This is a genomic window from Bacillus sp. FSL M7-1345 (assembly GCF_038006985.1).
Taxonomy (GTDB): domain Bacteria; phylum Bacillota; class Bacilli; order Bacillales; family Bacillaceae_G; genus Bacillus_A; species Bacillus_A cereus_U.
In genome coordinates, this window is sequence record NZ_JBBOWG010000001.1 from 1458602 (window position 1) to 1689287 (window position 230686).

Consider the following 230686-nt stretch of genomic DNA (forward strand, 5'->3'; position numbering starts at 1 on the left):
ATGGCAGTGCAGGGAATGTTATATGCTCCGTTTTATCGGATAAAAAAATGGCACTTCACTGTAGCTGGCATATGGACATTACATAATGATGCAATTGATTATTTATTTTGGCAAATGCCGAGATACGGGATTATGCATTTGTTTGTAGAGAAAATTGGTTATTTTACGTTTTGGTTAAGTATTGTTGTACTGTGTATTACATATTATTATTGCTTACGTGAGAACCGAAAACAGTTTTCTTTATGATGATGAGGACATTTAGGGGGAGAAAATGAAGAAAAATAAGAGTGGTATAAACATATTGGATCGATTGATCACTTTAGTAGTTTCCTATAGCATAGCATTTTCTGTTTTCGCTCTCGCGGCAACGATAGTTGTATATGGAAAATGGTTGTATTATTTAGAAATTGATTTTTTAAATATTCCAGATTTAGCGGATATGACGAAAGATGAAATTAAGAGAAACTATGACGTGCTTATTACATATTTATCGCCGTTTTATGAAGGTGCATTACAATTGCCGACATTAGATATGTCCACAAATGGCCGCATTCATTTTGTGGATGTTAAAAATATTTTAGTAAAGATTCAATATATAATGTATGGAACGATTGTAATTGCTGTATTAGGAGGAGCGTATTTATTAAAAAAGAAAAAAGAAAAGTTTTTACTTCACGGAGCGATTCTTACAATTATTTTTCCAATAGCTCTTACGTTACCAATTGCTATTAATTTTGAAAAGAGTTTCGTATTATTTCACAAGCTTTTATTTAGCAATGATTATTGGATGTTTGATATTGAAACAGATCCGGTTATTTTAATGTTACCGGAAGAATTCTTTATGCATGCTGCATGTGTTATTTTATTATTGATTTTAGGCGGTAGCATACTTTGTTACGGTGTGTATAAATATTTAGTGAAAAAGAAAAGAGTTTCAAAGAAAAAATTCTCTGTTTAAAGAGAATTTTTTTGTTTTCATAGAGATAATATATTTTTTGATTTTGTTCTGTTCTATTCTTGTCCAATGCCACATATTTTGTACTAGTAGTTATAGGGGGGACCGGGATGAAGAGAACATTAATTGGACTGATAGCATTTCTAATTATAATGTTTCCAGTACGTATATATGCTGAAGAGTGGAGTGAACTAACTGGATTGCTAGATGACTCTTTGCAGTTAGTGAAGAAAAAAGAAGATGATAAGGCAATACAAGTACTGCACCATTTCTCAGAGCAATTCCTATCAAAGGAAAATGAAAAAAATTCAAAAGTAACTCCGGGACAAATTAGAGTCGTTTCTTTAGCATACGATAAGGCGAAACAATCTCTCGCGGAAGATTTAGATAGGCAAGTTAAAGTTGATAATATGTTAGCGTTACAACTTGCTGTTGATGCACAAGTATCTAAATATCAGCCACTTTGGATGGAAAGAGAAAGAAAGATAATGAATGCTTTTTCTCAAGTAGAAAAAGCGATGGAAAAAGACGATGATGGACAGTTCCAACAGACGCTAAATACACTTTTAAATGAATTTAATATTATTTATCCTAGTTTAATGATTGCCCTGCCAGAAAACGAAGCACAGCGTGTAAATGCACATTTATCTTATTTGGATGAATTTCGTAACGTTATGTTAAAAACGAAAGGTGGACAAATGCAACTAGGGATTATTAAAGGTGATTTGCAAAAAATATTTCATACAGTAAAAAAAGATGAGATTGCTCCCTCTCTCATTTGGTTTATGACAATTACTGGAGGACTTATTTTGTTCACTTTAACGTATGTTGGATGGAGAAAGTATAAAGGAGAGAGAGAGAAGCGGAGAAGTAACTTGCATTCTAAAGATAGATAATGCGTATAAATAAAGATACGGATTGTAAGGTTTATTTATTGACAACGGTGGAAGAAAAAAATAGAATGAGAAGTACTATAATTAAAACTTCAATGGAGGTTTATGATGTTTTATTTAATTTACTTCGCGATCATTTTGATCATACCGTTGTATGCACAGTCCAAAGTACGTAGTGCCTATAGCAAGTATTCACAAGTTTATTCAACATCAGGTATGACAGGAGCGGAAGTGGCTCGGAAAATTTTAGATGAAAATGGATTGTACAATGTAGCTGTAGAAGAAACGCCAGGTCATTTGTCAGATCATTATGACCCGCGTGTAAAGACGGTTAGATTATCGACAGATAACTACTATGGTCATTCAGTTGCTGGTACAGCTGTAGCAGCACATGAAGTAGGACACGCAATTCAAGATGCGAAAGATTATAACTTCATGCGTGTACGCCATTCGTTAGTGCCAGTTGCTAATTTTGGTTCAAACATGTCATGGGTTTTTGTCCTAATTGGTGTATTTGCACAAATGTCTGGTTTGTTGTTACTAGGAATTATTTTAATGGCAGCAGGTGTTATTTTCCAACTTGTTACATTACCAGTTGAGTTTGATGCATCAAAACGTGCAATGCAACAAATTGAAGCACTTGGTATCGTATCGACAGATGAGTACGGTCAAGCTCGTAAAGTATTAAATGCGGCAGCATTAACATATGTAGCAGCAGCTGCTGTAGCAGTATTTGAATTATTACGTCTCGTATTAATTTATACTGGTATGCAGCGTAGCGACGATTAAAGACTATCAATTATGATAGTCTTTTTTTGTTTTGTGGATTGAATCTTATAATATGTTACAAATGGAAATAATAGAGAGAATATGGGGTATAGAACTAATTAAAATAAAGATAAGTATGGAATGATGAAAGACGGTGACAGACATAGAATATCCAGATCATTTAGTTAAACAAGTGAGGGAGCGAAGTGCTACATACCAATTAGAAGGTTTTTTAAGTGGACAGGGCCCTAGAAATCCGAAATTAATGCTTGTTGGAGAAGCACCTGGTGAAACAGAAATTCATAATGGGATTCCGTTTAGCGGGAGAGCAGGAAAGCATTTAATGGAGTTTTTAGAACGTATTCACGTTACAAGGGAAGAAGTATATATTACGAGTGCGGTGCGGAGTAGACCTTATAAATGGAAAGAGAAAAGGGAACGAAATGGCGAAATAATACAGAAAAGGTATAATAGAACGCCAAATCAAGGAGAAATACTTGCCCATGCACCTTTGTTAGATTATGAGTTGGAACTTATACAGCCGCCTGTTATTGTTACACTTGGTAATATTGCATTACAGCGTTTAGTTGGTAAAAATAATAAAATTACGGATGTTCATGGCGAATTGTTAAAGCAACCCGTGCAGCAATTGAAAGATAGTAGCGGTACAGAATTCATATGGACTGAAAAAGAATATAATATATTTCCTACTTTTCATCCAGCTTCAATTTTTTATAATCGTAGTTTATTGGAGCTCATTTATGAGGATTTGGAGAAACTGAAAAGATATGTAATAAAAAACTAGAAAAGCTAAAGAGCTTTTCTAGTTGAATTTAATTATGTAACGGATTTTTATTTTCATCTAATGTAAATCCTTCGCCAACAACATCGTGTACATCACTTACAGCGACAAAGGCGTGAGGGTCTACAGAAGTAATGATATTTTTTAATTTCACGATTTCGTTTTTTGCAACAACACAATATAGTACATTTCGTTCAACTTTTGTATAGGATCCAACTGCTTTTAAAAAGGTTGCTCCGCGCTCCATTTCTGATAAAATTTTTGAAGCAATTTCATCATTTTTATCAGAAATAATAGTTGCTCCTTTTGCTGCATAAGCTCCTTCTTGCATAAAATCAATAACCTTAGCCCCGATAAATACAGCAACTAACGTATACATGCCTTCACGATATGATAAATATGTAAGAATAGAGACAATGATAACGATGGCATCAAACATAAACATCGTTTTTCCCATACTCCAGCCAACATATTTGTGAGCTAGTCTTGCGATAATATCAACACCGCCAGTAGTCCCGCCGTATTTAAATATAATTCCAAGTCCTATACCGATAAATGCCCCAGCGAATAAAGCAGCCAGTGTCATATCATTTTGCAAGTTTAAATGTAAGTTGAGTACTTCGTAGCGTTGGAAAATCCATAGGAATAAAGAGACGCTAAATGTACCGATTAATGTATATAAAAATGTTGTTCGGCCGAGTAACTTCCAGCCAATAAAAAATATAGGGATATTTAAAATTAAGTTTGTATAGGAAGGGTCAAGCGAAAATAGAAAATATAATAATAGCGTAATACCGGTAAACCCACCCTCTGCAAGATGGTTTTCAATATTGATATTTACAATGCCGAAAGAAAAAATAGCCGAACCGATTAAAATGAAAATGATATTTCGAATCTTCAAATTTGCTTTCATATAGAAATCCCCCTAGTTATGTAATGATTGGAATTGCTCCGCTTAAACGGTAAGACATAATAATAAGTTATTTCTAGTTGCTAGTAAAAATAGAGAATAGTATAAGGGCCTAATTAGTTCAGGCTGACCTTTTGCAAAAATCACGCAAAAGAAGTTTCACTTTACCCCGTCCCAACGGCTGGTAGAGGGAAAAGCAAAGAAGAAAAGGGCGAACCAGCCGTAGGGACCCGATTGGTTCAACTAATCTTTTGCAGAAAAACATTGCAAAAGAAAGTTTCACTTTACCCCGTCCCAACGGCTGGTAGAGGGAAAAGCAAAGAAGAAAAGGGCGAACCAGCCGTAGGGACCCGATTGGTTCAACTAATCTTTTGCAGAAAAACATTGCAAAAGAAGTTTCACTTTACCCCGTCCCAACGGCTGGTAGAGGGAAAAGAAAAGAAGAAAAGGGCGAACCAGCCGTAGGGACCCGATTGGTTCAACTAATCTTTTGCAGAAAAACATTGCAAAAGAAGTTTCACTTTATTATAGTCTATCCAAAAAAGAGTCGTAAATAGGGATATGAGAGAATAATATTTGTCAAATCGCGATGAATTGGCTAACATGAAAGAGGAAGGAATAGAGGTGACAAGTATGGAAGCAAAAACGATGAAAGATATGCAGAAAGAAGTAGATGCATATATCGGTCAATTTAAAGAAGGTTATTTTAGTCCGCTTGCAATGATGGCCCGTTTAACTGAAGAAATGGGAGAGCTTGCAAGAGAGGTTAACCATTATTATGGTGAGAAGCCGAAGAAAACGACTGAGATAGAACGAAGTATTGAGGAAGAGCTTGGAGATGTGTTATTTGTTATGATTTGTATGGCAAATAGTTTAAATATTGATTTAGAAACAGCGCATAACATTGTAATGAATAAATTTAATACACGTGATAAAGATCGCTGGACACGTATTGATGAGGGAGAGAAAGAAGCATGAAAGAAATTAAAGTAATCATCGCTGGACCAAGAGGACGTATGGGACAGGAAGCAGTCCTTTTAATGGAAAGAACAGAACATTTCAATTTAGTAGCAGCAATTGATTATAAGCATGGCGGAGAGAAAATCGCGGATTTACCTGGAATGCCAGCGCTAGATGCACCTATTTATGCGGATTTACATACTTGTTTAGATGAAGTAGAAGCAGATGTATTGTTAGATTTAACAACACCAGAAGTTGGAAAGAAACATGTGACACTTGCAGTTGAACGTGGACTTCGATCTGTTATTGGTACAACTGGATTTACTGAAGAAGAACTAAAGCAATTAACAGAAAATGCAAAAGAAAAAGAAGTAGGAACAATTATCGCTCCAAACTTTGCAATTGGTGCAGTTCTTATGATGAAATTTTCACAAATGGCAGCAAAGTACTTCCAAGATGTTGAAGTAATTGAATTACACCATGATCAAAAATTAGACGCACCATCTGGTACAGCTGTAAAAACAGTAGAATTAATCCGTCAAAATCGTGTACCAAAAGAGCAAGGACACCCTAATGAAACGGAACAATTAGAAGGAGCACGTGGTGCAAATGTGGATGGTATTCACATTCATAGCGTACGTCTACCAGGGCTTATTGCACACCAAGAAGTAATGTTCGGCGGAGATGGACAAATGTTAACAGTTCGTCATGATTCATTCAACCGTGCATCATTTATGTCAGGTGTAAAACTATCAATTGAAACAGTAATGAACCTTGATCATCTTGTGTATGGTTTAGAAAACATTATCGACTAAAGGGGAGACAACGGATGAAAATTGCCTTAATCGCACATGACAAAAAGAAAGATGATATGGTTTCGTTCGCGTACGCATATAAACCAATCTTTGAAAAACATGAACTTTTTGCAACAGGAACGACAGGACTTCGTATTATGGAGGCAACTGGTTTAGTTGTAACAAGATATCAATCTGGTCCTCTTGGTGGCGATCAAGAAATTGGTGCAATGATTGCAAAAAATGAGATGGATATGGTGATTTTTTTCCGGGACCCACTAACAGCGCAGCCGCATGAACCTGATGTCAATGCGTTACTTCGTTTATGTGATGTATACGCCATCCCACTAGCAACGAATATGGCAAGTGCTGAAATGCTAATGCATGCATTAGAGCGGGGAGATTTAGATTACCGAAAGTTAAGAAAATGAGGGGAACAATTATGAGTGGATTACATATATTAGCGTTTGGTGCTCATGCCGATGATGTGGAAATTGGCATGGCAGGTACCATTGCAAAGTATACGAAACAAGGATATGAAGTAGGCATTTGCGATTTAACAGAAGCTGATCTTTCTTCAAATGGAACGGTAGAACTAAGAAAAGAAGAAGCAAAGGCTGCAGCTCGTATTATGGGAGTAAAAACGAGAATTAATTTAGCGATGCCAGACCGTGGTTTGTATATGAAAGAAGAGTATATACGTGAAATTGTAAAGATTATTCGTACATATAAACCAACACTAATTTTCGCACCATATTACGAAGATCGTCATCCAGACCATGCTAATTGCGCGAAACTTGTGGAAGAAGCTATCTTTTCAGCGGGAATTCGTAAATATATGCCTGAACTTCCGCCGCACCGTGTAGAGTCTTTTTATAATTATATAATTAATGGTTTTCATAAACCGAATTTTTGTATAGATATTAGTGAATACCTTTCTAAAAAGGTGGAAGCGTTAGAAGCGTATGAAAGTCAGTTTTCAACAGGGAGTGATGGTGTTAAGACGCCATTAACCGAAGGATACGTTGAGACTGTAATCGCTCGGGAGAAGATGTTTGGGAAAGAAGTTGGAGTGCTGTATGCCGAAGGATTTATGAGTAAGAAGCCGGTTTTATTACATGCTGATTTAATAGGGGGATGTAAATGAAATTGAAAATAGGTATTACATGTTATCCTTCTGTAGGTGGTTCTGGGGTTGTTGGGACAGAGTTAGGAAAGCAATTGGCGGAACGCGGACATGAAATTCATTTTATTACATCGGGTGTACCATTTCGGTTGAATAAAGTGTACCCGAACATTTATTTTCACGAAGTAACAGTAAATCAATATTCTGTTTTTCAATATCCACCTTACGATTTAGCATTAGCGAGTAAAATGGCAGAGGTTGCTCAAAGAGAAAACCTTGATATTTTACATGTGCATTATGCAATCCCTCATGCTATTTGTGCATATTTAGCAAAACAAATGATTGGGGAGCGTATTAAAATTGTTACAACCTTACATGGAACGGATATTACTGTGTTAGGTTCCGACCCTTCGTTAAATAATTTAATTCGCTTTGGTATTGAACAATCTGATGTTGTTACAGCTGTGTCACATTCGTTAATTGAAGAAACGAATGAACTTGTAAAACCAGATAAAGAAATTGAGACGGTATACAATTTTGTAGACGAACGTGTTTATTTCAAGCGTGATATGTCTCAATTAAAAAAAGAATATGGTATACGAGAAAATGAAAAAGTGTTGATTCATATTTCAAATTTCCGAAAGGTTAAGCGTGTACAAGATGTTGTGCAGTCATTTGCCAAAATTGTAAAGGAAGTAGATGCGAAATTGCTTCTTGTTGGTGATGGACCAGAGTTCTGTACTATTTTACAATTGGTGAAAAGTTTACATATTGAGGAACGTGTCTTATTCCTAGGAAAGCAAGATAATGTTGCAGAGCTTCTTGCGATGAGTGATTTAATGCTACTTTTATCAGAAAAGGAAAGTTTTGGTCTCGTTATATTAGAAGCGATGGCGTGTGGTGTGCCTAGTATCGGAACGAGGGTTGGGGGTATTCCAGAGGTCATTCAACATGGTGAGACAGGATATATATGTGAAGTTGGAGATACAGATGGAATAGCTAAGCAAGCAATTCAACTACTAGAAAATGAAGAACTTCACCGTAATATGGGAGAGCGAGCGATGAAATCTGTATATGAGCAGTTTCGTTCGGAAAAAATCGTTTCACAGTATGAGGCGATTTATTATGACATACTAAGGGATGACAAGAATGGAAAGATTTAAAAAAGCTAGTTCAATTATTGAGATATTAAAACAGCACGGACATGAGGCTTACTTTGTTGGTGGAAGTGTACGCGATCTTATTATCGATAGACCGATTGGAGATATCGATATCGCAACATCTGCTTTACCAGAAGAAGTAATGGCTATTTTCCCAAGACATGTTCCGGTTGGTCTTGAGCATGGAACTGTAATTGTTGTAGAAAATGGTGAACCGTATGAGGTAACTACTTTTCGAACAGAAAGCGAATATGAAGATTTTCGGAGACCTAGTAGTGTTCAATTTGTCCGTTCATTAGAAGAGGATTTAAAACGACGTGATTTCACGATGAATGCAATTGCAATGACAGAGGAAGGCGAAATGGTTGATTTATTTGCTGGAAAACAAGCGATTCGTCTGAAGGAAATTACAACGGTTGGAGATGCTGCAGACCGTTTTCAAGAAGATGCACTGCGAATGATGCGTGGTATTCGGTTCGTAAGTACGTTAGGTTTCTCTTTGGAAATAAAGACGAAACAAGCAATTGAAACGTATGGGCATTTGCTCGAACATATAGCGATTGAAAGAATTACAGTTGAATTTGAAAAATTGTTGACCGGTACATATTGTGTGAATGGTCTTCAAGAGTTAGTAGAAACGAAGCTATTTTCTCATCTGCCATATTTGCAAATGTCAGAAGAAAGACTCTTGAAAGCTACGCAGTATAAATGGGATTCTTTCGAAACAGACGTTGAGGCGTGGGCATTTTTCTTATATTGTATCGGAGAAGAGCATCCATCTGTCTTTTTACGTCAATGGAAGTTCTCGAATAAAAAGATTAAAGATATCGTAGCGGTTTTATTAGCAATTCGTTCTAGAAAGGAGAAGGAGTGGGATACAATCCTTCTTTATAAAACTGGAATTCGCATCGCTGAGATGGCGGAAAGAGTATATGAAGCGATAATAGAAAGTTATAATAGTGCGTCTGTTAAGCAAGTACAATCATTATTTCATGCATTGCCGATCAAAAATCGTCAAGAAATGAATGTGACTGGTAATGATTTATTAAGCTGGGCAGATAAAAAGCCAGGTCCGTGGGTTGCCGAAATGCTTCAAAATATTGAAGAAGCAATCGTACAAGGAGATTTAGTTAATAAGAAAGAGAATATAAGGGAGTGGCTACAAAGATGCAATCTACTATAAGAAAGCAGTTATTACAAGTTTTTTCTGAAGCAGATGGTGCATTTGTATCTGGTCAAACACTTAGTGACAAACTTGGCTGTTCGAGAACCGCTGTATGGAAGCATATGGAGGACCTTCGTAATGAAGGGTATGAACTAGAAGCTGTACGCCGCTTAGGGTATCGAATTGCTAGTAAACCAGATAAAGTAACTGCTAATGAGATTCAATTAGGATTACAAACAGAGCGTATCGGTAGAACGGTTTATTTTGAAGAATCGGTTGAATCTACTCAGCATATTGCAGCGAGACTTGCTTATGAAGGCGCAGAAGAGGGAACAATTGTCGTTGCTGAAGAACAAACAGCAGGTAGAGGACGTTTAAGTAGAAAATGGTATTCTCCAAAAGGAACAGGAATTTGGATGAGTATTATTTTGCGTCCATCTATTCCAGTTCATCATGCACCACAGCTTACTTTATTAGCAGCTGTTAGCGTAGCGCAAGCAATTGAAAAATGTACCGGTGTAAACGTAGGGATTAAATGGCCAAATGATATTTTAATTCAAGGTAAAAAAGCTGTCGGTATATTAACAGAGATGCAAGCTGATCCAGATAAAATTAATGCTGTTATTATGGGGATTGGCATTAATGCAAATCAGAAACAAGAACATTTTGATGAGGAAATTCAGCAAATTGCAACTTCATTAGCAATTGAATCGGATAAGCCGATTGTTCGTGCGGAACTTATGCAACAAATTTTCTTGCAACTAGAGAAATTGTATGAAGAGTATTTAAAAAATGGCTTCTCTGTTATTAAAATTCTTTGGGAAAGTTACGCAGTAAGTATCGGAAAAGAAATTACAGCTCGAACGATGAAGGAAACTATTAATGGGCTAGCAAAAGGGATTACGGAGGATGGTGTATTGTTACTTGAGGATCATCAAGGACAAGTGCACCACATTCATTCTGCTGATATAGAAATTAAGTAAAAGAAGTTCCTATTTTGGAGCTTCTTTTTGTTATTCAGATACTAATAAATTTCACATACCGTAATAGGGATAGAAAATTATTTTTTCGAAAAAATGTAGCAATTCCTTTTCAGAGTTTGCTATAATTAGTTCGAATATGGGCAGTATCAAAGCGAACTGCACCATTATTTCACGCAGTATGAAAAAATAATAATTTGGATTCTGCCTTGATCCAATAACGGACTGGGACAGAGGGATGAATAATGCCGACTAACACACAACCCTTCTGCCCTTTTATGGCCAGAGGGGTTTTTTTATATGATTTCGGCCATCTCCTCTCTCCTGCATAAAGGAGGAGTAGTTTTTGAAAACAAAAACAGATTTTTTGAAAATGAAAGAGCAAGGTGAGCCGATTACAATGCTAACGGCGTATGATTATCCATCTGCTAAATTAGCAGAAGAAGCTAAAGTCGATATGATTTTAGTGGGTGATTCTCTAGGAATGGTTGTACTTGGGTATGATTCAACAGTTCCAGTAACTGTAGAGGATATGATTCATCATACGAAAGCTGTACGCCGCGGAGCGAAAGAGACGTTTATTGTAACTGATATGCCATTTATGTCTTATCATGTCTCATTGCAAGATACGATGGTTAATGCACGTCGCATTGTTCAAGAGAGCGGGGCACATGCATTAAAGGTAGAAGGTGCTGGAGAAGTTATATCAACTATTTACTACTTAACGAATGCGGGAATTCCCGTTGTGGCGCATTTAGGTTTAACTCCTCAATCTGTAGGAGTGCTAGGTGGGTATAAAGTACAAGGGAAAGATGCTGAAAGTGCAAAAAAATTAATAGAAGATGCAAAGAAATGTGAGGAAGCTGGTGCGATAGCACTTGTGTTAGAGTGTGTGCCAATGCAATTAGCAGAACTTATTTCAGAGCAGTTAACAATTCCGATAATCGGAATTGGAGCAGGACAAAAAGTAGATGGGCAAGTTCTTGTATATCATGATCTTATCTCGTACGGCGTAAATCGTGTTCCGAAATTTGTGAAGCAATATACGTCTGTTCAAGAGGAGATTGTGCGAGGGATTTCGCAATACGTTACTGAAGTAAAGACAGGGCAATTTCCTGAAGAAAAACATTCATTCACAATGAAAGAGGAAGAGTGCTTAGCGTTATACGGAGGAAAACAATAATGAAAATCATAACTACAGTGCAAGAGATGCAGCAAATTACAAACGACCTTCGTACAAGTGGAAAAAGTATCGGTTTTGTTCCAACGATGGGGTATTTACACGAAGGCCATGCTACGTTACTACGTAAGGCAAGGGAAGAAAATGAAATTGTAGTGTTAAGTGTATTTGTAAATCCACTACAATTTGGACCAAATGAAGATTTAGATCGATACCCACGTGATATTGATAGAGATGAAAATGTAGCAAAAGAAAATGGTATTGATTATTTATTTTATCCGAGTGTAGAAGAGATGTATCCAGCAGAACAAACGACAACAGTAGAAGTTGTGAAGCGTACCGACGTATTATGTGGTAAACAAAGACCTGGTCATTTCGCTGGTGTTGCGACTGTACTAATGAAACTATTTAATATTACATTGCCAACGCGTGCTTATTTCGGTATGAAAGATGCACAGCAAGTAGCTGTAATTGAAGGATTCGTAACTGATTTTAATATTCCCGTTACGATCGTACCAGTTGATATTGTAAGGGAAGAAGATGGATTAGCGAAAAGTTCTCGTAATGTGTATTTATCACTAGAAGAACGCGAAGAGGCTCCTCATTTATACCGCAGTCTATGTATAGCGAAAGAACGAATTGAGGCAGGCGAACGTAATCCAGAAATCATTATGAATCTTGTGAAAGAGCATATTGAGAAGTATACGAAAGGCACTGTAGATTATGCTGATTTATATGCATATCCTTCATTAAAAGCAATAGATAAAATTGAAGGAAGAATCATTTTAGCGATTGCAGTTAAGTTTGAACATGTACGATTAATTGACAATATAACATTAATGGGGAAATAAGGGGGAGCATCTATGTTTCGCACAATGATGAGAGCGAAGTTACATCGCGCAACTGTAACAGAAGCAAATTTAAATTATGTAGGTAGTATTACAATTGATGAAGATTTAATGGATGCGGTAAATATTGTAGAAAATGAAAAAGTACAAATTGTAAATAACAACAATGGAGCTCGCTTAGAGACATATGTTATTAAAGGAGAGCGCGGTAGCGGTGTTGTGTGTTTAAATGGTGCAGCTGCAAGACTTGTACAACCGGGTGATAAAATTATTATTATTTGCTATGGTTTAGTGGCAGAAGAAAATATTCATAAACAAGAGCCGAAAATTGCAGTATTAGACGATGATAATCAAATTATTGAAATGTTAGGTGCTGAAAAAGCTGGCACGATATTATAAGTAGGAAGGCTATCTCTAATTAAGGAGATAGCTTTTTTGTGCATCTTTTCATTAAGATGAGGTAAAACGTGGTATAGTAACATTATATAATTTTTGTGTTTGATAGGTAAGAAATTGAGGTGTTACATATATGAGTAAGCGTTATGTCGTTGTTGATTTAGAGACGACAGGGAACTCCTGGAAGGATGGGAAGGATAAAATTACCCAAATTGCAGCTGTTGTAGTGGAAGATGGAGAGATATTAGAGATTTTTTCATCTTTTATTAATCCGAAGAGAGAGATTCCCCTATTTATTACAGAATTAACTGGGATTGATGAAGATCTTGTAAAGCAAGCCCCGTTATTTCGAGATGTAGCCCCGATGATTGTTGAGCTATTACAAGGTGCGGCTTTTGTTGCACATAACGTTCACTTTGATTGGAATTTTTTAAATGAAGAATTAAGGCAGGCTGGATATACAGAAGTACATTGTCCTAAAATTGATACAGTTGAATTGGCGCAAATTCTTTTGCCGACAGCTGATAGTTATAAATTACGTGATTTAGCTAAGCAGCATGAGCTAGAGCACGATCAACCACATCGTGCGGATAGTGATGCTCTTGCAACAGCGGAGTTGTTTTTACAATTTTTAAGTGAAATTGAAAAGTTACCACTTGTCACATTACAATCGCTTTATGAATTAAGTGATGTTTTCCAAAGTGATATAGCGGATGTACTTTCTGAAAATATTTTAAAGAAAATGATGCATGGTAAAGAAAGGGCAGAGGAGTATGAAGTGTATCGAAATATTGCGATTCGAAAGCGGAATTATTCTTTAGGCCTCAGTGAAACATGCGCATCTAAATTTGATGCTTTCTTACATAAGGCAATGGATAAACTTGAATTGAATATGCCAAAGTTTGAAAAAAGAGAAAGCCAACAAATTATGATGAAGGAAATATATACAGCGCTAAGAGATTCTAGGTTTTCACTGATTGAAGCAGGAACAGGTACGGGGAAGACGCTTGCGTATTTACTTCCAAGTATTTATTTCGCAAAGAAAAAAGAAGAACCTGTCATTATAAGTACACAAACTGTACAATTGCAACAACAAATACTAGAAAAAGAAATTCCGTTATTACAGAAAATAATGCCATTTTCATTTGAAGTAGCTCTTCTGAAAGGAAGAAAGCATTATCTTTGTCTACATAAATTTGAATATGCTTTGCAAGAGGAAGAAAAAAATTATGATATGGCGCTCACAAAGGCAAAAATTTTAGTGTGGTTATTGCAAACGGAAACCGGCGATCGTGATGAATTAAATATTCCTGAGGGCGGAAAGTTACTTTGGAACCGTATTTGTAGTGATGCATATAGTCCGGGCGGGATGCAAAGTAACTGGTTTAGTCGTTGTTTTTATCAACGAGCGAAGAATAAAGCATTGTTTGCAGATATTGTTATTACAAATCATGCGTTATTATTTCAAGATTTTTCAAGTGAAGAACCACTGTTTGCTTCATGTGAACATATTATTTTTGATGAAGCTCATCATATCGAGGAAGCGGCGAGTAGAACATTCGGTGAACAGTTCTCATGTATGTATTTTCAATTAGCTTTATCTCGTCTTGGTACGCTAGAAACAGATGATGTGCTTTCCAAAGTATATAAAATGATGAAAAAATCAGAGCAAGCTTCTCGTTCGACTTTCCGTATGGTGAGTCATAGTTTGAAGGAACTTAAATTTGATGCAGATGAACTATTCCAAATGTTACGTGCTTTCATATTTAAACAAACAAAGCAGGAACAAGGGATGAGCAATATGCCGCTCATTTATCGATATAACACGGAAGTAGAGACAGGTAAGTTATGGGATAGCATTACCGAGTTAACAAATCGTTTTGTATATGATGTAAGAAAATTAGTGACTACACTTGAGAAGCAAGTTGATATATTGCAAAGTAAATTAGAATGGGAGATGCATGTTGTTACAGGTGAATTTATGCACTTAATTGAGTTGTTGAGAAAGATGGTACAATCTTTACAATTACTCATTTTAGAAAAAAATTCATACGTGACATGGATGGAGACTGAAACGAAGGGAACGATTCATTCAACAGTTTTATATGCGCAGCCTGTTCATATTAGTGAAAGATTTGCTGATGAATTTTTAACAGAAAAAAAGAGTGTTATTTTCACATCAGCAACGTTAACAGTTAGTGATTCATTCGACTATATAAAAGAGGAGCTAGGTTTGCATGATTTTGCGCCCAATACATTAAAGGTTCCATCACCATTTCGTTTTGAAGAACAAATGAAATTAATGGTTTCAACTGATGTGCCTTTTATTAAGCAAGCAAGTAATGAGGAATATATTGAATCTGTATCGGCACATATTGCGAAAATAGCGAAAGCTACAAAAGGTAGAATGCTTGTTTTATTTACTTCGTATGAAATGTTGAAAGAAGCGTATACGAATTTGAAAAGTGATGATTCATTAGAAGGATATTTATTATTAACACAAAGTGTGAATAATAAGAGCCGAAGTCGCCTCATTCGTAAATTTCAAGAGTTCGACAAATCGATTTTGTTAGGAACAAGTAGTTTTTGGGAAGGGATAGATATACCTGGAGATGCTCTGAGTTGCCTTGTCATTGTCCGTCTGCCCTTTACGCCTCCTAATCAGCCGATGATGGAAGCAAAAGGAGAGTGGCTAAAAAATCAAGGAGAAGACGTATTCGTTAAGTTAGCGCTCCCGCAAGCGATATTACGTTTCAAACAAGGATTTGGTCGTCTTATTAGAACAAATACAGATACGGGAACGGTATTTGTACTAGATCGCCGTTTGACAAGTTCTTCCTATGGAAAACGTTTTTTACAATCAATCCCAACCGTCCCGCTCTATGAAGGACCTTTAGAAGAATTGTTAGAGCAATTAAAGGAACGACCAAATAAATAAAATTGGAAGAAAAATACGCCTGAAGTACACTTAAACTTCAGGCGTAAAAAATGTGGGTAGGAGGAATTTTATTTTTCTTACTTCTTGTATACAAAATATATTGCTTTTCGATTTGAAACCTTTTTTTGCTGTACATGTCCTGCTATAATAGATGGGTGATGAAGCAGGGGTTGTAAAGAATGTACTCTTATTGTAACCGCATTGCGTTCTTCTATAATTAGAAATTTTTGTGTAACGGAGGAGTTTTTTCATGGATAAGAAAATCGAAGTCCTATCAACGACGCGTATTAAATATTCGTCTGACTTGTATAAAATTGTTGATAGCTTGAATCGTACGTTAAAAGAGCAGGACCTCATGTTCGGATTAGCATTAGACGAAAAAGATAAAGAAATAGCTGTATTTACGATTTACAGAACGTAGTGATACAATGAAAAAGTGGATCTTTGCAATCATTATCGTTATCGTTGCTAGCGGAATATATGGGGCGTATGTTTATAATAAAGCGATGGAAAAGAAAATTCCAAAAGAGTCAAAGTCTGTAGAAATTGCGAAAGAAAAGGCAAAGCTTACAAAGGTAAATGCTGTTGATTATTATAACGGAAAATCTTCATATACAGTCGTGCAAGGTGCAGATGAAAAAGGAGAACAAATTATTGTTTGGGTGCCTGATAAAAAAGGAAATGTCCTTGTGAAGAAAAAGAGTGAAGGTATTTCTGAAAAAGAAGCTTTGCAAAAATTGGCTGAACAGGCGACTGGAGAAGGTGCTGAACCTAAGCCAAAGCCAAAACAAATTGTAAAAGTAAAATTAGGTGCTGAAAACGATATTCCGTTGTGGGAAATTACATATATTGATCAGGAAGATCGTTATACGTATTATTATCTAGAAGTTCAAAATGGTGCATATGCTGGACACTACAGCATTGAAAAATAGATGTAGGGGGAACTACAAATGAAATTAGCAAAGCGAGTAGCTGCTTTAACACCGTCTTCAACTTTAGAAATTACAGCAAAGGCACAAGCATTAAAAGCAGAAGGTCATGATGTAATTGCGTTAGGGGCAGGGGAACCTGACTTTAATACACCAGAACATATTATGGATGCCGCGCATAAAGCGATGTTAGAAGGACATACGAAGTATACACCAACAGGTGGATTACAAGCGTTAAAACAAGAAATTGTGAAGAAATTTACTCGCGATCAAGGAATTGCGTATGATCCATCTGAAATTATTGTATGTAATGGTGCCAAGCATGCATTATATACATTATTCCAAGTGTTACTTGATGAAGGAGATGAAGTTATCATCCCAACTCCTTACTGGGTAAGTTATCCTGAACAAGTAAAACTCGCTGGTGGTAACCCAGTTTATGTAGAAGGTCTAGAAGGTAATGAGTACAAAATTACAGCAAAGCAGCTGCGTGGGGCAATTACAGAGAAAACGAAAGCAGTTATTATTAATTCACCGAGCAATCCAACAGGAATGATTTACAGCAAAGAAGAATTACAACAGCTTGGAGAAGTGTGTTTAGAACATAATATCTTAATCGTTTCAGATGAAATTTATGAAAAATTAATTTATGGTGCTGCAGAATATACTTCAATTGCCCAGCTTTCTAATGCATTAAAAGAACAAACACTTATTATTAATGGTGTATCTAAATCACATTCTATGACAGGATGGCGCATTGGATATGCAGCAGGAAATAAGCAGCTTATTAAAGCGATGACGAACTTAGCGAGTCATAGTACGTCAAACCCTACTTCAATTGCTCAATACGGTGCAATTGCTGCGTATGCAGGCTCACAAGAACCTGTAGAAACAATGCGTCAAGCGTTTGAAGAAAGATTGAACATTATTTATGATAAATTAATTCAAATCCCTGGTTTCACTTGTATCAAACCACAAGGTGCTTTTTACTTATTCCCAAATGTAAAAGAAGCCGTAGCGTTAGCTGGGTATGATACAGTTGATGAGTGGGCAAAAGCATTATTAGAAGAGGAAAAAGTAGCTCTTGTTCCTGGTACAGGATTTGGTGCACCAAATAACGTTCGATTATCGTATGCGACATCTCTTGAGCAAGTAGAGAAAGCATTAGAACGAATTCATACGTTCATGAAAAGCAAAGTACAGGCGTAATCTTCTGTCTTTTGTAGTAAATGGCAAGTAACCTCCCTATATATAGGGAGGTTTTTTTGACGAATTGTGGCAAAAAGAAATGGCTGAAGGTGTGTTATACTAGAGAACGAGGTGTTTGGTGATGAAAAAGAAAATGATGTTACAATGGTTTGAACAGGGAAGCATAGCAATTCCTAAATTGCTTATGATGCATTATAAAAAGCTAGGCTTAAATGAAACGGAATTTATGGTGGTACTTCATGTACACACATTTTTAGAATCAGGTAATTCGTTCCCGACTCCTTCAGAGATTTCAGAGCGGATGACGATAACAGAAATGAAATGTATGGAAGTGATTCAGACATTAATCCAAAAAGGTTTTTTAGCGCTAGAAGGTGGACAAAGATCAGAAGCGATGATGTGTGAAAGTTATTCTTTACAACCACTTTGGGAAAAAATATTGCATTTTTTAATGGATGAATCAATAGAGGAAGAACAGCAAGAAAAAAAGAAACTTCAAGTAAATTTATATACAGTATTTGAAAAAGAATTTGGAAGACCGCTCTCACCGTTTGAATGTGAAACATTAGGAATGTGGGAAGATCAAGATCAACATCATCCGAATTTAATTCAAGCTGCTCTCAGAGAAGCTGTTATGAGTGGTAAACTTAATTTCCGGTATATTGATCGTATTTTATTTGAGTGGAAAAAGAACGGAATTAAAACGGTAGAGCAAGCGCAAAATCAAGGCCAAAAATTTAGAGTGAATCAGCAACGTACACAACAAACAACAAAACAAGAAACAAAATTTACTGGGAAAGTGCCTTTTTACAATTGGTTGGAGCAGTAATGTAGGAGGAAAGACATGTTGAATAAAACGCAAATTCGCTATTGTTTAGATACAATGGCGGATATGTATCCAGAAGCGCATTGTGAATTAATTCATGATAATCCATTTGAACTTGTAATCGCAGTGGCATTATCTGCGCAATGTACAGATGCACTTGTGAATAAAGTGACGAAAAACTTATTCCAAAAATATAAAACACCAGAAGATTATTTAAGTGTGTCTTTAGAAGAATTACAACAAGATATACGTTCCATTGGATTGTTTAGAAATAAGGCGAAAAACATTCAAAAATTGTGCCAGATGTTGCTAGATGATTATAACGGGAAAGTTCCAGAAGACCGTGACGAGCTGACGAAGTTACCAGGAGTAGGGAGAAAGACAGCGAATGTAGTTGTTTCGGTAGCGTTTGGGATTCCAGCGATTGCTGTTGATACGCATGTAGAGAGAGTGAGTAAACGGTTAGCAATTTGTAGATGGAAAGATTCTGTGTTAGAAGTGGAAAAGACATTGATGAAGAAAATTCCAATGGATGAGTGGGGAGTTACACACCACCGTATGATTTTCTTCGGACGTTATTACTGTAAGGCGCAGCGACCACAATGTGAAGAGTGCCGATTACTAGAAATATGTCGCGAAGGAAAGAAACGAATGAAGGGGAAATAAAGGGTGGAGCGAGTTATAGAAATACCGAAAGAGTTTCGGTGCGTACCATTTTTTAAAGAGAGTGCAAATTCGATTACGTATCGCACAGACCAATCTTTTGAAGAAATAATACAAAATACTTACTTTATATTTGATATTGAAAGACAATATGAGCCATGGAATGAAATTGAAACAAGTATTCCAGCAGTGTTAAATATATGGAAAAGCAAGCATGAAGAAATTGCTACACTATTTCGGAACAGAAAAAAACAAGAAGCTGAGGGTCCGATGATTCTTGTTGCAGCTCACTTTCTATCGGTTATATATTGGTTAAATGAGCAGCCTGTTCATAGTTTGAATGAGATGCAAGTAAATACGAATAAATTGGAAGTACAACCTGTTAATTTTATGGAGCGATATTCATTTATTATAAAGAAACCGAGTAATTACCATTCATATATTCAGTTAGCACAGTTGTATATCGAAATAGAAAAGCTATATGTAAAGAAAATGATAACAAAAAAGAAGTCGGTTTCTCGTTAAGAGAAACCGACTTCTTTTTTTGTTTATTAAGACTCTGTTGTAACAACATTTCCGTCTGCGTGAGGTGTATCTCCTCCGGTATTCTGTTGTTGCTGTTCTTCTTCAGCTTTTTTTCTAGCTTCTTCTTCAGCTTTTCTCTTAGCTTCTTCTTGTTTTAGCTTATCTTCATTGGCCTTTTTCTGGGCTTCTTCGTCAGCCTTCTTCTTAGCTTCTTCGTCAGCAGCTTTCTTTTGAGCTTCTTCTTGCTGTTTACGTTGTTGTTCTAGTTGTTGCTGCTGTTGTTGTTCTTGTTGTTGTTGTTGTTGCTGTTCTTGTTGTTTGCGCTGATCTTCGTCAGCTTTTTTCTTAGCTTCTTCTTGTTTTAGTTTATCTTCATTGGTCTTTTTCAGGGCTTCTTCGTCAGCTTTTTTCTTAGCTTCTTCGTCAGCTTTTTTCGCATCTGGAGTTCCGCCAGGCGCAGTGAAGGATGCACCAACTGCAGGACTTGTTCCAGTACCCTTTTTCGCTACTACAGAGAAACTGTAAGTAACACCTGGTTTAATACCACCAAGAGTAGCTGTCGTACCGCTTACTGATAAGCTACCACTAGAACCGTCAGTAGCTTTATAGCTTGCTGCGTATGCATCAACATTTGATGATGGTCCAGACCAGTTCAGTGTCACTGTGCTAGCGCCATCGAAAGCGACATTAAGGCCACTAGGTGGATCTACTTTAATTTGTTTAACTGCATCTTTTTTCGCACCTTTTACGTACAATTCTTCATTTAATTCTTGTACAGAAGAAGGGCGTTCGAAACGAGATTTATCTGTAGCGAATTTGCTCATCATTACTTGGAACATTTGCTGAGCAATTCTAGTAGAACGATCTCCAATGTAATTTTCTGCACTATCTTTTTCATAACCAGTCCATACAGCCATTGTATATTGAGGCGTATATCCTGCGAACCAACTATCTCTGTTTGCATCTGCTGGAATACCATATTTTTTAATAACAGATTCATCAAAGTTTTGTGTTCCTGTTTTACCTGCCACGTCTATTCCTGGAACGTATGCTGTTGGACCTGTACCACCAGAACCAGGTTTTACTACGTCACGAAGGACATCAGTAATCATATAGGCCGTATAGTCATGCATTGCACGCTTTTCTTTCGGTTTAAAGTTTTTCTTTTTCCCATCCGGGAAGATAACTTCTTTTACGAAATGAGGTTTATTATAAACACCGTCATTACCAAATGTTGCATAGGCACCTGCTAATTCTAATGGAGAACTATCGTTACTACCGATTGCAGTAGATTCATATACCTTTCCATCTTTAAATGTCATTCCTAAACCTTCAGCAAATTCTTTGGACTTATCGAGACCAACTGCTTGGGCTGTTTTTAAAGCTGGAATATTTAACGATTTCTTCAATGCTTCACGAAGTGAAACGTCACCTTTATAACTATTTGTTGCATTTCGTATTTTTTTACCATTAGAGTACGTATACTCTGAATCGTTCAGTTGATGATACGTAGACCATTGTAGGTTTTCTATTGCTGGACCATAGTCGAAAATTGGCTTCATAGTTGAACCTACTTGGCGTTTTAAATCGATTGCCATATTATGACCTTTGAAAGTAGATTTACTTTCTTTACGACCAGCGCCGATTGCTCGAACTTCTCCAGACTGAGTATCCATAAATACGAATGATCCTTGGAATTGATCGTTTGGATACTTGATGAGATTCCCATCCATTATTTTATCAGCATAGTCTTGAGCATCCAGATCAAGAGTCGTTTGGATCGTTAAACCGTCCGAACCGATATTTATATCAGGAATTTCTTTTTCAACTTCTTTTACAACTGCATCTAAAAATGCTTGGTATTTCATTTCAGTTACTTCTGAAGATGGAAGAAGTCCTTGTGTTACAGGGATTTGCATTGCATCATTCATTTCTTGTTTCGTTATATACCCGTGTCGGTTCATTAATGTTAATACGATATTACGACGTTTCGTTGCTCTATCAACGTTATCTGGTTTTGTTGGATCATAAATGTTAGGACCTTGGGGTAAACCAGCGAGCATTGCAGCTTCGTGTAGTTGTATGTCTTTTAAATCTTTGCCGTAATATTTTTTTGCAGCTGTTGAAATACCATAAGAGCGATTACCTAAGTTAATCTTATTTAAGTACATTTCTAAAATTTCATGTTTTGAGTACTGTTGCTCTAACTTATAAGATAAGTACCATTCCTGCACTTTTCTCTTTGCAGTTTTGTCCATCGTTAGAAAATAGTTTTTAACTACTTGCTGTGTAATCGTACTACCACCTTGTGAGCCAAAGCCACCAGTGACATTTTCCATAATTGCCATTCCAGTACGTCTAAAATCAATTCCATCATGCTCATAGAAGCGAGCATCCTCAGTCGCAAGGAATGCACTTTCAATTACTTTGGGAATTTGATCGTAAGTAACGTGGGTTCGTTTTTCAGCACCGTATTCATAGAAGAAATTCCCGTTTTTATCAAGGAATTTTGTTGATAAAGGATTGACAAGTTTTGATTTGTCTAATTTCGGAGCGTCCTTTACCATAACAAAGAAAGCTGAAACGCCAGCTACGAGACCGACGATACCAAGAAGTAGACAACCTATAAGAAATCTTTTGAAAAAGGAACCTTTTTTCTTTGGTTTTTCTTCTTTATTTGTTTCCTTCGTTTGATTTTTTACATGATTTCGTTCTGTACGAGAACGATAATTATCTGACATTATACTTTCTCCTACCTTTCATTCTCTCCCCCAAAAGTCGAAAAAAGAGCCTTAGTGATGACTCTATCACGAAAAATAAACCGTGTCTAGTACGCGGATATAATCAATTCGAGGGTGATAACCGCATGATAATAAAGACCCATGCTCTTCTATTTCTTGTTTTGTAATCGATTTACGTCCACCAGTATTTTGACGATTCCAAAATGCAATAATATGTTTTGCATCTAATAAATAAAATTCATCAAAAAGTGTAAATTTAATAATAACAAATGCAATTCCATTATGAGCGACTACTTGCTTCATATGTTCAATTTGATGAAGGTGGAAGTTTTGAAGTGGAAAACTGGTTTTATTTTTAGTTTCTTTCGCTTCAAAATCGATGTATTTCCCTTTGTATACACCGTTGTAATCTGTTGTAGAAGGTTGTTTGAAATACGCTTCTTTTACCACTGCAGCACTTCGAGCGGGGTAATCTACTTTTACAATTTGAAGAGGTGTAGGTTTTTTATGTACGCATGCAATATTATGGGTTAAGTAATATTGATTGGTTTCATTCAATTCCTCTTCAAGGGACATACCTCTATTACTGTAAGTATGTTTTTTTATTGGTGTTTTATGGGGTTGTGAAGCTTGATCGTACCTTTTTCCATTTGGGTAACGAATGGTCATATTTTGTCCACTCCCAACTTGATAAGATTTACTTACAAAGGTGATTATATCAAAAAATGAAAAAAGATGTGACCTTTTTCAAGAAAGGTATGGTGACTTACTCATGTTTCGATGGAATGATTACGAAAAAATTAAACAGAGCCGTAATGATATTTTTTGTACAGAAGAGGAAAAAGCTATAGTTCTTAATATTAAGGAGAGAACGGATGTAGCTAACGTAGATAATATTTCACGTACACAATCTTACCAAGAATATTATTTGAGAAATAGAGAAATTAGATGGTCTTTTTTAGCAAGCATGGTTTCAAGGAATGGGGGATGGAATATGACAGACTTAGAAGGAGAATATTATTCTAATCTGTTATCTCAAACAGTTAAGAGACGATTATTTCATTTGTATGAGAAAGCCAATTGGCTCATTTTCTTAGATGCATTTCCTCAACTATTACTGTATGAGGAAAGTAAAAAGAGATGTGCGCCGCTCTTTCATTTGTTACAATTTTTCAACATATCAATTTTTATGGAAAAAGAATGGATCGCGTTTTGGGGGAAAAAAGATATAAATAGGCTTATGACGGCACTTATTATTAATGAACAAAATAAAATTCAAAAACCAGTAATTGAGAATGCATATTTTCAAAAACATGTATTTGATACTGCACTATTCAAATTTCAAGAAATATTTCACGTTAGTGCAGTTATTTTTCCAATGGTGGAAGGGGGAATGTATGGATTTTCAGTTTATCAATTTGAAACGTTGCAAAAACGTATAGAACTGGGGAAGCAATTAGCTTGGTTATTATTTCATTCAAAGTATAAGGCTTCTTTTTATAAATTTGCAGTGCAAACTAGGCATACAGGATCAAGGATGGATTATGAATGTAATATAAGGGGGATTAGAAAATCAGGTACGCCCGCTCTTAGGGATGTGTATTCTATTGTCATTCATGAAAAATTAATAGAAAAAGATTGGTTTAGTGAAGGATTGGAAATAGATTCTTTATTTTTACTTGAAAAACCTAAGGGGGAAATTAATATAACAGAATGGTATAGAAAGAAGAGGGAGCAAATACATACTCTTTCTATATTAAGTAGTTTTGTTAAAAGAATAGATGAGTTCATGATATAATAAAGAAGTCCCGCCTTCCTAAATGAAGGCGGGGCTTCTTTATTAAAAGTAATATGCTCTACAACAAATTACTTTCTAATCCGCTATTTGCTTGCAGTACGACTTTAGCTTCAACACTTATCGAAAGCGAAGAGGTAAAGTTAGACTAGAAAATAGCTGTTTGTAAAAGCCACTTTGATTAAAGTGTCATTTTATCCCGCTATTTGCGGGCAGTAAAACTCCCACCTCAAAATTCAGCTGGAGAAGTTAGGTGGGAGTCGGGCTGCCCGTAAACGCCCGATTGGTGCGGGCTGATAATCAGTGGGGATGAACAAAACCCCCGCTGATTAAAGTTTCATTTTATGTAGCGGGGAAATTTGGACCATCAAGCTTTGGATTACCAGTCTCAGGTTTGTTTTGTTGTTTGTTTTGCTGTTTCTTTTTTTCGTTTTTATTTTTTGCCATCGTAATACACCTCCTTTTTGTATTGTTACCATTTCTAAAAATGGCATACTAAATGATTTCTTTGACGAATATCAACTAGTTTTGTCATGTGAGAAGGAGTAATCAATCAATCGGCGAAATTACATGACAAAGGAAAGGCAAAGAAGGGGGCGTTTTAAATATGGCGATGGTTCAGAAGGAAGATGTTATGAAAAAAATGGATCAAATGTTAAGTTCTCTCGATTTGCTGGAAATGAATATTGGGATTAGAATGAATCATGCATTAAAGGGTAAAGGTGAAAAAATATGCAATAAGATAGAAATAACAGAAATGCATATAGAACATATGGAAAATAAATTAGTGCATCACGAAGAAAAAGGGAGCTGGGTAAAAACATTTCAAAACGTCGTAGTGAGTGCATAATAAGGTGGGAACAAAATGGGATATGAAGCATTAATCCAGTCCTCGGAGAAGTTAATGCAGTATAATGATGAAGCGAATGTGAAAAAAAGAGAAATGGCTGAATATGATTTTTATAAGGATATGAAGCCATTTGTTGATATTGTAGATGCGGAGTTAGAGATGTGGAAAGAATTAGCTTATAGGTGGATAAAGGAAGAACGACCTAAGTATATACATGTACAACAAATTGATCAAGTGTATGATAATTTACAAACTAATGTGCTACAATGTTTTGTTAATAAGGGAAAAGGTAAACGTTTCTTTGAAACTCATCAAGCTATTTCGTATACTTTGCAAAATATCGTAGATCAATGTAAGTAACAAGAGGGAAAACCCTCTTGTTTTTTTATGCCTCTGTCACTGTTGTAGGTTTTGTTGCACCGTTTATTTCTAATTCTCGTATTAATGTTCGGTAATCTGATATGCATACTTTTCCTTCAAGATAACAATGTCTCGCAAAGTCTAACAGTTCATTCGAATTTTCTGTGTAATACCCCTTTTTTTGAGAAAACGCTTGTTTTAAATCCCCTAATACCATGTTGATTCCTCCCCAATGAGAATCTTCTTCCTTATTATCATAGCATGGAAGGGTTTACTTTCTAATTTTTTTAAAAATTTAAACTTCCGACAAAAACAGACAGATACTCCGTCACACATTTTATTTTATAGGTACATATTCTATATGTAGAAACTTATGCGAAGGAGGAGAGAATGCATGTTTCAACAACCTAATGTATATCAGCAAACAAATCCATATGCACAGCAAAATATGTACCAATATAATGAGGATACATATTTACGATATAATATGTATCCTTTCGAGCCTCATTATGGAAACCAAAATTATTATCAACCATTTGAAGTGTCGTTTGGGAATCAGCAGCAAGCGCATATGAATCAACCACAGCAAGTGCATATGAATCAACCACAGCAAGCGCATATGAATCAATCACAGCAAGCGCATATGAATCAATCACAGCAAGCACATATGAATCAACCACAGCAAGCGCATATGAATCAATTACAGCAAGCACATATGAATCAATCGCAGCAAGCATATATGAATCAACCACAACAAGCGCATATGAGTCAGCCACAGCAAATGTATACGAATCAACCACAACAAGCGCATATGAGTCAGCCACAGCAAATGTATACGAATCAACCACAGGAAGCGTATATGAATTCACAAAACTACATGTCCCCATCTCAATATGTAAATCAACAAGCTATGTTTTATCCACCAAAACAACCATATCCAACGATGAATAAACAAAAGCAACAGCAACAGCAACCAAGTCAGTTTTCTAGTTTTGTTTCACAATTTAAATCATCAGATGGTAACTACGATGTAAATAAAATGATGAACACAGCTGGACAAATGATGAACGCGATGAATCAAGTAACAGGGATTGTTAAGCAAGTCGGGGGCTTTTTTGGTAAATAATAGTAGGGGGTTGTCTATAATAGGTATTACGTATGAAATTGGATACTAGACAAATTTCCATGAAATAAATGGGTATATATAACAAGCGGCTTTACCCCCTCGCTCATATTGTAAAGTGTAGTCAGATTTTTTTAATGAGAGAGGAGAGAAAAAACTATGCATCATTGTCATCCTTGCTTTGGAGGGCATAAGCCTGTAGGACCTATTTGTACAACTGCTCCTGTCATTCATCCGGCAAAACAGTGCGTAACACATTCTTTTTCAACAACGGTGGTGCCACACATTTTCCCAACGCATACAACACATGTACATCATCAACAAATTAAAAATCAAAACTTCTTCCCACAAACAAACTCGAACGTAAATGTTGTAGACCCTGGTGATCCAGGATCTGTTGGTGGATTTGGCGGTGGATCTGTTGGTGGATTTGGCGGTGGATCTGTTGGTGGATTTGGCGGTGGATTTGGCGGAGGATGTGGACCATGTGGTCATGGTCATCATCACCATGGGCATCAAATATCACCATTTGGACCAGGACCGAATGTGTCACCATTTGGACCAGGACCGAATGTATCACCATTTGGACCAAATATCGGACCAAACGTTGGTGGAATGTTTAAAAAGTAAATGATATGTTAGAACTAGCAAAATGCTAGTTCTTTTTTTGTAATTGGAGTGTTGATATGAAAGTTGTTGCTGTAACAGGATATAAGCCATTTGAACTTGGAATATTTAAAAATGATCATCCAGGAGTAGAATGTATAAAAAAGGCGCTGCGTCGTAAATTAACTGCTTTTGTAGAAGATGGTTTGGAATGGGTTATTATAAGCGGTCAGTTAGGAGTAGAGCTATGGGCCGCTGAAGTTGTTTTTGAAATTCAAGTAGAATATCCAGATTTAAAATTAGCGGTATTTACTCCTTTTTTAGAACAAGAAGAAAATTGGAAGGAAGATAACCGTGAATATTACGAATTTATTCTTTCGCAAGCAGATCACATTGATAGTATTACGAAACGGAAGTACGAAAGCCCAGAGCAATTTAAATTAAAGAATCAATTTTTTATTGGAAAAAGCGATGCACTTTTAGCTGTATATGATGAAGAAAAGTCTGGGAGCCCTAAATATATTGTAGAAGCAGCTAAGAAAAAAGGAGAAATAGAAAATTATCACAGTTATTTCATTCTTTTTTCTGATTTACAAGATATAATGGAAGAGGAACAGTGGAATAATGCAGAGTAATATGTAATATAGTACTCGTATATTTGATTGACAAAAGGCATTGTTTCTGAAAAAATTTAGTTAATGAAAGCTTTGGCAAAAATTTGAGGTGAAGAAAATGATTTCGGATAAAATTAAATTAACAGCGAAAGATATTTTAGAAAAAGAATTTAAAACAGGTATGAGAGGTTATCAACAAGAAGAAGTAGACAAGTTTCTTGATACGATTATTAAAGATTATGAAGCGTTTCATAAGGAATTTGATCAATTAAAACAACAAAATGCTCGTTTGAAACGTGAATTAGAAGAGCAGAAAGTAGCGGCAACACAAGTTCCGCAACAACCGGTACAAACACCAGTTGCACAACCAGTATATAACAATACGAATACGGATATTTTAAAACGTCTATCTAATTTAGAAAAAGCTGTATTTGGAAGTAAGTTATACGAATAAATTAAGGTAACAAAAAGGTTAAAGTATTTTACATAGAAAAAAACATTGCAAAATCTTTTTGTTTCCACTATACTAATGTTTGTCATAACGTTTGGGTAATCGCTGCAACGCCAACGTTGTAGAGGAAAGTCCATGCTCGCACAGCCTGAGATGGTTGTAGTGTTCGTGCCTAGCCAAGTCATAAGCTAGGGTATTCTGGCTGTGAGGCTGGTTTAACGGCAGGGAAAAAACCTAAGTCCTTTCGGATATGGTTTGACTACCTTTAAAGTGCCACAGTGACGAAGTCCTTGAAGAAATGATAGGAGTGGAACGAGGTAAACCCCACGAGCGAGAAACCCAAATAATGGTAGGGGAATCTTTTCCAAGGAAATGAACGACGGAAAAGGACAGGTTTTCGTAACCTGTAGATAGATGATTACCACCGGAGTACGAGGCGTGGGCCGTTTGCAGTACAAAGGAACAGAACATGGCTTACAGAACGTTATGAACCAACTATGAAATAACTCAGCTCTCCTTTGTTAGAGGAGGGCTTTTTATTTGTATGAAGTTATAAGTTGTGAGTTAAAATGGTAAGTGAGAATATTCTTCGTAATATGTGATAATTAATAGGACAACATGTTATTAATTATTGTTTGATTATACATAAGAGGTGAATGAAAATGGGAAAAGTTACTTTAATTGCAACAGCGGCAATGGGTATTGAAGCGTTAGTTGCCCGAGAAGTTCGCGATCTTGGTTATGAATGTGAAGTGGAAAACGGAAAGGTAACGTTTGAAGCGGATGAAAAAGCGATTTGTCGTACGAATTTATGGTTACGTACTGCAGACCGTGTGAAAATTAAAGTCGGCGAATTTAAAGCAACAACATTCGATGAGTTATTTGAAAAAACAAAAGCGTTAAACTGGGGAGATTATATTCCAGAGAACGGTGAATTCCCTGTTATTGGGAAATCTTTGAAATCAACATTATTTAGCGTTTCAGACTGCCAACGTATTGTTAAAAAGGCTGTTGTTGAGAAATTAAAAACAACGTATAGACGCACAACATGGTTTGAAGAAGATGGTCCGTTATTCCGTATTGAAATTGCAATGTTGAAAGATATTGCAACGTTAACAATCGATGCGAGTGGTGTAGGTCTTCATAAACGTGGATACCGTCTTGAGCAAGGTGAAGCGCCTTTAAAAGAAACATTAGCTGCGTCTTTAATTAAGTTAACAAACTGGAAGCCGGATCGTCCTTTCGTTGATCCTTTCTGTGGATCTGGTACAATTCCAATTGAAGCTGCATTAATTGGACAAAATATCGCACCAGGATTTAACCGAGGCTTTGCATCGGATGAATGGGGCTGGGTTGGTAAACAAAATTGGCGTGAAGCTCGTCAAGAAGCTGAAGATTTAGCAAATTATAATCAACCATTGCAAATCATTGGATCAGATATCGATCACCGTATGATAAGAGTTGCCCAAGATAACGCAGATGAAGTTGGATTAGGGGATCTTATATCATTTAAACAAATGCAAGTAAAAGATTTCACGACAAAAGAGGAATATGGCTATGTTGTAACGAATCCTCCATACGGAGAACGTTTAAGTGAAAGAGCGCTTGTTGAAAAATTATATAAAGAAACGGGAGAGGTATTCCGCCCATTAGATACGTGGTCAATGTATTTATTAACAAGTTATGAAGCGTTTGAGAAGTGTTACGGAAAAGATGCATCGAAAAAGCGTAAACTGTTTAACGGATTTATCCGTACAGATTACTATCAATACTTCGGAAAACGTCCACCGCGTAATTCATAGTATAAAACTCCTCCAGCGCGCATATACTGGCTATTATGTAATGCGTAAAGGAGGAAGTGATATGGATAGTTTCCAATTATCAATGATTCAAAAAGCTATTCACCGTACGTATGATGAGCTCGGAAAAGAAGTGGATAGTCAAGGTGCGATTGTAGATGAAATACAAAAAGCGCAGGAAGAATATTTGTCAGCTCTTTCACATGAAACAGCGATTGATAAACGGTATTTAAAGTCATTAATATAGAAAAAAATTTTCCTTTTTCGAAAGGAAAATTTTTTTTCGTGTATTTCTATGTATTGCAACAGGGGAAAGTGGCTGCACACATGTGAGTAGCAGTTGCTATATCTTTTTATAGAAAAACTGTTTGGTTGGAGGCTAAGGATGTTTACTGAGAATAGGTTACCATTTGAAGTAGGGAAACAAGATAATTTTTATGATAAGTTGAATGAGTGGATTGGAGATGTGTTTTACGACATTCTTCCGGAAAAAGGCTTTGAAGAGCGTGATGAACAGATTTTTATGGCGTTTCAGTTAGAACGCGCTTTCCAAGAGAAGAAAGTTATGTTTGCAGAAGCAGGTGTAGGAACAGGGAAAACAATTGTATATCTTCTATATGCAATTTGTTATGCACGTTATACAGGGAAGCCAGCTATTATCGCTTGTGCAGATGAAACGTTAATTGAGCAGCTTGTGAAAGAAGAAGGAGACATTGCTAAGTTATCTGAAGCATTAGGGCTATCTGTTGATGTTAGACTTGCGAAATCAATGGATAATTATTTATGTTTGCGTAAACTTGAAGATGTTATGAGTGGACGAGCTCCAGAAGTAATTGAAGATGTATATTACGAATTACCTCAGTTCGTATTCGATCATGGTACGATGCAGAACTTTACTCACTATGGTGATCGAAAAGAATTTCCACTGTTAAATGACGAGGAATGGTCAAAGGTAAACTGGGATTACTTCCAAGATTGCTTCACTTGTGATTCTCGTCATCGTTGTGGTCAAACACTTTCTCGTGAACATTATCGTAAAGCTGCAGATTTAATTATTTGTTCTCAAGACTTCTATATGGATCATATTTGGACATATGATGCACGTAAACGTGAAGGGCAAATTCCGTTATTACCAGAAAGTAGCTGCGTTGTATTCGATGAAGGACATCTTGTAGAGTATGCAGCTCAAAAAGCTTTAACGTACCGTTTAAAACAAACGATGATGGAGCAACTTTTAACGAGATTATTACAAAACGATATTCGTGAAGAGTTCGCACATTTAGTAGAAGAAACAATTTGGCAAACTGAAGAATTCTTTGGGGTACTACAAGAGAATAAAAAGGAAATTGAAGGTTCTGATCGTTTAGAAATTACTGTGACAGAAAAGGTAACTGCAGAAGCGAAAAGACTTTATGCGAAAATCGGTGAAGTTGGTGACGCATTAGTATTTGAAAGTGAAATGCATACAGTAAACACATACGATTTAAATATTGTTGATGAGCATTTAGATGTGTTAGAGCATTCACTTCGTCTTTTCATGCACGAGAAAAATGTAATTACGTGGGGTGAAGAAAGTGATGGTGCTTTCACGTTAGTTATTATGCCACGTGCAGTTGAAGAAGTGTTACAAGAAAAAGTATTCTCGAAGAAAATTCCGTACATTTTCTCATCTGCAACATTATCGGATAACGATTCGTTCGCATTTACAGCAAATAGTCTAGGGGTAAAAGATTATTTATCATTCTCAGTTGCCTCACCGTTTGATTATGAAGAGCAAATGGCAGTAAACTTACTATCGCATACGAAAGAAAATGAATGGGAAAGAAAGTGTCAATATACACTTGAAAATATCCAGAAAACAAATGGACGTACGCTTGTATTATTCCGTACAATGCAAGAACTTGCAGCGTTCAAAGAGTATGTAAGTAAAGAGCAAATGTCAGTTCCGTTCCTATATGAAGGAGATCAAGAAATTAGTCAGCTCGTTTCTCGTTTCCAAAATGAAGAAGAGACTGTACTTTGTGCTGTGCATTTATGGGAAGGTTTAGATATTCCTGGTTCATCATTGTCACACGTTATTATTTGGTCATTACCATTCCCTCCAAACGATCCTGTGTTTGAAGCGAAGCGTAAACATGTGAATGATCCATTCTGGGACGTAGATGTGCCTTATATGATTTTACGTCTTCGCCAAGGAATTGGACGTTTAATTCGTACAAGTGAAGATAAAGGTGCTATATCATTATTCTTATCAGATAATGAAGATGAAAAAGTGATAGAAGCAGTGAAGAAAGTGCTTCCGGTAGAAGGAAAAGTACTTTAAGCGAAAAAATGTTGTAGGGAAAAGCTTGGCACTTGCCAAGCTTTTTTTCTATTAGAAAAGGAATTTATGTTTTAATGTCGAAATAAGGTTGAGGTAGAAAAAGGAGGTTTTTTTATACTATGACAGTTGCTACATATGAAGTAGAAAAACAATTTTTAACATATGTGAAGAAGATAGAGAATTATGGAGAAGCATTAAGCTTAATGTTTTGGGATTTAAGAACAGGTGCACCAAAGCAAGGAGTAGACCAGCGTTCAGAAGTAATTGGAATGCTTTCATCCGAAGTGTTTGTGATGTCGACTTCAGATGAGATGGGGAACTATTTAACTGAACTAGAATCTTTAATTGTTGAAAATAAACTTTCTGAAACGACAAAGAAAATGGTTGAAGAGTGTCGGAAAGAATATGATAGAAATAAGAAAATTCCACAAGCGGAATATGAAGCGTATGTGAAATTAGAAGCGAAAGCGGAAAGTGTATGGGAAGAAGCTCGCGAAAAATCTGACTTCGAAATGTTCCGTCCGTATTTAGAAAAAATTGTTGAATTCAAAAAGAAGTTTATTACATATTGGGGTTACGAAACGTACAAATATAACACGCTATTAGACATGTATGAGCCGGGAATCACAGTAGAAGTGTTAGATCATGTATTTGGTCAACTACGTGAACGTATCGTTCCGCTTGTGAAAGAAATTTCTGAGTCTAAAAAAGAATTAAAAACAAATGCTTTATCCGAACATTTTTCAAAAGAAAAACAAAAGAATTTTACTTTAGAGTTATTAAAACAATTGAACTATAACTTTGAAGCGGGTCGTCTTGATGAAACGGTACATCCTTTTGAAATTACATTAAATAGAGGGGATGTTCGTATTACGACTCGTTACGATGAGAAAGACTTCCGTATGGCTGTTTTCGGCACGATTCATGAATGTGGTCATGCTGTATATGAGCAAAATGTTGCAGAGGAACTAGAAGGAACACCACTTTGCAGTGGAACATCAATGGGAATTCACGAGTCACAATCGTTATTCTTTGAAAACTTCATTGGCCGTAATAAGTCGTTCTGGAAGAAAAACTATGATTTGTTAAAGCGATATAGTGACGGTCAATTTGACGGTGTATCAGTAGACGAGTTTTATGATGCGATTAATGAGTCAAAACCATCCTTTATCCGTATAGAAGCCGATGAACTTACATATCCGCTTCATGTTATGGTTCGCTATGAGCTGGAGAAAGAATTATTTGATGGCACATTGCAAGTAAAGGACTTACCAGCGGCATGGAATGATAAGATGGAAACGTATTTAGGTATTCGTCCAGAGAATGATGCACAAGGTGTATTACAAGACGTTCACTGGGCTGGTGGTTCATTTGGATATTTCCCATCTTATGCGCTTGGTTATATGTATGCAGCGCAATTTAAACATAGGATGCTAAAGGATATTCCAAACTTTGATGCATTATTAGAAGAAGGAAACGTGACACCAATTCGTGAATGGTTAACAGAGAATATTCACCAATACGGCAAAACGAAAAAACCACTTGAAATTTTAAAAGATGTGACAGGTGAAGGTTTAAATGCAAACTACTTAGCTGATTATCTAGAAGCTAAATATAAAGAGATTTACGAGTTATAAAACAGGAGCTGCTTAATTGCAGCTCTTTTTTATGAGGGAGTGAGAGAAATGGGCTATATGTTTACAGTAATGTCGCAAGCGGAAGCAGAAGAAATTGCATACAACTGGCATTATGAAGGCGAGTATTCTTTTTATGATATAGGGGCAGATCAAGAAGATTTAGTGGAGTTTTTAAATGCTCATATGAGAGGGAGTACTACATTTGTCGTGAAAGAAAACGATAGTATAATTGGCTTCTTTAGTTTTTGTAAAATAAATAATCAAACGGTTGATATAGGCCTTGGAATGAGACCTGATATAACAGGCAATGGATTAGGTTTACAGTTCGTAAAAGCTGGATTAGATTTTAGTAAAGAAAAATATAACTGTGACTATATAACATTATCGGTAGCGGCATTTAATGAAAGGGCAATCAAAGTATATAAAAAAGCAGGGTTCGAAGCAGTTGGGACGTTTATTAAAAAAACGAATGGCAGCTGTTTTGAGTTTTTGAAAATGAATTATATATGTAAAAATGATTAAGAAACAGAAGGGGGCTTCTGTTTTTTTATTTTGATGTAGTTAGAAGTTTTGAAATTTTGGAAGAGGATGTGTATGATTGAAGTTTAGTAGCAAATAGCAAGTTTAGTAAGGAGAGGTAGTATGATTACAATTAAAACGAAAAATGAAATAGATTTGATGCATGAATCGGGGAAGTTACTAGCTTCTTGTCATAGAGAAATCGCAAAAATGATGAAACCAGGTATCACTACACAAGAAATTGATACGTTTGTTGAAGCATATTTAGAAGAGCATGGTGCCAGGTCCGAACAGAAAGGGTATAACGATTATCCATACGCAATATGTGCATCTGTAAACAATGAAATGTGTCATGGGTTTCCAACAGATGTTCCTTTAAGTGAAGGAGATATTGTGACGATTGACATGGTAGTAAACTTAAATGGTGCGCTTTCGGATTCTGCATGGACGTATATAGTTGGAGATATTTCTGATGAAGCAAAAAGGTTATTGTTAGTAGCAGAGAGTGCTTTATATAAAGGGATTGAGCAAGCGATAAGTGGTAACCATGTTGGAGATATTGGATACGCAATTGAAAGTTATGTAGCTTCTGAAGGGTTTTCTGTTGCAAGAGACTTTACGGGACACGGAATTGGTAAAGAAATTCATGAGGAACCAGCAATTTTTCATTTTGGTAAGCCAAGGCAAGGACCAGAATTACAAGAAGGAATGGTAATTACAATTGAACCTATTGTAAATGCCGGTATGCGATATTCTAAAGTAGATTTAAACGGATGGACTGCACGGACGATGGATGGGAAATTATCTGCACAATATGAGCATACAATTGCGATTACGAAGGATGGTCCTATCATATTAACGACGTTGTAATATGAAATGTGAAAGTTGGGAAAACTCGAACAAAAACGGTGTTTTCATAAAATTTGTACGTGTTTTTTTCGATAAATGCTTTTCAAAGTGAAAAAAGTGCGTTATAATCCTTCTATAAATAAATAAGTTAGCTACACTCATATAATCGCGGGGATATGGCCTGCAAGTTTCTACCGAAGTACCGTAAATACTTTGACTATGAGTGAGGACGAATATATTTGCTTGTTTAGCATTCTTTTTTGCGAAACTCCAAAAGCACGTCTCTCACTTGTAACGAGTGGTGGCGGCTTTTGGAGTTTTTTATTTGCATAAGAGGAGGAACTAACATGAAAGTATTACACGAAAAGATTTTGAACGAAGGAAAGGTTTTATCTGGTGATGTATTAAAGGTAGATGCATTTTTAAATCATCAAATTGATCCAGTACTTATGCAAGAAATCGGAAAAGAATTTGCTAAGCGTTTTAAAGAAGAGAACATTACAAAAATCGTGACGATTGAATCTTCAGGCATTGCACCAGCGGTTATGGCTGCTTTAGAGCTTGGTGTAAAAGTAGTTTTTGCAAGAAAGCGTAAATCGTTAACGTTACAAGATAATATGTATGTTGCGGAAGTATACTCATTTACAAAACAAGAAACGAACGAGATTTCATTATCTCGAAATCATATTGATGAAAATGATCATGTACTAATTATTGATGACTTCTTAGCAAATGGTCAGGCTGCTTTAGGTTTAATGAATTTAGTAGAGCAAGCCGGGGCAAGTATTGCGGGAATTGGCATTGTTATTGAAAAAGCATTTCAAGATGGAGGAAAGAAGCTGCGTGAACAGGGTGTTCGTGTTGAATCACTAGCAGAAATTGCATCACTTGATAACGGCACAGTTACATTTGTACAGCAAGAAACTGCGGAGGTGAACTAACGATGAAGCAGCACCCATTTAAAATTGCATCGCTTGGCATTCAGCACATGCTTGCCATGTACGCTGGCGCAATTATTGTTCCGCTTATTGTTGGCGGGGGACTTGGTTTAAATCAACAAGAATTAACGTATTTAGTATCGATCGACTTATTGATGTGCGGCGTAGCAACGATTTTACAAGCATTATCAAATCGCTTTTTCGGTATTGGGCTTCCGGTTGTACTTGGTTGTACATTCACAGCGGTTGGACCGATGATTGCAATTGGTAAACAATACGGCGTGTCCTCTATATATGGAGCAATTATTGCTGCGGGATTATTTGTTGTTATTTTCGCGAAATTATTTGGGAAACTTGTAAAACTGTTTCCTCCTGTTGTAACAGGATCTGTCGTTACAGTCATTGGGGTTACACTTGTTCCAGCAGCTATTAATGATATGGCTGGAGGAGTTGGAAGCAAAGATTTTGGAAGTTTAGAAAATTTAGCTTTAGCATTTGGTGTTTTATTATTTATCATTATTATGTATCGTTTCTTTGACGGATTTATCCGTTCAATCTCTATATTACTTGGTCTTTTGTTCGGTACAATCGTTGCGGCATTTATGGGGAAAGTAAGCTTGCAAGCGGTTGGAGAGGCAGATTGGTTCCACGGTATTCAGCCGTTTTACTTTGGTACACCAACATTTGAATTAACGCCAATTATTACGATGATTCTCGTTGCTTGCGTAGGAATTGTGGAAGCAACAGGTGTATATTTTGCATTATCTGATATTTGCAATAAAAAGATCGGTGAAAAAGAATTAACAAAAGGTTATCGCGCAGAAGGATTAGCAATGGTTCTAGGTGGTATTTTTAACGCATTTCCATACACAACATATTCTCAAAACGTAGGCCTTGTTCAATTAACTGGAGTAAGAAATCGCGTTATTATCTATACTTGTGGTGGTATGTTAATTGCTCTTGGGTTTATTCCTAAAATCGCAGCCATTACAACAATTATTCCGAAATCAGTACTTGGCGGTGCGATGTTAGCAATGTTCGGCATGGTAATGGCGTATGGCATTAAAATGTTAAGCAGTGTTGATTTTGGAAAACAAGAGAATTTATTAATCGTTGCATGTTCTGTCGGAATCGGACTTGGTGTTACAGTCGTTCCAACGCTATTCTCACAGCTTCCGGAAAATATTCGTATTTTAACTGATAACGGAATTGTACTTGGAAGTGCATCAGCAGTACTTTTAAATATTGTATTTAATATGGTGCCGCAGCGTAAAGTGAAAGTAAAAGAAGAGCCAGTTCCGATGCAAAGTGCAGTAAGAGAAGCATAGAAAAGCAAGGTCTCATTATGAGACCTTGCTTTTCTTTTTAAGTGGCATCATCTTTCCATACGTACCAAGGCGCCAAATATATTCAAGTGGCCCGTATTGGTAACGAGAAAGCCACCAGCGGCTAATAAAGATTTGTAACGTATAGAAACCAATACAAAATAGAGGCCCTACCCATAATGGAGCGGGATAATAATTTTTGAACAATAGCCCGAATACAAGTAATGTAACAATTGTATGCGTGATGTAATTTGTTAACGCCATTCGTCCGACATATTGGAATGGTCGTAATAATTTTTGCCATCTTTCTTTTTGTAATAAGCGCATGAGTGTGAAAATGTAGAAGATGAATAATGTTTTTCCGCTTATCATCGTAATGCCCATAAGGGTAAATGGTGTATAAGGTTGGTTGTTAATAAAGAAGTGAATCATAATAAACCACATCGGCAATGTTAAAATGAACATAATAATTTGCCATTTTTTTAGTTTTGGATCTAATTCTTTTGCACGACGGAAAATATCTTTTTTACCAGCGTATAATCCGAGTAAAAACAACCCTAGTGTTTCAGGAAGCATAATGAAACTGTTTCCTATTGCTTCCGAATAGAATGAATGGAATCTGTCTTCGATTTGTAAGCCCCAGTTTTCTAACGGTATAATTGCTGAGGAAAGGTCTAATTCATTTAACGGCACTAGTGCCATTAGAAGAGAACCTAATAATGTGAACAATTGCATGAAACTTAATAGTACAATTGACCATATTAAAATAGTACGTGGCTCTCTCTTATAAAATAGAAATAAGAAAAACCCAGTGATTGCATAAGTATGTAAGATGTCTCCATCCCATAAAAGAACGTAATGCAAGAAACCAAACAATAATAAAATGAGAAGACGGCGAACAAACAAAGTTTTTGGACGATCTGTTTTCGCCTCAGCACGATTCATAAAGATATAAAAACCTAATCCGAATAAAAACGAAAAAATAGTATAAAATTTCGTTTGAATAAACATATCGTAAAATAGGCGGATGTAGCTGTCTACTCCTTCGTAAATCCCTGAAATTTCACTTGAGTCAACTCCGGCAATAACTGGCCAGTTAACAAGAAAAATACCTAGTACAGCTATTCCTCTAATGATATCAATTGAGTGTATTCTCTCGCCTTGTGGAATATTTCGTGTCATTATTTTCCTCCTTATTAAGTAAATCCCTTTTATTATACAAAATGTAAGGTGAAGGGTATAGAGGAGATTTCCAATTTTTAAAACTGTTAAGATGTGCATTATGAGATATAATAAGAGTGCACAGCAAGTTTTAAACTTCTTTAAAACAGGCAGTAAAGCTCCTTTTCCCGAAGGAGCTTTCTTTTTTAGAAAATTGTTGATAATGATTCTCTTTAATGGTAAAATGTATTTAAAATTGATAATCATTATCAAAAAAGGTTGGTGTGTTAATATGGTGTATGCACTTGTTGCAGGAACGATTGCTATATATGTTGGTGTTACAAAGTATGTATTAAATGGAGTAGGAACAACAAAATGAATAATATTACATAAAATCCCTTTCATTTGTAAAAAGAATGAAAGGGATTTTTTATTTTTGATGTGAATATGCTGAAAATTTAGTATGATAATAAAGTGAAACTTTAATCAGCGGGGAGGTCTATCCCTCATTGATTATTATACCGCACGAAACGGGCTTTTACTGCCCACAAATAGCGGGATAAAGTATATACATCTTGGATAAAGGGGAACAAGGGGATGACAAACATAGTACAGACAAACGGTATGAAAAAACTTGTTTGTTTTTATGAAGAGTGGCAAAAAAACGGCGATGTAGAGAATAGTTTGAAGTTGTTTGAATTGATTCAAAAATATAAACAAGAGCAGCTTATGCTAGCTTTTTGTGGTCATTTTTCTGCGGGGAAATCGACAATGATGAATCACCTATATAAAGCGCAATTATTACCGACAAGTCCGATTCCAACGAGTGCTAACGTCGTTAAAATTGAAAGAGGATCTGATCGCGTTGTTGTAACGATTAAGTCTGGAGAACAGTATGAATATGACGGCGCATATTCAGCAGAAGAATTAAAACAAATATGTAAAGACGGTGATGAAGTAATTGGTGTTCATATTTATCGAAATGATGCGCCAATTCCTGATGGGGTTATGTTAGTTGATACGCCCGGAATTGACTCTACGAATGATGCCCACCAATTAGCGACAGAATCAACACTGCATCTAGCAGATGTTATTTTCTATATGATGGATTATAACCATGTCCAATCAGAGGTTAACTTACAATTTGTTAAAGAATTGAAACAACGTAATAAAACGGTTTATCTCGTTGTAAACCAAATAGATAAACATAAAGCAAATGAGTTATCGTTTGAAGAGTATAGAGATAGTGTAAAACAGTCTTTTTCTAACTGGGATATTGAAGTGGATGGTATTTTTTATACATCATTGCGAATGATGAATCATCCATACAATGAAATTCAAAGTTTAGAAGCATTAATTTTTTCTATCATGAAAGAAAAAGAGCAGTATGTAAGAAAGGGAATGGAGCGAGAAACAGAATATTTACTGCAAGAACATTGTTCGTTTATTCTTTCTGAAAATGAAAAACATCTTATGAAATATGAAGAAGAATTAACATCACCACTGTCACTTTCAGAGATAGTTGAAAAAAAGGAAGAGTTAACTGAAAATAAAAATCGCGCGGCTAGTAAAGAATCTGATGTGAGAAATGAATTTATAAAAGGTTTACAAGCCATATTAGATAACGCGTATTTAATGCCATTTGAAATGAGAGAATTGGCAAATGAATATTTAGAAACGAAATTAACGAAGTTTAAAGTTGGTTTGTTATTTGCGAAAGGAAAGACGGAGCAAGAAAAACAGAGACGTGTAGATGCTTTTTATTCTGCTCTTCAAAAGACTGTTGAAACGCAACTTGATTTTCATGTGAAAGAATTTATTGTAGCCTTCTTAAAAGAAGAAGGGTTATTTACAGAAGAAATAGGGAAAGACATATATGCGTTAGAGATTGCTTTCGGACCGGAAGTGTTGGCTGAAACAATTAAACAAGGGGCTGGATTTACCGGTGATTACTTACTTCTTTATACTGCTGACGTTGCAAATGAGTTAAAGAAAAGATACTTTATGAAATCTCAGCAAATTTTCGGGAAAAGTACGGGTATATTGCAGAAGAAAGTGAAGATAGAGATTGCTCGTATTGAAGAAGAAATTGAAAAATACACGATGTTACAAACAGCAAAAGAAACGAAATTACAATACATTAAGAAGTATGAGGAATATGAGATCTATTTAGGAGATATTTGGAATGAACATGTTTCTATACCAGATGAATTACAAATAGACGAAATATTACAAAGTAAAAAACAAATTGTTAGTGAGAAGTTTACACTACAAGAGCAAGAAATTGTAAATGACAACGTAGCGGCTAGTGAAGAAGAGATTAAAGGAACGAAAGCTTTAAATATTCAGCGTATATTAGAAAAAGTGAAGAAAGCTGAAACGATATTAGATCCATTGCCTACAATGAAACATTTACAGCAAGAAGTAGTTGGAAAAAGACAGCGTGTAGAAACGAAGCAATTTACAGTAGCGTTATTTGGAGCTTTTAGTGCTGGGAAATCATCATTTGCTAACGCATTGCTTGGTGAAAAGGTACTTCCTGTATCGCCAAACCCAACGACAGCAACAATAAATCAAATTTTGCCAGTTACAGAAGATAAACAACATGGAACGGTAATTGTCCAGTTTAAATCAGAGCAAGCACTGTTAGAAGATATGAAAGCTGTTTATAAAATGTTTCACTATGAAATTGCTACATTGGAAGAAGCGTTAACGCAAATTGATAAAATTATGAAATATCCTTCACCAAGCGGGAAGCAAAAAACAACATTTAGCTTTTTACGAGCGGTACAAAAAGGATATGAGGCAGTTGCTAATCATTTAGGGGAACAAGTACAAGTTACGTTAGAGGAGTTCTCTGATTATGTAGCTAATGAAGAAAAATCATGCTTTGTTGAGCATATGGAGCTTTATTATGATTGTGCTTTAACAAGGCAAGGAGTAGCGCTTGTAGATACACCAGGGGCGGATTCTATTAACGCTCGCCATACGGATGTTGCATTTCAGTATATTAAAAACGCAGACGCTATTTTATTCGTAACATACTATAATCATGTTTTCTCTCGCGCAGATCGTGAGTTTTTAATTCAGCTCGGTCGTGTAAAGGATACATTTGCACTTGATAAAATGTTCTTCTTAATAAATGCTGCCGATTTAGCACAATCCGAAGAAGAACTTGAAATGGTAAAAGGTTATATTGCGGATCAGCTCTTACAATACGGTATTAGAAATCCACGTTTATTTGCAATTTCAAGTTTATGTGCACTTGAAGAAAAGCAAGGGAAAAGTATTGATAAAGAAAAGTATGGTATTTTACAAAACTCTGGGATTGCTAAGTTTGAAGAATCATTTACGTCCTTTATGATGAGGGATTTAATGCTTGTATCTGTGCACGCTTTATATAGTGCATTGCAAGGAGCGAATCAGCTTCTTGTAAATATGATAAATGGCGCGAAGCAGGGAAATGATGAGAAAGAGAAGCAAACAAAAAAATATGAAGCAGAGCGTGATCAGCTACTTCATATTATTTCATCATATAGTGTACTTGCTGAAGAGCAAGCAATGCAAAATGAAGTGAAAGAATTGCTTTATTATGTACACCAACGTCTATTTTTACGCTATAACGATGTGTTTACTGAATTTATTAATCCGGCGTCGTTACGAACAGACGGGAATGTGAAAATGCAGTTGCAACAATGTGTAATGGAATTAGTTTCATTTATTCAACATGATTTATTACAAGAAATGCGTGCGACATCATTACGTCTTGAAAAATGGATAGATGAAGCGATGAAGCGTGCAAAGGATGAAATTGTTGTGAATTGCAAAGTGGAAAATGAATCGATTTCTATGGGTGGAGCAGTGGATTATGAATATAAATTTATTACACATAAAGAGCCGTTTCCTTCAATAGAAATAAAAGATTTTAAAAAGGCACTGGCACATTTTAAAAATGAGAAAAGCTTTTTTGAAAAAAATGATAAAGCTTTTATGCAAGAAGACGCTAAAGGAGTGTTAGAACCTTTCGTATCAAACTATGTAGCTGATGAAGAAGATTTATTCGTTCATCATTATAAGCAAGAGTGGGATGCAAAATGGAACCTATTCCAAAAAGTGATGCAGCAAGATGTTGAAAATTATTATGAAAGTATATTATTCGCTTTAGCTGAAACAATTGATGTATCACTATATGAACAAAGTAAAGAAGAGCTACAAAAGCAGTTAGTAGAAATTGAAAAAGAAATTTATATTAAATAGCCGTTATGAAAAAAAGATTCGTTCAATTTTCTTTTGTAGTACAGTATCTAAAGATTTTACAAACCCTGCAAACTCATCAGTAGAAATCATATGGGTAAGAACTAAGCGTCTGCCGTCTGGTGTTTCACCGCATAAGACGAATGAAGAAAACTCATACGTTTTGTTTTCTACTACTAATTTTGGATAGGAATATGTGTCGCTCTTCTTTTTCTTTCCATCAATAGAGATGACGTTGCATTTTTTCTCATTGTTGTCCATGGTGAATCCCTCCTTTCTATTATCTATGGTAGACAAGGGGGGTTTAGAACAATAGGGAAGGGGGAATTTTTATGTCTGTTGTAATAGAGCGTATTTCGAAAGAAGCTATACCGAAATCTTTATTGCTCCTTGCTGATCCAAGTGAACGCCAAATTGATGCATATGTACAGAGAGGGTTTACGTATATAGCTAAACAAGAAGAAAGCATTATCGGTGTATATGTGCTTTTGGAAACAAGACCAAAGACAATGGAAATTATGAATATTGCGGTTGTAGAACATATGCAAGGAAAAGGTATTGGTAAGGGGTTATTGTTGCATGCAATAGAAAAAGCTAAAGAATATAATATGTACAAACTTGAAGTTGGTACAGGTAATTCTAGCATTTCACAACTTGCGTTATATCAAAAATGTGGATTTCGTATTTTTTCTATTGATTTTGATTACTTTTCAAAGCATTATGAAGAAGAGATTATTGAAAATGGAATTGTATGTCGTGATATGATTCGGCTTGCAATGAAATTAAACAAATAAGTATAAATTATTAGGGGGAAGAGAAGATGGAAGTACATAAAGCAATTACAGCACATTCTCGTAAACAAAATGAGATTGTAAAAATATTTTTACAATTAGATGCGCAACGCGAAGCAGCGATTGAGGCTGCGATCGCACTTGCATCAAATGGAAAACATTTCTCAGTTGATGCAATTAATATGGTAACAAAGCAAATTAATGACCTTGCAAAACGCGGCGTTGCGCCGCAGCGTAAACTTGTTACAACAGATATGGTTATGGAGTATGTAGGTCGCGTGAACGAGAAAGAAGGGCGTTAAGGATGATTGTTACAGTCGAATGGTTGCGTGAGCATTTAGAAGATGAACATGTCCGTATAGTCGATTGTCGTTTTGATTTAGCGAATCCAAATTGGGGTAAAGAGAAGTATGAGGAAGAACATATTCCCCATGCGTTATATTTTGATTTAAATTTAGATTTATCAAGTTCTGTAATAGAGCATGGTGGTCGCCATCCATTACCAAATATAGAGCAGTTTGCAGACAAGCTTTCACAGGCTGGGATTGATGAACATACGACAGTAATTGCGTATGATAGTCAAGCGGGTGCAATGGCTTCTCGTTTATGGTGGTTATTAAACTATGTAGGACATGAGAAAGTGTATATATTAGACGGTGGATTTCCAGCTTGGAAAGAGAATGGATTACACACAACGCCGAATATCCCAGTTATTGCACGAAAACCTTTTATACCGGAAATACAAGAAAATATGCTTGTAACGATGGAAACGGTCAGAGAGAATATTCATGCAGGTATAGATATTACGTTAATTGATTCTAGAGAGCCGAAACGTTATGCAGGTGCGGAAGAGCTCGTTGATCCGAAGGCAGGGCATATTCCGACGGCAGTAAACTATTTTTGGAAAGATGGAATTTTAGAATCGGGACACTTTAAAAACGAAGAGGAACAGCAAGGGCGTTTCCAAAATCTTGATAAAGAGAAGGAAACAATCGTATATTGTGGTTCTGGTGTTACAGCGTGTCCGAACATAGTTGCATTAAAATTAGCTGGTTTTCAAAATGTTAAATTGTATACAGGTAGCTGGAGTGATTGGATTTCTTATCCAGAAAATCAAATTGCAAAAGAAGAAGATTAATCACTTGCATGCAAAAATAATTTGTATTAAAATAAGGTCACAAGCAAGAGATTGCTTCAAAAATATTATATTTTACACATTGGAAACAATGTGATAATATAACGACAAGTAAATAATACATCCTGCGGTGTGCGTAACTTATTTATGTCTAAAACCGATGTTAGTTTTACGGAAGCTCAATATTTAGTGACCATCATCAAGCCTTCCTTGTGGAGGAAGATGTACGGTAACTGTGAGGGCATCCACCTGCGAGTAGCGGGTTTTTGGACATTTACGAGGAACGGCACTTGCGGGGGTCTTATTTCAACCAACATTATATAAAATTCCTACGGTGTACGTAGCTTGTGTATGTCTTAAACCAATAAGTATAATATGGAAGTTCAATATTTAAATGTAGATAGCAGGCCATCTTTTTAAGAAGGAAGTTACAAACATTTGTGAGAACATCCACCTGTGAGAGCAGGTTTATGGACATCTATAGATAACGGCATATGTGGGACTATATAAAAAACCTTACGTTTTATACGTAAGGTTTTTTTGTTGAATAAATATGCTCATGTTATCTCGATTTACCTGTAAAGTTTCCATAATAAATATAGCACTTGCGGTCTTCATCAATTTCTCTTGAATCTAGGGTGAATTCCAAATGTATTCCATCCCGTTGAATATATATAATATCTGAATGGAGAGAGGGTAAGATGTCCTCGTAATTCCACACATCTTTACTTTCTATCATAATTGAGCTTGCTTCCTTTAGTTCTCGAATTTCAAAACCTATGTGCGAGTATGTAGGATCTGAAGGGTCGTTGAAAAAAACTTCTTTTTGTATATATAACACTGCTGTCCCGTCTGGATCTACTGAAGTTGCAGTAACGACATATGTATTTCCATCTTTTATAAAATATTCACAAGTCATGCGCGCGACAATTTCAGAATTAGAAATATTTGCGTAGTTCCATAAAGCCGGATACCCGTTAGTTTCATCATTGAGCCGATATTCCAATCGCATTTTATCCCTCTTCTTCCTTTTTCTTCTACTTTATCATGACATCTTATATAATAGAAATATAATTTAAAAAGGGGAGTGCAAAGGTGACAAAAACGAAATGGCTAGTAGGTGGTGTTCTGACATCTTTAATGACGGGCACTTTATTTGGCTGTGCGCAAGATATTCCCCCCGAACCGAATGATAATAGTTGTTCTGATTGGGATTGGGATGATGAGCTTGGTGTTTGGCAGTGTGATGATAGTAGTTCAGGTTATCGTGGACATTACTTTTATGGTGGTAAATACTATCAAAATAAATCCACTTTCAAAAATTCATCAGCGTTTAAAACTTATCAATCTTCGGCCGAATTTAAAGGTGGAATTGGAAGCGGTTCAAAAGGTGGATTTGGAGGTTAAAATATGTCGCAATACATAAAGAAACGAAAAGGATTTTATTCGAATTATCCGCATTTCTGGTCGGATTTATATGAATGTGAGTATAGTTTGTTTCATGTTTTTCCAATAACAGAGCAAACGATGAAACAATTACAATTAGCAACTGAACGAATGGGGAAAATATTTTTTAAGACTGCTAGACTTCTTCGGGATTTATCTAATGAACAGCTTCTTGAACTTGGTTTTCCAGATGCAAGCTTGCCTTTTATTAGACTGAAAGGAATGTATCCTGAATCTGTTATTTCACGATTTGATTTTGCTTTAACAGATGATAATCGTATTAAAATGCTTGAGTTTAATAGTGACACTCCAACTTTTATTGTGGAATGCTTTCAAATGAATGGAAAAGTTTGTGGAAAATTAGGCTATGGTGATCCAAATGCAAATCAAGAGCGCTTACTTTCTTCCGGTATTACAAAAGCCGTAATGGAGTTTACAAAAGGAATGGAAGATCCAAATGTTGTTTTCACAGCTCATCATGAACATATAGAAGATTGGAATACGACTATGTATTTGAGTGGGCTATGTCATGTTGAAAATAAAGTGATGCCAATGACAGAACTTAGAATTACAGATGATGCTTTAGTAGATAGAGATGGTGTACCAATTGATGTTTTGTATCGCCAAACATATCCAATTGAAGACTTAATTGAAGATCAAGATCCCGAAACGGGGGATTTGGTGGGAGTAGAACTTTTGCAACTTGTAAAAGAAGGAAAGCTTTTTATTATAAATCCTTTGTCGGCCTTTTTAATTCAGCCGAAATCAATTCAATGTCTTATTTGGGGATTAGCAGAAGAAGGTGCTTTTTACACAAGTGAGGAACAAAGGTGGATTAAAGAATATATGCTTCCTACATATTTTGAGCCAGATTTATTTTTGGGGAAAAGTCCTTTCGTTCAAAAACCTTCGTTCGGTAGGGAAGGTGACACGATTACGATTCGTGATAAGGATACAAATATTATGATTCGAAATGCACATGAAACGTATAAATCGTCACTTCCTATATTTCAGAAATATACAGAGCTTCCAGTTGTATTTTTGGAAACTGAAAAAGGAATTGAGAAGCTGTCGTACGTGTTTGGGGCTTTTTTAATTGCTGGAAAAGCGAGCAGCATCGGTATACGTGCCGGAGAAAAAATTACGGGAAATGAATCGTATTATTTACCGGTAGGTATTAAGAAGGAGGAAAATAAATGATTAATTTTTTACTATATTTAGCAGTATCACTTGCACTTTTATGTATCGGTCTTTTTCTTATGGAAGTGACAACGAAAGTTAAGGAATTTAAGTTAATGGCTCAAGGGAATAAAGCGGTAAGCTATGTACTTGGAGGAAGATTACTTGGTCTTGCTATCGTTTTATATTCAACGGCTGCTAATTCTATTTCAATTCTTGATATGGTTTCATGGGGAGCTGTTGGGATATTAGCTCAAATTATTGTCTTTTATTTAGCAGAATGGCTTACACCACGTTTTAATATTAATAAAAGCCTTGAAGAAGATAATCAAGCAGTTGGTCTTTTCCTTATGTTTTTATCACTTTCCATCGGAATTGTAATTGCTGGTTGTGTAACATATTAAAACCCTTATATTTTAACGTAAGGGTTTTATTTTATGTAGCCGAACGCTGAGAAGGATGCGTATTAGTGTACTAAACTCGAGGTAGTTGTTGTAATAAGGAAAAGTTTCCATACAAAGTGTTGACATCTATTTTAAATAAGAGTAACATTTTCTATGTAATTAAAATAAGTCTCTGTTAGGTGAGGCTCCTGTATAGAGAAATGCTACTGCCCAAAAATGTCGAGAGACGCCAATGGGTCAACAGGAATGATCGAATTAAGGTTTTTCTTAACGTAGCTGGTAATGAACCTATGCTATACAGTGCTAAAACTCGGCGAGGGAGAGGTCCGTAGATTTCTAATTATATTATATTGGGAATCGCTTATTTGTGTATGCAATGACCTTTGCTCTCTTATGAGCAAGGGTCTTTTTTGTTACCAAGCTATGAGTAATTTCATAGTATAGATTATAACTAAAAAATTAAAGAGGAGGTGAGGAGCATGTCAAATTCTGACTCGGTTCCGTTACCCATATACTTCAAATCAAAAATATATGATGTAGGCAGGAAACGACTTGTTCCTCCCTTTATATTTATCATAATGTAGCGTTTATTCGAGTATTTAAGCGCTAGACACTTTCACGGTGAAGTGGATAAATTGAGAAACAAAGCGTTTCTTCCTATGTTGTAAAGGAGGAGACGATAATATGTTATATGTAAATAAAAGTGTGGGTAACACTCCGTATAAATTAAGTAAAAAAGCAATGAAAGAACAAACAATGCTTCAAAAAAATAAAGATTTATTAATTGAAATCGCAACAAGAGATGTAAAATCTGTATTTGCGTATTTTAAAACAACAAGAGACGGACTATCTATGAAAGAGGCACAAAAACGTATTCAAGTATACGGCCGAAATGAATTAACTTCAAAAAGGGCGCGTATTGCGGAAGTAATGATGAAGCTAAGTGGAATGATTCCAGGTCTTTCAAAACAAAATGTGCATGATGAATTAAAATGTGAAACAGTTACTGTTTCTAGAGTAGAAGCCTCTAGCGTAACAGGGCTAAACAATGAATTGAAAATGATGAAATTGCCAGTACAAGAGCTTGTACCTGGAGATATGATTTTTCTTGCAGAGGGCGATACAGTGCCAGCAGATGTACGTATTATTTATGCAAATGATTTATTAGTAAATGAATCTATGCTGACAGGAAACGATGCTAGTATTGAGAAATTTGAAAGTTGCTATCATCTTGAACGTAAACGATTTATTCCATTAAAACGGATGAAAGAATATAATCCACTTGAACTTGAAAATGTATGTTTCAAAGGTACGTATATTGTTGGCGGAAATGCAAAGGCTGTAGTTGTTTCGACAGGTAAAAATACGTATTCAGGAATACTTCATACTTGTTGCGGTAGAACGTCTTAATGTGTTAATGATGCTAAATATACAAAAACAATGTATAATAGACAAAGTTGAACAAAAACGTAGAATGGTAATCTATATATAACCTTACGTGATAACGTGAGGTTATTATTTTTTGTTAGTAGGAGAGGAATTATGAAAAAAGTATTATTAGTTGATGGTATGGCACTATTATTTCGTGCTTTTTACGCAACAAGTGTATATGGACAATTTATGAAACGACAAGATGGTACCCCAACGAATGGGATTCATGGTTATATGAAGCATTTATTAACAGCAACACAAGCAATCGAACCAACGCACATTGTAACGTGCTGGGATATGGGAAGTACGACATTTAGAACGGAATCTTTCTCGAATTATAAAGCAAACCGTGCAGCACCGCCGGAAGAATTAATTCCGCAATTTGATTTAGTACAAGAAATGACCGCGAAATTATCTATGCCTGTAATCGGTATGAAAGGTTATGAAGCGGATGATTGCATCGGTACGCTTGCAAAACAATATTGCAATGAAGCGGAAGTTTATATTTTGACAGGTGATACAGATTTACTTCAACTTGTTGATACGAATGTTACAGTTATGCTTCTTCGTAAAGGAATTGGAAATTACGAGTATTACACACCGGAAAAAATCATGGAAGAGAAAGGTGTAGAACCTTGGCAAATCGTGCATGCGAAAGCTTTCATGGGAGATACAAGTGATAATTATCCAGGTGTAAAAGGTATTGGTGAAAAAACAGCGTATAAGCTTATTCAAGAATACGGCACAGTATCGGCAGTACTAGAAAATATAGCATCATTAACGAAAGGGCAGCGCACAAAAATTGAAAGTGATTTAGAGAATTTAAATATCTCTTTACAATTAGCGCAAATTCATTGTGAAGTTCCAATTTCATGTTCGTTAGAAGAAGGGTTACACACAATGAACGAAGAAAAACTACGATTCGTTTGCGGCGAAATGAATTGGGGAAGACCTGAAATATTGATTAATATGCTTTAAAGGGTATGGAAAGGTAGATCAAACATAATTTTGATCTATCTTTCTTTTTTTGTTCACAAAGTTGTCAGAATATAAACTCAGTTTTCATATGAAGTTCAAATGGATTTCACAACAATCAATTATTATAAGTCTACACAGATAATTACTTATCTTTTAAATAAACCATCCTTTGATAAGTTATTTGTAATCGTTAAGGAGGAAACTGACAATGCGAAAAAAAGTGAGAAAATCTTTTAAACAATTATTAATAGAAAATAAACAATCACTATTAAGTAATAAAGAAAATATGAAAGAAATTGAAGAACGGATTGAGAAACGGCATGTGTCGTATAATGGTGCTAATAATTAAATAAAGTAAAAAAAGATAGCTGATAGAGGCTATCTTTTTTGTTTTATATGAAAAGAATCACATACATGTTATTGTTTTTTTATTTTTATAAATAAGAAATATATATTTATAGTGTTATTCCGCCAATATTTCTTATTTTTCGAGGTTGAAATTGATATATACCAATTATTGGTATATTATATTCAAAATATTACAAAAAGTGTTACAATACATTCAAAATTACTTTATATTATCATTTTAATATCAATATCAATATCAATATAAAAAGTGGAATAAACAGAGAGGAGGAGAATATGAATAATGATGCCGCTTTTAAATCATTATGATCATTTCATTTGGAGTTGATGTCAAGCGATGAAGAGGTATGAAGAACTGGATTCTATAAGAGGAATTTCTTCATTTTTAGTAATGATTGGACATCATTTAATGATTTTCACAGCATATCAAACTTACAGTTATGAAGATAATAAACCATTTGTTGTATATCTATTAAAAGAGACGCCTCTTCGTATTATTTTTAGTAGTGGTAACGAATCAGTTATTGTCTTTTTTATTTTGAGTGGATTTGTTTTATATGAATCTATTCAAAAAAATAATAGTCGTTATGGATTATACCTTTTAAAGCGTATATGTAGAATATATATTCCATATGTTGTGGCAATCACGATAGCGATTTTGTGCCAACTTACAATGAGTCAATATGGTATTTCTTATTTAAGCGAATGGTTCAATCGAACATGGACAATTGAGAGTTCTTTCAATTTAGTGATGCAGCATGTTTTATTGATTGGGAAATATAATACAGATGCGTATAACAGTGTTATTTGGTCGCTTGTCCATGAAATGCGAATTTCAATTATTTTCCCGTTAGTTTTAATGGTTTGTTTACGTAAAACAGTACGATATTCATTATTGTCCTTGTTTGGTTTCAGTATATGTTCTGTCTTGGTATTGTTTTTATTTCACTCAAGTTTAACATTAACAAGTTATGCATTAACGTTTCATTATACGGTGCTTTTTTTAGTAGGAGCACTAGTTGCGAAGTATAAAAATAATTTAATAATATTTTATAGTAATTGTACTAAGTGCAAGAAAATTTCATGGTTTTTATTGGCGATTTTGTTTTATATGTATGAAGGGGTTATTGGAGAAATTAAGATACTTAATAATTTTATATTTCGGGACTATGTTGTAGCGATAAGTGCATGTCTATTTGTCATATTAAGTCTTTCAGTATCAACATTTTCATCCTTGCTACGCAATAAATATTTGTTATATTTAGGGAAAATCTCTTACAGTCTTTATTTGTATCATCTTATATCATTATTTTCTTTAATATATATGCTCAATGAAATATTACCGTTAACTATTATTTTGATTATGTCGCTCATTCTTTCTTTTATACTTGCAACGATTTCATATTTGTTTGTAGAGAAATTTGCATTCAGAGTAGGAAAGTATATAACAAAACAAGCAGATATAGAAAAGAAAGGGTTATCTGTACAAAATGATTAACAGGATGCTATTCATAAAAAAAGGCGGTGGAATCATTGAAGCAAGAAATTAGTATAAAAGACTTTCAGCAGTTACTGAAAAGAAGATTTGTAACGATCATTTTGACGATGTGTTGTTTAACCATTTCTTTAGTTCTTATATCTATGTATGTGCTAAAGCCTTCGTATCAATATTCAACGCAAATTCTTGTTGGGAATTTAGATGAGTTTAATAAGGAGAATGCAGCGAATAAGACACAAGAAAATAAGCAACTCGTAACATCGTTTGTTGATATTTTAAAAAGTCCACTCATTATTTCGACAGTAAAAAAAACTTTGAAATTAGAACAATCAAGTTATGAATTAGCACAAAAAATTTCGGTGTTGAATACGGACAACTCACAAATTGTTACTGTAACAGTAAAAGATTCGGATCCTCAAGTCGTGAAAGAGATTGTAAAGTCATTGGCAGAACAATCTCAAAAAAGCTTTCAACAGTATACGAATGTACAGGGAGTAAAAATATTGATTAATCCAGACTTACAGGAAAAAGCGGAGAAATTGTTTCCAAAATTACAACTTATTATTCCTATCTCTTTAATTGTTAGCTTTTTTGTTGGTGTTGGGTTAGCTATATTTCGTGATTATTTTGATGAGCGAATATATGTAGAACAAGATTTAGAGAAAATAACAACAGTTGCTGTTATTGGTCATATAAGTATGGCGCCGAAAAGAAAAAGAAAATCTACAGAAGTTGAAACACAATCATCTATATATCGAGGTGAACATGTTGATGTTTAAGACAAAGAAACAGTTGCAGTTCGATCCGCATGATGCTGTGATGAAAGAGCAATTTTATACTGTATATCATGAATTGAAAAAATCGGGAAAACAAGTATTCACAGTTAGTTCAACGAAGGATAGAGGTGTTGTTGCTGCACTTATAGTAAATATGGGATTAGTTTTTGCGGAAATGAAAAAAAAAGTATTACTTGTCGATGTGAATTTTTCTGATCCTAAACTCCATCTACTATTACACAGCAACCATATGACAACAGTAAACGATATATTAAGCTCTTCCGCCTTAAATTATGAATCGTTTTCTAGTTCTTTTTCTGAATATTTATATTGCATTCCTGCAAAAAAAACAGTACATACTGGGACGCCCTTAGTTGCTATGGATGAATTTGATAATGTAATAGACAAGTGGAAAGAAGATTTTGATTATATTTTCTTTTATTCATCCGAAGTATTTGAGCTTCCTGCTACGTATATTATTGCGGAGAAATGTGATGGAGTAATTTTGGCAGTCAAAAAAAGAAAAGATTCGCTACGTACAGTGAAAAAAGTAATAGCGGATATAAAGCGGAAAGAATGTGAATTACTAGGTATAGTTTTATATTCTTGAATTTGGGGGTAACGATCCATGATTCGTGAAACAAATCAAGCTAAGTTGTATGCTATTCCGGCTCAAGAAAAGGATAAGGTTTTGAATCGAAGTGTAAAACGCTTGTTTGATATTATATTTTCACTCATATTGTTACTTTTGACGATACCAATTATGTTGTTTTTTTGTATTTTGATTGCTTTAGAAACATCAGGGGCTCCAATCTATTTTCAAGAGCGTTTGGGAATAAATGGAAAGAGATTTTATTTATTTAAATTAAGATCGATGGTTAGCGATGCTGAAAAGAACGGACCACAATGGGCAAATGAAAATGATCCGAGAATTACAAAGGTTGGATTATTTATAAGAAAAACGAGAATTGATGAATTACCACAACTTATAAATATTTTAAAAGGTGATATGTCTTTTGTTGGTCCTAGGCCAGAGAGAGAGTATTTTTATGAAAAATTCGAAGTTAATATTCCAGAATTCAGGCACCGTTTATTAGTGAAACCAGGGTTAACAGGGTGGGCACAAATAAATGGAGGATATAATCTTAATCCGAAAGAAAAGTTGGAATTGGATATGGAATATATTGAATTGAAGACGATTAGAATGGATATTCGTATTTTATGTAAGACAGTTTTTATTGTATTGAACGGGAATGGTGCAAGATAAAAAACATAGTAAATATAATTTTATGTAAATATTAAATTAATACACAACAAATATAAGTAGGTTACATGCAAAGGAGAACTCGTATGGGTAGATCCATTCTAAACAATATTGTACATCTATTTTATAGTACGATTTTAGCTAATCTTCTTCAGGCCATTAGCTTAATTGCTTTAGCCAACTTTTTTAATGCACAAAATTATGGGATGTTTAGTGTTGCGATAGCATTTACGTTTGTAATGTTATTTTTTACAGATTTAGGGCTTAGTAATACATTTCTTCGAGAAGGGGCAAAGAATGGAGTAGATTTAGGAACGATTGTATCTTCATACATAAAGATAAGAATACTTCTTCTTATTTTTATTTCTGTAATTGGTTATATAGCTATTCATTATGTGTATGAGGATAAGAATTTAATTTATATGATGTCAAACGTAATGTTCCTGATGTTAATAGGGCTTACATGGCAAAATATAGGGATTGCCTACTTTCAGCTTATGGAACGTATGAAATATATAGCACTAATTAAAGTTGTATCTGCATCAGTTGTCATTATAATTACATGCTTTTGCATTTTCGGAGAGTTACCAGTGTATATAACAGCTCGATTATATGGTTTTGGTTATATGATTGGCGGTTTATTTAGCATATACGTTATGAGAAAAAAGACGAACATTAATATGAAAGTAGCAATTCATAAAGGATTGTTTTGGCAATTAGGTCCTTTTATTATTAGTGGTTTTTTAATAATGAGTACACCACAATTAGCACCCATCTTACTCAATTATACATTACCGTTAAGTATGGTGGGTGTTTTCGCGGTTGCTTATCGGATGCCAGCGGCTTTATATCAAGTGCCAGGGGTAATTGCAGGGGCATTTTTCCCAGTGCTCTTTAAACATTATAACCAGAATAATTTAGAAGAGCATACGAAATTAAATATGCTTCAAATAAGATCAATGGCGGTCGTGGGAATATGTATGACGATAGGTTTATATAATTTAGCACCTTATTTTATTTCTATATTTTTTCATGAGGAATGGAGTAATGCAGTAGAGCCGCTCCAAATACTATCTTTTCTCATTGTATTACAAAGTTTAAATATTGCTATCGCTGATGGTTTAACAACGAGTGGACTTCAAAATAAGAGAACTGCCGTACAGTGTGTTGCTTTAGTGATTGGAGGAATTATGCTATATAGCTTCAGTAGCATTGGTGGAGTTAGAGGAGCGGCTTACGCTATGGTTTTATTTGAAACAGTGGCTTTGACTGGATATATAGCAGTAAGTACAGTGAGGAAAAAAATTGTATTCCAAATTGTAATACCATATACAATTTATTTTGGTGTAACTTTTATTGGAGTGCAATATGTATTACAGACATATAATTTGATTGCTCTTGTTCTTAATACGTTAATCGTAGTAGTTGGGATATTCCTATATGATCAAGAATTTAAAAAACTTATTCTTTCATTTATAAGAAAAACACGAGAAAAGGATTATATTACGAAGCAGGGGATATAGCCTATGGAAAATAATATGCAAATTTCGATGAAATGGATTTTTCTTCTGATTTTGTTTGTTATGTTAAGTAAGTACAACATATATATAGGATTTTCTTTGAAGATATATATGATTTTTCTAGTCATTTATTTTGGTGTAGCAATTAAAGATTTTTATATTCGAAAGCTATATTTTCATGAAGTTGTATTTTTATTGTTTTATTTCATCTATTGCTTAAGTGGTATTCTTTCTATATATTTAAGTGCAAGTATTCGTATGATTTTTGGTGTATTACTTGTTTTAGGATGTTATTTTATTATGAGGAATTTACTGGGGAACACCGAAATAGTAGTACTCGAGTCAGCTATTGTCTATGTAGGATTAGTATTTAATATTGCAAGTCTCATACTCTATATAGTCGGATTACAACATTTTGGATTATATGGCGGAGAAGAGAGAGAGATTTATGCTGGATTATTAGTAGATAGAGGATATCCGAGATTAATTGGATTATTAGATGATCCCAACATCTTTATTTTTTATAATACAATATTTTTCATGTATTATATGACAAATTTATATAATATCACCAATGTAATAGGATTGATTTTATGTGTTACAACGAGTTTATTAACTTTTTCAAGAGGTGGTATTTTAGCAATTGCGCTCGTCATTTTTGTATATGTATGCATGTCCAGTTTTGCTAAAAAAGTAAAAATAATAATGGGTTTAGTATTGTTTAGTGTTGTTATTTTTAGTTTAGCGAATGTAGTAATGGGTGGAAAACTAGATGATATATTGAATAATCGGATTTCTGATTTTTCACACGATAATGGGAGTGGTAGATTTACACTATGGGAAGCTGCTTTCAAATATTTTTTATCTAATCCATATATCGGTATCGGTGCTTTTAATTTTTCGAATTATTATGAGTATCAGTTCAATGAAAAACTATATGTGCACAATACATTTTTAGAAATTCTATCTGAATCGGGTACAATTGGTTTCCTTTTATATAGCGCTTTTTTATGTATTCTAATGGTGAAGTTGACTAAGTATAACTTGTTTCGTGAAAAGCCATATCTTTTATTGACCATGATTGCATTTTTATTTCAGATGATGTCATTGTCACTTATTATTAACGAAGCTTTCTTTCTATTTTTAGCAGTTGTTGTGAAGTACATCTCAACATATGAAGGAAGGGGAATGATAGATGGTAAAGTGTCTATCAGTACATAACGAGGCGCCGTGTGTTTCTATAATAACACCTTCTTATAATAGTTTATGTTTTATTGGTGAGACAATCACATCTGTGCAGAGTCAATCTTATGAAAATTGGGAAATGCTTATCGTGGACGATGCTTCAACGGACCACTCAGCTGTAAAAATTAAGGAGATGATAGAAGGAGATTCGCGAATTCGGTTATTATCATTAGAAGAAAATATGGGTGCTGCTAAAGCTCGGAATATAGCGATTAAAGAAGCGAGAGGAAGGTATATTGCCTTTTTAGATAGTGACGATATTTGGCTACCAAATAAATTGGAGACGCAATTGTTATTTATGGAAGAAAAGAATGTTGCGTTTTCATATACATCTTATAGTTTAATAGATGAAAATAGTAATGAATTGAATAGAGAAGTGTATGTACCAGAATGTGTTGACTATCATTATTTAGCGGGAAATACAATTATTGGGTGTTTAACAGTAATGCTTGATCGTGAGAAGATTTCTTGCATTGAAATGCCCAGTATGCAGCCTGAAGATACAGCGTTATGGCTGAACTTGTTAAGTAAAGGATATGAAGCGAAAGGGATACAACAAGTATTGGCAAAATATAGAATTGTTACAAATTCTGTTTCGAGAAATAAAATAAGAGCGGCCTTCCGATATTGGAAGCTATTAAGAGCACAAAAACCACTTAATTCATTGCAAACCTTTTTTTATTTTAGTAAGTATGCTTACCATGCTTATAGAAAAAATAAAATCAATGTAGTTGGGAAGACGCAATTATGAATATATTGTTGATGACAGATAAATTGATAACTGGGGGAGCCGAGAGTTATTTTTGTAAATTGGAAAACAATTTGCAATATGAAAGCTTTACTGTTTATACGGCTGCAGGCGATGGGGAATTATATCAATCTCTAAATAAAAAAGAAAATTTCATTTTGCTTAGCCGCTGGAATCATTTGAGAAATATTTATGACTTACGAAAAGAAATTTGTAAACGAAAGATAGATATTATTCATGCGAATAGTTTGCGAATGGTATTATATGCTTTTTTACTTCAAAAGGTTATTAAAAGAAAGATAAAAGTTGTGTATACGAAACATAATGTCACGATACTAGAAAAGAAAATACCAATGATTTTTCGTTATTTCATGAATAAATACGTGAATAATATTATTACAGTAAGTGAGTCTGAAAGAAAGAATTTAATTTCAATTCGTGTAGCTGAAGAAAAAATAAAAACAATTTATAACGGCGTGGATATTGAAAAATTTTTATTCCAGCAGAAAAAGAAAGAATCTATTTATAGGGTAGGTATATTAGCGAGATTATCTAAGGAGAAAAATCATCAACTATTTGTTAAAATTGCAGGTGTGTTAAAAATGAGAAAAGATTTTTTGTTTTATATCGCTGGTGATGGACCAGAGAAAGAATCTATAATGAAAGAAATAGAAGAACATGGTTTGCAACAAAGTGTAAAGATGTTAGGAAATGTTTCAGAACCACATGAGTTTATCAGAAATATGGATGCTTTGCTATTACTCTCTTTTCGTGAAGTATTTCCAATGGTAGTAATTGAAGCGATGGCTACAGGAACACCGATTGTTTCGATAGATGTTGGTGGAATAAATGAAGCGGTAATAGATGGAGAATCAGGTGTATTAATATCTGAATATCACGATATTGAATTCGCAGATGCACTTAAGGAATTACAAGGAAATGAAGAAAAGGTGAATGACATTAGAGTGAAAGCAAGAGAAAAAGCGGAGAGGAATTTCTCGTTAACTAAAATGGTAGAAGAAACGAAAGGTATATATGAATTAAACAAATGACTGTATATGTCGTTTGTTTTTTTTATTATAGAAACTTTTAAGAGAGAACTAACATATTATATGAAAAAGATAATATTAGGGGTGAATTTATTTTGTCAGAGTATATTTCATCACAAGAAGATTGTACACCAAAATGTAGTGTTCATATTGATTGTTTTGGTGCAGTTCCGAACTCTGGAAATGATAGTTCATTAGCAATTCAACAAGCTATTGATTATTGTGTATCGAATCGCATTTCAACAGTGAGAATTACAGGAGTAAATACGTACAAAATTTTAAAGCCGATTGTTATTAAATCAAATGTAAGGTTAGAGTTAGATCCTACAGTAACGGTACAAATCGATGGAGATTTTAATGCGTTTGAACTTCAAAGTAATGCTTCTATAACTGGTGGTACTATTCAAGTAATAAATCAGATATTCCAATCATCTGTTATTTATGTTTCTGGTTCACAACAAATAGAAGTGCCTAATCAATCTGTCATATCAAATATAAATATAATAAATACAACGCCGTCATATAAAGGAAAGGCTATACACTTTTATTGTCAAAAGGCGTGGGATTATATTAGTTTCTTTCAAGTTAACTTTATTCAAATTAAAAATTTTCAAATCGCAATATATTTGAAAACAGAATATATAGATGATATTAATACACCTTGTTGGATTAATGCAAATGTATTTCAATCTATTTTTATTGATGGTTGCCAGTATGGGATAGAAGTCGATGGAAATAGCGATTTACCAAATGAAAGTTCAGGCAATACATTTCATGATATTCAAGTGCAATGTAGACAACAAACGAAAAAAGTAATTCGTTGCTCGGGCGCGTATAATACATTTGATTGTATGATTTGGGATACGTACCGGATGAGTAGCGAACCAATTGTCATTGAATTTTCTTCTAATTCGCATCGTAATTACCTTTTTTCAAACTTACTTTCAACAACTATTGTAGATAAAGGACAATACAATGTTTGTAAGTCTACCTATGAAGAATCACTTCGAATTCAGTTACCCTTGACGCTAAATAAACCACATTTAATAGGGAATCAAGATGATATTTTAGTAAATGCTCAGCAGAAGTATAGTGTTAAGCAAGTAAGTGGGAAATTACCTTACGGTGGAAATATCGCTAATTGTTTTAATTTAATAGATGAACAAAGTGTGAATTATATTGATGTTCCAGATAGTAATCCAGTTGTTATTGAACTGGACTTTACGAAAAATCCGATTAAAATGTTGAATTGTTTTGGGATATACTTTGGGTGGGGAGAGAGCCCTAAGAAAATTAAAATAGAATATGTATTAAGTGCAAATGGTAGTTGGGTTATTGCGGCGGATGTTCCATTAAATGTTGGAGATACAATTATATCGAATATGAAGGCTAGTCAGTTATATAAAGTAAGAATTACATTGAGTGGTTATGCTCAAGACCATAAGCGTTTTCGGATTAATCGTATTTTTGCAAGGTCTTCTATGGAAAATGGGAATGCTTGGCTAGCGACAACTGGTGGAAGAATGTTTGGAGATATTGAACTAGAAGCAAGTAAAGGTGTGATTATGAAGACTGCTAGTGGAGTGAAATGGAAAGTTACTATTAATGAAGCTGGTCAGCTTATTACGACTAAAATAACTTAAGATGATGCATTCTTTGTATAATTTTGGACGAACTCTAGGAAATATGATGGACTAAATTTAAAAGAGAAAAGCGTAGCCTATGGCATGAAAAAGAGATTGTAGTTTGGTTTAAATCAAACTACAATCTCTTTTATTTATTTGAATTAATTCCACCAAATCCAAGGCCCGAAATATTTTCGTATGTTCCGAGGAGTAATTCGTATAAAGCGTTCACCGTCAAAGAAGCAACTTAAGTTTGGTAAAACACGCTCTATATTTGGTGGGAGGAAAGAGACGATGTTTTTGTTACTTACAATTGTTATTGTTATAGGTGGTTCGGCAGGAGATGTTTGAAGTTGTAAGGAAATATTAGCGGTGTTTATAAATTTATTGTTTACTGGCTGATCCATTACTTGTACTGTGAATGACACAATAATTACTTCATTTGGTTCAAAGTTAGTTGCAACTAGGAATCCGAAATTTGGATCAGCTAAAGGAAGTGATATGCCGTCAACTATAACGGATCTGCCAATAAATCGTAAACCTGCAGGAATGGTGTCTTGTAAAGAAATGTTTGTAATTGAAAATTCCGAGGTATTCGTAATATGCACCGTATAATCAAAATATTGGTTTAAATAAGCTGAGCTAACGGAAGCGTTTTTAAGCACAGTTGCAGTTATAAATTGAACTGGTATGCGAACAATGTTCGAATTAACGATGAAAGTAATAATCGGATCCTGTGGCGTCAGTTGGAAAGCAGCTGTAACTGTTGCAGAATTGATAATTGTACTGTTTGAAGGGATAGAAGTTACGAGAACTTTAAATGTTATAGTTGCTACTCCATCTGCAGGTAAAGCTCCGATATTAATACCAGTGTCTGGACGGATATTTGGGATTTGGGTACCGTTAATGGTTACACTATTTTCTATAAATGTTGTACCAGCAGGAATCATATCTAAAACGGAAGTATTTACTGTAGGAATTGGGGAATGATTAAATATCTCTAATGTGAATGTAATAATATCTCCTATAACGACAATAGATTTGTCAGCGTTTTTCTCAATGCGCACCATTGGATCGATGAGTGTTGTTGTAACGGTATTTGTTTGCTTTGTAATTGTAATAGGTGGTTCATTCGGATCAATGGTAACAGTATAGGAAACAGAAGCATCGTTATTGATTGCAGATTGAAGAGTCGAAGAAGATATTGTTATTTGGAACGTAATGATAACAGATTCATTAGGAGCAAGATTTCCTAATGTAATACCATTTTCGGGATTTGCATTAGGCTGATTGATTCCGTTAATTGTAACACTGTTAGTAACGAAGGTTGTATCTACTGGTACGGTGTCTATGGCAAGAAGATCTTCAATCGTCACATTACCGCTATTAGAAATTGTAATTGTATACGTTAAAGTTTGACTAGGTAATGCATTCGTGGCATTAACAGATTTTATGGCAACAACATTATCATTTTGGACAGTTGTTGTGACAGTATTTGTTGTAGTCGTATTTGTAACAGGTAAGTTATTTGGGTTGACTATATAGTTAAAAGTAGTAATTGCTTGGTTGTTGAGTTCATTTGGTATTGGAATAGAAGTCACAGTTACTTGGAATGAAGCGATAGCACTTTCGCCTACAATTATAGTACCAATTGGTATGCCGCTTACTGGATTAACTCCCGGAAGAGTTTCTCCGTTTACAATGACGCTATTTTCTATAAACGTAGTACCTTGAGGAATAATATCTTGAATGATTACATCATTTGCTGAAACATTACCAGTTTGATTTAGTGTAATCGTATACGTTAACGTATCACCGACCGTTGCAAATGCAAGGTCAACAGCTTTGTTACTAGTCAAATTTGCGTGATTAATTTCTGTTACGGCAGCTGCTGAAATAATAGTTTCGGTAATAGGCGGTCGATTCGGTAACGTGTATTCATATTCAATTGTACTCGTGTTAGAGATTGGATTTATTTGCGGAATCGAAGTAACCCGTACTTGGAATAGAATAGTTGCTGTCGTATTAGGCGGAATGTTATCAATTTGTATACCGCTAAGTGGGTTGTCATTTGGACGAGCGTTTCCATTCACAATAACACTATTCTCTATAAAGCTCGTATTTGCTGGAATGATATCTGTAACAATAATGTTTTCCACTTGTATATTTCCGTTATTTATGATGGAAATTGTATAAGGGATGATAGTTTGTAGGTCAGCGTATTGGATTGGCGTTGTTTTTGTCGCAATTACATTAACAGAAATAACTTCAGTGAAGGTAATATTACTAGTTGATATTTTTTCTTCACCATTTATTGTATAACGAGAAGTTGATTGATTTTGAATGTGACCGCTAGCTGGAAGAGCTACCACGGTAACAGAAAATGTGACTGGGATAGAAATGTCAGGAGCAATCGTTCCTACAAGTATACCGGCACTTGGATTGGCGTTAAGCTGAGGAATATTATTTACTAAAACGCTACCGTCTATAAAGGTTGTTCCATCAGGAATATTGTCTGTAAATACAACAGCAGTAGCATCCGTATTCCCTGTATTTGTTAAAGTTGTTGTATAAGTTAAAATGTCACCAATTGTTACAGAAGTCAAATCAACAGTTTTAAGTGAAACGATATCAGCATCATTAATTTGAACGAAAGTAGTATTGGAAGTAGTAGATTTTTGAATTGGTGCAAAGTCAGGGTTGAAAATAAAGTCGTAGACGATGTTTGCAGTATTAGGTGTTGGATTTACAGCTGGCAAATTCGTAACGAAAACTTGGAATGTTATTGTAGTCGATTGCCCTGACGCGATGTTAGGAATGGAAAAGCCGATATTTGGATTTGCTGCAGGAAGTACCGTATTGTTAACTATTACGCTTCCTGGAATAAATACTGTTCCATCCGCTATAGTATCTGTAAAAAAGATGGAGTTAGTTGTAGTGGATCCGTTATTTTGAATGAATACTGTATATTCAATGGTTTCATCAATATTAGCTAATACTTTATTAGCGGATTTTGTAGCGATAAGAATAGCATCAATAAATTGTATATTTGTACTATTGGAAGAGGTCGTTTCTGAAATAGGTGGTAAGCTTGGGTCTGGTTTATATTCATAGTGAATGACGGCGATATTATTAATGTTATTTTGAGAAGGTATAGAGACTACATTTACTTGGAACGTAACAATAATCGTATTATTTGGAAGAATTATATCAAGGGCGATTCCGGTAATTGGATTTTCGTCAGGTCTTGGTATGCCATCCACAAGGATGCTATTTGGAACGAATGTGGTCCCAGCTGCAATTGCGTCAATTAGGAGAGTATTTGTAATAGGTACTGTACCAGAGTTTGTAACTGCGACTGTATATGTGATGATTTGACCGATGCGTGTAATGGATCTATTGGCGGATTTAATTGCACTAACATTTGCCGTCCGCACTTCAGTGTTTACTGCATTTGATAACGATCTACGCTGAATAATTGGAGAACTAGGGTCAATTTGGTATTCATACGAAGTGTCTGAAATATTAATGACTGTATTGCCCGAAGGTATACTTGTAAGTTGTACTTGGAATGAAATAGTGACTGTTTCATTTGGTTGTATCGTGCCGAGAGTTACTCCGTTTTCAGGATTCGTGCCAGGCTGAATCACATTATTTATTGATAAGCTATCTTCAATGAATATAGTACCTTCTGGAATGTTATCAATGAACACAGTATTGTTAGCTGGAACGGTTCCTATATTTTGTAGTGTATTTGTATAGGTAATATTTTGCCCGATTGATATGAAAGTTACATCAGCATTTTTAACAGAAATAATATTTGCGTTTTGAAGCGATGTTGTAACAACGTTAGAATTTGCAGAGCGATTCACTGGTGGGGCTGTAGGGATACTTACATATTGGTAATTTGCAGATGATTGATTTACAATTTCGGTTTCAGTAGGTGGATTATTTGTTTGCACTTGAAATAGTATCGTTTTGGAACTGTTTGATGGAATCGTTTCAATCGGTATTCCGTTTTCTGGATTTACACCTGGCTGAAGGACACCGTTAATTGTGACACTATCGGGAACGAATGTAGTCCCAGCTGGAATAGAATCTGTGAAAATAATATTTATTGCGTCAACATTGCCGATATTTTTCACTTCAGAAATATAAAGTATAGTTCCACCAATATCTACAGTTATTGGATTGGATGTTTTTGTAATTGTCAATTGTGCTTGCACGAAATTTGTAATGACGATATTACTTGTAGATGTTTCAGTAATAGGCGGTTGCCCTGGGTCTGGTTGAATTGTATATGTTGTATTGGATTGATTTGTAATCGATTCTTGCGAGAATGGATCGTTAATAAGAATTTGGAACGAAATAAGGTGAGTAGCGTTTGCTGCTAGGTTAGGCAAAGTAACACCTACATTTGGATTGGCACCAGGTATAGCTGTGCCGTTAAGTGTAAAACTATTTTCTACGAATGTAGTACCATCTGGAGTAGAATCTAAAAATGAGAGATTAGTTGCTGAGATATTTCCGTTATTTTCTAATGTGATCGTGTAGGTCAAAATATCGCCCGTTGTTGCTTGTTGTACATTGACTGCTTTTAAAGAAAGGATAGTCGCATCTGAAATTTGTGTGAAAGCTGGATTAGACATAAGTGTTCGAGAGATGATTGGAGTAGTTGGATCGGCGATAAAAGTATAGTCAATACGGGCTGTATTAGAAATTGGATTCACACTTGGAATGAATTGAACGATAACTTGGAATGTGACGGTGACGATTTCTGATGGCGCAATGGCGTTTAATGGTATTCCTACGTTTGGATCGGCGCCTGGAACGGAAACGGTATTAATGGTCACGCTATTAGGAATAAGTGCAGTTCCTTCTGGGACCAAATCTGTTAAAATAACTGTATTTGTAGTTGTATTTCCGTTATTTCGAACGACTACTGTGTAAGTGATTGTACCGTTTGTAGATTGTACGAGAGAATCTGTATTTTTAGTTGCGGATAACGATGCATCAACGACAGCTGTATTCACCGTATTAGATGAGGATGTTGCTGTAACTGGAGGTTGACTCGGATCTACAATATACGTGTAACTTGTAATGGCTTGATTTATAATCGCCCCTTGCGGTGGAATAGAACTAGCAAGAAATTGGAACGTAATAGTAGCAGAATCACCTGGTGCGATAATACCAACTGGAATACCGAGAGTTGGACTTGCATCTGGAAGCGGAATTCCATTTAACGTAACACTATTTGGAACGAATACTGCACCTACAGGAACTCCGTTAATGAGTAATACAGAATTTGCAGGGAAGTTTCCGGTATTCGTTAATGTTGCTGTATACGTAATTACATCTCCGATAGATACAATTGTTCGATTTGCTTCTAAAACAGTTGTAACAGTAGCGTTATTAATTTGTGTTGAAGCGCTATTAGAACTTATTGTGCCTGTAACAGGAGGAGCAGTCGGATCAACAATGAATGCGTATTGAATAGATGCAACGTTTGTAATTGGGTTTGAAGGTGGAGTAGATGTAACTATGACTTGGAAAGTAACAGTTAATGAACTGCCTGCGTTAACGGTTCCAATATTAACTCCGTTATTTGGATTTGCCCCTGGAATGGTACTTCCATTTACAGAAAAACTATTTTCAACAAAAGTCGTTCCAGCTGGAATAATGTCTGAGAAATTTAGATTCGTAGCGTTTGTATTTCCGTTATTTTGAATAAGCACAGTATAAGTGATTGTATCTCCGATGTTTGCAAAGGCTGTATTAGCAGTTTTTACGGCCGAAAGTATTGCTGAATTAATAGAAGTAACGAACACATTTGTTTCCACATTGCCAGGCTGAGCCTGTAATGAATTGCCTACGTTATATTGGAAGTTAACAAATCCTAAGTTTTGGAGTTCAGGTGTGAACGTTGTTGGGTTGCTTACAATTTGAACTTGGAATACAATTGTTACGATTTGATTTGGAGTTATTGTATTTATGCCAACACCGTCAATGATAGAAGCGGATGGTAATGGAGTTCCATCAACAACAACTGATCCTGCAACAAATTGTGTCCATGTCGGTAAAGGGTCTGAGAAAATAACGTTGTTAGCAGGAATATTTCCTGTGTTGGTTATAGTAGTTGTATACGTAATCGTATCACCAATAGTGGCAAAAGTTTTATCTCCTATTTTAATAGTAGTTAAAATAGCACTTTCAATTTTTGTTGTAACGTTGTTAGAAGTAATGTTTTTTGAAACTGGAGGATTTGCTGGATTAACGATATGTTGAAAGCTAACGCTAGCCTGATTGGTAATTGGATTTATAGGCGGAATTTCATTTGCATTAATATGAAATGCTACGATGATAGATTGGTTTGGCGCGATATCACCAATTGGAACGCCTGTAATTATGTTTGCATTTGGGATGCTAGTTCCGTTAAGTGTAAAACTATTCGGTTCAAAGGACGTTCCGTCTGGAATAAGGTCGGTAAAAATAACATTAGTTGCACTAACATTTCCGCTATTTGTAATTGTAACGGTGTAGACAATATCCTGCCCGATATCTACCGTAGATACATTTGTGCTTTTTTGTGCTGTAAGAATAGCGGTATTAATTTGTGTTGTCGTTGTATTAGATTGATTGGAAGTTATAGTAGGTGGCTGGTTAGGATCAACGACATAATGATATGTGCTAGAAGCAGAATTGGTAATTGGATTAAGTGTTGGAAGTGTAGTAACAGTTGCTTGGAATGTGACAATTGCCGCATTACCACCATTAATTGAACCAATATTTACACCGGTAGATAAATCGGCATTTTGGATGGTTTGCCCGTTAACTGTGAAACTATTCGGAACGAAAGTTAAATTGCTATCAAGAATATCAATAATGGTTACATCAGTTGCAGTTGTATTCCCTGTATTAGGAAGGTTAAGTGTAAATGTTATTGTATCACCAACATCCGCAAAAGTAAGGTTTGCTGTTTTTGTGCTAATAATATTTGCGTTGTTTATTTGAAGAAGTGTAGTGTTGGAGCTAGCTGTATTCGATACCGGCGGGTTACCTGGATCAACAGTAAACTCATACGTCGTTGATGCTGTATTCGGTGCTGGATTTATAGGTGAAATACTGTTAACTATAACTTGAAAGACGATACTATATATTTCAGTTGGTGGAAGTGTTGCAAGTACTACCCCTGTATTTGGATTCGCATCAGGTTGTAAAATGCCATCGACAGTTAATGTGCTCGGGATAAATGTAAGCCCAGATGGTAATACATCTGTGAATACAATGTTAGTAGCATCGGTATTACCCAAATTCGCAATAGAAGTAGTGTAAAAAGCAGTTTGCCCGATATCTGCATAGGATACACTTTCATTTTTCGTCATAGATAATATTGCTTCTTTAATTTGAGTTGAAACAGGATTACTAATTGAAGTTTCCGCATCAGGTGGTGAGACTAATTGGTACGATGTCGATGAGAAGTTTACAATTGGGTTTTCAGTTGGTAATGAGGTTATGGTCACTTGAAATGAAACAGTTACTGTAGTCCCAGCTGTGATAAGTCCGATATCTACACCATTCGCAGGATTTGCTCCCATTTGAGGAACACCGTTAATAGAAAATGTGTTTGCAATAAATGTAGTTCCGCTCGGCATTGTATCTGTGAAAATAACATTTTGTGCGGATGAGTTTCCATTGTTTGTTAAAGCAACAGTATAGGTGAGTGTGTCTCCGATGCGGCTAAATGATTTATCGACTTGTTTTAATGAAAGAATGGTAGCTGTATTAATTGTAGTGAACACTGTGTTTGAAAGAACAGTCCTTGAAACAATAGGGGCATTTGGGTCAGCGATAAATGTGTAAGAAGCACTAGCGGAATTGGCAATAGGATTTTGAACAGGTGTAGAAGTAGCGGTCACTTGAAATGCTATAGATATTGAGTTGTTAGGAGCAATTGCTCCAATCGTTATACCTGTATTAGGATTAAGACCAATTTGCGTGATGCCATCTATTGTAACGCTATCAGTAATAAACGTTGTACCATCTGGTATAAGATCAGTGAAAGTAATGTTAGTTGCATTTGTATTACCACTATTCGTTAAAACGGTCGTATAGGTAATGGTATCACCAAGTGTTACAAGTGTTTGATCGACTGATTTTACCATCGTTATCATAGCGTCAAGTACAGGGTTTGTAACGATATTAGTTGAAGTAGAAGTTGTAACAGGAGTTCCGTTTGGATCAACAGTATAAGAATATAAAATTGTGTCATTACCCATAATCGAATTTGAAGGAGGAACAGAAATAACATTTACTTGAAAAGTAACAGTTACTGTTTCGCCAGGTGCGATATTTGGTATATTTACTCCAAGTGCTGGTTGTGCGCCAGGTTGCTGGATACCATTTATTGTGACCGAATTGGGTATAAATGTAGTGCTAGCCGGAATAGCGCTTGTAAATGTTACATTTGTAGCTGGTGTATTTCCTGTATTCGTAATAGTAGTTGTATACGTAACTGTATCACCAACAGAAATAATAGATTTATCAACACTTTTTGTTGTAGTTAATATTGCGCTATTTATTGTCGTAGTAACGGTATTAGATGAAGCGGTTTGTGTTATAGCCAGTTGACTTGGATCGACAATATGCTGAAATTGTACAGAACTAAAATTAGAAATTGGATTTATACTTGGAATGTTTGTAGCAAGTACGTTTATCGTAATAGTAGCCGTACTACCGGGATTTATATTTCCAATCTGAATCCCGTTCGCTGGATTGCCTATTTGCTGTGTACCAGAATCACTTGTAAGAGTTCCGGATATAAATGTCGTTCCGTCAGGTAAAGTATCCGTGAAAATTATATTTTGTGAAGTGACATTTCCTGGATTACTTAATGTAATTGTATAGGAAAGTGTATCGCCGATCGTTGCAAAATTTTTATTTACAGATTTAACTGTTACAATTTCCCCAGAATTTATTTGTGTCGAAACAGAATTGGATGTTGTACTTCGTGAAACAAGTGGTAAATTAGGTCCTGTCATAAATTGATAATTAATAGAAGCACCGTTTACAACCGGTGAGTTTGGTCCCCCAGGCCCGATTGTGAAAATTGGATTTGGAATGCTAACTACTTGCACGCGGAATGTGACGTTTATAAAATCTCCTGCAATAATATCCCCAATTGGTATCCCGTTCGCTGGATTTACCCCAGGTAATAAAACTCCACCTACTCGAACACTATCTTCTATAAATACTGTATTATTTGGAATCGGATCTGTAAAAATGATATTAGAAGCAGTCGTGTTCCCTATATTGTCTAATAAAACTGTATACGTTAAAAATGAATTTCCAGGTGCTACGTCAGAAAATAGACGATCCACACTTTTTGTTGCTTGAATAATTGCTTCGTTAATTTGAACTAAGACCGGATTACTAGTAGCCGTTTCTGTAATAGGCGGCTCGGTAGGGTCAACAATGATAGAGTATGTTGTGCTTGATTGGTTCAATGTAGGGTTTGAAGATGGTATTGAACCGACAATAACTTGGAAGCTAATGGTTGTCAATCCTCCAACTGGAATTGGGTCTAAAGGAACCCCGCTATCTGGTCTAAATCCAAGTTGTGGGATGGTGTTAATTTGTACGCTATCAGGAACGAATGAAAGTTCAGGTGGTAATATATCTATAAAAACAGGTGTATTTGCAGTTGTATTTCCGCTATTGGTAAGGGTTGTTGTATACGTAATTGTATCTCCAACAGCAGCAAATGCACTGCTCGCAGTTTTTGTTGCGATAACGGAAGCAGTATTTATTTGTGTAAAAGTTTTATTGGATTTAACTGTTCGTGAAACAGGTGGTTCATTTATATCTACAATAAAACTATATTGAAGTGATGATTTGTTAGGAATTGGATTAGGGTTTGGAATCGTTGTAATGTTTACTTGAAAACTAAGTGTAACCGATGCATTTGAATTCATGTTACCGATATTAATACCGTTTTGTGGATTTGCATTAGGGACAGTTACACCATTTATTTTAAAGCTATTTGGGACAAAGACAGTACCATTTGGAATCGAATCTGTAAAAACAACGTTGTTAGCAGTTGTATTTCCAGTGTTTGTAACAGATGAGGTGAATGTAATCGTATCACCAATCGTAGCGAAAGTTGTACTCGCATTTTTATTAATAACTAAAGTAGCGTCAATAATCGGTGTAACTGTCGTATTGGTTACGGTGCTATCAAGAGCAGGTGACTGACTTGGATTAACTGTATACTCATAATTTACAAGGGCGTTATTCGTTAAAGTACCACTAGGGGGAATTGTGAGTATTTTTACTTGGAAAGTAATGAATATAGTATCTGCTGGTGAAATATCGTTTAACGGAATTCCTAGTGAAGGATCTAATCCAGGTTGTGAAACGTTATTTATTGTAACGGAATCCGGGATGAAGGATGCCCCTGGTCCAAGTCCATCTGTTAAAACGGTAGCGCTAGCAGGGATATTTCCTGTGTTTGTAACTGCAATCGTATAGGTCACGATATCTCCAATTGCAGCTGTCGGTGTATTCACTGACTTAGTAGCGATGATCGTAGCATTATTAATTTGCGTTGTTATTAAGTTGCTTAACGCATTGGCGGATGCTGGAGGTAAGTTAGGGTTTACGATATATTGGTACGTTGTATTACTTTGATTCGGAATTGGATTTGGATTAGGGATGGAATTCACTTTTATTTGAAACGAAATTATAGTATTTGCATTCGGATTTATTGGATCAATTGCAATTCCGTTAGCAGGATTTGTATTCGGGAGTATATTCCCGTTTACTGTGACACTATTAGGAATAAACGATGTCCCGTTTGGAATTACATCTGTAAATATCACGTTTGATGCAAGTATGTTCCCATTATTCGTTAAGGTAGTCGTGTACGTAATAATATCATTTACGTTAGCAAACTGTTTATCTGCAGATTTTGTAGCGGCAACCGTAGCATTATTAATTGTTGTCTGTACAGTGTTAGAAGAAGTCATTTGCATTACGGCTGGTTTTGATGGATCGTACGTGTATTGGAATGTAGTACCTGATTGATTAGTAATGGGATTAATGGATGGAATAGCTGGTACATTCACTTGAAAGGAAACAGTACGTGAGGAGTTTGCTCCAATTGTACCGATGGAGATGCCGTTTGCTGGATTAACATTAGCTACAGGCACATTATCAATTGCTACACTATCTGGAATGAAAAGTGTACCACTTGGAATAACATCCGTAAAAATAACATTAGTAGCTGGAATATTCCCGTTATTTGTTAGTACAGTTGCATACGTAATGCTATCACCGACATCAGCAAAGTTTGTACTTGTTAATTTATTCGCTACGATAGTAGCAGTATTAATTTGTGTAGTTACTATATTGCTAGAGGCGTTTTGAACGACAGCAGGTAAACTTGGATCAGCGATAAAGCTATATTGAAGTGAAGCGCTATTTTGAATTGGATTTGGTGAAGGTATCCCATTTGCACTAATTTGGAAGACAATTGTTGTAATTCCGCCTGCTGGAATTGTACCAACTTGAAGACCGGTACTTGGATCTGCGCCTAGCTGTAAAGCACCACCTATAAAAATACTATTTGGTACGAGAGTAGTTCCAGGAGGCAGTATGTCGGTAACAACAACAGTATTTGCTGTAGTATTGCCAAGATTAGCTAAGGAAATTGTATATGTGATTGGTTGCCCGACATCGGCGATAGTTAAATCGACCTCTTTGACAATAACTACATTTGCTAAATTAATTTGTGTACTTACAGTGTTACTTAAAGATATTTCTATAGTTGGTGGGTCGCCCGGATTTAGAATAAAGCTATACTGTGTACTAGAGGAATTTATTGTTGGGTTTTGTGTTGGTAAAGAGGTGACAGTTACTTGATAAGAGACGGTAAGTGAGCCGTTAGCAGGAATGGAAGGTAACGGAACACCGATATTTGGATCTGCGTTATTTTGGAGTACACCATTAATAAGGAAAGTGTTTGGGATAAAGATAGTGCCATCGGGATTTGTATCTACGAAAGTTGGACTATCAGCAGAAACACTTCCTGCATTCGTTAAAATAACGGTATAAGTTAATATATCCCCAACGGTAGCGAACGCTCGATCCACTGTTTTTGCCGAAATGACATTTGCATCATTTACTTGAGTAAATGTAGTGGTTGAAGTTGTGTTTGCACTTACAGGGGAAGCGTTTGGATCAACGATAAAGTTATAGGAAATGGAAGCGCTATTTGAAATAGGGTTAGGATTTGGAATACTAGTTATTAATACTTGGAATGAAGCTGTAATGGTAGTGCCAGCGTTGATACTGCCAATATTGATGCTAGCTGGTGTAACGCCCGGCTGAGTAACACCGTTAATCATAACACTGTTTGGCACAAAGGAAGTACCATTCGCAATGGAATCGGATAGTAATACATTGTTCGCTGCAACGTTTCCGTCGTTTGTAAGAGCAAATGTGTAAGTTAATACATCTCCAACTTCCGCAAACGTTTTATCTACAGATTTAATAGCATGAAGATTTGCTAGTCTAATTGTTGATGTAACAGAATTAGAATTTGTTGTTTTTGAAGTTGGTGGCAGGCTTGGATTTACAGTGTAAATATAAGAGGCGAAAGCGTTATTAATGATAGGGTTTTGTGCAGTAATGTTAATGACTGTTACTTGGAAGGATAAGGTGAAAGTAGCTCCGCCAGGAATTGTGCCGATAGGTAAGGCAACGAGAGAATCTACATTTTGCAAAACGCCATTAAGAGTTACAGAACCTAGAGTCAATATCGTTCCGTTTGGAAGTGGATCTGTTAGTTGAACGTTATTAGCCGCCGTATTTCCGCTGTTTGTAATAAGGATTGTATAACTTATAGTTTCGCCAATTGTGGCAAATTGTTTGTTTGTAGATTTTGTTAATGTTAAATTCGCATTGTTAATTTGAGTGGAAACGAGATTGGAAGAAATGTTTTTTGTAACGGGTGATTGGCTAGGGTTGACGGTGTATTGATAAGAAGCGCTTGATCCGTTAGATACGACATTTGACGCGGGTATTGTGTTAACTACTACTTGAAATGAAATATTTTTGGTTGTGCCAGTTGGGATGGATCCTATGTTCACACCATTAGCAGGATTTGCTCCAACTTGTGTCGTGCCATCTATTGTTAAACTGTTTAAGACAAAAGTAGTGCCAGTGGGAATGATATCCGTAAAAATAACATTGTTAGCAGTCGTATTACCTGTACCTACAAAGGAAACTGTATAGGTCAGTGTATCGCCAATATCAGCAAAGTTTTTATCCACTGCTTTCGCCATAGTTACAGTAGCATTATTGACTTGAGTAGATACGGTATTGGTCGTATCAGATCCATTTACTACTGGTTGGTTTGGGATAGGAACGTATTGGTAAGTTGTCGTACCACTATTTAATATTGGGTTTGTTTGAGGAATAGTCGGGACAGTTACTTGAAATGCAATAGTAGCGGTAGAATTTGCAGCGATGGTTCCAACTGATATACCGTTTGCGGGATTCACTCCAGCTTGAGTAACGCCGTTAACAGTGACACTCCCTGGAATAAAAGTAGTCCCGCTTGGAATCGGATCCGTATATATAACGTTCGTTGCCGCAATATTTCCTACATTAGCTAGGGAAATACTGTAAGTTAACGTTTCGCCAATATCGGTAAAGAGTTTGTTAACTGATTTTGTTCCATTAATATCTGCGAGGTTAATTTGTGTTCCGGCAGAGTTGCTTGTTGCAATACCGTTAAAAGTCGTTCCCCCAGCAATTGGTGTATATTGAAATGTAATAGTAGCGGTGTTAGAGATAGGGTTTTGGCTTGGAAGAGAAACGACAGTCGCTTGGAAAGTTATTGTACGAGAAGCATTATTATTAATTGTCCCTAAGGATATACCGGCGATAGGATTTGCGTTTGTTTGTGGTATGTTATCTATCGTTACGCTTCCAGGTATAAAGGAAGTGCCGTTAGGGAGAATGTCTATAAAAGTAACGTTATTTGCGGGAAGAAGCCCAGTGTTAGGGACAGTAACTGTATAAGTAAGAACATCCCCAATTGCAGCAACACTTTTATTCACGCTTTTCGTTGCTTGTATATTAGGTGAATTTATATTAATTTGTAAGCCAACTGTATTCAACATATATGCATCGCCGTTAGTTGTTAAACGGATTGCGGCGGAGACTTGGGAATTTGTTAAATAAGGAGAGATATCAATAGAAGTAATGTCCCAGCCTTGTCTACCAGCGGAGATGTTTGTACTTGTAGAAGCACTTTGATTTCGCGTTCCAAATGTACCTGTTGTATCTAAGTTTCCTGCAGCATTATTAATTTGAGAACCAAAGAAATTATTAACAGCGTTATTTGGCCCGGATAAAGCATTTAATGAACTGAAATTTGGTCCAAATAATGCTTGATCCCCAGTTAAATCAGCATCCCCTTCAGTAGAACTTATAAATAATCTCCCGCTTACAGGTCCCCCGGCAGGTGTTAAAAACCCTGAGACAGATACATCTGCACTACCAGTTTCTACAGAAACACGGTTACCCGCTACGTAAATTGTTAAATTTCTTGCGGGTAAGGAACCGTTTTGATAAGCGACAATGAGCGTCCATCCAGAAGAATTGATAGCCCCGTTAGAAGCATCTAAAGGATCAACAAGTCCAGGGACAGAACCGGTTGTATAAGATCCAGATCCAGCAGCTTGAACGAGTGAGGTTACATCTGCTGATCGTGTATAAAATCCAAATGTGACAGATCCAGAAACGAAAGTTTGATTTGAAGCTGTAACAGCCGAAGGGGTAATTGAGTATGTTGACACAGGTGTTGTGAAAGAAACCGGGTTTCCTAATACACTCGTAATGTTTTGATCACGAGATAAATAGTTTCCGCCCCAAACGAGTTCTGCGTAAAGAATAGTACTGCCAGCAGGGATATTTAAAATAGCGGTAGAACTATTTTGTGTATAGTTTAACGTTGTACCAGCAGGAAAAGTAGTTACTTGTAAAGCGGTATTCGTAGTTACGAATGCACCAATTGCACCGATTGTACCAGCACGGTTTTGATTACTAATTTTACTTAAACCGAGTGTGTTTCCTGTAATAGCGAGTGCGCCGTTAGTGGTGGTAGAAAATCGATTCGTAATGGGCATGTTGTCACCTCATTTACATTATAGTCTTGGTCAAAATAGGATATGTGTATGACAGATAAAGGGAAACATGTACAAGTTGATTCGGAAAGAATGATTCAAACGTCTAAATAATGAGGTGGAGAATGATTGAATTGGCGTTTAGAGTGGAGCGTCTTAGGGAAGAAAAAATAGGGGATATTGTAGCATTATCTTCTTATATTGGGTGGGATTGTAACAGAGAAGAAATTGAGACGATTTTGAATACGGGTATAGTATATGGTGTGGTAAATGCGAAGGAAGAGCTTATTGCTAGCGCGGCAATTATATTATACGGGGAGGCATTAGCTTCTATCGGAATGGTAATTGTACATCCAGATTATAAAGGAAGAGGGATTGGAAAGATAATAACGGATTCATGCGTTAAAAGCGTATCAACTCAAATCCCAATTATGCTTATTGCTACGGATGAGGGGAAGCCTTTATATAAAAAACTAGGATTTAGAGCTGTTAGTTATGTTTCTAAATACATATGTAACTCGTACAATGCGAATATTGTGTAGGAAATGAAGAGCATATTGTGAATTATGAAGAATGTGATTTAGAAGAAATAATACAAATAGACGAAGATGCATTTGGAACAAATAGAGAAGAGTTTTTAAAGTATCGAATTATACAAAGTGAACAATGTATCGTTATAAAGGATACAAAACAAAATGTATTAGGATATGGTATAAGTATACAAACGCCAGAAAATAAAATAATAGGACCAGTTGTTGGTAAAAATGATGCGATGGCAATGAGAATGGTACATTATTTAGCAAAAGGGCATAAAGGTAAATTAAGAATAGATGTACCAGAAGGGAAAATGAATTTTATGAAAGGATTAGAGAATTCTGGTTTTCGAAAGGTGAATATGCCGCCAATTATGATAAAAAATAGCAATCAATTATTAAAAAGGAATAATGAGTTATATAGCATTGCAGCACAAATTTTTGGATAAAAAAGAATCCTTTTCACGTAAGGATTCTTTTTTATCGTTAATTTAGTCGCGATATTGGTCATGAATTGGTTGAAAGATATCTTCCTCGACATCTCTAACAACGGAAAAATGATCAACATTATAATGACCGTGTAAAGTTTTATTATGATGTTCGATAATTTGCTGTGCAGTTAATACGTTAGAATCAGTTGTGGAATGACCATTTTTAATTAATGTAACGTCAAAGCCTTGTACAGTTGCTGTTCTAACGGCAGTGTCAATACAATGTTCTGTTTTACATCCACCTATAACGAGATGATTCATTTTTTCTTCTTTTAAAAGTTCAAGTAAAGAAGTGCCATAGAATGAATTCGTTGCCGCTTTATTAATAAGGATTGCAGACTGAGGTACTTGAATTTGATTATGTACCTCAAAGCCCACGCCGCTACCAGAAGCAACATCGGTATCTCTTACGAAAACAATAAGGGCATTTGAATCAATTGCTTTCTGTACAGCTGTATTTAGTGTAGCTAATAGCTCAGTTTTACGAAAAACTTCATTTTCTTGTTCATTTCCATCAATAAGTTCTTGCTGAGCATCGATAATTAATAGTGCTTGTTTCATCGTGTCTCCCCTTTAATATAAAATAAGTGCCACTGTACATATTCCTTCATGTTGTAAGGAAATCCTCCATTGTTAACGAAGTAGACGATTGCTTTACAAAGTTGTCAAAGAAATTTCATTCTCATAGAGTATAAAAACATGTATGATAGGAAGTGGAGAATTTTTGAGTAGGTGGGAATATCATGCAAACAGTAGAAGATTATCTTTCATTCTTACATACGAAAGGATTTAAATTATCAGAGGAAGCACACGGGTTTATTATGTTTGGACAAGGATATACTGGTGCATCTGATGGGATTGTGAACGTAGCAATAGAAGCGACGATTAAACATCAGTTACAGTTTGATGGCAGTTATTTTGTTGCGTTATTAGAACGATTGAAAGAAGAAGAAATTACAGATAAAAAAAGCGCTAAGGCTTTTATGCGGAAGTTGCAAGCGTAACTTCACGCAGCCCGCGCTTCTTTTTTTGTTTTTGAAGGTAATTCAACAAAAATCATACCTAGGAAAATACATAGACACCCAATAACAGCAGAAATAGAAAGCTGTTCATTTGCTACTAGAACGCCTGTTAATGCTGCAAAAACAGGCTCCATTGCGAAAATAATGGCTACTCTCGTTGGAGAAGTGTGTTTTTGTGCAGATGTTTGAATGAAAAAGGCAATTGATGTCGCAAACAGAGAAGTTAGAAATAGAGCGAATAAAAAGGAATGATTTGTCCATAGTGATACTGAAAGTAATTTTTCCCAATCTTCAAACAAAAAAGCGCAAATAGAAGAAAATATACCGACAGCTAATACTTGAGAAGTGCTTAGTAATAAAGGTGATATTTTCTTAGAAAAGAAACCGTTAACAAGAATATGGGCAGCGAAAGCGACAGCACAACCGAGAACGAGTATATCTCCAATGTTTAATTGAAAAGAATCACCAGCCGTTAATAAATATAAACCTGCTGTTGCTACAGTAATACCAAGTGCAATGAAAATTGTAGCTCGCTGTTTTAAAAAAATAAAAGACAAGATTGGAACCATAATGATACTAAGCCCTGTTAAGAAACCAGCTTTTGAAGAGGTTGTATAAAGTAAGCCGAATGTTTGTAGTAAATAGCCAACACATAAAAAGAATCCAACAATCAATCCAGCGAGACTACTCTGTTTTATATCTTGTGTTGAAGTTTTTTGTGAGAAAATAATTTGAACGAATAATAAAATAATTCCAGCGAATAAAAAGCGAATAGCATTAAAAGTAAATGGTCCAACAAAAGACATAGCATTTTGAACGACAACAAACGTAGCTCCCCAAATAAAAGAGACGAATAATAATGCGAGAGGAGCAATCCACCCTTTTTTCACACTCATACCCCCGTTAATTTTGTGAAATAGCTTTTCTAGCTAATTCATCAGCGACTTTATTTTGACTACTTGGAATCCACTTAATAAAAAAGAGATCGAAATTTTTTATGTACTGCAGTGCTTCTTCTAGAAGCGGTGCAAACATTTTATTTTTTGCGTATTCTTTTTCAACAGCCCGTTCAACAAGTTGGGAATCTGTACGAAAAGATACAATGCTATAATTATGCGCTGCGCAATACTTTAATGCTGCAAGTAAAGCGTGGTATTCTGCTTCATGGTTGGACATTGTTCCAAGTGGTAATGACAATTGTACAGGTGGCTGTACCCCTTTAATAAAAACCCCGGCGCCAGAAGGTCCAGGATTTCCTTTTGATGCACCATCGATATATACTTCAATCAAAATGAGAAACCTCCAGTTATAAGGTTATCCCCTACTTGAAAATTTTTTTAGAAGTAGGGGATAGAGTACTTACTGCCCGTAAACGCCCAATTGGTGTGGGCTAATAATCAGTGGGGGATGAACACCCCCCACTGATTAAAGTTTCACTTTATCCAATTGTAATGCTATAACGACATGTAAATGTTTCATTCGCTTGTAACGATTGAATTCCTTTTTTTTCTTTAAAATCTTTTGCTTGTTTTACTTCATCAGCAATTCCGTACCAAGGTTCAATACATAAGAAAGGTGCGTTATCTCCTGGTGTCCATACGCCGACAAATGGGAACCCATCAAATGCTACTTTTACAAATTTATTATGTTTATGTGAGCGAATAGAAATTTCATTCGTATTCATATGTTCAAAAATAAGCGCGTCATTTTTGAACAAATCATATGTAAGTGGCAATTCTTTCGTATTTTCAGCGATTAGTTGCTTTTCATTTGAAAGAAAAGGACCTTCTAATATGCTAGTTTCTAAACGTTCAGATCCGTTAAATGATAGATGATAATCTGTAAATGATTCACCTTCTAATAAAGGACAGTTGAATCCAGGATGTGCTCCGATTGAAAAGAACATCTCTTTTGAAGAGGGATTGTTTACTTCATATGTAACATGTATATTTTGTTCGTCTACTTCATAAGAAACGAGTAATTCAAATTCATATGGATATTTTTGTAACGTCTCTTCATTACTAGTAACGACATAAGTGATTTTTGTTTCACTTTGTTCTTTAACAGAGAACGAAAGATCACGGGCAAAACCATGCTGTGTTAATGAATAAGGTTTACCTTCTACGTAGTATGTATTCTCTACTAATCGACCGACGATTGGAAACAAGATTGGTGCACGACGTCCCCAATAAGTAGAATCACCTTGCCATAAATATTCTGTGTTGTCTTCTTTTAAGCGAACGCTTTGTAATTCTGCACCTTTGTCAGAGATGGAAACGATCACTTTTTCATTTTGAATTGTTGCTGTCATGAAGTGAAACCTCCTAAATCTTTCATATGTTTTATCCCGTATTAACTGTCCGTAAAAACCCGATTGGTACGGGCTAATAATCAGTGGGGGATGGACAAAACCCCCGCTGATTAAAGTTTTACTTTATTATACGTTGTCTAAAAGAAAAAAGGTAGTAAATGATAGGAATCTATTGACGAAAGAGTACCTATTGCGTAAAATATAATCTTGTTGCTTAAAAACGAATAACGTGGTTCGAAACCATCCCACGTAAAAAAACTAAGGAGATTTTGTCATGAATATAAGAACATTAGTCGGTAATGGTATTTTAGCGGCATTATATATTGCTGTTTCTATGCTTATTCAGCCATTTGGCTTTACGAATGTACAGTTTCGTATTTCAGAGATGTTTAATCATCTCGTTGTCTTCAATAAGAAAGCAATTTACGGGATTGTATTAGGTGTATTTTTAACGAATCTCTTTTTCTCACCTATGATCGCTTATGATTTAGTATTTGGAGTAGGGCAATCAATTCTTGCACTACTTGCAACTATTATTTCTATGCGCTTCATTAAAGGTGTTTGGGCTCGCATGATTTTTAATACAGTTATCTTTACAATTACAATGTTTATGATAGCAATTGAACTTCATCTTGCATTTGATCTGCCATTTTTATTGACATGGCTAACATGTGCAGTTGGTGAATTTGTTGTAATGGCGATTGGTATGCCTGTAATGTACTGGATTAATAAGCGAGTGCAATTTGAAAGATTTATGCAATAGATGAAAGAGCCGTTCCTTATATAGGATGGCTCTTTTTGTATGTGATTATATTGAATATAATACTGTGACTCTTGATAAAATATAATAAAATAAATATAAGAAGTCTTATAAAAGGGGAATCTAGTATGAAATATAAAATACATTGGTTGTATAAAACGAAGCGTGGTTTACAAACTGAATTAACAACAGATTATATGAACATAGAAGAAGTGCTTCAATTTGCGGAGGATTTTGAGAAAACAGGCAGGGTGAAAGAACTTTTATTTTACGATGAAATGGACGCGGAATGGTCATTAAAAGAAATGAAAAAACTGAGTAAGCAAGTGGAGGAAGATCCGCAAGAAATTCAAGTTTATTTTGATGGTGGTTATGATGTACAGACGAAAGAAGCTGGGGTGGGTATATGTGTATACTATAAAAAAGGAAATACAAATTACCGAATTCGTCGCAATGCATACATAGAAGGCATATATGATAATAACGAAGCGGAGTATGCAGCATTATTATACGGGGTGAATACACTCGAAGAATTAGGAATTAAATATGAAGCGGTTACACTTCGTGGAGATTCTCAAGTTGTACTGCAGCAATTAGCTGGTGAATGGCCTTGCTATGATGAACATTTAAATCATTACTTAGACCAAATTGAACAAAAAGCGAAGCAAATGAAATTAAAACTTGTTTGTGAACCGATATCTAGAAAACAAAATAAAGAGGCACATCAATTAGCAGCGCAAGCATTAGAAGGGACGACAATTGATAGTCATAAAGAAATAACCGAATAGAGAGGTGCACACGTGAAGAAGAAGCAACTCATTACAGAGGTAAATGACTTATTAGAAACGTATTGCGGAGGGTGTTTCCTGCAGGAACATAATCGGAAAAATCATAGTAAATACTATGCCCATTCTTTTTGTATACGGCAATGTACGGTTGGAGAGAAGTTGAAAAAGTATGGGGAGCAATTGTCATAAAAAACATCCAGAGAATTTTCTCTGGATGTTTTTTTAGTGCTTCGCTTCGTGTAATTGATGCTCGCATTTACTTAATTTTTTTTCTTCATTCATTAGAAATGGCTCATCTAAATCTGTTGCAACGGATTTCATGACTTCAAGCTGAGAACGAGCCGATTCTACTGCAGTAGTGGCATGCTCTAATGTGTCTGGATCCATTGAGATTGTTGCAGAACCTACCATTTTTTGTGCAGTTTCTACACGGAATTTTACTTCTTCAAAATCATTTACATGTGACCCCATTGTTATTGCCTCCTTTGGATTTTGCGCATTTCACATAGTTTTTGCTCTGTAAAACGGAAATATACAAAGGAATAACAAAGGAGGTTACCAAGTAAGGTAACCTCCTGTCATATGTGGGATTAAAGTTTTGCTACGTTAGCAGCTTGAGGTCCACGGTTTCCTTCAGTAATGTCGAAAGATACTTCTTGACCTTCCTCTAAAGCTTTGTAGCCGTCGCTTTGAATAGCAGAGAAATGTACGAATACATCTTCAGAGCCTTCCATTTCGATAAATCCAAAACCTTTTTCATTGTTAAACCATTTTACTTTTCCTTGCATGTCACAATTCCTCCTAAAAACGATTCCTTTTTTCATTTAGTGAAATTCATTTTAAAAAATAATATAAATAAAAAATGCTATTTTCTCGAATATTCTGCTAAATGATTAATTTAAATATACACGAATTGGTAGAATTTAGTCAAGTAAGCGCTTTGAAATCTTTGTATTTTTAAAAAGGTATAGGACAAGCCGAGTATGTAATATTCTTAAGTGAATGCTGTACATAATGAGGTGAAAGAATGGATGAGTCTTATTTATTAGATAATGAAGGAATGAAAAATAGAGGCGACATACCGAATTGGGTTGCAAAAGAATTTCAAAATTTTTCGAGTGTCGTGTTAGAACCAACTTTTCCGTGTTATTTCGGTTTAACAGCTTTGAAAAAGAATGAACTTCGTTATTCATTTCTCTCTCATAATGATTGGGGGCATTTACCCAATACAATGTTATCTTTTTTAGAGTTAATGAGAGAGCGGCCGATTGTAAGAAGGGGCTTTTTTCTTTTTGTGGAACCGGAATGTGAAGAAAAATCAATCGAATATTATCGAGATTATTTTTGGAAAGTACTACAATATTTACATGAACAAGATAATCAATTATGGCCAAAGCAAATCCCGAAAAATCCAGAGCATTATTTATGGGAATTTTCATTTGGTGGTGAACCAATATTTGCATTTGGGAATGCGCCAGCTTATAAACAGCGAAAGACTAGGCATTTAGGAAATTCTCTCGTTATTGGATTCCAGCCACGAACTATTTTCGATGGCTTAGAAGGAGATCGTCCTAAAGGGTCGTATTCAAGACAAATGGTCCGTGAACGAGTTGAAAAGTGGGATCAGTTGCCGAAACACCCTAACATTAGTCACTACGGCGATCCTAATCATCGTGAATGGAAACAATATTTCATAGGGGATGATATTGAGCCGATTAAAGGTAAATGTCCTTTTCATCATAGAGTAGAGAAATAAGAGCCATCAACAGGATGGCTCTTTTGTATATTTTGGATAAAAAAGGGTACTGTATTAGTGAATAATTTTTATGAAAGCTAGTCTATTTTCTATATTTACATCATTACTTAATAGTAAAAGAAGTAGAAAGGATAGATCGATGTTTGGAGCAATTATACAACAAATAGTATTAGGTATTTCATTAGCTGCGCCTGTAGGTCCGATTAATATTGAAATGTTAAAAAGGGGAATTGAACGTGGATTTTGGCATGCATGGATTGTTGGAATTGGAGGAATGACTGCTGATATTTTGTTTATGCTTCTTATTTATTTCGGTTTATCTTCTGTGTTTATGTATACATATGTACAAGCTTTTATGTATTGCACTGGGTTTTTCTTGTTGTTTTATTTAGGGTTTCAAAATGTGAAACAAGGAATTTCTCACTCTAATATGGAATATAAACAAGAAGAGATAGGTGGACTTAAACAATCTTTTATGGCAGGATTTTTTATCGCGATATCCAATCCATTAAATCTCGTTTTTTGGTTTGGCATATACGGAAGTACACTTAGCTCTTTGCTTACAAAAGTAACGAAACAAGAAGCTTTTTTGTACAGTTTTTGCATTATTGTTGGTATTATTTTGTGGAACTTAAATATTGCTTTTTCTGTACATTTCGGAAGAACTTTATTAAAGCAAAAAGCACTTGGCTATATTACAGCCGGAGCAGGTATTATTTTAGTAGGATATTCTATCCATTTTGCATACAAAGCTTTACAGTTGTTCATATAAGATTGAAGGGGAGATTTTTATGTATCGAACCACTATTGGCGGAAAAGAAATTATCATCACTTTAGCACCAAAAATCCGAAAAGAAATTACTGATAGGAATCCACTATATGAAGCGGTATTTAAAAATGCAGCAAGGTTGCTGCAAACGAAACAACCAACGTTTGCGGTAAACCATGAAGTATTTGGGCTTATTATTGGAGAAGTACAAAGGGGTGAAGTAACAGTGTTTGCAGTAGAACACATTATCCCAAAGCAAAATATATTTGGTCCGAACACTTTTTTCTCGACAATAGAACAGCAGGCAAATTTGTAAAGTGAATAGAATAAGAATAAAATAGAAAAGAAATAGTCGTAACGATATGTTGCGGCTGTTTTTGTGGAGAAGGGGGAAGAAAGATGAAGAGAGTGGTAAAGGAGTTCTTTTTGCAACATGATATTGTTATTATGTATAGTGTTCTATTAATTTTTATCCTTATTTTAAAAATGCAATTTTTTACATGGATCGGTATGTTAGCGTGTCTGTTTGGGATTGTTTTTTATACGCTTAACGAATATATGACACATCGTTTTTTATTCCATTTAAAGCCGCCTAAAAACGCACTTTTATTAAAAATGTTAAGAAGATTACATTATGATCATCACGTCTATCCAGATGATTTAAAACTTTTATTTTTGCCTGTATGGTTTAGTATACCTAGCTTTACTATCTATTTACTTATATCATATGGTGTTACAAAAAGTATTACTGTTACACTTTCATTTGGAGTCGGAATGATTATCATGCTCCTCGTTTATGAATGGAAACATTATATTGCACATAAGCCGATTCGTCCCTTCACTAAGTTTGGAAGATGGCTAAAAAAACAGCATATATTACACCATTATAAAAATGAAAAGTTTTGGTTTGGTGTTTCAAATCCAGTATTCGATTTTATATTTGGAACGCTTAAAGATGGAAAAGACGTTGAATTAAGCGAAACAGCTCGTAATTTAGAAAAGGAGACAAAGACAGAAGTAGTGCGATAAGCACTACTTTTTTTATCCCGCTATTTGCGAGCAGTAAGACTCCCACCTCAAAATTCGGCGAATACGAAGAAGTTAGGTGGGAGTCGTGTTGCCCGTAACCCCCCCACGCTGATTAAAGTTTCACTTTATTCTGTTTTAACGGGAATAAAAGTTTAATCGAATCAATCAAATTTTATGTTGAAAAAGTATATTGAAAATTTAGGAGAAAATGACGAAAAATGTCTATCGAAAAATCTTTGCAGGAATGTACGGATTGTCTAAAATGAAAATAAGTTTCTTAATATTTATAAAATTTAGTCTTTTGGTATGCAAGGAGAAATTGTATTTTAAGTTAAGAGAGGGGATCAGAGAATGAAACGAGATGATACGTCAGCACGTAAGTTACAAAATGAGGTGAATTATACAGAAGTTGTTCAGTCGGAAGAGTTTCAATTGTTATTAAATACGAAAAAGAAGTTTATTATTCCGATGAGTATTTTCTTTTTAAGTTTTTTTATTACATTACCTATTTTAACATCGTATTCAAAGGTGCTTAATACACCGGTATTTGGTGATGTTACATGGGCGTGGGTATTTGCTTTTGCGCAATTTATAATGACATGGGCATTATGTATGATTTATAGCAAAAAAGCAGAATCCTTTGATGAAATCTCGCGAAAAATTCTGCAAGATATGCAACAAGGGAGGGGCTGACTTTGAATACAACCGCCTTTGCGCTATTTTTAATTATCGTCCTTGGTACACTTGTTATAACTTATTTCGCATCGAAAAAAACGAAAAATGCGAGTGAATTTTATACGGCTGGAGGGGGATTAACTGGCTGGCAAAATGGCCTGGCGATTGCCGGGGATTACATGTCTGCTGCGTCATTTCTTGGCATCGCCGGAGCGATAGCTTTAACAGGATTTGATGGGTTCTTTTATAGTATAGGTTTCTTAGTTGCTTACTTAGTTGTATTATACCTAGTTGCAGAACCGCTTAGAAATTTAGGGAAGTATACGTTAGCGGATATGATTGCGGCGCGTTTTGATGCGAAAAAGGTTCGTGGTATTGCAGCACTTAATACGATGACGATTTCGATTTTTTATATGATTGCACAATTAGTTGGTGCGGGTGCACTTATTAAATTATTATTAGGAATTGAATATACGACATCTGTTTTAATCGTTGGTACACTAATGACAGTTTACGTTATTTTTGGAGGTATGACTGCTACAAGTTGGGTACAAATTGTAAAGGCTGTACTACTTATGGCAGGTACATTTATTATTTCTGTTATCGTTTTCTCCAAATTTAATTTCAGTGTGACAGAAATGTTCGCTCAAATGAAAACAGCTACTCCATTGAAGGAATCGTTTTTAAATCCAGGAGTAAAGTATAAAGATGGTCTGGATACACTTTCTTTAAATTTAGGACTAGTTCTTGGTACGGCAGGATTACCGCATATTCTTGTCCGCTTTTTCACAGTACGTGATGCAAAAACTGCACGTCAATCAGTTGTGTACGCTACGTGGTTAATTGGTGCATTTTATATTATGACGATTTTCTTAGGATTTGGTGCGGCGGCGTTTGTAGGGAATGAGGCAATTATTCAAGCAAATCCAGCCGGTAATATGGCAGCACCTTTATTAGCTAAAGCATTAGGTGGAGATTTCTTATTCGCATTCGTATCGGCGATTGCTTTTGCAACAATTTTAGCTGTAGTAGCAGGTCTTGTATTAACAGCGGCTTCCGCATTTGCTCATGATTTTTATAACGAGATTATTCGCAAAGGAAAATCAACGGAAAAAGAGCAAGTTTCAATGGCTCGTTATGCGTCTATTGGAGTAGCGATAGTATCTATTATACTTGCTTTATTTGCGCAAACATTAAACGTAGCATTTTTAGTATCACTAGCATTTGCAGTTGCAGCGAGTGCAAATTTACCAGTTATATTATTTACAATATATTGGAAGCGTTTTAATACAACGGGTGCAATTTGTGGTATGATTGTTGGTCTTGTATCAGCAATTGTTCTTGTTGGGTTAAGTCCAAACGTTTGGAATCCTGTGGTAGGGAAAGCTATATTTGTTGGAGAGGCGATATTCCCATATACGACACCTGGAATTGTTTCTATTCCGCTTGGATTCCTTGCAGCATATTTAGGAACTGTTTTCTCTAGTAAGAAAGAAGATGCAGCAAAGTTTGATGAAATTCTTGTGAAATCTAATACTGGTCATGGTATTAGTGATGCTTCTTCACATTAAAAAAAGAGGAGCTTTTCGAAATATAAGAAAAGCTTCTATTTCTTTTGGCATTTTCTTATAAAATGAAACTTTAATCAGTGTGGGGGATTGTTCATCCCCCCACACTGATTATTAGCCTTCACCAATCGGGCGTTTATGGGCAGTTAATCTCTCACCTAACTTCTTTGCTCCAGCTGAATTTTTGGGTGGGAGTTTTACTGCCCGTTAATGCGGGATAAATATTACTTTATTTTTGGTAGGATTTGTCTTGTGTTTGTGGAATGAAAATAGGCAGGGAGAAATTTAACTCATCATGGCACCAGCGCAGCTTTGTGAAAAATAAGTTGTTATGGAAGGTGGAAGAAATGATGAAGACAAAACAAACCGATGAATTATTAGCAAAAGATGAGCAATATGTTTGGCACGGAATGCGTCCTTTTAGCCCAAGTAGTACAATGGTAGGGGCAAAAGCAGAAGGGTGCTGGGTTGAAGATATACAAGGAAAAAGATACTTAGACGGTATGAGTGGTCTTTGGTGTGTGAATAGTGGATACGGAAGAAAAGAGCTCGCAGAGGCAGCTTATAAGCAATTGCAAACATTATCATACTTTCCGATGTCACAATCACATGAGCCAGCAATTAAGCTCGCTGAAAAGTTAAACGAGTGGCTTGGTGGAGAGTATGTTATATTCTTCTCTAATAGTGGATCAGAAGCGAATGAAACAGCTTTTAAAATAGCAAGACAATATTATGCTCAAAAAGGTGAACCGCATCGTTATAAATTTATGTCACGTTATCGTGGTTATCACGGAAACACAATGGCAACGATGGCAGCGACTGGACAAGCACAGCGTAGATACCAATATGAGCCATTTGCGTCAGGGTTTTTACATGTAACGCCTCCAGATTGTTACCGCATGCCAGAAATGGAATCGCAAAATATTTATGATGTAGAATGCGTAAAAGAAGTAGATCGTGTTATGACATGGGAATTAAGCGAAACAATAGCGGGATTTATTATGGAGCCAATTATTACAGGCGGAGGTATTTTAATGCCGCCACAAGACTATATGAAAGCTGTTCATGAAACGTGTCAAAAACACGGTTCGTTACTTATTAGCGATGAAGTTATTTGTGGTTTCGGGCGTACAGGAAAAGCATTTGGATTTATGAATTATGACGTTAAGCCTGATATCGTTACGATGGCAAAAGGTATTACGAGCGCATACTTACCATTATCAGCAACAGCTGTGAAAAAAGAAATTTATGAGGCATTTAAAGGAACAGGGGAATATGAATTCTTCCGTCATATTAATACATTTGGTGGAAATCCAGCGGCTTGTGCATTAGCGCTTAAAAACTTAGAGATTATGGAAAATGAAAATTTAATTGAGCGCTCTGCCCAAATGGGTTCACTTTTATTAAATCAATTAAAAGAAGAAATTGGGGAACATCCGCTTGTTGGTAATATTAGAGGGAAAGGGTTATTAGTTGGAATCGAACTAGTAAATGATAAAGCGACGAAAGAACCAATTGATAACGACAAAATTGCAAGTGTTGTAAATGCTTGTAAAGAAAAAGGACTTATTATTGGGCGTAACGGTATGACAACAGCGGGGTATAATAACGTTTTAACATTAGCACCGCCACTTGTTATTTCAAGTGAAGAAATTGCTTTTGTTGTTGGAACGTTGAAGACAGCGATGGAACGTATTTAATAAATAGAACGAGAGGAGCGAGCTGTAATATAAGGCTCGCTTTTGTTTACTAGGAGGAGCTTTTAATGGAGAAATATGATCCTAACAAACATTATCACATCGGATATTATGAAGACGGATATGATTTAGAAGTGACAGCGTACAAAAGAATAAATGAGCCAGTTTGGGATGCTTATATTCCAAAATATGAGGCAGACGATTTTTATAAAAAGGTGGAGGAAATGAAACTTGGGGAATATATAGATGACTATGGCATAAAAGTATATTCATTTCGTGATGATATCGATGATGAGGAAGCGCGAACTATTTTTGAAAAATGGTTAAAGACGAATGAGATTGTTTAAAGGTGAAACGAAAAAGGAGATTGCTATCTTATAAGATAGCAATCTCCTTTTATTATAGTAAACTTATTTACTTGCTTTCATTGCTTTATCTTTTGCACCAAAAGTGTATTTTAACATTGGTGGTGTAATCATCGTAGTTAAAATAACGACGATAACGATTGCTGTAAAGTAATCTTGTGCTAATAGGCCAGAAGAAAGTCCTGTTCCTGCGATGATAAGTGCAACTTCACCACGAGAAACCATACCAGCACCGATAATTGCAGAAGACTTTGCATCAAATCCAGTCATTCGTGCACCGAATCCACAACCGATTAGTTTTGTGAATACAGCGATTACTGTTAATGCTAAAATGAACCAAATTTGATCACCAATACCGTCAAATGTAATATTCATACCGATGCTAACGAAGAATACTGGTACGAACATAGCATAAGCGATTGGTTCTACTTTCTTTTCTACTTCATGTTTGTAGTTCGTTTGAGAAATAGCGATACCAGCTGCGAAAGCACCGATAATACCAGCAATTCCTAATAGTTCGCCGAAATATGCGAATGAGAAACAGATGATAAGTGCTGCGCTAACGATAGACTCAGATACGCGTAGTGGTGATAACCAACGCATAATCGCTGGAACACCTTTCCATCCGATTAAAATAATAGAAGCAAAGAATACTACTTTCTTCAAGATAACCATTGTTAAATTCACATCATCTGTACCTAAGAAGCTCATTGCGAATGCTAATAAAATAACAACAAGAATGTCATCAAATACAGCTGCTCCAAGCATTGTTGTACTTTCACGTGTTTTCATCTTACCTAAATCGCGAAGTGTTTGAACGGAAATACTAACACTTGTCGCACATAGAAGTAATCCTAAAAAGACAGCGTTCCCTTGTTCCATGCCCATAACAAGACCGGCAACGTAACCACCTACAAATGGAAGAACGATACCTCCAATTGCGACTGCTAAAGAAGAATTACGGTTTTCATTTAATTCTTTTAAGTCTGTTTCAAGTCCAGCCATAAACATTAAAAGAATAACCCCGACATTACTTAATTGCGTTAGAAGTTCTGAATTCTCAATCCAACCTAATAAAGCTGGACCGATAACGATACCGACAATTAATTTACCCAGTACAGAAGGTTGACCTAATCTAACACTAAGGTCACCAGCGAGCTTTGTACTTAATAAAATAAGTGCAATTTGAAAGAAAAATTCGAATTCCATCTGATCCTCTCCTCATCATTTTTAGTTTTATCATACGATTTCTCGGAATTTGCCTAATGAAAATATGTAAAAACCCATTAAACAAAGGGTCTTATTACGAGTTCTTTTGAACTTGTAATTTGAACCTGTAATTAATATATAATAAAATTTATTAAAAATCAATGAAAAAATAGCAGATTTTCATGATAGGATTCGATTTAGGTATGGAGGGAATCACTATATAATAAGAAGAAATAAGGCTACATTTTTAATGAATTGGAGAAGGGCATATGTTATTAAATAAACGTTTTACAATTGGGGAAATGGCAAAAATGCATAATATAGCGGAATCTACATTACGCTACTATGATGAAAAAGGAATTTTTCATCCGTCTATTGTGGACCCGCAAACGAATTATCGCTATTACACAATTGATCAGTTTTCACTATTAGACACGATTAAATTTTTACGCCAATTGAATATCCCATTAAAGGAAATAAAGAAATATATTGATGAACGAAATCCGTCTTATGCGCTGAATTTACTTGAAAAACAACAAGAAATGATGCTGAAAAAGCAAAGAGAAATCGAGTATGCTTTGGCAAAAATGGAACATAAAATCCATTTAATGAAGAAAGCGACGGAATCAGAAGCGAATCAAATTATTTATAAAATGATATCGAAGCGAAAAATAACAGCGATTGCAGTTGCACCTAATACAACAGATGATATGTTTGAATATTATATCCATTCGCTACAAAAAAATATGAAGCAAATTGATAATAGTTTATTTTCAGGAGATATCGGTGTAACAGTTTCAAGAAAAGCATTACTTCAAAATGAGTTTCAAGCATATAACAGTGTGTTTATTTTATTGGATTACATGCCTTTTCAATTGCATACTTCAGATGAAATAAAAGAAGGAATATTTGCTTGTTCTTATCACCATGGACCATATGAAGAAACAGATGCAACGTATACGAAATTATTAAATCACATTGATAACGAAGGATACGAAGTATGCGGAGATGCGCTTGAGCTTGCGTTAATTGATTGGTCTGTAACAGAAAATCCGAAAGAGCAAGTAACGGAAATTCAAATACCTGTTGTTAAAAAATAGGCTTATATATTTTTCGATTCTCTATTGACCTTCAAGTAACTTGAAGGTTTAAACTGTGAACAGAGCATTGAAAAAGGAGCATTTATATGATGGAAACAACAGAAAAATTAAGAGAAAAACCTATTAAAAGTTTATTTATCACTTATTTAATACCAGCTGTTCTTGGGATGGTATTAATGTCGGTTAATATTGTGATTGATGCGGTCATGATTAGTAGAGGAGTTGGAGCGAACGGTTTGGCTGGAGTAAACGTAGCTATTCCAGCGTTTTCAATTTTCTTTTCTATTTCATTATGGATTGGAATGGGCGGAGCAACGTTATATTCCATTGCACTAGGGGAAAATAAACTGGAAAGAGCAAGGTCTATTTTTACTCAATCTATGACAGTGGCAGTTATTATCGTAGGTGTTTTAGCGGCTATTTGCTTATGGAGAATAGAAGATATAGCATATCTATTCGGTGCAAATGAAGTGATTTTGCCATATGCGTTAGACTATTTACAAGTGTTATTAACATTTGGAATGATATACGTTTTAGAAAATATTTTAAGCACATTTATACGTAACGATGGAAATCCTAATTTAGCAATGGCAGGCCTTGTCGTAACAGCTGTATTGAATATTATCTTTGACTATATCTTTATCTTTATCTTTGGATGGGGCGTAACAGGTGCTGCCTCAGCAACTATTCTTTCGGCGGCAATTGGTTTCCTTGTATTATTAACTCACTTCTTTAGAAAAAGTAGTGTTTTAAAGTGGACGAAATTCCATTTTGAATGGGATACGGTTAAACAAATTATGGTGATTGGTTTCCCAAGTTTTACAACTGAGATTACAGTAGCGATTGTAACGGTTGGTTTTAATATCGCTTTTGTTCAATATGCAGGAGAAGTAGGTGTCGCTTCTTATGCGATGGTCAATAGTATTCATGCAATGACATTACTATTATTCTTCGGTGTTGGAGCTGCATTACAACCTATTGCTAGTTTCCACTATGGTGCAAATTTACCAGAAAGACTGCGTGAAGGATTACGGTTAGCTGTAAAAACTGCAGTTGTACTCGGAGGCGTAGCAATTGTTGTCGGTTTATTCTTCGGGAAATATATAATTGGTTTGTTTGATGTTCAATCCCCAGAACTATTGGAGTTAACGTTAACAGGTATTAGTTTATTCTTTATACAATATGTATTTTTAGGCTATAACATTGTGTATGGAGAGTATTTCCAATCAGTGCGACAAACGACAAAATCAGTTCTTATTATTTTGAGCCGTGGTTTACTATTTATTATTCCATTGTTATGGATTATGCCGAAATTATTTGGTGTAAATGGAATTTGGCTCGTTATGCCAGTAGCGGAAATATTGACAGCAATCATTGTATTTACAATGAATCGTATGAAACATCCTGTTCCATTAAACTTGGCAGGAAAGAAAGAAGCTATATAGTGAAGAAAATCCCCTTGAACAAGTAAGGGGATTTTTTCATTCTTTTAAACTAATCGCAAAAGATCCATCCGTTTCTTGAACAGACACAAAAGCAACGTTTTTAATATTTGTGATTCCTTTTTCTTTTAACTCTTTATATAACCATTTTTCGTCTTTATGAATTAACTTTAAGTTATCGTATTGAATTTGTGAATCAACGATAAGAGCAATTGGTAACCCTGCATACTTAACATCTATATTCATATCTTTTGGAGTCAATGGTACAAGTTCTCGCTTTGGTAAAATGCTAATGGCTCCATTCGCTTCTAAAATAGCGTATTCAATTTCATGAACACTTGGATATCCGGCGACGCGAAGATTAGAAAGCAATTCAGGGATCGGATATCTACTTTTTTGTAAGTTCTCAAAAATAATATCACCATGTTTAATTAAAATAATGGGGTGTCCGAGAATGAAACGATTTAGTTTATTGAGTAGGCTTAATTTGGTAAGAAGTAAATGCAAACATGTAATAACGACCATACCGAGAAATGCTTGTAAAGCACCAGCGACTGGTATGGCTTGAAAAGCTAAATAAGATAAAAAGATAATAGCCCCAAAATCATGAGGGGTTAGTTGTGCTAATGCAGATTTACCAAGTAGCTTAAGTGATAGTAAAAATAAGATAAAAAAGAACGATACATTAAATAAAAAGAGAAGCAAGAGGGACACTCCTTCGTGTGAAGTTGTACTTACTATTCCCGAAAGTAATATAAATATTACCTTTTATAGGATGAATTAGGGTGAATTGGAATTTGGCTGTATACAAACAAATAAATGGATATTATGATGAAGGAAGTAAAGGGAATAGGAGTATATGGATATGAGAAAGAAGAAAATAATTAAGTACATTTTAGTTGTTATAATGATCTTCGCCGTGTATGCGGGGTTTTTACAATATAACATCTATAAGCATGGGCATATGAATGCAATTGACGATGCGGATTATATAATTGTACTAGGATCGAAAGTAAATGGAACAAAGCCTTCTTATTCATTGCAATATCGTATTGATAAAGCAGCTGAGTATTTAAAATCACATGATAAAACAATTGCTATCGTATCTGGAGGCCAAGGAAAAGGTGAAGATATTACAGAAGCATTAGCGATGAAACAAGGATTAATGAAACAAAATATTGCAGAAGACCGCATTATAATGGAAGAACGTTCGACGAGCACAGATGAAAATATTAAATTTTCAAAACCTCTTATCCCTGAAAATATGAAAAAAGGGATGATTGTAACGAACGATTTTCATATGTTCCGAGCAAAAAAGATTGCAGAAAAACAAGGGTTGATATTAGAAGGTCTTCCGGCGAAAACACCGAAGCCAATTATTATTCAATCGAATGTACGAGAATATTTAGCGATTACGCAATATTGGTTTATGAATCGAATATAGTGAAACTCAAACTAAAATCTTACAAAGATGTCATGTTCATGAAAGGTAAAGCGATAGTTTCTAAAGTGGTTTCCTGACATAATGAAGGTAACAAAAAACTTTAGAGGTGAATCGGATGAAAGGAAATAATATTTTATCTTCGCTATGTTACTTTAGTATCTTTTTTGCACCATTTTTACTGCCAATTATCGTGTACTTCGTTGCGGAAGATGAAGTGAAATATCACGCAAAAAAAGCATTTTGGTCACATATTTTCCCGTACGCAATCTTATTTGGCGGATTAGCTTTATCAGGGGTATACGGTTTAAGTTTCAATCAATCTGAGAGCGTTGGAATTGGAATGGTTATAACGTATGCAGTGTTTATTCTTGTAGGAATTTATTACTTCATTTGGAATATTGTTAAAGGAATTAAAGTTTTGAAAGCAGCTTAACAACAATTGCATAATAGCATATAAATCTTTCGTTATTTGTTGATAAGTCGATATCCTTTGTCGAAACGACCGATATAATTTCATATACCGTATTAATAGACATTAAAAAAGAGTAATTCGAAAAGAATTGCTCTTTTTGTGCTTATAAGTTGTGAATAATGAAAAAGATATGTTAATTTTTCATTATGAAGAGAAAGAAGGAGTGATTTTCATGAATGAGATGATACATAAAATGGAGCAACACGTTTCAGTTCGTAAATATAAAGAAGAACCAATTTCAAAAGAGATAGTAGAAAGAATAGTGCAAGCTGCTCAGCATGCGGCTTCCTCACATTTTGTACAGGCGTATTCTCTTATATATGTAACAGATCAAGAACTAAAGGCTAAACTAGCTGAATTATCCGGGAATCGTCATGTGAAAGACTGTGCAGCATTCTTTGTATGCTGTGCGGATTTAAAACGTTTAGAAACTGCATGTGAGAAACATGGAACAGAAATTAAACATGAGGGAGTAGAGGACTTTATTGTAGCAACAGTAGATGCCTCATTATTTGCACAAAACTTAGCACTTGCAGCTGAATCATTAGGATACGGCATTTGTTATATTGGCGGAATTCGTAATAACCCGAAAGAAGTGAGTGAATTGCTTCATTTACCGGATAAAGTATATCCGGTATTCGGAATGACAGTTGGCGTACCAGATGAAGATCATGGAGTTAAGCCACGTTTACCGGTAGCGGCCATTCTTCATGAAAATGGATACGATGAAAAGAAATATGATGAATTATTAAACGAATATGATGAAACGATGAGTGCGTATTACAAAGAAAGATCGTCAAATCAAAAAAACGTAACATGGACGGAATCAATGAGCACATTTATGTCAAAAGAGAAGAGAATGCATATGAAAGAGTTTTTGAGTGAGAAAGGATTAAATAAAAAATGAGTAAAAGACAAACCTGAGATGCGGGTTTGTCTTTTTTTGAGGAGAAATGTATTTTGTTTGCTATCATATATATAGAAATAAAAATTAATAAATTTTTACAAAAGTGATAGAAAATGAGAATGAAATGCCAATAGAAGATATACAATCTATTTCGCAACATAAAAAAATGAAAAATGTCTTTGAGATTAAATATAATAACAGCTATATACAATTTGGAAGTATTGAGTATGCACAAGAAATTGCAATGATTATTATGGAGTTAAAAAAACGCGGAGTAAAAGTAGAAAAGTATACAGATTTTGAAAAAGGATTTTTCTTATTCTTTAATATATTCGTGATAGTAAGTTCAGGTCTTTGCTTTATAAAATATTTAATGTAAAAAGCGGCCTAATAGCCGCTTTTTATGGTTTAGTTAGTATTCTATTGATGAACTTGTAGCTTTAAAATATTCTTCTCATGAAAGAATCATCAGTGGGATTACTAATTGTAAACTGACAATAAAGTTATTTAATTTAAAAACTTAAAACACGTATAACCCCGTTCTGATTTTAAGACGGGGTTAAAAAAAATTTGTTTAATTTTTGATGTGAAATACTCCACTGCACTTACAAATACACCAATAAATTCGTTTAGATCTATGTGTTATTGCACACTCTAAAGCACCTTCTAATTTGAAAAACTTATTTATAACAAATTCAAACTTTCAATAAGGAGATAAATACCTGTGCAACTCAAAAGGATATATGTAAATATTTTAAAAGTCCGTTGATTAAGCCATTTAAAAATAATTTGGCCTATAAACAAACCTAGAAATATGATTGGAATTGCATAAAAACTTGATTCCCAAATTGTTCTGTTCGTTCCAGTAAAGAGTATTTGAGTTATGAGACTAATGAAATATATAAACAGATAAAAAGCCAAAGTAGTTGCTCTTAACTTCCCTTTTTCAGTATCAGTTCCTGTAAAGTATAGTAACAAGGGAGGTCCTGGCATACCAATACTTGTCGTTAAAAGGCCTGATAAGCCACCAACTACGAAATCCCTAGATTGTGTTGATTTAATCTTAAATTTGCATATTAGCATCAATGTTAAGATTAAGAGCAGGATGCTGATTGCTAATTTAAAAGCGTTTATGTTAATAGAAGTGAAGATTAAAATACCAAAAGGTACACCAACTATACTTCCAAAAGTTAATCTTTTCAGTAGAATAAAGTCAATGTCCATTCTTATTTTCCAAATGAGTGATATTGAAATAATTAATGATAAAATAATGTTTATTTGTATAGCTTCTTGTGGTAGGAATAACATTAGTAAGAAAGGTGTTGCCATTATGGAAAAGCCAAAACCTGTACTTGTTTGCAAAACAGAAGCCACTAATATAATACATATGAAAATTAATGTAGTCTCCAAAATAATCCCCTATTTAATCAAATTTAATAAATATTTTTTCACTATGAAAATCGAATTTAACTGATTCGAGCCTATAGATTAAGTGTAATACTTCACAATCTCACTTTTATTTTAACATAAATATTTAGTTTCTTCTCAAATGGTAGCACTTACATTTTTAAACAATTTTATTGTTACTCAGCACTAATGAATGGTATCAACTAAAAATTAGCGATGCTTGTACTTGTTTTTTCCATTCGCTTAAATACATTTTTTCTGCCTTGAGTAGTTCAACAGGTAATTTTGCAATAAATTCTAAACTGTTTCCATCAGGATCATTAAAATATATAGAGGCGTGTGCTAGCTCGGGAAAAACGATTGGCTCAATTGGTTCCATTCCAAAGTCTTTTCGCACTGGAATTCCTTTCTGTTTGAGCCAGTGTATCGCGTTTTCTAAATCGTGTAATCTTACTTGGAAAGCGATATGTCGTAAGGATGGATGATAATTAACTTTGTATTCTTTTCCTTCCCAAAGACCAATCCAACTTTCATTTTCTACAATCCAAAAGAAGGCGATATCTTTGTCTCTTTTATATAATTTGAGCCCCAGTGATTCATAAAAAGGTATCGAAATTTCTAAATTACAGACAGGTAAATGTGCTTCATAAAGACCTTTAATCATTATAATCCTCCTTAGTAAAAATGTTTCTTATTTTATATTAAACGATGCTTTGTTTATTGAAATCACTTAAAAGAAGGATATTAATTCATACGAAAGTATGAAAAAACAGCTCAAATATGAGCTGTTTTCGTATAGTTTTTAGTTAACATATTTTATTCATTTAGGGTTTAGCGAAAAGGATACGTATTATATTTAAAACCCTCCGCCGCCACCCCAACAGCTACATCCGATAATGATTAGAAGGATGAATAGCACGATGAGTAAAGCAAATCCACCGCCGAAACCAGCGCAACTACCACCAAAGCTCATGTTTTTTCCTCCTTTTTAGGAAATTAATCTATATAACTAATGGATTACTTTATAAGATATGTTTTTATTTGGAAAAGGAGCAAGTCTTACTTCTAATTAGACAAGAGCCTTTGATCTGATTTAAATATGATATTCACTTTGTTTCATAGCGCTTTTTTGAAAATGGTAAAACAATATGGAAGTGTATACTAGGTGAATGGATTGTAAATGGAAGGGGTATGTAACTTACAATTACATTAAAATTTCTTTTCATAAATATAAAATTTGTAAAAAAAACCATTTTTTTATTTTTTTATGAGTGAAAATGTACTATAATTTTACAAGTAATATTATGGGAAAAGGGAGTTTTAGTATAGAGATGGAGATGGGACAATTACACAATAAAATAGAACACAAAAAGAAAGAGTTAATTCAACTTGTTGCTAGGCATGGATTAGATCATGATAAAGTTTTGTTATTTAGTCGAGATTTAGATATACTAATTAATAAGTTTATGAATGTAAAAGAAATAGTATATAAGTGATTAATCTTTATTTTTTTATATTAGGATTATTTATTTGTAAAGGAGAGAAAAGTTATGGAACACTTACAAGAAGAGTTGTATAAACAAATAAAAGAAGAAAAAGGTGCAGTTACTATATTCTTAAAGAGCGGAGTAAGAATAGTAGGGGAAGTAGTTGGAGTAGATAGATTTACAGTATTAATATTAGTAGATGGAAAACAACAACTTATTTATAAGCAGGCAATATCAACAATTATGAAATAAGACACTCAAAATGAGTGTCTTATTTCATAATTAAATGGTTACTGTTTGCATGCTTCAACATCAATGCCGGCAGCGATTAATTTTTTTTCTCCGTCTTGTTCAATGATTTTTTGTAATTTAGACAAGAAAGAGTCAAAATCTGTATGTTTACCAACTTGGAAAGTCATTTTATGCTCAATTGGTAGCCAAGTATCAATATCAGCTTCGTTATGTTGAATTTTCACTTCAAGTTTATCGAGCGCGTTAGCAACTTTTGCTTCATACGTTTCTTTCGCTTCGAACTCCATCCATAAATCGTATAATTCTTCGCCAAGAGAACCTTCTAGTGTATGTTTAATATTTAAAATAGCCTTTTGCTCATTTTTTTGTTTTTGTAATTGTAATTCATGGCTATTCATTGTATCAAAGGCAGGAATATCACCAGCTTCTGCTTCAACAAGATCGTGAATTATGACCATTTTAAGTAATTTTTCTATGTGTACTTTTTGATCCAAATAAGGCTCAACTAAGATAGCCATTAAGGACATACGCCACGTATGTTCAGCAACACTTTCTTGACGTCCGTTAGAAAGCCAACTATGTCGCATTTCATATTTTAGTTTTTCTGCTAATGCAATGACTTGCAAAATTTTATGTTCCATCGTGATCCTCCTCATATTTCTATACTATAATTCTAATATGGAAATGAAATGTGTCAATTTTATGAGTATATTGCGATAAATAGATGATAAGCGTATAATGAATGTTATATGTGAAAACGCATTATTAAAATAAAAAAATGTTTTATAAAAATGAAAAGGAAGGGCAGGAATATGGGAGACGAAAATCAAGTATTAGCTAGACCACAAAGAAAAAAAAGGAAGTTTGACATTTCTAGCCCAATTGGCATTATAGTAGGTTTTGCGATTGTAATAGCGGCAATCATGCTTGGCGGCGGTGGAATAAAAGGTTTTAAAAACTTCTTAGATGTTTCATCTATTTTAATCGTTATAGGAGGAACAACAGCGACAATCGTTGTGGCATATAGATTTGGAGAAATAAAAAAATATACGAAAAGTATTTTTACTGTTTTACATAGAAGAGAAGAAGATTTAGAACAGTTAACGGATTTGTTCGTTGATTTTTCGAAAAAGTCTAAAAAACATGGCTTACTTTCTTTAGAAGTTGATGGAGAGCAAGTAGACAATCCTTTTATTCAAAAGGGAATTCGTTTAATGTTAAGCGGCTATGATGAAGTGGAATTAAAAGAAGTGTTAATGAAAGATGTTGAAACTGAAGTGTATGAGTTAAGAAAAGGAGCGACATTATTAGATAAAATTGGTGATTTCGCTCCAGCATGGGGCATGATAGGAACATTAATTGGTCTTATTATTATGTTGCAAAACTTACAAGATACCTCACAAATTGGTACAGGGATGGCAGTTGCGATGTTGACGACATTATATGGATCTTTGATTGCAAATATGATTGCAATACCGTTATCTGAAAAGGTGTATCGCGGTATTGAAGATTTGTATACAGAGAAGAAGTTTGTAATAGAAGCAATTTCAGAGCTGTACCGAGGACAAATTCCTTCCAAATTAAAGTTAAAACTTGATACATACGTATATGAAACGAAGATAAAAAAAGAAAAACGAGCAGCCTAGTAGTTTGAGGAGTGGTATGATGAGCAAGCGACCGCAAAGAGGATCGCCTCGTTGGATGACGACTTTTACTGATTTAACGATGTTATTGCTAACTTTCTTTGTATTACTAGTTGCGACTTCAAAGCAAGATACAGTAAAATTATCAAAGATGCTTGAAAAGTTCAGTGACGCGGAGCAAGTAAATGCAAAAGTAATGGAAAATACAATACCAGATATTTCACATGAAAAAAATGATGAAAAAGCAGTTTCAAAAAAGCGCATGGATGAATTGTATAAAAAGTTAAAAGCATATGTGGATAATAATGGTGTTAGTCAAGTGAATGTATATCGAGAAGATACAGGTGTTAGCATCGTTATAGTAGACAATTTAATATTCGATACGGGTGATGCGAATGTTAAGCCGGAAGCGAAAGAAGTAATTAGTCAATTAGTAGGGTTCTTCCAATCGGTACCAAATCCAATTGTTGTAGAAGGACATACAGATAGCAGACCGATTCATAATGAAAAATTCCCTTCCAACTGGGAATTATCTTCAGCACGTGCAGCTAATATGATTCATCATTTAATTGAAGTGTATAATGTGGATGATAAAAGGTTAGCAGCGGTAGGGTATGCAGACACAAAACCAGTAGCACCAAATGATTCACCACAAAATTGGGAGAAGAACCGCCGCGTTGTAATATATATTAAGGAATAATATATTTCTATTTTAGTAATAAAATAATAAAAATACAGAAATTCTTTTAAAAAAATATTAAATTTTATCGTTTTATTTTGTATAATGAGTGAGAATGATAAGGTGAAATATTAAGATATTTTTATACATAGTAAGGAGAGAACCGAAAAGAATGGCACATAAAATTTTAGTTGTAGATGATGCGATGTTCATGCGAACAATGATTAAAAACTTGTTAAAAAGTAATTCTGAATTTGAAGTTATCGGTGAAGCAGAGAATGGGGTAGAAGCGATTCAAAAGTATAAAGAGCTTCAACCTGATATTGTAACACTAGATATTACGATGCCTGAAATGGACGGACTTGAAGCATTAAAAGAAATTATGAAAATTGATTCGAGTGCAAAGGTTGTCATTTGTTCCGCAATGGGACAACAGGGTATGGTGTTAGATGCGATTAAGGGCGGGGCAAAAGACTTTATTGTAAAGCCATTCCAAGCGGATCGTGTTATTGAAGCTTTAACAAAAGTAGCAAACAGCTAATATAAGGGGTGCCACAAGGAATCAAAACAATGATAGTAGATAGATATGTGGCCCCTTTTTTTCTTGTTTTAAAACACTAAATTGTTATACATAAATGAAATGTTTGTTAGACAGGTAGGGGATTAAAGTGCAAACAGATCTATTAAATATATTTTTTGAAGAAGCAGAAGAACATTTACAGTCGCTAAATGAAAATGTGCTAAATTTAGAACGGAATCCTGCCGATATGGGTGTTGTAGGAGAAATATTCCGCTCAGCTCATACATTTAAAGGTATGTCTGCGAGTATGGAATTTACAGAAATGGCGGATTTAACGCATAAGATGGAAAGTGTTTTAGACGAAATCCGTCATGGAAATATGATGGTGAATGCTAATATTATTGATGTTGTTTTTGAATGTATTGATAATTTAGAAAAGATGGTTGCAGATGTGCAGCAAGGCGGAATGGGTAATATAGATGTTGTATCAACGAAATTTAAATTAGAAGCATTATTGAACGGAAATGTAGAAGCTTCTATGGAAAATGCAGAGCAAAGTAGTATAAATAATGATGATACAGTTTCGCATGAAGTATATATAACTGTTGAACAACAAGCTATTTTAAAAGCAGTACGTGCCATTATGTGTATTGAAGCATTACAAAATTTAGGTAATATACAAAAAACGGTTCCAAGCATTGAAGAAATTGAAGCGGATGCTTTTGGATTTGAGTTTACAGTATATATGAATACCGATCATAGTGTTGAAGAATTGAAACGAGTAGTGCTTCATGTTTCTGAAATTGAGAAAGTAGAAGTGAAGCAAGGTAGTCATAAAGTACAAGAAGGCGTACAGGTGGAAGAAACGATTCAACAGGTTGAAACCAGACAGCTGGAGTCATCGTTAGAACTGCCAATTCAACTGGTGAGCAATACGTCAACTAAACGTACTACAAAAACGAAAAATGCTAAAGTGGAGAATCGTTCTATTCGTGTTCAGTTAGAAAAAATCGAAACATTAATGAATATGTTTGAAGAAAGTGTAATTGAGCGTGGACGAATTGATGAATTAGCAGAAACGATTCAAAATAAGGAGTTAATCGAGCATTTAAATCGATTAGGGGATATTTCAAAAGATATTCAAAATGTACTATTAAATATGCGTATGGTACCAATTGAAACAGTTTTCAATCGTTTCCCGCGTATGGTACGCATGTTAGCGAAAGATTTAGGGAAAAAAATCGATTTACAAATTACAGGTGAAGATACTGAAGTTGATAAAATAGTTATTGATGAAATTGGTGATCCACTCGTTCATTTAATTCGTAATGCAATTGATCATGGGATTGAGACTGTTGAAAAACGCCGTGATGCCGGCAAAAATGAAACAGGTACTATTAAATTAGAAGCGTTCCATAGCGGAAATCATGTCGTAATTCAAATTACTGATGATGGAAACGGTATTTATAAAGAGAAAGTATTAGAAAAAGCGATTAAAAATGGTGTTATAACAGAAACAGAGGCAAATAAATTAACGGATCGTGAAGTGTATGATCTTATTTTCCAACCAGGATTTAGTACAGCTGAAGTTGTGTCTGACCTTTCTGGACGTGGTGTTGGATTAGATGTTGTTAAACATACGATTCATAGTTTAGGTGGGCATTTAATTATTGATTCTGAGGAAGGAAAAGGAAGTACATTCAGAATTGAACTTCCGTTAACATTGTCTATTATTCAATCAATGCTTGTTCAAACAAACGATACGCGTTATGCGTTGCCTCTCGGTAATATAGTCGAAGCGATTCGAATTCAAAAGGAAGATATTCAATCGTTACAAGGAAAAGACGTTTTAAATTATCGCAATCAAATTATTGAAGTAAAACATTTAAACACTGTATTTGGTGAAAAAACAGTAGATGATGCGTTTGCATCATATGATAGTCAAATGGTTCCTGTATTAATTGTTCGTAATTCACATCGTAGCTATGGACTTATTGTCAACACAATTATCGGTCAAAGAGAAATAGTCTTAAAGTCATTAGGCGACTTCTTTGCAGAGAGCTCTAACTATTTCTCTGGTGCGACAATTCTCGGTGATGGACGAGTGGTCCTCATTTTAAACCCAGAAGGTTTATAATAGGAATGAAGGAAGCTCCCCACTTGTATACAATTGGGGAGCTTTTTGGTTAGAACTATTCATTGAGTGTGTAACAATAGTCGTTTGCAAATATTGTGGGAATAATACGTTTGATAAATATAACGAGTGTAATAGAAAGTTTATATCGTTGAAAGAAAAACAGAAATGAGGAGGCAGGGAAAATGCCTGAGCAACACACAAAAGGGGATACGAGCACGATTGTGCTAGAAAAAGAAAATGAGCATTTAACGCCTCAAGAATGCGATATTCTTGGCGAGATTGCAAATATATCATTTGGTTCAGCTTCGACTGTATTATCAACAATCTTAAATAGGCAAGTAAGTATTACTGCTCCTCATATTGAATTGGTGGATTTATATGATACAAGTAATGTTGAAATTCCGCATGTTGTATTAAATATCCATTTCACAAAAGGATTAGATATGGAAAATCTACTTGTCTTAAAGCAAGACGTCGCTTTATCTATTGCGGATTTAATGATGATGGGAACAGGGGTAGTTGAAGAAGGGAAAGAGCTTAGTGAATTAGAGCTAAGTGCAGTACAAGAAGCAATGAATCAAATGATGGGATTCGCAGCAACGTCTATGTCGGAATTCTTCCAGGATACAGTGGATATGTCCCCACCTACAATCAAAATTGTGAAACTTAAGGAAGAGATGGAGAAAATCTCTAGTATTAATGGAAGTAATGTAATTGTTAAAGTATCGTTTGAATTAAAAATAGATAATCTTATAGACTCTAAACTTGTACAAATTGTTTCAGTTGAACATGCGAAACAAATGATAAATAAATTATTACAATTATCTGGTGGTGTGGAAGAAGGAATAGAAGAGCAGACGGAAGTGGCGGAAACTGAGGTTGTAGAAGAACATGTTGAGAAAGAGCAGTTAACACAAGAAGAGAAAGATGTGCTTGGTGAAATTGCGAATATTTCAATTGGTTCGGCTTCAACCGTACTATCGACGCTTTTAAATCAGCCTGTTTCTATTAGTACACCAAATGTAGAGGCAATTAATGTTCGTCATTATGACGGAGTGCCAGTCCCATTTGTTATATTAAATGTCGATTTTGTTGAAGGATTAAAGAATGAGAACGTATTCGTATTTACGAAAGATGTTGCTTTAACAATGGTAGATTTAATGATGATGGGAACGGGTGAGATCGATCCGGATAAAGAACTAAGTGAATTAGAGTTAAGCGGTATTAAAGAAATCATGAACCAAATGATGGGGCATGCTGCAACAGCAATGTCAGAAATATTTAAAGAAAAAATGGATATGACACCACCAGATGTTAAATTTGTTTCGTTAAAAGAAGAAATGGAATATTTGGGAGAAGCGATGGAAGTGGACGAGCTCGTTCAAATTACGTTTAACATTGAAATTGGTGACCTTCTTCAGTCAAAGATGTATCAAATACTACCAATATCAGAAGCAAAAGAAATGGTTAGACGACTTCTTTATCCGATGATGGAAGAGCAAGAAGTAATAGTTGAAGAAGTTATTGAAGAGGAAGAAATTCCTGCACCAGTCATACAGCCGATTGAATATCAAGAAGTTAAACAGGTAGAGCCAGTGTATATGGATGCATCTATTCTACAAAATGTAGAAATGAATGTTAAATTTGTATTTGGAAGTACAGTGAGGACAATTCAAGATATTTTAAGTTTACAAGAAAATGAAGCGGTCGTACTGGATGAAGATATTGATGAACCAATTCAAATTTATGTGAACGATGTATTGGTTGCTTATGGAGAGCTTGTAAATGTAGATGGATTTTTCGGAGTAAAAGTGACGAAATCGCTATAGGAGTTTGAACAAATAGATGAAAAACGTAAAGTTTTTTCTAGTGAGTTTGCTATTTTTACATATATGTACTTTCTTCCCGTTGCAAGGGCAAGCGGAAGAAATAAGTGTACAAGAGCAAAATGTAAGTGAAGTGAATGAGCAAGAAGAGCAAAAAGAGCAAAATATAAAAGATCGGGAACAGTCGGAACGAACGGAAATACCCCCGGTTGAAGATGAAAAAAAAGTAGTAGAGAATGAGCAGGAGAAAGAACAACGAGAAGAAAGAAAGATAGAAACAGACCGAGGAATTATTACAGTTAATAAGCAGGAATTACAGGTTGGCGAAGAATTGCGAATTGCTGTAGAGCCAAATGAAAAAAATACTCAAAGTGTAAAAGGTGTATTGCAATTACAAAAAAATGGTGAGCAGTACAGACAGGAAAGAGTAATATCTTTCGAGTATGAAGAAGAAACGAAACGATGGATCGCTAATTACAAAGTCGGAATATATGATTTGCAAGGTGATTGGAACCTTCAGCTCGTTGAAAGCTATAAAGAAGATGAGAAGGAAGAAGTAGTAGAGAATGAATTAAATGTTCCGCTCATTCGAATTAATAACAAAATACCCACTATAGATAAAGAATTGCCGAAGTTAGAGAAGGTTACTATTGATGAGGCGAAAGAGAACTTTATTGAACGAAAAAAGGGAGAATTTGTTTATATACGAGTAAAAGCGGTAGATATAGAATCAGTTGTTAATGAAGTGCGAGTTATATTAAAAGGAAAAGAAGAAGGTAACGATATTACTTTTTTATTAGACTATAATAAACACGACCTGGATTGGCAGAAACAAATTGAAATAACAGAAGCGTTACCTAGTGGTCCGCACCAACTTATTGTGGAAGTAACAGATGCGGCAGGTAACAAACTTGTGACAGAGAGTGAATATATCATTTCTATTATCGAACAAAAAGTGGAAGATAATGAAAAGATAGAAGAACATGAGAATCAAAATAAACTAGAAGATAAGAAAGAAGCTGAGAAGCAGGAAGATTCGAAAATAGCGACTCCGCTTCCGGAAGAAAAACTTCCAGTTGTTCAAATTCCAAAGCAAGACGAGAAAGTAAACTATTTTATAAAAGAGCCGTTGAAGGAGAAAGAGGAAATCAAATACGTTATAAAAGAGCCATCGACAGACAATAAGGAAGTAAATAATGTGAAGGCTCCTAAAGAGAAAAAAAGTAAAAATGATGATCAAGTTGTTTCTAAAAAGAAAGAAAAAATAGAAGAACAACAAGAGAAGAAAGAAGAAAAAAGTGAACAGGGAGTACAAGCCTCTAATGTGTTTGCTATTATGTCAGGATTATTTGTACTATTTTTAGTTTTAAAGAGTAATAAAGAGTGGGGCTAATAATTTGATAGTAGTGGAGGCGCTTAAATGGAAATTAAACGTACTACAATTGAAAATAAGACGCTACACCCATTAAAACAGCCTGCAGCTATTTCAGAACATGAAATTCAGAAAGAACGAAAACAAAGTAACCTTGTGTTTACGGGGCAGTCCCAAATCATTTCGAAAAATAATGAAATAGGGATTATACTTGCGAGTTTAGGTGATGGAAAGATTGTAAAAGAAATGCTTTCTAAAGAAATGGATACAGTGTTGCAGTTGTTTTCAAAGCTACATATGTTGTCCGAGGAAGGAAAGCAATCGGAAAAAATATATGAACAGATTGTTAGAAGTTTGCATGGGCTTATTAAACAAGCGCATATAAAGGGAGTTCCGTTATTAGACGGAACGTATGATTTTGCTGAAGTGCAGCTTTCGTTTGGAAGAAAAGTGCATATTCCGTTACTTGATGTAAGTGCGCTCATTTCTAGAGTGGAACAAGATACATCAGAAGGAAATACGAATTTAATGATCACAGTTATTACAGCTTACATGACAAAATTGTCTAACGAAACAATTTTAATTAGCGGTACGGATCGCATTTCTAAAGAACGTGATGCAAGTGTGTGGAGAGCACTTGCAGAAATGAATATGACGCAATTATCGCATGCGTTGAAACATACGATTCAAGAGCATAAATGGTCTGTTACAGCTCTATTTCTCTTTATATGGGTTATAGGTATTATATTGATTCGTATTATATAATAAAAAAAGGTCGTCATTTCAATTATGACGACCTTTTTCTATATTTTTTCGTAGAAGAATGTATCAAAACGCTGAAGGTTGTAGCGTTCGGGTGTTAAAATTTGTTCTGTGCTACCAACGAATAGTACGCCGCCTTTTCGTAAAGAACGACTAAATTTTTCATAGAGCTTTATTCTGGCTTCTTCTGTAAAGTAAATCATTACATTTCGACAAATGATTAAGTCGTAGTTCGTATCAAATGTCTGCATTAATAAATCATGTTGTTTGAATGTAACTTGCTGTTTAATATTTTGATGCAATATATATGTATCATCTTCTTTTGTGAAATGACGTTGTTTTAAATCATTAGGTAATTCTTTCAAAGAGCGTTCTGTATATTGACCACGCTTCGCAGTTTCTAAAACATGAAAATCAAGATCCGTTGCTTGAATATCATAACGAAATGGAGCTAGATGCTTCGATAATATTAAAGAAAGCGTATATGGTTCTTCACCGGCAGCACAAGCAGCACTCCAAATTTTTAATTTGCCGTTATTTTGTTCAAGTAGCTTTGGTAGAGCTTTTGTCTCTAGTGTTTGCCAGCGTTCTTTATTTCTGAAAAACTCTGAAACGTTAATCGTAATGTAGTCAATAAAACTTAAAAATAATGTTTGATCGGTGCGTAAACTGTTTAAAAATTTTATATAATTGTCAAAACCTTTTCTTGAAATGAAAGCATCGATTCTTCTGCGCATTCTATCTTGCTTATAGGAAGCGATATCCATATTAAATAGCTGTTTAAAACTCGTAATAAAATGATCATAATCTTGTTCAGTTTTCATATTTACAATAGGCACAATAACGATATTGTGCCTCCCCCTTTACGTCATACGAATTTTTTGTTCAAAGCTTTTTTTCATCTGCTTTTCATGTAAGCCTGGTAAATCATAAATGACGGCGTCAACTCCTGCTTCTTTTGCAATGTCAATAGGAATGACAGACGTATGTTTATCCCCATTATAAAAACAGAGAACTAAATCAGTATCTTCGACAATTTGCTTTACAAAAAACATATAATCTGATCGATAAATGGAGTCGGAAGGATGATCAAAAGCAATATATTCAGCCCCGTGTTTTTTTAAATAATCAACGACTTCTTGAAATTCGTCTGTTAATACATGTAACGGTTGTAGCGTATAAAGGCATAAATTTTGAGCGAGTCTTTCGTTTTCAATGAAAAAACGAAGAACTTCATTTTCAATAGCTTTATAGCATAATATGTAAATTTTATGTTTGTGAGCATAGTCAATTAAAAAATTTTTTATTTCTTCTTGATCTAATGCTGTTAATTGATTTGAACCACAAAGAAAAATATTCATAGATTTGTGCCACCTCATGCTAAATTGTAACATATCTTCTATAAAAAATAACTGCAAAATATGAGTGTTCAGAGTATAATTATAAATAACTGGATTTTACGATTAAGTTTTGAAAGAAATAAAAAAATAAATAGGTGATATATATGCTACGTTCTATCTCGCATAATCCAATTTTATCGCATATACCGCCTGCTACTCAAATGCCGAAAGAAGCAAATGTCAGGACAGGACTTGCATTTTCGGATAATTTGCATGCAGATCCGAAAAAAGATAAATTGTTAGAACAAATGGAAGCGCTAGTTGATAACATTGGGGAAATTAAAGAGAAAATTGAATTAGAGTTAACGCTTGATAATGTTATGGAATACAAAAATACTGTGAAATCATTTTTGAATTTTTACGTTGATAACTTACTGCAATATAAAGACGTTATGTCTCGTCATCCGCGTTATGGATATTCGCAGAAAATGACAATTGTAAAACAAGCTGAAGTGGGATTAAATGAAATGGAAGATGTTATGAATTTAATTAATACGAAAACAGGGCATTTAGAAATGTTAAATCAAATTGGAGAAATTCATGGTTTAATTGTAAATTTAGTCTTGTAAAAGGGAAGGAAGCTATATGTACATACAATTATATGAAAAGCTTGTTATCATTCAAAAAGCATATGAAAATATTCAAACGCTTGGAGAACAAATATATGAGAATTTAAAACATAAAAATGTAAATGCAGTTCAAAAGCTGCAAGTGGAACAATTGCAGTACATAGAAGGTGTAAAAGGATTATCTCGCTCTTTTGAGGAGATGGTTGTTCAGTTTTGTGAAGAAAAGAAAGTCGAACCATTGCGTATGCGTTCGCTATTTTCGTATTTTTCACCGGAAGAAATTGAAAAAATAGAAGAATTACAAAAAATTTTAAATGAATTAGAAGAAAATGTAAAAATGATTCTTTTGAAAAATCAATATTACTTAAACGTACTATTAAAAACTACAGAGAGTATTGTAGATTCCGTTTCTGAATACAATTTGGAGAAAAACAATAATTCGCAAATCTTTATGAATGAACTATTGTAAAGGAGAAGTGAAGCATTATGAGGTTATCTGATTATAATACACCGCTATCTGGTATGCTAGCGGCCCAAATGGGATTACAAACGACGAAACAAAACTTATCTAACATTCATACGCCTGGTTATGTGCGTCAAGCCGTGAATTTAGGGTCTGTAGGAGCAAGTAATGGTCATACGCCAGGACAGAGAATTGGTTCGGGTGTACAAACATTAGGTGTTGACCGAATTACTGATGAAGTGAAAACGAAGCAATTTAATGATCAGTTGTCACAGTTCTCTTACTATGCATATATGAATTCTACTTTATCACGAGTAGAGTCTATGGTAGGAACTACAGGAAAGAATTCATTATCTAGTTTAATGGATGGTTTTTTTAATGCTTTTCGTGAAGTTGCGAAAAATCCAGAACAATCAAACTACTACGATACATTAGTTGCTGAAACTGGAAAGTTCACAAGTCAAATAAATCGTCTTGCGAAAAACTTAGATACAGCGGAAGTACAGACGACAGAAGATATTGAAGCGCATGTCAATGAATTTAATCGTCTTGGTGCTAGTTTAGCAGAAGCGAATAAAAAAATTGGACAGGCAGGGACACAAGTACCTAATCAACTATTAGATGAACGTGATCGTATTATTACAGAGATGTCTAAATATGCCAATATAGAAGTGTCTTATGAATCTATGAATCCTAATATCGCGAGTGTTAGAATGAATGGCGTTTTAACAGTAAATGGACAAGACACATATCCACTTCAATTAAATAAGGGGAGCGAACCGATGACTGTTGCGATTTATGGATCGGATATTCCTTTAACAGGTGGAGCCATTCAATCAGCAATAGATACGAAAGGAAAGATTGCTAGTTATAAGAAAAATATTGAAGACTTAATGAGTTCTGTGAAAAATCAAGTGAATACAGTGATGGGAAAAGATTTCTTCGTTGGAGATCATGCGAAAGATATTCAGTTAAATCCTGAATTCGCAAAAGATGTTTCAAAAATGAAAATTTCTGCTGAAACAGCAAATAAACTGGCAGGAATTACAGATGGAGATTATAAAGAAGGTCTTTCTTATAAACAAGCGTTAGACCAATTTATAGTTGGTGTAGCTTCTGATAAAAGTGCAGTGAATGCTTATCAAAATATTCATAAAGACTTATTAGAAGGTATTCAGCAAGAAAAGATGAGTATAGAAGGCGTCAATATGGAAGAGGAAATGGTTAATTTAATGGCCTTCCAGAAATACTTCGTGGCAAACTCTAAGGCCATTACAACGATGAATGAAGTATTTGACAGTCTGTTTTCGATTATTAGATAACGCGAGGTAGAAACGAAGCCCCTTTTTTTATGTGTAGAGAGAGGGTCCTGCATAGGGTGGAAGCGGACAGAGCCTTTTAGTGGACCAAGCCGTGTAAGACCAGAGATATGAAATGATTGAATGATAAGTTAGCTAAGAGGAAAGCCATGTGTAGTAAATGTATCGTCCTCGTGTTAAATAAAAATGAAAAAGAGCTTTTTTTATGTGTAGAGAGAGGGTCCTGCGTTAGATAGAGGCGGTCAGAGCCTATTAGTGGACCAAGCGATGTGAGACCAGAGGGTTGTGGGTTAGGTTAGAGAACAGCCATGTCAAATAAAAACGAAACGTCTCTTTCTTTTATGTGTAGAGAGAGGATCCGGCATAGTGTGGAAGCGGATAGAGCCTTTTAGTGGACCAAGCCGTGTAAGACCAGAGATATGAAATGATTGGATGGTAGGGAAGAAAATAGCCGTACAGTTGTGGTTGCTTCCCCGCGCTAAGTCAAATATAGATAAAGGAGGAGATAGGGATGAGAGTATCTACATTTCAAAATGCAAACTGGGCAAAGAATCAGATGATGGATTTGAATGTGCAACAGCAATATCACCGAAATCAAGTAACTTCAGGTAAAAAAAATCTTCTCATGAGTGAAGATCCGCTTGCAGCAAGTAAATCATTTGCGATTCAACATTCGTTAGCAAATATTGAACAAATGCAAAAAGATTTAGCGGATTCGAAAAATGTATTAACACAAACTGAAAATACTTTACAAGGTGTTTTTAAATCTTTAACAAGAGCGGATCAATTAACAGTGCAAGCGTTAAATGGAACGAATAGCGAAAAAGAATTGAAGGCAATCGGTGCAGAGATTGATCAAATTTTAAAACAAGTTGTATATTTAGCGAATACGAAAGAGCAAGGCCGTTATATTTTCGGTGGTGATAGTGCTGAGCAAGTTCCATTCACAGAAGATGGTACGTATCAAGGTGGAAAAAATGATGTGAACTGGCAACTAAATGATGGCTATGAATTAAAAGCATTTCGTAACGGAGAAGAATTATTATCACCGGTTATAAAAACGTTAAAACAGATGAGTGAAGCGCTGAATAACGGTGATCAAAAAGCTTTGCAACCACTATTAGGAGAAAATAAGAAAAACTTAGATAGCATCATTAACCGTACAACTGAAGTTGGTTCAACTATGAATACAATGGAGACGTTTAAAACGATTTTAAGCGAGCAAAATTTAGCACTTCAAGAAAACCGTAAAGAAATTGAAGATGTCGATTTGGCGGTAGCAATTTCTGACCTAGCATATATCAATGCAACGTATGAAGCGACGCTTAAAGCGGTTAGTACGATGAGTAAAACGAGTATTTTAGACTACATGTAAACAATAAGGAGTGAGACAACATGGCAGGAACATTAACAGGTATTGGCGGTAGACAACAGATCTGGAACCTCGGAAATAATATGATCGATACATCTAACTTTGTAGAATTAGAAATGCAAGCGTTAGATATGAGAAAAACACCGTATGCTAATGAAAAGAACCAACTTTCACAAGATAAACTATTATACACAAGTTTAAAATCAGAATTTAGTTCTTTCACACAAACATTTAAAAACTTAGCGGCTTTTAAAGGGAATGAGAAAAAAGTTACAACAACACAAGACGGTTATATTAATGTAAAAGCTGATGGTGGAGCGATTGCAGGAACTTTTAATATGACGATTACACAGCTCGCACAGCGTCATCAAATAGCTTCTAATTCTATTGATAATATAAATGAGAAGCTTCCAAGAAATGAAACAATAAAACTAGGCGATAAAGAACTAAAAGTAACAACTGATATGACATATAAAGATTTAATTAATAAAATTAATGATGGGGATTATGGGGTATCAGCATATACACTTGGTAATAAAATTTTTATGTCCTCTACGAAAGAAGGAGAGGCAAACGCTATTAAATTAGCAAGTACACCACCTAACGTACTTACTGAACTATTTTATTCAGAGGTGGAAATTAAAGGGACAGGCACAAATCAAGACAGTGAAACTAAGACGGAAATGAAATTAAATACTATTAATGAAGCGAAAAATGCTATATATAGTATTAACGGTATCGAGGACAAAAGTCCTACGAATACAATTGAAGCTCTTCCTGGCGTGAAAATTGAATTGTTAAAAGTAACGGAGCCAAAAGTAGACGAAAAACCAGGTGAAGAAAAACCAGATGCAGGTACAACAACAGATTCAAAAGTAAAAGGTATTGATCTGAAGTTTACAGTAAGTGATTCAAATGTAACAGACGCATCAAATATTATTAAAAAAATGGTAGCTGATTATAATAAAGCTGTTTCTACAATAGATATTTTTGCTGGAAAAGGTGGAGCCTTCCAAGGTCAAGCTATTATGCAAAGTGTACGTCAAGCGATGAATAACATCGTAACATTTTCTCAAGACGGTAATTATTTGTTTTCATTTGGAATTCAATTAAAGCAAGACGGGACGATGGAAGTTAATGATGAAAAATTAACACAAGCGTTAAAAGACAAGCCGGATGCAGCGAAGCAATTTTTCTTTGGTTCTAACGGTTTAGGGAAGATGATGGAAGAACCACTTGATAAACTATTTGGTGATAAAGGTGTAGTCGGAGAGCGTGTAAAAAACATCGATTCACGTGTAAGTGATTTAGATAAAAAGATTAAAGATATTGAAACACAAAATCTGCAAAAACAAGATGAGATTGTGAAGAAGTATCAAAAGCTAGAAAGTACATTAGCGGCGCTAGATAGCCAACTAAAAACAATTAAAGCAATGACAAAACAAAAAAGTGATGATTAATGAAAGTTGAGGAAGTGATCGTATGCAAGCATGGCAACGTTATATGCAAAATGATATTATGACGAGTAATCCAATTAAAAATACAATTTTTATTTATGAAAGATGTATCGTTGAGTTTCGTAATTTAGAAGAGCTTTTAAATACTTTTAAACTACAAGAAGGAGATGCACTTCTTGAAAAATTAGAACGTATTTTTGAAGAGTTAAAGCTTCAATTAAATCCTGAGATTACTAAAGATTTGTATGATAGTCTATTCGGTTTATACGATTGGATTAGCATTCAAATTCAGACGATGAAAGTAACGCGTGAAGTAAAAGACATGGATGCGATTGTGCAAGTGTTACAAGATTTAATAGACGGTTACCGCGGAGCACTCGAAAATGAACAATGATATTTATCGAGCGTTTGTCGGCTGTTTTAATGAAATCGGTGAATTACAAGTGTCAGATGAAGAATTTGCTGAGAAAAGTGCTATGTTAAATCGCTGGATGATGACCTTGGATGAAAAGACGCGAGCAGATGTTGCAGCGGAAGTGAGTCCATTAATAATAAAGGCAGCTCAACATATTCGAGATAAGCAAAAGATTTTGGAAGAAATGATTATGACAAATGATGGACGAATGAAAGCTAATTCGTTTTACGGTAAATATTAATTGTAAAGTATGGAAACGGGTTCTCCTTATTATAAGGGGAATCCATTCCGTTGTTTGAATAAAAGCGTTCCGCTGATTGAGGTTTCACTTTATGACTGTAATGAAAAAACAGAAATAATCTAAATAATAAAAAAAAGAACTTTATTTTATTGTTCTTATATAGAAATGTTATATAGATTACTAAGTGAATACAGTTTTTTTATTCTTTTATATATTTTTGTATTTTTCTAAAGACAACAATGGGAAAATGGAATAAAATATGAAAGGGTACATAATAGATAACATTTTAATAAATACATATAAGGAAATGAATAATAAAGTGAAACTTCCATCAGTGGATGATCATGCCGTAAGCGAGCATGATGGAAAAAAGAAGGGTGTGGAATATGCCGGACTTAGTTAGTGATGTTAGTCATTATATGAATTATTTAGTAACGAAGCGAAATACTGTTTCTAGTAATATTGCAAATGCGAATACACCAGGGTTTAAAGCACAAGATGTAACATTTGCTGAACAAATGAATATAAATAATCCGCTATTCAAAAAAAATGCTGCGGATTTAAAGAGTAATTCAGACTTATATCAAACGAATGAAATGCACTTACCAACAGTAAATGCGAAAAATACATATGCAAAGATTCAAACGAAATCAATGCAAACGAATAAAGATGGAAATAGTGTGGACGTAACGACAGAAATGCTAGATTTAATGAAAACAAACCAATTATACGGTATCTCAATTAATGCGATTAATACGCAATACGCAATTAACCAAGCAGCACGTGGACGTTAAGAGTAGAAGGAGAGACAACGATGTTCCAAGCAATTAATGCAAGTGGCTCAGGACTAACTACAGCGAGAAAATGGATGGAAGTTACTTCTAACAATATCGTAAATGCAAATACGACGGGAGCGCCGGGCGCAGAGCCGTATCACCGCCGAAGTGTGGTGCTAGAATCAAACAATAGTTTTGCAAGTATGCTAGATGGAGCTCCTACTAACGGAGTGAAAATAAAAAGTATTGAAACGGATCGAAATGAAAATCTTGTGTATGATCCGACGCATCCACATGCAAATGAAGAAGGATATGTACGTTATCCGAACATTGATGTGACAGCTGAGATGACGAATGTAATGGTTGCTCAAAAAATGTATGAAGCAAATACGAGTGTATTAAATGCAAACAAAAAAATGCTCGATAAAGATTTAGAAATCGGCCGAGGATAAGAGGGAAGATGGGAAATATGAAAATCCAACCAGTGTTAAATACACAGCCATTTGGAGCAATTCAGCCAATTGGCGTACCGAAAACTTCAGAAACATCTGTAGTTGAAGGCAAAAAGTTTATTGATTTATTGGAAGATATGAATCAAACGCAAAATAATGCACAAACAGCAGTATATGATTTACTGACAAAAGGGGTAGGAGAAACGCATGATGTTTTAATTCAGCAGAAGAAAGCTGAATCACAAATGAAAACGGCTGCTCTTGTACGAGATAACCTTATTGAGAATTATAAGTCACTAATTAATATGCAAATTTAGGAAAATGGACGGGTGTGTTTAAATGGAAAAGATAAAAAATGTTTTCCAATCGTTGAAAACGTGGCATAAGTTAGTAATTGGTGCTGCGCTTTTAGCGATTGTAACAGGAGCACTTTTATACTTCACCTTGCCAGATAAATATGTTGTTGTATATCAAAATTTAAACGATACAGATAAGCAAGAGATTACAGCAGAATTATCGAAGCTAGGTGTTGATTATCAATTAGCAGCTGATGGTTCGATTCGAGTGCAAAAGAACGATGCTCCATGGGTTCGAAAAGAAATGAATGGAATGGGCTTACCGTTTAATTCAAAAAGCGGTGAGGAAATTTTATTAGAAAGCTCGCTCGGTTCAAGTGAGCAAGATAAGAAAATGAAGCAGATTGTCGGTACGAAAAAGCAATTGGAGCAAGATATTGTAAGAAACTTTGCGACAGTTGAAACGGCGAATGTGCAAATTACATTACCTGAAAAAGAAACCATTTTCGATGAAGAAAAGGCAAAGGGAACAGCAGCAATTACCATTGGTGTGAAACGTGGACAACTATTAACAGCTGATCAAGTTGCGGGTATACAGCAAATGATTAGTGCAGCCGTTCCAGGTGTGAAAGCAGAAGAAGTAAGTGTTATTGATAGCAAAAAAGGTGTTATCTCAAAAGGAGCAGATGCAGCGCAATCTACTAGTTCCTCTTCTTATGAAAAAGAAGTTGAGATGCAACAACAAATTGAAGGTAAATTAAAGCAAGATATTGACGCGACGTTAATGACGATGTTTAAGCCAAATGAATATAAAGTGAATACGAAAGTGTCTGTAAATTATGATGAAGTTACACGTCAGTCAGAAAAATATGGTGATAAAGGTGTACTTCGCAGTAAACAAGAGCAAGAGGAAAGCTCTACTGCGCAAGAGGGAGCGGATGCGAAGCCAAGTGCTGGTATTACAGCGAATGGTGAAGTGCCAAACTACGGTACGAACAATAATCAAAATGGTAAAATCGTCTACGATAATAAAAATGGTAACAAAGTTGAAAACTATGAGATAGATAAAACGGTTGAAACGATTAAGAAACATCCGGAATTAACAAAAACAAATGTTGTTGTATGGGTCGATAATGATACGTTAGTAAAACGAAGAATTGATATGACAACGTTTAAAGAAGCAATTGGTACAGCTGCTGGACTTCAAGCTGATCCGAATGGAAACTTTATAAATGGTCAAGTTAACGTTGTAACTGTTCAGTTTGATCAACCGAAAGTAGAGAAAGAGAAAGAGCCAGAAAAAATCGGCATTAACTGGTGGTTATTCGGTGGAATTACAGGTGGATTGTTAGCGCTTGGTGGCCTATTATGGTTCTTCTTAGCAAGACGTAAGAAAAAGAAAGAAGAAGAGGAATATGATGAATACTTAGCAGAAGAGGAAGTTGCTGCAAGTAGTGAAAGCATTATGGAAATTCCTGAAGAGAAAATAGTACCAGAGCCAAAACCAGAACCAGTAGAACCGGCAGAACCTACATTAGATGACCAAGTGCAGGAAGCTACGAGAGAGCATGTAGAAGGTACTGCAAAAGTTATTAAAAAATGGCTAAACGGATAAGTAAGGGAGGAAAAACAATGTTAGATGAAATCTCCTCCAAAGAAAAAGCTGCCATCCTCATTCGTACATTAGACGAAGAGGTGGCAGCAAAAGTCATTGAATATATGACGGCTGAGGAAAAAGAAGTGTTACTTCGTGAAATTGCGAAGTTTCGTGTATATAAAGCAGAAACGTTAGAAAATGTACTAGGGGAGTTTCTGTATGAACTAAATGTAAAAGAATTAAATTTAGTGACCCCAGATAAAGAATACATTCGTCGTATATTTAAAAATATGCCAGAAGACGAGTTGGAAAAATTATTAGAAGACCTTTGGTACAACAAAGATAATCCATTTGAATTCTTAAATTCACTAACAGATTTAGAGCCACTTCTTACAGTGCTTAATGATGAATCGCCACAAACGATAGCAATTATTGCTTCTTATATTAAGCCTCAACTAGCATCTCAATTAATTGAGAGATTACCAGATCATAAACGTGTAGAAACGGTAATGGGCATTGCGAAGCTAGAGCAAGTAGATGGTGAATTAATTAATCAAATTGGTGAGTTATTAAAAGCAAAATTAAATAATATGGCATTTAGTGCTATTAATAAAACAGATGGATTGAAAACGATTGTGAACATTTTAAATAACGTTTCACGAGGCGTTGAAAAAACAGTCTTTCAAAAGCTCGATGAAGTCGATTATGAGTTATCTGAGAAAATTAAAGAAAATATGTTTGTCTTTGAAGACTTACTCGGTCTTGAAGATCTTGCACTTCGCCGCGTATTAGAGGAAATTACAGATAACGGTGTTATTGCGAAAGCAATTAAAATTGCAAAAGAAGAAATTAAAGAGAAATTATTTACATGTATGTCTTCAAACCGTAAAGAGATGATTCTAGAAGAGTTAGATGGCTTAGGACCGCTTAAGATGACGGATGCTGAAAAAGCGCAGCAAACGATTACAGGTACAGTGAAAAAACTAGAAAAAGAAGGAAGAATTATCGTTCAAAGAGGTGAAGATGATGTCCTTATTTAAAAACAGAATTCCGAAGAATTCTGTTTCTTTTTCTGAAGAAACGTATGAATTACAATTCCCGAAACCAATATCAGTTCACGCCCAAGAAGAAATACAAGTAGATCATGCAGAACTTCTAGCACAGCAAGATGTATTACATATTGAAATGCATCAACTAAGGCAGCAGCAGCAAATGCTAGAGCAAGAGCGTCAGCGGTTGTTACAGGATAAAGAACAGTTTCAAATGCATATTCATGAACAAATGGAGCAGATGGAAGTAGCGCGTATACAGTTTCAAAAAGAGCAACAAGAAACGGCATATGAATGGACAGAGTTATTATGGAATCAATCTTTTCAATTAGCAGAAAAAATCGTGAATCAAGCGGTAGATTCACGATTATTAGACGTTTTGCCGATTTTAACAGGTATCGTGCAAACATTGCCTACTTCATTTGAAAAATTAACTATAACGGTTCATCCAGAAACATTTGAGCGTATACAAGAAGAGAAAGAAAATACGAAAGAGTATTGGTTACTACAATTAGTAGAATGGAAGTATGATTTTTCTTTACAGTTTGGCGAATTTGTTTTGGAAGAAGAGAAAGAGTTTTTTGAATTTAAATTTGCACCTATATTTGCGAAACTTCGTCATAAATGGGAAGAAGAAAAGTTGTTTGAGGAGCAAAACGTATGAACAACAAGCTCATGAACGAACATAATAAATGGAATACGTTTATTGAAACGCCGTTTTATACGAAAGTTGGCAAAGTTCATAGTGTACAAGAGCAGTTTTTTGTAGCGAAAGGTCCGAAAGCGAAGATTGGAGATGTTTGTCTCGTTGGAGAACATAGCGTCTTATGTGAAGTTATTGCAATTGAAAAAGAAAATAATATGTTACTACCATTTGAACAGACAGAAAAAGTATGTTACGGAGATTCAGTTACATTAATTGCAGAAGATGTCGTTGTGCCCCGTGGTAATCATTTGCTAGGAAAAGTGTTAAGTGCAAATGGCAAAGTGTTAAACGAAGATGCTGAAAATATTCCAGTGCAAAAAATAAAATTAGATGCACCGCCGATTCATGCATTTGAGCGTGAGGAAATTACAGACGTATTTGAAACGGGAATTAAATCGATTGATTCTATGTTAACGATTGGCATTGGGCAAAAGATTGGTATTTTTGCAGGATCGGGTGTTGGGAAATCTACATTACTTGGAATGATTGCGAAAAACGCAAAAGCTGATATTAACGTTATTAGTTTAGTAGGTGAGCGTGGCCGAGAAGTAAAAGACTTTATTCGAAAAGAATTAGGTGAAGAAGGTATAAAAAAAAGCGTCGTTGTTGTAGCGACGTCAGATGAAAGTCACCTTATGCAACTTCGTGCGGCAAAGCTTGCAACGTCTATTGCTGAATATTTTCGTGATCAAGGAAATAACGTATTACTTATGATGGATTCAGTTACTCGTTTTGCCGACGCTCGCCGCAGTGTTGATATTGCAGTAAAGGAATTACCGATCGGTGGTAAAACACTGTTAATGGAAAGTTATATGAAAAAGTTATTAGAGCGATCCGGAAAAACGCAAAAAGGCTCTATAACAGGTATTTATACGGTACTAGTTGATGGTGACGATTTAAATGGTCCCGTACCAGATTTAGCACGTGGTATTTTAGATGGACATATTGTATTAAAGCGTGAGCTTGCGACGCTTAGCCATTATCCTGCCATTTCCGTACTAGATTCGGTGAGTAGGATTATGGAAGAAATCGTATCGCAGAATCATTGGCAACTTGCCAATGAAATGAGAAAAATTTTATCTATTTATAAAGAGAATGAATTGTATTTTAAATTAGGAACAATTCAAGAAAATGAAGAAAATGCTTATATTTTTGAATGTAAAAATAAAGTGGAAGCTATAAATAAGTTTTTAAAACAAGGTCGAACGGATAGCTTTCATTTTGAAGATATTGTCCAAGCGATGTACCATATTGTATAAGACCTCGCCCTTTGAGGTCTTATTTTTTTGATTTTAATATTTCACAGATTTTTTTGTAAAAAAACTATATAATAGAAAAAGGGAACGTTATAATAGGAAGGGGCTATGAAAACAGGTGGATAAGCAGCAGTACGACACGATAAAATTGCAGATTAATCAAGAGAAAGAACAAATCTTGAAAGAAGTGTACGAACTAACAGCTGAAAAAAGAAAAATAGAACAAAAAAAAGAATATGATCTGTATGTTGTGAAATCACGTAGTAAAGTCGTACAAACTGGGCAACGTATTATGGCTGGTATGCTGTCTTCACATACATTTTCACCTGAAAGAATAGAAGAATGGAATCGGAAAATTAAAAAAACAGAAGGTTTTATTCAAAAAAATGAAAGCCTTTTAGAGAAAATAAAAGAAAAAGAACGTGTCATTGATGAAATGTATCAAGAAGATTGTAAGAAGCTTGCGAAAGTAAAAGAAAAGTTAGAAGAAAAAATGCTTCTTGATTTAAAAATGTGTATGAACGGATGAGGTGGATGTAGTGATACAATTTGTATTACCGGTGCAACAGAGTTTACCTCCGCAAAAAGAAAAAGGGCTAGAAGTGCAATCAAAAAATGAAAATTCTTCATTTGATAATACAATGAGAATTGAAAATAAAAAACAGCCGAAAACGGAGAAACCGAAACGAGAAGAAGCACCAGAAGAAGAGAAGAAAGAATATCTTCTCGCAAAAAAAACGGTAACGAAAGAAGAGCCGATTGTAAAGAAAGAAGAAAAAAAAGAGACAGAACAATTATTACTAGCTGTATCTGAGCAAATGATTGCAATTGAGCAATTACGTGTGCAGCCAGAATTGTTATATCAATACATACAAAAAATACAAGAATTATATAAAGAATACGGAAATATTAAACTGAACGAATTGCCTGCAGCTGAATTACAACAATTACAAGAACTCCTTTCGAACATGAATATTAAAAATGTCATATGTTTAGAAGATACAATGCAAATGGCGTTAGACAAGGTGACAATGCCAGAGCAGACGTTGCAAGTATTAAAAGTCGTAGAATCAGAAACTTGTAATATTGCAAAGAAACAAGAGGAGTCTAAGGAAGTAGAACTCCCGAAAGCAGAGAGCGATGATGTGAAGGTAGAGTTACCAAAAGTCGATCAGTTAAATGATTCCAGTTCAGCCGGAGCTGAGTTATTAAATAAAGCAACGGGTACTGACCAAATAGGAAAACAAAATAGTGGAGCTGAGAAGGTTACATTACCTGACTTAGGTAAGAAAATAGAAGCACAAGTAGAAGCATTGCAAAAGTTTGTAGTGAAACAAGAACGTGTTTTATTCCAGCTAAATCCAGAAAAACTTGGTACATTAACTGTATTTATGAAAAAGCATGGAGATCAAATTGAGGTTCATGTAGAAATGGAAAAACACGATGCGAAAAAACGTGTTGAAATGATTTTTGACGATTTGAAGCTAAAGTTAAAAGAAAAAGAAATTAATATTCAAATTAGTTATTCAGAAAAAGATGAACATCGTAAAGAACAACGAGAACAAGAGCAAAGGCAAAAACAAAAATTAGCAAATACGAAACATGAGAAACAACAATCAAAAGAATTTGCGGGATTATTGGAGGAATAAAGCGTGCCAACAGTTGGATTAAATACAACGAGTACAAATCATATTCCGTTACAAGCAGGAGCGCAAAAAAGTAATGTACCTGTTAACGGTGTACAATCGCCAGTTCAACAAACAAATGGAGTTTCAGCAGGGGAGCAAAAAACTCCTGGGGTAATGGGAAAAGATGATTTCCTAAAATTGTTTTTATCGAGTTTCCAACATCAAGATCCATTTAATGCGATGGATATGAATCAAATGATGAACCAAACAGCGCAGTTATCTCTTATGGAACAAGTACAAAATATGACAAAAGCAGTTGACTCTTTAAGAACGACGATGCATTCGACAGCGCTTGATGGTGGAATGAAGTTTTTAGGAAAGTATGTAAGAGGTATTGACGGTGAAGGGAACAAAGTAACTGGTCAAGTAGAAACAGTTCGCCTTGCAGAAAATAACGAAGTACAGCTCGTTATTGATAATAAAGTAGTGTCTCTTCGTTTCGTGGAAAGAGTGTCTGATAAACCAATTGGAGAAACGAATCCAGAAGATGCAAAGAAAGACGATCAAAAAGTAGCTGAAGAAGTAAAAATAACAAATTCATAAGGGAGTGTCCATACGTTATGATTAAAGCGTTATATACAAGTATTACAGGAATGAATGCAACACAAAATGCATTAAGTGTTACTTCAAATAATATTGCCAATGCACAAACAGTTGGTTATAAAAAACAAAAAGCAATGTTTGATGATTTATTATACAACAATTCAATTGGTGCAAAAGGCGATGGTAAATACGCAGGAACGAACCCGAAAAGTATCGGTAATGGTGTGAAAATGAGCGGAACAGTTACGGACTATAGCGATGGTACAATTACGTTAACGGGTGGTAAAACACAAGCAGCGATGGAAGGTAATGGTTTCTTCGTAGTTGGTGATTCAAAAGGCGGCAACACGGAATTTACGCGTAAAGGTACATTTGGGATATCTTCAGATTACTATATTACGAATACAGAAGGCCAATACGTATTCGCATATCCTGCAAATGCAGCAACTGGTGAAGTTGATTTATCTGGTATTCCAGGACCGTTGCAAATTCCAATGGGATCAGCAATCGGTGGTATTCGAACGTCAAAAGGAGTAATCGGAGGGAATATTCCAACTGATGCAAAACAGATTACGCAAGAATTGCCTGTATATGATGATGCCGGTAATACATGGACAATGCGTGTAGAATTTAAACAAACGAGCGAACATAATTATACATATAAAGTACAGATGCGTAATGATTCGAAAAAAGAAACAGAGTTTCAGGATGTTCAAGGTGCAGGTGGTAATATGACATTTGATGCAGTAGGAAATCCAAATCAGCAAAATCCAGGAGCAGCTATTCCGTTTAATGGCGGAACAGTAAATTTAGATTTTAGTAAATTAACAAACCATCCGACAGAGAAAACATTATCAGTAACAAACGTAGATGGTAGAGCGGCGGCGACTGTTAAAGATTGCTTTATTGCTGACGGTGGATATGTGATGGTAAAATATTCTGATGGAAGTATGAAATCTGCTGGTCAATTAGCTGTTGCAATGTTCCCAAATGAGGGCGGTTTAATGAAAAACGGAAATGGTAACTATACAGCGACAAATACAACTGGTATTTTAGCAATGGGCGTATCTGGTCAAAACGGTGCAGGAAAAGTACGTGGTGGCGCACAAGAAGGTGCAAACGTAGATTTATCTGTAGAATTCGTTGATTTAATGTTATACCAACGCGGATTCCAAGGAAATGCGAAAGTAATTAAAATTTCAGATGAAGTATTAAATGAAGTTGTGAACTTAATTCGATAATAAATCGTAAAGAAAAATTGTAACGTAGTAGAAAGGGTTTTTTATTCGTATGACAAGACAAGAGCGAATTTTACAATTGCCTTTTTTCGAAAATAAACGTGAGCTTGCTGAGCAAGTGTTAAAAATAGAACGAGAAGAGCATGTATATTTACCAGATCAATTTGAAATCAAACAAGTGCCTCCATATTCGTTTGGTGAAAAACAAGCAGTCATTGGCCTTATACACGAGTTTTATTTCGTAAGTATTGGTAGTAATGGTGTTTGGCAGTATCAATTGTTTAAAGATGAGATGAAGTGCCGTGAGTTTTTCGTTATGTTGCCGGATATTACGGATCAGCAGCTTGCTTTTTGGTTCAATAACATTGAGTTGTTGAAAGGGGCTTAAAAGCTTTCTTTTTAGGTTTTGAGAGAGGGTCCAGCGATGAGTAGTAGCGGTCAGTGCTTATGAGTGGCTCGTATGTTGTAAGACTAGAGATATGTAGTGGTTTTAAGGTAGTTGGAGAGGCTGGAATCCAAGTGTTTAGGTGGTGCCTCTTCTCTCTTTGAAGATATAGGGCCTATGAGCAGTGATTTGAAATAGATATAGATTAATTTAAGATAGTTGTGCTATATTGTATAATTAGACTAAGTTTATATAAAAGGAGAGGTGAGGAGGATGGCGCAGAATAAGTATCGCGTTACATTCATTTCGCCAAGTGAGGTTGAGCAACGTACTGTAATGACGGCGAGTAGTTTGCCTAATTTAATACGTCAAGTAGAGAGTATTATTGCAGATCCGAACGGTTATTTTGTAAATGATAAAAAGAATAATTGCTATTTTAAAGTGATTAAAGAAAATGTTACGTTTATTCAATATGAGTTACTATTTTCGGATAAGGAAATTCACATTGAAAAGTTAAAACATATAGCACCGGCGGTATTGAAACAAGTATTTAAAAAAATAAACGATTCGGAATTATATGCACTTGCACTCCTTGATGTTGATATAGCTACAAAGGAATATGTACTAGGAGAAATGAATCCAGAGCTTAGAGTGAGAGTGGAAACAGAGCTTGCAAAAAAATGGGAAGCGATGCCGACAGAAATTGTAGGAGCGCAAGAAGTGTTACTAGAGGCACTTGCTTCGTTTATACAAGATTAAGCTTTACCACTGTTTTTATTACTTTAAAACTATAAGGCTCAGTCAACTACCTATATTTTCATATAGGTAGTTGACTTTTGGGGTTCATTAAAGCTTAATAATTAGATATACGGAATTAATGAAAGGGGAGCGACACCTTTATGTCACAAGCACAAAGTATTTTATTAGAAAGTGGAACAAACGAATTAGAAATCGTAACTTATACTGTTGGTGAAAATTTATTTAGCATCAATGTAATGAAAGTGCGTGAAATTATTAATCCATTCCCTGTTACAACTGTGCCGGAATCTCATCATGCAGTTGAAGGTGTTGTTCAAGTACGCGGTGAAATCTTACCTGTTATTAACTTAGCGACAGCTCTTAATTTAAAATCTATAAAGCCACTTGATCAAACGAAATTTATCATCTCGGAATTAAACCAAATGAAAGTTATTTTCCGTGTTGATGAAGTGCATCGTATTCAACGCATTTCTTGGGAACAAATTGATGAGCCAGCTTCATTATCTATGGGACTAGAAGAAACGACGTCTGGAATTGTAAAACTAGATGGGAAAATTATCTTATTGTTAGATTATGAAAAAATTGTTTGCGAAATTAGTAACACTGGTTATGACAATAAAACACTTTCAGGATTAGAGCAAAAAACAGATCGTGCTGAAAAAGTTATTTATATTGCAGAAGATTCAGCGATGCTTCGCCAAATACTAGAAGAAACATTATCAACAGCTGGATATACGAAAATGAATTTCTTCAGCAATGGTGCAGAAGCGTTAGCGCAAATTGAAAAACTAGCAAAAGAGCAAGGTGAAAAAATGTTTGAACATATTCATCTGCTTATTACAGATATTGAAATGCCAAAAATGGATGGACATCATTTAACGAAAGTAATTAAAGACAGTGAAGTAATGAAGCAATTACCAGTTATTATTTTCTCTTCTTTAATTACGAATGAGTTGTTCCATAAAGGTGAGGCAGTTGGAGCGAATGCTCAAGTGAGTAAGCCTGATATTCAAGAGTTAATTGGTTTAGTTGATAAGTTAGTGCTTTAAAAGCTTCTTTTTAGCTGGAATAGAGGAACTAGCCAAGTATGGGAGCGGTCAGTACCTAATAGAGGTCCATGCGATGTGTAAGACCAGAGATATGGAGTGATTTTAGGTAAGTCGACGAAGTAGGCTTTCGAGTGAGGGTTTGAAGAACCGTTTTAAAACACGCTTTTTAGTGGGAATAGAGGAACTAGCCAAGTGAGGAAGCGGTCAGTGCCTAATAGGTTTCCATGCGATGTAAGACCAGAGATATGGAGTGTTATTAGGTTAGTGAAAGAAGTGAGCCTCCGAGTGAGGGTTTGAAGAACCGGTTTACAACTCTTTTCTATTTAGTTAGAAGTGAGCCTCTGAGTGAGAGTTTGAAGAATCGGTTTAAAATACATTTTTTTAGCTGAAAGAGAGGAACTAGCCATGTATAGTACTGGTTAGTTCCTTTTTAGTATTCTATGCTTTGTACAGGCAGAGAAATCAAACGTTTCTGGAGTGTTTATGACTGTAAGTATTAATAGTCTCTTTCGTGTAGTTAGCTGTTTGTATTTAGGGATTATTGATTGGTTTACTTAATAAGTGGTAGGCTTTTTTTATTTAAAAATATAAGAGGATGTATCTCTGGAATGTGTTAGTAATATTTCGTGATAGCGCAAAATTTTTCGGTGAAATTACATTAAGAATACCATATAATATAATTAAACACATTTTATTGGTATAGCATCGTGTTAGATTTTTTTATTATTTTCTTAAAAAATCTTTTCTATTATTTACATACTTTTTATACTTTTTTGTATGTTAATTATTTGACAGATAATTTCGAAATGTTATAATATGGATATGTGTAAATTTCTATTTTCTTAAAAGACATGGGAGTCAGATGAGAATTGTGAAAGGATGAGGGGGAGTGACACATATTATGTATCACCACACAGCAATCAATGTATTAAGTCTTTTACAAAACATGTCAAATAATAAAACGAACGATATGAAATTAGAGGCGGAATTTAAAAAAATAGAGAAACAATTCCGAATAAAGTATGAAGAGCTTATCGATTTATATAATAGAATGGTATTATTTCAAATAGATATAGAAAAAAATGGCGGTATGCGAGTATATGAAAAATCAGAGATTACATGGTTGAAGTCTGAACTAGAACTATTGTATGAAGTATATCAATTTTGTCAGCGTCAAGGCTTAAACATCGCAAACATTTCAAAATATGTTAGTAAAAATGAACTGAATTTATTTCCGAAAACAGAAAGTCAATTACAGAACACGTATTATAAATTAAAAAAACAAGAAATCCCGTTTGAAAATATCGAAAAACAAAAACCGGGGCGAAAACGTAAATATGCACCTGTAAAAGAGACAATTGCTGAGATAAAACAAGAAAGCAAGCAGGAAGCAAATGAAGACGTTCGAAATGAAGAAGATGAAAAAAGCCTCGTAACAGTTATATCTGGCATCGTGGATAACTTTGAAACAATTAGTCAATGTAGTGAAAAGAAAGAACACGAATTGCATCAGTTCATGGCGGGGATTTATAAGCTTTCTAGCATGGCTGCAGGGCGCTCGAAAGAAGAGAAGAACGCTCGAGGTCTTGAAGGTGAAGTACATTCATTACGAAGTGAAAATGATAGGTTAAAGCGAGAGAAGGAAGACCTTGTACATGATATTAAAGAAATGACGCATCATTTAATTCATTTCATTACGAGCTCTGATATCGATCAAATTCGTACGTTGCCTTTCTTCGTAAAAGAGTGCAAACAAGATTTACATAAGCTAGGATTATATAACGCTCAAGACGGAAAAATGAAAATTATGGTTGATAGTAGCGGTCAGGTTATGACCGTACCACAATAAAAATGGGTACAAAACAAAAGGGAAATACATAGTGTATATGTATTTCCCTTTTGTTTTGTATGGAATCATTTCGGGCAGAGGAAAAGTTATAATTAATTTTAGTAAATCAAAAATTTGTACAAAAGGAAGGAGCTAGGTCTTACTTTGTAGTATTGTCATCAGAAAAATACTGGGAATATGCGTATTGTCACTGTGAAAGGACTTAATACATAATGATTTTAAAGATAAACCGACTCTTCCTCAATATTTAACTGATTTAATTGAGGTGAATAAGTTGTATAATCGTACAGTTGTTATTACATTTCATCAACAAACTTTTAATACGGAGAATTGAAGAGTAAAGTAGGATTCCAAAGCATAGCCAAAAAGGCGGCTGTTATAAGTTATTTGCCTACCAAGATAATCAATATTTGTTTAAAATATAAGATTACTATTTTATTATACCGAGTAATTATTCACATTATATAATAATTACTTACTACACAATTAACATGGTTATCTTACAAAAATGTAAGGTTTTTTTAATTGACACTCGTACATATAAGTAACTATACTGGTTACACGACGTTGGTGAATATATTTAATAGTTTCTATCTATAAGTGTATGTCTCAGGATTCTTTTCGGAATAATAGTTCGATTTGTATTTGGTATTTTTAATATCTTTAATATAGGGATAATACGTATTTAATCTATTCTTTATTCTAAGTCGTATTATTTAAAGATTAACTATAAATGATATATTTACCAAGTTGTAATAATTTTTTAGAGGTGTTACATTTTGAAATACAAATTAATTGCTACAGGAATTCTTGCTGGAAGTCTACTATCCTATTCATCTAGTGCATTTGCAAATACTCATAAATTCCCAGATGTTCCTGCATGGGCTGACAAATCCGTTAATTATTTAGTTGATAAAAAAGTATTGAGTGGTTATCCAGATGGAACTTTTGGTTCAAGTGATACATTAGATAGGGCTTCTGCGGCAACAATTATGACAAAGGCCCTTGGTATACATATTGACTTAAATGCAAAACCATCTTTTACAGATTCACAAAACCACTGGGGAACGCCGTATATTGCTGCTGCTGAAAAAGCAGGAATAATTAAAGGTGAAGGAAATGGAATATTTAATCCTTCTGGAAAAGTTACTCGTGCTGCAATGGCAACAATGTTAGTAAATGCATATAAGCTACAAGATAGAACAAATAGTAATGGGCAAAGTAAATTTGATGATTTAAAAGGACATTGGGGTGAAAAATTTGCCAATATTTTAATTGATTTAAAGATTTCTGTTGGTACTGATAATGGTTGGCAACCAAATAAATTCATAACACGTGCAGAAGCCGCACAACTTACTGCCAAAACAGATACCCTTCAATACAGTCCGAAAAACCCTTTAGAAAGTAAAACAATCATTATTGATCCTGGACATGGTGGTGAAGATCCTGGAAAAGCCACAAAAGGATTGCCTGAAAGTAAAATTGTATTAGACACTTCCTTACGCCTACAACAATTGCTTGAAAAACATACACCATTTACAGTTTTATTAACTCGTGAATCTGATACTAGACCTGGACATGATCAAAAAAGCTCTTTACAGGAACGTGTTAAATTTGCTAAGCAAAATCAGGGGGATATCTTTATAAGTATTCATGCAAATGCTTATAATGGTAATGCAAAAGGGACAGAAACATACTATTATAAATCTTCTGAATCCGAAAAAACAAATCCTCATGTGGAAGAAAGTCATGTGTTAGCGGAAAAAATCCAAGCACGTTTAGTAGAGGCCCTTCAAACACGTGATAGAGGCGTTAAACATGGAGATCTTCATGTTATAAGAGAAAACGGCATGCCAGCTGTGTTAACGGAACTGGCTTTTATAGATAATGGTATCGATTACAGTAAACTATCTACGGCAAACGGTAGACAGATTGCAGCACAAGCCATTTATGAAGGGATTTTAGATTATTATGAATGGAAAGGAAATAATGTATCTGAATATAGGTTGAAATAAGTAAAAGGGAATTTAGTAATTCTAGGAATAAGTAATTTATAAATTGCTAAAGTATAATTTTGTTATTTGTAATGTGTTTTAGTTTTATAGTGTATACTGGCGCCGACTTATTAAGGATTATAAATAAGTCGGTGTTTAAGTTAGCGTACTTAATGAATACTATAGAAGTTATGAAGAAAAAAAGATAAATAGATAGGGGCATACACCTACATTCATTATTTTCACGTGAAATTTTAATTTAAAAATAGTTAAGTTATATGATTCAGATGGGCAGTATACAATGAGTTCAAAGAAAACATTCTTTGAACTCATTAGCTATGAAATCAACTTGTTACATAAATAGTTCGTATAACAATAATTGATAGTGTTAAGGACATAACTGCTCATATTTTTTGTAATTCCTGTTATGTGGTTGTTAAATATTTACAAGTGCAATGTAAGGCTGCTTTATTTTGAAAGAAATCTTTTGAAATGGCCATAATATGAATAATAATTAGAAACAAATTTTTGAAAAAATGATGAAAGACTTAAGAAGGTGAATATATTGCTTAAACATTCACATTTGCAATTTATCTTATTAACAATAGCTCTAATATTCTATATAAGCTTTTGCTTTATATTTTTATTTGTTTTTCCGAATCATTATTTTGTATCAGATTTTAATATCCGACTATCATCCTTAGTTGTTGAAACTACTGTATTTATCTCATTACTTTATTCTATATTATCCAGAAAAATTAAGTTAGGAGTATTCTGGGTTTGCATTACTATTGCAATAGGGTGTTTCTTGATAGGGAATTTTATATCCGCTTTTCAAGTACTTAATGTAGAATTTCCGATACAAAATTTTAATATCTCTGATGTATTTTTGTTGTTTTTCTTATTCTTCTTTCTCTTTGCATTCTTTTATAAAATCATTATGGAATGTAACAAGTGGGAAAAAGCGTATTTAATTTGTGATTTATGTATTGTTGTTACTGCCATTTTTACATTAGAGTGGTACCTGTTTAATAAACCTTCTGCAAATATCTTATTCTTATCAATTGGAGATGTTTTTCTCTCATTTATTTTTCCAATTATAGATTTATTACTTCTTTTATTAGGAGTGAGTCTAATCTTTCGACCAGCTATTTTTAATGCGAAAAGTAAATTATTTATTTTTATCCTCGTATTAACTGGATTGGCTATTACAGACTACTTGTATTTTTACTTACAAGATGATTTATCAGATCGTTCAGTTATATTATTAAGGTGTTTGTATAGAGTTTTCCTATTATTTATCGCTATTGCTGCTTCGATCCCAAAGAATGCATCTTCTAGAAGGAATTATTTTATTATCGATCCCACATTTGGGAAGAAACTTCTTGTTATATTTCCTTATCTTGCAGTTGCGGTATTAATTGGCTTTACTTTAAAAGAGCAAACTTCCTCGGCTACAGTTATTACTGGAAATTGTATTGCATTTGTATTTGTGCTGATTCGTCATACAATCGTACGAATGCAAAACAGAAATTTAACCGAGATGTTAAAAGTGTTTAATAATCAATTAGAACAAAAAGTATCTCAAAGAACAGAAGATTTAATAAACAAATCCAATGACTTGGTCAAAAATCAAGAGAGATTTAAGTCATTATATGAGTATCATCCAGATCCTATATTAACGATTGATTCAAATGGTACTGTGTTAAATATAAACCAGGCTGGAAGTATGTTATTAGGAAAAAACAGTGATGAATTAATAGGTAAAGAGTGCTTCTCAATTTTTTTAGATGAAGATAGATCTGAATTGGAAGCGGCTCTACAGGAAGGGAAACGATGCAGTTCGGCTTCGTTACAATTACGTGTGAAAAATAATAATGAGAAGGACATTCATTTTTGGTACGTCACCATTGTTCCAATTATGATAGAAGGGCAAACTTTTGGGAGTTATGTAATGGTAAAAGACATTACGAGAATGAAGCAACAACAAGATGAGATAAACTATCTAGCATTCCATGATACAGTGACGGGGATTGGAAATCGAATATTCTTCCAACAAGAATTAGAAAAATCCATTGGGCGTGCACAAAAAACGCAGGATGAATTTGGACTCTTGTATATAGATTTAAATCGTTTTAAGACTATTAATGATACACTGGGACATTCAATTGGTGACAGTGTTTTAAAAGAAGTTGCTAAACGTTTTAGGACATGTCTGTTACCGGCTATTCCTCTAGCGAGAATAGGGGGAGATGAGTTTGCAATCATAGTCCATAACCATACAGAGCAACAGCTATTGGATTTGTGTGAAACTCTATTTTGTATAACTGAAGAAGCATTTGTAGTAAATCAGCATAGCTTTTACTTATCTCTTAGTATAGGAATAGCAGTGTATCCGTTTGGAGGAATAAATACTACTACACTTTTACAACATGCTGATATTGCTATGTATAGTGCAAAGGAAAAAGGTAATAATGCTGTTTGCATGTATGACGAGACATTATCAAAAAAAATAACAAGACGATTACGATTAGAACAGGATTTACCTAATGCATTAGAAAATAATGAGTTGTTTCTATTATATCAACCACAAGTTGATAGTAAGGCTGGTATGGTTATTGGTGCAGAGGCTTTAATACGTTGGCAACATCCAGAGCTGGGGCTGATTTCACCTTTTGAGTTTATACCTATCGCGGAAGAAACATCGCAGATTATTTCAATCGGGAAATGGACGTTACAGGAAGCGTGTCGACAACTGAAAGAATGGCATTCTGCGGGCTATTCAAATCTAAAAATGGGGATAAATTTATCAGCTATAGAGTTTGAACAGAAGGACTTTGTTCAAACAATCATATCTACTATAGAAGAAGTAGGGGTACCTGCTAGTTCGATCGATTTAGAATTAACTGAGCGGATAGCAATGGTAGATGAAAAAGAAACGTTAGCGAAGTTAAAAGCATTAAAATCATATGGTGTACATTTATCAATTGACGATTTTGGCACAGGGTATTCTTCATTAGCATATCTCCCTTTGTATCCAATTGATACCTTGAAAATCCCAAGAGAATTTGTTAATAGGATCGGAAATTCTACTGATGGAAATGAAATTATTCATACCATTATTTCACTAGCGCATACTTTAAACATGAAAGTGATCGCAGAAGGGGTAGAAACGAAGGAACAATTAACAGTGTTACAACGTAATGCATGTTATCTAATTCAGGGCTATTACTACAGTAAACCTGTAAGTGAAGATGAATTCATCAAGTTTTTAAGCACAATGTAGCGTCACCCTGTCTAAGAAAAACACAATCTAGACTTGTTTTTTGTTGAAATTATAACAAATAGAGGACAGCAAATTAACTGTCAAAATGTTTTAGCATTTAATTTGTCTTAATAGGAAATTCTATTGAGCAAAGACCTTATCTGATTTTTGTTTTAGAAAGGAGAGAAGCGGATGGATTCAATATGGCTAGAGTATGCTTGGGCATTGTTAATTTTAATCGGATTAGAAGGATTGTTATCGGCTGACAATGCTCTTGTCCTAGCAGTTATTGCGAAACATTTACCCGAAGAAGAGAAGAAAAGAGCTATAAATTACGGAATCATTATGGCCTTTGTTTTTCGATTTGCAGCCCTGTTTGCGATTTCATTTATTGCAAATGTTTGGCAAATACAAGCAATAGGAGCAGCCTATCTTCTTTATTTAGGATTGAAGCATGTCATTCAGGCGCAATTTGGAAAAGACAATCAAAATATTCATGAGGACGATGAAAAGGAAGCGGCAGGTAAAAGCTACTGGTTCACAGTAGGTAAGATTGCATTAGCTGACCTTGCTTTCGCGATTGATTCAATATTAGCCGCAGTTGCTCTTGCTCTAGGGCTTCCGGATTCACCGCTTGACGATTTCGGAGGTATGGATGGAGGACAGTTCATTGTTGTACTTCTTGGAGGGATCGCTGGACTTATTTTAATTAAATTTGCGGCAACTTGGTTTGTTGGGCTTCTTGAGAAACGGCCAGCATTGGAAACGACGGCATATGCGATTGTTGCTTGGGTTGGTGTCAAATTAGCTGTAATTACACTGGCTCATGAGGACATTGGTATTTTAGATCATGATTTTCCGCATAGTACAACTTGGACTTTAATCTTCTATGGAGTATTAGTTGCTATTGCACTAATTGGTTGGTTTGCACCGGGAAATAAGTCAGCCAAAAATAATCCCGAAAGGTAATAAAAAGGTCAGAGCATTATGTGCTTTGTCCTTTTTAATGATAATTATATTGTGTATTTTTCGATTTAACGCTATAATTACAGTGTTAAAGATGGAATCGTGATATGACCTGTTATGAATCTATCATTTTATTTATGAATAAATGGATTGGTATTTTAGCAAGATGTGCTAATAAACTACTCCACCATGATGATAACGTGCCAAAAATGTGGTGCGTATATTTTCGTGGTGGAGTTTTTTTTATTCTCAAAAAGGGGGAGTAACCATGAACGACAGCATGGTTCATATTACAATTGACGGCAAAGAATATAGTGCTGAGCCTGGTTCAAAGGTACTAGGCATCATTAATGAGAACGGAATTGAACATCCACAAATTTGTTATGTGCCGGAAGTGGATCCTATTCAAACGTGTGATACTTGTATTGTAGAAGTTAACGGAAAGCTAGTGCGATCGTGTTCTACAGTAGTGACGGAAGGTATGAGTATCGAGTTGTCCTCTACTAGTGCGAAGGCAGCACAACATGAGGCGATGGACCGCTTATTGGAAAATCATTTACTTTACTGTACGGTTTGTGACAACAATAACGGGAATTGTAAACTGCATAATACGGCAGAATTAATGGAAATTGAGCATCAAAAATATCCTTATGAGCCAAAAGTTGATGTAAGTGAAGTTGATATGTCTCATCCATTTTATCGCTATGATCCGAATCAATGTATCGCGTGCGGTCAATGTGTAGAGGTATGTCAAAACTTGCAAGTAAATGAAACGTTATCTATTGATTGGGAGGCAGAGCGCCCACGTGTTATTTGGGACGAAGGAGTAGATATTAACGATTCTTCATGTGTAAGCTGCGGTCAATGTGTAACAATTTGTCCTTGTAATGCATTAATGGAGAAATCGATGCTTGGTGAAGCTGGATTTATGACTGGGCTGAAGCCGGATATTCTTGAGCCTATGGTCGATCTTATTAAAGAGGTTGAACCTGGATATAGCGGTATTTTTGCTGTGTCAGAAGTAGAAGCTGCAATGCGCGACACTCGTACGAAGAAGACGAAAACAGTTTGTACGTTTTGTGGTGTAGGTTGTTCGTTTGAAGTATGGACGAAAGGGCGCGAAATTTTAAAGGTGCAACCAACTTCTGAGGCACCAGTTAATGCAATTTCTACTTGTGTAAAAGGAAAATTCGGTTGGGATTTCGTTAATTCTGAAAAACGACTTACGAAACCTTTAATTCGTAAAAATGGAGTGTTCGTTGAATCAACTTGGGAAGAAGCGCTTCATGTAGTGGCGAATAAATTGGGCTCTATTAAAGAAGAGTACGGTAAAGATTCTATCGGCTTTATTTCTTCTTCTAAAATTACGAATGAAGATAATTATGTTATTCAAAAATTAGCGCGTCAAGTGTTCGAAACGAATAACGTTGATAACTGCTCACGTTATTGTCAATCACCAGCGACAGATGGATTGTTCCGTACAATTGGTATGGGCGGAGATGCAGGGACGATTAAAGATATCGCACAATCGGGTCTTGTTATTATCGTCGGCTGTAATCCAACAGAAGGTCACCCAGTATTAGCGACTCGTGTGAAACGTGCGCATAAGCTTCACGGTCAAAAACTAATTGTTGCAGATCTTCGTAAAACTGAAATGGCAGAGCGTTCAGATATCTTTATTAGTCCAAAGCAAGGAACAGACCAAGTATGGTTAATGGCTGTTACGAAATATATGGTTGATCAAGGTTGGCACGATCAGCAGTTCATCGACGAGAATGTAAACTTCTTTGAAGATTTCAAAGATAGTCTTGCGGAATATACGCTTGAATATGCAGAAGAGATTACAGGCATTTCAAAAGAAACGCTCGTTAAAATGGCAGAAATGATTCGTGATGCAGATGGTACTTGTATTCTTTGGGGAATGGGTGTAACGCAAAATACGGGTGGTTCAGATACTTCTGCTGCAATTTCAAATTTACTACTTGCAACAGGAAACTATCGTCGTCCAGGTGCTGGTGCATACCCGCTTAGAGGTCATAATAACGTACAAGGTGCTTGTGATATGGGAACACTTCCAGGCTGGCTTCCAGGATATCAGCACGTTACTAACGATGTAGAACGTGCAAAGTTTGAAATAGCTTACGGAGTAAAAATTGATAACAAACCAGGTCTTAATAACATTGAAATGCTTCACGCAATTGATGAAGGTAAAATGAAAGCTATGTATCTTGTTGGAGAAGATATGGCTCTCGTAGACTCTAACGCAAATCATGTACATGAAGTGTTATCAAGCCTTGAGTTCTTTGTCGTTCAAGATGTGTTTCTTTCTAAAACAGCTCAATACGCTGATGTAGTATTACCAGCAGCGCCATCTCTTGAGAAAGAAGGTACTTTTACAAATACTGAGCGTCGTGTACAAAGGTTATATCAAGTGCTTCCAACGCTAGAAGATGCGAAACCAGACTGGTGGATCGTGCAGGCAATTGCTAATAAGTTAGGCGCAAACTGGAATTATAATCATCCAAGTGAAATCTTTGCTGAAATGGCAAGCTTATCACCACTATTCGCACACGCAAACTATGAAGTGCTTGAAGGGTGGAACAGTTTCCACTGGGGAAGTTTTGATGGAACGAATACGCCGCTTCTATTTAAAGATGGATTTAACTTCCCGGACAAAAAAGCTCGTTTTGCGATAGCTGATTGGGTACGTCCTGCTGCATTCCCAGCAGAATACGATCTTCACATTAATAACGGTCGTATGCTTGAACATTTCCATGAAGGGAACATGACGAATAAATCAACTGGTATTCAATCGAAAGTACCAGGTGTTTTCGTTGAAGTTTCTCCAGAGTTAGCAAGGGAACGTGGAGTGAAAACTGGTTCGTTAGTACGCCTTGTTTCTCCATTCGGAGCACTTAAATTACGTGCACTTGTAACGGATCGTGTAAAAGCGAATGAGCTGTATTTGCCGATGAACTCGACAGATAATGAAACGGCGATTAATTTCTTAACAGGTCCTGCGGTCGATCAACGTACGAATACGCCTGCATATAAACAAACGAAAGTGCGTATGGAAGTGTTACAAGTAGAAGGTGAAAATCCGATGCCAAAAACGAACCCGCGTAATAAAAAGCGTCATCCTCAAAACGGTATTGAGGTAAATCGTAAGTGGGCTCGTCCAGGATACGTACATTTAACGGATAACTAGGGAGGAGAAAAGAATATGGCGGCACCTATTCAAGCAATCCAAAAGCAGGAGCTAACTGAGGAAGAACGAAAACAACAAAAACTCGAAGATTTAAAAGAACTGCTAGCTAATAATGAAGAAGCTTTACATCAAATGTTTAATATAGTAGGTGAACTGAATGACATTGGGATGCTAGAAGCTGCAAATTCTATGCTGAAAGCGAAAGAACCAATCGCAAAAATTGTTCTAGGTCAAGTCACCCGTGAACCAGTTACAAATTTAATTAATAATATGATGGGCGCTGCAGGAGCTTTAACAGAACTTGATCCGGAACTTACGAAAAAGCTTATAGGTAGTTTATTAGTAGGACTGGAAGAAGGTAATGAGCATCTACAAAGTAATAAAAAAGTTGGGGTATTCGATCTTATGAAAGTACTAAAGGATCCAGATATTAATCGTGCTATCGGATTTGGTCTTCATTTCTTAAAAGGCATGGGTAAAGGGTTAAAAGAAGAATAGATAAGCAACAATAATAGTAATTCATCTTTACACTTATTTGAAATCATGTGTAAAGATGAATCTTTTCGTCTCAATTTAAGTGAATAGTTTAGATGAAAGGGTCATTTTGGTAGAATAGTTATGATGAAAGAATATGCGAAAAGTTAGTGTTGATGAACAGGGGAGGAATGAGAGTATGTCAAAGATGGTACACGAATTTAATGATATGATCCGAAAGCTTCGAAAGGATTTATTCGGAAAGGGGCCGGAGCGAATTCATACTGTATTTGCTGAAAATATGGCGATTGCTACACTTTATGGGAATTTGACACCTACTGAGAAATTTATTTCGGGAACGATGGATGGTGCGGAAATGGTTCATATGGCTCGAACGAAAATGATTCAAGAAGTGTATGCTGTTAATTCTCGTGAGCATTTAGAAGAACTTGTTGGAGCGAAATTAGTTCATCTGTTTTCAGATATGAAAGTGGATGAAGATATTGCAGTTTCGGTGTTTGTCTTTGATAAAAATATAACGTGAGAGAAGGATGCTCATCGTGAAATCGATACAGGTGGAACGGGAAATTTTTCGTTATGAACAAGGAGAATTTACACATATAGAGGACAGCATTGTAACAGAGTTTCCTGTTACGATTAAAATGAACGGCCAGGAATTTGTTACAATGGTTAGTACTCCAGAGTATATTGAAGACATGGTAATTGGCTTTTTAGCCTCTGAAGGCATTATCCGAAAGTATGAAGATATTGATGAAATATGGGTGCAAGAAAAAGAAGGCTATGTCCATGTAAAAACGACGAAAATCAATCCTTATTATCGTGACATGCAAAATAAACGTTATATTACTTCGTGCTGTGGAATGAGTAGGCAAGGGTTTGTTTTCGCAAACGATGCGCTGATGGCGAAAGAGATGAAGGATATTCGCGTGAAGATCTCTGCCGAGGATTGTTTTCGGTTAATGAATGATATGCAGCAATCTGCGTCTACGTTTCAACATACAGGCGGCGTTCATAATGCAGCTTTATGTGATGTGAATGGAATTATTTTAAGCCGGATGGATATAGGAAGACATAACGCTTTAGATAAAATTTACGGTTATTGTTTAAAAAACAACATTTCTATTGGTGATAAAATTATTGTTTTTAGCGGACGTATCTCTTCTGAAATTCTATTGAAAGTTGCGAAAATTGGCTGTGAAGTAATATTGTCAAAATCAGCTCCAACTGAGTTAGCATTAGAGCTAGCGGAGCAGTTAGGGATTACTACAATAGGCTTCATTCGTAATAAATCTTTAAATGTATATACGCATCCAGAGCGGATTATAAATATAAAATAAGTAGAAACGAGGCAATAATCATGAAATCTGTTACATTAGACAAATTAGATCGTCCTTTAAAGGATTTACGTATTTCTGTTACTGATCGCTGTAATTTTCGCTGTCGATATTGTATGCCAGAAGAAATATTTGGTCGTGATTATTCTTTTTTGTCTAATGATAAAATTTTATCTTTTGATGAAATTGAAAGGATTACACGTATTTTCGTTTCTTTAGGTGTAAGAAAGTTACGCATTACTGGGGGAGAGCCTTTACTTCGAAAAGACTTGCCTGAACTCATACAGCGGTTAAACGAAATTGACGGAGTAGAGGATATTGGTTTAACGACAAATGGATCATTACTTAAAAAATTTGCTCCTGATTTATATAAGGCGGGTTTATCACGTGTGACAGTTAGTTTAGACTCGTTAAATGAAGAGCGATTCTCTTATTTAAATGGGAATAGAAGTAAAGTGAAAATGGTTCTTACAGGAATACAGGCTGCAGCGGAAGCCGGAATGAAAATTAAAATGAACATGGTTGTTCAAAAAGGGAAAAATGAACAAGACATCGTTCAGATGGCAGAGTACTTTAAAGAGAATAAGCATATCCTCCGGTTCATTGAATATATGGATGTCGGTAATTTTAACGGCTGGGAATTAAGCGAAGTAGTTTCTAAGCAAGAAATATTAGAGATGATTCATAAAGTTATACCGCTTGAACGTATTGAAGCGAACTATCCTGGTGAAGTTGCGACACGTTATCGCTATATCGGTAGTGATGAAGAAATAGGAATTATTTCATCTGTAACAGATTCGTTCTGTTCATCATGTACAAGAGCGCGTATTTCCGCAGAAGGGAAATTGTATACATGTTTGTTTGCTTCTAAAGGAAACGATCTTAGAGAATTACTTCGTTCTGGATATACAGATGAGCAGATTACTAATGTTATTCGTGACATTTGGAATAATCGTTCAGACCGTTATTCAGATGAACGATTAAGCAATACGAATAAAAAAACAATGTCGAAAATTGAAATGTCGCATATCGGTGGCTGAGAAACTACTATGAATGTAGAATCTCTTTATTAACGTAAATAGTGGGAAATGTGCAAGTTTTGCACACTTTCTATGAGTATAGTAAAAATGATGATTGATATTTCTGTAAGAGATATGCAGAGAGATTAAGCAGCATTCAAAAATCCTTACGATGTTAAGGGTTTTTGGTGCTGCTTTTTTTAGATGAGAAAAATGGAGGAATTGGTTATGGCATTTCATAAACCGGAACAAATTGCTGCGCTTGTGATTGAATCCGGTGTTCAAAAGGTAAGGCAACCGCTATCCGCAATGCTTATTCTTGGTTTTTTAGGAGGAGCATTCATTTCGTTAGGATTTTTACTTAATATTCGTGTTCTAGGTAATGTACCGGAGCAATGGGGAAGTTTAGTCAATTTTATAGGAGGAGCGGTTTTTCCTATCGGACTGATGCTCGTTGTGTTAGCGGGAGGAGAATTAATTACGGGAAATATGATGTCGATGTCCATGGCACTTTATGCACGTAAAATCTCATTGAAACATGTATTAAACAATTGGGCTTGGATCACTTTAACTAACTTCTTAGGTGCACTTTTCGTAGCGTATTGTTTCGGTCATCTTGGCGGGCTTACTGAGGGGGCGTATTTAAATAAAACGATAGCGATAGCTCAAGATAAGTTACATGAATCTTTCGGAAGAACGTTAATTTTAGCAATTGGTTGTAATTGGCTCGTTTGTCTTGCGCTATGGCTAGCTTACGGAACGAACGATTTAATTGGGAAGATTGTTGGAATTTGGATTCCGATTATGGCATTTGTCGTAATTGGATTTCAGCAAGTGGTAGCGAATATGTTTGTCATTTCAGCCGTTATTTTTGCGGGACACCTTACGTGGATGGACCTTGCGAAAAACTTTGTACCTGTCTTTATTGGAAATGTAATTGGTGGAGCTGGCTTTGTTGGGTTCGCTTACTTTTCTTGTTATCAGAAACAAAGTGTTATCGAGAAAGATGTGTTGAAAAAATAATCGAATAGGAAGCAAATTTTTCACATGAAAGGAAGGCTATCTCATGATAGAGCGATATTCACGTCAACAGCTGTTCAACCCTATTGGGAGTGAAGGACAAGAGAAAATTAGAAATAAGCATGTGTTGATAGTCGGGGCAGGTGCATTAGGAAGTGCAAGTGCTGAAAGCTTCGTACGTGCAGGTATCGGGAAATTAACGATTATTGATCGTGATTACGTAGAATGGAGTAATTTACAGCGGCAACAACTTTATGCTGAACAAGATGCGATAGAAAAGTTACCAAAAGCAATCGCAGCGCAGAATCGTTTAAAACAAATTAATTCAGACGTGCAAATTCAAGCTCTTGTAATGGATGCAAGAGTAGATAATATGGAAGCTTTATTAGGTAGTGTCGATGTCATTATTGATGCAACAGATAATTTTGATATTCGATTTGTAATCAATGACCTGTCACAAAAACACAATATCCCATGGATTTACGGTTCTTGTGTCGGAAGTTATGGCATGAGCTATACAATTATTCCGAAGAAAACACCGTGCTTACATTGTGTGTTGAAAAGTGTTCCTGTTACAGGGGCGACGTGTGACACAGTTGGAATTATTAGTCCTGCTGTTCAAATCGTCGTAGCGTATCAAGTGGCAGAAGCATTCAAAATTTTAGTAGAAGATTACACAGCAATTAGAAAAACTTTTTTAATGTTTGATATATGGAGTAATCAATATCATTCTATCAAACTAGAAAAAATCAAAACGGAAGACTGCCCTTCGTGCGGAACAAATAGAACTTATCCTTATTTATCATACGAAAATCAAACGAAGACAGCTGTTTTATGCGGAAGAAATACAGTTCAAATTAGACCGGCGCATAATAATCATTACAACTTTGACGAGTTAGAAAAAGTATTAAAGAACCACGGAAAAGTTGATCGGAATCCGTATTTGCTCTCTTGCCAATTAGAAGAGTATCGCATCGTCATTTTTCAAGATGGGCGTGTATTTATTCATGGAACGAATGAAATTCAAAAAGCGAAACAACTATACTATCGGTTATTAGGGTAATAGAAAGGGATTGGTAATGATGGAAAGAAGAGTGCCAATTACAGTTGAAGAGGCTGTTCGTAAAGTGATGGAATTTGCTCATTGTGGTGTGAAAGAGCTAGTACCACTTGAATTAGCATATGGACGAACATTAGCAGACAATTTAGTAGCGGATCACGATGTGCCTTCTTTCGACCGCTCACCATATGATGGATTTGCTATTAGGGCAGAAGATACTTCTCAGGCAAGTCGTGAGAATCCAATTGTATTTGAAGTAATTGGTGAAATTGGAGCAGGTTCCGTATTTCCTACAGAAGTAGGGGCATTCCAAGCTGTTCGAATTATGACAGGGGCACAAATTCCGAAAGGATGTAACGCGGTCGTCATGCTAGAACTCACTCGTCATCGTCAATATGAGAATATCGGAAAAAGCTATATGGAAGTTAGACGCTCATTTAAAGAAGGAGACAATATATCCTTTCAAGGTGAAGATGTTCGGAAAGGAACCGTTCTCGCAAAAAGAGGTCATTACATTAATCCAGGTATGTCTGCTCTTCTTGCTACATTCGGTTATAGCGAAGTGCCCGTCGCGAAAAAGCCTGTCATTGGACTATTAGCGACTGGGAGTGAACTTCTCGATGTAAATGAAGAACTACAACCTGGGAAAATTCGAAATAGTAATACGTATATGATATCGTCTCAAATTCGAAGAGCTGGTGGAAGAGTAAAATACTTCGGGAAGTTTAGCGACGATTCTAATACGTGCTACGAAGCAGTGAAAAAAGCGTTAAGCGAAGTGGATATGTTAATTACAACTGGTGGTGTTTCAGTAGGAGATTACGATTATTTGCCAGCGATATACGAAAAATTAGGTGCATCAGTTCTTTTTAATAAAGTAGCAATGCGACCGGGAAGCGTCACGACTGTAGCACAATTAAACGGAAAATTATTATTTGGATTATCAGGCAATCCATCTGCTTGTTACGTAGGTTTTGAATTATTCGTAAAACCTAGCATTCGTACGTATATGTTTAGTGAAAAACCACATGTAAAACGAGAAAAAGCAATGCTCGGAGAAGATTTTCTAAAACCGAATCCATTTACAAGATTTGTACGAGGTAAGCTCCAGTATAACGAAGGACAACTAATCGCTTATCCATCAGGATTTGATAAATCTAGTTCCGTTTCTTCATTAGCAGAATCAAACATTTTTATCGTATTACTAGGTGGTACGAGAGGATATAAGAAAGAGATGTTTGTAGATGTTCTTTTATTAGAAGATAACGAAGGTAGTGAATGGCCTTGGACATTCCGAAAAGTGGGGAGAGGTTTTGATGGGACAAGCACGATTTGAAATTGTCGATAATCCGATTGTAGTTGAAGAAGTAACGAATAAAGTAGCAAGACGAGAAGCGGGAGCCATTACAACTTTTATTGGAACGGTTAGGGAATTAACGAAAGGAAAACGAACGTTACATCTTGAGTATGAAGCATATAAACCGATGGCAGTAAAAAAGCTTACTGAAATTGGAGAAGAAATTAAGGGAAAGTGGCCGGATGCGAAAATAGCAATCACGCACCGAGTAGGACGACTAGAAATAATGGATATTGCAGTTGTTATTGCGGTATCCTCACCGCATCGTAAAGTGGCATATGAAGCGAATGAATACGCAATTGAACGTATAAAGAGAATCGTTCCAATTTGGAAAAAAGAATTTTGGGAAGATGGAACGGAGTGGATTGGAGATCAACTTGAAAATACGCCATATCCAGAAGGAAAACCAAAGAAAGAAGAATGAGAGAATGATTACAATTTTATTGTTCGCAAATTTACGAGAAGAAGTCGGCTCAGAGAGATTAGTAATAATAGAAAAAAGAGAGATGAATGTTTATCAATTGAAAAAATGGCTGGAAGATAATTATCACTTACAATCGCTGGATACAGTTATGGTGGCAATTAATGAAGAATTTGTAACGGACGAAGATATTGTAAAACCTGGAGATATCGTAGCGTTTATCCCGCCTGTAAGTGGAGGTTAATTCTTTCCATTTAAGTATCAAATCTTTCATAACGTTAAGGAGGATCATTATGAGTGAATTTTCGCACTGGAATGAAGAGGGAAGAGCTAAAATGGTTGATATCTCTCAAAAAGACATTTCAACACGTACAGCTGTAGCACAAAGTACAATTTCTTTATCAAATGAACTATTTGAAGCAACTCAAAACGGAGGATTGAAAAAAGGAGACCCGCTCCAAGTAGCACAAGTGGCTGGCATAATCGGTGCTAAAAAAACAGCGGATATTATTCCGATGTGTCACCCGATATTAATCCAAGGAACAGACTTTACGTTTCATTATGAAAAGACAAGTGATGGGTATGAGTTAACGATACGAGCAACTGTAAAATGCAGCGGAAAAACAGGTGTAGAAATGGAAGCATTAACTGCTGTATCAATCGCCGCCCTTACTTTTTACGATATGTGTAAAGCTGTTGATAAAACGATGGTTATGAAAGAAACGTATTTAGTTCAAAAAACGGGAGGGAAAAGCGGAGACTTTTTTCACAAGGTAAAATAATTATAATGGAAGGAATGTGTATGATGATTACTCACGAACAAATTATGAACGCTTTAAGCCATGTAGAAGATCCAGAGTTACACAAAAGTATTGTGGAATTAAACATGGTTAGAAATATAAATATTGATGGTACGGAGATTCAACTAAAAGTAGTTTTAACGATACAAGGTTGTCCGTTAAAAGCAAAAATTCAACAAGATATTGAAGAATCTCTTCGAAACATTGGGGCATCAAAAGTTTCTTTAACATTCGGATCGATGACACCGGAAGAAAGAGCAGCATTAACAGCATCTTTAAAGAAAGAGGCTAGAACAGAAACAGGCATGCCTAGTATGCTTCGGCCTGATTCAGGTGTACGTTTTATTACAGTAACGAGCGGAAAAGGCGGAGTTGGTAAATCAACTGTGACGATTAACCTTGCTACTGCATTAGCACGTATGGGCAAAAAGGTTGGGATTTTAGATGCAGATATATATGGGTTCAGCATCCCAGCTATGATGGAAACGAATGAAAAGCCAACAATGATCGATCAAACAGCAATCCCGGTCGTAAGTCACGGTGTTAAAATTATGTCGATGGGATTTTTTACAGAAGGAAATAACCCAGTAATGTGGAGAGGTCCGATGTTAAACAAATGGATTCAAAACTTCCTTGCGAACACGCACTGGGGAGAATTAGACTATCTTCTTCTAGATTTACCACCTGGAACAGGAGACGTTGCGATAGATGTTGCTGCAATGATTCCACAAGCGAGGGAAATTATCGTCACGACGCCTCATAACGTAGCTTCATTTGTCGCTTCTAGAGTAGGAGTAATGGCAAAACATACGAAACACGATATTTTAGGTATCGTTGAAAATATGGCATATTACGAAGAACAAGACGGATCAAGAAACTATCTCTTCGGAAAAGGCGGTGGTGAAATGTTAGCAGAACAACTGCAAACAGAAGTAATTGCTCAAATACCGTTTGCGAAGCGTGAAGAGAATAAAGGGTCGTGTGTATATGACGAAGACTCGCTCGTTGGGGAGATGTTTACTTCTTTAGCGGAGGATATTATTTATAAAGGATAGGTTGGTATAAAAAGTGGGATACATAGCACGTATGTATCCTACTTTTTATTTTCTTATGGAGTTATTTCAACAGTTTTAAAGGTTATATATTTAAGATTGTAGTAACTGCGAAACCATTTGCGAAATTTGATTTGCTTGTGAAACTGTATTAAATGCAACTAAACGCTCCATCGTAACATTCATCCCACACAACGACTGTCTAGCCATTCATACTTAAAACATTCGTACCAATACGCATAATGGACATTCCTTATAAATTAATATATGGTCTTAAAGCTAATAACGGTTATGAAAAGAAAAAGGGGCTTATGCTCACTTTATCTTTTTGTTTTCATACAGGAGACAAGGCCAAAATAAGCTCTGACCGCCTCTAAGTATGGCTGGAGCTTCTCTCCAGGCTAAAAAGAAAGCCTTTAATCTATCTATATAGAAAAAATAAACCTCTCTGCAAGCAGAGAGGTTTATTCATGAAACTAACTCAAATGGTTTATTGTAATAATTTAGAAACCATTTGTGGAGTTTGGTTTGCTTGAGAAAGCATGCTGATACCAGCTTCGTTCAAGATTTTGAACTTAGTCATTTCAGACATTTCTTTTGCCATGTCAGCGTCTTCGATTTGAGAAGCAGCTGAAGCCATAGCAGAAGACTGGCTCTTAAGGTTGTTTACGTTAAAATCTAAGCGGTTTAATGTAGCACCTAGAGTTGCACGGTTGTCAGCGATTGTTTTAAGGGCTTCGTCAATCTTAGCAACTGCTACTAATGACTTCTCTTCTGTAGCAGCTGTTTTAGCATTCTCATAAGCTTCAACTAAATCTTTTGAACCTTTATTAGCCGTTTCATTTAACTTGGCTTGAGCAGTTTCAAAATCAGACTTAAGTTTAACATCATTTGGATTTGCATTGTAAGCTGCTTTTGCTGAAATATATTCTTTTGCAGTAGGATCAAGAGCGCCTTTAGCTGCTTCATAATCGCCTACTAATTTAGCAGCATTAACATCGTTATCAGAATTACCTTTAGCTTTAGTATATTCAATGTCTCTAGTTGTAACAACAGCTTGTTTAGTATCTACAACAGTTTGTTTAGCATCAAGAGCAGTTTGTTTAGTGTTATATGCATCAATTAATCCTTTTGCAGTAGCATCAGCTTCCATAGTATTTTTAGCAGTATCAAGAGCAGTTTTTAGTCCGTTATTTGTAGGATCTGCATCAAGAGCTTTTTTGGCATCAAGGTAAGCTTTAGCTTTAGTATCTAATTCAGCAGTGTTTTTAGCAGAGTCAAGTTCACCTTTAGCAGTATCACGCTCTGTAGTAGCTTTATTAAGTTCTTCAGTAGCTAAGTCTTTAGCATCTAAAGCTGAAATTGTAGCTTTAGCAAGTGCATTTTCAGTTGAACCAACTGTTAAGTCTTTAATACCTAATGCTTCTAAAGTAGCTGATTTTAAGTCAATTGAAATTTGTTTTGATTGGTCTGCAGAGTCAAGAGTTTGAATATTGATAGATTTGTTAGATCCATCTAAAAGACTTTTATCGTTAAATTGTGTGTTACCAGCAATATAATCGATTTGTTTTTGTAATTCACCAAACTCTTTTTGTAATGCAGCTTGGTTATCTTTTGTATTTGTGTTGTTCGCAGATTGGTTAGCAATATCACGCATACGAAGTAAGATATTAGAAACTGAGTTCATTGCTGAATCAGCTGTACGGATTAATGCCATACCATCTTGTGTGTTATTAGCTGCAACACCTAATCCGCTTTCACGTGCACGCATACGAGTTGCGATTGCAAGACCTGCTGCATCGTCAGAAGCGTTGTTGATACGTTTACCGCTTGATAAACGGTCCATAGCGTTGCTCATTTTCGCTTGGTTTTGGCGCATGTATTCTTGCGTACGCATGCTATTAATGTTTGTATTAATTCTCATGTTAAGAACCCCCATTTTTTTATATTGACTTTTCTGTTAATTACAAAACGGTAATATACAAAAAAAACAATTTCGAATTTATTGTAATCCTTGCTATAACGGGTGTCAACTTAAAATTCGAATTAATAAATATAAAAAAATAACAGTTTAACAATGTAGTCATTTTTTTATTGCAAAGGATTATTGCAAACTTTTAAAAAAAACTCTAATATTAGATTATCTTTGTTTACCGAAAAGGTGATATTATGGTAGTTGGAAATATAGTAAAAGAAGTTCTTGCATATAAAAAAGGACAAATTCAGCAAAAGTTAAGTAGTCCGCAGGCGTTCGTTAGTAGTCGTTTTCAAGATCAATTGCAGAGTGAACCTGCGAAGGAGACGAAGGTTACTCCGCAAACGGCAAAAGTAGAAGATATGAGTCAGCCGGTACAATCTACGAAAATAGAAACGGTTGTTAATAAACCGGTAGAGCCTATAAAAGTAGAGGAAACGAGTAAGCTTGAGGAGACGGAGAAAGCTGAAACGAAGAAAGTGGATGAAGTGCAAGTCGCGCAAAAAGAGTTTGAGCGACGTTTCCCAGAAACGAAAAATGAGACTGCTGATACGTGGGGATTAACGAATAAGTATAATATTCAGAAAATACGTTCTTCAAATGAAGGTAAGTATGAGGATATTATTGATCGCGCTAGTCGTACATATGGAATTCCGAAAACGTTAATTCAAAAAATGATTGAAGTAGAGTCTAATTTTAATCCGAAAACGGTGTCACATGCAGGGGCGATGGGGCTTATGCAGCTTATGCCAGCAAACGTGAAAGAGATGGGTATAAAAAATCCATTTTCACCAGCTGAAAGTATTGAGGGCGGTGTGAAAGAGTTAAGCGGTTATTTAAAGAAAAATAACGGTGATCTCGTATTAGCGCTTGCTTCTTATAATGCTGGTCCTGGTAATGTGAGAAAGTACGGAGGCGTACCGCCATTTAAAGAAACGCAAGGATATATTAAAAAAATATTAAATATCGACGTTTCGAAATAAGAAATTTCATTTATATATAAAGAGAATATGGAATTTTCGTGAACATGATATGGGAGTTGGCTAGATTGAAATTACAAGATGATATTCCGTTAACAATTTATTTTGAAATCGGAAATACAAAAAAGAAAATTGAAGATCTGCTTCATATTACGAAAGGTACATTGTATCGTCTTGAAAATTCAACGAAAAATACGGTGCGTCTTATGCTTGAGAATGAAGAGATTGGAACCGGAAAGATTTTGACGAAGAATGGAAAAATGTATGTTGAAATCGTTGAATTGAAAAGGTAGGGAAGGGGATTTTCATGAGTGGCGATAAATTAAGCCAAGAGCAGATTGATGCCCTGCTGAAGGCGGTAAATGAAGGCGAGGAAATGCCAGCTTTCGCACAAGAAGCAGGGAAGCAAGATAAATTTCAAGAGTATGATTTTAATAGACCGGAGAAGTTTGGTGTTGAGCATTTACGTAGTTTGCAAGCAATTGCGTCGACTTTTGGCAAACAGACGTCACAGACGTTGTCAGCTCGTATGCGTATTCCGATTGAACTAGAGCCTTCGACCGTTGAACAAGTTCCGTTTACGAGTGAGTATGTGGAGAAAATGCCGAAAGATTACTATTTATATTGCGTTATTGATCTGGGCCTTCCAGAGCTTGGAGAAATCGTAATTGAAATTGATTTAGCGTTCGTTATTTATATTCATGAATGCTGGCTTGGCGGAGATAGTAAGCGTAACTTTACGATGCGTAGACCGTTAACTGCGTTTGAGTTTTTAACGCTTGATAATATATTTGCTCTTCTTTGCAAAAATTTACAGCAATCATTTGAAAGCGTTGTTGCGATTGAACCGAAGTTTGTAACGACGGAGACAGATCCGAATGCGCTGAAGATTACGACAGCGAGCGATATTATTTCACTATTAAATGTAAATATGAAAACAGATTTTTGGAATACGACAGTTCGTATCGGTATTCCGTTCTTATCTGTTGAAGAAATTATGGATAAGTTGACGTCTGAAAATATTGTCGAACATTCTTCGGATAAGCGTAAAAAGTATACGTCTGAAGTAGAAGTGAAAGTAAATCAAGTGTACAAGCCTGTTCACGTTGCGATTGGTGAGCAAAAGATGACAATGGGCGAGATTGAGCAAATTGAAGAAGGCGACATTATTCCGCTTCATACGAAAGTAACAGACCAACTACGTGGTTATGTAGATGGAAAACATAAATTTAATTGTTTTATCGGGAAAGATGGAACGCGTAAGGCGCTCCTATTTAAAAGTTTTATAGAGTAGGAGGATTTATATGAAGCATGAAGTATCTCCTGTGTCATTAATGGGATTAGAAGAATTTGCCGGGAAGCGAAATGAAGCGGGGAAGGCACATATTGATACCGTTTCAGATATTTCAATTGAACTTGGAGTAAAGCTTGGGAAGTCATCTATTATGCTTGGTGATGTGAAGCAATTAAAAGTTGGCGATGTTCTTGAAGTAGAGAAAAATTTAGGACATAAAGTAGATGTATATTTAAGTGATATGAAAGTCGGTATTGGTGAAGCGATAGTAATGGATGAGAAGTTCGGCATTATTATTTCTGAAATTGAAGCTGATAAGAAACATGCAGCGCTTATGAAGGCGCAAAATCAAATGCAGGATAAAGAGTAGAGGAGGAGTCATATGTCGTATATGACGACCTTATTTCAAGTCGTTTTACTGTTTGGTGCGCTCGGCTATGGTGCATATTATATGACGAAAAAGACGCGCAAACAGCAGTTTTTTAAGCAAGGTGAAAACGGACACATTCAAGTGAAAGACGGCGTGTATTTAAATCATCAAACGAGCGCCTTTTTGTTTGAAGTGGACGGGAAGCAAGTGTTCACTGTTATTAGTAATAACGGTGTGCAATCTGTGCAGTTAACAGGAACAGGAAATCAGTTTCAACAAGCGCTAGAAGACGCGGTGAAGAGTGAAACGAAAAAAGTAGAGGATCCATCATGAGAATAAAGAAACAGTTATCGTTATTTGCCGTTATTTTCGCATTTTCTATTATTTTTTCATTTGTTTTTGTAAATCCAGCGTATGCAGCCCCGAACGGCTTTATTAATTTCGAAAATGGAAAAGAGTTTACGAGTAATTCAAGTGTACAACTATTCGCGCTCGTTACCCTTCTATCATTATCTTCTTCTATCGTTCTTTTATTTACGCATTTTACTTATTTTATGATTGTTCTTGGGATTACTCGTCAAGGGCTTGGAGTTATGAATTTACCACCGAACCAAGTGCTTGTTGGACTCGCATTATTTTTATCGCTGTTTACAATGCAGCCAGTGCTTGGTCAATTAAAGAGTGATGTGTGGGACCCGATGACGAAAGAAAAAATAACAGTAAGTCAAGCTGCGGAGACGACAGCTCCGATTATGAAAGATTATATGTCGAAGCATACGTATAAGCATGATTTGAAAATGATGCTGAAAGTGCGCGGAGAAGAGTTGCCGAAAGATTTAAAGGATCTTTCACTGTTTACGCTTGTGCCATCCTTTACGTTAACGCAAATTCAAAAAGGTTTACTTACAGGGATGTTCATTTATTTAGCGTTTGTCTTTATTGATTTAATTATTAGTACACTTTTAATGTACCTTGGGATGATGATGGTACCGCCGATGATTTTAAGTTTACCATTTAAAATACTCGTTTTCGTATATTTAGGTGGATATACAAAAATCGTCGATATTATGTTTAAGACGGTTGCCTGAAGCGTTTGATGCTATGTGATAGGAGTCATATAAATGAATACGTCACCAATTATAGATATTTTCCAAACCTTTTTTTATAAAGGGGTTATGATTTTAATGCCGATTGCCGTTGTAAGTATGATTGTCGTTATTATTATCGCGGTTATTATGGCGATGATGCAAATTCAAGAGCAAACGCTGACGTTTTTACCGAAAATGGCGAGTATTGTGCTCGTTATTATCATTTTAGGTCCGTGGATGTTTCAAGAGTTAACGATGCTTATTTTAGATTTATTTGATAAAATCCCATCGCTATTGCGTTCGTACTAAGATAGGTGAACTGAAATGAATATGGAATTATGGGCGGCGACGTTTTTTGCGTTTTGTCGCATTACTTCATTTTTATATTTTCTACCGTTTTTCTCAGGCCGATCAATTCCGGCGATGGCAAAGGTTACATTTGGACTCGCTCTTTCGATTACAGTGGCCGATCAAGTGGATGTCTCTCACATAAAGACAGTTTGGGATGTAGCTGCTTATGCAGGAACGCAAATTGTAATTGGATTATCACTTTCAAAAATTGTAGAGATGCTGTGGAACATTCCGAAAATGGCAGGGCATATTTTAGACTTTGATATCGGTTTATCACAGGCGAGTTTATTTGATGTAAATGCAGGGTCACAGTCCACTTTGCTATCAACAATTTTTGATATATTTTTTCTTATTATTTTTATTTCACTGGGCGGCATTAACTATTTCGTTGCCACGATTTTAAAGTCGTTTCAATATACAGAGGCGATTTCAAAATTGTTGACGACTAGTTTTTTAGATAGTCTACTTGCAACGTTATTATTTGCAATTACATCAGCGGTTGAAATTGCTTTACCACTTATGGGCAGTCTATTCATTATTAATTTCGTCCTTATTTTAATCGCAAAAAATGCACCGCAATTAAACGTTTTTATGAATGCGTACGTAATTAAAATAACGTGTGGTATTTTGTTTATTGCGATGAGTGTACCGATGCTCGGTTATGTGTTTAAAAATATGACAGACGTATTACTGGAAGAGTATACGAAACTATTTAACTTTTTCTTAACGAAGTAGGGGGACGCGCATGGCAAAGGATAATAAAACAGAAAAGGCCACCCCGCAGAAGCGTAAAAAATCGCGTGAAGAAGGGAATATCGCCCGGAGTAAAGATTTAAATAATTTATTTTCCATTCTTGTATTAGCAGTTGTCGTTTACTTTTTCGGAGATTGGCTCGGTTATGAGATCGCACATTCCGTAGCGGTACTGTTTGATCAAATTGGAAAAAATACAGATTCGACCGAGTATTTTTATTTAATGGGCATATTACTTCTGAAAGTATCGGCTCCTATATTAATACTTGTATATGCTTTTCATTTGTTCAATTATATGATTCAAGTTGGTTTCTTATTTTCTTCTAAAGTACTTAAGCCGAAAGCATCACGTATTAATCCGAAAAACTATTTTACGAGATTGTTTAGTCGTAAAAGTTTAGTAGATATTTTGAAATCACTGTTTTATATGGGATTAATCGGTTACGTTTCGTACGTTCTCTTTAAAAAGAATTTAGAGAAGATTGTTAGTATGATTGGATTTAACTGGACAGCGTCACTTACTGAAATTATTAGCCAAATTAAATTTATCTTTTTAGCCATTTTAATTATTTTAATCATTCTTTCTATTATTGATTTCATCTATCAAAAATGGGAGTACGAACAAGATATTAAGATGAAAAAAGAAGAAGTGAAACAAGAGCATAAAGATAATGAAGGGGACCCGCAAGTAAAGGGGAAACGAAAAAACTTTATGCATGCTATCTTGCAAGGGACAATTGCGAAGAAGATGGATGGTGCAACGTTTATTGTGAACAACCCGACGCACATTTCGGTGGTGCTTCGTTACAATAAACAAGTTGATGCAGCGCCTATTGTCGTTGCAAAAGGGGAAGATGAGCTCGCATTATATATACGAACGCTTGCCCGTGAACAAGAAATACCAATGGTGGAAAACCGTCCGCTTGCTCGTTCTTTATATTATCAAGTTGAGGAAGACGAGACGATTCCAGAAGATTTATACGTAGCTGTAATTGAAGTTATGCGCTATTTAATTCAAACGAACGAACTTGAAGTATAATAGCGCGTTTGGAGGGGATCTCTTTGTTTAAGATGGATTCTGCAAGAACCTATTTTTCTATCTTTTTAGCAGCGTCATTCGTTGTGGCGCTCTTAATTCCACTTCCACCATTTATACTTGATATCGTTATCGTTTTTCTACTAAGTATGTCAGTGCTTATTTATATGCGAGCTACAAGTATTAACGAGTGGGATGAATTAAAGTCATTTCCGACGATGTTGTTATTAATCGGGATTTTCCGCGTATCGATTAACGTTTCGACGACGCGAGCGATTTTAACAGACGGAAATGCGGGTCATGTTATTGAAGAGTTTGGCCAGTTCGTAATTGGTGGGAACTTATTAATTGGTATCGTTATTTTTATAGTTTTAATCATATTCCAGTTTATCGTTGCAAACGGTGCGTCTCGTACAGCTGAAGTAGCAGCTCGCTTTACACTTGATTCTTTACCAGGGAAACAAATGTCTATCGATGCTGACTTGAATCAGCGTCTTATTACAGAAAAAGATGCACAGGCGAAACGAAAAAAATTAAATATGGAAACAGAGTTTTACGGAGCGATGGATGGTGCTGGAAAGTTCATTAAAGGGGACGTTATTTTCGGGATTGTCATTTTATTTGTAAACATTATTTTCGGTTTAATTGTTGGTATGATGCAGCAAGGAATGAGCTTTGCAGATGCGGCTATTCACTATACACAGTTAACTGTCGGTGACGGAATTGTAAACCAAATTGGTTCGTTAATGCTTGCGATTTCAACAGGTATTATCGTAACGCGAGTATTTGACGGTTCATCTGATACAGTAACTGAAGGAATCTTTAAAGAGTTATTAGCGCATGAAGTTGTTGTATATGCGCTTGGTGGTTTATTTATCGCAATGGGTGTTTTTACACCGTTACCATTTCTACCATTTGCTCTCGTTGGAGGCACGATTGTTTTCTTAGGAGTTCGTAATAAAAAGCGAATAAAGAAAGAAAAAGAAGACGAGCTTCAAAAAGAATTAGAGATGATTCAAGGCGATGAAGAGCAACTGCAACAAGTGGAAGATTCATTCGGAGTCTTTACGGATAAATATCCGATTATTGTAGAGCTCGGATTAGATTTAGCGGCACTTGTAAAGCAGAAGATTAACGGGGAAACAGCTCGAGATAAAGTTGTTCTTATGAGGAAGTCAATTATTACCGACCTTGGTATTAACGTTCCTGGAATTAACTTTAAAGATAATACGAGCTTTAGACCACGTGGACGTTACATTATTCGTATTAAAGGTGCAAAGGCGGCTGAAGGTGTTTTAAAATCAGGTTATTTATTAGCACTGAAAACACCGAACGTAATGGCTGATTTAGATGCAGAACCAGCGAAAGATCCAATTTTCGGCGAAGATGGATATTGGATTTTGGAGCATATGGTACAAGATGCACAAATGAAAGGCTATCAAGTGTTAGAGCCACTCAGCATATTAATTACGCATTTAGATGTTGTCGTTAGACGTAACCTTCATGAGTTAATTCAGCGTCAACATGTGAAAGACTTGATTAACTCGCTTGAAACTGATAATGGCGTTTTATTAGAAGAAATTAAGAAGAAAGAAATCGATTTATCACTTGTTCAAAATGTTATTAAACAACTGCTGAAAGAAGGAATTTCAATTCGTGATTTACCAACGATTATTGAAGGTATTATTGACGGGAAAGAAATTTATCAAAACCATGTGGATGGTGTCACTGCATTTGTACGTGAATGTATTTCAAAAGTTATTTGTGAGAGTGCGAAAAATCCTGACGGGAAAATTTATGCAGCGCTTTTCGCTGATTCAATCGAGTTAGATGCGGATGTTGTTAATAATTCATATCAAGGTTATTTATTAAACTGGGATTTAGATTTAGAAACGCGAGTAGTAGAGCAAGTACAGCGCGTTTTCAAACAAGCTCGTTTAATGGGAAGAGAGCCAGTATTATTAACGCGCAGAAAAGATTTCAGGTTTGCGATTGTGAGACTTCTTGAACGTTATCAAATAGAAGCTAAAGTATTATGTATTAGTGAATTAGCACCAGAAATTGTTGTAGATCAAATTGCTTATATTGAATAGTAGGGGGTGAAGTAATGGAAAGTACAGAAAAAAAAGAAGCGTTAATGCGAATAAAAGCAGCTTCGAAAAATGAATTGTATCGAAAGTTATTTGACCAATATGGTACAGATTATTACTACGTTGTCGATGAAAGTGTAAAACGAAACATCCCGTTTTTTTGGAAGAAGAATTATGAAATGTTAGTCGCTTTTCCTGAAGATAAACAGGAAGAAAGTAACGAAGGCATAGCTCAGTTTCATGACCAATTAATGGATGTTATAAATGAACCTTCAGAAGATATTGTGAAGGCAAATGGAATTCAATCGGTACTGCACAATTTAGAAAACGTAACGACTTCTATGCCGTACGCAGCGATGCAAACAGGAAATAGTGAAGAATGGGCAAGAAAAAAAGAGAAACTATTACAACTGTTTGAAAAAGGGATTGTCGTTGTGAAACGTGCGGAGGCGACGAAAGTAACGAAAAAACAGCCTGCTGTGAAACAAGCTATTCCTGTCAAGAAAGAAGAGGTAGTTGTTAAAAAAGAAAAGCAGGAATCTGTACCATTTATTATTCAAAAAGTAATTCGGATGTTAGAACAAAACGATGTGGAACAATATTTCATTCATGCATATGCTGAAAAATTAAAAGTGAAGTTTGAGAATGCAACGATGATTACAGAAGAGGAAGTCATCGGATACATATTGGAAGATATGAGATCTCATTTCAATACTGAAAACGTATTTGAAAAAGAAGTACAAACGATTGCATTAATCGGTCCAACTGGCGTTGGAAAAACGACGACACTTGCGAAAATGGCATGGCAGTTTCACGCTAAGAACAAAACAGTTGGTTTTATTACGACGGACCACTCTCGCATTGGAACAGTGCAGCAATTACAAGATTACGTAAAAACAATTGGGTCAGAAGTAATCGCTGTGCGAGATGAAGCAGCAATGACAAGGGCGCTCACTTATTTTAAAGAAGAAGCGTGCGTCGATTATATATTAATAGATACAGCCGGGAAGAATTATCGTACGTCAGAAACGGTTGAAGAAATGATTGAAACGATGGGACAAGTAGAGCCAGATTATATTTGTTTAACGTTATCAGCTTCTATGAAAAGTAAAGACATGATTGAAATCATTACGAACTTTAAAGATATTCATATTGATGGTATCGTGTTTACGAAATTTGATGAAACAGCGAGCAGTGGTGAATTGTTGAAAATTCCAGCTGTATCATCAGCTCCAATTGTATTAATGACAGATGGACAAGACGTGAAGCAACATATACATATCGCTACAGCTGAACATTTAGCAAAACAAATGTTACAAACATCGTAAGAAGAGAGGTGAAGAATAAGGCGCTTGCCTTATTCAAACGAGTATGAACGGTCTTTATATAGGTTCTATGGGTATGATGAATTACATGCAGCGTTTAAATGTACACTCTAATAACGTCGCAAATGCCCAAACGACAGGGTTTAAAGCAGAAAACATGACTTCTAAAGTATTTGATGTGCAAGACACATATCGCCGCGGAGACGGATCGGCGACAAATATCGGTTCGGTCGATTACGCTGTCGTACCAGCTGCGACACATGTGAATTTAGCGCAAGGGAATGTACAAATTACAAATAGCCCTACAGATTTCTTTTTAGATGACGGTGCAGCTGGTACATCATCATTTTTCGTTACTTCTAAAAATGATGAAACATTTTTAACGAGAGATGGAAACTTTACAGTAAATAGTGATCGTTATTTACAAACAGCATCTGGTGCTTTCGTAATGGGTGAGAATAATGAACGTATTCGTATTCCCGAAGGAGCAAAGGTAGCTGTACAAGCAGACGGTACTTTATACGATGAAGTAACACAAAATAATATTGCTCGCTTGCAAACGAAAACAGTAGATGCAGAAACGAACGCTCGCCTCGTGCAACGTGAAAATAAAAGTTTTACACTGGCAGAAGGAAACGTAGCTGATTTACCGAACGGAACAGGGGCAGTACGTAATCATATGCTAGAAAATTCAAATGTAGATATGACGAAAGAAATGGCTGATCTTATGACGAATCAAAAAATGATTCAAGCATCGCAGCGCATCATGACTTCGTTTGATAAAATTTATGAAAAAGAAGCGAATGAAATATTGAGATAAAAGACTCCTTTTAGTAGGAGTCTTTTTTATTCTTGCTTTTATTTTAGTTACATCATAAAATGATAATGATTATCAATATCATTTTATCTTTAATAAGAATAGAAGCTGCGATGGTCGTATCACTTGTTTAACTAGGTGAATTAAAAACTAAGGGGAAGGTGTGTACATATGTCTACAAAAAAACAGCTTTGCATTGGGTTATGTTTGATTTCTAGAAAGAAAGAAGAAGAGAATAAGTTTGATTCAGGAATCGATGAACAAGTAGAGTTAGCACAACTGGCAGAGAAGGCTAAGTTAGATTTTGTTTTTAAAGCGGATTATTTAGTGGCACATCCAGATTTAATTGCACGTAATAAGGGGAATGTAATTTTAGATCCAACATTACTTTTTACTGCTATTGCGTATGCGACAGAAAAAATTGGAGTCGTTACGACCGCTTCAACCTCATTTTATCCACCATATATACTAGCGAGGCAACTACAATCTTTAAATTGGATTAGTAACGGCCGAGTAGGATGGAACATTGTCACATCAATTGATGGTGCTGAAAACTTTGGTGAGGCAGGGATGCCACCATCTGAGGAACGATACGCGAAAGCGGCAGAATGTACAGAGTTAGTAAGAAAACTTTGGAGGAGTCATCCTTATGAAGTTTTGAAAGAAGACAACGCAGATGTAATTAGAGAGATGGTACAGCCAATTGAGCATCGTGGTGAGCATTTTGAGGTGAAAGGTCCACTTAATGTTCCGCAACATATTTCTGGGGAAATGCCTTTATTTCAAGCGGGTGCTTCAGAGTCTGGCCGGAATTTCGCTGCTTCTGTTGCGGATGCAATTTTCGCCGCGATGCCAGATGTAGAGTCAGGAATCGAACTTCGTCAAGATTTAAGAAGAAGAGCAGAAAAGCATGGCCGAAAGCAAGATGATATACGTGTATTGCCTGGTTTATATTTCTTTATTGGTGATTCATATGAAGAAGCACTAGAAATGCACAGGCAAGCTCATCAACACCTTACAAAAGAGAAGAGGTACGCTTTACTCGAAATGGTTCTCGGGTTAGACGTTAGAGGAATACCATTAGAAAGTAAGGTTACTGAACATATGCTACCAAGTAGGAATCAAACTGTACGTAGTAAAACACATGCCGAATTATTACGAAATTTCATCATTAAAAATGAACCAACTGTTGAGCAAATATTAGAACGACCAGAAGTTGTTGATTCTGCTCATTGGGTCGCTATTGGCACACCACAAGACATTTTTAAACAAATTATGGAAAGATTTGAAGCAGGAGCACTAGATGGATTCATTGCAATTCCAGGTGGACCTCCTAAATCATTGGATTTATTCTTTAGTGAAGTGATTCCTTTATTCGTGAGAGCAGGTGTATTTAGAGAAGAGTATACAGGTTCAACTTTACGTGAGCATTTGGAGGATAATATATCAAATTGTTTGCAGTTAAAATAATAGGAACATTATGTACAAAAAGCCTTTTAAAAGGAGGCTTTTTTATTTGTGTTTTAAAATTCAGAATCATCAGTTGACTATAAGGGACTTCTTTTCTATATTAGTAGTTATAACAATAACTACTAATATAGAAAATGGAGTTAGAGCTATATAGATTGTGATGGATGAAATAATAAAGGAATTGGGTTCTCCCAGTATGAATGTAAAGCTTATATAGGTTTATTAAAACATTACCTAGCAACTGGTTATGAAGTGAGTAAACAAACAGGCGTACCTCGTTCCATGATTTACGAGGTGCTCGGCAAGTTGATGGATAAAGGCGCAGTGCTTCTAAACCAGTAAAATATGTACCTGTAGCAGCTAAGAGATTAATGGATCGAATGCGAAAAGATTTTGAAAGGTCCTTTGAATTGTTAGACCGAAAATTAAATTATTTAGAACAGGAGCGACAAATGGATGTAATTATAAATCTAGTTCATGTCGTAACAGGAAAACGTAGTATGGAAGAAATGGGGGGAGAGAAAGGTGAATAAAGCTCAGGCACATATGACATTACAGAGCGATGGTACATTTCAACAAGGTGTAAAGGATTGTTTACCAACTGTATTTGGATATTTGAGCATTGGTATAGCGGCTGGTGTAATTGCGAAAACAGCTGGTTTCTCCATCATTGAAATTGCTTTTATGTCCACTTTAATTTATGCAGGTTCTGCTCAATTTATATTAGCAGGTATGTATGCTGCCGGTGCTCCGGCTTCAGCAATCATTTTTACCGTATTTTTTGTTAATCTACGCCACTTATTAATGAGCGCTGCGCTTGCGCCCTACTTCACGAAAATTCCTCTATTTAAAAACTTAATCATCGGTTCGCAAATTACAGATGAAACTTTCGGCGTTGCAGTGCAGCACGCAGCGAAAAAAGGTTATTTAGGTGAAAAGTGGATGCTAGGATTAAACGTAACAGCATATTTAAATTGGATTATTGCTACAATTATTGGCGGACTCTTTGGTGAATGGATACCAGATCCTCATACGTACGGGATGGATTATGCCTTACCAGCAATGTTTATTGGATTATTTGTTCTCCAGCTTATAAGTAGTAAACCGAAACTAGCAATTCATCTTACTGTTGCGATTGTAGCTATTGTTATTGCATACGTTTCACACTTGTTTATGCCAGATAGCATAGCAGTTATTATCGCAACGCTGTTAGCTGCGACGATTGGAGTGGTGATTGAGAAATGGAAATGAGATTAGACGTATTATTACTTTTACTAGCAGCAGGAGCAGTTACACTTGTGCCTCGTATATTACCTCTTCTCGTATTTAGCAAACTGCAAATTCCAGATTGGGGCTTAAAATGGTTAAATTACATACCGATTGCGATATTAGCAGCACTTTTAGCGCAAGTATTATTTATGCACGAGACAGTGCAGTGGGATTATATCATTGCGGCAATTCCGACATTTTTCGTAGCGATATATACTCGTAGTTTATTAGGAACAGTATTAACAGGAGTCATTGTAATTATTTTGTTACGTTTATTTTTCTAAAAAGGATTCAGCTCATATAATAGCGAAAGGTGTAATAACATGAAATATATAGGGGTGGTGTTATGATACTTTTAACGATAGGCGCTATTTTATTAACGGTATTCATTTTCTTTATTATCGGTTTTATTACGTTTATGATGGTTGTTGATAAGGCGACACCTCAAATTTACTATACACCTTGTGAATCAGTAACAGTGAAATCTAAAGGTAAACATAGAAGGAAGAAAAGTTGAGTGTTGGCTTTTCTTCCTTCTGTTTTTATATTCCCGAAAGAACTAACAACAATAATCCAAATAGAAAACTAATAAAGGAAAGAAAACCGATAGATATGGAAAAAATACGATTGTTCTTCCATTCACGTGCGAAAACGATAAAGCCTAGAACGCAAAGGAAAAACCAAATAGGTAGAAATATAAATCGACTAAATTTCTCAGGTAGTAATGAATAAAAATTTGTTAAATATAATATCCAATTCGTAAAAAATAGAGCACATACGATGAATGATTGTAAGTATGGTCTGTTTAAAAAATTTCCTTTTTTAACCGTCATAAAAATGAGAGCTAATGCTGAAATAAAGGGAATGATTATGAATATGAGTAAAAGTAATGTAAGTGACATGTAAAACTCCTTTATCATATTGTTTGCGTAAGAAACGAATCTATTAGGTTGTATGCTTGCTTTGTAGAGTGCTCGTTATATTTTTCAGTGTACGGATTTAAAAATCCATGTTCACCGTGTAGTTGATTTATTTTTAATAAAGGGTTATTTTGTTGCTGCAATGTTTGGATTAAAGAGGATACTGAAAAGCTAGCTTCCTGTTCAGGAAAAATAAGCAATGTAGCACATGTAGGTTTAATGTGAACATAGTCACGTATACGGGAACCGTAACATCCAATGATAAAATCTATTTTTGGATTGTTACTACAGAGCCAGGCGATTGTCGCTCCAACGCTAAAACCGATAAGCCCTATATGTGTATAACTATTCGAAAGGCCTGTTATGAATTTTTTAATTTGGTTCTTCCCATAATCAAATCCAGTGTGATTCATAAAGTGCTGATATGCTTTTTCTTCATCACTATAATGAAATGCATGTTGTGATTGTAGAAGGTTAGGACAAAATACATCTATATGAGATGAAGTGAAGCGGTCTATAACGTGCTGCATATGATCGTTCACACCATATATTTCATGAACAACAACGAGAGCTAATTTTTTCTTCATAGTTACAATGTACCTCTTTGAAACTTATATTCTTTCTCAACAAGGCAGATACGCAGGTGGAAGTTTTCATACCATTGCTCACGGCCTCTTTTTTTCGCTTCTTTATGTAAGGCGTTCCGTTTCCAATTTTCAATTGCTTCAAGTGACTCCCAATAAGAAATTGTAATTCCGAGTCCAGAATTATAACGTGCGCTTTCGACACCTAAAAATCCAGGTTGCTGTTTCGCAAGGTCATCCATTTTTTCGGCAACGTTACTATAATCTGTTGTATCATTTGATAGGTTAGAAGTGAATATAACTGCATAATAGGGCTTGTTTTTTTCTAAATCATATTTCATTATTTTTCCCCCTTAATGTATAGTGCGAATAATTAATTCATAGTTTGTATTTTAGCAGGTTAAAAAAAGAAAAGAAGTAGAAGATTCTTATTTTTTTAGGTGTTGTAAAACAGAGGATAGAAGGGATTTATATTAAGTAATCTAAAGTAAGAAAAATGCCACTTCAAAAAAAAGAAGTGGCATTTTTTATATTTCCTCTAAGCTATTAACTGGAACTGTTAATTCGCGTCCTGGATTTTTCACTTCATATATGCGGGCGGTTTCGTTGCTTTCGTCGACGTGTTGAATCGTAACAGGCATGCCTTGAAAATTGACATTAGCAAGTTCTGATGACACAGAAAGCTCTTTTGCGCGTTGTATATTCATTTATATTCCTCCCATCATTATTATCTTTGCTAAAAAAGAGGAATAATATACCATTTCGAGACATTCTTAAAGTTTTTGTATTATTTGTAATGTTTCTTTAATAAATGAAGAGAAGGTGGAATCAGGATAGGACTGTATGATTTCATGTGCTTCTGTTATTTCCTCCAGAGCCCTTTTTTTATCGTTAAGTTTTACATAACAAAGGGCACGATATGCACCAGCTGTTGTAAGCCACGCTTGATCAAGTGGATGGTTCATATAATCCGGCATGATACCACGTTGCAATGTTTGTAAAGCCTCCTCATAACGTTTTAAGCCGTATAAAGATTTTCCTTTTTCAAGATAATACAATCCATCGTCTTGAAAAATTGGTTCATCTTTAAGTTTTTCTCGAAATTGTTCTAGGTGTTCTAATGCAATTGTATATTCATTAGTAATTGTGTTGTAGTAGTAAGCTTTTAAAAGATCAATAATAGCAATGGATAAAGTATCTTCTGTAAAAATGGCGAATTGCTCCGATTTTTTTATGTAATATAAATATTTTTCTTTATCAGCTGTAATGACTTTTTGGTAAGATAAAATACGGTAAAATTCGTCTGTTTTATAATACACTTGATGCTTTTTTGAAAATGCGAGTGCTTCTAATATGTTTTTTTCACATGTTTCATAATCGCCACATGCTAGTAAAATGATGGCTTCATATAAACATAACTCAATATGTATAATGAGATCCATTTCTAAATGTTTCTCTTCATAGTCATTTCGGATACTCGCTATAAGTTGTAGACATTCAGCGTACTTTTTACGTGTGAATATCGTAAAGGATAATTTTAATTTTGTTTCCGTACTGTCGCGGTATAACGTATATTTTTCAAAAATAGAAGTAGCCTTTTCAACGTAATATTCAATGTTATAATCTTTCATAATCGCCGCAGCTGTTACAAATTGTTTATATAAACGAGCGGTATTTAAAGTAGAAGGTAGCTTTTTTTGAACGATAGGTAGTAAAGTCTCATATACTTCATCACATTTATTTGCCTTTATTAATGGCTCCATTTTTTGAATGAGTTCTACAATTTCTACATCATCTTCTTCTAGTAAAAAACTCGTTTCGCATCCAAGTTTTTCAGCGATGTATTGTAATGTTTTCATGGAAGGTGTAGCTTTTCCATTTTCAATTTGACTTAGCATACTTTTTGTCAGTTCTGAACCTGCTAGCTCAGTTTGAGTAAACTTTTTTTCTTTTCGTAACGTTTTAATTTTTTCGCCTAGAGTAGCCATCATATGCTCCTTTATAATTAAAAAGTTAAATACAATTAAACTTTTTTGTTGTAAAAATTAGAAAGTTGATTATATAATAAGTTTAACACAATTTAACTTTTAAGGGGAGAGTGTCATAATGGGGGATGTAAGTATAGGTCAAAATGATTCAAAAATGAAGATTGCAACGAGAAATATTATGCTAATGATGATTGGGAAAATGACATCTTTATTAGGTGCAGGTATTTATACGTTTGCAATGGGATTATACGTATTAAAGACAACGGGTTCAGGAATGGGATTTGCAACTACGCTAATTTGCGGATCAATACCAAGAATGATCTGTGGACCAATTGCAGGTGCTGTAGCTGACCGTGTGAACCGAAGATGGCTTGTCATTGGTACTGATTTATTAAGTAGCTTAACGATGCTTATTATGTTTATTCTGGCTACTATGTTTGGACCATCACTTCTGTTTATTTATGTTTCAGCAGCATTATTATCAATTTGTGCAAGTTTTTATTCTGTTGCAGTAACTTCGTCTATTCCCAATTTAGTAGATGAGGAGCGTATTCAAAAAGCGAGTGCTTTGAACCAGACGGCAGCATCTTTATCAAATATTTTAGCGCCAATTATTGGCGGAGTTGTATTTGGTTTCTTTTCGATTAAATCGTTTTTCCTGCTAAATAGCATTACATTCTTTTTAGCGGTTATTGTGCAATTATTTATCGTATTTGATTTATTTAAAAAAGAAATGGCTGAAAGTAAAGAGCATTTTTTGACGAGTATAAAAGAAGGTTTTTCATATGTAAAACGACAGCATGAAATATATGGTTTAATGAAAATTGCAGTAGGGGTAAACTTTTTTGCGAGTGCACTTTTCGTTTCACTTCCGTATATTATTGTTCAAAATTTGCATTTATCCTCGAAGCAACTCGGTGTTGTAGAGGGAATGTTAGCAGTCGGGATGCTAATTGGTGCAATTGTTTTATCAGTACGTAAAGAAGTGAATAACCCGTTTCGCTCTGTTTATATTGGGCTGTTTTTATTTGCGGGCTTGAGTTTATGTACAGTCTTTCCATTGTTAGTTACCATTCCGAAAGTAGTAAGTTTTATTTACTATATCGCTTTTATGATTTTAACTGGTATATCAATGATGGTTGTAAATATACCGATGCAAGTACATATGCAAAAGACGACAGATCCAAACTATTTAGGACGTGTATTCGGTTTACTTGAAACAATTTCTACCGCAATCGCACCGCTCGGTATGATTGTATATGGATTATTATTAGATATGTTGCCGACTAGCATTGTTATGATGACATTAGGCGGAGGATTATTGTTAGTTGTATTAGTGGGAGTAAGAAAGCATGTGGCGAAAAAGCAAGTGGATGTGTCGGCCTGAAAAATAAGAAAGTAATAAAAAATTGACTGGAAACAATAAAAATGACCATATTAGTATTTTAGTTTTTGAAACTCTTTTTCATGTATGTTACAGTAAAGTGAGCAGGCAAAGAAAAGGAGAAAACATCATGAAAAAATTAAGTTTTGTAATGCTTTTTCTGTTAGTCGTAATGACTGGATGTAGTAATTATGACACGTATATTGAAACAGGTATGCAATCATTGAAAAATGAAAAATATAGTGATGCGATTATGTGGTTTGAAAAAGCGGAAAAAGAAAAATCAGGAAATGAAGCGAAGGCATATAAAGAAGTCGCTCAGTTACTAGATCACGGTGCGACAGCATTAAAAGACGGTAAGTATTCAGAAACGAAAGATATTGCAAATGAAGTATTACAAAAGAAAAAAGATGATGCACTTGAAAAAGCTGTAACATCAAATGCAGAGAATATGCTTCAAAAAGCAAAAGATGTGGAAGAGAAAGTAAATGAAAGGGTGGCAAAGCGGAGAAAGATAGAAGAAGAGGGAATCGATAAATTAATTAAAGCTGTCGATAGTATAGATGATGTAAAAGAAAAAGAGAAGAAAGTCTCAGAAACATTAGATAAGGTTGAAGAGGCGCAAGCAAAAATTGAGGAAAAGAAAAATAAATAGAGATATAGTTTAAAAGGCTGTCGTGTATAACGACAGCCTTTTAAACTATATCTGCTGATACGAACATATCATTATTTTGAAGATTTTTAGAGCGTAAACTATAAGCAACTACTTTCTTTTTATGTTGTTTTACAACATCAACATGCTCTTCATGACTATAAATATAAAATGTAAAATCTTTTTTGCCACGTTTTGCATTAATAATTAATGGAGTGCTCTCATTTTGTGGTGGTGCATAATAGCGATCTAAAAATAAACCTTCATTAAAATCATTAATAATTTGAGATTTCTTTTCGCCTTCTAAGCTATTTCCATTGATTGTAACAGTCACATTCTCTTCATCAAGTTGCGGATGTGTTTCATATCGGCTAATAATTGATTCAATAACGGAGTTTGGAAGACTAGAAACGATAATTTTAAATGCCCCAAATACAACTAACAGTACAATAAACCAAGTCGTCATATTGTATCATCTCCTTTACACTATTAAATAATATAACCCATATGGTAATAGTACATATGGTGAAGTTTTGTATATTTTGTGAAAAATTTTCCTTTTTCGAACGTTTTTTAACAAATGGAGATGTTTAAAGAATATAAGGTGATATTTGGTAGGATAAAAATATAAAGTCTTTTTATTTATTTGTTAGAAAAATCAATTTTGTTACAAAAAGTTGAAATCGAAGTATTTTAAAAGAAAAAGGTTTATAATAAAAACATAACTAATTACAAGGAAGTGTAACTATGAGTACTGTAGCTATCGTGTATGGTATTATTCTTTCCACAATTATTATTTTATTTTTCGTTGGGGTTTCACGTTATATTCATAAATGGAAAGAAGGCGTTGCGAAATTAAATCACATTGAAGAAGAACTCAGTGATTTAATGTTACATCATGGTAAGTAAAAAGTTTATTTTTTAACTAAATAATGTGAAGAATATCACAAAACATGCTCTCTTTAGGAAAGCATGTTTTTTTATTATGTGCTGAATAGGCACATATCATCTATTTTTCCCATACGATACATCGTTAAGTACAGAATGTTAGGAGCGGGAAAGAGGGATAAAATGAGTAATTCAGGTTATGTTACAGATAATAAAAATTTAAAGAAAAGCTCAGGAACTCCAAATCTTTTCTTTGATTCAAGAAAAAATGTCTTTTTTAAAAGAGACGAGAAAAATGTTGCGTATGAAGTAACGTCAACACAGTTACCGGCGATGATTGGGGGAGCATTTGTTGATTTGTTTATGACGAAGGGGCATATGCGAGAACCACATTGGCATCCGAATGCTTGGGAATTAGATGTTGTTGTCTCAGGGGAAGCCGTTACTTCTATATTAAATCCTGAAACGAATCAATTGCAAAATTATCATTTAAAAGCGGGGCAAACTGTCTTTATTCCAATGGGATGGTGGCATTGGATCACAGCCATAACAGAAGAAGTACAATTACATTTATTCTTCAATAACGATCAGTTTGAAACAGCCGAAGGATCGGATATATTAAGGTTGACGCCGCCAGAAGTATTTCAAGCTGCTTACGGTGTAAGTGCAGAGAAATTAGCGAAAGACCTTTCGCCAATTAAAGAGTCGGTTGTAATTGGACCGCCCACAGTAACCCGCTCTAAAGGCGATATACAGGCTGACGATTCAAATATAGTAGTTACGTTAAATGGACAAATAACTTCATGTGAAATAGAATAACTCTTTCTATTATTAGGAAGAGTTATTCTATTTTGTATAAAATTGTAATTTAGTTCGGTATAATTAATATATAGTAGGCAATTTGTTAGAGGAGGCACATTGTGAATATATTAAAGATGATAGGGATAATTGTGGGAGTTATTATAGTAGTTGTTATAGCTTTCTTTGCAGTTATGAAATATTATTTGTCAAAAGAAGATCCTGATTACGTATTAAACTACATAAAAGAACATAAAGGTGATGAAACATGTTCATTACTTATTAGAAAAAACGGTGAAGTAGTAACATCTGTAAATGAAAATAAAAAATTACCATTAGCGAGTATGGCTAAAATCGTAATAGCAGTTGAATTTGCTAAACAAGTGTCAGAAGGAAAAATCCGCCGCGATGAACAAATTTCATTGAAAGAACTAGAAAAATACTACGTTAAAGATACTGATGGTGGAGCGCATCCTGCATGGTTAGAAGATGCCAAAGCTAGAGAGTTAGTGAAAAATGAACAAATCACTTTAGAAGAAGTTGCCAAAGGGATGATTCATTATAGTTCTAATGCAAATACAACATATTTATTAGAGAAACTTGGGATAGATAGAGTAAATGAAAGTATAAAAGAATTAGAGCTTACTAGTCATGATAAGTTCTCTTCTTATACTGCTTCACTATATATGAGAGGATATGTAGAAAAAGAGCTTCATGTACAAGAGGATCAATCGTTAGAAATGATACGTAACATGTCTAATGATGAGTATAATAAACATGTGTTACAAATACATGAATGGATGAAAGATGAAAGCGAATGGAAGAAACGTGATATACCATTAAAAGTAGATATGGAATTCCAGCGTATTTGGTCAGATCGATTAGTGAGTGCAAATGCTAAAGATTATTTGAGTTTAATGGCAAAGATAAATAGTAGAAATTATTTTCCAAAATCAATGCAAGATGAAATGGAGAATATTTTTAAAGGAACAGTTCAAAATAGTAAGTTCGAATATGCTGGGCAAAAAGGTGGTTCTACCGCATTCGTATTGACAAAAAGTTTGTATACTACAGATAAAAAGGGAAATAAGGTTGAGGTTGTAATAATGTTTAACGATATAGATGATCAAATTACGCACCAAAAGCTTAGAAATAATATAGATTACTTCATTCGAGATGTTATAACAGATGAAGAATTCAAAAGAAAGTTATAATGAAGTAATTTTATTATGTAAACAAAGGGCGCTTATTAGAAAGCGTCCTTTTCTTTTAATGATACAGGATTTCCTATTTGTGCCATTGAATATAGATAAAAATAAGAAAGGAAGATGAACAAATGACTACAATATATTTTGTTCGCCACGCTCACTCTACATATACAAAGGAAGAAAGGGAACGTCCCTTATCTGAGAAGGGTTGGTTAGATGCACAAAACATAACAAGCTTGTTAAAAGATGAGAAGATTGATGTTGTTATTTCTAGTCCATACGAAAGAGCGATTCAGACCGTTGAAGGAATTGCGAATGCAAATAAACTATCAATACAATTGGAAGAAGATTTACGGGAAAGGTTATTAAGTAAAGAACCAGTACAGGATTTTAATGATGCTATTCAGAAGGTGTGGGAAGACTGGACTTTTGCATACGAAGGCGGGGAATCAAATGATGTAGCGCAAAGGCGTGCTGTATTATGTATGCAAAATATATTGGGAAAATATAAAGGGAAGAATATTGTAATAGGCACTCATGGGAATATTATGGTTTTACTTATGAATTATTTTGATTCGAAATATGATTTTCAGTTTTGGAAAACACTTCACATGCCCGATGTGTACAAATTAACTTTTAATAGTAATCGTTTCATTTCTGCTGAAAGAATAGGTCATCGGATAAACATTTTGTAAAAGTTTATCAAAAAAAGAGGAAAGAGAGAAGGTATTGTAGAAGTATGACTTTGTAACATAAAAAATATTTGTTAAAGGAGGCTGTTTACATGTTTGAGAAAGAGAAAGAAGGGCTTATTGAAGTTCACAACGTATATGAAATCGCACCAGCAGATGGAGCAATTATAGGTATGGCAACGGAAGAAGAAATGGAGATTGCTGCTGAACTAGAGTTACAGTACTATGCCCATTCTCGTTTATTAGAAGCAAATATTCAGTTAGACGGTTCCTCCTATAAAGAGTTACTTCAGGAGTTCCAGGAGTACGAAAGAAAATCAATGAATTTTTGGAGAGCAATACATAAACGTTTAGCTGTGCCATGGGCATGGGTACTACGTATTGATGTTGCGAATGGTCCTATATATGTAAGCAATGGGAGTTCGTATTATGAAGAAGTTGATGATGACGAAGAAGACTATGAATAGATAAGTAAGGAAGCAGCTTTAGTTGCTTCCTTTTTTTGTGTGTAAAGATTGAATGACTTGAATGATAATATCTGGTCGATCATTTTCTATTCCGTGACCAGCATGTTCGGCAAGAATATATTTGCTGTTTATTGAGAGGTGTAATTGTTCACGAATAAGTTCTTGCCACATATCTTCAAGTTGTGTAGCTTCTTCTTTTGGCATACCGCCCTCAATCAATTGAGCAATAGAATATTGAGGATCTCTACCGATAACGATTAATGGTATTTCTAATGTTTTATGTTGTTTTTTTATTGAGCGAGCACAATATTTCCACTCGGACAGTTCAGAAGCTGTCGCTTTATATAATGAAGGAGATGTAGAAAATTTGATATGCTGTTTTGTTGTATTGACGAGTATAGGTTTCAGTTCAGTATAAAGCGCGTCTGCATCCATGTTGGAGTAAGTATGATATTTTTGTAGCCAAATATCGTCAGAATCAGTTTGATCAGAAACCGGTAAATGAAGCTCATCTAATCGGTGTAAGTTCATGGAAGTAGAATCAACTAAAATAAGTGCTTTAATTTGGTCCTCATGTAATATCGCAAAATGTTGTGCGCATAAACCTCCATAGGAATGACCGATTAAAATGATTGGCTCGTAAATATCTAGTTCATGTAGTAACATATGTAGTTCTTTTACAACTTGCATTGTTGTACGTGGATTAGTTCCTAGCTCACTTTCTCCGTAACCTGGGCGATGATATGAAATGACTGTAAAGTTTTGTGAAAGCTTTTCTATAATAGGAAGCCAATCATAAAATGAGCATCCCATTCCTGTTTGAATGACTACAGTTTGTTTACTACTACCTCTCATATATACTTCTACATTTTGTCCAAATATCTCTACTGATCTATTAATAGTAATTCCCCCTAAGCTTGAAATACTTTTTGGCAAGTAAAGACGATACACCAGGCACATATGCCGAAGAGTATAGATGTACTAAGTGAAAAGGAGTTTTTTAAACCGATATAAACAATAAATAATAGTAATGCAGATGCAGGAAATCCATATAATACGCCTAAAGCGAATTGACTTAACTCTTGTTTACTCCCACCTTCGAAAGAAATCCAAAATAAACTAAGTAAACTAATAAGAGGAAGAGCTGCGATAAAGCCACCAAGTGTACTATAATATTTAGCAAATTCGGTCACACCCCCAATAATGAGGGCGGAGACGATGACCTTAACGAGGAAATGCATATTTTGCCTCCTTAGCTAATAACGAAAAGGCTTTTTCTATTAGTTGTTGCTCTTCTTTTGATAACTGTGATTCTAATATTTGTATCTTTTCTTTATCTAGCAAAGTATGCTTTTCTAATGCTTCAATTCCTTCTGCCGTTAATGTAAGGTTCACAACTCTTTCATCTTGTTTATTTCTTTCTTTAATGATAAATCCTTTTTGAATAAGGCGTTTCACGTGTTCAGACGCTGTGTTATGAGATAAACCGAGTTCAGAAGCAACTTTTCCAATTGTTATGTCATTCTCACGAGAAATGATTTGTAAAATGCGAATTGCTTGGTGAGAAAGATTGTCTTCATACTCATATCGTAAGTGGTAGTAAATTGTCTCCCAATGTGGATTAATATCTTTCATATTATAAATCCCCCTAACTTTTATATCGTATTATAAGATATATTCGCTTGGTAAGAATTAAAATCCTGTTATTTTCATAATAAATGTTGAAAAAGTTTATTTTTATTGAAATATAAGGTAATCTATGTGTAAAGGTATACATTTAGCAAGAGAGAGGATGATAGCTGTGAATACATTTAAATGGATTAGTCATGAAAAGATGTATGTAGATCAAATACATGTTGAAAAATGTGGTCCTCTTTCAGTCGGCGTATATGGAGGAAATCAAGAGAGTGATGCATATGAAAGAGGAGATGCAGTGCTAGCTTGGTGGGATCCGAAATTAGAATTTGAATTTGTTATGATTTTTGATACACATCATAAAACAAAAAATATACATTATATAATAGAAGCGATTTCAGAAAGAGAAGAACAACTAAAAGAATTATTTTCATATCCAATCCATTTAGCTTTTCATCATACCCATATGTATTTATTAGCGTTATTTACAGATGAGCTATTTATCGAGAAATGTGACCAAGATGATGAGGAACTTGCATGTTTAATTTGTTTACGAAAAGGCGAGTTCTTATATTGGCTATCAGTTGGTGATTGCTTCGCGTATTTATTCCATTCAGAGCAAACGGAAAATGGAAAAGGTAGGCTAAATAAGCGTAAGAACTATGAATATATAGGAAGAAAAAATGTTTTTGCAGCGAATACCCCTTGTTTTACATCAGGGATAAGAGGATTAGAAAAAGGTCAGAATCACATTGTAATGGCAACAGATGGTATTTTAGAATGTGATAAACGAAAGTTTGATGATGATCAATCTTTAGTAGAAATATTACACGACGGAACTTGTTTACAGATTGAGCCTGTATTAACAAATGTACTTCAGTGGAAAGGTAGAGATTGTGCCACTATTATTGGATGGTCCATCGATACTGAAGATAGACAATGTGCCAATTAATAAATGAAAGGGAGTTCAAGGGTTTTTGTCCTTGAACTCTTTTTTGTTAAGCGATATGAATATGATACGTTTTTAACCATTCATTTACTTGTAGCATATACTCCATAGCACTTCTTGCTTCAAAATTGTTAACCACTTTATTACTTTGATCAGCAATTGCAAGTAATATGGAATGGTTAATAAGTGAGAAAACAGGATTGTTTTTATTGCTGCACATATCAAGTGTTAAATTACGGATTGTTTGTAAATAATGTGGATCTTGTGAAGTAGGATAAGCGCTTTTTCTTCTATTTCGCACATCATCAGGTAAAGCAGGTTTCAGTGCTCTACGTAAAATACCTTTTTCAATATTATCAATACTTTTTATGTTGAAAGGAACGTTCCATAAATATTCAACTAATCTAAAATCGCAAAATGGTACACGAACTTCAAACCCTACAGCCATACTCATACGGTCTTTACGGTCAAGTAAGAACGGGAGAAATCTCGTTAAAAATAAATAAAACATTTGGCGTTGTTTCGCTTCTTTTTTACTTTCTCCTTCAAGAGTAGGTACTTCAAGAACAGCTTCATGGAATCGTTTATTAATATAATGCTCAGGATTACATTGAGTTGTTACGTCGCTTAATAATAGAGAAGATGTGTTTTTCCAGTTTGTTAACCACGGAAACTTATCTACATATAATAGTTCTTCTTGATGAAACCAAGGATATCCCCCGAATACTTCATCAGCAGATTCTCCAGATAAAGCTACGGTTGCATCTTTTTTCATTTCGCAAAATAGTAAATATAGTGAAGTTTCCATTTCGCCAGCACTTGGTAAATCTTTTGCACGGAGGGGAACGAATAAGTGATTTGCTAATTCTTCAGCATTCACAATAATATCATGATGCGATGTCCCTACATGTTCAGAAACACGTTTTACCCAAGGAGCGTCTAAACCAGTGCGAGCAAATGTCAGCTCGAAATCTTTTGCGCTATTTACAAAGTCAACGGAATACGTATGAAGTGTTTTATTTTCCGCTGCAAATTCTTTCCCCGCTAGTGCAGTAATACCGCTAGAATCTAATCCGCCTGATAACATACAAACAAGAGGAACATCGGCAATTAATTGTCTTTTTACTGTATCTTGTAAGATAGATAAAATATGTGAAGATGTGTCTTCGATAGATTCTTTATGGACCTTACTTTCTAAATTCCAATACTTCTTAACTACCTTTTTATCACGTGTAAAAGATATAAAATGTCCAGCACGTACTTCTTGAATATGTTTAAAGACGCCACATCCTGGAGTTCGAAATAATCCTAATCCAAATATTTCATTTATGCCATCCGCATCAATTTCAGCAGGAACAGATGGGTGAGCTAATAATGCTTTTATTTCAGAGCCGAAAATAATACTGTCATTTCTTTCTGTATAAAAAAGTGGTTTTACCCCTAAATGATCTCGTGCTAAAAACAATTGTTGCTTCTGATCATCCCATATTGCGAAAGCGAAAATTCCATTTAAACGTTGCACGCAGTCTTCTTTCCATTCTAAATAAGCGTGTAGTAACACTTCTGTATCCGAGTGAGTTTCAAAGGCATGCCCACATTTTTGAAGTTGTTCTCTCAGTTCACGAAAATTATAAATTTCTCCATTATAAGTAAGAGCATACGTGTAATCTCCGGCACGAAATGTTTTTGGCTGCGTTCCGCCTTCTGGGTCAATAACAATTAAACGTCGGTGTGCAAAGGCCGCACGAGGAGAAAACCAAAATCCTTCAGCATCAGGACCACGATGCTGAATACTATTTGCCATCTTTTCTAAAATAACATGTTGATTTGAAAGATCCTTCTTCCAATCTATCCAGCCTGTAATTCCACACATACAAATCTCATCTCCTAATTTTAAATAGTAGATTAACGAAATAAAATGTACACCAAGTTAAAGAATGGTTATGTAAATAGTGTACTACGTTAATTAAATTGTAGACTTGAGAAAATTTTCTTCAAATTCAAAGTTATATGAGACAATAGGTAAGGAAAAGTATTCCATTACATACAAAAAATAATAAAAAAGATGAGAGAAAACTTTTTTCTGGACGTTATATAGAGTGTAAAAGCTTTTACAAAAAAATAAGGGGAATCGCTACATGAAATCAAATGAGAAAAATTTTATAAAAAGATTACAGCGACAAAAAGAAGATGCGCTAGAATTTGTTGTCGATACATACTTACCACTCATAAAGGGGATTACGCATAAAGTTCTTCTTCCAGTTCAAAATGATGGACTCATAGAGGAATGTGTAAATGATATATTTCTTTCCATTTGGAATAACGCAAATAAGTTTCATGGAGAGCCGAGTGATTTTAAAAAATGGATTGCAGCGATTGCAAAGTTTAAAGCAATTGATTATTACCGGAAAGCAACTAAAAAAGTAGAAATCATTTCAGATGAGTTTCATATAAGTACGGAAAAATCGGCAGAAGACGAATTAATCGTTATGGAAGATAGGGAAGAATTATTGAAGCTTATTAATCAATTAGAACCGTTAGATCAAAAAGTGTTCATTATGAAATATCTACTCGGTATGAAGACAGAAGAAATAGGTGACAAGTTAGGACTAACTCGAGCGGCGATAGATAATCGTGTGTATCGCGGGAAAAAGAAGCTACAACAAAATGCTACGAATATTAGTTTTGGAGGTAGTGTAATATGAAAGATATTTATGAACTATTAAATGATATTGATATAGATGAAAAAGAACTTGAAGAAATTGAGGCTTCTGAAATTGAAAAAGAAAAAGTGAAGCGTAATTTAAAACAATCTATACGTACGAAGAAAAAGGTGAAAACTTGGAAAAAAGGTGTCGCTGCTGCATCTATTTTAGTAGGATTATCAGTTGCAACGCTTGGTATCGGATTTCCTACATACGCTGGAGGATTGCCAATAGTAGGAGATATATTCCGATTTTTAGATAATGGTAGAACAGGGCTATATGAAAATTATAAAGAGTTTTCGACTGAGTTAAATATGACGAGGGAAAGTAATGGGGTTAAGGTCACAATTAATGATGCTGTTTTTGACGGCAGAACTGTAGCGATAACGTATTCTATTGAAAGTGATAAAGATTTAGGAGAGAACCCGAGCATATTTGGTTTCCCACAGGTGGAAGGCTCTAATGGTTCGGGAGGAAGTTCTAAAATTACGAAAGTAGAGGATAAAAAATATGTAGGTATGACTACAGCAAGTGATCACGGTAGTAAAAGAATGGACGTTGCAAATGTTAGATGGAATATGGAAGCAATTGATATGCACGAGGAAAAAAAATCAATAAAAGGGAATTGGAATTTCGCGCTTTCTTTAAATGCAATGGATAGTAAAGAAATGAAGATTCAAGGAAGTTCTGAAAAAGAAGGCATAAAAGTAAATATAGACAAAATGGAAGTAACCCCTATGTCATTTATCATTTTTTACAATCAAGAAGAATCTAAGACATTAAGAAGTATATGGGATAGTGCAGATGTTGAATTAGAAATAAAAGATGATTTAGGAAATCGATACGTAGGTGAAGGTAATGGTGGAACAAGTACAGTAGCAGAGCCACATAAAAGTAGTTGGAGTACTACGTTCCAAAAACTGAACGAAAATGCTACAAAGCTTATTGTCACACCTCACGTGCACTTGCGAGTTCATACACCTGAAAATCATGGTGGAGTAGAGTATGTTAATGGGAAAGAGAAGAAAATAGAAGTACCGAAAAAAGAAGCGAAGAGTAAAGATATAGTGTTAGATGATATTGTCATTGATTTAAAGAAATAAATAAAGAGACTGCCTTAAATGAAGGCAGTCTCTTTTTGTTAAGAACTAGTAACGAGCAATGCATGCGGATGCTGCGTTTTATATTCCTCTCTCCATGTAATGTTTAGTTGTTCCCACGTTTCACCGCTATCAGTGGATTGAAAGATGCCATTGTTATTTAAAGTGTAAAACGTATGTGGTTCGGCTGGATTTGTAGCAAACATCGAAATGACTGTACCGATTGCAGATGGTAGACCTTGCTGTACTTGCTCGAAAGGAGTATCTTTCGTTTTTCGATAAATATAAGATTCATAAGGAATACGGTGATGAGCGAGATCAGCACTCGGTGCAGCAGACACGAGAATTGTATCGCAATCAGCTGGGTTGATAGCCATGCTGTATAAATAATGATGTTCAAGTCCTTCACTACATGAGATCCAGCTGTTTCCACTGTTATAACTTTCAAGATAGGCACGATCAGGTCCGCCCATAAACCCATCACCACATGATGCATAAAGGCGATTTGGGGCTTGAGGGTGCATGAGTAATTGATGAGCATCGATAGGGGCACCGAATTTTTTATCAATCCATGTATGCCCTTTATCGTTACTTTGAATAACAGCACCAGCTTCGATTGAAACGTGGATTGTATTTGGATTGTTTGGATCAATTGTAATCCAGCGTACGTGATGGGTAAAAGGTCTAGGCGGGAAAGCCCACGTATAAGAAGATAATAATGATTTCATATTTTTAAGTTCAGTCCACGTTTCACCACCATTTTCAGAACGAAATAAAGCGCTCGGTTCTGTGCCAACATAAACGACGCCATATCCGTTAACTTGTTCATTGGAGCTTATCGTAATAGAAGTGATTGAAGAATGTAAAATACCGTCTTCTTTCGGAAAGTCAAAGTAACGATAAGAATCTCCAATTGGTCTCCATGAATCCCCACCATCATCGCTTAACCATAGACCTCGTCCAAATGTGCCGCAATATACACGATTCTTTTGGAATGGATCAACTGCGATACAAGTAGGTTGCATATTTTGTAAGTGATATGCGGTTTCATAGTTACCATATCGTTCTTTTACAACAATAAGTTCACGTTCCATACAGAGAAATAGTCGTTTCAATTCAATAACCCCCTTCAAATTTCTTTCATTAGTAAACAATATGAAGCTGAAAAAGAAGTAGTCTTATTTTTTGTTGAGAAAAAGGACTTGTTTGAAAAAAAGCGAAGTGTGTATACAGAGGAAGCGGGATAAAGTGAAACTTTAATCAGTGGGGTATTGTTCATCTTCTACAGATTAGTAGCATTCACTATCGGGCGTTAATGGGGGATAAAGATAGGGAATGTGTTTCATACTAACATACAGAAATTGCACTTAAAGGAGCATTTGTATGGGACACTCACATGATCACGGTCATTCAAAAAATAAAAAAGCGTTATTAATTGCCTTCTTATTAACAACAAGCTTTATGATTGCTGAAGTTATTGGGGGATTTGTAACAAATAGCTTAGCACTATTATCTGACGCGGGGCATATGTTAAGTGATGCAGTATCTCTCGCTTTAAGCTTACTTGCCTTCAAGCTTGGAGAGAAAACGGCAACGGCTGCAAAAACATACGGGTATAAGCGTGTCGAAATGTTAGCGGCATTATGTAACGGTGTCGTTCTTATTGTTATTTCGATATATATTTTTATTGAAGCAATTCGTCGTTTTAAAGAGCCAGTGGAGATTGCTAGTAATGGGATGCTCATTATTGCTGTACTTGGTTTGCTTATTAATATTGTATCAGCTTGGATATTAATGAGAGGCGGAGATGTGAAAGGGAATTTGAATTTAAGAAGTGCTTTCTTACACGTACTAGGCGATTTATTAGGTTCAGTCGGAGCAATTATTGCTGCGTTGCTTATTAAATTTTTTGATTGGAATGCCGCAGATGCGGTTGCTAGTATTCTTGTGTCTATTTTAGTCATTATAAGTGGATGGCGTGTAACACGTGATACAGTTCATATACTAATGGAAGGCGCACCACAGCACATAGATGCTGAAGAGGTGAAAAATACATTATTAAATATTACTATTGTAAAAGAAGTTCATGATTTACATATATGGTCCGTAACATCAGATTTTCAAGTACTAACTTGCCATCTTATTATTAAAGGTAATGAAACGCAAAGTGTATTGAAAGAAGCAACGGATGTATTAAAGGAAAAATTTCATGTAGAACATGTCACCATTCAAGTAGAAATTGAGGGTGAATTTAACCATAATGAGACAACTTGCAAAGTATGAAAGAAAAAGGGTATGAAAAAGTGTCATAACATTTTTCGCGTGGCATACATATATATAATGTGGCCACAAATACTTTGTAAGGTAAATATTTCATAAGATTACTTTACTTATTAAGAATCATCTTTTATAATCAAAAGCGGTAATTGATAAAGATTATCATTTTCAATGATCGTAGAAAGGAGTTTTTTAAAAGATGAGTAGTCAACTCCGTTTTGCTGTTGAAAATCGTAAGAGGCATTTAATTGATGAGTTAATTGGAGCAGGTGTGTTTAAGATTCGCGAACGACAATTATACGAGCTGTCTTTAGAGGAATTGGAAAAAGAGTACGAGCATATTGAAGAATTTGCAGACATTCAGGCATAGCCATATAGAGTAGTAAAGAAAGAGCATGTTACATAAAAGTGTAACATGCTCTTTTTTGATTATGGAAAAATATTGTAGATCGGTTGGTGTTAAAATGCTAGCAAGATTTTTGATTTGATTTTTTTCAGCTGCAGGTAATGCCGCAATCCATCCACCAGCCCCTTGTATTGTAATAAATGATGTGTGTTCTTTTGGATAAGGGGAAATATAGTAGTACATATGAACTGAGAACAGCAGTGGAAATCTTTGTTGTGGCAAATATTAAAAAAGTTATTATTAGATAGTTTTTTCGAAAGAAATAAAAATACAACATTTTTTATATTTTTCATTGCGAAAAGCGCAATCTACTTTTACAATAGAAAGGGTTGTGAATATATTATACTGAAAAAATAAATCGAAATAATATGAAAATTTTGTTTTGTCTTCGCTAATTGTATACTACATACACGTAAGACGACATACATCATGTTATCGACTTGTAAGGAGAGAAAAAAATGAAAAGTGTAAGATTACCCTCGATGCTAGAAATCATCATTCTTTTATTCCTATTTCTTGCTGTCGTCTTTTCCTTCCAAACGATTTTTGATCTCCCAATTCAATTAGCGCTATTTATTTCATGGTTTTTAGTTATTGCGCTTGGATTAAGGTTAGGATTTCGTTATCAAGAATTGCAAGATGCAATTACGAAAGGGATTTCTAATGGATTAGAAGCAATTCTTATTTTAGTTGCAGTTGGAGCTTTAATTGGAACATGGATTGCTGGTGGGGTTGTACCTACATTAATTTATTATGGATTAGAATTCATTCACCCTAGCATATTCTTATTGGCAACTTTAATTATTTGTTCAATAACTTCTATCGCGACAGGAACATCATGGGGAACAGTTGGAACAGCTGGTATTGCTATGATGGCGATTGGGGAAGGGCTTGGATTACCACTTCCGCTTGTTGCGGGTGCAGTTCTTTCAGGAGCGTATTTTGGAGACAAATTATCACCACTTTCTGATAGCACAGTTCTTGCAGCTTCTATGGCAAAAGTAGATGTTATTGCTCACGTTCGAGCTATGCTCGTATTAGACGTTCCAGCTTTTATTATTACCAGCATTATGTTTACTGTTGCTGGATGGATGTATGGCGGGGATAATGTAGATTTAAATAGAGTAGAGTTTTTAAAAGAAGCTTTATTAAAGCAATTTGATATTAAAATATGGATGCTTGTTCCGGCTGTAATCGTTATTGTGCTATTGGCGCTGAAGAAACCTTCTATGCCAACAATTGCTATGGGAGCTTTAATTGGTGCAATTTGGGCAACTCTTTTCCAAGGGATGCACTTTGGAGAGGCAATTGGAACAGCATATAACGGATTCTCAATTCAATCTGGTGTCGAGTTTGTCGATAAGTTATTAAACCGTGGTGGAATTAACGGTATGCTTAGTTCAGTAGCCGTTATTATTTTCGGCTTAGGTTTTGGTGGACTACTTGAAAAGCTAGGTGTTCTAAAAGTAATCGTATCAAAATTTGAGAAGAAATTAAATTCTGCAGGTAATGTAACATTGTCTACATTAATCGTGGCATTCTTAGCTAATATATTTGGTTGTGCGATGTATGTATCACTTATTTTAACACCGAAAATTATGGAAGATAGCTATGATAAATTAAAAATAGATCGCCGTGTATTAGCACGTAACTCAGAAGTAGGTGGAACGTTAACTTCTGGTATGGTTCCGTGGTCGGATAATGGTATTTTTATGGCTGGTATTTTAGGTGTAGCAACGTTCTCATACGTTCCGTTTATGTGGTTAAGCTTCGTTTCATTAATTTTGGCAGTTATTTACGGATATACAGGGAAATTCATTTGGTATGTAGATGACGTTGAAAAAGGGAAGCAAGCATCATAAAAAAATACCTTCTGCCACCGCAGAAGGTATTTTTTTTATATATACGAGTGAGAATTCTTATCATTTGTATGGAAGTCTGTTAAAATGAGAAATGTAGGTATTTTATTTTCAAGGGGATGAAAAAATGGAGTACAGAATTGAAAGTGATACATTAGGAGAAATGAAAGTTCCAGCTGATAAATTATGGGCAGCACAAACACAGCGTAGTAAGGAAAATTTTCCGATTGGAACAGAGCATATGCCGCTTGAAATTGTAAAAGCATTTGCGATTTTAAAGAAGAGTGCAGCGATTAGCAATCAAAAATTAGGGAAGTTATCAGAAGAAAAAGCACAAGCAATTGCGGAAGCTGCTGATGAAGTTATCGCAGAAAAATGGAATGAACATTTTCCACTTGTCGTATGGCAAACAGGTAGTGGTACACAATCGAATATGAATGTAAATGAAGTAATTGCAAACCGCGGTAATCAAATTTTGAAAGAAAAGGGATCTGGCGTACATATTCATCCGAATGATGACGTGAACATGTCTCAAAGTTCAAATGATACGTTCCCAACGGCACTTCATGTAGCGTGTGTAATTGCGGTAGAAAATCATGTATTACCAGCCATTACGAAATTAAAAGAAACATTAGCAGAAAAAGTAACTGCATTTGAACATATTATTAAAATCGGTCGTACGCATTTACAAGATGCAACCCCTTTAACGTTAGGGCAAGAAATTAGCGGATGGCACCGTATGCTTGAAAAAGCAGAGCGTATGATTGCAGATAGCAATACATATATGAAAGAATTAGCAATTGGTGGTACTGCGGTTGGAACTGGAATTAATGCGCACCCTAAATTTGGTGAGATGGTAGCAGAAGAAATTAGTCTGTTTACAGGTAAACAATTTGTTTCTGCACCAAATAAATTCCATGCGTTAACGAGCCATGATGAAGTTGTATTTGCACACGGAGCATTAAAAGCATTAGCTGCTGATTTAATGAAGATAGCTAACGATGTGCGCTGGCTTGCAAGTGGTCCACGAAGTGGTCTTGGGGAAATTATTATTCCTGCAAATGAACCAGGAAGCTCTATTATGCCAGGGAAAGTAAATCCAACGCAAAGCGAAGCGCTAACAATGGTTGTAGCACAAGTTATGGGGAATGACACAACAATTGGATTTGCTGCGAGCCAAGGTAATTTTGAGCTAAACGTATTCAAACCAGTTATTGCTTACAACTTCCTGCAATCTGCTCACTTATTAGCTGATGCAACAGTTTCATTTAATGATAAATGTGCAGTTGGTATTGAAGCAGATGAAGAAGTAATTAATGAAAATGTAAATCGTTCATTAATGCTTGTAACAGCACTAAACCCACATATCGGGTATGAAAATGCCGCGAAAATTGCAAAGCATGCCCATAAAGATGGATTAACTTTAAAAGAAGCAGCACTGCAATCGGGATTACTAACAGAAGAGCAATTTGATGAGATTGTAGATCCGAAAAAAATGATCGCTCCGAAAGAATAATAGAAGAGGCCAAGGTTCTTAGTTTAGAATCTTGGCTTTTTTATCGCATATTAATTTTTAATTCCTTGTGGAAAAGTAAATACGCATAAAGGGTCATATTTTTTACTAATTTTTCTTAATTTGTTCGCGTGTGTTCCGTAATAAGCGTTCATATAATCTTTCAAATCGCTGTATGGGAAATTGACGAATGAGCCTTCTGTTATAGATTCTATATAGTCAAATCGTTTTTCTAACCATTGGGAATTATCCTTTTTAACAATCGGATCTTCCCATATAGTTTGGATGCCTAGAATATAATGTGCATCGCGGTAATAAAAAGCGCTCGCATCTTTACCTACATCTTGAATTTTTCCTCCAAGGGGGTAGAGACTTATAGCTGCAAAAATACTGCCGGAAGCTCTATCTTCAATAAGACTAATAATTTTTTCGATTTCTTCTTCGTTATATTGTTTATGAACGAACCGGCCTGTAGATTTAAATTGTTCAGACGGTGGATATGAAGATTGTACAATGTCCATTGCTTCAAGAAAACTGATATATTGTAAATTCATCTTCACCCCGTTTATATCGAGTAAATCTTGTAAAATGAACGCTGCATCTTCTGGGGTCCCGTAATATAAACCTCGTCCATATATTGCAAGTCCTTCCGTAGCAGAGTTGTATATGCTCGCACCGATTGTCATTTTACTATTTAAATTTACTAGCCAGCTTTGCCATGTGTGAAGAAATTCCTTTTGGATGTCTACTGAAGCGTTAGGCCAATATAGTTCAACGAAAGTAACTTTATCAACTATTGGAGGGAGCTTAAAAGTTAACGAAACAACGATGCCAAAATTTCCGCCACCTGCCCCGCGACAAGCCCAAAATAAGTCTTTATGGTAAGTTTCATTAGCTGTAATTACTTTACCTTTATAGTCGATTAATTCTAACTCTATTAAATTGTCACAACCAAGGCCGAAATACCTACTAGAATAGCCCCAACCTCCGCCTAAAGTGTATCCACTTACTCCAACAGTTGGACAAGTTCCGCCTGGAAATGGATAACCTTTTGAAGAGATAAAGTCATAGATTTGTTTATTTTGAACACCACCTTGAATGACTAATGTATTTTTATGTTCATTAAGCTGCATACAGTTCATTTTACTTATATCAATTACGAGGACGTTGTTGTCGACAGAATATCCTTCATAATGGTGTCCACCAGAACGAATGCGAATAGAAATTTCATTTTTTCTCGCCCAAATAATCGCATTACTAACATCCCATTTCGTAAAACAATAAATGATAGCTAAAGGAAACTTTTGAATAGCTCGATTCCATTCTTGTCTAGCTTCTTCATACTCACAATCATATCTTGTAATAATTTCACCTGTTAATCCTTCATAACTTAACTCATACATAATAAGCACCTTTCATTCATTTTGTGTAGAAGTTTACTTTTTTAGAAATAGTGTATGTTCGTATCGTTTGTTTGTGATGGAGGGGTAGTATCTTTATGTAATAAAAAATAGACTAACTATTGGGTAGTTAGCCTGAGGGGAGAATAAATATGTAAACGGCGGTTTTGCTTGGGGAGGATATTCAATTCTTATATAGTTATCCTAATAGCATAGAACTGTCTCAAACAAAACTATTCATTTGAGGTGCTATTGATTATTTTCACATTTGGCCAGTTTTCTTTTAAGAGTGAAATGAATTTCTCCTCTTCTTGTGGTACGAAAGATGTTACTGAGTCGAATAAATTATAATGAATTTCTATTTGCTGTCTTGTCCAATTTTCTGAACGAAGCTTTTTACCAGAGTATTTAATGTGGCTTATATCTTCAAATGGAATTTCAGTACGGAGTATGAAACCATGTTTAACAACAAGGGCAGATTCCGTTATTTTGTAATGAGAAAAATAGAAAGAAGAGAGATTCACGATATTTAAGAGCATCATGAGAGTGAAAAAAATAGAATTATCATTTTGAAAGAATAGGGAAATGAAAAAAACAACTAAAAACAATGAGATTAAAATGATATGAAATGGATTTTTTTTCGCTTTAAATTTCAAGTGAGTCACCTCGGTATACCAGTTATTAAAATAATTAAATCACAATATTGTAATGAAACGTAAAAATATGCAACATTACATATTTTTACGTTTCATTATTCGTGTAAACTTTTTTTGATGGGGTAAATTTAAATGAAGTTTTACAAAAGTGGAGTTGCATAAAATGATTTGCAGAAAAAGCATTAAAGTAATAGTCATAATTTGTTGTATGATGATGATTAGTGGTTGTTCAAATAGATTCGTTGAGGATGGAAATCGAAAACATGTATTTGTACAAGCAAGTAAAGTTTTAGTAGAGGTTGTTTATAAAATATATAAAAGGTAAAAGGTGTTTCCATATATGGAAACACCTTTTTGGTAGTTAAAATTGAATGCTGGAAGGGTCTTGAATAGTAGTCATGTTTTGTTTCACATCCCATAATAATTAGTTTGTTAAAATACATTCGTTTTTCGGTGTGATAAGTCCTATTTATCATAGTTAGATAAACATTTTTATAAAAGTTTGTAAAATAGGTAAACGAAACATTGAAACGTTTACTTTTTATATGTTAAGATGATGAAGTGATAATAAACGTTATTGTAATTTGTTTGTTTTTTAAATAAACATTTTGAAGGAGTGTTTAGTATGAGTGATATATCAGAGAAGTTTTGGGATGCGTCGGTAGAGGAATTGAAGAAAGGGTATGTATTTGACGAGGTAGCAGAGGAGTATATTTGTTTAGCTTGTGGAGAAACGTTTATTAAAGGGGTTATTTATCAAGAAAATCAAGTTTTGTATGAAGCAGAGAAGTTTGTACAGTTGCATATTCAAAATGAGCATACGTCTATGTTTGAATATTTATTAAATCTTGATAAGAAGTTTACAGGTTTAACTGATTTGCAAAAGAAAATGGTTCAGTTTTTCCATATGGGACTTAACGATAAAGAGATTGTAAAAGAAATGGACGGCGGGAGCACGTCGACGATTCGCAATCATCGATTTACATTGCGAGAGAAAATGAAGCAAGCGAAAGTATTTTTAGCGTTAATGGAATTGTCAGAAGAAAAATCAAAAGTTCAAACTAAATTTGTACCGATTCATAGAACAGCTACGATGGTGGATGATCGATACAATATTACAGAGGAAGAAAATGCTGAAGTTTTAACAACGCATTTTACAGAAGGTTTGGATGGACCGCTTTCTAAATTTCCGAAAAAGCAAAAGCGTAAATTAATTATATTACGTCATTTAGTGAAGAAATTCGATAGTAATAAAAAGTATACTGAAAAAGAAGTAAATACAGTTTTAGAAAATATATATCCGGATTTTGTCACTTTGAGAAGATATTTAATCGAATATGGTTTTTTAGATAGAACAGCTGATGGAAGCCAATATTGGGTGAAGTTATAAGAATGAAGAGAAGAAAATGAATAGATGCACATAATAAAAACAACTATACAAAGAGATAGAGGATTACAGATACCAAAAATATGTTAAATTTCTATGATGAATTTGAAAATAGTGAGTGGAAGAAGCATTTACTTTAACGAGCAAACAGTATAGAAATGGTTGGCACAATTACCACTATTTGAGCACGGATTTTAAATAAAAGGAGAAATGAAATTTGAAACCACCTACAGATAACAATAAAGAAGGTGTAGAGTCACAGAAGTCAGAAACGGAACATAAGCCGATATGGAAATCGATGTCCATGTTTTTAGTACCGTTACTTTTAAGTAATGTATTACAGTCAGTTGGACAGTTATTTGGAATGGTAGTAGTAGGAAGATGGCTTGGCGTAAATGATCTAGCAGCTATATCGGCGTTCTTCCCGTTATTTTTCCTGCTCGTTTCATTTGTAATTGGAATTGGTTCTGGTAGTTCAATTTTAATTGGTCAGGCATTTGGTGCTAAAAATGAAGAGCGCTTAAAAGCTATCGTTGGTACGACGCTTACGTTTACTTTTATTATCGGAGTCGTGTTGGCGATAATAGGTAGTATTTTTGCGATGGATATTATGCGCCTTATGGGAACACCAGAAAATATTATTGAAATAAGTGTGCATTACGCAAGAATTTTATTTATATCTATGCCAGTATTATTTTTATATTTTGCATACACAACATTTATGAGAGGTACAGGAGATTCTAAAACGCCATTTTACTTTTTAATCGTAAGTACAGCGCTAAATATGATCTTATTACCAATTCTTATTTTTGGCTGGTTAGGAGCTCCGAAATTAGATGTTTACGGAGCAGCCTATGCTTCAGTTATATCTACAGTTATTACGTTTATTGTCATGCTAGTGTATTTAAAGAAGAAAAATCATCCACTGCAATTAGACGCTACAGTAAGAAAATATCTTCGTATGGACTGGGAGTTATTAAAGTTATTATTACGACTTGGTATTCCAGCGAGTATTAATATGATATTAGTTTCATTATCAGAAATTGCGGTAATCGCATTTGTGAATCGCTATGGATCAGATGCAACAGCGGCGTATGGTGTTGTGAACCAAGTTGCAAGTTATGTACAAATGCCAGCAGTTAGCCTCGGCATTACCGTATCAATTTTTGCAGCGCAATCAATTGGTGCAAACCAATTTGATCGATTACAGAAAGTTGTTAAGGCCGGAATTATTATGAATTATATCATTGGTGGTGTATTAATATCGCTTATTTATTTATTCTCAAGAGATATTTTAGCACTATTTTTGACAAGTCAAACTACAATTGAAATTGCTCATAGTTTAGTTATGATTACATTATGGAGTTACTTAATTTTCGGTCATGCACAAATTATTAGTGCGACAATGCGAGCAAGTGGTACAGTACTTTGGCCAACTGTGATTGGTGTTGTATCAATCTGGCTTGTTGAAGTACCTGTAGCGTATTATCTTTCTTACCATACGAGTCTTGGTATAGAAGGAATTTGGATTGGATATCCAGCGGCATTCATCGTCAGCTTAATATTACAGTATGCATATTATAAGCTTTCATGGCAGAAGAAACGAATTACACGATTAGTGAGTTAAAAGATGAAAATGTCCCTAAGCCATTATACTTAGGGACATTTTTTTTGATGAATGCTTATAAATAACTTTTTAAAGTTATGTCAAAATGTTGTCTAATGAGTTTTCCATTATCCATATAAAACTCCCAAGCTGTATCTGGCTCACCGATAATTTCAAATGAACCTTCTGTAATATATAAAGCGCAATTATCTTCTAATGCAATGCCTTCTATATTACCTTGGTGAGTTTGTAAAAACGTGTGGAAGGCATTCATTCTATTTAATTGATTGTAATGGGGGCAAAATCTTTTGTTAACAATACTCCAGCCACTGCTTTCTATATAACCAGAACCTTCATAATCTGAACGAATGCTAGATGTGAACCAGCACATCGCACCGGCACTATATCCTGCAATAAGTGTTCCACGTTTTAAAGCAAATAGTAACTTTTCATCTAGTTTATGTTCTTTCCATTGTTCAAGCATATGAACGTAATTCCCACCGCCAAGATAAATTAAATCGGCAGAATGAATCATCTCATCTATTTCATATTTAGTAGGTGTTTCGGTTATAAAGCGTAAAATTTGAACCTCACAATGTAATCGCTTTTCAAACGTTTCTAAAAATAACTTTATATATCCTTCATCATCACGACTAGCTGTTGGAATGAATAATACTTTTGGGTATTGTTTATTTGTTAATTCTATAAGTCGTTCATTAATATGCAAGTGATTTGGATCTTGTAAATCACCGCCACCAATGACAGCTAATTTCATAGTAAAGCACCACCTAATAATATTTGTTATGTAAAAATTCGATAGCGGGGAGTTACATTCCTTCTGTGATTTAATGAATAAGGGTAAATAAAGTGAACAATATATTGAAATAGCATAAGGAGTCGATAGCTGTGGATAGAAAGGAATTAGAAGCAGTTTATCCCGCTAGTTGTGGGCAGTAAGACTCCTGCCTCAAAATTCGGCTGGAGCAAAGAAGTTAGGTGGGAATCGGGCTGCCCGTAAACGCCCGATTGGTGTTGGCTAATAATCAGTGGGGGATGAACAAACCCCCCACTGATTAAAGTTTCACTTTATTGATATATAATACTGGATAATATTGTTTCAAAGTATGGAAACAATATGTTTAAATGAATATAACGACGTACTAATTAATATTGAAAGAGTGTTTATATTTAAAAAGTACGGGGAATAAGAGGTTTTACAAAAGTGGTTTTTACTTTTTATAGGAAATTACTTCATAATATGGTAAAATTATATTAATATATTTATTAGCGTAGAATGAAAAGAGGGAGCGTGAAAGAGTGGATTTTCGATTTGAGTTTGCAGCGAAGGTGAAAGAATATTTAGATGATGAAAAAGATGAAAAAATAATAAAAGATGGACACAGAGATATAATTTTTAAATATTTATATCCGTTAGAGAGTGAAATTGGCATTTTTAAAAATCCTAACTTTACTTTTTTTGCATCAGGAAGACGTTCACATATAGTATTAGAAAATATTGAATTTAAAACAGAAGTAAACGTAGAAAGTAATATAATTGAAATTACAAAAATAGTGGATAATGTGGTAATTCTATTAGATACTATCGTAGCAAAAGATCGGGAATTATTTGCACTCGGGCGTAATGAGAAATTTAGTGCGCAAATATTAGAATATTATCTCTATGATACATTTGGAGAGAAGTTAGGTTTACAATGAATTGAACGCGGTACAGATAACTAATTAGTGGAGATTAGGATCCATTTAAGTATCAGTTAATATCATTCATGTTTGACCTTCTATATATTTTATACTACAATCTGTAGTGTGAAAGGGGCCATACGATGTTTACTCAAAACTACAAGTTAAATGAGCAAGGGTTAAATCACTTTTTCGGACCGCTTGAAGCAAAAATAATGGAAATTGTTTGGGCTACTGAGGGTATTACCATTAAAGATGTGCAACAGAAATTAAGTGAAGAATCCCCGGTGAATTTTAATACTGTAATGACAGTTATGAACAGATTAGTAGAGAAAGCACATTTAGAAAAGCATATCGTGAAAAGAAGTGGTATGTATCGTACTACACAAACGAAAGAAGCATTTTTATCTAATCAAACGAAGAAAATGACAAAGGAATTAATGGGTGAATTTGGAGATCTTGTTGTGAACCATATGATAGATGAATTAGAACAAGCTGATCCATCTTTAATAAAAAAATTAGAAGAGAAATTAAGTCAGCTAAAAAAAGAGGACAGATAAAATGAAGTGGCAAATGCGTAAAATCGTTTTGTTAGCAGTGACTATTAGTGTTCTTTTTTTAAGTATGTTAGTATACTACGTCACATACCCATTTCTTTTTCAAAATAAAGCACTTTTTCTTTCCCAATTTTGTTTATTTGAATTGCAACAACATATGAGAGAACTGTCAACACTCCGCATTATGATAGCCGGATTACTGTTATTTACTGTAATCATTATAAGTAAAAGAATTTGGAAGCAGTTTTTTTATAGTAAAAAATTGAAAAGAAATCTCGTGTCTATTACTAGAAAAGGAAAGCAAGTGTACGTATTATCAACGTTACAGATTACGGCATTTACAATTGGATTATTTCGACCGAAAATTGTCATTTCAGAAGGAATGTTTCAGGCGTTTTCAGAGGAAGAAATTGATGCGATTGTATTACATGAGGAATATCATCAAAAAAATCGAGATCCATTAAAGTTATTTTTCTTTACATTGTTAGCTGAAGGAATGATGTATATTCCTATATTAAAAGGAATGCTGCAGCGTTATCATGTGTATCAGGAGCTATCAGCTGATAAATATGCGATGCAAAAAATGAAATCTTCATTTGAGCTAGGTAGTGCATTATTAAAGTTAATTAAAATAAAGACGATGGAAAATCAATGTATTACAGCTTCGTTTGCGAAAACTGCAATTAATTTACGAATTGAGCAAGTGTTGAATGAGAAAGTTATTAAGTTGAATATACCATTACATACGAATTCAGTATATGTAACGTTAGGGCTATTTTGTATGTCGATTGTACTTATTGTTGGAGAGTGCATATAGCCTCTTTTTTTTTAATAGTTAACACTACGATTTGTAGTGTGTTTAGGAGGAATAAAATGAATGCGGCGGATTTAACAATTTGGCTAGTAGTAGGGGCGGGGATACTTTCTTTTATATCACCATGTTCTTTACCGCTATATCCATCTTATTTATCATATATTACAGGCGTTTCTATTCAAGATTTAAAAGAAAATCGTGGAATTATGCAAAAGTCAGCGATTATACATACAGTATTTTTTATGATCGGTTTCTCGGTTATTTTTTATGCGTTAGGTTTATCAGTAAGCTGGATTGGGATCACTTTTTCATCTAATCAAAGGCTAATTCAGCAAATTGGTGGGATATTTATTATTTTGATGGGGCTATTTATGACTGGAGTGATTCAGCCTAAGTGGCTTATGGCAGAGAAAAAAGTACAATATAGAAGTAAATCGACAGGATATATTCGCTCAGTTTTGGTCGGCATGACATATGCAGCAGGATGGACACCGTGTGTTGGACCGATATTTTCTGCGGTACTTATGCTCGGTGCGACCAATCCTGAAAGTGCGCTTCTGTATATTACAGCGTACACCCTTGGATTTGCAGTTCCGTTTTTCGTGATGGCATTTTTTATCGGAAAGGTAAAATGGATTGTTACATATGCCAATGTCATGATGAAAATTGGCGGTGGAATGATGATACTAACAGGGGTTTTATTATATACAAATCAAATGACGAAAATTACAGCATTCTTTATTCGTATATTTGGTGGATTTACAGGATTTTAGAAATGAGGAGGAAGAAAAGTGAAGAAACTAATTGCTATTATACTGGCCGGGGCACTAATTTGGGCAGGGGTTAATTTTTATAATACAAAGAAAGAAGAAAAAGAGAGAAAAGCGAAACAAGCGGAGTTACAAGAAAAAGAAGTATTGCCACAAGTGGGATTTAAAGCACCAAACATAACATTAAAAGGATTGGACGGGAAGCTGTATTCGTTAAATGATGCAAAGGGAAAACCATATGTTATTAATTTTTGGGCATCGTGGTGTGGCCCATGTGAAATGGAGGCTCCTGACTTAGTTCGTTTGTATGATAAGTATAAAAAGGATGTTGAAATCTTTGCGGTAAATGCAACAATCGGGGATCCAGTACAAGAAGCGAGCGCATTCGCAGATCGCCACGGATTTAAATTTCCAGTTCTATTAGATATGGACGGAGTAGCTGGATTAGATTATAAAGTATTCTCTTTACCAACGACATTTTTTGTTAATAAAGATGGTATTATAGTAGATCAAGCACGAGGGGTATTACCTCCAGATCAATTAGAAGAGAAGTTTAAGAAAATAATTGAGAATTAAAAGGGGATTTCATAGTATGGAGTGGATGGTGAGGTTACAACCAGTATCGCTTATAATAGGAAGTCTATTTGGGTTTATTTTGATGAAACTCAAAATGAAGTATCAAAATGTACCATATGAAAAAATGATGGGTGCAGTAACGAATGGTTTTCTTATCATTGTATTTGTATGGAAATTTGCACCGGCAATTTTAAATCCAGTATGGGCTTTTGGATCGCCATTGCAAGCATTATTAGCTGTAGGAAGTATTCGGCATATTATAGTAGGTTGTGTAATTGCTAGTATATACATTGTTTTGAAAAGTAAAAAGGAGCAATTTTCTCTTCGGATTTTACTTGATACATTACCTTTTGGATTGTGTGTGGGTATTATCTTTTATTTTCTATTCCATCAAGAAGTAGGTATACAAACGACACTCCCATGGGGGATGAAAATATATGAATCAAAATTTTTGTATCATCCTATTTTCATGTATGAGATTATACTCGCACTGGGTATAATTGGTTCGTTATGGATTAAAAATGAAAGAGTAGGAAATGGAAAGAATATAAGCTTTTTTTTAATTTTCGAGGGAATTGCTCATATCATTATTTCACTTATTAATGAACAAAATTCAGTTCTATTTGGTCTTTCAATACAGCAAATACTCAGTTTTTGTGTTATTAGTTTAGGGATTTTGTTAGTACCAAAAAAATAAAAATAGCCATGTACGGAGAGCATCCTCCATGCATGGCTATTTTTGTATCATCACATGAATTAAAAAATCGGCGGAGTAACAGAAAATAAAACAATCGCATTTTTCTCGAATTGATTTACCCATTTATGTTTTAAATAAGCTGGTATTTTTACGCTATCACCAGTTTCTAATGTGTATTCTTCTTCATTTAAGTGCAATGTGATTTTTCCGTCTAATACAAATGCTAGTTCTTCTCCTTTATGTTCTAGAACATTTTCTGATGAAGCAGTATTTGGAGGAACAGTCATAATTGCTGTTGCTAAATTTCCTGTGAAATCAGGTGATAACAATTCATATGATAAATTATCGATAATCATTTTTTTTCTTTTATTAGAACGTACGATTAAATCGTCTGTATTAGTTTCTTCAAGTAAAAAACTAAATGTTGGAACATCAAGAGCTTTTGCGAGTACCTTTAATGTTTGAATGGAAGGGTTAGCAGAACCATGTTCAATTTGACTAAGCATTGATGGTGTGATTTCGGCCATCTTTGCTAGTTCTTTACTAGTTAATCCTTTTTCTTTTCTTTGTTTTTCAATTTTTTTACCGATATCTATATTTTCCATAATAAATGCTCCTTAATAATTATTAAATTATATTTAAGTAAATTAAATTAAAATTAACTGAAACTGAATTTTATGTTAAACTATATTAAAATTAATTTAATTATAATTTATTATATGGCTAGCTACAAGAATATGAGGAGGAAGAGAAATGAATGGGATAGAGGCATTAAAAGAGCGATACCCACTATTAAACAACCTTATTGCAACGGAAGAAGTATTTTGGATGAATCCGAATACAGAAAAGTATGAAACGGCAATAAAAGGTTCGCCGCTTAATGAAGAAAATGTAAAAGATGCGGAAGAGAGATTAAAGCGCTTCGCACCATATATTGCGAAAGTTTTTCCTGAAACGAAAGAAACGAGCGGAATTATAGAATCTCCTTTAGTAAAAATACCTTCTATGAAACAATCTTTAGAGAAAAATTACGAGCAACCTATATGGGGAGAATTATTATTAAAGTGTGATAGTCATCTTCCGATATCAGGATCAATAAAGGCAAGAGGCGGAATATACGAAGTGTTGAAACATGCAGAGCAATTAGCATGGCAGCATGGAATGTTAACAGAAAAAGATGATTATTCAATTTTAGATAGTGATAGATTTAGAGGTTTTTTCGCGAAGTATTCAATTGCAGTAGGTTCGACAGGAAACTTAGGACTGAGCATTGGGATTATGAGTGCAAAACTAGGATTTAATGTAACTGTTCATATGTCAGCAGATGCGAAACAATGGAAAAAAGATTTATTAAGAAGTAAAGGTGTAAATGTTATTGAATATGAAGCGGATTATAGTAAAGCAGTAGAAGAAGGAAGACTGCAAGCAGATGCAGATCCTAGCTGCTATTTTGTTGATGATGAAAACTCACATGATTTATTTTTAGGATACGCAGTAGCAGCGTCACGTTTACAAAAACAATTAGAAGAGTTAGAGATTGCAGTAGATGAAGAACACCCTTTATTCGTTTATCTTCCGTGCGGAGTCGGTGGTGGGCCTGGCGGAGTAGCATTCGGCTTAAAGTTATTGTATAAAGACAATGTGCATTGTTTCTTTGCTGAGCCTACGCACTCTCCGTGTATGCTACTCGGCTTAATGACTGGACTTCATGATAAAATTGCCGTTCAAGATATCGGGATTGATAATGTAACAGATGCGGATGGACTTGCGGTAGGAAGACCCTCTGGATTTGTCGGTAAAACGATGGAACCATTTTTGAGTGGAAATTACACAGTAAGTGATGAAGAGCTATATAGATTATTAAAAGAACTGGCTGATACTGAAAATGTTTATTTAGAGCCTTCTGCGTTAGCAGGTATGGTAGGGCCATTGAATGTATGTAAAGCTGAAAATGAGTATTTACAAAAATATAGGTTAACAGAAAAGGTGAAGAATGGTACTCATATTGTGTGGGGAACTGGCGGTAGTATGGTTCCAGAAGACGTGATGAGTGGTTATTATAAAAAAGGTTCGGAATTAACGAAAGCAGAGTAAGGAAGAATGAGGCGATTTAAAGCCTCATTTTTTCATGTACATAAAAATCTTTGTTATTTTCACATTAGTTCTTTATAGTATAGTTATAAAGGATTATTCATATCGATTAAATATAATAAAAAAGCGTTATTTTACATAATAAGAGGATGTGTGTATACGATGTCATTACAGACAAAATATATAGCGGGTATTTCGCTTGGGGTTATGGGCGTAGGTTTTGCGGCTTCGATCCCTTTTCAAGGAACGGTAGCTGGGGAGATTATTCAAGGGGGATTTGAAGCGGGGTTAGTTGGTGGACTTGCGGATTGGTTTGCGGTTACAGCTTTATTCCGTCATCCGTTGGGAATCCCAATTCCGCATACAGCATTATTACCTAAAAATCGTAAGCGGGTAACAAAGGGGCTCGTTTCTACGTTAGAAAATGAATGGCTGACGAAAGAAAGTATTACAAGTAAAGTAAAAGAAATGCAGCTAGCACAAATGGTACTGGAAATTGCTGAGAAAGAGTTACAGTCTGACGCTGTGAAAAAAGGAATTGTAACAATTGCTGAGAAAGCGATTCTTCAAATAGATACAGAAAAATTAGCTGTTATTATTGAAAAAGAATTAAAAACGTATTTGCATACAATTAATACAAGTAACATATTACAAGTGCTTGTTGATCAATTAGTTGTGCAAGAATATGATGAAAAAACACTTGATTACATATTAGTAAAGGTGAAAGATTGGACAGCTCAAGATGAAGCACGTTATCAGCTAGGAAGCTTAGGTATGAAGGCGATGGAAAACATAAAAGTAGATGGGTTTTTACAGTTTACTTTGAAATCATTTATGAATATTGTAGATGAAGATAAAATTGGAGGCATTTTGCAAAAGTTTATTATTAGCAATATTAACAGCTTGCAAGATGCTGATAATAGCACAAGACAACTTATATTAGCGAAGATTCGTCAAGAAATTATAAATGTAAAAGAAAATGAATCTTTATTACAGGAATTAGAGAATTGGAAAGCAAAATGGATTACCAATTGGGATGCTACTGACAAAATAAAAGAGATGCTTGAGCAAGTGCAACAAAGGGCAGTTACTTTTGTGAAAAATGAAGAATTTGCCGATAAATATGTTGTTCCATTCTTACAAACACAAATGAATAAAGTAAAAGAGGATGAACGAACAGTTCAAAAAATAGAAGAGTGGTTACAAAAACAAGTTGTTACTATTGTTGAAAAAAATCATTCGAAAATTGGAAAGCTTGTGCAAGAAAACCTTGATAAGTTAGATGATAAAACATTAATCGAAATGATTGAAAATAATGTCGGTAAAGATTTACAGTGGATTCGTGTGAACGGGGCTGTTTGTGGTTTTATGATTGGATTAGTTTTAGAAGGAATAAAAGCGATTATATGAGAAAAACCTTCCACAATTGTGGAAGGTTTTTTATTTTTCGATAATACTCATATTTATATTATAAGCTTTCTCGATATTTAATTTGTACGTTCCATTTCCTGTTTTTATCGAGTTTTTATACCAATGTTCTTGCGCATTTAATTCTGGATTTTCTTCTGAAGAATTATTTTCTTTTTTCGTTAAATCTTCTACTTGTTCCCAAGGTGTGTTTCCGTGAGTTTCTTTTTTGTTTGTTATGGCGATTAAAGATACATCACTTTCTTTTGCTAAATGAACAGATACATTTGAACTTTCTTGTACAAACCAATTATTTTGTAATTGACCTGGATAAAGTGATAGTTCGTTATTTGAAGCGCGAATCTCTACATTTTTATTTTGCGGAAGAACGAGTGTTTGTTTCACCTGTGGTGCTGAGTTAAATAACGTATGCTGAACAGGTAATGATTTTAAAGTTATATACATCGTTTCTCCAGCTGTTTGAACTGAAAGGAAATCCTCTCGTTTTAAATTGAGTTTTTCATTTGCTTTCGTCGTCATTTCATATGTTCCAAGAAGGTGAATTTGATTTGTATTATTTCCCTCTATTGTTAGAGGGTGATGCCCCGCATCCACTACGATTTTTTTGATAGATTCAGGTATATCAAGTTGTCCGTCTGGAATATTACTCGTTTGCCTAGTTGTATTAATAGAATGACGAACTTCGTCTAGTAATCCAGTAGATAATAAACAGTAAAAAGCAATTCCAACGCTTCCTAAAACTCCGATAAAGAAAATACTAAAAATATCATATTTAATAAATGATTGTTCCTTCTTAGAAAATAGAAGGTATAGTAAAATTTCAGCGCCAAGTATAATAAGTAAAACAGGCCACCATGCTGTTAATGTATCCAATACTTGAGTGCCTTTAATGACTGAAAATAGTAAGAAACAACCTAATGTAATAATGGAAAGCCCCATTGAGAATGTTCCAACGCGCCATGTTCTCATTCGTTTGTACCACCTTTGTTTTCTTTATTTCCAAGTAACAATTTAAAGCCGCCACCAATTAAAAGGAGAGCAACGATAGATGTTTGGAAATAGTGATAATATAGTTCGCTAAGATGAATATTAAATATAGTTACAAAATAATCATTCAAAATAGGAAGGACTGTTTGATCTAATAAATAATAACCACCTAATGCAATTAATCCGATACCGATCCATCTTTGATGATTTATAAAATAGTCGATGATAGGTTCGTCATGAACTCGTTCTTTTCCGTATTTTGCTGTTTGCTGTAATGTGTCAAAAAAGCTATAAAACCAAATGATTGGTACTAAAAATAAAAACGCAGAGAGTCTTAATAAATCAAGTAAATAAATAGATAGTAAAAAGGCTGCCATAAGCTGAAGGCCACGGCGTTGTAAGCCTAAATACATATGTCCTGCTCCAGGGAACATTGCTAAAATAGAAGCGAATGTTTTACTTTTCTTTCCTTGTTCACGGTGCTCTTCAAATTCTTCAAAAATAGTACGATCAACTAATTGCTCGCCGCGTTCTTTTTTCTGTAGTTGTTGAACAACGTCGAAGAAGTTATAAATCCATAAAACAGGTAACGTAACGAGAAATATAAGAAAACTTCCTTGAGATGTTAAGAGTGCAACGAATATAATCATGCTTCCTATCCCTGTACAAGCTACTAAAAATGTAAGGCCTCGCTGCATAAGTCCTAATTGGAAATGTCCAAGTCCAGGAATGATGGATAAGAGAATGATATAAAATCGTTCGCTATCTTTAGAGGACTCTGTAAATTGTCCGGCTGCTTGTTTTTTTGATTGATTTATAATAGTGAAAATTAAATCAATTAAGTTGATTACCCATAACATTGCTAGTAAAAATAAAGAAAGAAAAGCAATATCGCGCTCTCCTAATGCTATTGTACAAAATGCTGCAAAGATAAATAGAAATAAAGATCCACCGCTATATAAAATAAACCGTCCGAATCTCTTTAAATATAAATGTCCAAGCCCAGGAATTAGCCCTAATACAAGTGCTAAAAAGGGATTTTTATTCATGCTTTAAACCTCCGTCCAATTTTGATGTGTGCACTGTTTTGTTTACAAGTTGTTGTGAGATAGAAGTCTCATTGTGTTTCGACGATTTTTCGAAATTTGATGTCGCTGTGAAAATATAATGGAATAAACCACTTACCATAAAAATGATTGTAGCCGCAGTCGCAATTATGTAATGAATGATCGTACGCTTTAGCTGGTTTGATTTCATATTTTCATTAAGCTGTAACGTTTCAAAATTAATTTGCGCCATAACTTCGTTTGTAAATGAATCATCATTTATCATTGGAAGGTTTTCGTTTTGTTCGTCAATACTTTCCATATAAAGTGCTAAACAATGATCACATTCATAGAGATGTTCTTCCATAGATTCACGTTCATTGTTTGATATAATGTCTAATGTATAATTACACCAATCTTCTTTTGAGTAATGCATCATAAAAACTCTTCCTCCTTCCAATGTTTTTTAATCCATTTTCTTGCCCTATACAGTTTCATTTCGACTGTCTTCACTTCGATGTTTTCCTGCAAAGCAATTTCTTGATAACTTTTTTCTTCTAAGTAATGTGCGAGAACAACGTCACGGTAATTTTCGGGTAGTTCTCTTAGCTTTTGAGCAATGAGTAATTTTTGCTCTTTCGTCAATAATAAAGCCTCAATATTATGAGAGGATTTTATATTTTCTTCAGTTTCTCTACATAAGGAGAGTTCTTCGTTTTCTCTAGCTTTTTTCCTCTTATAATCAATAGCGTGATTGGTGGCAATACGTGCCATCCACGTTTTTAATCCGCGAAATTGATAATTAGGGAGAGAGGCGTGAATTTTTACGAATACTTCTTGTGTAACATCTTTAGCATCTTCTTCATGTCTTAGAATAGAAAATATAACTTGGAAAATATAATGACGATACGTTTGTACAAGGATGCGAAAAGCATGCTCACTTCCTTGCTGTGCTTTTTCAATTAATTGTTTTTCCTCAATCGCTTTCTCCCTCCTTTTTGACGCATTCTATTATATAGACGTAAGAAACGATAAGTCACCCTACACATGTTATAAAAAAAGAATAATATATTTTTTGTTAAGGGGCTATATGAAAAAGGTGTGAAAAAATGGTAAAGAGAAGTATATAATGAGCAAGAAGGAAATGCTACACAGAGAAAGGATGTGAATGTTAGTAGGGGAAGGGCCATACTAACAAACATGAAAATTAAAATATTAATAGCCGATGATAATTCTTTTATTAGAGAAGGCATGAAAATCATTTTAAATACATACGAAGAATTCGAAGTGTTAGATACTGTAAATGATGGAAAAGAGGCTGTAGCGTATTGTAAAAAGCATGAAGTTGATATTGCCCTTTTAGATGTTCGTATGCCAAACATGAACGGGGTAGAGGCGACGAAGTTAATTTGTGAAGAGACAAAAACGAAGCCTCTCATTTTAACGACATTTGATGATGATGAATATATTTTGGACGCAGTAAAAAACGGAGCGAAAGGTTATTTATTAAAAAATAATGATCCGGAGCGTATTCGTGATGCAATAAAAGGCGTATATAACGGCCAAACTGTCATGCAAGATGTAGTGCTTGATAAAATTAAGTCTAATTTAATGGAAAGTAAAGAGGAAGAATCTAAAATTGATAAGAGTCTTTTTACAGAAAGAGAGCTTAGTATTATCGCACTAATTGCGAAAGGGTTCTCAAATAAAGAAATTTCGAAGCAACTTTTCATATCTGAAGGAACGATAGCAAATTATATTACATCAGTTTTAGGGAAAACTGGACTAGAACATCGCACGCAAATTGCGATTTATTACTTAACAGGGAAAGTAGATTAATGTTATGGAATTTTGGTTAACTATAAGTAAATTAATTGTATTTATATATATTGTGTTTAGTTACATTCACTCAAATGTTGCAAACTTACCATGGTTTATATTTACGCTACTTATATATCTTTCTGTAAACGTAATGATCTCTATATTAAAAAACGATACGTATAAAAGGGTTTTAATTTGCGTGTCAATTGGTGTAGTAATTTTATTTACATGGAAGGTGCATCCATTTTTTATTTTGTTTTTACCTTTGAACTTATACGAAATTACATCAAATTATATCGAGAGGAAATGGCAGCTCTTTTTCATTATGATGCTTCCTATTACTTTTACAAATGAAAGTATTCAAATGACATATGGATTAATTGTTGCATTTTCTTTTCTCATTTTAACTATGGCAAATCTCTACATCGCTCGTGTATTAAAGCTTGAATCACAAAATGATAAGATGCGAAAAGATATGCAACGACTTACGAAAAGCTTACATGAAAATAAAGAGTACATAAGGCAATCGGAGTACACATTTAAGTTAGAAGAGAGAAATCGGTTATCACAAGAAATTCATGATAAAATTGGTCACTCGATGACGGGTGCACTTATTCAAATGGAAGCAGCGAAGAGACTGATGGAAATAGATAAAGTAAAATCTGCGGAGTTATTACAAAATGCAATTCATATTTCGAAAGATGGAATTGAAAGCATTCGGATTACATTAAAAAATATGAAGCCACCAACAGAGCAAATTGGCATTCACCGCATGAAATTATTCATAGAGGAATTTGCCGGTAAGCATGATGTGAACATTCCTTTCGTATATAAAGGTAATTTAGATATGATTTCTCCAATTCAGTGGAAGATTATCGGTGAAAATGTTACGGAGGCGTTAACCAATACGATGAAATACGCTGATGCGACAGTCATTTCAATAGATATTCATGTACTTAATAAGATGATCAAAGTACAAGTGAAGGATAACGGAAAAGGTGCAGCCCTTGTTAAAAAAGGCCTCGGCATTATGGGGATGGAGGAGAGAACAGCGTCTGTAAATGGGAAAATTATTGTAGATGGAATAAGTGGTTTTTCAGTAACAATGTTGTTGCCAATTTAGTAAGTCGTGATGAGGATGAATTATCTCATATGAAAAAAGTGAATAATCTCATGTGAAAAGAATGAACTTCTGCACTGAGCAGGTTCATTCTTTTTGTTTATAATAAAGTGAAACTTCAATCAGTGGGGGTTTTGTTTTTCCACGCTGATTGTTAGTTGAACCAATCGGGCATTTTTACGGGCAGTTGATCTCCCACCTAACTTCTTTGCACCAGCTGAATTTTGAGGTGGGAGTCTTACTGACCGTTAATGCGGGATAACAGCAAAGAAACCGAAATAGGGGTGAAATGATGAACACATTAGAAATTAAAAATTTAACGAAAAAATTTGGTGATTTCATCGCGGTAGATAATATGTCTTTATCTATTAAAGAAGGAGAAATATTTGGATTTTTAGGATCGAACGGTGCTGGTAAGAGTACAACGATAAATATGATTGCTGGATTGTTAAGAAGTAATGAAGGTGAAATCAGCATACTAGGAAAAAATATAAAGAAACATAATCGATTTGCGAAGATGAACATCGGTATTGTTCCGCAAGATATTGCGATTTATGAAGAGCTAACTGCCTATGAAAATGTGAAATTCTTTGCCGGATTGTACGGATTAAGAGGCGCTGAACTAAAAGCGAGAGTAGAGGAAGCACTTCAATTTGTGGGGCTTAGCGATAAGCATAAAAGTTATCCGAAAAACTTTTCTGGCGGAATGAAAAGAAGATTGAATATAGCTTGTGCAATTGCTCATAGACCAAAGCTAATTATTATGGATGAGCCGACAGTTGGAATTGATCCGCAGTCAAGAAACTATATTCTCCAATCTGTCCGGAAATTAAATGAAATGGGAAGCACAATCATTTATACAAGTCACTACATGGAAGAAGTAGAAGAGATTTGTACGAAAATAGCAATTGTAGATCACGGTAAAGTGATTGCAGAAGGAACGAAAGAACAGTTAAAAGCGATTATTACAGATACGAAAGATATTTGGATTGAAGTGAAGTCAGTAGAAAATTTAGACGTAGAAAAATTAAAAGAGATAAACGGTGTGAAAGCTGTTCAAATTGAAGCGAGCGTAATTAAAGTGAATTCTGATGCAGGATTAAATAATTTAAATAAAATTATTCAACACTTTATTAATCATGACATTGAAATTCGTTCGTTAGAGGAGCAGGCTCCGAACTTAGAAACTGTATTCCTTACGTTGACTGGAAGAAACTTACGAGATAAATAAAAGGTAAATGAAGAAAAGGTAAAGGGAGGTTCATCAATTGAACATCTTTAATATTGCAGTGATGCACATTAAAAGAGATTTCAGGGACGTAAGAACTTTAGTTTTTATGTTAGCATTTCCGATTGTGCTTATGCTTGTGTTAGGAACAGCGTTAAGTAACGCATTTAATAGTGATAGTCAATCGATTAAGGATATACAAGTGCTATATAAAGATGAAGCGAGTAGCACATTTTCTCAATCATTTGAAGCATTTACGAAAGAAGTCGATAAAGCGGGTATTCATTTTAAGAAAGCTTCCGAAGGTATAGATGGGAAAGAGGAAGTGAAGCAAAATAAATATGCTGCCTATGTAGAATTAAATAAAGATGGTGCGAAATTTTATGGAAGTGACAGAAGTAGTATTGAAGGAAGTATTGTTGAAGGAATGCTTACGACATTTGTTGATAAGTACAATGTAGCGGCCGAAGTTGCAAAAGTAGATCCAAGTAAGGTTAACGCAGTTATTTCAAACGGAAATCATAATGATTATATTAAAGAAACATCTTTACAAGCTGCTAAAAAACCAGGTTCTATGGATTACTATGCGGTTGTAATGACAACGATGATAGCACTGTATGCTGCGATGGGAGCGAGTTTTTTAATTCGAGGAGAACGAATACGTAAAACAGGCGATCGTCTCATTGCGGCACCTATAAGTAAAGCTGAAATTTTCATTGGGAAAGTGCTCGGTAGTCTTGTAGCGAATGCACTTTGTTTACTACTTGTCGTTTTATTTAGTAAATTTGTTTTTCAAGCGAATTGGGGCGACCATCTTGGAATCATATTTATTATTTTACTAACAGAAGTCTTTCTAGCAATTAGCTTTGGCTTAGGGATCGGATATATTACAAAAACAGGTGAATCATCTAGAGCAATTATTATGGTTGTTGTGCAATTAGCTTCTATTTTTGGTGGTGCATATTTCATAGTGGAAGAAAATGTCGTTACGAATTTATCACCATTAACGTGGGCGAATACAGCCATTATGAAAATTATTTATGCAAATGATATTGGAGCAGCACTGCCAGTAATATCTTTAAACCTCGGAATTTCAGCACTCTTTTTATTAATTGCGATTATTGCATTACGTAGACGGGAGGGGCTATAGTATGAAAGACATTTTATGGCTCATACAAAAAACGTTATCTGTACTTCTGAAAAATAAAAAAGGTTTATTAATTATTATTAGCTTGCCGATAATAGGAACACTCATCTCCTTTTCGATATACGGAAATGTAGGGCAAGGAACGTTAAATATCGGGGTTATAAATAAAGAAAATCAGCCAATAGCAAATGATACAGTAAAATTTTTAGAAGGATTAAATCATGTAAATGTAAGTAAAGTTAAGGAGTCTGAAGTAGAAGATAAACTTACTTCAAAAAAACTTGATGGTGTTATTACATTAGATTCTGGTTTTTCCGAAAGTGTTCGAGAAGGGAAACCGAGTCATATTGAGATTTCATCGATTAAAGGCGATCAAGTAACGGGGTTTATAAAATCATATTTATATAACTATGTTGATACTATTGCCGCAATTAGTAAAGTGGCAGGGACGGATCAAAGTACGTTTGATAATATGTATGCAGGGTATCAAAAAAGTTCATTTAAAGTAAAGGCTGAGACACTTGAAGATACTTCGAAAAATAAGGATATGACAAATCAAACTATGGGTTACCTGATCATGTTTATGCTATTTTCAGCAGTGAACTTATCAGGATTTATCTTAAAAGAAAAAGAGAATAGAACGTACTTTAGATTATTATCAACGCCGATAGATGGGAAGAAATTTATATTATCTAATGTTGCAGTAAATATGATGATATTAACAGTACAAATTGTCATTGCAGTATTATTTATGACGAATGTTTTTCACACAAATATAAATATGCCTTTCATAGTGTTGATTGGTGTACTCATGCTATTTGCTTTAATAGCAATTGGTTTGTCATTAGTCATTGTGTCTTTTTCGAAAAGTTCAACTGCTTCAAATGCAATGCAAAATATAGTTATCGTACCAACATGTTTGCTTGCTGGATGTTATTTTCCATATGATATTATGCCGAAAGCGGTACAAAAGGTAGCTGATTTTCTTCCGCAGCGTTGGTTACTAGACACAATTTCAAAATTACAGCAAGGAATTCCGTTTTCTGAGTTGTATTTAAACATTTTAATTTTATTCGCTTTCGCGATAGCATTCTTCTTAATTGCTATTTATAAGTTTGGAAGAAATAATGATGCGAGGAATTTTGTTTAATGAGAAAAGGTGTGGCGTAATGCCACGCCTTTTTTGTTCGTAATTTAGAGTATCTTTTGTAATATAGGAATGCTTTTGTAGAGCACTTCATTATGTGAAGCACACACAACATATTTATTGTCAACTAAAAGAAAAACGCTATGCACAACAGCGTTACCATCACCATGTTTTGTTAGTATATCACCGAAGACGTTTCCATCTGCCCATTCCAGTTTTGAATGTGAAGGGACGACTTGTAAATATTGAATTGTTTCCACTCCATCTCCTGCAATGAGTGTAGTTTCAATATTTCTTTTCTCTATAACAAATCTATTTTCATTTAATGTATCGAGGAAGGGGTTTTTCGTTTGCATCTTACTATAAGGAAGAAAGGTAATAGAAGAGCCGGATCTTATAAATAAATAATTTCCGTAATCTTTACAAGGAATAACATCTTGTAATCCTGGAAAGTAAAGGTGGATCGCTTCGACTGGATTCATTTTATACAAGGTACTTAAGTAGTGTACGTACTGTTCCATATAGGAATGAACGATATTTATTTTAGAAGAGGCATGGACAGGGAGACTACCTCCAGTCCAATAACTATAATTGGGAGGAGATCCAGCGCTTGGTGTACAGAGTATAATAAGCTGCTCCACATCATTTTCATATTCTTCACTTTGAACGTAAGAACGTGCAAGAAGTCCGCCCAAACTATGACAAACTAAATTTAGTTTATCGCAACCTGTAAATTCTTTAACATAAGCAATCGTTTTTAATAAGTATTTTTGAGTAGAAAAAACAATACGCTGACGCCAGTCATAAAAACAGATAAACAAGTTTTGATTTCGTTTATATCCGATACTTTCTAACATCATGATGAATGGCTCATAAACAAACGCAGAAAGCCCAAAGTTCCAATTACCGGTACCGGGAATAATAATATTACTCATTGAACCGAAAAGACCTGGGATAAAAATAATAGGAGTTTTTCCTCTTTTCATATGCTTCTCTCCTTTAACTTTTTAACAGCCCATAAAAAGTAAGAAAGACATTTCGTATGAAAAAATAATTTAATGAAACACTACGAAATAGTAAGTAATATGAGCGGAAGGAAATCAAAATGATTAAAAAAATATTGCGAGTTACTTCTATTATTATTGCTATTTTCGTTTTTATTTTAATTTGGATGCATATCGATGTTACTTTAGGCAGGAAAATGGAAGCTGGGAAAAATATGCCGACAGAGTATGCACCTCATTATAGTGACTTTCAATTATATGTAGAAGGGAAGTCGTTTTATAAACAGTTGTTTACTGATATAAGGGAAGCGAAAAGTTCCATTTACACTTACTTTTTCATTTTGTCGGATGATAAAAGTAGCCATACTTTTTTAAACTTATTAAAAGAGAAGGCGAAAGAAGGAGTAAACGTATATTTATCGGTTGATTTAATTAATGATTTATCATTTGAAAGAAAGATGAAAAAAGAATTACAGGAAAGTGGTGTTCATTTTACATACAGTAGAAAACAAGAATTGCCATTCGGATTTTATTCACTTCACCATCGTAATCATCGCCGCATTACGACGATTGATGGGGAAATTGGCTATACGGGTGGCTTTAATATAGGAGATGAATATTTAGGGCAAGATAAGAAATTTGGATACTGGCGTGATTATCATGTACGACTCAGAGGAGAAGGAGCGAAAGATTTAGAAGAGCAGTTTTCCTTAGATTGGAAACGAGATACGAAAGAAGATATAAAAAGGAGTACGAATAAGGCTAGCAAAGGAAATACGCTACATACTATGACAAGTTATAACGGGCATTATGTTGCTCAAAAATATATAGCGTTAATAAAACAAGCGAAGCATTCGATTGTAATTACAACGCCTTATTTTATAGCGAAAAATAAAGCATTAATGAATGCTTTAATTGGAGCGCAAAAGCGTGGTGTTACAGTAAAAATACTTTGGTCATATAAACCGGATATTCCTCTTATTAAAGAGGCAGCATATCCTTATATACGTGAAGCTGTTAAAAACGGAATTACTGTGTATGGCTATAAAAAAGGGATGTTTCATGGAAAGTTAATGCTGATTGATAATGAATTAACTGTTATCGGTACAACGAACATAACTGCTCGTAGCTTCTACATAAATGATGAGATGAATTTGTATATTCATGGTGGATCTATCGTATCGGAAGTGAATGAGGCGTTAACACAAGATTTTCATGATTCGAAAGAAATGACGAAAGAGTTTTTTGAGAAGTTATCTTTTTGGGAGCGTTGTAAGGAGAAATTTGCGGGATTGGTTGATTTTTATTTGTGATAACTTAACTGAAATACCTGAAATTTAAAATATAGTGTGTGCAAAGAAGCATGTGAATATAGTAAATAGGAAGCTGTATTGTTTATTTAACAAGTAGAGAAGTAAGAAAGAACCTTCAAAAAACAGAAGGTTCTTTCTTATTTTATAATTCATTATTGGTAGTTAAAAAATAATCTGGTCTAGCGGGTGCTCCTCCGCCTTCACCTATATTCACAGCTTGATTTTTAAATGAATCATTAACGCCAAGTGCTAAGATACTAATAAGTGACATACCAATAACAGCTAGATAAAATTTCTTCATTATTTTAACGCTCCTTTTTCAGATTCTTTTTGTTGAGCTGTATTACTAATATAAAAATATTGACTTGCTTTAACGTGATTTTTCTCTGCGTAAAATTTTAAAGCTAAAATATCAGCGTATTCTTTAACGCATTCCCATAATTTTTCTTTTTCAAAGTATGTAATTCCTTCAGTTATGAATTTTTCTAAAGTTAGTGCAGGAACTTTAGCATTTAGTGCTTTTAGTATCATAAATCGATGTTGAAATTCTTTGTTTTTTATCTCATCACTTACTTTTAGGCCCTTTTCAATTAATTGAGCTGCATAGTTATTATTATCTAATTTATAGTATTCGAGTGCTTCCAAATAAAATGCTTTGTAGTGTGAAGGGTGATTTCTTGTTATTTCAGATATATGTCGGATTGCAAGTTTTGATAAATTTTGATTTGAATACAACCAAGCTAAGTTATGTCTTACCATAAGAATAGATTTTATATGATTATGCTTTTGGAATGTGTTTAGCGCATTATTTAAACTTTCTTCAGCTAATTCATAATGTTTCAAGTCAATACAACATAACCCTATAAAATTATCACATAATGCTACGTTTACCTCATAACCTTCATGCTTCGAAAATTCTTCTTTCGCAGCTTTAATATAATCTAAGGCTAAAACTTGTTTGTAGCTTTGATAATAAAAATACCCCATTCTATAATTAAACTCAGCGTGTTCCGCTGGCTCTGGGATATACTTTAGGAGTTCTTTTGCTTTTTCAAAGTGTTCAAATGCGTCAGTATAATTTGCGGTTAAAGTAAAATGAAAACCTTTGAAGAAATGGTAATAATAAGCTAAGAAGTCATCTGCAGGAGTTGTGAATGCGTTCATTTTATCAAAGCTATTCTGATTAATGCTTACCCAATCCATAAGAGCTTCGTATCGAAATTCTAGTAGGGAGTAGTATAAAGATAAATTTTGATCATCTTCTACATTTTTCATTTTACTATCTATTTGCATTTTTAATTCTTTTGCTTTATGTAGTTGTTGCTTTAACATGGTTTGGTACCAGTCATTTAATAATTCCATTATTTGATCATTCTCTAATTGAACATCCATAAAATCCTCCCCATCTTATATATATAGCGATTGATATTTATTACTAGAATAACAAAATAATATTGTAGTTAAGAGGGAGGGAGATATTTATCAATAAAATACAGAATATTCAGACTTTAATTAGAGACTCTATTGGGTTATCAGAAAAACTGTAATTTTATAACCGAAACATTCAATAAATTAAAACAATTAACGTGATATAATTTTATTAATGATTTTGAAACTAGAAGGGGTTTAAATGATGGGGAACTTTCAAAGTAATTTTCAAACGGCTACACAAATCGCCACTCAAATGAGAAATGCCTCGGATACAATCCAAAGTGCGACAAATCGTTCTATAACAAAGGCGAGCCGTACTACACTATCTGTTAATGCCCAGGCGCAAAAAACGAATCAACAAATGCTAGATTTGACTAGACAATTTTGTGGGGCCTTTCAACAAGCGATTGATAATATTCATTCTACAGCTAAGGAGTTTGAAAGAATGGATAATGAACTACAAAAGACATTTAGCTAATGTGACAACCTACGGTAAAGGGAGAAGATGTACATTTAAAAGATGTCAAAGTTGAGGATATTACTTATTCTAAGAGAACTAGAGAAGAAGCTGCACAACTTCGGAGGGAATTTGATAGAAGTGTGAGAAAAGAGTTTCTTAAAACCTTAGTTAATGACCCTGATAAGATTATTGAACTCAAGAATGCTGGTATAACAGATGCAGATATCGAATTAATGAAAAGAGGAAAACCTCCAATAGGATGGCAAGTGCATCATGATCTTCCCTTAGATGATGGTGGAACAAATACATTTGAAAATTTAACTTTGATACAAAATCATCCATATCATAAGGTTATAACTAATACACAACGTACGCTAACCAAAGGATTACAACCAGGTGACAGTGTAGACATAAGTTGGCCTATCCCAAAACACAACATCTATCCTAAAGGGGAATAAATAAATTTAGAAAGAGGTTTTTATATGTGGAAAGATCTAATTTTAGAAATCAAAGATATACTGGAAAGTGTTAATTATAAGCTGAATACACCTGCAACGGATACTGAAGTTCAGAGATTAAGAGAACATGCAAAAGAAAAATTAAATGTTGATTTACCAAGTGAATACGTAGAGTTTCTTAAAACTGTAAATAGTTTGGATTTTGATGGATTGGTCCTTTACGGAGTTGATTCTTTTTTACTAGAAACAGAAAAGGGTGAACAAATTTGTGGATTCATAGAAACGAATGAGATTTGGTATGAAAATGAATTTCAAAAAGAGTATCTTTTCTTTGGAGATTCAAATATTGCATGGTTCTGTAAAAATTTATCTGAAGGTACTTATCATGAACTGGATAAACCGTCTGGTACAGTGATGAACACGTATGATGATTTTAAAACAATGCTTGAGGAAGCATTAAAAATAACACTTCTCTAATACATGGATGAAAATTAACATAAGGAATTTATGTAGTATTCACTCATCTGAAAAGTACCTATGTAAAATGAACGATTATGTGACTACTGAAACGCTAAATATAGGTAAGCATAGTCCAGAGTATGTTATAGAAGTATACAGAGTGTTAAGTGAAGTTAAACGCTTTGGTGGGTACTTAAGCAGATTCAGTTGCTGCCTTGCCTAATATAAGAGAAAAGTTATTGGACGGAAATTAACTTAAATAATCTTAGATGCTTACTAGTTAAATTCTAAAGGAGTAAAAAGGCATGAAAATTTGGCAATTAAAAAGCTCGACTGATGATTATGAAACCTTTCAATTATTGAACTATGAAGAGGATAAAAAATATTTTAAAACTAGTTTTAATTCTATGGTGAGTTTGTCAGATTCATGGATGTCTAAGTTTATTGAGGTAACAGATGAAGGAAAGTCAAGTGATTCTCCTATGTTTTGGGGAAAGTCTGGTGTACAAATAATTAGCGAAAAAGCCAAGGATGTTTTAGAACCTATAGTAGGAGATAATATTGAATTTTTACCATTAATTCATAAACAAACACACAAAAAATACTATGCTATGCATGTTTTAAAGGTGTTGGAAGCACTTGATACTAATAAAACAATCTTTGATAAGTTAAGTTCAGGTTTAATAATAGGATGTAAAAAAATTGTATTTATTTCTTATGTTGTTCAGGACGAACCAGTTTTTAAATTGAATATAAATGGGAAGGTGCACCCTAACTATGTTTTAGTATCAGATCAATTCAAGAATGCAGTTTTAGAGAGTGATTTAAAAGGTTTTGAATTTATTGAAGTATGGGATTCAGAAGAGCTTTCGTAAAGGAATTCTAACGTTATTAATGACCCAGATAAGTTTACGATAAAAATTCAAGTCCCCTTGTTATATAAATTAGGGGACTATTGATCTTGCATTAACGAGCAGTAAGATTCCCTCTTCAAAATGCGGCTAAAGCAAAGAAGTTAGGTAGGAGATCAACTGCTCGTAAACGCCCGATTGGAGAAGGCTAATAATTAGTGGGGGGGCGACAAAACTTCCGATGAGAAATAATTATTATTCATGCACAAGCATCGAAACATCATCATTAATCAACGTTCCCACATGTTCTCCTAAACATATTTTCTTCATCACTCCAGGCTCATCAAAGTTAAAGACGTGTGCTGGTAAATTGTAGTCCCGAGCAAGTAATAAAGCCGCTTGATCCATTACTTGTATGTTTTCCCTAACAACATCATTATAGTTCAGTTTTTTATACATTTTCGCTGATTTATTATGTTTTGGATCACTTGTAAAGACACCGTCGACCCCTTGTTTTGCGACTAAAATGGCGTCACTATTCATTTCAATTGCTCTCTGTACACTTGGGTAATCTGTTGTAACGAATGGTTGCCCGTTACCACCACCGAAAATGACGACATAACCGTTATCTAAATGATGTACTGCTCTGAGGCGAATATAAGGTTCGGCTACTGCATTAAATGGGATGGATGTCATAACGCGTACTTCTTTATTTGTTTTACTTGTTAAAACGCCGCGTAGCATTAAGCTGTTAATTATTGTACCTAAAGTACCAATATTATCAGCTTCTACACGGTCAATTCCCCATTCCTCAGCTAGATGGCCTCTAAAAATGTTACCGCCGCCAATGACGATGGAGACCTCGATACCTAAATCAACAATCGATAAAATTTCATTTGCAATATGTTCTAATCGTTTGGAGTTAAAGCTATTTCCCGATTGATCGGCAAGTGCTCCGCCGCTTAATTTAATTAAGACACGTTTATATGGCTTCATAACAATTCCCCCTATATAGATTGCAATAAAAAAGGAACAAAGGCGAATGCCTTTGTTCCTTCGTAAGAAAATGAAATAGAAAAGAAATAGATATGATGAACTTCTTCACGTGATTTTTCATAACATCCACTCCTTTTCATCTCCATTTATTTTGAATACGTATATCTTTTAGATTATACGAAATAATCTGATGTTTTATCAAGGTTATTTTATTTCTTTTGTATAAAAAGTGTCAATGAATATTATAAGAAAAAAATTTGAATTTTTTGTGACAAACTTGTAGGTTTTTGTATGATTTTGTAGGTTCGCCTATATGATGTGTGAGTAAGCTTTTATAAATACTAAATGAAAGCGTTCGCATAAAGGGGATGAACATAAATGAAAAAATTCGGATTGGCAACACAAATTTTTGTCGCACTTGTTTTAGGGATTGTAGTAGGGGCAATCTTTTATGGCAATAAAACGGCGATTTCTTATATCACACCAGTTGGGGATATATTTATTCACTTAATTAAGATGATTGTAGTACCTATTGTTATTTCAGCATTAATTGTTGCGGTAGCTGGTGTAGGAGATATGAAAAAGCTTGGGAAACTGGGCGGTAAGACAATTCTTTATTTCGAGATCATTACGACGATTGCTATTTTAATGGGATTACTTGCAGCGAATATATTCCAACCAGGTACTGGCGTTGATATGAATAATTTACAGCAAAGTGATATTTCTTCTTATAAACAAACAGCAGATGCTACAGAGAAGAAAGGTTTTGCTGAAACGATTGTTCATATTGTACCGAAAAATATATTTGAGTCTATTACACAAGGTGACTTATTACCGATTATATTCTTCTCAGTACTATTCGGTTTAGGAGTTGCGGCAATTGGAGAAAAAGGAAAGCCTGTTTTTAACTTTTTTGAAGGTGTACTCGAAGCGATGTTTTGGGTTACAAATCAAGTTATGAAATTTGCACCATTTGGTGTATTCGCATTAATTGCTGTTACGGTTGCAAAATTTGGTGTGTCCACACTACTTCCTTTAGGAAAACTAGTGCTAGCTGTATACGTAACTGTTATACTATTCGTTGTGATTGTATTAGGTATTAATGCACGAATGGTAGGAGTAAACATTTTTACATTAATGAAAATTTTAAAAGAAGAACTTATTCTTTCATTTACGACAGCAAGTTCAGAAGCTGTTTTACCTAATATAATGAGAAAGATGGAAGAGTTCGGTTGTCCAAAGGCAGTTGCCTCTTTCGTAATTCCGACAGGTTATACATTTAACTTGACTGGGTCAGCTATTTATCAAGCGTTAGCGGCATTGTTTGTTGCACAAATGTACGGTATACACATGTCACTGACAGAGCAAATAACGTTATTATTCGTTCTCATGTTAACATCCAAAGGTATGGCGGGAGTTCCGGGGGCATCATTCGTTGTTGTATTAGCGACGTTAGGATCAATGGGCTTACCGCTAGAAGGTATCGCATTAATTGCGGGAATTGACCGTATTTTAGATATGATTCGCTCAGCTGTCAATGTATTAGGAAATGCATTAGCTGCCATTGTTATGTCGAAGTGGGAAGGCGAATTCGATGATGAGAAAGCAAAACAATATGTAGAAACAGTCAAACAAACAAAAGCAGCATAAGAAATCGTTAAGGAGTGAAAAGTCATGGCAACATTAACTGAAGTTAAAAATGGAGTGCGAATTGAAAAAGATTTTTTAGGTGAAAAAGAAGTGCCAAATTATGCGTACTACGGTGTACAAACAATGCGTGCAGTAGAGAATTTCCCAATTACAGGATACAAAGTCCATGAAGGTTTAATTAAAGCGTTAGCAATTGTAAAAAAAGCGGCAGCACTTGCTAATGCAGATGTAGGAAGATTGGAATTGAAAAAGGGTGGTGCTATCGCAGAAGCATCACAAGAAATCCTTGAGGGGAAATGGCATGATCATTTCATCGTTGATCCAATTCAAGGTGGTGCAGGAACTTCAATGAATATGAACGCAAATGAAGTCATTGCCAATCGTGCTCTTGAATTATTAGGAATGGAAAAGGGAGACTATGATTATATTAGTCCAAACAGTCATGTAAATATGGCACAATCAACAAACGATGCGTTCCCAACAGCGATTCATATTGCAACATTAAATGCATTAGAAGGCTTATTACAAACGATGGGTTATATGCATGATGTATTTGAATTAAAAGCAGAACAGTTCGATCATGTTATTAAAATGGGTCGTACACATTTACAAGATGCTGTGCCAATTCGTCTTGGACAAGAATTTAAAGCATACTCTCGCGTACTTGAACGTGATATGAAACGTATCAAGCAATCACGCCAACATCTATATGAAGTAAATATGGGAGCAACTGCAGTTGGTACAGGCTTAAATGCGGATCCAGAATATATTGAAGCAGTTGTAAAACATTTAGCTACAATTAGCGAACTACCACTTGTTGGTGCAGAAGATTTAGTAGATGCAACTCAAAATACGGATGCGTACACTGAAGTATCTGCAGCACTTAAAGTATGTATGATGAATATGTCTAAAATTGCGAATGACCTTCGTCTAATGGCATCAGGTCCACGCGTTGGATTAGCGGAAATTATGCTACCAGCTCGTCAACCAGGTTCATCTATTATGCCAGGGAAAGTAAACCCTGTTATGCCAGAAGTAATTAATCAAATTGCGTTCCAAGTAATTGGTAACGACCATACAATTTGCCTTGCTTCAGAAGCAGGACAATTAGAATTAAATGTTATGGAACCAGTACTTGTTTTCAACTTACTTCAATCTATTAGCATTATGAATAACGGTTTCCGTGCCTTTACAGATAATTGCTTAAAAGGAATTGAAGCGAATGAAGATCGCTTAAAAGAGTACGTTGAGAAGAGTGTAGGAATTATTACAGCCGTGAACCCTCATATCGGTTATGAAGCAGCAGCTCGCGTTGCGAAAGAAGCAATTGCGACAGGGCAATCCGTTCGAGAACTATGTGTAAAAAATGGTGTATTGTCACAAGCAGAATTAGAGTTAATTCTAGATCCATTCGAAATGACACACCCAGGGATTGCAGGAGCAACTCTTTTAAAGAAAAATTAAAAGAAGAGGGGGACAATCCCCTCTTTTTTGTTTACAATATAGAAATGTTATATATGAATAGAGGTAGGGATGTTATGAGTAAGTTTACAGTGGCTTCTAATGGTTCGTTAGAAACGACATTAAGAGGAGTAGAAGTATTATCAACACCACTTTTAAATAAAGGGGTAGCTTTCACGCAAGAAGAAAGAGAAGAATTAGGTTTAAAAGGGTTATTACCACCAGCAGTTTTAACGCTAGATGAACAAGCGCGTAGAGCGTATGAGCAATTTTGTTCTCAGCCGGATGATTTATTAAAGAATGTATACTTAACAGCGTTACATGATCGAAATGAAGTATTATTTTATCGTATTTTAACAGAGCATTTACGTGAAATGTTACCAATCGTATATACACCTACTGTTGGTGTAGCAATTCAAAGATATAGCCATGAATATCGTAAACCACGCGGTGTATATTTATCAGTTAACGATCCTTCGGGTATTGAAGAAGCGTTCTCAAATATCGGTGCAACAGCTGAAAATATTGACTTAGTCGTTGTAACAGATGGAGAAGGCATATTAGGAATTGGTGACTGGGGTGTTGGTGGTATTAACATTGCGATTGGAAAGCTAGCTGTTTATACGGCCGCAGTTGGAATCGATCCTAGTCGCGTGTTACCTGTAATTTTAGATGTAGGTACAAACCGTGAGGATCTATTAAACAATCCGTTTTATATTGGAAATCGCCATCCACGTGTAACTGGTGAAGATTACGATGAATTTATTGATACATTTGTACAAGCTGTAGGCAATAAGTTCCCGAAAGCACTTTTACATTGGGAGGACTTCAGTTCTCGTAATGCACGAAAAATTTTAGATAAATATCGTCATGATGTATGTACGTTTAATGATGACATTCAAGGTACAGGTGCAGTTTCACTTGCTGCAGTATTATCGGCAGTGAAAGCTTCTGGTGTACCTTTAAATGAACACCGAGTAGTTGTGTTTGGTGCGGGTACAGCTGGAATCGGTATCGCAGATCAAGTGAGAGATGCGCTGGTTCGCGTAGGATTATCAGAGCAAGAAGCACATGAGCGTTTCTGGTGTATTGACCGTAACGGGTTAATTACAGATGATATGGAAGATCTTCTTGATTTCCAAGTTCCATATGCAAGAAAAGAAGCTGAAGTGAAGGATTGGAAACAAAGTGATGCTATCGGACTTGCTGAAGTTGTGAAACATGTAAAACCGACAATTTTAATCGGTACATCAACTGTTGCTGGTGCATTCAAAGAAGAGATTATTAAAGAAATGGCTTCTCATGTAGAAAGACCAATTATTTTACCAATGTCGAATCCAACGCCACTTGCTGAAGCGAAACCAGTAGATTTAATCGAGTGGACAGAAGGAAGAGCGTTAGTTGCAACAGGAAGTCCGTTTGATCCAGTTACATACAATGGTGTAACGTATGTTATCGGGCAATCAAATAACGCACTTATTTTCCCAGGGCTTGGTCTTGGTACAATTGTTGTGCGTGCAAGCGTAATGACAGACGGTATGTTTGCGGCGGCAGCAGAAGCGGTTGCAAGTATGGTAGATACAAGTCAGCCAGGTGCACCGATCTTACCAGAAGTGGAAGAGTTACGTAATATCTCTGAAATGGTTGCAATTGAAGTAGCGAAAGTTGCAGTTGCAGAAGGTGTTGCTAGAGAGAACTTAAGTGATAACGATATCAAAATTGCAGTGAAAGAATCAATATGGAAGCCTGAGTACCGTCAAATAAAAGCGGTAGAAAAGGTTAGAATATAGAAAAAAAGCCCGTTTATTATAATAAGCGGGCTTTCCGTTTACATTTTTGAAAAAATACATAGGAAGTGGCATCTTTGAATTGGAATCAATTATGGAAGAAAGATATATCTCTTTTAATTATTTTAATGATTGTTGTCCCAATTGCTGGAGAGCTAAATTTTCATCCTTTCAACGATACGTTTCGCGTTAGCTTTGGGACACCGCTTTTCTTCTTTTTATTACTATTTTTAAGAAGAATACCAGCGGCGGTTGCAGGTATTCTTGTTGGTATATCTGTAGTCTTATTCCGTGTATGTCTTGACTGGGTGTTGCAAGGGTCTTTTTATATGACAGAATCATTTTATTTGCGCTATCCTGTGTTCTTTTATTATTTTATTTATGGAAGTCTTTTTTCGCTTTGTAGGGTGAATAAGTTCCATCAGAAGCCAATTATAATTGGCTACCTTGGGATTACAATTGAAATTATTGCAAGTATGTCAGAACTTGCAATTTATCATATGGTAGTACTTGGTACCACGATAACAATTTCTGAAGTGAATAAGCTAATCATTATTGCTATTTTCCGTAGTTTCTTTGCGCTTGGTTTTTTAAATATGATGAATTTATATGAAACGAAATTAAAAGAATCACAAGTTCGAAAAGAAAATGAAAATATGTTGATGCATCTTTCTAACTTATATGTGGAATCTGTTCATTTGAAAAAAACGTTACAAAATGCGGAGTTAATTACACAAGAAGCGTATCAATTATATCGGAATTTACAAGCGAACGATGATTCAAGTAGTAAAACAGCATTGAAAATAGCGGGAGAAGTGCACGAAATAAAAAAGGATAATCAAAGGATTTTTGCGGGATTATCTAAACTGTTATTAGATAAAAATGTAGCTGAGTATGTAGAAGGACATGAGCTTGCGGAAATGATTGTGAGAATAAATGAGAAGTACGCTGAAATGTTGGAAAAAGAAATACGTTTTTCTAAACATATTGAAGGTGAGCATGCAGAATATCATGTGTATACGGTCTTATCAATTTTTAATAATTTAGTTGCAAATGCGGTTGAAGCAATTGAGGGTAGTGGTGCTATCATTATTAAGTTATATAAACTTGATAAACGTATATTTTTTGAAGTAATTGACGATGGGCCTGGTATTGCGCAAAAATATAAAAAACTAGTATTTAAGCCAGGATTTACTTCAAAGTATGATCAAACGGGAACACCATCAACAGGAATTGGACTTTCTTACATAAACGAAATGGTAACAGAGCTCGGAGGAGAAGTAAGATTGGAAGACCTGGAAACTGGTGAAGGGTGTAAGTTTGTCGTTTGTTTACCGGAGTGCAGTTTAAAGCAGGAAGGGGAATAAAGTTGTTTTATTATATCGTAGATGATGATGAAGTTTTCCGATCCATGCTTTCACAAATCATTGAAGATGGCGATCTTGGGGAAGTAATTGGAGAATCGGAAGACGGAGCTTTTATTGAAGCAGATCAACTAAATTTTAAAAAAGTAGATATTTTATTTATTGATTTATTAATGCCCATGCGAGATGGGATTGAAACAGTTCGCCATATTGCATCCTCTTTTTCAGGGAAAATCATTATGATCTCTCAAGTTGAATCGAAACAGCTTATTGGTGAGGCGTATACACTTGGTGTTGAATATTATATTACAAAACCATTGAATAAAATTGAGGTTATATCTGTTGTACGTAAAGTAATGGAACGTATTCGTTTAGAGCGCTCTATACATGATATTCAAAAATCATTGAATAACGTTTTTAAGTGGGAACAGCCGCAAGTTCGAAATGAGCCAATGCAAGAAGGAAAAAGAATAGCAGATTCAGGACGCTATTTATTATCAGAACTCGGTATTGCGGGAGAGAATGGAAGTAAAGATTTACTTAGTATGCTGGAATATTTATATGGACAAGAAAAAGCACAAACATTTGAATTTGGATTTCCTGCGTTAAAAGATATTTTTCACCATATAACTATAAGGAAATTAGAGAATATAGCTTCAGATACACATATAGATAAGGAGAGAAAAGCATCTGAACAAAGAGTACGTAGAGCGATTTATCAATCGTTAAATCACTTAGCTTCCCTTGGATTAACAGACTTTTCAAATCCGAAATTTGAAAGCTATGCTCCGAAATTTTTTGATTTCACTGTAGTTAGAAAACGAATGACAGAAATGACAAAGGAAGAAGTAGCAACTTCTGGACATACGCGAATTAATACGAAAAAGTTTATTCAAGTGTTGTATTTTGAGGCGAAACGGTTGATGGAGATAGAGTGAAAAAAGGTGCTTATAAATGAGCATCTTTTTTTATTAAATCTACATTTTATATTTTCTCGTAGAGCATGTAAAATGTTAGTTAAGAGAAACTGGTTTTAAATTAAGGAAGTGTCAAAACAATGGGTTTTACATTAAATAAATCGATTATTAAAGAAGTATGCGGAGAGACCTCATATAAAAGAGGCGAAGCTTATTATAAATCAAATAAAGTAATAATAAATCATTATGATGAAAATAAAGAAATTTGCGAGGCGACGGTAAAAGGGAACGAAGATTTTCATGTTACAGTAGAAAAAGCTAAAAAAGGTGATGTTGTTGCGAAATGTAGTTGTCCTTCGTTAGCGTCTTTTCAAACGTACTGTCAACATGTTGCGGCAGTATTGATACAAATAAATCATAATCAGCAAACCGGTGGAATGCTGCCTATTAGTAGCGGAAACATGAGCGGAAATGAACAATTAACAAGCGGGATGTTTCAGTTGTTTGCAGAACAACCACTGAGGCCAAAAAGTAAACAACACCGTTTTGATACACGTGAAATACTTGATATTGAGTTTAATTGTACACCAGTAGTTACGAAAAATGGTGGGGCACTTCTTGGGGTTCAGTTGAAGATCGCCAAAACGTATTTCGTAAATCATATTAGAGAATTTCTTTCTAAAGTGGAGAAAAGAGAGGCTTTTAATTGTTCCAATGAATTTACATACACACCAGATGTACATAGCTTCAAGCAAGAAACGGATGCGATTATTCAGCAACTTATTAAAATGTATCATAATGAAAAAATGTATGAAGATACACTAGAAGTACACGCAAAACAAGATGATAGCATGATTTTAATACCGCCAGCTTCGTGGATGGATATGCTTTCTTTACTTTCTAAAACTGAGTGTGTGAGACTTAATCAAGATGGACAATCTTTTCACGGTTTACAAATTTCAAAAGGACTACTGCCTTTACATTTTGAGTTTAATAAAGGGAGTAACGGTGGGTTTACACTTTATATTGACGGCTTACAACAAGTAGAAGTAATGGATACGTATAGTTATGCTCTATTTGGAGGGAAACTGTATCAGTTGAATGCTGAGGATTGTAAGCGGCTTATCGAATTACAAAAAATGATGAATCGTTCTAGTAGTAACCAATTGTATATTCCAGCAGATAAGATGGAACACTTTGTAGCAAAAGTTGTACCAGGATTAATGAAGCTTGGTACTGTGCGAATTGATGAAGTAATATCAAATCGTGTTGAAACGCCTTCGCTAAAAGCAAAATTATATTTAGATCGAGTGAAAAATCGCTTGTTAGCAGGTCTCGAATTTCATTATGGAAACGTCGTGATTAATCCGTTAGAAGAGGATGGGCAGCCATCTGTTTTTAATCGTGATGAGAAAAAGGAAAAAGAGATTTTAGACATTATGAGTGAAAGTGCCTTTGCAAAGACAGAAGGCGGTTATTTTATGCATAATGAAGAAGCTGAGTATAACTTTTTATATTACGTTGTTCCAACGTTAAAAGGTTTAGTTGATATTTATGCGACGACAGCAATCAAATTACGAATTCATAAAGGAGATACAGCTCCTCTTATACGAGTTAGAAGGAAAGAGAGAATTGATTGGTTATCATTCCGCTTTGATATAAAAGGTATTCCAGAGGCAGAAATTAAAGGGGTATTAGTCGCTCTTGAGGAGAAGCGCAAATATTATCGTTTAGCAAGTGGTGCTTTACTATCACTTGAGAGTAAAGAGTTTAATGACATTAATCAGTTTATAAAAGAATCTAGTATTCGAAAAGAATTTTTAAAGGGCGAAGAAATAGATGTCCCTCTTATTCGTAGTGTGAAATGGATGAATTCATTGCAAGAAGGAAACGTATTAAGTTTAGATGAGTCTGTTCAAGAATTGGTAGAGAACATTCAAAACCCTAAAAAGCTGAAGTTTACGGTGCCAAGTGGCTTAGATGCGATAATGAGAGAGTATCAAATATACGGATTCCAGTGGATGAAAACACTTGCCTATTATCGTTTTGGTGGCATTTTAGCTGATGATATGGGACTTGGGAAAACGTTGCAAAGTATTGCTTTTATAGACTCTGTTTTGCCGGAAATTCGAGAGAAGAAACTGCCTATATTAGTTGTTTCTCCGTCTTCCCTTGTTTACAACTGGCTTAGCGAGTTAAAAAAATTCGCTCCACATATTAGAGCTGTTATTGCAGATGGAAATCAAGAAGAGCGCCGAAAAGTTTTAAAAGATGTAACGAAATTTGATGTAGTAATTACGTCCTATCCTTTACTAAGAAGAGATATAAGATTATATGCAATGCCATTTCATACGCTATTTCTTGATGAAGCACAAGCATTTAAAAATCATACGACGCAAACTGCAAGAGCAGTAAAAACAGTTCAGGCGGAGTACCGTTTTGGACTAACAGGAACGCCTGTAGAAAATTCATTAGAAGAGCTATGGTCTATCTTCCACGTCGTCTTCCCAGAATTATTACCAGGAAGAAAAGAGTTCGGTGATTTAAGACGTGAAGATATTGCGAAGCGGGTAAAACCTTTCGTGTTAAGAAGGTTAAAGGAAGATGTATTACAGGAGCTACCAAAAAAAATTGAGCACTTACAATCATCAGAACTTTTACCAGATCAAAAGAGGCTTTACGCAGCTTATTTAGCAAAGTTAAGAGAAGAAACGTTAAAACATTTGGATAAAGATACGTTACGTAAAAATAAAATTCGGGTTTTAGCTGGTTTAACGAGACTACGGCAAATTTGTTGTCATCCTGCTTTGTTTGTTGATGATTATAAAGGCAGTTCAGCCAAATTTGAACAACTTTTAGAGATTTTAGAGGAATGTAGAAGTACAGGGAAGCGAATTTTAATTTTTTCTCAATTTACGAAGATGCTTTCAATAATCGGACGAGAATTAAACCGTCAAGCAGTTCCATACTTTTATTTAGACGGGAGTACACCAGCGCAAGAACGTGTAGAGCTATGCAATCGTTTTAACGAAGGAGAAGGGGATTTATTTCTTATCTCGTTAAAAGCTGGTGGTACCGGTTTGAATTTAACAGGTGCAGATACGGTAATATTGTATGATTTATGGTGGAATCCAGCTGTTGAACAACAAGCAGCGGATAGAGCGTATCGAATGGGACAAAAAAATACAGTGCAAGTGATTAAGTTAGTAGCACATGGAACAATTGAAGAAAAAATGCACGAGTTACAAGAGAGTAAGAAAAATTTAATTGCTGAAATTATTGAGCCGGGGGAAGAAAAACTGTCTTCAATAACGGAGGAAGAAATTCGAGATATCCTTATGATTTAATATGGAAAAAAGCTATGCTTTCAAATTTATGAGAGCATAGCTTTTTTGTTGTAATAATTATATTTTGTTTTGAACAAAGTAAAGAAATAAAGCGAAATTTATTTTATTTCTTTGTACCTTTACTTTTGTATGGTTTTGCAGCTTTCTTTTTCGCACTTGATTGCCAACGGTTCCATCCTTTACTTCCTGTACCTTGTCCTACACCTTTTTTCGGTTTTGCTTTCGTTTTACTCATATGATCACTCCGTTATATAAAAAATCTGATTTGATAATAGCCAATGTTTTAGAAAAATACTATCGATAAATGACTATGTTTGCTTTAAGTAAAAACAAACTGCTTGAATGCTATAGTATATCATGAAATTGCGAGTAAACTGAAAGGAATTACAAATAAAATGAAAATAATAAGAAATACTGCGGATTCTATTTTTCGAACGATCACATTACTGGTTGTGTATATGTTAGTTTCAGTTAGTGAAATGTTTTTTGGATTGAAGAGACAAAGGAAATAAAAATGTTATATTAAGAACAGTCGGTAAAGACATAAAATAAAGAATTGAAAAATATTTTAAAACTTTTTGTTGACTTTATCTATTTTTTGTATAGAATAATCATTAATAAAATGTTTCAGAGATGTGACAATAAAACGACTATGAAAGGACGAGTAGTAGTAGGATGTAGTTTAAGCGAGTCAGGGGCGGTGTGAGCCTGATACGAAGCCTATTATGAAGAACCTCCTGGAGTCGCTAACCGAAATCCTTTATAGGAAAGTAGACTTAGCCGGGAACTTCGCCGTTACAAGAAGAACAGTATCGAGATTTTTTCATCTCCGTACTGTATAAGTGAGCAACCTCTGTTGCTAATTTGGGTGGTACCGCGGAACCAAAGTCTTTCGTCCCAGTTTTTTGGGAAAGAAGGGCTTTTTTTATTGGCTTTTTTCCACAACATCCAAACATTTTAGGAGGAAACCACCATGTATCAATCATTAATGACAGTAAGAGAGACTCAAATCGCAATTAAGGAAGTTAAAACATTTTTCGAGGATCAATTAGCAAAACGCCTTGAACTATTCCGCGTATCTGCACCATTATTCGTAACGAAAAAATCAGGATTAAACGATCACTTAAACGGTGTAGAACGTCCAATTGAGTTTGATATGTTACATTCAGGAGAAGAATTAGAAATTGTGCATTCACTAGCGAAGTGGAAAAGATTCGCATTACATGAATACGGATATGAAGCTGGTGAAGGTTTATATACAAACATGAACGCGATTCGTCGTGATGAAGAACTTGATGCAACACATTCCATTTATGTTGACCAATGGGATTGGGAAAAAATCGTTCAAAAAGAATGGCGTACTGTCGATTACTTACAAAAAACAGTACAAATAATTTATGGAATATTCAAAGAATTAGAAGATCACTTATTTGAAAAATATCCGTTCCTTGGAAAGTATTTACCAGAAGAAATTGTTTTCATTACTTCTCAAGAACTGGAAGATAAATATCCAGAATTAACACCGAAAGATCGTGAACATGCAATTGCGAAAGAACACGGTGCAGTCTTTATTATTGGAATTGGTGATGCACTCCGTTCAGGTGAAAAGCACGATGGACGCGCATCCGATTATGATGATTGGAAATTAAACGGTGACATTTTATTCTGGCACCCAGTACTACAAGCTTCATTCGAATTATCATCAATGGGAATTCGTGTTGATAGTAAAGCACTTGATGAGCAATTAACGAAAACTGGTGAAGACTTCAAACGTGAGTATGATTTCCATAAAGGTATTTTAGAAGACGTACTACCATTAACAATTGGTGGTGGTATCGGCCAATCAAGAATGTGTATGTACTTCTTACGTAAAGCACATATCGGTGAAGTTCAATCTTCTGTATGGCCTGACGATTTACGTGAAGCTTGCAAGAAAGAAAACATTCATTTGTTTTAATATAAGTGAGAGGGAGAGTAGCTGTGGAATAAGAGCTACTCTCCCTTTTTTACTTTGACGTGAAAAAAGTTATTTTGAATGAATATAGATCGTTTTTTCAAGGGAAAGAGCGAAAGGGTATATGTAATAAGAAATAAGAAGAGTCATTTATATTTCCTAGGAAAGGGTATAAAGAATAATTTAATTGTTTTATAATGATCTTCGGATATCGATAACAAGATAAAAAGCTGTCTGCATAGATTTTTAAAATTCTATGTGGACAGCTTTCTATTTATATAGGAAGGAAATAGATTAATATAATTTGTTGTAAGTTTTACTGGCGGAAATTAAATCATTTGCACTAAAGGCTCAATTTTCGCCATAAATGATTGATGGAGTGCTTCAACGCCATCTACTAAGTGAATACGGTCAATGACAACTGATACTTTAATTTCAGATGTACTTACCATTTTAATATGAATACCGCCTTCTTTTAAAGTAGTGAACATATTCGCAGCAACTCCCGGGTTAGATACCATACCAGATCCTACAATTGATACTTTCGCTAAATGATTTTCATGTTCTACAGATTCATAGTGAAGTGCCTCTTGATTTTGTTCTAACACTTCTAATGTTTCTCTTAAATCATTAGAATGAATCGAGAAGGAGAGGTGAACAGTTCCTTCATTTGTAATACTTTGAATAATAATATCTACATTAATATGTGCCGCTGCTAATGTAGAGAAAACTGTTGAAAGTGCACCTTGTTCTAATCCTTTAATTGTGACGCGTGTAATATTATCCTCAAATGCGATACCTTTAACGATTGATTGTTGTTCCATGTTACATTCTCCCCTTACAATTGTTCCGTTTTCTTGTTCCATGCTTGATCTTACTTCTAAAACGACATTATGATTTTTAGCAAATTCAACAGCGCGTGGGTGTAATACGCCAGCACCGAGATTTGCAAGCTCTAACATTTCGTCATAAGAAATTTCATCTAATTTATAAGCATCTTGTACAACTCGTGGATCAGTCGTATATACGCCTGACACATCCGTATAAATATCACATTTTTTTGCTTTTAGTGCGGCAGCTAATGCGACAGCAGTCGTATCGGAGCCACCGCGGCCAAGTGTGGTAATTTCATGTTCTTCACTTACTCCTTGGAAACCAGCTACTATAACAATCGTGCCATCAGCAAGATAGGATTGAATACGACCAGTATTAATGTCAGTAATCCGTGCACTACTATGTACAGATTCTGTCGTAATACCAGCCTGCCATCCTGTTAATGAAATTGCGTTATAACCTTTTGTTTGTAGTGCCATTGTTAATAATGAAATGGTTACTTGTTCTCCTGTAGATAGGAGCATATCCATTTCACGTTTACTTGGATTTTCAGTAATAGCGTTAGCAAGTGCTACAAGTTTATCCGTACTTTTTCCCATTGCTGAAACGACAGAGACAATACTATGTCCTCGTTCATATTCTTCAATAATTAAATTTGCTACATGTTGAATGCGTTCGACGCTTCCGACAGAAGTACCGCCAAATTTTTGTACAATCGTTTCCATTACGAATTCCTTCTTTCGTCCATTTTTAAGAATAGGTTAGGACATATACAAATCCCAATATTCCTGTAGTTACCAGAGAGAAAAACAAAAAACACCATCTCAAATAAGTGAGGATGGTGCTGTTACAGGAAAAGGGAAACAGAAAACGGAGCTAATAAAAAAAACCGCCAAAAAAGGAATATCATAAAAATGATATCTCTTTTTTGTAGATAGCTCTTCATACGTACACGTCTGTACATATGACAGTTCTGTTTCTATTCGAAAACAGCCCCAATTGATAAATGCAGAGAAATTTATCAATTTCGGCAACACTTCCTTTCCTCTAAGATCATAGACATCTCTGTGTCTCCTTTAGAATACTTATAAGCGTTGCAACCTCTATCTCACGTTTTAGGCGAGAGTGTATGATTTATGAAGTTGTTGGTAACATTTGTTTTATAATAATTTAAATTTTTCAGGGAATCAAGTGTTTTTTGTATTTTTTTGAAATTCTATCTTTTTATTAAATTAGTTTGTGAAAAACGTAGCAAAATAAATTCGTTGCATGTACATTAAAAATATAGCGCATGGGAGGTGGAAGGATGGGCAAGAAAAAGCCTATTTATGTAGCAACAAAAATGAACACAAAAATGAAGAAATTATGGGAATATACGCAAGAGCCGGACCTACATACAAAGTGGGATGCCCGTTTTACGGAAATCTCGTATTTGGAGAAAAAAGAGGGGGAGCCGCAGAAGTTTTTATATAAAACGAAGATTGGTTTCGGGCTTGAAATAGCCGGAGAAGGGGAATCGATAGGTGAAATAAGAAAAGAAACTGGAGAGCGCATTTCCTCTTTGAAATTTTGGACAGACAATAAGCTATCACTTATACAAATAGGACGAGGTTATTGGAAGTATACCCCGAATGGAGAACATATTCATTTTGAAACGCAATATGATTATGATACAAGGTTTGGTCGTATAGGGAATGTGATAGATTCATATATTTTTCGTCCGCTATTAGGTTGGGCAACTGCATGGAGTTTTGATGCTTTAAAATTATGGTTAGAAAAGGGACTTCATCCTAAGTTGCTAATTAGAAGAACGATGACGTATTGGCTCGTTTGCTTTTTAGTTGCTTTCGTATGGTTATATCAAGGGATTGTACCGAAATTGATGTTTACTCATTCAGAAGAAGTAAAGATGCTTTCTGCGCTAATCGGATCGAATGATAGTAGTATTTTTATACTTAAAATAGTTGGATTTTTAGAAATAATATGGGGTGTTATGTGGCTATTGCCATTTCAAAAACGAAAGTTGTTTATATTGCATATTGTTATGTTAATAGGCTTAACTATAGTGGCAGGAGTTACGAATATCACAAGTTTTACAGAGCCGTTTAATCCGATTACATTAAATTTTCTTCTAATAGGGTTATCGATTGTCGGTTATATGAATAGCACTAATTTGCCGAGTGCAAAAAATTGTAAGAGGACGAGAAAGGGATAAGTATATGGTTAATATTTATGAAAGATTATTAGGGGATTCTTATAAAAGGCTTCATCCAAAATTGCAGGAACGATATGCGATAACAAAGGGAAATAGCTTTATTGGGGAAGGGGAAATGGATGAAATTTATGGAGGATCTTTTTTCGTTAAATTAATATTAAAAATTACATCGAAGTTCCGTATGTTTTTCTCTGAGCGAGGGCAAAAAGTTCCGTTTGTGATACATAATACCGCTGAGCGAGATGGACAGGGGAAAGAATTTGTACGGTGGAATCGTACTTTTTATTTTCATAATAAGAAAAGATATTTTAACGCTGTTATGAAGTTGGATGAAGAGAATAATGAAATTGTAGATTATTTTGGCGAACCGCATATACTCGTTTCTACGTTGAATTTTTATATTGATGAAAAAGGCGGGATGCATATTTCTTCAAAGAAACAATGGTTTTTTATGTTTGGAAGAAAAATACCGTTACCTAGATTTTTATACGGAGAGGCAAAAATTGTAGAAAGTTATGATGAAACACTACAATGTTTTCGAATTCATGTACAAGTACGAAATCCGTTAATTGGTTCGTTATTTTCATATAAGGGAACATTTGTGGAAAGGGAATAAACGATATGAAAAATATACTATTTGGGCTTGTTTGTTATATTATATTTCTAATATACGAGTGGTCGAATGTAAATCCTGTTGAAGCAATTATATTGTTATCTATCTTATTATTTATACCGATGTCATTTTGTATTATTGACAAAGAAACAAGAAATGGAACGTATTTATTATTTTATAAATTTGTATCGTTTTTATATCCAATTGCAGCAATCAGTGCAATGCTAGCTTTCGTAACAAATCACTATTTCTTTGCGCTACTTTGGTTTGCATATACAGGAATCGTTGCATTATTTGGTATAAGTAGATTGCTAGAAAGAGGATGGAAGCCGTTAGAGGAAGCAGCTATAGATAGTGCTTTTATTTATTTGTTTTTAGGTGGTTTTTGGTTTTTTGCTTCTGTAGCAAAATTCCCCATTATGTATTTTAGTTCTGACATAGTTTTACTCACAGCTGCACACTTTCATTACTCGGCATTTCTATTGCCGTTATCAGCTGGTTTACTTGGAAGGAAAAGAGAACGGGGAAGTAAGTTATATGACGCTATTATGTTTATCATCGTCATTTCTCCAATGACAGTTGCGATAGGAATTACGTATTCGAGGGTGTTTGAATTTTTTGCAGTGTTCATATATTTATGTGCCATATACGGATATGGAGTTTACGTGTGGAGAACGAAATTTAATGCTATAAGTACAAAGATTCTCCTTACTCTTTCATCCAGCACACTTATGGTAACGATAATGTTTTCACTCATATATTCATACGGGAATTTCAAACAAGTAATGACGATTACAATTGCACAAATGGTTTGGATCCACGGTGTTGTCAATGGAATTGGAGTAGCGTTACCAGCATTTGTCGGCTGGATGATTGAAAAGAGTGCTCCGAATTATAAATATTACGGGAAACCAATGAGCAGGTTAAGAGGAAATGCGACAGTTGGTGAAGCATTTTTACATAACAGAAATTTAATAGATAACAAGGAATACAAAGGTTTAGTTGATAAAATGAATGATTTTCATAGTGAGGCATTTGACGCGACGAAGATTCCTTTAAGTATTATTTGTTTTTATGAAAATACAAAAGAGTATGAGTTACAATCGCATATTAAATGGACTCGTTGGTTTCGCCCGCTTGCATTTTGTTATGAGAAAATGAGTAAGCGTGTAGGACAAATACATTTAGGAATGGGCGGCAAGTGGGAAACTATGCATGGCTCTATCATTGGGGTAATAGATG

Annotated in this window: 230 protein-coding genes, 3 other RNA genes, 8 pseudogenes, 4 riboswitches and 1 other annotated feature (2 of these 246 cut by a window edge); of the genes and pseudogenes, 192 read left to right on the top strand and 49 right to left on the bottom strand. The window is 34.9% G+C overall.

From position 1 onward, the window contains the following. The 5 genes from MHB76_RS07620 to MHB76_RS07640 all read left to right on the top strand — a co-directional run. Positions 1-246, top strand: partial view of a DUF1405 domain-containing protein gene (locus MHB76_RS07620; RefSeq protein WP_078174412.1) — the final stretch only. Its footprint begins 345 nt before the window's first position; the window shows 246 of its 591 coding nt (coding positions 346-591); its start codon lies beyond the left edge, outside the window; the stop codon is at positions 244-246. 25 nt (positions 247-271) lie between these two features. Next, entirely contained in the window at positions 272-958 is a 687-nt protein-coding gene (lit, locus tag MHB76_RS07625) for a lipoprotein intramolecular transacylase Lit (RefSeq protein ID WP_016104335.1), read from the top strand. A gap of 107 nt (positions 959-1065) precedes the next feature. Then, entirely contained in the window at positions 1066-1851 is a 786-nt protein-coding gene (ypjB, locus tag MHB76_RS07630) for a sporulation protein YpjB (RefSeq protein ID WP_078174411.1), read from the top strand. Between the two features lie 105 nt (positions 1852-1956). Next, positions 1957-2637 (top strand): zinc metallopeptidase, encoded by a 681-nt coding sequence (locus MHB76_RS07635; protein ID WP_002086606.1) that lies wholly within the window; start codon positions 1957-1959, stop codon positions 2635-2637. Between the two features lie 133 nt (positions 2638-2770). Then, positions 2771-3421, top strand: a complete 651-nt coding sequence (locus MHB76_RS07640) for a uracil-DNA glycosylase (protein ID WP_016104336.1) — start codon at positions 2771-2773, stop codon at positions 3419-3421. A gap of 28 nt (positions 3422-3449) precedes the next feature. On the opposite strand, the gene MHB76_RS07645 is transcribed toward MHB76_RS07640, so the two are convergent. Further along, positions 3450-4331: a YitT family protein gene (locus tag MHB76_RS07645; RefSeq protein ID WP_002158577.1), complete on the bottom strand. Its 882-nt coding sequence runs from the start codon at positions 4329-4331 to the stop codon at positions 3450-3452. A gap of 630 nt (positions 4332-4961) precedes the next feature. Here MHB76_RS07645 and MHB76_RS07650 point away from each other — a divergent pair. The 17 genes from MHB76_RS07650 to MHB76_RS07730 all read left to right on the top strand — a co-directional run bounded on the left by MHB76_RS07650 (position 4962) and on the right by MHB76_RS07730 (position 20027). Then, positions 4962-5306: a nucleotide pyrophosphohydrolase gene (locus MHB76_RS07650; RefSeq protein ID WP_002158575.1), complete on the top strand. Its 345-nt coding sequence runs from the start codon at positions 4962-4964 to the stop codon at positions 5304-5306. Beyond that, on the top strand, positions 5303-6103 hold the full coding sequence (gene dapB / locus MHB76_RS07655; RefSeq protein ID WP_002158574.1) for a dihydrodipicolinate reductase: 801 nt from the start codon (positions 5303-5305) through the stop codon (positions 6101-6103). Before MHB76_RS07650 ends, dapB begins: the two co-directional genes overlap by 4 nt. Positions 6104-6117: 14 nt before the next feature. Then, entirely contained in the window at positions 6118-6513 is a 396-nt protein-coding gene (mgsA, locus tag MHB76_RS07660; RefSeq protein WP_000684753.1) for a methylglyoxal synthase, read from the top strand. An 11-nt stretch (positions 6514-6524) separates the two neighbouring features. Continuing rightward, on the top strand, positions 6525-7229 hold the full coding sequence (gene bshB1 / locus MHB76_RS07665) for a bacillithiol biosynthesis deacetylase BshB1 (protein WP_002202604.1): 705 nt from the start codon (positions 6525-6527) through the stop codon (positions 7227-7229). Then, a complete protein-coding gene (bshA, locus tag MHB76_RS07670) occupies positions 7226-8371 on the top strand; it encodes an N-acetyl-alpha-D-glucosaminyl L-malate synthase BshA (RefSeq protein ID WP_002086596.1) in 1146 nt (381 codons plus the stop codon). The genes bshB1 and bshA overlap by 4 nt, the downstream gene beginning before the upstream one ends. Then, on the top strand, positions 8358-9551 hold the full coding sequence (locus MHB76_RS07675; protein WP_078172996.1) for a CCA tRNA nucleotidyltransferase: 1194 nt from the start codon (positions 8358-8360) through the stop codon (positions 9549-9551). The genes bshA and MHB76_RS07675 overlap by 14 nt, the downstream gene beginning before the upstream one ends. Further along, on the top strand, positions 9536-10516 hold the full coding sequence (locus MHB76_RS07680; RefSeq protein ID WP_002201125.1) for a biotin--[acetyl-CoA-carboxylase] ligase: 981 nt from the start codon (positions 9536-9538) through the stop codon (positions 10514-10516). Before MHB76_RS07675 ends, MHB76_RS07680 begins: the two co-directional genes overlap by 16 nt. Positions 10517-10859: 343 nt before the next feature. Continuing rightward, positions 10860-11696, top strand: coding sequence for a 3-methyl-2-oxobutanoate hydroxymethyltransferase (panB, locus tag MHB76_RS07685; RefSeq protein ID WP_078172997.1), 837 nt, complete (start codon positions 10860-10862; stop codon positions 11694-11696). After that, positions 11696-12544 carry a pantoate--beta-alanine ligase gene (panC, locus tag MHB76_RS07690; protein WP_002201123.1) on the top strand — a complete coding sequence of 283 codons (849 nt, stop codon included), beginning with the start codon at positions 11696-11698 and terminating at the stop codon, positions 12542-12544. Before panB ends, panC begins: the two co-directional genes overlap by 1 nt. Before the next feature lie 12 nt (positions 12545-12556). Further along, positions 12557-12940, top strand: a complete 384-nt coding sequence (gene panD / locus MHB76_RS07695; protein ID WP_002201122.1) for an aspartate 1-decarboxylase — start codon at positions 12557-12559, stop codon at positions 12938-12940. A 130-nt stretch (positions 12941-13070) separates the two neighbouring features. Continuing rightward, a complete protein-coding gene (dinG, locus tag MHB76_RS07700) occupies positions 13071-15875 on the top strand; it encodes an ATP-dependent DNA helicase DinG (RefSeq protein ID WP_002201121.1) in 2805 nt (934 codons plus the stop codon). Positions 15876-16125: 250 nt separating this feature from the next. Continuing rightward, on the top strand, positions 16126-16296 hold the full coding sequence (locus tag MHB76_RS07705; RefSeq protein ID WP_000358351.1) for a YpmA family protein: 171 nt from the start codon (positions 16126-16128) through the stop codon (positions 16294-16296). Positions 16297-16303: 7 nt separating this feature from the next. Next, positions 16304-16807, top strand: a complete 504-nt coding sequence (locus MHB76_RS07710) for a cell wall elongation regulator TseB-like domain-containing protein (RefSeq protein WP_002158566.1) — start codon at positions 16304-16306, stop codon at positions 16805-16807. Between the two features lie 18 nt (positions 16808-16825). Beyond that, the gene (gene aspB, locus MHB76_RS07715) at positions 16826-18013 is read left to right on the top strand and encodes an aspartate transaminase AspB (protein ID WP_002149304.1); all 1188 of its coding nucleotides are present in this window, start codon (positions 16826-16828) and stop codon (positions 18011-18013) included. Positions 18014-18134: 121 nt separating this feature from the next. Then, positions 18135-18842 (top strand): DNA replication protein DnaD, encoded by a 708-nt coding sequence (dnaD, locus tag MHB76_RS07720; protein ID WP_340986127.1) that lies wholly within the window; start codon positions 18135-18137, stop codon positions 18840-18842. A gap of 15 nt (positions 18843-18857) precedes the next feature. Further along, the gene (nth, locus tag MHB76_RS07725) at positions 18858-19505 is read left to right on the top strand and encodes an endonuclease III (RefSeq protein ID WP_002158563.1); all 648 of its coding nucleotides are present in this window, start codon (positions 18858-18860) and stop codon (positions 19503-19505) included. Positions 19506-19508: 3 nt separating this feature from the next. Beyond that, positions 19509-20027, top strand: a complete 519-nt coding sequence (locus MHB76_RS07730) for a YpoC family protein (RefSeq protein ID WP_078172999.1) — start codon at positions 19509-19511, stop codon at positions 20025-20027. A 26-nt stretch (positions 20028-20053) separates the two neighbouring features. On the opposite strand, the gene MHB76_RS07735 is transcribed toward MHB76_RS07730, so the two are convergent. Then, a complete protein-coding gene (locus MHB76_RS07735) occupies positions 20054-22768 on the bottom strand; it encodes a PBP1A family penicillin-binding protein (RefSeq protein WP_340986130.1) in 2715 nt (904 codons plus the stop codon). A 66-nt stretch (positions 22769-22834) separates the two neighbouring features. Then, positions 22835-23437, bottom strand: a complete 603-nt coding sequence (recU, locus tag MHB76_RS07740) for a Holliday junction resolvase RecU (RefSeq protein ID WP_000155584.1) — start codon at positions 23435-23437, stop codon at positions 22835-22837. Between the two features lie 103 nt (positions 23438-23540). Between recU and MHB76_RS07745 the strand changes: the two genes are divergently transcribed. Further along, positions 23541-24566, top strand: a complete 1026-nt coding sequence (locus MHB76_RS07745; RefSeq protein WP_002158560.1) for a DUF2515 domain-containing protein — start codon at positions 23541-23543, stop codon at positions 24564-24566. Between the two features lie 339 nt (positions 24567-24905). Here the strand turns inward: MHB76_RS07745 and MHB76_RS07750 are convergent, their stop codons facing one another. Continuing rightward, on the bottom strand, positions 24906-25052 hold the full coding sequence (locus MHB76_RS07750; RefSeq protein WP_306292139.1) for a phage portal protein: 147 nt from the start codon (positions 25050-25052) through the stop codon (positions 24906-24908). 118 nt (positions 25053-25170) lie between these two features. Between MHB76_RS07750 and MHB76_RS07755 the strand changes: the two genes are divergently transcribed. Continuing rightward, positions 25171-25413, top strand: coding sequence for a hypothetical protein (locus MHB76_RS07755; RefSeq protein WP_002158558.1), 243 nt, complete (start codon positions 25171-25173; stop codon positions 25411-25413). Between the two features lie 15 nt (positions 25414-25428). Then, positions 25429-25773 (top strand): YppE family protein, encoded by a 345-nt coding sequence (locus MHB76_RS07760; protein ID WP_002158556.1) that lies wholly within the window; start codon positions 25429-25431, stop codon positions 25771-25773. Positions 25774-25798: 25 nt separating this feature from the next. On the opposite strand, the gene MHB76_RS07765 is transcribed toward MHB76_RS07760, so the two are convergent. After that, on the bottom strand, positions 25799-25990 hold the full coding sequence (locus tag MHB76_RS07765) for a YppF family protein (protein ID WP_002030817.1): 192 nt from the start codon (positions 25988-25990) through the stop codon (positions 25799-25801). 177 nt (positions 25991-26167) lie between these two features. Here MHB76_RS07765 and MHB76_RS07770 point away from each other — a divergent pair, with 177 nt between their 5' ends. The 13 genes from MHB76_RS07770 (at position 26168) to pbuX (ending at position 37960) form a co-directional block, all read left to right on the top strand. Next, the gene (locus MHB76_RS07770; protein ID WP_078173001.1) at positions 26168-26899 is read left to right on the top strand and encodes a YppG family protein; all 732 of its coding nucleotides are present in this window, start codon (positions 26168-26170) and stop codon (positions 26897-26899) included. Between the two features lie 156 nt (positions 26900-27055). Beyond that, a complete protein-coding gene (locus tag MHB76_RS07775) occupies positions 27056-27526 on the top strand; it encodes a CotD family spore coat protein (protein WP_078173002.1) in 471 nt (156 codons plus the stop codon). Positions 27527-27582: 56 nt separating this feature from the next. Next, positions 27583-28137, top strand: a complete 555-nt coding sequence (locus MHB76_RS07780; protein ID WP_078173003.1) for a DUF1273 domain-containing protein — start codon at positions 27583-27585, stop codon at positions 28135-28137. A 97-nt stretch (positions 28138-28234) separates the two neighbouring features. After that, entirely contained in the window at positions 28235-28570 is a 336-nt protein-coding gene (gene gpsB / locus MHB76_RS07785) for a cell division regulator GpsB (protein WP_002149280.1), read from the top strand. Between the two features lie 87 nt (positions 28571-28657). Beyond that, positions 28658-29049, top strand: an RNA gene (gene rnpB, locus MHB76_RS07790) — RNase P RNA component class B. A gap of 180 nt (positions 29050-29229) precedes the next feature. Beyond that, entirely contained in the window at positions 29230-30369 is a 1140-nt protein-coding gene (locus MHB76_RS07795) for a THUMP domain-containing class I SAM-dependent RNA methyltransferase (protein ID WP_002149278.1), read from the top strand. Between the two features lie 61 nt (positions 30370-30430). Beyond that, on the top strand, positions 30431-30613 hold the full coding sequence (locus MHB76_RS07800; protein ID WP_000376895.1) for a DUF3921 domain-containing protein: 183 nt from the start codon (positions 30431-30433) through the stop codon (positions 30611-30613). 138 nt (positions 30614-30751) lie between these two features. After that, positions 30752-32689: an ATP-dependent DNA helicase gene (locus tag MHB76_RS07805; RefSeq protein WP_078173004.1), complete on the top strand. Its 1938-nt coding sequence runs from the start codon at positions 30752-30754 to the stop codon at positions 32687-32689. A 119-nt stretch (positions 32690-32808) separates the two neighbouring features. Further along, on the top strand, positions 32809-34326 hold the full coding sequence (ypwA, locus tag MHB76_RS07810; protein WP_078173005.1) for a carboxypeptidase: 1518 nt from the start codon (positions 32809-32811) through the stop codon (positions 34324-34326). A 48-nt stretch (positions 34327-34374) separates the two neighbouring features. Continuing rightward, the gene (locus MHB76_RS07815; RefSeq protein WP_340986135.1) at positions 34375-34848 is read left to right on the top strand and encodes a GNAT family N-acetyltransferase; all 474 of its coding nucleotides are present in this window, start codon (positions 34375-34377) and stop codon (positions 34846-34848) included. A gap of 120 nt (positions 34849-34968) precedes the next feature. Further along, positions 34969-35715: a type I methionyl aminopeptidase gene (locus MHB76_RS07820; protein WP_044438057.1), complete on the top strand. Its 747-nt coding sequence runs from the start codon at positions 34969-34971 to the stop codon at positions 35713-35715. A gap of 117 nt (positions 35716-35832) precedes the next feature. Beyond that, a riboswitch (purine riboswitch) is annotated at positions 35833-35934 on the top strand. A 107-nt stretch (positions 35935-36041) separates the two neighbouring features. Continuing rightward, positions 36042-36635 (top strand): xanthine phosphoribosyltransferase, encoded by a 594-nt coding sequence (locus MHB76_RS07825; protein WP_002158546.1) that lies wholly within the window; start codon positions 36042-36044, stop codon positions 36633-36635. Between the two features lie 2 nt (positions 36636-36637). Next, positions 36638-37960, top strand: coding sequence for a xanthine permease PbuX (pbuX, locus tag MHB76_RS07830; RefSeq protein WP_002135328.1), 1323 nt, complete (start codon positions 36638-36640; stop codon positions 37958-37960). Between the two features lie 15 nt (positions 37961-37975). Here the strand turns inward: pbuX and MHB76_RS07835 are convergent, their stop codons facing one another. Continuing rightward, entirely contained in the window at positions 37976-39139 is a 1164-nt protein-coding gene (locus MHB76_RS07835) for a DUF418 domain-containing protein (RefSeq protein ID WP_078173014.1), read from the bottom strand. Positions 39140-39239: 100 nt separating this feature from the next. On the opposite strand from MHB76_RS07835, the gene MHB76_RS07840 reads away from it, so the two are divergent. After that, positions 39240-39497 (top strand): hypothetical protein, encoded by a 258-nt coding sequence (locus MHB76_RS07840; protein ID WP_002158543.1) that lies wholly within the window; start codon positions 39240-39242, stop codon positions 39495-39497. A 218-nt stretch (positions 39498-39715) separates the two neighbouring features. After that, positions 39716-43375, top strand: a complete 3660-nt coding sequence (locus tag MHB76_RS07845; protein ID WP_078173016.1) for a dynamin family protein — start codon at positions 39716-39718, stop codon at positions 43373-43375. A 3-nt stretch (positions 43376-43378) separates the two neighbouring features. On the opposite strand, the gene MHB76_RS07850 is transcribed toward MHB76_RS07845, so the two are convergent. Further along, positions 43379-43633 carry a DUF3931 domain-containing protein gene (locus MHB76_RS07850; RefSeq protein WP_000369740.1) on the bottom strand — a complete coding sequence of 85 codons (255 nt, stop codon included), beginning with the start codon at positions 43631-43633 and terminating at the stop codon, positions 43379-43381. 71 nt (positions 43634-43704) lie between these two features. Between MHB76_RS07850 and MHB76_RS07855 the strand changes: the two genes are divergently transcribed. From MHB76_RS07855 to ssrS (MHB76_RS07875), 5 genes are all read left to right on the top strand, one after another. Further along, entirely contained in the window at positions 43705-44166 is a 462-nt protein-coding gene (locus MHB76_RS07855) for a GNAT family N-acetyltransferase (RefSeq protein WP_002158541.1), read from the top strand. A 26-nt stretch (positions 44167-44192) separates the two neighbouring features. Beyond that, positions 44193-44465 carry a DUF2533 family protein gene (locus MHB76_RS07860; protein ID WP_002149260.1) on the top strand — a complete coding sequence of 91 codons (273 nt, stop codon included), beginning with the start codon at positions 44193-44195 and terminating at the stop codon, positions 44463-44465. Between the two features lie 2 nt (positions 44466-44467). Further along, entirely contained in the window at positions 44468-45301 is an 834-nt protein-coding gene (locus MHB76_RS07865) for a sulfurtransferase (protein ID WP_002201106.1), read from the top strand. Positions 45302-45417: 116 nt separating this feature from the next. Beyond that, positions 45418-45600, top strand: a non-coding RNA gene (ssrS, locus tag MHB76_RS07870) — 6S RNA. Positions 45601-45621: 21 nt separating this feature from the next. Next, positions 45622-45805, top strand: a non-coding RNA gene (ssrS, locus tag MHB76_RS07875) — 6S RNA. A 55-nt stretch (positions 45806-45860) separates the two neighbouring features. Here the strand turns inward: ssrS (MHB76_RS07875) and MHB76_RS07880 are convergent. Then, complete coding sequence (locus MHB76_RS07880) at positions 45861-46310, bottom strand: hypothetical protein (RefSeq protein WP_002158539.1); 450 nt, start codon at positions 46308-46310, stop codon at positions 45861-45863. An 83-nt stretch (positions 46311-46393) separates the two neighbouring features. On the opposite strand from MHB76_RS07880, the gene MHB76_RS07885 reads away from it, so the two are divergent. The 15 genes from MHB76_RS07885 to MHB76_RS07955 all read left to right on the top strand — a co-directional run bounded on the left by MHB76_RS07885 (position 46394) and on the right by MHB76_RS07955 (position 60845). Beyond that, positions 46394-46705: a hypothetical protein gene (locus MHB76_RS07885; RefSeq protein WP_002158538.1), complete on the top strand. Its 312-nt coding sequence runs from the start codon at positions 46394-46396 to the stop codon at positions 46703-46705. Positions 46706-46708: 3 nt separating this feature from the next. Beyond that, positions 46709-47944, top strand: a complete 1236-nt coding sequence (locus tag MHB76_RS07890; protein ID WP_078173017.1) for a glutathionylspermidine synthase family protein — start codon at positions 46709-46711, stop codon at positions 47942-47944. Next, complete coding sequence (locus tag MHB76_RS07895; protein ID WP_002117799.1) at positions 47941-48327, top strand: DUF350 domain-containing protein; 387 nt, start codon at positions 47941-47943, stop codon at positions 48325-48327. Before MHB76_RS07890 ends, MHB76_RS07895 begins: the two co-directional genes overlap by 4 nt. Positions 48328-48491: 164 nt before the next feature. Beyond that, positions 48492-48657: riboswitch (M-box (ykoK) riboswitch) on the top strand. Between the two features lie 354 nt (positions 48658-49011). Further along, positions 49012-49737, top strand: a complete 726-nt coding sequence (locus tag MHB76_RS07900; RefSeq protein WP_088078195.1) for a P-type ATPase — start codon at positions 49012-49014, stop codon at positions 49735-49737. Positions 49738-49869: 132 nt separating this feature from the next. After that, positions 49870-50736, top strand: coding sequence for a 5'-3' exonuclease (locus MHB76_RS07905; protein ID WP_078173021.1), 867 nt, complete (start codon positions 49870-49872; stop codon positions 50734-50736). A gap of 208 nt (positions 50737-50944) precedes the next feature. Beyond that, positions 50945-51085, top strand: a complete 141-nt coding sequence (locus MHB76_RS07910; RefSeq protein WP_078173022.1) for an FbpB family small basic protein — start codon at positions 50945-50947, stop codon at positions 51083-51085. Positions 51086-51439: 354 nt separating this feature from the next. After that, positions 51440-52600 carry an acyltransferase family protein gene (locus MHB76_RS07915; protein ID WP_078173024.1) on the top strand — a complete coding sequence of 387 codons (1161 nt, stop codon included), beginning with the start codon at positions 51440-51442 and terminating at the stop codon, positions 52598-52600. A 35-nt stretch (positions 52601-52635) separates the two neighbouring features. Next, the gene (locus MHB76_RS07920; protein ID WP_078173025.1) at positions 52636-53379 is read left to right on the top strand and encodes a YveK family protein; all 744 of its coding nucleotides are present in this window, start codon (positions 52636-52638) and stop codon (positions 53377-53379) included. Further along, entirely contained in the window at positions 53366-53986 is a 621-nt protein-coding gene (locus MHB76_RS07925) for a CpsD/CapB family tyrosine-protein kinase (RefSeq protein ID WP_078173026.1), read from the top strand. Before MHB76_RS07920 ends, MHB76_RS07925 begins: the two co-directional genes overlap by 14 nt. An 18-nt stretch (positions 53987-54004) precedes the next feature. Next, positions 54005-54643, top strand: a complete 639-nt coding sequence (locus MHB76_RS07930; protein WP_078173028.1) for a sugar transferase — start codon at positions 54005-54007, stop codon at positions 54641-54643. Positions 54644-54726: 83 nt separating this feature from the next. After that, a complete protein-coding gene (locus MHB76_RS07935) occupies positions 54727-56163 on the top strand; it encodes an oligosaccharide flippase family protein (RefSeq protein WP_078173029.1) in 1437 nt (478 codons plus the stop codon). Between the two features lie 3 nt (positions 56164-56166). Next, positions 56167-57381 (top strand): O-antigen ligase family protein, encoded by a 1215-nt coding sequence (locus tag MHB76_RS07940; RefSeq protein ID WP_078173030.1) that lies wholly within the window; start codon positions 56167-56169, stop codon positions 57379-57381. After that, positions 57356-58156 carry a glycosyltransferase family 2 protein gene (locus tag MHB76_RS07945; protein WP_078173031.1) on the top strand — a complete coding sequence of 267 codons (801 nt, stop codon included), beginning with the start codon at positions 57356-57358 and terminating at the stop codon, positions 58154-58156. Before MHB76_RS07940 ends, MHB76_RS07945 begins: the two co-directional genes overlap by 26 nt. Continuing rightward, positions 58153-59205: a glycosyltransferase family 4 protein gene (locus MHB76_RS07950; protein WP_078173032.1), complete on the top strand. Its 1053-nt coding sequence runs from the start codon at positions 58153-58155 to the stop codon at positions 59203-59205. Before MHB76_RS07945 ends, MHB76_RS07950 begins: the two co-directional genes overlap by 4 nt. A gap of 92 nt (positions 59206-59297) precedes the next feature. Next, complete coding sequence (locus MHB76_RS07955; RefSeq protein WP_078173033.1) at positions 59298-60845, top strand: hypothetical protein; 1548 nt, start codon at positions 59298-59300, stop codon at positions 60843-60845. A 143-nt stretch (positions 60846-60988) separates the two neighbouring features. On the opposite strand, the gene MHB76_RS07960 is transcribed toward MHB76_RS07955, so the two are convergent. Further along, positions 60989-76021, bottom strand: coding sequence for a DUF7507 domain-containing protein (locus tag MHB76_RS07960; protein WP_078173035.1), 15033 nt, complete (start codon positions 76019-76021; stop codon positions 60989-60991). Positions 76022-76143: 122 nt separating this feature from the next. On the opposite strand from MHB76_RS07960, the pseudogene MHB76_RS07965 reads away from it, so the two are divergent. After that, positions 76144-77000 (top strand): annotated as a pseudogene (locus tag MHB76_RS07965) (GNAT family N-acetyltransferase). A gap of 42 nt (positions 77001-77042) precedes the next feature. On the opposite strand, the gene MHB76_RS07970 reads toward MHB76_RS07965, so the two are convergent. Further along, positions 77043-77603: an isochorismatase family protein gene (locus tag MHB76_RS07970; protein WP_070169950.1), complete on the bottom strand. Its 561-nt coding sequence runs from the start codon at positions 77601-77603 to the stop codon at positions 77043-77045. 182 nt (positions 77604-77785) lie between these two features. Between MHB76_RS07970 and MHB76_RS07975 the strand changes: the two genes are divergently transcribed. Beyond that, complete coding sequence (locus tag MHB76_RS07975) at positions 77786-78046, top strand: DUF6123 family protein (RefSeq protein ID WP_002158528.1); 261 nt, start codon at positions 77786-77788, stop codon at positions 78044-78046. A 2-nt stretch (positions 78047-78048) separates the two neighbouring features. Here MHB76_RS07975 and MHB76_RS07980 read toward each other — a convergent pair whose 3' ends face one another. The 3 genes from MHB76_RS07980 to MHB76_RS07990 all read right to left on the bottom strand — a co-directional run bounded on the left by MHB76_RS07980 (position 78049) and on the right by MHB76_RS07990 (position 80375). Continuing rightward, positions 78049-78954: a DMT family transporter gene (locus tag MHB76_RS07980; protein WP_016104359.1), complete on the bottom strand. Its 906-nt coding sequence runs from the start codon at positions 78952-78954 to the stop codon at positions 78049-78051. Positions 78955-78967: 13 nt separating this feature from the next. Then, positions 78968-79354: a reverse transcriptase-like protein gene (locus MHB76_RS07985; protein WP_002149250.1), complete on the bottom strand. Its 387-nt coding sequence runs from the start codon at positions 79352-79354 to the stop codon at positions 78968-78970. Between the two features lie 148 nt (positions 79355-79502). Next, positions 79503-80375 carry an aldose 1-epimerase family protein gene (locus MHB76_RS07990; RefSeq protein ID WP_002149249.1) on the bottom strand — a complete coding sequence of 291 codons (873 nt, stop codon included), beginning with the start codon at positions 80373-80375 and terminating at the stop codon, positions 79503-79505. 223 nt (positions 80376-80598) lie between these two features. Continuing rightward, positions 80599-80643: riboswitch (PreQ1 riboswitch) on the top strand. A gap of 6 nt (positions 80644-80649) precedes the next feature. Between MHB76_RS07990 and MHB76_RS07995 the strand changes: the two genes are divergently transcribed. From MHB76_RS07995 to MHB76_RS08005, 3 genes are all read left to right on the top strand, one after another. Continuing rightward, positions 80650-81138: a QueT transporter family protein gene (locus MHB76_RS07995; protein WP_002158523.1), complete on the top strand. Its 489-nt coding sequence runs from the start codon at positions 80650-80652 to the stop codon at positions 81136-81138. A 125-nt stretch (positions 81139-81263) separates the two neighbouring features. Further along, a complete protein-coding gene (locus tag MHB76_RS08000) occupies positions 81264-81923 on the top strand; it encodes a ribonuclease H family protein (protein WP_002158522.1) in 660 nt (219 codons plus the stop codon). A gap of 12 nt (positions 81924-81935) precedes the next feature. Next, on the top strand, positions 81936-82112 hold the full coding sequence (locus MHB76_RS08005) for a zinc-finger domain-containing protein (protein ID WP_002011906.1): 177 nt from the start codon (positions 81936-81938) through the stop codon (positions 82110-82112). Positions 82113-82145: 33 nt separating this feature from the next. Here MHB76_RS08005 and MHB76_RS08010 read toward each other — a convergent pair whose 3' ends face one another. Together MHB76_RS08010 and cspB are read right to left on the bottom strand one after the other, a co-directional pair. After that, the gene (locus MHB76_RS08010) at positions 82146-82394 is read right to left on the bottom strand and encodes a DUF2564 family protein (RefSeq protein ID WP_002158521.1); all 249 of its coding nucleotides are present in this window, start codon (positions 82392-82394) and stop codon (positions 82146-82148) included. Positions 82395-82513: 119 nt separating this feature from the next. Beyond that, positions 82514-82711 carry a cold shock-like protein CspB gene (gene cspB, locus MHB76_RS08015; protein WP_002011904.1) on the bottom strand — a complete coding sequence of 66 codons (198 nt, stop codon included), beginning with the start codon at positions 82709-82711 and terminating at the stop codon, positions 82514-82516. A 239-nt stretch (positions 82712-82950) separates the two neighbouring features. Here cspB and MHB76_RS08020 point away from each other — a divergent pair, with 239 nt between their 5' ends. From MHB76_RS08020 to MHB76_RS08055, 8 genes are all read left to right on the top strand, one after another. Beyond that, positions 82951-83679 carry a YqcI/YcgG family protein gene (locus tag MHB76_RS08020; protein WP_002158520.1) on the top strand — a complete coding sequence of 243 codons (729 nt, stop codon included), beginning with the start codon at positions 82951-82953 and terminating at the stop codon, positions 83677-83679. A gap of 139 nt (positions 83680-83818) precedes the next feature. Then, positions 83819-84451 carry a LysE family transporter gene (locus tag MHB76_RS08025; RefSeq protein ID WP_340986155.1) on the top strand — a complete coding sequence of 211 codons (633 nt, stop codon included), beginning with the start codon at positions 83819-83821 and terminating at the stop codon, positions 84449-84451. A 19-nt stretch (positions 84452-84470) separates the two neighbouring features. Further along, a complete protein-coding gene (locus tag MHB76_RS08030; RefSeq protein WP_078173039.1) occupies positions 84471-84764 on the top strand; it encodes a cytoplasmic protein in 294 nt (97 codons plus the stop codon). Between the two features lie 83 nt (positions 84765-84847). After that, complete coding sequence (locus tag MHB76_RS08035) at positions 84848-85477, top strand: sterol desaturase family protein (protein WP_340986157.1); 630 nt, start codon at positions 84848-84850, stop codon at positions 85475-85477. A 351-nt stretch (positions 85478-85828) separates the two neighbouring features. Next, on the top strand, positions 85829-86170 hold the full coding sequence (locus tag MHB76_RS08040; protein WP_002158517.1) for a DUF485 domain-containing protein: 342 nt from the start codon (positions 85829-85831) through the stop codon (positions 86168-86170). A 2-nt stretch (positions 86171-86172) separates the two neighbouring features. Beyond that, positions 86173-87723: a solute symporter family protein gene (locus tag MHB76_RS08045; protein WP_002201091.1), complete on the top strand. Its 1551-nt coding sequence runs from the start codon at positions 86173-86175 to the stop codon at positions 87721-87723. Positions 87724-88070: 347 nt separating this feature from the next. After that, positions 88071-89420 (top strand): aspartate aminotransferase family protein, encoded by a 1350-nt coding sequence (locus MHB76_RS08050; protein WP_002158515.1) that lies wholly within the window; start codon positions 88071-88073, stop codon positions 89418-89420. A 65-nt stretch (positions 89421-89485) separates the two neighbouring features. Further along, positions 89486-89764, top strand: a complete 279-nt coding sequence (locus MHB76_RS08055; protein WP_002201090.1) for a DUF3986 family protein — start codon at positions 89486-89488, stop codon at positions 89762-89764. A 63-nt stretch (positions 89765-89827) separates the two neighbouring features. Here the strand turns inward: MHB76_RS08055 and MHB76_RS08060 are convergent, their stop codons facing one another. Then, on the bottom strand, positions 89828-90991 hold the full coding sequence (locus tag MHB76_RS08060; RefSeq protein WP_002201089.1) for a cation:proton antiporter: 1164 nt from the start codon (positions 90989-90991) through the stop codon (positions 89828-89830). Between the two features lie 269 nt (positions 90992-91260). Between MHB76_RS08060 and MHB76_RS08065 the strand changes: the two genes are divergently transcribed. Next, positions 91261-92091 carry a MerR family transcriptional regulator gene (locus MHB76_RS08065; protein WP_078173041.1) on the top strand — a complete coding sequence of 277 codons (831 nt, stop codon included), beginning with the start codon at positions 91261-91263 and terminating at the stop codon, positions 92089-92091. Positions 92092-92180: 89 nt separating this feature from the next. Then, positions 92181-93536, top strand: coding sequence for an MATE family efflux transporter (locus tag MHB76_RS08070; RefSeq protein ID WP_088098964.1), 1356 nt, complete (start codon positions 92181-92183; stop codon positions 93534-93536). A gap of 36 nt (positions 93537-93572) precedes the next feature. On the opposite strand, the gene MHB76_RS08075 is transcribed toward MHB76_RS08070, so the two are convergent. Beyond that, the gene (locus tag MHB76_RS08075; RefSeq protein WP_016104368.1) at positions 93573-94238 is read right to left on the bottom strand and encodes a DUF421 domain-containing protein; all 666 of its coding nucleotides are present in this window, start codon (positions 94236-94238) and stop codon (positions 93573-93575) included. Positions 94239-94398: 160 nt separating this feature from the next. Here MHB76_RS08075 and MHB76_RS08080 point away from each other — a divergent pair, with 160 nt between their 5' ends. The 4 genes and pseudogenes from MHB76_RS08080 to MHB76_RS08095 all read left to right on the top strand — a co-directional run. Beyond that, positions 94399-94977: an ElyC/SanA/YdcF family protein gene (locus tag MHB76_RS08080; RefSeq protein WP_199709206.1), complete on the top strand. Its 579-nt coding sequence runs from the start codon at positions 94399-94401 to the stop codon at positions 94975-94977. Between the two features lie 115 nt (positions 94978-95092). Then, entirely contained in the window at positions 95093-95410 is a 318-nt protein-coding gene (locus tag MHB76_RS08085) for a DUF4870 domain-containing protein (RefSeq protein ID WP_002158508.1), read from the top strand. Positions 95411-95621: 211 nt separating this feature from the next. Then, entirely contained in the window at positions 95622-96356 is a 735-nt protein-coding gene (gene nfsA, locus MHB76_RS08090; RefSeq protein ID WP_016104371.1) for an oxygen-insensitive NADPH nitroreductase, read from the top strand. A gap of 112 nt (positions 96357-96468) precedes the next feature. Next, a pseudogene (locus tag MHB76_RS08095) lies at positions 96469-96735 on the top strand (hypothetical protein); the annotation flags it as partial. Between the two features lie 305 nt (positions 96736-97040). Here the strand turns inward: MHB76_RS08095 and MHB76_RS08100 are convergent. The 3 genes from MHB76_RS08100 to MHB76_RS08110 all read right to left on the bottom strand — a co-directional run bounded on the left by MHB76_RS08100 (position 97041) and on the right by MHB76_RS08110 (position 98736). After that, on the bottom strand, positions 97041-97766 hold the full coding sequence (locus MHB76_RS08100; protein WP_078173044.1) for a sulfite exporter TauE/SafE family protein: 726 nt from the start codon (positions 97764-97766) through the stop codon (positions 97041-97043). A 196-nt stretch (positions 97767-97962) separates the two neighbouring features. After that, positions 97963-98427 carry a VOC family protein gene (locus MHB76_RS08105; RefSeq protein WP_002202560.1) on the bottom strand — a complete coding sequence of 155 codons (465 nt, stop codon included), beginning with the start codon at positions 98425-98427 and terminating at the stop codon, positions 97963-97965. A 192-nt stretch (positions 98428-98619) separates the two neighbouring features. Continuing rightward, complete coding sequence (locus MHB76_RS08110) at positions 98620-98736, bottom strand: YjcZ family sporulation protein (RefSeq protein WP_000007805.1); 117 nt, start codon at positions 98734-98736, stop codon at positions 98620-98622. Between the two features lie 304 nt (positions 98737-99040). Here MHB76_RS08110 and MHB76_RS08115 point away from each other — a divergent pair, with 304 nt between their 5' ends. Then, positions 99041-99259 (top strand): aspartyl-phosphate phosphatase Spo0E family protein, encoded by a 219-nt coding sequence (locus MHB76_RS08115; protein WP_016104376.1) that lies wholly within the window; start codon positions 99041-99043, stop codon positions 99257-99259. Between the two features lie 54 nt (positions 99260-99313). Continuing rightward, positions 99314-99502: an RNA chaperone Hfq gene (hfq, locus tag MHB76_RS08120; protein WP_002012071.1), complete on the top strand. Its 189-nt coding sequence runs from the start codon at positions 99314-99316 to the stop codon at positions 99500-99502. Between the two features lie 38 nt (positions 99503-99540). Here hfq and MHB76_RS08125 read toward each other — a convergent pair whose 3' ends face one another. After that, on the bottom strand, positions 99541-100143 hold the full coding sequence (locus MHB76_RS08125; protein ID WP_016104377.1) for an HD domain-containing protein: 603 nt from the start codon (positions 100141-100143) through the stop codon (positions 99541-99543). 171 nt (positions 100144-100314) lie between these two features. On the opposite strand from MHB76_RS08125, the gene MHB76_RS08130 reads away from it, so the two are divergent. From MHB76_RS08130 to MHB76_RS08160, 7 genes are all read left to right on the top strand, one after another. Continuing rightward, the gene (locus MHB76_RS08130) at positions 100315-101148 is read left to right on the top strand and encodes a flagellar motor protein MotP (RefSeq protein WP_016104378.1); all 834 of its coding nucleotides are present in this window, start codon (positions 100315-100317) and stop codon (positions 101146-101148) included. A gap of 19 nt (positions 101149-101167) precedes the next feature. Then, positions 101168-101845 (top strand): OmpA family protein, encoded by a 678-nt coding sequence (locus MHB76_RS08135; protein ID WP_016104379.1) that lies wholly within the window; start codon positions 101168-101170, stop codon positions 101843-101845. 151 nt (positions 101846-101996) lie between these two features. Then, positions 101997-102365 carry a response regulator gene (locus tag MHB76_RS08140; protein ID WP_000940577.1) on the top strand — a complete coding sequence of 123 codons (369 nt, stop codon included), beginning with the start codon at positions 101997-101999 and terminating at the stop codon, positions 102363-102365. A gap of 127 nt (positions 102366-102492) precedes the next feature. Beyond that, complete coding sequence (locus tag MHB76_RS08145; protein WP_016104380.1) at positions 102493-104481, top strand: chemotaxis protein CheA; 1989 nt, start codon at positions 102493-102495, stop codon at positions 104479-104481. Positions 104482-104663: 182 nt separating this feature from the next. Beyond that, positions 104664-106310: a flagellar motor switch protein gene (locus MHB76_RS08150; protein WP_016104381.1), complete on the top strand. Its 1647-nt coding sequence runs from the start codon at positions 104664-104666 to the stop codon at positions 106308-106310. A 16-nt stretch (positions 106311-106326) separates the two neighbouring features. Then, positions 106327-107700, top strand: a complete 1374-nt coding sequence (locus MHB76_RS08155) for a transglycosylase (protein WP_078173046.1) — start codon at positions 106327-106329, stop codon at positions 107698-107700. Positions 107701-107727: 27 nt separating this feature from the next. Next, positions 107728-108444, top strand: a complete 717-nt coding sequence (locus MHB76_RS08160; RefSeq protein WP_078173047.1) for a hypothetical protein — start codon at positions 107728-107730, stop codon at positions 108442-108444. A gap of 38 nt (positions 108445-108482) precedes the next feature. Here the strand turns inward: MHB76_RS08160 and MHB76_RS08165 are convergent, their stop codons facing one another. Then, positions 108483-109265, bottom strand: a complete 783-nt coding sequence (locus MHB76_RS08165) for a CheR family methyltransferase (protein WP_078173224.1) — start codon at positions 109263-109265, stop codon at positions 108483-108485. A gap of 39 nt (positions 109266-109304) precedes the next feature. Next, positions 109305-109802, bottom strand: coding sequence for a flagellar motor switch protein FliG (locus MHB76_RS08170; protein ID WP_078173048.1), 498 nt, complete (start codon positions 109800-109802; stop codon positions 109305-109307). A 143-nt stretch (positions 109803-109945) separates the two neighbouring features. Between MHB76_RS08170 and MHB76_RS08175 the strand changes: the two genes are divergently transcribed. The 39 genes and pseudogenes from MHB76_RS08175 to MHB76_RS08365 all read left to right on the top strand — a co-directional run bounded on the left by MHB76_RS08175 (position 109946) and on the right by MHB76_RS08365 (position 147314). Beyond that, positions 109946-110410: a YaaR family protein gene (locus tag MHB76_RS08175; protein ID WP_002149161.1), complete on the top strand. Its 465-nt coding sequence runs from the start codon at positions 109946-109948 to the stop codon at positions 110408-110410. Positions 110411-110426: 16 nt separating this feature from the next. Continuing rightward, complete coding sequence (locus MHB76_RS08180) at positions 110427-110879, top strand: hypothetical protein (RefSeq protein WP_078173049.1); 453 nt, start codon at positions 110427-110429, stop codon at positions 110877-110879. Positions 110880-110896: 17 nt separating this feature from the next. After that, positions 110897-112195, top strand: coding sequence for a flagellar hook-associated protein FlgK (gene flgK, locus MHB76_RS08185; protein WP_044441430.1), 1299 nt, complete (start codon positions 110897-110899; stop codon positions 112193-112195). Between the two features lie 508 nt (positions 112196-112703). Further along, the gene (locus tag MHB76_RS08190; RefSeq protein ID WP_002149158.1) at positions 112704-113567 is read left to right on the top strand and encodes a flagellar hook-associated protein 3; all 864 of its coding nucleotides are present in this window, start codon (positions 112704-112706) and stop codon (positions 113565-113567) included. 20 nt (positions 113568-113587) lie between these two features. Further along, a complete protein-coding gene (locus tag MHB76_RS08195; RefSeq protein WP_078173050.1) occupies positions 113588-115024 on the top strand; it encodes a flagellar hook-associated protein 2 in 1437 nt (478 codons plus the stop codon). 22 nt (positions 115025-115046) lie between these two features. Continuing rightward, the gene (locus MHB76_RS08200; RefSeq protein ID WP_016104388.1) at positions 115047-115415 is read left to right on the top strand and encodes a flagellar export chaperone FliS; all 369 of its coding nucleotides are present in this window, start codon (positions 115047-115049) and stop codon (positions 115413-115415) included. Continuing rightward, on the top strand, positions 115405-115677 hold the full coding sequence (locus MHB76_RS08205) for a hypothetical protein (RefSeq protein WP_002201054.1): 273 nt from the start codon (positions 115405-115407) through the stop codon (positions 115675-115677). Before MHB76_RS08200 ends, MHB76_RS08205 begins: the two co-directional genes overlap by 11 nt. A 386-nt stretch (positions 115678-116063) precedes the next feature. Then, positions 116064-116471: a flagellar basal body rod protein FlgB gene (flgB, locus tag MHB76_RS08210; protein ID WP_078173051.1), complete on the top strand. Its 408-nt coding sequence runs from the start codon at positions 116064-116066 to the stop codon at positions 116469-116471. Positions 116472-116491: 20 nt separating this feature from the next. Continuing rightward, positions 116492-116905, top strand: a complete 414-nt coding sequence (gene flgC, locus MHB76_RS08215) for a flagellar basal body rod protein FlgC (protein ID WP_002030933.1) — start codon at positions 116492-116494, stop codon at positions 116903-116905. Between the two features lie 17 nt (positions 116906-116922). Further along, complete coding sequence (gene fliE, locus MHB76_RS08220) at positions 116923-117222, top strand: flagellar hook-basal body complex protein FliE (RefSeq protein WP_078173225.1); 300 nt, start codon at positions 116923-116925, stop codon at positions 117220-117222. A gap of 22 nt (positions 117223-117244) precedes the next feature. Continuing rightward, complete coding sequence (gene fliF, locus MHB76_RS08225) at positions 117245-118816, top strand: flagellar basal-body MS-ring/collar protein FliF (protein WP_078173052.1); 1572 nt, start codon at positions 117245-117247, stop codon at positions 118814-118816. 17 nt (positions 118817-118833) lie between these two features. Next, positions 118834-119838, top strand: coding sequence for a flagellar motor switch protein FliG (locus MHB76_RS08230; protein ID WP_016104393.1), 1005 nt, complete (start codon positions 118834-118836; stop codon positions 119836-119838). Then, positions 119825-120511, top strand: coding sequence for a FliH/SctL family protein (locus MHB76_RS08235; protein WP_078173053.1), 687 nt, complete (start codon positions 119825-119827; stop codon positions 120509-120511). Before MHB76_RS08230 ends, MHB76_RS08235 begins: the two co-directional genes overlap by 14 nt. Beyond that, the gene (gene fliI, locus MHB76_RS08240) at positions 120508-121812 is read left to right on the top strand and encodes a flagellar protein export ATPase FliI (RefSeq protein WP_078173054.1); all 1305 of its coding nucleotides are present in this window, start codon (positions 120508-120510) and stop codon (positions 121810-121812) included. The genes MHB76_RS08235 and fliI overlap by 4 nt, the downstream gene beginning before the upstream one ends. 115 nt (positions 121813-121927) lie before the next feature. Then, entirely contained in the window at positions 121928-122338 is a 411-nt protein-coding gene (locus tag MHB76_RS08245; protein WP_002201046.1) for a hypothetical protein, read from the top strand. A 10-nt stretch (positions 122339-122348) separates the two neighbouring features. Further along, positions 122349-123458 (top strand): flagellar hook-length control protein FliK, encoded by a 1110-nt coding sequence (locus MHB76_RS08250; RefSeq protein ID WP_078173055.1) that lies wholly within the window; start codon positions 122349-122351, stop codon positions 123456-123458. Positions 123459-123461: 3 nt separating this feature from the next. After that, positions 123462-124040 (top strand): flagellar hook assembly protein FlgD, encoded by a 579-nt coding sequence (locus MHB76_RS08255; protein ID WP_016104397.1) that lies wholly within the window; start codon positions 123462-123464, stop codon positions 124038-124040. Between the two features lie 17 nt (positions 124041-124057). Further along, positions 124058-125281, top strand: a complete 1224-nt coding sequence (locus MHB76_RS08260) for a flagellar hook protein FlgE (protein WP_078173056.1) — start codon at positions 124058-124060, stop codon at positions 125279-125281. Between the two features lie 49 nt (positions 125282-125330). After that, positions 125331-125666 carry a DUF3964 family protein gene (locus MHB76_RS08265; protein WP_016104399.1) on the top strand — a complete coding sequence of 112 codons (336 nt, stop codon included), beginning with the start codon at positions 125331-125333 and terminating at the stop codon, positions 125664-125666. A gap of 270 nt (positions 125667-125936) precedes the next feature. Next, a complete protein-coding gene (locus MHB76_RS08270) occupies positions 125937-126422 on the top strand; it encodes a hypothetical protein (protein ID WP_016104400.1) in 486 nt (161 codons plus the stop codon). 140 nt (positions 126423-126562) lie between these two features. Beyond that, positions 126563-127471 (top strand): chemotaxis protein, encoded by a 909-nt coding sequence (locus tag MHB76_RS08275; protein ID WP_016104401.1) that lies wholly within the window; start codon positions 126563-126565, stop codon positions 127469-127471. 901 nt (positions 127472-128372) lie between these two features. Then, entirely contained in the window at positions 128373-129320 is a 948-nt protein-coding gene (locus MHB76_RS08280) for a DNA-binding domain-containing protein (protein ID WP_078173057.1), read from the top strand. Between the two features lie 92 nt (positions 129321-129412). Further along, positions 129413-129642: pseudogene (locus MHB76_RS08285) on the top strand (Ger(x)C family spore germination protein); the annotation flags it as partial. Between the two features lie 457 nt (positions 129643-130099). Beyond that, on the top strand, positions 130100-131335 hold the full coding sequence (locus tag MHB76_RS08290) for an N-acetylmuramoyl-L-alanine amidase (protein WP_078173058.1): 1236 nt from the start codon (positions 130100-130102) through the stop codon (positions 131333-131335). A gap of 544 nt (positions 131336-131879) precedes the next feature. After that, positions 131880-134600, top strand: coding sequence for a sensor domain-containing protein (locus MHB76_RS08295; RefSeq protein WP_078173059.1), 2721 nt, complete (start codon positions 131880-131882; stop codon positions 134598-134600). 171 nt (positions 134601-134771) lie between these two features. Then, positions 134772-135548: a TerC family protein gene (locus tag MHB76_RS08300; RefSeq protein WP_078173060.1), complete on the top strand. Its 777-nt coding sequence runs from the start codon at positions 134772-134774 to the stop codon at positions 135546-135548. 104 nt (positions 135549-135652) lie between these two features. Next, positions 135653-135845: pseudogene (locus MHB76_RS08305) on the top strand (hypothetical protein). After that, complete coding sequence (fdhF, locus tag MHB76_RS08310; protein WP_414429088.1) at positions 135826-138753, top strand: formate dehydrogenase subunit alpha; 2928 nt, start codon at positions 135826-135828, stop codon at positions 138751-138753. Before MHB76_RS08305 ends, fdhF begins: the two are co-directional and overlap by 20 nt. Before the next feature lie 15 nt (positions 138754-138768). After that, positions 138769-139251 carry a DUF1641 domain-containing protein gene (locus MHB76_RS08315; protein WP_078173062.1) on the top strand — a complete coding sequence of 161 codons (483 nt, stop codon included), beginning with the start codon at positions 138769-138771 and terminating at the stop codon, positions 139249-139251. Positions 139252-139426: 175 nt separating this feature from the next. Continuing rightward, positions 139427-139771, top strand: coding sequence for a DUF2294 domain-containing protein (locus MHB76_RS08320; protein ID WP_002168730.1), 345 nt, complete (start codon positions 139427-139429; stop codon positions 139769-139771). Between the two features lie 16 nt (positions 139772-139787). Then, complete coding sequence (gene fdhD, locus MHB76_RS08325) at positions 139788-140585, top strand: formate dehydrogenase accessory sulfurtransferase FdhD (RefSeq protein WP_078173063.1); 798 nt, start codon at positions 139788-139790, stop codon at positions 140583-140585. A 20-nt stretch (positions 140586-140605) separates the two neighbouring features. Then, entirely contained in the window at positions 140606-141622 is a 1017-nt protein-coding gene (gene moaA / locus MHB76_RS08330) for a GTP 3',8-cyclase MoaA (RefSeq protein WP_078173064.1), read from the top strand. Positions 141623-141829: 207 nt separating this feature from the next. Continuing rightward, positions 141830-142624: a formate/nitrite transporter family protein gene (locus MHB76_RS08335; RefSeq protein ID WP_078173065.1), complete on the top strand. Its 795-nt coding sequence runs from the start codon at positions 141830-141832 to the stop codon at positions 142622-142624. A gap of 43 nt (positions 142625-142667) precedes the next feature. Continuing rightward, positions 142668-143684: a molybdopterin-synthase adenylyltransferase MoeB gene (locus MHB76_RS08340; protein ID WP_078173066.1), complete on the top strand. Its 1017-nt coding sequence runs from the start codon at positions 142668-142670 to the stop codon at positions 143682-143684. A 19-nt stretch (positions 143685-143703) separates the two neighbouring features. Then, positions 143704-145017 carry a molybdopterin molybdotransferase MoeA gene (locus MHB76_RS08345; protein ID WP_078173067.1) on the top strand — a complete coding sequence of 438 codons (1314 nt, stop codon included), beginning with the start codon at positions 143704-143706 and terminating at the stop codon, positions 145015-145017. After that, positions 144998-145462 carry a molybdenum cofactor biosynthesis protein MoaE gene (locus MHB76_RS08350; RefSeq protein WP_078173068.1) on the top strand — a complete coding sequence of 155 codons (465 nt, stop codon included), beginning with the start codon at positions 144998-145000 and terminating at the stop codon, positions 145460-145462. The genes MHB76_RS08345 and MHB76_RS08350 overlap by 20 nt, the downstream gene beginning before the upstream one ends. 4 nt (positions 145463-145466) lie before the next feature. Further along, on the top strand, positions 145467-145703 hold the full coding sequence (gene moaD, locus MHB76_RS08355) for a molybdopterin converting factor subunit 1 (RefSeq protein WP_078173069.1): 237 nt from the start codon (positions 145467-145469) through the stop codon (positions 145701-145703). A 49-nt stretch (positions 145704-145752) separates the two neighbouring features. Next, positions 145753-146241: a cyclic pyranopterin monophosphate synthase MoaC gene (moaC, locus tag MHB76_RS08360; protein WP_078173070.1), complete on the top strand. Its 489-nt coding sequence runs from the start codon at positions 145753-145755 to the stop codon at positions 146239-146241. A 20-nt stretch (positions 146242-146261) separates the two neighbouring features. Continuing rightward, complete coding sequence (locus MHB76_RS08365; protein ID WP_078173071.1) at positions 146262-147314, top strand: P-loop NTPase; 1053 nt, start codon at positions 146262-146264, stop codon at positions 147312-147314. A 487-nt stretch (positions 147315-147801) separates the two neighbouring features. Here MHB76_RS08365 and MHB76_RS08370 read toward each other — a convergent pair whose 3' ends face one another. Beyond that, positions 147802-149235, bottom strand: coding sequence for a flagellin N-terminal helical domain-containing protein (locus MHB76_RS08370; RefSeq protein WP_078173072.1), 1434 nt, complete (start codon positions 149233-149235; stop codon positions 147802-147804). Positions 149236-149480: 245 nt separating this feature from the next. Between MHB76_RS08370 and MHB76_RS08375 the strand changes: the two genes are divergently transcribed. The 17 genes and pseudogenes from MHB76_RS08375 (at position 149481) to MHB76_RS08455 (ending at position 162646) form a co-directional block, all read left to right on the top strand. Then, on the top strand, positions 149481-150269 hold the full coding sequence (locus MHB76_RS08375; protein WP_078173073.1) for a lytic transglycosylase domain-containing protein: 789 nt from the start codon (positions 149481-149483) through the stop codon (positions 150267-150269). 65 nt (positions 150270-150334) lie between these two features. Continuing rightward, complete coding sequence (locus tag MHB76_RS08380; RefSeq protein ID WP_000775712.1) at positions 150335-150559, top strand: flagellar motor switch protein FliN; 225 nt, start codon at positions 150335-150337, stop codon at positions 150557-150559. 14 nt (positions 150560-150573) lie between these two features. Then, the gene (gene fliM / locus MHB76_RS08385; RefSeq protein ID WP_070146385.1) at positions 150574-151560 is read left to right on the top strand and encodes a flagellar motor switch protein FliM; all 987 of its coding nucleotides are present in this window, start codon (positions 150574-150576) and stop codon (positions 151558-151560) included. A 10-nt stretch (positions 151561-151570) separates the two neighbouring features. Further along, positions 151571-151930, top strand: a complete 360-nt coding sequence (locus MHB76_RS08390) for a flagellar motor switch protein FliN (RefSeq protein WP_002202516.1) — start codon at positions 151571-151573, stop codon at positions 151928-151930. A 12-nt stretch (positions 151931-151942) separates the two neighbouring features. Continuing rightward, complete coding sequence (locus MHB76_RS08395) at positions 151943-152263, top strand: hypothetical protein (RefSeq protein WP_000121176.1); 321 nt, start codon at positions 151943-151945, stop codon at positions 152261-152263. Continuing rightward, positions 152260-153018 (top strand): flagellar type III secretion system pore protein FliP, encoded by a 759-nt coding sequence (locus MHB76_RS08400; RefSeq protein WP_002126633.1) that lies wholly within the window; start codon positions 152260-152262, stop codon positions 153016-153018. The genes MHB76_RS08395 and MHB76_RS08400 overlap by 4 nt, the downstream gene beginning before the upstream one ends. Before the next feature lie 33 nt (positions 153019-153051). Next, entirely contained in the window at positions 153052-153327 is a 276-nt protein-coding gene (locus MHB76_RS08405) for a flagellar biosynthetic protein FliQ (protein WP_002011993.1), read from the top strand. 15 nt (positions 153328-153342) lie between these two features. Further along, the gene (locus MHB76_RS08410; protein WP_001055697.1) at positions 153343-154104 is read left to right on the top strand and encodes a flagellar biosynthetic protein FliR; all 762 of its coding nucleotides are present in this window, start codon (positions 153343-153345) and stop codon (positions 154102-154104) included. Between the two features lie 10 nt (positions 154105-154114). Continuing rightward, positions 154115-155161: a flagellar type III secretion system protein FlhB gene (gene flhB / locus MHB76_RS08415; protein ID WP_002202515.1), complete on the top strand. Its 1047-nt coding sequence runs from the start codon at positions 154115-154117 to the stop codon at positions 155159-155161. Positions 155162-155184: 23 nt separating this feature from the next. Next, entirely contained in the window at positions 155185-157251 is a 2067-nt protein-coding gene (flhA, locus tag MHB76_RS08420) for a flagellar biosynthesis protein FlhA (RefSeq protein ID WP_002189082.1), read from the top strand. Between the two features lie 14 nt (positions 157252-157265). Next, positions 157266-158576: a flagellar biosynthesis protein FlhF gene (gene flhF / locus MHB76_RS08425; protein WP_078173074.1), complete on the top strand. Its 1311-nt coding sequence runs from the start codon at positions 157266-157268 to the stop codon at positions 158574-158576. 43 nt (positions 158577-158619) lie between these two features. Further along, on the top strand, positions 158620-159393 hold the full coding sequence (locus MHB76_RS08430; RefSeq protein ID WP_078173075.1) for a flagellar basal-body rod protein FlgG: 774 nt from the start codon (positions 158620-158622) through the stop codon (positions 159391-159393). 168 nt (positions 159394-159561) lie between these two features. Beyond that, the gene (locus tag MHB76_RS08435; protein WP_078173076.1) at positions 159562-160860 is read left to right on the top strand and encodes an NtaA/DmoA family FMN-dependent monooxygenase; all 1299 of its coding nucleotides are present in this window, start codon (positions 159562-159564) and stop codon (positions 160858-160860) included. 180 nt (positions 160861-161040) lie between these two features. Further along, positions 161041-161372, top strand: a pseudogene (locus MHB76_RS08440) (TrmB family transcriptional regulator); the annotation flags it as partial. A 34-nt stretch (positions 161373-161406) separates the two neighbouring features. Then, on the top strand, positions 161407-162111 hold the full coding sequence (locus MHB76_RS08445) for an AzlC family ABC transporter permease (protein ID WP_439823121.1): 705 nt from the start codon (positions 161407-161409) through the stop codon (positions 162109-162111). After that, a complete protein-coding gene (locus MHB76_RS08450; RefSeq protein WP_070141625.1) occupies positions 162102-162413 on the top strand; it encodes an AzlD domain-containing protein in 312 nt (103 codons plus the stop codon). Before MHB76_RS08445 ends, MHB76_RS08450 begins: the two co-directional genes overlap by 10 nt. Positions 162414-162475: 62 nt before the next feature. After that, a complete protein-coding gene (locus MHB76_RS08455) occupies positions 162476-162646 on the top strand; it encodes a DUF3951 domain-containing protein (RefSeq protein ID WP_002158467.1) in 171 nt (56 codons plus the stop codon). Between the two features lie 25 nt (positions 162647-162671). Here the strand turns inward: MHB76_RS08455 and MHB76_RS08460 are convergent, their stop codons facing one another. The 5 genes from MHB76_RS08460 to MHB76_RS08480 form a co-directional block, all read right to left on the bottom strand. Further along, a complete protein-coding gene (locus tag MHB76_RS08460; RefSeq protein WP_078173078.1) occupies positions 162672-163031 on the bottom strand; it encodes a hypothetical protein in 360 nt (119 codons plus the stop codon). Between the two features lie 14 nt (positions 163032-163045). Then, positions 163046-163636 (bottom strand): dienelactone hydrolase family protein, encoded by a 591-nt coding sequence (locus MHB76_RS08465; RefSeq protein ID WP_078173079.1) that lies wholly within the window; start codon positions 163634-163636, stop codon positions 163046-163048. 2 nt (positions 163637-163638) lie between these two features. Beyond that, positions 163639-163974 (bottom strand): antibiotic biosynthesis monooxygenase family protein, encoded by a 336-nt coding sequence (locus tag MHB76_RS08470; protein WP_078173080.1) that lies wholly within the window; start codon positions 163972-163974, stop codon positions 163639-163641. 186 nt (positions 163975-164160) lie between these two features. Then, positions 164161-164340, bottom strand: coding sequence for an H-type small acid-soluble spore protein (locus tag MHB76_RS08475; RefSeq protein ID WP_002158456.1), 180 nt, complete (start codon positions 164338-164340; stop codon positions 164161-164163). 66 nt (positions 164341-164406) lie between these two features. Further along, positions 164407-165621 (bottom strand): helix-turn-helix domain-containing protein, encoded by a 1215-nt coding sequence (locus tag MHB76_RS08480; RefSeq protein WP_078173081.1) that lies wholly within the window; start codon positions 165619-165621, stop codon positions 164407-164409. 118 nt (positions 165622-165739) lie between these two features. Between MHB76_RS08480 and MHB76_RS08485 the strand changes: the two genes are divergently transcribed. Both MHB76_RS08485 and MHB76_RS08490 read left to right on the top strand, forming a co-directional pair. Then, positions 165740-167008: an MFS transporter gene (locus MHB76_RS08485; RefSeq protein ID WP_078173082.1), complete on the top strand. Its 1269-nt coding sequence runs from the start codon at positions 165740-165742 to the stop codon at positions 167006-167008. Between the two features lie 127 nt (positions 167009-167135). Further along, complete coding sequence (locus MHB76_RS08490) at positions 167136-167660, top strand: DUF4398 domain-containing protein (protein WP_070169975.1); 525 nt, start codon at positions 167136-167138, stop codon at positions 167658-167660. Positions 167661-167700: 40 nt separating this feature from the next. On the opposite strand, the gene MHB76_RS08495 is transcribed toward MHB76_RS08490, so the two are convergent. After that, on the bottom strand, positions 167701-168123 hold the full coding sequence (locus tag MHB76_RS08495; protein ID WP_078173083.1) for a YfmQ family protein: 423 nt from the start codon (positions 168121-168123) through the stop codon (positions 167701-167703). Positions 168124-168164: 41 nt separating this feature from the next. Here MHB76_RS08495 and MHB76_RS26275 point away from each other — a divergent pair. From MHB76_RS26275 to MHB76_RS08520, 6 genes and pseudogenes are all read left to right on the top strand, one after another. Next, positions 168165-168354: pseudogene (locus MHB76_RS26275) on the top strand (hypothetical protein). A 50-nt stretch (positions 168355-168404) separates the two neighbouring features. Then, the gene (locus MHB76_RS08500; RefSeq protein ID WP_002158451.1) at positions 168405-168566 is read left to right on the top strand and encodes a hypothetical protein; all 162 of its coding nucleotides are present in this window, start codon (positions 168405-168407) and stop codon (positions 168564-168566) included. A 162-nt stretch (positions 168567-168728) separates the two neighbouring features. After that, positions 168729-169364 carry a cupin domain-containing protein gene (locus MHB76_RS08505; RefSeq protein ID WP_002158449.1) on the top strand — a complete coding sequence of 212 codons (636 nt, stop codon included), beginning with the start codon at positions 168729-168731 and terminating at the stop codon, positions 169362-169364. Positions 169365-169465: 101 nt separating this feature from the next. Then, positions 169466-170557: a serine hydrolase gene (locus MHB76_RS08510; RefSeq protein WP_078173084.1), complete on the top strand. Its 1092-nt coding sequence runs from the start codon at positions 169466-169468 to the stop codon at positions 170555-170557. Between the two features lie 122 nt (positions 170558-170679). Further along, positions 170680-171246 carry a histidine phosphatase family protein gene (locus MHB76_RS08515; protein WP_078173085.1) on the top strand — a complete coding sequence of 189 codons (567 nt, stop codon included), beginning with the start codon at positions 170680-170682 and terminating at the stop codon, positions 171244-171246. Positions 171247-171335: 89 nt separating this feature from the next. Beyond that, positions 171336-171710 (top strand): hypothetical protein, encoded by a 375-nt coding sequence (locus MHB76_RS08520; protein WP_000461761.1) that lies wholly within the window; start codon positions 171336-171338, stop codon positions 171708-171710. 18 nt (positions 171711-171728) lie between these two features. Here MHB76_RS08520 and MHB76_RS08525 read toward each other — a convergent pair whose 3' ends face one another. From MHB76_RS08525 to MHB76_RS08535, 3 genes are read right to left on the bottom strand one after another with little or no spacing between them, the layout of a single operon-like run. Next, positions 171729-172670, bottom strand: coding sequence for an alpha/beta fold hydrolase (locus tag MHB76_RS08525; protein ID WP_340986204.1), 942 nt, complete (start codon positions 172668-172670; stop codon positions 171729-171731). Beyond that, positions 172622-172951 (bottom strand): DUF3147 family protein, encoded by a 330-nt coding sequence (locus tag MHB76_RS08530; RefSeq protein ID WP_002158445.1) that lies wholly within the window; start codon positions 172949-172951, stop codon positions 172622-172624. Before MHB76_RS08530 ends, MHB76_RS08525 begins: the two co-directional genes overlap by 49 nt. Then, complete coding sequence (locus MHB76_RS08535; protein ID WP_002158444.1) at positions 172935-173345, bottom strand: MarR family winged helix-turn-helix transcriptional regulator; 411 nt, start codon at positions 173343-173345, stop codon at positions 172935-172937. Before MHB76_RS08535 ends, MHB76_RS08530 begins: the two co-directional genes overlap by 17 nt. A 124-nt stretch (positions 173346-173469) precedes the next feature. Between MHB76_RS08535 and MHB76_RS08540 the strand changes: the two genes are divergently transcribed. After that, positions 173470-174297, top strand: coding sequence for a protein phosphatase 2C domain-containing protein (locus tag MHB76_RS08540; RefSeq protein WP_002158443.1), 828 nt, complete (start codon positions 173470-173472; stop codon positions 174295-174297). Positions 174298-174343: 46 nt separating this feature from the next. On the opposite strand, the gene asnB is transcribed toward MHB76_RS08540, so the two are convergent. Continuing rightward, entirely contained in the window at positions 174344-176167 is a 1824-nt protein-coding gene (gene asnB / locus MHB76_RS08545; protein WP_002158442.1) for an asparagine synthase (glutamine-hydrolyzing), read from the bottom strand. Between the two features lie 265 nt (positions 176168-176432). On the opposite strand from asnB, the gene MHB76_RS08550 reads away from it, so the two are divergent. Both MHB76_RS08550 and MHB76_RS08555 read left to right on the top strand, forming a co-directional pair. Then, complete coding sequence (locus MHB76_RS08550; protein WP_002200990.1) at positions 176433-176999, top strand: sigma-70 family RNA polymerase sigma factor; 567 nt, start codon at positions 176433-176435, stop codon at positions 176997-176999. Then, positions 176996-178102, top strand: coding sequence for a DUF4179 domain-containing protein (locus tag MHB76_RS08555; RefSeq protein ID WP_078173087.1), 1107 nt, complete (start codon positions 176996-176998; stop codon positions 178100-178102). The genes MHB76_RS08550 and MHB76_RS08555 overlap by 4 nt, the downstream gene beginning before the upstream one ends. Positions 178103-178140: 38 nt before the next feature. Here the strand turns inward: MHB76_RS08555 and MHB76_RS08560 are convergent, their stop codons facing one another. Next, entirely contained in the window at positions 178141-179214 is a 1074-nt protein-coding gene (locus tag MHB76_RS08560; protein ID WP_078173088.1) for a glycosyl hydrolase, read from the bottom strand. Positions 179215-179482: 268 nt separating this feature from the next. On the opposite strand from MHB76_RS08560, the gene MHB76_RS08565 reads away from it, so the two are divergent. The 4 genes from MHB76_RS08565 (at position 179483) to fumC (ending at position 184157) form a co-directional block, all read left to right on the top strand. Beyond that, positions 179483-180382, top strand: a complete 900-nt coding sequence (locus tag MHB76_RS08565; protein ID WP_078173089.1) for a cation diffusion facilitator family transporter — start codon at positions 179483-179485, stop codon at positions 180380-180382. 193 nt (positions 180383-180575) lie between these two features. After that, positions 180576-180746, top strand: a complete 171-nt coding sequence (gene fbpA / locus MHB76_RS08570; protein WP_002158436.1) for a Fur-regulated basic protein FbpA — start codon at positions 180576-180578, stop codon at positions 180744-180746. 494 nt (positions 180747-181240) lie between these two features. Beyond that, positions 181241-182644 carry a Na+/H+ antiporter NhaC gene (nhaC, locus tag MHB76_RS08575; protein ID WP_002158435.1) on the top strand — a complete coding sequence of 468 codons (1404 nt, stop codon included), beginning with the start codon at positions 181241-181243 and terminating at the stop codon, positions 182642-182644. A gap of 124 nt (positions 182645-182768) precedes the next feature. Beyond that, complete coding sequence (fumC, locus tag MHB76_RS08580; protein ID WP_078173090.1) at positions 182769-184157, top strand: class II fumarate hydratase; 1389 nt, start codon at positions 182769-182771, stop codon at positions 184155-184157. Positions 184158-184207: 50 nt separating this feature from the next. On the opposite strand, the gene MHB76_RS08585 is transcribed toward fumC, so the two are convergent. Beyond that, a complete protein-coding gene (locus tag MHB76_RS08585; RefSeq protein ID WP_002158433.1) occupies positions 184208-185557 on the bottom strand; it encodes an FAD-dependent oxidoreductase in 1350 nt (449 codons plus the stop codon). 230 nt (positions 185558-185787) lie between these two features. After that, positions 185788-186210: a PH domain-containing protein gene (locus tag MHB76_RS08590; protein ID WP_002158432.1), complete on the bottom strand. Its 423-nt coding sequence runs from the start codon at positions 186208-186210 to the stop codon at positions 185788-185790. Between the two features lie 163 nt (positions 186211-186373). Between MHB76_RS08590 and MHB76_RS08595 the strand changes: the two genes are divergently transcribed. From MHB76_RS08595 to MHB76_RS08605, 3 genes are all read left to right on the top strand, one after another. After that, entirely contained in the window at positions 186374-186535 is a 162-nt protein-coding gene (locus tag MHB76_RS08595) for a hypothetical protein (RefSeq protein WP_002158431.1), read from the top strand. Between the two features lie 300 nt (positions 186536-186835). Next, on the top strand, positions 186836-187600 hold the full coding sequence (locus tag MHB76_RS08600) for a DUF2087 domain-containing protein (protein ID WP_002158430.1): 765 nt from the start codon (positions 186836-186838) through the stop codon (positions 187598-187600). A 214-nt stretch (positions 187601-187814) separates the two neighbouring features. Continuing rightward, entirely contained in the window at positions 187815-189224 is a 1410-nt protein-coding gene (locus MHB76_RS08605) for an MATE family efflux transporter (RefSeq protein WP_078173091.1), read from the top strand. Between the two features lie 55 nt (positions 189225-189279). Here the strand turns inward: MHB76_RS08605 and MHB76_RS08610 are convergent, their stop codons facing one another. Further along, complete coding sequence (locus MHB76_RS08610; RefSeq protein WP_078173092.1) at positions 189280-189978, bottom strand: peptidase E; 699 nt, start codon at positions 189976-189978, stop codon at positions 189280-189282. A gap of 542 nt (positions 189979-190520) precedes the next feature. Between MHB76_RS08610 and MHB76_RS08615 the strand changes: the two genes are divergently transcribed. From MHB76_RS08615 to MHB76_RS08640, 6 genes are all read left to right on the top strand, one after another. Next, the gene (locus MHB76_RS08615) at positions 190521-190919 is read left to right on the top strand and encodes a DUF3942 family protein (RefSeq protein ID WP_078173093.1); all 399 of its coding nucleotides are present in this window, start codon (positions 190521-190523) and stop codon (positions 190917-190919) included. A 125-nt stretch (positions 190920-191044) separates the two neighbouring features. Beyond that, positions 191045-191461 carry a BlaI/MecI/CopY family transcriptional regulator gene (locus MHB76_RS08620; RefSeq protein ID WP_078173094.1) on the top strand — a complete coding sequence of 139 codons (417 nt, stop codon included), beginning with the start codon at positions 191045-191047 and terminating at the stop codon, positions 191459-191461. Between the two features lies 1 nt (position 191462). Continuing rightward, positions 191463-192275, top strand: a complete 813-nt coding sequence (locus tag MHB76_RS08625) for a M56 family metallopeptidase (RefSeq protein ID WP_078173095.1) — start codon at positions 191463-191465, stop codon at positions 192273-192275. Positions 192276-192331: 56 nt separating this feature from the next. Further along, positions 192332-193045 (top strand): cytochrome c-type biogenesis protein CcdA, encoded by a 714-nt coding sequence (ccdA, locus tag MHB76_RS08630; RefSeq protein WP_002202478.1) that lies wholly within the window; start codon positions 192332-192334, stop codon positions 193043-193045. A gap of 18 nt (positions 193046-193063) precedes the next feature. Next, positions 193064-193618: a TlpA family protein disulfide reductase gene (locus MHB76_RS08635; protein ID WP_002200976.1), complete on the top strand. Its 555-nt coding sequence runs from the start codon at positions 193064-193066 to the stop codon at positions 193616-193618. A 16-nt stretch (positions 193619-193634) separates the two neighbouring features. Next, on the top strand, positions 193635-194315 hold the full coding sequence (locus MHB76_RS08640; protein ID WP_078173096.1) for a prolipoprotein diacylglyceryl transferase family protein: 681 nt from the start codon (positions 193635-193637) through the stop codon (positions 194313-194315). Between the two features lie 59 nt (positions 194316-194374). Here the strand turns inward: MHB76_RS08640 and MHB76_RS08645 are convergent, their stop codons facing one another. Then, positions 194375-194920, bottom strand: a complete 546-nt coding sequence (locus MHB76_RS08645) for a helix-turn-helix domain-containing protein (protein ID WP_078173097.1) — start codon at positions 194918-194920, stop codon at positions 194375-194377. A gap of 148 nt (positions 194921-195068) precedes the next feature. On the opposite strand from MHB76_RS08645, the gene MHB76_RS08650 reads away from it, so the two are divergent. Together MHB76_RS08650 and MHB76_RS08655 are read left to right on the top strand one after the other, a co-directional pair. Further along, on the top strand, positions 195069-196409 hold the full coding sequence (locus MHB76_RS08650) for a D-serine ammonia-lyase (RefSeq protein ID WP_078173098.1): 1341 nt from the start codon (positions 195069-195071) through the stop codon (positions 196407-196409). 159 nt (positions 196410-196568) lie between these two features. Continuing rightward, positions 196569-197816 (top strand): DUF445 domain-containing protein, encoded by a 1248-nt coding sequence (locus tag MHB76_RS08655; RefSeq protein WP_078173099.1) that lies wholly within the window; start codon positions 196569-196571, stop codon positions 197814-197816. A gap of 30 nt (positions 197817-197846) precedes the next feature. Here MHB76_RS08655 and exsE read toward each other — a convergent pair whose 3' ends face one another. From exsE to MHB76_RS08675, 4 genes are read right to left on the bottom strand one after another with little or no spacing between them, the layout of a single operon-like run. Further along, the gene (exsE, locus tag MHB76_RS08660) at positions 197847-198803 is read right to left on the bottom strand and encodes an exosporium protein ExsE (RefSeq protein WP_078173100.1); all 957 of its coding nucleotides are present in this window, start codon (positions 198801-198803) and stop codon (positions 197847-197849) included. Next, positions 198800-199870, bottom strand: coding sequence for a hypothetical protein (locus MHB76_RS08665; RefSeq protein WP_078173101.1), 1071 nt, complete (start codon positions 199868-199870; stop codon positions 198800-198802). Before MHB76_RS08665 ends, exsE begins: the two co-directional genes overlap by 4 nt. Next, positions 199863-200306: a hypothetical protein gene (locus MHB76_RS08670; protein WP_340986222.1), complete on the bottom strand. Its 444-nt coding sequence runs from the start codon at positions 200304-200306 to the stop codon at positions 199863-199865. The genes MHB76_RS08665 and MHB76_RS08670 overlap by 8 nt, the downstream gene beginning before the upstream one ends. Further along, entirely contained in the window at positions 200303-200848 is a 546-nt protein-coding gene (locus MHB76_RS08675) for an RNA polymerase sigma factor (protein ID WP_340988145.1), read from the bottom strand. The genes MHB76_RS08670 and MHB76_RS08675 overlap by 4 nt, the downstream gene beginning before the upstream one ends. Positions 200849-201067: 219 nt before the next feature. Here MHB76_RS08675 and MHB76_RS08680 point away from each other — a divergent pair, with 219 nt between their 5' ends. From MHB76_RS08680 to MHB76_RS08700, 5 genes are all read left to right on the top strand, one after another. After that, positions 201068-201706 (top strand): response regulator transcription factor, encoded by a 639-nt coding sequence (locus MHB76_RS08680; protein WP_002064723.1) that lies wholly within the window; start codon positions 201068-201070, stop codon positions 201704-201706. Between the two features lie 4 nt (positions 201707-201710). Continuing rightward, the gene (locus MHB76_RS08685) at positions 201711-202811 is read left to right on the top strand and encodes a sensor histidine kinase (protein ID WP_078173105.1); all 1101 of its coding nucleotides are present in this window, start codon (positions 201711-201713) and stop codon (positions 202809-202811) included. A gap of 289 nt (positions 202812-203100) precedes the next feature. Further along, the gene (locus tag MHB76_RS08690; protein WP_078173106.1) at positions 203101-204039 is read left to right on the top strand and encodes an ABC transporter ATP-binding protein; all 939 of its coding nucleotides are present in this window, start codon (positions 203101-203103) and stop codon (positions 204037-204039) included. A 37-nt stretch (positions 204040-204076) separates the two neighbouring features. Further along, entirely contained in the window at positions 204077-205186 is a 1110-nt protein-coding gene (locus tag MHB76_RS08695; RefSeq protein WP_078173107.1) for an ABC transporter permease, read from the top strand. 1 nt (position 205187) lies between these two features. Then, the gene (locus tag MHB76_RS08700) at positions 205188-206333 is read left to right on the top strand and encodes an ABC transporter permease (RefSeq protein WP_078173108.1); all 1146 of its coding nucleotides are present in this window, start codon (positions 205188-205190) and stop codon (positions 206331-206333) included. A 44-nt stretch (positions 206334-206377) separates the two neighbouring features. Here MHB76_RS08700 and MHB76_RS08705 read toward each other — a convergent pair whose 3' ends face one another. Then, positions 206378-207316 (bottom strand): esterase/lipase family protein, encoded by a 939-nt coding sequence (locus tag MHB76_RS08705; RefSeq protein WP_078173109.1) that lies wholly within the window; start codon positions 207314-207316, stop codon positions 206378-206380. 119 nt (positions 207317-207435) lie between these two features. Between MHB76_RS08705 and cls the strand changes: the two genes are divergently transcribed. Further along, complete coding sequence (gene cls, locus MHB76_RS08710; protein ID WP_078173110.1) at positions 207436-208647, top strand: cardiolipin synthase; 1212 nt, start codon at positions 207436-207438, stop codon at positions 208645-208647. Positions 208648-208789: 142 nt separating this feature from the next. Here the strand turns inward: cls and MHB76_RS08715 are convergent, their stop codons facing one another. Together MHB76_RS08715 and MHB76_RS08720 are read right to left on the bottom strand one after the other, a co-directional pair. Beyond that, positions 208790-208948, bottom strand: coding sequence for a Phr family secreted Rap phosphatase inhibitor (locus tag MHB76_RS08715; RefSeq protein ID WP_002200964.1), 159 nt, complete (start codon positions 208946-208948; stop codon positions 208790-208792). Continuing rightward, positions 208948-210039: a response regulator aspartate phosphatase gene (locus tag MHB76_RS08720; protein WP_078173111.1), complete on the bottom strand. Its 1092-nt coding sequence runs from the start codon at positions 210037-210039 to the stop codon at positions 208948-208950. Before MHB76_RS08720 ends, MHB76_RS08715 begins: the two co-directional genes overlap by 1 nt. 238 nt (positions 210040-210277) lie before the next feature. Between MHB76_RS08720 and MHB76_RS08725 the strand changes: the two genes are divergently transcribed. The 5 genes and pseudogenes from MHB76_RS08725 to MHB76_RS08740 all read left to right on the top strand — a co-directional run bounded on the left by MHB76_RS08725 (position 210278) and on the right by MHB76_RS08740 (position 212330). After that, a complete protein-coding gene (locus MHB76_RS08725) occupies positions 210278-210556 on the top strand; it encodes a TIGR04197 family type VII secretion effector (protein WP_002200962.1) in 279 nt (92 codons plus the stop codon). Positions 210557-210678: 122 nt separating this feature from the next. Next, positions 210679-210996, top strand: a complete 318-nt coding sequence (locus tag MHB76_RS08730) for an HNH endonuclease signature motif containing protein (RefSeq protein WP_078173112.1) — start codon at positions 210679-210681, stop codon at positions 210994-210996. Positions 210997-211020: 24 nt separating this feature from the next. After that, positions 211021-211473, top strand: coding sequence for a YrhA family protein (locus MHB76_RS08735; RefSeq protein ID WP_002200960.1), 453 nt, complete (start codon positions 211021-211023; stop codon positions 211471-211473). A 64-nt stretch (positions 211474-211537) separates the two neighbouring features. Beyond that, positions 211538-211709: pseudogene (locus MHB76_RS26280) on the top strand (cytoplasmic protein); the annotation flags it as partial. A 51-nt stretch (positions 211710-211760) separates the two neighbouring features. After that, positions 211761-212330, top strand: coding sequence for an imm11 family protein (locus MHB76_RS08740; RefSeq protein ID WP_078173113.1), 570 nt, complete (start codon positions 211761-211763; stop codon positions 212328-212330). Between the two features lie 231 nt (positions 212331-212561). Here MHB76_RS08740 and pyrH read toward each other — a convergent pair whose 3' ends face one another. Next, positions 212562-213302: a UMP kinase gene (gene pyrH, locus MHB76_RS08745; protein ID WP_078173114.1), complete on the bottom strand. Its 741-nt coding sequence runs from the start codon at positions 213300-213302 to the stop codon at positions 212562-212564. A gap of 378 nt (positions 213303-213680) precedes the next feature. Here pyrH and MHB76_RS08750 point away from each other — a divergent pair, with 378 nt between their 5' ends. The 6 genes from MHB76_RS08750 (at position 213681) to MHB76_RS08775 (ending at position 223828) form a co-directional block, all read left to right on the top strand. After that, on the top strand, positions 213681-214952 hold the full coding sequence (locus MHB76_RS08750) for a cation:dicarboxylate symporter family transporter (protein ID WP_002158405.1): 1272 nt from the start codon (positions 213681-213683) through the stop codon (positions 214950-214952). A 24-nt stretch (positions 214953-214976) separates the two neighbouring features. Then, entirely contained in the window at positions 214977-216416 is a 1440-nt protein-coding gene (gene aspA, locus MHB76_RS08755) for an aspartate ammonia-lyase (protein ID WP_002200956.1), read from the top strand. A gap of 74 nt (positions 216417-216490) precedes the next feature. Continuing rightward, on the top strand, positions 216491-218203 hold the full coding sequence (malS, locus tag MHB76_RS08760) for an oxaloacetate-decarboxylating malate dehydrogenase (protein WP_078173226.1): 1713 nt from the start codon (positions 216491-216493) through the stop codon (positions 218201-218203). Positions 218204-218268: 65 nt separating this feature from the next. After that, positions 218269-219567, top strand: a complete 1299-nt coding sequence (locus tag MHB76_RS08765; protein WP_078173115.1) for a sensor histidine kinase — start codon at positions 218269-218271, stop codon at positions 219565-219567. Between the two features lie 2 nt (positions 219568-219569). Continuing rightward, the gene (locus tag MHB76_RS08770) at positions 219570-220502 is read left to right on the top strand and encodes a response regulator (protein WP_002158401.1); all 933 of its coding nucleotides are present in this window, start codon (positions 219570-219572) and stop codon (positions 220500-220502) included. A 119-nt stretch (positions 220503-220621) separates the two neighbouring features. Next, positions 220622-223828, top strand: a complete 3207-nt coding sequence (locus tag MHB76_RS08775; protein ID WP_078173116.1) for a DEAD/DEAH box helicase — start codon at positions 220622-220624, stop codon at positions 223826-223828. Positions 223829-223931: 103 nt separating this feature from the next. Here MHB76_RS08775 and MHB76_RS08780 read toward each other — a convergent pair whose 3' ends face one another. After that, the gene (locus MHB76_RS08780) at positions 223932-224063 is read right to left on the bottom strand and encodes a DUF3934 family protein (protein ID WP_000047589.1); all 132 of its coding nucleotides are present in this window, start codon (positions 224061-224063) and stop codon (positions 223932-223934) included. Between the two features lie 408 nt (positions 224064-224471). Then, positions 224472-224731, top strand: a binding site (T-box leader). Between the two features lie 70 nt (positions 224732-224801). Here MHB76_RS08780 and asnA point away from each other — a divergent pair. Next, positions 224802-225785 carry an aspartate--ammonia ligase gene (gene asnA, locus MHB76_RS08785; RefSeq protein WP_078173117.1) on the top strand — a complete coding sequence of 328 codons (984 nt, stop codon included), beginning with the start codon at positions 224802-224804 and terminating at the stop codon, positions 225783-225785. Positions 225786-225832: 47 nt separating this feature from the next. Further along, positions 225833-225922, top strand: a pseudogene (locus MHB76_RS08790) (helix-turn-helix domain-containing protein); the annotation flags it as partial. A 189-nt stretch (positions 225923-226111) separates the two neighbouring features. Here the strand turns inward: MHB76_RS08790 and MHB76_RS08795 are convergent. Further along, a complete protein-coding gene (locus MHB76_RS08795; RefSeq protein ID WP_078173118.1) occupies positions 226112-227341 on the bottom strand; it encodes an aspartate kinase in 1230 nt (409 codons plus the stop codon). A 202-nt stretch (positions 227342-227543) separates the two neighbouring features. Further along, a riboswitch (Lysine riboswitch) is annotated at positions 227544-227730 on the bottom strand. Positions 227731-227922: 192 nt separating this feature from the next. Here MHB76_RS08795 and MHB76_RS08800 point away from each other — a divergent pair. The 3 genes in view from MHB76_RS08800 to MHB76_RS08810 are tightly spaced (at most 5 nt apart) and all read left to right on the top strand, a layout consistent with a single transcriptional unit that may run on beyond the window. Then, complete coding sequence (locus tag MHB76_RS08800) at positions 227923-228831, top strand: DoxX-like family protein (RefSeq protein WP_078173119.1); 909 nt, start codon at positions 227923-227925, stop codon at positions 228829-228831. A gap of 4 nt (positions 228832-228835) precedes the next feature. After that, a complete protein-coding gene (locus MHB76_RS08805; RefSeq protein ID WP_078173120.1) occupies positions 228836-229447 on the top strand; it encodes a DUF4166 domain-containing protein in 612 nt (203 codons plus the stop codon). A gap of 5 nt (positions 229448-229452) precedes the next feature. Further along, positions 229453-230686 carry the 5' portion of a YndJ family protein gene (locus MHB76_RS08810; protein ID WP_078173121.1) on the top strand. 392 nt of this gene lie beyond the right edge of the window, so only the first 1234 of its 1626 coding nucleotides appear in the window; its start codon is at positions 229453-229455; its stop codon lies beyond the right edge, outside the window.

What these genes read in the sequence shown, in the direction of transcription:
- flhB (WP_002202515.1), top strand. Translation starts at nt 154,115, where the DNA reads ATGGCAAAGGATAATAAAACAGAAAAGGCCACCCCGCAGAAGCGTAAA.
- MHB76_RS07910 (WP_078173022.1), top strand. Translation starts at nt 50,945, where the DNA reads ATGCGAAAAAAAGTGAGAAAATCTTTTAAACAATTATTAATAGAAAAT.
- MHB76_RS08135 (WP_016104379.1), top strand. Translation starts at nt 101,168, where the DNA reads ATGAGCAAGCGACCGCAAAGAGGATCGCCTCGTTGGATGACGACTTTT.
- MHB76_RS07820 (WP_044438057.1), top strand. Translation starts at nt 34,969, where the DNA reads ATGATTACAATTAAAACGAAAAATGAAATAGATTTGATGCATGAATCG.
- bshA (WP_002086596.1), top strand. Translation starts at nt 7,226, where the DNA reads ATGAAATTGAAAATAGGTATTACATGTTATCCTTCTGTAGGTGGTTCT.
- MHB76_RS07850 (WP_000369740.1), bottom strand. Translation starts at nt 43,633, where the DNA reads ATGGACAACAATGAGAAAAAATGCAACGTCATCTCTATTGATGGAAAG.
- MHB76_RS07865 (WP_002201106.1), top strand. Translation starts at nt 44,468, where the DNA reads ATGATTGTTACAGTCGAATGGTTGCGTGAGCATTTAGAAGATGAACAT.
- MHB76_RS07745 (WP_002158560.1), top strand. Translation starts at nt 23,541, where the DNA reads ATGTTTCGATGGAATGATTACGAAAAAATTAAACAGAGCCGTAATGAT.
- MHB76_RS07650 (WP_002158575.1), top strand. Translation starts at nt 4,962, where the DNA reads ATGGAAGCAAAAACGATGAAAGATATGCAGAAAGAAGTAGATGCATAT.
- pbuX (WP_002135328.1), top strand. Translation starts at nt 36,638, where the DNA reads ATGAAGCAGCACCCATTTAAAATTGCATCGCTTGGCATTCAGCACATG.
- MHB76_RS07825 (WP_002158546.1), top strand. Translation starts at nt 36,042, where the DNA reads ATGAAAGTATTACACGAAAAGATTTTGAACGAAGGAAAGGTTTTATCT.
- MHB76_RS08585 (WP_002158433.1), bottom strand. Translation starts at nt 185,557, where the DNA reads ATGTATGAGTTAAGTTATGAAGGATTAACAGGTGAAATTATTACAAGA.
- MHB76_RS08230 (WP_016104393.1), top strand. Translation starts at nt 118,834, where the DNA reads ATGTTAGATGAAATCTCCTCCAAAGAAAAAGCTGCCATCCTCATTCGT.
- MHB76_RS08555 (WP_078173087.1), top strand. Translation starts at nt 176,996, where the DNA reads ATGAAAGATATTTATGAACTATTAAATGATATTGATATAGATGAAAAA.
- panD (WP_002201122.1), top strand. Translation starts at nt 12,557, where the DNA reads ATGTTTCGCACAATGATGAGAGCGAAGTTACATCGCGCAACTGTAACA.
- MHB76_RS08800 (WP_078173119.1), top strand. Translation starts at nt 227,923, where the DNA reads ATGGGCAAGAAAAAGCCTATTTATGTAGCAACAAAAATGAACACAAAA.
- MHB76_RS08655 (WP_078173099.1), top strand. Translation starts at nt 196,569, where the DNA reads ATGTCATTACAGACAAAATATATAGCGGGTATTTCGCTTGGGGTTATG.
- MHB76_RS08600 (WP_002158430.1), top strand. Translation starts at nt 186,836, where the DNA reads ATGAGTGATATATCAGAGAAGTTTTGGGATGCGTCGGTAGAGGAATTG.
- MHB76_RS08115 (WP_016104376.1), top strand. Translation starts at nt 99,041, where the DNA reads ATGTACTATAATTTTACAAGTAATATTATGGGAAAAGGGAGTTTTAGT.
- MHB76_RS08175 (WP_002149161.1), top strand. Translation starts at nt 109,946, where the DNA reads ATGCTACGTTCTATCTCGCATAATCCAATTTTATCGCATATACCGCCT.
- MHB76_RS08640 (WP_078173096.1), top strand. Translation starts at nt 193,635, where the DNA reads ATGGAGTGGATGGTGAGGTTACAACCAGTATCGCTTATAATAGGAAGT.
- hfq (WP_002012071.1), top strand. Translation starts at nt 99,314, where the DNA reads ATGGAACACTTACAAGAAGAGTTGTATAAACAAATAAAAGAAGAAAAA.
- fliE (WP_078173225.1), top strand. Translation starts at nt 116,923, where the DNA reads ATGAAAATCCAACCAGTGTTAAATACACAGCCATTTGGAGCAATTCAG.
- MHB76_RS07705 (WP_000358351.1), top strand. Translation starts at nt 16,126, where the DNA reads ATGGATAAGAAAATCGAAGTCCTATCAACGACGCGTATTAAATATTCG.
- MHB76_RS08475 (WP_002158456.1), bottom strand. Translation starts at nt 164,340, where the DNA reads ATGAATATACAACGCGCAAAAGAGCTTTCTGTGTCATCAGAACTTGCT.
- MHB76_RS08465 (WP_078173079.1), bottom strand. Translation starts at nt 163,636, where the DNA reads ATGAAGAAAAAATTAGCTCTCGTTGTTGTTCATGAAATATATGGTGTG.
- MHB76_RS07940 (WP_078173030.1), top strand. Translation starts at nt 56,167, where the DNA reads ATGGAAAATAATATGCAAATTTCGATGAAATGGATTTTTCTTCTGATT.
- moaC (WP_078173070.1), top strand. Translation starts at nt 145,753, where the DNA reads ATGAGTGAATTTTCGCACTGGAATGAAGAGGGAAGAGCTAAAATGGTT.
- MHB76_RS08270 (WP_016104400.1), top strand. Translation starts at nt 125,937, where the DNA reads ATGGCGCAGAATAAGTATCGCGTTACATTCATTTCGCCAAGTGAGGTT.
- MHB76_RS08130 (WP_016104378.1), top strand. Translation starts at nt 100,315, where the DNA reads ATGGGAGACGAAAATCAAGTATTAGCTAGACCACAAAGAAAAAAAAGG.
- gpsB (WP_002149280.1), top strand. Translation starts at nt 28,235, where the DNA reads ATGATTTCGGATAAAATTAAATTAACAGCGAAAGATATTTTAGAAAAA.
- MHB76_RS08125 (WP_016104377.1), bottom strand. Translation starts at nt 100,143, where the DNA reads ATGGAACATAAAATTTTGCAAGTCATTGCATTAGCAGAAAAACTAAAA.
- MHB76_RS08335 (WP_078173065.1), top strand. Translation starts at nt 141,830, where the DNA reads ATGGCATTTCATAAACCGGAACAAATTGCTGCGCTTGTGATTGAATCC.
- MHB76_RS07765 (WP_002030817.1), bottom strand. Translation starts at nt 25,990, where the DNA reads ATGGTATTAGGGGATTTAAAACAAGCGTTTTCTCAAAAAAAGGGGTAT.
- MHB76_RS07970 (WP_070169950.1), bottom strand. Translation starts at nt 77,603, where the DNA reads ATGAAACAAGCACTATTAATTATCGATGCTCAGCAAGAACTTATTGAT.
- pyrH (WP_078173114.1), bottom strand. Translation starts at nt 213,302, where the DNA reads ATGAAGCCATATAAACGTGTCTTAATTAAATTAAGCGGCGGAGCACTT.
- MHB76_RS07835 (WP_078173014.1), bottom strand. Translation starts at nt 39,139, where the DNA reads ATGACACGAAATATTCCACAAGGCGAGAGAATACACTCAATTGATATC.
- MHB76_RS08435 (WP_078173076.1), top strand. Translation starts at nt 159,562, where the DNA reads ATGTCTACAAAAAAACAGCTTTGCATTGGGTTATGTTTGATTTCTAGA.
- MHB76_RS08620 (WP_078173094.1), top strand. Translation starts at nt 191,045, where the DNA reads ATGTTTACTCAAAACTACAAGTTAAATGAGCAAGGGTTAAATCACTTT.
- MHB76_RS08705 (WP_078173109.1), bottom strand. Translation starts at nt 207,316, where the DNA reads ATGAAAAGAGGAAAAACTCCTATTATTTTTATCCCAGGTCTTTTCGGT.
- MHB76_RS08780 (WP_000047589.1), bottom strand. Translation starts at nt 224,063, where the DNA reads ATGAGTAAAACGAAAGCAAAACCGAAAAAAGGTGTAGGACAAGGTACA.
- MHB76_RS08775 (WP_078173116.1), top strand. Translation starts at nt 220,622, where the DNA reads ATGGGTTTTACATTAAATAAATCGATTATTAAAGAAGTATGCGGAGAG.
- MHB76_RS07800 (WP_000376895.1), top strand. Translation starts at nt 30,431, where the DNA reads ATGGATAGTTTCCAATTATCAATGATTCAAAAAGCTATTCACCGTACG.
- MHB76_RS07935 (WP_078173029.1), top strand. Translation starts at nt 54,727, where the DNA reads ATGGGTAGATCCATTCTAAACAATATTGTACATCTATTTTATAGTACG.
- MHB76_RS08455 (WP_002158467.1), top strand. Translation starts at nt 162,476, where the DNA reads ATGATACTTTTAACGATAGGCGCTATTTTATTAACGGTATTCATTTTC.
- cls (WP_078173110.1), top strand. Translation starts at nt 207,436, where the DNA reads ATGATTAAAAAAATATTGCGAGTTACTTCTATTATTATTGCTATTTTC.
- fliM (WP_070146385.1), top strand. Translation starts at nt 150,574, where the DNA reads ATGAGTGGCGATAAATTAAGCCAAGAGCAGATTGATGCCCTGCTGAAG.
- aspA (WP_002200956.1), top strand. Translation starts at nt 214,977, where the DNA reads ATGGCAACATTAACTGAAGTTAAAAATGGAGTGCGAATTGAAAAAGAT.
- MHB76_RS07905 (WP_078173021.1), top strand. Translation starts at nt 49,870, where the DNA reads ATGAAAAAAGTATTATTAGTTGATGGTATGGCACTATTATTTCGTGCT.
- malS (WP_078173226.1), top strand. Translation starts at nt 216,491, where the DNA reads ATGAGTAAGTTTACAGTGGCTTCTAATGGTTCGTTAGAAACGACATTA.
- MHB76_RS08050 (WP_002158515.1), top strand. Translation starts at nt 88,071, where the DNA reads ATGAAGACAAAACAAACCGATGAATTATTAGCAAAAGATGAGCAATAT.
- MHB76_RS08725 (WP_002200962.1), top strand. Translation starts at nt 210,278, where the DNA reads ATGATGGGGAACTTTCAAAGTAATTTTCAAACGGCTACACAAATCGCC.
- flgB (WP_078173051.1), top strand. Translation starts at nt 116,064, where the DNA reads ATGCCGGACTTAGTTAGTGATGTTAGTCATTATATGAATTATTTAGTA.
- fliI (WP_078173054.1), top strand. Translation starts at nt 120,508, where the DNA reads ATGAACAACAAGCTCATGAACGAACATAATAAATGGAATACGTTTATT.
- MHB76_RS07945 (WP_078173031.1), top strand. Translation starts at nt 57,356, where the DNA reads ATGGTAAAGTGTCTATCAGTACATAACGAGGCGCCGTGTGTTTCTATA.
- aspB (WP_002149304.1), top strand. Translation starts at nt 16,826, where the DNA reads ATGAAATTAGCAAAGCGAGTAGCTGCTTTAACACCGTCTTCAACTTTA.
- MHB76_RS07795 (WP_002149278.1), top strand. Translation starts at nt 29,230, where the DNA reads ATGGGAAAAGTTACTTTAATTGCAACAGCGGCAATGGGTATTGAAGCG.
- dinG (WP_002201121.1), top strand. Translation starts at nt 13,071, where the DNA reads ATGAGTAAGCGTTATGTCGTTGTTGATTTAGAGACGACAGGGAACTCC.
- MHB76_RS08530 (WP_002158445.1), bottom strand. Translation starts at nt 172,951, where the DNA reads ATGCATTTCCTCGTTAAGGTCATCGTCTCCGCCCTCATTATTGGGGGT.
- MHB76_RS08690 (WP_078173106.1), top strand. Translation starts at nt 203,101, where the DNA reads ATGAACACATTAGAAATTAAAAATTTAACGAAAAAATTTGGTGATTTC.
- MHB76_RS08065 (WP_078173041.1), top strand. Translation starts at nt 91,261, where the DNA reads ATGTTATTAAATAAACGTTTTACAATTGGGGAAATGGCAAAAATGCAT.
- MHB76_RS08060 (WP_002201089.1), bottom strand. Translation starts at nt 90,991, where the DNA reads ATGGAATTCGAATTTTTCTTTCAAATTGCACTTATTTTATTAAGTACA.
- MHB76_RS07755 (WP_002158558.1), top strand. Translation starts at nt 25,171, where the DNA reads ATGGCGATGGTTCAGAAGGAAGATGTTATGAAAAAAATGGATCAAATG.
- MHB76_RS07845 (WP_078173016.1), top strand. Translation starts at nt 39,716, where the DNA reads ATGACAAACATAGTACAGACAAACGGTATGAAAAAACTTGTTTGTTTT.
- MHB76_RS08160 (WP_078173047.1), top strand. Translation starts at nt 107,728, where the DNA reads ATGGAAATTAAACGTACTACAATTGAAAATAAGACGCTACACCCATTA.
- mgsA (WP_000684753.1), top strand. Translation starts at nt 6,118, where the DNA reads ATGAAAATTGCCTTAATCGCACATGACAAAAAGAAAGATGATATGGTT.
- MHB76_RS08165 (WP_078173224.1), bottom strand. Translation starts at nt 109,265, where the DNA reads ATGAAAACTGAACAAGATTATGATCATTTTATTACGAGTTTTAAACAG.
- flhF (WP_078173074.1), top strand. Translation starts at nt 157,266, where the DNA reads ATGGAAAGTACAGAAAAAAAAGAAGCGTTAATGCGAATAAAAGCAGCT.
- MHB76_RS07855 (WP_002158541.1), top strand. Translation starts at nt 43,705, where the DNA reads ATGTCTGTTGTAATAGAGCGTATTTCGAAAGAAGCTATACCGAAATCT.
- MHB76_RS08340 (WP_078173066.1), top strand. Translation starts at nt 142,668, where the DNA reads ATGATAGAGCGATATTCACGTCAACAGCTGTTCAACCCTATTGGGAGT.
- MHB76_RS08030 (WP_078173039.1), top strand. Translation starts at nt 84,471, where the DNA reads ATGTATCGAACCACTATTGGCGGAAAAGAAATTATCATCACTTTAGCA.
- MHB76_RS08085 (WP_002158508.1), top strand. Translation starts at nt 95,093, where the DNA reads ATGAAAGGAAATAATATTTTATCTTCGCTATGTTACTTTAGTATCTTT.
- ypwA (WP_078173005.1), top strand. Translation starts at nt 32,809, where the DNA reads ATGACAGTTGCTACATATGAAGTAGAAAAACAATTTTTAACATATGTG.
- MHB76_RS07975 (WP_002158528.1), top strand. Translation starts at nt 77,786, where the DNA reads ATGCAAACAGTAGAAGATTATCTTTCATTCTTACATACGAAAGGATTT.
- MHB76_RS08650 (WP_078173098.1), top strand. Translation starts at nt 195,069, where the DNA reads ATGAATGGGATAGAGGCATTAAAAGAGCGATACCCACTATTAAACAAC.
- MHB76_RS08735 (WP_002200960.1), top strand. Translation starts at nt 211,021, where the DNA reads ATGTGGAAAGATCTAATTTTAGAAATCAAAGATATACTGGAAAGTGTT.
- MHB76_RS08795 (WP_078173118.1), bottom strand. Translation starts at nt 227,341, where the DNA reads ATGGAAACGATTGTACAAAAATTTGGCGGTACTTCTGTCGGAAGCGTC.
- MHB76_RS08550 (WP_002200990.1), top strand. Translation starts at nt 176,433, where the DNA reads ATGAAATCAAATGAGAAAAATTTTATAAAAAGATTACAGCGACAAAAA.
- MHB76_RS08645 (WP_078173097.1), bottom strand. Translation starts at nt 194,920, where the DNA reads ATGGAAAATATAGATATCGGTAAAAAAATTGAAAAACAAAGAAAAGAA.
- MHB76_RS08110 (WP_000007805.1), bottom strand. Translation starts at nt 98,736, where the DNA reads ATGAGCTTTGGTGGTAGTTGCGCTGGTTTCGGCGGTGGATTTGCTTTA.
- MHB76_RS07890 (WP_078173017.1), top strand. Translation starts at nt 46,709, where the DNA reads ATGTCGCAATACATAAAGAAACGAAAAGGATTTTATTCGAATTATCCG.
- MHB76_RS08200 (WP_016104388.1), top strand. Translation starts at nt 115,047, where the DNA reads ATGCAAGCATGGCAACGTTATATGCAAAATGATATTATGACGAGTAAT.
- MHB76_RS07675 (WP_078172996.1), top strand. Translation starts at nt 8,358, where the DNA reads ATGGAAAGATTTAAAAAAGCTAGTTCAATTATTGAGATATTAAAACAG.
- panC (WP_002201123.1), top strand. Translation starts at nt 11,696, where the DNA reads ATGAAAATCATAACTACAGTGCAAGAGATGCAGCAAATTACAAACGAC.
- MHB76_RS08610 (WP_078173092.1), bottom strand. Translation starts at nt 189,978, where the DNA reads ATGAAATTAGCTGTCATTGGTGGCGGTGATTTACAAGATCCAAATCAC.
- MHB76_RS08170 (WP_078173048.1), bottom strand. Translation starts at nt 109,802, where the DNA reads ATGAATATTTTTCTTTGTGGTTCAAATCAATTAACAGCATTAGATCAA.
- recU (WP_000155584.1), bottom strand. Translation starts at nt 23,437, where the DNA reads ATGACCATTCGTTACCCAAATGGAAAAAGGTACGATCAAGCTTCACAA.
- MHB76_RS08535 (WP_002158444.1), bottom strand. Translation starts at nt 173,345, where the DNA reads ATGAAAGATATTAATCCACATTGGGAGACAATTTACTACCACTTACGA.
- flgC (WP_002030933.1), top strand. Translation starts at nt 116,492, where the DNA reads ATGTTCCAAGCAATTAATGCAAGTGGCTCAGGACTAACTACAGCGAGA.
- MHB76_RS07760 (WP_002158556.1), top strand. Translation starts at nt 25,429, where the DNA reads ATGGGATATGAAGCATTAATCCAGTCCTCGGAGAAGTTAATGCAGTAT.
- MHB76_RS08540 (WP_002158443.1), top strand. Translation starts at nt 173,470, where the DNA reads ATGTGTAAAGGTATACATTTAGCAAGAGAGAGGATGATAGCTGTGAAT.
- fbpA (WP_002158436.1), top strand. Translation starts at nt 180,576, where the DNA reads ATGAGTAGTCAACTCCGTTTTGCTGTTGAAAATCGTAAGAGGCATTTA.
- MHB76_RS08750 (WP_002158405.1), top strand. Translation starts at nt 213,681, where the DNA reads ATGAAAAAATTCGGATTGGCAACACAAATTTTTGTCGCACTTGTTTTA.
- MHB76_RS08315 (WP_078173062.1), top strand. Translation starts at nt 138,769, where the DNA reads ATGGCGGCACCTATTCAAGCAATCCAAAAGCAGGAGCTAACTGAGGAA.
- cspB (WP_002011904.1), bottom strand. Translation starts at nt 82,711, where the DNA reads ATGCAAGGAAAAGTAAAATGGTTTAACAATGAAAAAGGTTTTGGATTT.
- moaA (WP_078173064.1), top strand. Translation starts at nt 140,606, where the DNA reads ATGAAATCTGTTACATTAGACAAATTAGATCGTCCTTTAAAGGATTTA.
- MHB76_RS08370 (WP_078173072.1), bottom strand. Translation starts at nt 149,235, where the DNA reads ATGAGAATTAATACAAACATTAATAGCATGCGTACGCAAGAATACATG.
- MHB76_RS07960 (WP_078173035.1), bottom strand. Translation starts at nt 76,021, where the DNA reads ATGCCCATTACGAATCGATTTTCTACCACCACTAACGGCGCACTCGCT.
- MHB76_RS08505 (WP_002158449.1), top strand. Translation starts at nt 168,729, where the DNA reads ATGAGTAATTCAGGTTATGTTACAGATAATAAAAATTTAAAGAAAAGC.
- MHB76_RS07900 (WP_088078195.1), top strand. Translation starts at nt 49,012, where the DNA reads ATGTTATATGTAAATAAAAGTGTGGGTAACACTCCGTATAAATTAAGT.
- dnaD (WP_340986127.1), top strand. Translation starts at nt 18,135, where the DNA reads ATGAAAAAGAAAATGATGTTACAATGGTTTGAACAGGGAAGCATAGCA.
- bshB1 (WP_002202604.1), top strand. Translation starts at nt 6,525, where the DNA reads ATGAGTGGATTACATATATTAGCGTTTGGTGCTCATGCCGATGATGTG.
- MHB76_RS07930 (WP_078173028.1), top strand. Translation starts at nt 54,005, where the DNA reads ATGATTCGTGAAACAAATCAAGCTAAGTTGTATGCTATTCCGGCTCAA.
- MHB76_RS07915 (WP_078173024.1), top strand. Translation starts at nt 51,440, where the DNA reads ATGAAGAGGTATGAAGAACTGGATTCTATAAGAGGAATTTCTTCATTT.
- MHB76_RS08565 (WP_078173089.1), top strand. Translation starts at nt 179,483, where the DNA reads ATGGGACACTCACATGATCACGGTCATTCAAAAAATAAAAAAGCGTTA.
- dapB (WP_002158574.1), top strand. Translation starts at nt 5,303, where the DNA reads ATGAAAGAAATTAAAGTAATCATCGCTGGACCAAGAGGACGTATGGGA.
- MHB76_RS08670 (WP_340986222.1), bottom strand. Translation starts at nt 200,306, where the DNA reads ATGATGCATTACTCAAAAGAAGATTGGTGTAATTATACATTAGACATT.
- MHB76_RS08265 (WP_016104399.1), top strand. Translation starts at nt 125,331, where the DNA reads ATGACAAGACAAGAGCGAATTTTACAATTGCCTTTTTTCGAAAATAAA.
- MHB76_RS07780 (WP_078173003.1), top strand. Translation starts at nt 27,583, where the DNA reads ATGAAAGTTGTTGCTGTAACAGGATATAAGCCATTTGAACTTGGAATA.
- MHB76_RS08180 (WP_078173049.1), top strand. Translation starts at nt 110,427, where the DNA reads ATGTACATACAATTATATGAAAAGCTTGTTATCATTCAAAAAGCATAT.
- MHB76_RS08740 (WP_078173113.1), top strand. Translation starts at nt 211,761, where the DNA reads ATGAAAATTTGGCAATTAAAAAGCTCGACTGATGATTATGAAACCTTT.
- MHB76_RS08485 (WP_078173082.1), top strand. Translation starts at nt 165,740, where the DNA reads ATGGGGGATGTAAGTATAGGTCAAAATGATTCAAAAATGAAGATTGCA.
- MHB76_RS08035 (WP_340986157.1), top strand. Translation starts at nt 84,848, where the DNA reads ATGAAGAGAGTGGTAAAGGAGTTCTTTTTGCAACATGATATTGTTATT.
- MHB76_RS08205 (WP_002201054.1), top strand. Translation starts at nt 115,405, where the DNA reads ATGAACAATGATATTTATCGAGCGTTTGTCGGCTGTTTTAATGAAATC.
- MHB76_RS08520 (WP_000461761.1), top strand. Translation starts at nt 171,336, where the DNA reads ATGTTTGAGAAAGAGAAAGAAGGGCTTATTGAAGTTCACAACGTATAT.
- MHB76_RS08625 (WP_078173095.1), top strand. Translation starts at nt 191,463, where the DNA reads ATGAAGTGGCAAATGCGTAAAATCGTTTTGTTAGCAGTGACTATTAGT.
- fumC (WP_078173090.1), top strand. Translation starts at nt 182,769, where the DNA reads ATGGAGTACAGAATTGAAAGTGATACATTAGGAGAAATGAAAGTTCCA.
- MHB76_RS08000 (WP_002158522.1), top strand. Translation starts at nt 81,264, where the DNA reads ATGAAATATAAAATACATTGGTTGTATAAAACGAAGCGTGGTTTACAA.
- MHB76_RS08715 (WP_002200964.1), bottom strand. Translation starts at nt 208,948, where the DNA reads ATGAAGAAATTTTATCTAGCTGTTATTGGTATGTCACTTATTAGTATC.
- MHB76_RS07990 (WP_002149249.1), bottom strand. Translation starts at nt 80,375, where the DNA reads ATGACAGCAACAATTCAAAATGAAAAAGTGATCGTTTCCATCTCTGAC.
- MHB76_RS08665 (WP_078173101.1), bottom strand. Translation starts at nt 199,870, where the DNA reads ATGAATAAAAATCCCTTTTTAGCACTTGTATTAGGGCTAATTCCTGGG.
- MHB76_RS08375 (WP_078173073.1), top strand. Translation starts at nt 149,481, where the DNA reads ATGGTAGTTGGAAATATAGTAAAAGAAGTTCTTGCATATAAAAAAGGA.
- asnB (WP_002158442.1), bottom strand. Translation starts at nt 176,167, where the DNA reads ATGTGTGGAATTACAGGCTGGATAGATTGGAAGAAGGATCTTTCAAAT.
- MHB76_RS08350 (WP_078173068.1), top strand. Translation starts at nt 144,998, where the DNA reads ATGGGACAAGCACGATTTGAAATTGTCGATAATCCGATTGTAGTTGAA.
- MHB76_RS08235 (WP_078173053.1), top strand. Translation starts at nt 119,825, where the DNA reads ATGTCCTTATTTAAAAACAGAATTCCGAAGAATTCTGTTTCTTTTTCT.
- MHB76_RS08345 (WP_078173067.1), top strand. Translation starts at nt 143,704, where the DNA reads ATGGAAAGAAGAGTGCCAATTACAGTTGAAGAGGCTGTTCGTAAAGTG.
- MHB76_RS07635 (WP_002086606.1), top strand. Translation starts at nt 1,957, where the DNA reads ATGTTTTATTTAATTTACTTCGCGATCATTTTGATCATACCGTTGTAT.
- MHB76_RS07995 (WP_002158523.1), top strand. Translation starts at nt 80,650, where the DNA reads ATGAATATAAGAACATTAGTCGGTAATGGTATTTTAGCGGCATTATAT.
- MHB76_RS07680 (WP_002201125.1), top strand. Translation starts at nt 9,536, where the DNA reads ATGCAATCTACTATAAGAAAGCAGTTATTACAAGTTTTTTCTGAAGCA.
- MHB76_RS08280 (WP_078173057.1), top strand. Translation starts at nt 128,373, where the DNA reads ATGTATCACCACACAGCAATCAATGTATTAAGTCTTTTACAAAACATG.
- MHB76_RS08080 (WP_199709206.1), top strand. Translation starts at nt 94,399, where the DNA reads ATGAGAAAGAAGAAAATAATTAAGTACATTTTAGTTGTTATAATGATC.
- MHB76_RS08430 (WP_078173075.1), top strand. Translation starts at nt 158,620, where the DNA reads ATGAACGGTCTTTATATAGGTTCTATGGGTATGATGAATTACATGCAG.
- MHB76_RS07815 (WP_340986135.1), top strand. Translation starts at nt 34,375, where the DNA reads ATGGGCTATATGTTTACAGTAATGTCGCAAGCGGAAGCAGAAGAAATT.
- MHB76_RS08495 (WP_078173083.1), bottom strand. Translation starts at nt 168,123, where the DNA reads ATGACGACTTGGTTTATTGTACTGTTAGTTGTATTTGGGGCATTTAAA.
- MHB76_RS08515 (WP_078173085.1), top strand. Translation starts at nt 170,680, where the DNA reads ATGACTACAATATATTTTGTTCGCCACGCTCACTCTACATATACAAAG.
- MHB76_RS08155 (WP_078173046.1), top strand. Translation starts at nt 106,327, where the DNA reads ATGAAAAACGTAAAGTTTTTTCTAGTGAGTTTGCTATTTTTACATATA.
- MHB76_RS07770 (WP_078173001.1), top strand. Translation starts at nt 26,168, where the DNA reads ATGTTTCAACAACCTAATGTATATCAGCAAACAAATCCATATGCACAG.
- MHB76_RS08070 (WP_088098964.1), top strand. Translation starts at nt 92,181, where the DNA reads ATGGAAACAACAGAAAAATTAAGAGAAAAACCTATTAAAAGTTTATTT.
- MHB76_RS08190 (WP_002149158.1), top strand. Translation starts at nt 112,704, where the DNA reads ATGAGAGTATCTACATTTCAAAATGCAAACTGGGCAAAGAATCAGATG.
- MHB76_RS07925 (WP_078173026.1), top strand. Translation starts at nt 53,366, where the DNA reads ATGTTGATGTTTAAGACAAAGAAACAGTTGCAGTTCGATCCGCATGAT.
- MHB76_RS08525 (WP_340986204.1), bottom strand. Translation starts at nt 172,670, where the DNA reads ATGTGCCTGGTGTATCGTCTTTACTTGCCAAAAAGTATTTCAAGCTTA.
- fdhF (WP_414429088.1), top strand. Translation starts at nt 135,826, where the DNA reads ATGGTTCATATTACAATTGACGGCAAAGAATATAGTGCTGAGCCTGGT.
- MHB76_RS08195 (WP_078173050.1), top strand. Translation starts at nt 113,588, where the DNA reads ATGGCAGGAACATTAACAGGTATTGGCGGTAGACAACAGATCTGGAAC.
- MHB76_RS08700 (WP_078173108.1), top strand. Translation starts at nt 205,188, where the DNA reads ATGAAAGACATTTTATGGCTCATACAAAAAACGTTATCTGTACTTCTG.
- MHB76_RS08500 (WP_002158451.1), top strand. Translation starts at nt 168,405, where the DNA reads ATGAGTACTGTAGCTATCGTGTATGGTATTATTCTTTCCACAATTATT.
- MHB76_RS08410 (WP_001055697.1), top strand. Translation starts at nt 153,343, where the DNA reads ATGAATATGGAATTATGGGCGGCGACGTTTTTTGCGTTTTGTCGCATT.
- nhaC (WP_002158435.1), top strand. Translation starts at nt 181,241, where the DNA reads ATGAAAAGTGTAAGATTACCCTCGATGCTAGAAATCATCATTCTTTTA.
- MHB76_RS07775 (WP_078173002.1), top strand. Translation starts at nt 27,056, where the DNA reads ATGCATCATTGTCATCCTTGCTTTGGAGGGCATAAGCCTGTAGGACCT.
- MHB76_RS08720 (WP_078173111.1), bottom strand. Translation starts at nt 210,039, where the DNA reads ATGGATGTTCAATTAGAGAATGATCAAATAATGGAATTATTAAATGAC.
- MHB76_RS07710 (WP_002158566.1), top strand. Translation starts at nt 16,304, where the DNA reads ATGAAAAAGTGGATCTTTGCAATCATTATCGTTATCGTTGCTAGCGGA.
- MHB76_RS08390 (WP_002202516.1), top strand. Translation starts at nt 151,571, where the DNA reads ATGAAGCATGAAGTATCTCCTGTGTCATTAATGGGATTAGAAGAATTT.
- exsE (WP_078173100.1), bottom strand. Translation starts at nt 198,803, where the DNA reads ATGAGAACATGGCGCGTTGGAACATTCTCAATGGGGCTTTCCATTATT.
- MHB76_RS08395 (WP_000121176.1), top strand. Translation starts at nt 151,943, where the DNA reads ATGTCGTATATGACGACCTTATTTCAAGTCGTTTTACTGTTTGGTGCG.
- MHB76_RS07735 (WP_340986130.1), bottom strand. Translation starts at nt 22,768, where the DNA reads ATGTCAGATAATTATCGTTCTCGTACAGAACGAAATCATGTAAAAAAT.
- lit (WP_016104335.1), top strand. Translation starts at nt 272, where the DNA reads ATGAAGAAAAATAAGAGTGGTATAAACATATTGGATCGATTGATCACT.
- MHB76_RS08595 (WP_002158431.1), top strand. Translation starts at nt 186,374, where the DNA reads ATGATTTGCAGAAAAAGCATTAAAGTAATAGTCATAATTTGTTGTATG.
- MHB76_RS08105 (WP_002202560.1), bottom strand. Translation starts at nt 98,427, where the DNA reads ATGATTAAAGGTCTTTATGAAGCACATTTACCTGTCTGTAATTTAGAA.
- asnA (WP_078173117.1), top strand. Translation starts at nt 224,802, where the DNA reads ATGTATCAATCATTAATGACAGTAAGAGAGACTCAAATCGCAATTAAG.
- MHB76_RS08020 (WP_002158520.1), top strand. Translation starts at nt 82,951, where the DNA reads ATGGATGAGTCTTATTTATTAGATAATGAAGGAATGAAAAATAGAGGC.
- MHB76_RS08025 (WP_340986155.1), top strand. Translation starts at nt 83,819, where the DNA reads ATGTTTGGAGCAATTATACAACAAATAGTATTAGGTATTTCATTAGCT.
- fliF (WP_078173052.1), top strand. Translation starts at nt 117,245, where the DNA reads ATGGAAAAGATAAAAAATGTTTTCCAATCGTTGAAAACGTGGCATAAG.
- MHB76_RS08010 (WP_002158521.1), bottom strand. Translation starts at nt 82,394, where the DNA reads ATGGGGTCACATGTAAATGATTTTGAAGAAGTAAAATTCCGTGTAGAA.
- MHB76_RS07645 (WP_002158577.1), bottom strand. Translation starts at nt 4,331, where the DNA reads ATGAAAGCAAATTTGAAGATTCGAAATATCATTTTCATTTTAATCGGT.
- moaD (WP_078173069.1), top strand. Translation starts at nt 145,467, where the DNA reads ATGATTACAATTTTATTGTTCGCAAATTTACGAGAAGAAGTCGGCTCA.
- MHB76_RS08685 (WP_078173105.1), top strand. Translation starts at nt 201,711, where the DNA reads ATGGAATTTTGGTTAACTATAAGTAAATTAATTGTATTTATATATATT.
- MHB76_RS08445 (WP_439823121.1), top strand. Translation starts at nt 161,407, where the DNA reads ATGACATTACAGAGCGATGGTACATTTCAACAAGGTGTAAAGGATTGT.
- MHB76_RS07895 (WP_002117799.1), top strand. Translation starts at nt 47,941, where the DNA reads ATGATTAATTTTTTACTATATTTAGCAGTATCACTTGCACTTTTATGT.
- MHB76_RS07805 (WP_078173004.1), top strand. Translation starts at nt 30,752, where the DNA reads ATGTTTACTGAGAATAGGTTACCATTTGAAGTAGGGAAACAAGATAAT.
- MHB76_RS08460 (WP_078173078.1), bottom strand. Translation starts at nt 163,031, where the DNA reads ATGTCACTTACATTACTTTTACTCATATTCATAATCATTCCCTTTATT.
- MHB76_RS07840 (WP_002158543.1), top strand. Translation starts at nt 39,240, where the DNA reads ATGAGATATAATAAGAGTGCACAGCAAGTTTTAAACTTCTTTAAAACA.
- MHB76_RS08150 (WP_016104381.1), top strand. Translation starts at nt 104,664, where the DNA reads ATGCCTGAGCAACACACAAAAGGGGATACGAGCACGATTGTGCTAGAA.
- MHB76_RS08805 (WP_078173120.1), top strand. Translation starts at nt 228,836, where the DNA reads ATGGTTAATATTTATGAAAGATTATTAGGGGATTCTTATAAAAGGCTT.
- MHB76_RS07880 (WP_002158539.1), bottom strand. Translation starts at nt 46,310, where the DNA reads ATGCGATTGGAATATCGGCTCAATGATGAAACTAACGGGTATCCGGCT.
- MHB76_RS08260 (WP_078173056.1), top strand. Translation starts at nt 124,058, where the DNA reads ATGATTAAAGCGTTATATACAAGTATTACAGGAATGAATGCAACACAA.
- MHB76_RS08275 (WP_016104401.1), top strand. Translation starts at nt 126,563, where the DNA reads ATGTCACAAGCACAAAGTATTTTATTAGAAAGTGGAACAAACGAATTA.
- MHB76_RS08320 (WP_002168730.1), top strand. Translation starts at nt 139,427, where the DNA reads ATGTCAAAGATGGTACACGAATTTAATGATATGATCCGAAAGCTTCGA.
- ccdA (WP_002202478.1), top strand. Translation starts at nt 192,332, where the DNA reads ATGAATGCGGCGGATTTAACAATTTGGCTAGTAGTAGGGGCGGGGATA.
- MHB76_RS08140 (WP_000940577.1), top strand. Translation starts at nt 101,997, where the DNA reads ATGGCACATAAAATTTTAGTTGTAGATGATGCGATGTTCATGCGAACA.
- MHB76_RS08365 (WP_078173071.1), top strand. Translation starts at nt 146,262, where the DNA reads ATGATGATTACTCACGAACAAATTATGAACGCTTTAAGCCATGTAGAA.
- MHB76_RS07950 (WP_078173032.1), top strand. Translation starts at nt 58,153, where the DNA reads ATGAATATATTGTTGATGACAGATAAATTGATAACTGGGGGAGCCGAG.
- MHB76_RS08055 (WP_002201090.1), top strand. Translation starts at nt 89,486, where the DNA reads ATGGAGAAATATGATCCTAACAAACATTATCACATCGGATATTATGAA.
- MHB76_RS07860 (WP_002149260.1), top strand. Translation starts at nt 44,193, where the DNA reads ATGGAAGTACATAAAGCAATTACAGCACATTCTCGTAAACAAAATGAG.
- MHB76_RS08400 (WP_002126633.1), top strand. Translation starts at nt 152,260, where the DNA reads ATGAGAATAAAGAAACAGTTATCGTTATTTGCCGTTATTTTCGCATTT.
- nth (WP_002158563.1), top strand. Translation starts at nt 18,858, where the DNA reads ATGTTGAATAAAACGCAAATTCGCTATTGTTTAGATACAATGGCGGAT.
- MHB76_RS08450 (WP_070141625.1), top strand. Translation starts at nt 162,102, where the DNA reads ATGGAAATGAGATTAGACGTATTATTACTTTTACTAGCAGCAGGAGCA.
- MHB76_RS08300 (WP_078173060.1), top strand. Translation starts at nt 134,772, where the DNA reads ATGGATTCAATATGGCTAGAGTATGCTTGGGCATTGTTAATTTTAATC.
- MHB76_RS08480 (WP_078173081.1), bottom strand. Translation starts at nt 165,621, where the DNA reads ATGGCTACTCTAGGCGAAAAAATTAAAACGTTACGAAAAGAAAAAAAG.
- MHB76_RS08405 (WP_002011993.1), top strand. Translation starts at nt 153,052, where the DNA reads ATGAATACGTCACCAATTATAGATATTTTCCAAACCTTTTTTTATAAA.
- MHB76_RS08490 (WP_070169975.1), top strand. Translation starts at nt 167,136, where the DNA reads ATGAAAAAATTAAGTTTTGTAATGCTTTTTCTGTTAGTCGTAATGACT.
- MHB76_RS08470 (WP_078173080.1), bottom strand. Translation starts at nt 163,974, where the DNA reads ATGAAATATGATTTAGAAAAAAACAAGCCCTATTATGCAGTTATATTC.
- MHB76_RS08040 (WP_002158517.1), top strand. Translation starts at nt 85,829, where the DNA reads ATGAAACGAGATGATACGTCAGCACGTAAGTTACAAAATGAGGTGAAT.
- ypjB (WP_078174411.1), top strand. Translation starts at nt 1,066, where the DNA reads ATGAAGAGAACATTAATTGGACTGATAGCATTTCTAATTATAATGTTT.
- flgK (WP_044441430.1), top strand. Translation starts at nt 110,897, where the DNA reads ATGAGGTTATCTGATTATAATACACCGCTATCTGGTATGCTAGCGGCC.
- nfsA (WP_016104371.1), top strand. Translation starts at nt 95,622, where the DNA reads ATGAATGAGATGATACATAAAATGGAGCAACACGTTTCAGTTCGTAAA.
- MHB76_RS08680 (WP_002064723.1), top strand. Translation starts at nt 201,068, where the DNA reads ATGAAAATTAAAATATTAATAGCCGATGATAATTCTTTTATTAGAGAA.